Here is a 230,686-nt window from a genome sequence, read left to right on the forward strand (position 1 = left end):
TTCGATGACGTTTTGCACACCCCAGGAGGAACCATGGGCGAAACACCCATCTGCAACGTGCTGGTCTGCGGCGGTGCGGGCTACATCGGCTCGCACATGGTGCGGGCGCTGGTGGCGCGCGGCTGCACGCCCGTGATCTTCGACAATCTTTCCACCGGCCACGCCGATGCCGTGGATGCCGCCGCCCCCGACTGCGACCTTGTGCGTGGCGACCTGCTGGATCGCCAGGCCCTGCGCCGGGTGTTCGCCGAGCACAGCTTTGACGCGGTGATGCACTTTTCCGCCCGCAGCCTGGTGGGTGAATCGGTGCGCGAACCCGCACTGTACTACGCCAACAACGTCACCGGCACCCTGAACCTGCTGGACGCCATGCGCGAGGCGGGCGTGCTGCGGCTGGTGTTCTCGTCCACGGCGGCGGTGTACGGCAACCCGGTTGCCGAGCGCATTGCCGAGACGCATCCGCTGGCCCCGGTGAACCCCTACGGCGCGTCCAAGCTGATGGTGGAGCGCATGCTGGCCGACCACGCCACCGCCTACGGGCTGCGCTCCGTGGCACTGCGCTACTTCAACGCCGCCGGGGCGGACCGGGCGGGGGGCATCGGCGAATCGCATTCGCCGGAAACGCACCTCATCCCCAACATCCTGCGCGCGGTGCTGGGCACCGGACCCGCGCTCACCGTGTTCGGCAGCGACTACGACACCCCGGACGGCACCTGCGTGCGCGACTACATCCACGTCAACGACCTGTGCGATGCCCACCTGGCCGCGCTGGACAAGTTGCTGGCGGCGCCCGTGGGCACGGCGGCCCTGAAGGACGGGCTGACGAAGGACGGGCTGACGAAGGACGGGCTGACGGCGGAACCAGGCGGGAAGGTGGCGCTGCACTACAACCTCGGCAACGGGCTTGGGTTCACCGTGCGGCAGGTCATCGACGCGGCGGCACGGGTGACCGGGCGCGAGGTGCCCTATACCGTGGGGCCGCGCCGCGATGGCGACCCGGCCCGGCTGGTGGCCGACAGCACGCTGGCGGGCAGGGAACTGGGCTGGACGCCGAAGGTTGCCGACATCCGCGAGATCATCGAGACCGCGTGGGCCTGGCACCGCGACCAGAAGTACTAGGGCAGTTCCCGAATAGTCCTTTCGTTCGTTGGCCGACCGACCCCAAGGGCGCGAAGCGTGGCCGTCGGGCAAGCTCGCGAGCCCCTCGGCCATAGTGCGCAACGCGGTCAACCTTGGATGATTACCTGACGCCCCCGCAGCATCAGCAGCGGGGGCGTTTTCGTCGGGTGCGGCGGCGGGGCAATCCCCCTCCGGGCCGGGTGATGTTCCTTTTTCGCGGGGGGAGTGCTAGACGGAAGTATGCACTCCTTTACCCGCTTGTACGATGCCTGTCCGTCCGTGGTCGGCCAGCGCGCTTCACGGCGCCACTTCCGCGTGCTTGCGGCGTGTGGCGCGCACGCCCGTGTGCGACGGTGGCGCCTTGTATCCCGTGGGTTGTTGCCGCTGGCCGTGCTGCTTGGCGCCACCCTGTTGCTGGCAGGATGCGGCGAATCCTCGCCCACCGCCTCGTCGCCGCGCACGGTGCGGGCGGCAACGGTGTTGCTGACCGAGCGCGAGGCCGTGGCCTGCCGCGCCTTTCCGGCCACGGTGCGTGCCCGCCGGGTGGTGACGCTGGCGGCCAAGGGGCCGGGTGCGGTAGGTACGGTGTATGCCGAGGAAGGGGCGTTGCTGGCTCCCGGAACGCCCATATTGCAGGTGGACGACACGGAACTGGCCGAGCGCGTGGCCGCTACCCGGTCCGAACGGCAGGCGGCGGAACGCCAGCGCGACGCGGTGGCGGCCCGGCTGGCGTATGCCGCCGCCAACCTTGCCCGGACCACCGAACTGGTGCGTACCGGCGGGGTCAGCCGCGACGATTTTGACCGCGCCACGGCCGAGCATGGCTCCCTGCGCGAAGAGGCCGCCGCGCTGGAGGGCCGCATCGCCGCCCTGCGCCATCAGGAGCGGGAACAGGAAGCCACGCGCGGCTACAGCCGTGTGACCAGCCCGGTGCATGGGGTGCTGGCGCGCCGTCTGGCCGATGCGGGCACCTTCGTGGCTGCCGGACAGGTTCTGGCTCAGGTGGACGACCTTTCCGGCCCCGTGGATCTGGTGGCCGCCGTGGATGAGGGACTGCTGCCGCTGGCGCACCCGGACCAGCCCGTGCTGGTGGAGGTGCCCGCTCTTGTGGCCGCTCAAACGACCGCCCAAACGACTGGCCCGGCGACTGGCCCTGTGTCCGGTCCGGTCCCGGTTCAGACGGCGCAGTCCCCGCAGCCTCCTGTTGCGCCGCAGTCGGTGCGGGACGCCCGCGTGGCCGCCGTGGTGGCATCGGTGGATGCGGCCACCCGCACCTTCACCCTCAAGGCGCAGTTGCCGCGGGACATGGTGCGGGCTGGCGCGCGCACCGGCATGTTCGGCAGGGTGCTGTTGCCCACGGGGCGCGAATCCCGGCTGCTGTTGCCCGCCGCCGCCGTGGTGCGGCGCGGCGATCTGGACGTGGTTTTCGTGGCGGACGCGGGAGGCGTGCTGCGGCTGCGTCCGGTACGCCTGGGCCAGCGCTGGTACGGGCTGGAACGTCCGGATGGCCTGTGGCTGCTGCCCCTGCCTTCCGGTGATGGCCCGGGCACCCCGTCTGGCGCGCTGCTGGAAGTGACGGCTGGCCTTGCCCCCGGTGACCGCGTGGTGGTCGACCCCGCGCCCGATCTGGCCGATGGCGACCGGCTGGCGGTGCAAGGGTAGGGCTGCGCGGTCATGCTCGACGATCCCGATTCCCCGCGACCCTGCGCCCCCATGACGGGTGACGCTGCTCCGGACATTGCCCCTGACGTCCTTCCTGATGCTGCCCCAGACGCCGCTCCAGGCACTTCCGGCAAGACAGCGGAGACACCCCTTTCCGGCGAACCTTCCCCACCTTGCCCACCTTCCGTTCCGCCCGTTCCGCCTGCCCCGGCAGTGCCTCCCGCGCCCCCGCACGGGCACGGCCTGCTTGGCGCCATCACCGGCGCGCTGGTGGATTCGCGGCTGGTGCCGCTGCTGATCCTGGGCGCGCTGCTGCTGGGCGTGGCGGCCATCCTGCTGACACCCAGCGAGGAAGAACCGCAGATCATCGTGCCCATGATCGACATCCACGTGCGCATGCCGGGGGCCACCCCGGCAGAAGTGGAGACGCGCGTGGTTGGCCCCATGGAAAAACTGCTCTGGGAGATTCCCGGCGTGGAGTACGTCTACTCCACCTCCATGGACGGCGAGGCCATGGCCATCGTGCGCTTCAAGGTGGGCGAAGACCCGGAGCGCAGCCTCATCCGCACCTACGGCAAGCTGTACCAGCATCTGGACTGGATACCCCCCGGCTGTTCGCAGCCGCTGCTGAAGCCGCGCTCCATCGACGACGTGCCGGTGATGGCCCTGACCTTTGGCAGCGCCACGCGCGGCGCGCGCGACCTGCGGGCCGTGGCCCTGCTGGTGAACAACGCGGTGCGCGCCCTGCCCGGCGTGGCCCAGACCACCATCACCGGCGGCCTGCGGCGCGAGGTGGCCGTGCAGCCCGACCCGCAGCGGCTGCGCGCCGTGGGGCTGGACCTGGCCGGACTGGCGCAGGCGCTGGGCGTGCGCAACCAGGCCGCGCTGGCGGGCGAGATGGTGGCGGGCGGGCACGCCTTTTCCGTACGGCTGGACGGTTTTTTGCGCACCCCGCAAGAGGTGGCCGAAACCGTGGTGGCCGTGGCGGACGGACGCCCGGTACTGCTGCGCGACGTGGCCGCCATCAGCGACGAGCAGCCGGAGCCGGACCAGTACGTGTTCACCGCCGCCGGGCCTGCCGCGCACCAGAAGCACATCAACCTGCCGCCGGGGCGCATGCTGCCCGCCGTCACCCTGTCCGTGGCCAAGCGGCCCGGCGTCAACGCGCGCGACCTGACCCTTGCGGTGCGCAAGGTGGTGGACGACCGGCGCGGGGTGGACATTCCGCCCGACGTAGAGGTGCTGGTCACCCGCGACTACGGGGCCACGGCGCAGGCCAAGGCCGACGAACTGCTGGAGCACCTGGTGCTGGCCGCCGTTTCCGTGGGGGGCATCGTGGCGCTGTTCCTGGGGCTGCGGGCCAGCGTGGTGGTGATGGTGGCGGTGCCGGTGACCCTGGCGGTCACCCTGGCCACCTACTACCTGCTGGGCTACACCCTGAACCGGGTCACCCTGTTCGCGCTCATCTTCTGCATCGGGATACTGGTGGACGACCCCATCGTGGACGTGGAGAACATCGTCCGCCACCTGCGCCTGCCGGGCAACGACAAGCGCCCCCTGCGCGCCGTGGTGGTGGAGGCGGTGAACGAGGTGCGCGCCCCGCTGGTGCTGGCCACCTTCACCGTCATCGCGGCCATCATGCCCATGGCCTTCGTGGGCGGGCTGATGGGGCCGTACATGCGGCCCATGCCGGTGGGGGCATCGGTGGCCATGCTGTTGTCCATGGCCGTGGCCTTCGGCATCACCCCGTGGACGGCGCGGCACGTGCTGCGCCCCGTCGGCGGCGCGCAGGGGCATGGGCACGGCGAAGGGCCGGAGGACTGGGGCACCCGCCAGTACCGCCGCCTGATGGGCATGCTGCTGCACGCCCCGCACCGGCGCTGGCTGTTCCTGGGGGGCGTGGCCGCGCTGCTGGTGCTGGCCTGCTCGCTGGTGCCGCTGCGGGCGGTAATGGTCAAGATGCTGCCCTTCGACAACAAGAGCGAATTTCAGGTGGTGGTGGACATGCCCACGGGCACCCCGCTGGAGGCCACCGCCCGTGCCGCCGCCGACATGGCCGACGCGCTGCTGACCATGCCGGAGGTGACCGACTGCCAGGTGTACGCGGGCACCGCCGCGCCGTTCACCTTCAGCGGACTGATCCGCCACTACTACCTGCGTTCCGGGCAGGAAATGGCGGACGTGCAGGTGAATCTGGCGGACAAGGGCCGACGCAAGGCCGCCAGCCACGACATCGCCAAGCGGGCGCGCGAAATGTTGGTCCCGGTGGCCGCGCGCCACGGCGCGCGCATCAAGGTGGTGGAGGTGCCCCCCGGACCGCCGGTGCTGCAAACGCTGGTGGCGGAAATCTACGGCCCGGACGAGGCCGGGCGGCTGCGCGTGGCGGAGCAGGTGAAGGGCGTGTTTGCCGCGACGCCCAGCGTGGTGGACGTGGACTGGTACGTCAGCGACCCGCGCCGCGAGCAGCGCATCGTCATCGAGCCGGACAAGGCCGCGTTGGCTGGGGTGTCGCCCGAACGGGCGCGCCAGGTGGTGCAGGCGGCCATAGGCGGCGTGACCACGGGCCTGCTGCACGACCCGGACGCGCGCGAGGACGTGCCGGTGGTGGTGCGCCTGCCGCGCGAGCGCCGGGCCGTTCCGCCCGACCTTGCCGCCCTGCACGTGACGGCGGATGCCGGACGCGGCGGCGCGCAGGTGCCGCTTTCGGCCTTCGCCCGCATCGAGGAACGCATCCAGCCGCGCGCCATCTACCACAAGAACCTGCAATCGGTGGTCTACGTCACCGCCGACATGGCCGGGGCGGAAGAAAGCCCCCCCTACGCCATGGCCCGCATCGACGCGTCCCTGCGCGAGCTGGGCGACAAGGGCGAGGGCGCATGGCAGCGCCACGCCGGGGCGCGGCTGGACACCCTGTACACCCGCCAGCCGGAATCGCTGCGCGGCTTCAGCCTGAAGTGGGACGGAGAATGGCAGATCACCTACGAGGTGTTCCGGGACATGGGCGTGGCCTTCGCCGCCGTCATGGTGCTGGTGTACATGCTCACGGTGGGGTGGTTCGGCTCGTACACCACGCCCATCGCCATCATGTCGCCCATCCCGCTTTCGCTCATCGGCATCATTCCGGCCCACGCGGCGCTGGGGGCGTTTTTCACGGCCACGTCCATGATCGGGTTCATCGCCGGGGCGGGCATCGTGGTGCGCAATTCCATCATTCTGGTGGACTTCATCGAGGTGCGCCGGTCGGAGGGCGCGCCGCTGGACGTGGCCGTGGTGGAGGCCGGAGCGGTGCGCTTCCGGCCCATGCTGCTCACCGCGCTGTCGGTGGTGGCCGGGGCCTTCGTCATCCTGTTCGACCCCATTTTCCAGGGGCTGGCCATTTCGCTGCTGGCGGGCGAGGTGGCGGCCACGGTGTTCTCGCGCATGGTGGTGCCGGTGCTGTACTACCTCGACCAGCACCGCAGGAACCCGGCGGGCGGGTAGGAGAGACCTGAACGCGAACGAAAGCCGCCCGCGCGGCCCCGACCACTCATGGCTGGGGACCGCGCGGGCGGTTTGTTGCGTTTGCAGGCTGACGTTTCGGTGTGTTCAGGTGTGATCAGGCGTGGGCGGACATCTCTTCCAGAATGATCCGCGCTGCGGCATCCGCCGCGCCGGGGGGGCCGCAGCGGCGGCGCAGGTCGGCCAGGTCGGCGCGCACGCGGTCCAGTTCGCCGGGGGTATCCAGCCAGCGGCTGGCGTGGCGGGCCAGTACGGCGCCGTCGGCGTTTTCCTGCAACAGTTCGGGAAACACTTCGCGGTTCAGCACGAGGTTGGGCAGGCTGACCCACCGGACCTTCACCAGCCGCTTGCCCAGCCAGTACGAGAACGGCGACACCCGGTAGGCCACCAGCGTGGGCACGCCCAGCAGCGCCGTTTCCAGCGTGGCCGTGCCCGATGCGGCCAGCAGCAGCTGGCAGGTGCGCAGGGTGGCGTAGCGGTCGTCGGGCGATTCGATGGTCAGGGGCACGTCGGCGGGCCACAGGGCGCGCAGGGCGTCCTCGGTCACGTTGGGGGCGCGCACGCAGTGGAAGGACAGGCCGGGGCGGTCCGCCAGCAGCAGCCGGGCAGCCTTGCCGTATTCCGGCATCAGCGCCTCTATCTCCTTGCGGCGGCTGCCGGGCATCAGACCGATGCGCCCCGGCACGGGGGCGATGGCGTCCAGCCGCTGCCAGTCCATCATGTCCAGCAGCGGGTTGCCCACGTAGTCCACGTCCATGCCGTGGCGGCGGTAGAACTCCACCTCGAAGGGCAGGATGCAGATCATCCGGCGGATGTGGCGGCGGATGAAGTTGACCCGCCCGGTGCGCCACGCCCATATCTTGGGGCTGATGTAGTAATGCACCGGAATGCCCAGCGCGTGGGCGGCACTGGCGATGCGGAAGTTGAATTCCGGCGCGTCGATGAGCACCACCGCGTCGGGCCTGCGCGCGGCCAGTTCGGCCTTGATGCGGCGCAGCATGCCGAGGATGCGCGGCAGGTAGCCCAGCACCTCGGTGATGCCCATGACGGACAGGTCTTCCACCCGCAGGATGGCGTCCTGCCCGGCACCGCGCAGGTGCGGTCCGCCCATGCCGATGCAGCGCAACGACGGGTCGCGGCGGCGCAGGGCCTCCAGCAGGTGTCCGCCGTGCATGTCGCCGGATAGTTCACCGGCGTTGATCCACACGGTGCGCGGCGGGGGGGTGGGGGCTGCGCCAGTCGTTGGGCCAGTCGTTGCGCCCGACGTTGCGCCAGACGTTGCGCCCGACGTTGCGCCCGACGTGGGGGCGGACGCTGCGGCAACGAGGGCGGCCGCTTCGGCAGGCTCCGCGCCCGGCTGGGGGGTGTTCGTCATGCCCTGCCGCCTACGCGCCCATGCTTGCCGTGGTGGCCGGAGACGGCGTGGGCCGCAGCCGGTCGTACAGCCGGATCAGCAGCATCACCACCACCATGGAGAAGATCAGCCGCGCCCACAGGGTGCCGCCAAGGTGCGCGCCGATGAGGGCCATCAGCAGGGTGTCCTCGATGAGCGCGTGCGACAGGCCCATGAGCGACAGCGAACTGAACACGTCGCGCGGGGGCACCTTGCCGCCCTGCACCTCGTGCACGATGAGTCCGCCGCCGTAGGCGATGCCAAGGCTGAGGCCCACGATGGTGATGGTGGCGGCGTTGTCGCCGATGCCCATCAACCGCAGCACCGGGCGCAGGCAGGCGTTGAGCAGCCGGGTGATGCCCGCGGCGTCCAGCACGCGCATCAGGCCCATCAGCACCAGCACGATGCCGAAGACCGAGATCAGGTTGCGCGCCTCGTTCCAGGCCCAGGCGGCCAGGGTGGCCGGGGCCTCGCGCGGGGCCCACAGCATGGTGGCGGGTTCGGAAAGGTAGCCGGTGGCGTCGAAGAAGGCGCGCATCAGCATGCCGCACAGCAGCGCCCCGCCAAAGCGCAGCACGATCTGGGTGGTCATGTTCAGGCCGCACTGCTGGGCAATGCGCCCTTCCACCAGCACGTTGTGGGCGATGAGGGTCATGGTGGCGAAGGTGGTCACCTGGGCCACGCTCAGCTGTTCCATGCCCGGCAGCAGCCCGGCGTACACGAACAGGCCGCTGTAGATGTTCACCAGCATGCTGGTGGCCCACGACAGGCCAAGGTCGGCGGGCAGGCCCACCAGCCCCATGACGGGTGACAGAGGCAGGGCCAGGTAGCGCACCAGGTCCAGTTCGGTCAGCACCTTGACCACGATGATGATGGGCACCATCACCTTGACCAGCGTCAGCCAGACGTGGAAGGCGTCCCTTGTGGTGCCGTGCGCGGCGCGTGCGAGCGTGCGGAGGGTTTCGGCGGGCGGCATGTGGTTTCCCTTTGGTATCCTGATCGTTGGTGGCCGCTGGCCGAAGTGCGGTCTGCCCGCGCGACGTCAGGCGTCGTGCGTGCCGGGCAGGCATTCCTTGTAGATGTAGTCGCGCAGGGCCTGCGGCCACGGGCGCGGGGTGATGCCGGTCATCTGGGTGAAGCGCGCGGTGTCCAGCACCGAAAAGGGCGGGCGCTGGGCCTTTTGCGGGTAATCGCGCGAGGGTATCGCGTGCACCTTGCAGGGCAGCCCGGCCAGGTTCACCGCCTCGGACGCCAGTTCGCACCAGCTGGCCTGCCCGGCATTGGCCACGTGGAAGATGCCGGTGGCCCGCAGTTCGGCCAGCTTCACGCTGCCCGCCGCCAGATCCAGGGTGTAGGTGGGCGAGCCGATCTGGTCGTGCACCACGCGGGCCTCGCCCTTGTCGTGGCAGATGTCCAGGATGACCTTGACGAAATTGCGGCGCCCCGGGCCGAACAGCCAGGATGTGCGCACCACGCAGGCGTTGTCCGGGCACTGTTGCAGCACGGCCTGTTCACCGGCCAGCTTGGTGGCGCCGTAAACGGACGCGGGGTCGGGCGTGTCGTCCGGCGTGTAGGGCGTGCCCTTCCTGCCGCTGAACACGAAATCGGTGCTGAAGTGCACAAGGTGCATGGGCGTGCCGCGCACCATGCGCGCAAGGCAGGTGGGCAGTTGCCGGTTGAGGCGGGTGGCGTCTTCCTCGCGCTCTTCGGCCAGGTCCACCTGGGTCCAGGCCACGGTGTTGAAGATCACGGCGGGTTCGGCGCGCTCGATGAACGAGGCCAGCGCCCCGGAATCGAGCACGTTCACGTCGTCCCGCCCGGTGGGCAGGGCGTCCCAGCCCGATTCGCGCAGCACGCGCACCAGGGCCTGGCCGAGCAGCCCGGTCCTGCCGCCGAGCACCAGCGCCTTGGGGCGCGGGCTCACAGTCGTTCTCCGTACCAGCGTTGCATGAATTCCCTGTACGCCCCCGAGGCCACGCTTTCAAGCCATGCCGCGTTGTTCCGGTACCAGGCCACGGTTTCGGCCAGACCCCGCTCGAAGTCGTATTCCGGCGCGTAGCCAAGTTCCCGCGCCGCCAGCGAAAAGTCCATGGCGTAGCGGCGGTCGTGGCCGGGGCGGTCGGTAACGTGGCGGATCAGGCTTTCCGGCTTGCCCACCAGGCGCAGGATGGCGCGCACCACCTCTATGTTGGGACGTTCCGCCGCGCCGCCGAAGTTGTAGACAGCGCCGGGGCGGCCCTTTTCCAGCGCCAGCAGTACGCCACGGCAGTGGTCGTCCACGTGGATCCAGTCGCGCACGTTCATGCCGTCGCCGTAGACGGGCAGGGTTTCATCGCGTCCGGCCCGGCCGATCATCAGCGGAATGAGCTTTTCGGGAAACTGGTAGGGGCCGTAGTTGTTGGAGCAGCGGGTGATGACCACCGGGTAGCCGTACGTCTCGAACCAGGCGCGGGCCATCAGGTCGCCCGCGGCCTTGGAGGCGGAGTAGGGGCTGTTGGGGGCCAGCGGGGTGGATTCGGTGAAGCGGCCCTCCGGCCCCAGGGTGCCGTACACCTCGTCGGTGGAAACGTGGACGAAGCGGGTAACCCCGGCTTCGCGCGCGGCGGTGAGCAGGGTCTGCGTGCCCAGCACGTTGGTGACCACGAAGGGCGCGGGGTCGTCGATGGAGCGGTCCACGTGGGTTTCCGCCGCGAAGTTGACCACCGCGTCGATGCGGTGCTGCGCAAGGATGCGGCGCACCGCGTCCGCATCGGCGATGTCGGCGTGCTCGAAGAAATAGCGGGTGCCGCCGTGGGTCTTCTCCACGTCGGCGAGGTTCAGCGGGTTGCCCGCGTAGGTCAGCTTGTCGAGGTTGACCACCGTGACGTCGGGGCGGCGGTCGATGACGAGACGGACGAAGTTGGTGCCGATGAAGCCGCAACCGCCCGTGACGAGTAGGCGCATCATGTCTCCGTGATGGTGACGGGTGTGCAGGGGGGGGCCAGGCGGTGAAGCCCGGCAAGGCCTGGCGCACAGGTTCGGGCCGGGCCCTGTAAAGCCCTGATGGTACAGGCAGCGGCGGTGCAAGGTCAATATGGCGCGGTGGGCGGCGCTGGAACGGCGTGCGCCATGCATCGTGCAGAAATAACTTGCAATGTTGCGCTGTTGTAGGTAGCGTGCACCGTGGCGCTTCACGTCGTTGCGCCGCCCGGCATGGCGGTTCGGAGGCAGCCCCTGCGCTCCGCGCGCGGCGAATCCGCGTCCAGTCCGCGTCCAGTCCGCGTCCAGTCCGCGTCCAGTCCGCGTCCCGTTCGCGTCCCGTTCGCGTCCCGTTCGCGTCCCGTTCGCGTCCCGTTCGCGTCCCGTTCGCGTCCCGTTCGCGTCCCGTTCGCGTCCCGTTCGCGTCCCGTTCGCGTCCCGTTCGCGTCCGCCTGCCGCACGCCTGTTTCGTATACGGTTTCCACGGCACCCACATGAAGAAAGGCATCCTTCTCGCCGCGTTCGGCTCCGGCACCCCGCAGGGGCAGTCCACCCTTCGTCTGTTCGACGAACGGGTGCGCGCGCTATTTCCCGGCGTGCCGGTGCGCTGGGCGTTCACCTCCGTCGTCATGCGCAACCGGCTGGCGGCGGCCCGCAAGAAGACCGATTCCGTCCAGAAGGCCCTGCGAAAGATGTGGTTCGAAAAGTATACGCATGTCGCGGTCCAGTCGCTGCATTCCATTCCCGGCGCGGAATATGCCGACCTGCTGGCCGACGTGGAGGACATGCGCGGTGGGGGCGGCATCCGGTCGGTCGGGGGCGAGGGCATCCGGCCAGACGGAGAGGGCGGCATCAGCCCGGACGGCTTCGTGCGGGCCACCGTGGGCGCGCCCCTGCTGGATTCCGACGACGACATCCGCCGCGCCACCGCCGCCCTGCTGAACCACCTGCCGCCGGAGCGCACCCCCGGCGAGGCCTGCGTGTTCATGGGGCACGGCACCTGGCACGAGGGCGAATCGCGCTACGGGGTGCTGTCCGCCCAGGTGCGCGAGCGCGACCCGCTGGTGCACATCGGCACCATGGACGGAGACTGCACCATCGGCGACATCCTGCCCCGCCTGGCGGAGGCCGGGGTGCGCCGGGTGTGGCTGCTGCCGCTGCTCTCGGTGGTGGGGCGGCACGCCATGCTGGACATGGCCGGTGATGCGCCGGATTCGTGGCGGTCGCGCATCGTGGCGGCGGGCATGGAATGCGTGCCCGTGCTGCGCGGCACGGCGGAATACGGCGGCTTCGTGGACATCTGGCTGGACCATCTGGGCGTGGCCCTGCGCGCGCTCGACGCGGACGGGGACACGGACGGGGACGGGGTAGCCCGATAGCCGCGAACCCCACGGCAGGCATCGCAGATTTGTCTGACGCGCTGACGCCCCTGACGTGCTGACACCCCCGACGTCGCAGGTTCACCGGACGCTCCTGATTCTCCCGACGCGCCTGACATGCCGGACTCGCAGCTGGCCGGAACAGGGCCCCGCCGCCGGATTTCCTTCCCTTGCGTTTTCGCGGGTTGCTTCCCTTTCCGCCGTTCCCGCCTCCGTTCCCCGACCGGTTCCCCCGCCCCCGCTGGCGTTCGGGGGCAAAATCGGCTACAACGCCACGGAACGACACCATTTTGCAGAACACCGGAGTATTCATGATGTTCCGTTGTCCCGGCCGCCCCGCGCGCGGCCACGGGGTGGCTCCGTCCCCCCGCCATATGGCTTTCCGCAGGATGCCCCTCAACGCCGCCCCGGGCGCGCTTGCATCGCCGTGGCGGCTCCTGTGCGGCCTTGCCGTCGTGGTGGCCGTGCTGTGCCAGGCCGTGCCGGGCCATGCCCGCCGCGTAGAGGCCGTGTGGGGCGAAGGGCAGGCTTCCAAAACCCGTGCGCAGGCACAGGGCGAGGCCTTTACCAGCGCCGTCACCGACGAGGCCCTGGACATCCTGCGCGCGCCCCTTTCCGAGGCGCGCCGCGCCGCGTTGCGCGAGTACCTGTCCTCCGTCACCGGCGAGGTGGTGCGCGGCTACAGCGAACTGGGCATGACCCCGGTGCAGGGCGGCACCCGCCTTGCCGTGGACGTGGACGTGAACCGCGACATGCTCAAGGAGCGCCTGCGTCAGGTGGGCGCCTACTACACAGCCGAAGAACCCGTGGCCATGGTCTTGCAGCTTTCCGGCGCCTCGCCGGAGGTGGCGGAGCGGGTGAGCAGGCTGCAACTGCTGTACGGGGTGGAGCAGCGCGCCGGAGCTTCGGTGCGCGTGGCCCTGCGCCCCCAGAATCCCCAGAGCAAGGGCTGGTACGGCACGCTGGACGCGCCGGAAGGGTCCACTTCCGCGGATGGGGCCAGCGTGGACGACGCGTGGCGCGGACTGTGGGCGTGGTATTTCTCGCACCGTCAGGTGGCCGGGGCGGCGGCGGGCCAGCAGGCCGTGCTGCGGGTTTCCGGCTGGCTCACCGCCGACAGCGTCGAATCCTTCGACCGGGCGCTGCACGACTGGGACCGTGCCCTGCAAAGCGCGCAGTTGCAGGACGTGACCATGCGGCCCGGCGGTCTGGTGGCCACGTGGAAGCTGGTGCTGGTGAACCGGGCGGAACTGGACCGCCGCCTGGACGAGTACCTTGCGCCGCGCAAGCTGACGCGAGAGGTTCTGCCGTAACGCGAAAACGAAGAAACCCGGCGGGCATGCCGCGCCGGGTTTCGAAAGATGTCGGTCGGGCACATGGCCCGGTTATGCCTGCTTGTCGTCCTTGTCGGTCTTGCCGTTCTTCTTGCCCGGAGTGATGTCGATTTCATCGGGCTCGCTGGTGGCCCGCTTGAAGTTCCGGATGGCACGCCCGAGCCCGCCGCCGATTTCGGGCAGCTTGTTGGCCCCGAATACCAGCAGGACCAGAACGAGAACGACCAACAATTCCTGAATGCCGATACCGAACATATGCATGCCTCCGTTAGTGGTGTCATGCATATACACATCGGGTACACCCCGGTCAAGGCGCGCAACGCCGGGGGATGGCCTGTGTTCCAAGGTGGTTGCGCACACTTCAATGAATGGAGCGATACATGCGACGCATCGTTGTCATAGGTTCCGGTGTGGGGGCGGGCAAGCTTGCCGCGCGCGTCAAGCGGCTGTTGCCGGGGTGCGAGGTGAACATGATCATGCCCGAGGCAGAGGGTGACGGCACCGGGCACGGCGGGCCGTTTTCCGCGCACATTGCGGGGCGGCGCGCCTCGCGCGTGCTGCTGGCCGCCCGCGAGGTGGGTGTGCTGGATGCCGCCGAACTTTCCGTCGATCTTGACGCCAACACCGTGATCACCGGATCCAGCCGGGGGCGGCTGGCCGTGCGCTACGACCAGCTGGCCCTGGAAATCGACGCCACCCCGCGCATTCCCCGCGCCCTGCGCGGCGCGCCCAACGTGTTCGCCTGGCCCTGCGCCGACGCCACGGGCCTTGACGGCCTGCTGGCCGAACGAGTGGCCGCCGGGGCCTGCCGCGCCGTGGTGGTGGGGCAGGGGGCCGAGGCGCTGGAAGCCCTGCGCCTTGCCCGCGCTGCCGGGGCCACCCCGGTGTGGGTGCGCACCCGCGCCGCCGCTGGTGATGCCGCCAACGCCGTGGACGCGGACATGTGGCGCCACGCGGCGCGCATGGCCCGCCGCAACGGTGTGGAAACGGTGAACTGGACCGGCGTGGCCATGGAACGCATGGGCGCGCTGCCCGCCGAAGGCGGCGGTTTTGCCGCGCTGGTGGCCGTCGGCCCCGACCGTGCAGAAGGGGGAGGCGGTTCCGACCTGCGCGTGGAAGGCGACCTGTTCATCTGGACCAGCCCCATGGTGGTGCAGAATCCGGCCCTGACCCTGGACGGCATCAGCCTTGACGACACCGGCCGCATCGACGTGGACGGCTGCCTGCGCACCGGCGCGCCCGGCGTGTACGTGTTCGGTACCGGTGCCGGCGTCGAGCGCATGGCCCCGGACGGCAACGTGGAGCGGGCCGCTGCCGTTCCCGCGGAAGTGCCGGGCCTTATCCGCGCCCTGGCCGACCATCTTGCCTCCATCGACGGCAGCGGCGCCAGCGTGGCCCCCGCGCGCGGCGTGGCTGCCTGCCCGGCTGGTGACCTGGCGGCGGAACTGGCCCGGCCCGATGCTTCGGCCATCGAAGGTGTGTCCGCTGAACAGGCTGCCGATCTGGCCGCCGGTCTGGCCGCCGCGCTGGGCGACTGCCCCTGCCGCCTGCCCGCCCTGGGCACCGTGCACGGCGAAGGCCCCGGCGTCACCGTGTCCGCCGTGGGGCTGGGCTCCGCCGCTTGCGTCAGGGCCGAAGTGGAAACGGAGTTTTCCGTCTACGCAACCCCTGCCGTCGAAGGCGGTTCCGCACGTGACGACGACGATGCCGCCGCCTGGGGCGGTCTGCCCGCCGGGCATGCCGTGAAGCTGCTGGCCGCCAAGTCCGGCGGTGCGCTGCTGGGCGCGCAGGTGGTTGGGCGCGACGCGGAACTGTGCGCCGCCGTGGTGTCCGCCGCGTCGCTTGCGCTGCGCGCGGGCATGCGCGTGGCCGACCTGGCCCAGGCGGAACTGCCCGGCGGGGCCGGTGAACTGCTGCGCCGCGCGGCGGCCGTGCTGTCCAACAAGCTGGCGGGCCGGTACTTCGGCATCACCTCCGACGAATTCATCGCCTCGCGTGAGGCCGGAGCGGAGTTCTTCACCCTGGACCTGCGCAGCGCGCCCGACTGGCGCGCTGGTCACGTGCCCGATGCGTACAACATCCCGCACACCCAGTTGCGCAAGCGGTTGCAGGACGAAGTGCCGCGCTTCACCCCCATCGTGCTGGTGGCCGCCACATCGGACGCGGCGTGGAGCGTTGCCTGCATGCTGGGCGGCCTGGGGGCCACCGACCTCTACGTGCTGGACGGCGGCATGGCCTTCTGGCCCCACGCGCTGGAGAAGGCATGACCTTCGAGAAACAGGGCGAGAATCCCGGCAAGGGGGAAAAGGTTCCCCGGCGCACCGGCGCTGCCGCCGGGCCGGACGACTCCGGCGGCTCGCCTGCGGCGAGCGGCCGGGGCCGCCTCATGCGTTTGCCCGGCATCAACTGCCGCTTTCACGAGGGCGGTCACTGCGCCGTGGACGAGACCATGAACCCCGGCCTGAACGAGGACTGGCGCTGCGGCGAGGAGCAGCGCATCGTCCGGGCCTACGACCATTTCCTCGAACAGGCGGAAACGTTCGACCTGTCGTCGGAGCAGGCCACGGCGCTGTGGGAGCGCCGCCTGGCCACCATACCCCCGCCCGGCGGGCTGTGCGCCGACTATACCCCGCCCGCGCGTTGCCCGTCCTGTACGGGCGGCGGGTGCGGCGACGATGCGGACTGGTTGGACTGCACCCACTTCCGCGAGGGGGTGTGCGTGCTGCTGCTGCCCCGTTGCGACGGCATCTGCGAGCGGTTCCAGGGGGCGTGAACGGCCATGGCGCCCGGCGCCCCGTTCTCGCTGTTCCAGATACTTCAAGCCCTTACCGATGGTGACCATGCACAACGCTTCCGAACATCCCGTGCTCTACATTCCCCTGCTGCATCGTGAGCTGGCCCCCGCCTGTCTGCCCGAGGGCGTGGCGTTCCTGTCCGCCGGGTTGCCCGGCGCCCCCTCGGTGGGCGGTGGCGCGCCGCAGGACGCCGCCGCCGCTTCCGCCGCCGCCCCGTGGCGCTCGCCCCTGCTGCCCCTGTCCGAGGCTGAGGCGCGCGCCTGTCTGGCCGAACTGCTGGACTTCGGCATGAACGTGGGGTCCGGCCCGCATGGCGACCTGGCCGCCATGGTGGCCGCACTGGAAAGCGCGCAGGACGAGGCCCCGTTCTCCCTGGGTCGCTCCGAACTGGCCGCGCTGGAGAATTTCTCCTCCGGTGGGACTGGCGGGACTGGCGGGACTGACGGGACTGGCGACGGGGCCGCTTCCGAGGATGCGGCCCAGGCGGACCGCAACCGGCGCATGGCCGCGCAGAAGACCCTGATCCTGGCCTGGCATCTGGAAGAGCGCGTGCGCGAACTGGACGCCCTGAAGGAAAAGTTTTCGCGCAGCCGCGAAAGCCTGGCCGACATCCTGGGTGTGGAAACGGACGAGGAGCTGCGCGAGATGCCCGCCCTCGACCCGTATTCGGCCATGCTGCCCGGAAGTGGCGCCGACATCATCGGCCCCTCGTGGCGGGTCATCGTGGAGAACATGGGGCCCTTCCTGCCCGACGGCGCGGTGCTGTTCACCTGCGATGCCGAGATTTCCGCCACCCTGCGCGACGGCGGCGCCGCCTTTGCCCCCGTCACCGCCGAGCAGGCCGCCAGCCTGTGCCCCGCCTGGGGCGACAAGGTGGCCAAACTGGTGGTGCACGCCCGCCTGCCCCTGTGGCAGGTGGCGGGACGCCCCGGACCCGACGCCGCGCGCCCCTGGCTGGACCGCGTGTTCGACGTGGTCTGTTGCGGCAAGTGTGCAAGATGATTTTTGAGAAAATGTGAAGAGTAATCGGGGGAAGGGACCTTTTGCCCCAGCCGTTAGGTGAGCTTGCGAACCTTACGGATGGGGACCGCAACGCGTAAAAAGGTCTCCTTCCCCCGTACCCCCATCCCCCAAAACTTTCATTTGGGAATACATCGTAGCGGCACCTTGGGAGACTGACCAAGGGTCTGTGCTTGTCGCCGTTTCACCATAGTACCTCAGGGCGGCGGCATCGGGGCATGATGTCGTGACGCCAGCCTTACCTTCGGAGTCATCGTGTATCCAACGGTTCATCGTCTTCAGCAGCTGTTCCCCAAGGGTCTCAAGGGCATCATCTTCGATTGCGACGGCGTGCTGTTCGACTCGCGCGCGTCCAACATCCAGTACTACAACCTCATCCTTGATGCGCTGGGCCAGCCGCCCATGTCGCGACAGGACGAGGACTACACCCACATGGCCTCGGTGGGGCAGTCGCTGGCGCGCATCGTGCCGCCCGCGCTCATGCCCGGGCTGCCGGAGGCGCGCAAGCGCATCGTCTACCGGCGCGACATCCTGCCCCTGCTGGAGCCGGAGCCGGGCCTGCTGGAACTGTTGCGCTGGCTGCGCGATGCGGGCTTTCGCCGGGGCATCTGCACTAACCGCACCACCACCATGGAATACGTGCTCGACCACTTCGGCATGACCGAGCTGTTCTTTCCGGTCATGACGGCGTCGCGCGTGCGGGCCAAACCCCACCCGGAAGGCATCTGCGCCACCCTGGACGCCTGGGGCCTTGCCCGCGACGAGGTGGCCTTCATGGGCGACACCATCGCCGACGAGGAAACCGCCCGCATGGCCGGGGTGTGCTTTTGGGCCTACCGCAGCCCGTCACTTTCCGCGCGGCTGCACCTGGACGACTTCTGGGCGCTGCGCCGGGTACTGGCGGAATACGTCAGGCACGAGCAGGACGAGCGGCAGTACGGGCGGCAGGACGAACGGCAGTACGGGCGGCAGGACGGGAGGCAGGGCGCGGGCAAGACGCTGCAAGGCGCCGCGTCCGGTTGTTTCCACCGCTAGCGACCGGTTGGCGGCTGGCGCGTGCCCGGTACGCCACAGGCGGGCAACTCGGCGTCGTCAGGTGGGCATGGGGCGCGCATCTGGCGGGCAAACGGCGGGCATCGAGTGGGGGCATCCGGAAGGCAGGGCCGTGCGCCCGGTGCAGGAGTAACCACTTTTTGCTTGATTCTTGTGGCGGGTAAGTGGAAGTATCGGTGTTACGGTCGCCCCTCAATTCCGGGGTGCGCTTAACCGGAGGGTTCATGTTCGTTTTCTCGAATCTCATTTTCGGCGTGGCGCGCGTGCTGGATGCCGTGCTGAACCTGTATTTCTGGATCGTCATCGTTTCGGCGGTTCTCTCGTGGGTCAACCCGGATCCCTACAATCCCATCGTGCGCATTCTGCGCAACCTGACGGAACCGGTGTTCTACCGGGTCCGCAAGTGGATTCCGTTCACCTACCTGGGGGGGCTGGACCTGTCCCCGGTGGTGGTGCTGCTGGCCATCCAGTTCATCAACGCCGTGCTTGTCCAGTCGTTGTACCAGTTCGCCGTCACCATGCGATAGGGGCGTCACATGTCCGTGAGCCGCATAGATCTGCTGAACCACAGCTTCTCCAAGTCCCTGCGAGGCTACACCACCGAAGAGGTGGACAGGATGATGCAGGAGGCTGCGGATGCCATCGGTCGGCTGAGCGAGGAAAAGGCCGCGCTGGCCGGGCAGGTGGCGCGGCTTGAGGAACGCCTGGCAGAATTCAGGGAGCGGGAATCGACGTTGCGAGACACGTTGATGACCACCCAAAGGGTTACCGCCGACCTCAAGGCAAGTGCCCAGAGGGAGGCGCAGCTGATCATCGACGCTGCCCATTCCAAGGCGGAGAACCTCATCAATCAGGGGCAGCTCCGCCTTGCGCGCATTCAGGAGGACATCGCCGAGGCCCGCAAGGTCAAGGCGCAGTTCGAAATGAAGGTGCGCGCCGTGGTGCAGCAGCACCTGCGCATGCTGGACATGGCCCGCGAGGACGACGAGGAACTGGAGGCCGCCGCGGCGCGCATTGCCGGGCGGCAGAAGGGTGGACCTGCCTGATTCCGCCCGCCCCGAATGGGCGGCCCCTGCCGGGGAAGGGCAATGGGCGGTGCTGGTGCGGGCGGTGCCCGGCGCGCGCAAGAGCGCCTGCGAGGGCACGGCTGACGGAAGGCTGAAGGTGCGCCTGGCCGCACCGGCGGTGGACAACAAGGCCAACAAGGCGCTGGAGGAATTCGTGGCCTCCGCGCTGGGAATGCGCCGCAACCGCGTGCGCCTGGTATCCGGCCACACGAGCCGGTTGAAGAAATTGATCGTCGAATCGGATGTGGAGCCCAGCTGGGGCCTGCTTGGCACATGTGGGAAATAGCAACCCTCAACGCCAGAGGAGAAAGTTCCATGGAACCGAAAGACAACGCGCTCATCGAAAAGTACGCCGCCACGGACCCCGAACTGAAGGCGCTATGGGACGAGCATATTCTGTTCGAGAAACAGTTGGAGAAGATCGAAGCCAAGTCGTTCCTGACCCCCGCTGAAGAAAAGCAGGCCAAGGAACTGAAGAAACAGAAACTCGACGGAAAGACCCGGCTCCACGCCATACTGGACCGGTACCGCGCCTTGGAGGGCTAGATGGAACTGAACGGGGCCCGGATTCTGCTGGAATGCCTCAAACGGGAAGGCGTGGACGTACTGTTCGGCTATCCCGGCGGGGCCGTCATAGACATTTATGACGAACTGCCCAGACACGATATCCGGCACATATTGGTCCGGCACGAACAGGCGGCGGTGCACGCCGCCGACGGCTTTGCCCGCGCGTCGGGCAAGGTGGGCGTCTGTCTGGTCACTTCCGGACCGGGCGCCACCAACACCGTGACCGGCATCGCCACGGCCTATGCCGACTCCATTCCCATGGTCGTGCTGACGGGGCAGGTACCCACCCCCCTCATCGGCAACGACGCCTTCCAGGAAGTGGACATCGTCGGCATCACCCGACCGTGCACCAAGCACAACTATCTGGTGAAGGACGTGCGCGACCTTGCCCGCGTGCTGCGGCAGGCCTTTTATCTGGCCCGCTCCGGCAGGCCGGGTCCCGTTCTTGTCGACTTGCCCAAGGACGTCATGCAGGCGAAGACGGAATTCGTCTGGCCCGAGGACGTCAAGCTGCGCAGCTACAATCCCACCTACCGGCCCAACCTGAACCAGCTGCGCCGCGCGGTGGAGGCGCTCATCGAGGCCAAGCGCCCGCTGTTCTTCGCGGGGGGCGGCGTGGTCATGTCCGACGCCAGCGAAGAGCTTGGCTGGCTGGCCCGCACCCTGAGCATTCCGGTTACCTCCACCCTGATGGGCCTTGGCGCCTTTCCGGGCGACGACCCGCTGTGGCTGGGCATGATCGGCATGCACGGCACCTACGCGGGCAACAAGGCCGTGAACAACGCCGACTGCATCGTGGCCGTGGGCGCGCGCTTCGACGACCGGGTGACCGGGCGCCTTTCCGCGTTTGCCTCGGGTGCGCGCATCATCCATATCGACATCGACCCCACGTCCATCCGCAAGAACGTGCAGGTGGACATTCCCGTGGTGGGCGACTGCCGCAAGGCCCTGGCGGGCATCCGCGAGATAGCCACCACCCGCCTTGCCGAAAAGGACTGGGCAACGGCGCACGAGCCGTGGCTGACCCAGGTTTCCGCCTGGCGCACAGAACAGCCCCTGACCTACGTGAAGAACGGTTCCATCAAGCCGCAGCAGGTGGTGGAAACCATCTTCTCCATCACCCGTGGGGACGCCATCGTCACCACCGAGGTGGGCCAGAACCAGATGTGGACGGCCCAGTTCTTCACCTTCCGCAAGCCGCGCACGCTGCTTACATCCGGCGGGCTCGGCACCATGGGCTACGGCTTTCCGGCCGCCATCGGCGCGCAGTTCGCCTTTCCGGACAAGCTGGTCATCGACATGGCGGGCGACGGTTCCATCCAGATGAACATCCAGGAACTGGCCACCGCAGTCTGCAACAAGCTGCCCATCAAGATCGTCATCCTGAACAACGGCTACCTCGGCATGGTACGCCAGTGGCAGGAACTGTTCTACCAGCGCAACTACTGCTCCACCTGCATGGAGGCGCAGCCCGACTTCGTGAAGCTGGCCGAGGCCTACGGGGCCGAGGGCTACCGCATCACCGAGGCGGGCGAGCTGGAATCCACGCTGCGCGCGGCCTTCGCCTCGCCCCATACCGCCGTCATCGACGTGCGGGTGGAACGCGAGGAGAACGTGTACCCCATGGTGCCCGCAGGCGCGGCCCTGGACGAAATGCTGCTGGTCTAGGGAGGGCAGCCCATGCGACATGTGCTTTCCGTTCTCGTGGAGAACGAACCGGGCGTGCTGTCCCGGGTGGCGGGGCTGTTCAGCGGACGCGGCTTCAACATCGAATCGCTGAACGTGGCCCCCACGCTGGAAGAGGGCGTTTCGCTCATGACCATTACCACCAGCGGCGAGGAACAGATCATCGAGCAGATCGTCAAGCAGTTGCGCAAGCTGGTGACGGTAATCAAGGTGGTGGATTTCATCGACGTTTCCGCCGTGGAGCGCGAGATGGTGATGGTCAAGGTGCAGGCCGACGACGCCCGGCGGGCCGAGGTGCTGCGCATTGCCGACATCTTTCGCTGCAAGGTGGTGGACGTGAGCCTGAACGACCTGACCCTGGAAGCCACCGGCGACCACGGCAAGATCCAGGCCATCCTGAGCCTGCTGGCGCGTTTCGGCATCAAGGAAATCGCCCGCACCGGCACCGTGGCCATGCGGCGGTCCATGCAGCCCGAAAACGCGTAGTCCCTGCCGGGGCCGGATCACGGCACCCTGGCCGGATTGTTCCGGGATATTCACGCGCGGCGGCGGGCGGACAACGCCTTTCGCCGCGCGTCCTGCACGGCAGGGAGAATGCGCGACTGATTGAACAAATATTCAGTCTGCTGCGTTTCGGCGCCCACCAAAGGGTAGCCTTCCGCCGCCGAATCCGGTATCGCAATCCATTGCGGCAGCGCTTTCGCTGTCTACGGTGGCAAACCCGCAAGGGTGCCGGGGTTACTCCCGGTGCCGGGCGGGGTCTTCATACACCGCAACCGTCATTCGAGGACGCCGCACCCGTGTGCGGCAGGGAGTAGATGATGAAGGTCTATTACGAACAGGATGCGACACTGGAGGTCCTGAAGGACAAGACCGTGGCCATCATCGGCTACGGCAGCCAGGGCCACGCGCACGCTCAGAACCTGCGCGACTCCGGGATCAACGTCGTCGTCGGGCAGCGTCCCGGCGGGGCCAACTACGAACTCGCCAAGGAACACGGCTTCGCGCCGCTACCCGTGGCCGAGGCCGCAGCCAAGGCCGACCTCATCATGATCCTACTCCCCGACCAGGTACAGGCCGCGATCTACGAAGCGGAAATCAAGCCGAACCTGAAGCCGGGCGACGCGCTGCTGTTCGCCCACGGGTTCAACATCCACTTCGGCCAGATCGAGCCCCCGAAGGACGTCGACGTCTTCATGATCGCCCCCAAGGGGCCGGGCCATCTCGTTCGCCGCACCTACACCGAGGGGGGCGGCGTCCCCTGCCTCGTCGCCATCCACCAAGATGCGACCGGCAAGGCCATGGAGAAGGCTCTGGCGTACGCCAAGGGCGTTGGTGGTGCGCGTTCCGGCGTCATCGAAACCACCTTCAAGGAAGAAACCGAGACCGACCTGTTCGGTGAACAGGCGGTGCTGTGCGGCGGTCTTTCGTCGCTCATCAAGGCCGGTTTCGAAACCCTGGTCGAAGCGGGCTACCAGCCCGAAATCGCCTACTTCGAGTGCCTGCATGAAGTGAAGCTCATCGTCGACCTCATCTACGAGGGCGGCCTTGCCAAGATGCGCCACTCCATCAGCGACACCGCGGAATACGGCGACTACGTCACCGGCCGTCGCATCGTGAACGAGGAAACGAAGAAGGAAATGAAGAAGGTGCTCCAGGAAATCCAGGAAGGCACCTTCGCCCGCAACTTCATCCTCGAGGCCAAGGCCGGGTACCCCGGCTTCAAGGCCACCCGCCGCATCGAGGCCGACCACCAGATCGAACAGGTGGGCGGCAAGCTGCGCGGCATGATGCCCTGGCTGCACAAGAAGTAGCCGCCAGTCTCATTGCCTTGCCTGTCAGACAGGGGCCGTTCCGAAAGGGGCGGCCCCTTTTGCGTGCGCAACGGTGCGTGGGGCAGGGAGATGAGCAGGGAGCAGGATGGGCGGGCGCGGAGGTACGTGGGCGAGGATGCGGGGAAGGAAGCGTGCCGCCGGGCAGTGGGAGGATGGAAGCCAACCCGTGTGCCCGGGGCGTTGCGCGGGGGTGGGCTGCGCACGGGGCAGAAGCGCGCGGAATGCGCGGCACCCCGCATGCGTCACCGTGCGTGCGAAGACGCGAAAAAATGCGAGCAGGCGTTGCCCCGGCGGCAATCCGGTAGTATGCTACCAGTAACGTCGTTTCTCCTCCCGGCGGGCGCACCCGCCGGGAACACGGCGATACCTGAAACCACAGGAGAGACACTCATGAGTACCATATTCACCGTCGCCGTCATCGTGGGCAGCCTGCGCAAGGAATCGCTGAACCGCAAGATGGCCAGGGCCCTGGTGGAACTGGGCCCGGCCGCGTTGCGTTTCGAATTCGTGGAAGTGGGCGGTCTGCCGTTGTACAATCAGGACCTGGACGACGAAGGCACCCCGCCCGCCGCGTGGACCGATTTCCGCAAGTCCATCAAGGGCGTGGACGCAGTGCTGTTCCTGACCCCGGAATACAACCGCTCCATGCCCGCCACCATCAAGAACGCGCTGGACGTGGGATCGCGCCCGTACGGCAGCAGCGTGTGGAACGGCAAGCCCGCGGCCATCGTCAGCGTGTCGCCGGGCAACATCGGCGGCTTCGGGGCCAACCATCACCTGCGCCAGTCGCTGGTGTTCCTGAACATGCCCCCGTTGCAGCAGCCGGAAGCGTACATCGGCGTTGCGGACAAGCTGTTCGGGCCCGATGGCGCCCTGACCGACGCCTCCATGCGCGAGTTCGGCGCCAAGTTCATGAACGCCTTTGCGGGGTGGATTGCCACCAACGTGAAGCGCTAGCGGGTCGAATAGTCCGTTCACCCGAAGGCATCAGACCCGAAGGGCGCGCAGCGTGCCCTTCGGGCGAGCTACGCGGTCAAACTTCGCCAGCCACATCGGTCGAATACGGGAAGAGTGCGCTGCGGTCCTCATCCGCAAGGCTCGAAACTCGCCCAACGGCGGAGGCATGCTCCCTCGTGGCTGGCTTGTTTTCCTCGCCAACGAGCGCAAATCCTGCTTCGGCTCTCATGGTGTGATCCATTCGGGGTAAGCGAATGATCTGCATGAATCCCTGCGCGACAGCGTGACCCGAGGCAACGACGGCCCGTGTCCCTCCTGAAGGGGCGCGGGCCGTCTGAATTCGCGGGGGTGGCAATCGGCAGGGGGAAAGCCGGATCTGGTCGCCGGGGCAACGGGGATGGCGGCAGGCGTCAGGGGAAGGCGGGTGGGGCACGGACGCGCCCGCGCCACGTTTCGCTCAGGCCCCTTCGGCCACCAGCCGGGCGTACAGGTCTTCGTGCTCCGGGTACTTCAGCCCCGCACCGGTCACGATGACGCTGGGGCGCAACTGGTCGGAGCGGGCATCGGTGATGGGCACGATCTCCCAGCGTCCGTCCTCGCGGCCGACGACCAGTTCCTGCTGCTGCCGGTGGGCAAGCTTGATGGCGAGGATGACGGTTTCCTTGAAGGTCATGATGGCTCCGTGGGCGTTCCTGCGTGCGTGATGCGCGAAGATGCCCGCGCACCCGGCACCGCGTCAAGTGCGGCGGGTGCCGAAAGCACGGGAGTGTGGTGTGCCCGCCGCGCTGCGCCGTACTGCCGTCGTGTTGTGCGCGCGGCGGTTGTTCCCGTCGGCAAATGAAAAACGGCCCTCCGAAGAGGGCCGCTGCGTGTGCGTATGATGCGGATTGCGGGGATTACGAGCCGCAGCTGCCAGCGCTGCCGCAACCGCCGCAGCTGCTGCCGCCGCCAAGCGGCTTGCCGGATTCCACCGAGAATCCCATGTAGCTGATGTCGATGCGGATGGATTCCGCCATGGTCAGAAGTTCGGCGTTCACGCAGAAGGTGTAGCCGCCTTCCTCGAAGACTTTGTCGGTATCGTTAGGCTCATCCAGAGCCAGGGCCAGCCGGGGACCGCTTCAGCCGCCGGGGGCAAGGTAGACCCGGATGGGGTTCTTCTGCTTGTCCGCAAAGTAGGCATCAAGCTCTTTGCGGGCGTTTTCGGTGATTTCGAACATGTGTCCTCCACTGTTGGATGTGCGGAGAGCAACAAGTACGTATCCGAGGGGTGTTTGTCAATGAGTCGCGCCGATGCCTATAGCAAGCATCTATGGATTGGGGGCCGGGCGGGCAGGCCGAAGCTGCGGCTGCACCAGAAAAAAAGGCTGCACGAATGCAACCCATTGGATTCATGAATGGCGGGGGCATGGGGGCGGCGCGTGCCGGACGGGCCCGGCAAAGGGCGTGATGCCAATGGCGGGGCGGCCTCAGGATGCGTCGGACGTGCGCGCGCTGAGGGGCCGTTCGGAAACCACTTCGAATCCGGCGTTGCGCGCCCGGATGCGCACGGCACCCACCTGCTGGGCCAGCCGCTGGCTGATGCAGAAGGTGTAGCCGTCCACCTGCATCACATGGTCGCGTTCGGTGGGTTCGTCGGGACCCAGCACGAGGTGCGGCCCCTTGCTGCCGCGAGGCGAAACGTAGATGCGGATGGGGCTTTGGGGGTTTTCCGAAAAGTATTCTTCCAGAATGCCCCGTGCGTCGTGTTCGAGGGTGATCATGTCCGTTTCCTTGCGGCCTGTGGCGACGTTGGGCCATACCCTACCGCAGAACTGGTGAAAAGGCCAACCGAATGAGCGCGCGATGACCGCGCAATGGCCCTGCGGTGCCGACGGGGAGCGTAACAGTGCGCCAGCGCGCCCCCAAAGTCTGGCCGTGGACGGTTTGCCAAGCCGCCGGAAACCGGTTAGCAATGAAGATAGCTACCAATTCCCACCGGACGGGTGAACCCGATGGAACAGACCATTCTGCTGACGGAAGAGGAAATGCGCCGGGCACTGGAGCGCTTGGCCTATCAGGTGCTGGAACGCCACGGCGAGTGTGCGGGCCTTGTGCTTGTGGGCATCCAGCGGCGGGGGGCCGACATCGCGGCCCGTCTTGGCCGCGTCATCGCCGAGCGCCTTGGCTGCGTGTTGCCATCGGGCGCGCTGGACATCAACCTGTACCGCGACGACTGGACCACCCTGTCCGCCAAGCCCGCCATCGGGCCGTCGGACATTCCCGTGGATCTGGACGGGCGGGACGTGCTGCTGGTGGACGACGTGCTGTTCACCGGGCGCACCATCCGCGCCGCGCTGGAGGCACTGCTGGACTACGGCAGGCCCCGCCGCGTTGAACTGTTGGTGCTGGTGGACCGGGGGCATCGCGAATTGCCCATCCACGCCGACTACGTGGGCCGCACCGTGAACACGGGCCGCAACGAGCAGGTGGACGTGCTGCTGCGCGAGCGCGACGGGCGGGACGAGGTGTTGTTGTCCTCTCATTAGGGCGGCGGGTTTCTGCATATCCGCGCCGCCCGCGTGTGGCGCATGAAAAACGGGGCGATGCCGTGTTGCGGCGCCGCCCCGTTGTCATTCCGTTGCTGTGTCTGTTGTCGTGTCCGTTGCTGTGTCTGTTGTCGCGCCGTGCGCGAAAGATGCAAGGGAGCTGCTAGTCGTTTCCAGGCTTGCCGGTCTGGCCGTTATGGCCGTTATGATTGGACTGGCCGTTATGGTCGGCATGCTCCGGCTTCTTGCGGCGCAGGGCATTTTCGCGGATGCGCTGGGCCGCGCGGTAGATGCGCCGGAACCGTTCGCGCCGCGCCGCGGTGAATTCTCCAAGGCGTCCGTGCAGCGGAAAGGCCATGCGCCGCAGCATGAACACCGCCAGCACAATGGCTATGCCGCCAAAGGCACGCAGCAGGCGGGCGGCGTCATTTTCCGCCGCGAAGGTCCACCACAGGTCGGCGGTGTAGGGCACACGACCGTGCACGAACAGCCCCAGCAGCAGGGCACAGCCCACCACCAGCAGCACCGCCACCATCCAGCGCACGGTGAATCGTTCGCGCAGCAGCGAGGTGCGGCGGAAGAAGCGCCGTCGGGTCACGCACAACGAGGCCAGCACCAGCGCCAGCAGGATGGCTTCCTGCCAGTCCAGCCCCTTCAGCACGCAACTGGCGATGCCCAGCACCACCAGCGCAGTCACCAGCCGCCAGGCCGAAGCCAGGCGGCGTTGCAGCCCGCGTGAAAGCAGCAGCAGCCCCACCCCCGCCACGCCGCCCATGAAGTGGGCGGATTCCATGGCCCACAGCGGCACGCTGGCCGCCAGCACGGCACGGCTGTCCGCAGCAAGGGGGATGGCGCTGGAGAACAGCAGGATCAGCCCCGCGGCAAAGGCCAGGTAGGCCATCAGGGTATGCGACAGGGCGTCGGTCCAGCGGCCCGCCTCGTCCAGCATCCGTTCCGCCTCGTGGCGGCGCAGGTGCAGTTCGTGCCCGCCCAGCAGCACGGCGGCGAACAGCAGCGGCAGCAGGTAGTAGATGAACCGGAAGCTGATCAGCGCGGCAATGACCGTCTGGGGCGAATGGGTGTGCGACAGGCTGAGGATGACCAGTTCGAACACGCCCGCGCCGCCGGGCACGTGGCTGAGCACCACGGCCACGACGGCCATCAGGTACACGGAAAGAAACTGGATGAAGTCCAGCCCGAGATCGGCGGGCATCAGCACGAACAGGCAGCCCGCCGCCACCACCAGGTCCAGCCCGGCCACCAGGGTCTGCATGATGGCCAGCCGGAAGGGCGGCAGCGCGAATTCCTTGCCCATGACCTTGATGGGGTGCTTCGCCACCAGCGTCAGGATGTGGTAGCCGATGGTCAGCGCCAGCAGCACCACGCCCAGCAGGCGCACGTCGCGCACGGGAATGTCGAGCGATTCGGGCACCGGCAGCGGCTGGATGATGAACACGGCACCGGCCACGCCCAGCGCGCCCACCCAGAAGGTGATGGCCAGCATGACCACCAGGCGCACCACGTCCACCACCGAAAAGCCCCAGGCCGAATAGAACCGGTAGCGCACCGAGCTGCCGCCCAGCAGCGCCCCGAAGTTGTAGCTGGTCACGCAGCCCACGAACGAGACAAGGGCGGTGCGGGTGAGGGAAAGCGGCTTGTTGATGGCGCGCAGCGCCAGCGCGTCGTACCCCACCAGCACCAGGTAGTTGAACACCATCAGCACAATGGAGGCCACGATGCTGGTCATGGGCATCTGGCGCATGCTCTCGCGGATTTCGTCGATATGGTATTTGCTGACTTCGTTGTACAGCAGCCACACCGCTCCGCAGAATACTGCGAACACCGCAACCTTGCCCAGCGAACGCAGGTGTTTCTTCCACGGTGGGGAATGCTTGGGAGCGGCGGAATCGACGTCTGTGTGCTTCATGCGGAGATTATGCCGTCTGGGGATGAGGGTGTTTACGTGTGCCGCGTTGCCACACCTGTCGGCGCGGAGGAACGCAGCCTACACTGGAGACCCGGTTACGGCAAGGCTGCGGGGCATGAATTCCCGCGAGGGGCATGTCGTTTCCACCGGGGGCGCGCGACGGGAATGCGGTTTTGTGCGCGGTACGTATGGTCGGCCATGCGGGGCTGGCGGCGAGGGCGGGTTTTGCACGCGGATCGGGCGTTGCCGCAAGGGGGGCAGCGGGGATGGCCCGCGCGGTTTTCGCCATGCCGCATGGCGCGCGGTTCGGCTGGCGATGCGCCGGGGCGTTGCGGCTGGCCCCTGGATTGCCTGTTTCAGTTTTGGGGCATGTCTCGTGTGTTTCACGGCTTCGGGAAACATGGCGGGTTCGGCCTATCCATGGACAGTGCATGAATATTTTTTCCTGTCGCATGGCAGTGTTGTGCCAAGAAGTCGGTTTCGTAGCATTTCTGTCGCTTGAACACGTTTCAATGGTGCAGTAGAAGAGCGTTCCGCAGAGGGACTGTGCCCCGGCTGCATGGCGCCGCGCATGTGCGAGGCGCCCGTTTGGCGTGTCCGCAGCCGCAGTGCGGGCAGGCGCGCGCCGCATTCGGCAAGGGGTTGCCCGTGGGCGTCGCGTTGGTACCTTTTCATGCCGCATCACGCTGCCGCAGTGTGCCGGGGCGCGATACAGGGCGGGGGGGCCTTTGACGGCGCGGGATGGTGGTATGCATCACCGCCCGCTGACCGCGCGGGCCGAAGGAAGGATATGGACGCAGTGAGTCCTGGGCAGGAGATGTACCGCTGGATGGCGGACCTCTTTCCCATTTGCAGGAGCCTTACCGGTGACGGGGTGCGCGAGACGCTGCGCTACCTTGGCGATTTGCTGCCGGGCCTGCACCTGCACGAGGTGCCCAGCGGCACGCAGTGTTTCGACTGGACCGTGCCGGACGAGTGGAACATCCGCGATGCCTGGGTGGCCGACATGCGGGGCAACCGGCTGATCGACTTCAAGGCCAGCAACCTGCACGTGGTGGGCTATTCCGAGCCGGTGGACACCGTGGTGACCCGCGAGGAACTGGACGCCCGGCTCTACTCGCTGCCCGACCAGCCGGACGCCATTCCCTACGTGACCTCGTACTACAAGCGCACCTGGGGCTTCTGCATCGCGCACGACAAGCGCGAGGCGCTGGGCCCCGGCCCGTTCCGGGTGGTGATTGATTCCACCCTGGCCCCCGGCCACATGACCTGCGCCGACCTGTTCCTGCCCGGCCGTTCGGAAAAGACGGTGGTGCTGTCCACCTACGTCTGCCATCCCTCCATGGCCAACAACGAGCTTTCCGGCCCGGTGCTGCAAACGGCCATGGCCCGCCACCTGATGCAGCGCGACCGCGAGTTGTCGTACCTGCTGGTGTTCGTGCCGGAAACCATCGGCACCATCTGGTACCTCAGCCGGCATCTGGCCGAGATGCAGCGCAATGTGGTGGCCGGCTTCGTGCTGAGCTGCACGGGCGACGACCGCGCGTGGTCGTACCTGCCCTCGCGCCACGGGAACACCCTGTCCGACCGCACCCTGCTGCACGTGCTGGGCGCCTACCATCCGGACTTCAAGCGATACACCTTTCTGGACCGGGCCAGCGACGAGCGCCAGTACAACAGCCCCGGCGTGGACCTGCCCATCATTCCCTTTGCGCGCAGCCTGTACCGGCACTATCCGGAATATCATACTTCGCTGGACGACCTTTCCGTGGTGTCTGCGGCGGGGCTGGACAATTCGTTCACCACGCTGGCGCGATGCCTGGACATCATAGAGAACAACCGCACCTGGCGCACCACCTGCCTGTGCGAGCCGCAACTGGGCAAGCGCGGCCTGTACCCCACCACTTCCATGAAGAACGGGTACTGCAACAAGGTGAACATCATCATCGACTATCTGGCCTACGCTGACGGCACGCTGGACCTGGTGCAGATTGCCGACCGCATCGGCGTGCCCGCAGACGAGTGCATCCCCGTGGTGCGCGAACTGGTGGCGGCGGGCGTGCTGGCCCCGGTGGGGCAAGTGGAGCAAGTGGAGCAGGTTGAGTAGGTTGAGTAGAGGGAGTGATGTTGCGAAGGGAAAAGCAAGGCGGTGCGCGGCGGAGCAGGGCGCCCGAAGGGCCTGGCTGCCGGATGCTTGCAAGCGGCGGGCGGATGTGCCGTCCTCACCCACCGGAACAACCCTGATGCGCGATAGATTGCAATGAAAACAAGGCCCCCGGTGTCATGCCGGGGGCCTTGTGCGTGCTGCGGGTGGGAATGTCTTCGGATCAGTCCAGTTCCTCGTCTTCCATGTCTTCGCCAAAGCCGTGGTAGTCGGCCAGACGGCGCGCCTTTTTCAGGGCTTCCGCGCATTCCTTGGCGATGGCCTGAATGCCCTTGGCGGAGACGGCATCGGTTGTGTGGGCTTCGGGCTGTTGTGTGCCGTCATCCTGACCTGCGCTGCCCCCCTGACCCGCGCCAGCACTGCCCATGGCGTTGGCGCGCATGGCGTCGGTGAAAATCCAGACGCGGTTGGTGAGGTAGCGGCTGTCACCCGCCGTCCACGCGGCGCTGCCGCTCTTGCATGCGGCGGGGATGATGCCGCGCGTGCCCGGCCTGTCCGTGAAGCACTGGACGTACAGGCTATAGTCCGCCTCCCGCCGCACCTCCACGAAGGCGCACAGGGCGTGCTCGTCCTCTTTGTCCATGCCCTTGGAGGTGGTAGGGATGGCCCCTTCTTCGAGAAGGTCGTGCGGTGCAAGGTGGAAGACGTTCATTTAAAGGCTCGTGTGTTGAAATAAAGGGTGATTGATGTGAAATCATGAATCCTGTTGTATGCGTAGTGTCGCCAGTTTCATGGATTCGAGAACGGATTCCTGCCATCCCGTAGGTAGGTCAACAGTAAGCGTAAGGATGTGCTCGCCGGGTGTTGAAGCGTTGCTTATTATTTCATTAATAGCTTTGGGTAGTTCGGAAATCTTCGTTATTGTTGAGCCTGCTATTCCCTGTAGATGACGATGAACATCTTTGAATGGATCGTCTACTAGTGTGAAATGAACGGACTCTTCCCATTCCAAGAGGCGTTGACATGCTTCAGCGCAAAGGCGGCAAGCGTATAGTATGTCAGCTTCGTTGCCTGGGGTTCCGGGAGCACCGCATGCTCGGTTTAGTTCAAAATTCGTGATCGCGCCTATTGATTCGATAATGTTTAAAATTTCATCAAGCTTATATTGAAACCAAGTGAAGAAGTGTTTTGTGGAGACTTTTTTAATTTTCTTTGTGTATAGCCTTTGGTTTAAGGCGTTCCAGCGTCTTAGTATTGGCGCAGCTTCATATCGTAATGCCTCAGCCATGAGAAGATATTCCCATAAATCATCTTTATTTACAATGAGGCGTTCAGCCCTGTAGCTCATTCGTCCGAGTTCTTCAAGATGTCGTAATTCGTACTGATGGCGTATCGCAGCAGCATTCTTGCCGACGAGTTTTGCTATTTTTTCTTCATGGTCGCGTATCCATGCGTATAAAATATCTGAAGGATATTTTAATGGATCGTCGTCGATGATTTTGTGACAGTTGCTGCAAAGCCATATTGCATTCGATATATGGCTCCGCTCAGCCTCTGTCATGCTTGGATCATAACGTGCGGATCCAGGATTCGCGCCAGAAATGTGCGCAGCCTCTCCAACATTAATAGATTGTGTGGGGTTGCTTGAAGGTCCACTTGTGAGTGCATTGCATTCTGGGTTAGAGCAGCGAGAAGCTGCCCGTTTGGCTAAGGCTGCAATGACTGCTGGTTTAAATCTGCTCTCAGTTGCCATCTTCCGGCTCCTTGATGGCAGAGATGTAAATAAAAAAGCCCGTGCTCGCACGGGCTTTTTTATTTACATGGCGGAGAGGGTGGGATTCGAACCCACGTACCGGCTACTAACCGATAACTCGATTTCGAGTCGAGCGCGTTACGGCCACTTCGCTACCTCTCCGCGTTGCCAACCGGGGCTTGCCCGTGGCGGAGTGACCTTTTAGGAAATTTCCGGATGGAATGCAAGCCCCAAGACGAACGCGGCGCGCGCAGGCGGTGGCTGGCTGTTCTGTCAGGACCACTTAGAACGGGGATTTTTTGTGGCGGAGAGGGTGGAATTCGAACCCACGGCGGGTGTGGAATGTTTCGTTTTTCCCCCACGTCCTCAGTCATGGTGAAGGTGGGACAGCCAAGTGTCCCGCTCACCTACCTTCGCTCCCGGAAAAACTCCTGCAACAGCACGCCGCACTCCGCCGCACGCACGTGGCCCATGTGCCATACCCGGTGGTTGTGAAAGGGCTGGTCCAGCGCGTCCAGACAGGAAGTGACGGCCCCGGCCTTCAGGTCAGGCGCACCGTACACCACGCCCGCCACGCGGGCATGCACCATGGCCCCGGCGCACATCAGGCAGGGTTCCAGCGTCACCACCAGCACCGTGCCGTCCAGCCGGTAGTTGCCGGTACTGCGGCAGGCCTCGCGCAGGGCCACCATTTCCGCGTGGGCGGACGGGTCGTGCGTGGCCACGGGGGTGTTGTGTCCCGTGCCGATGATGCGCCCCTGCCGGTCTACCACCACCGCGCCCACGGGCACCTCGCCAAGGATCGCAGCCTTGCGGGCCTGTGCGATGGCGGCATCCATCAGCGCATCCCACGTCCAGCCGGGCGGGGCAGGGGGCACGGGGCCAGCCGGTCCGCGCAGGGCGTAGGGCGGCAGGATGAAGGCGTCGTCGGTCACTATGCTGCTCCGAAAAATATCCGGCCCGGTTGCCGTCTGGTGGCCGGGCCGGTTTCTGTTACGTCCTTGGCGCGGCGAAGGCCCGCAAGCCCCGTCCACCGCGCCAGTGGCGTGTCGTCACAAGCAAACCTCTTGTTCTCTGCCAAGCACGCTCGTGACGGCACGGCCTAGATGATCACGTGCTTCCTGATGTACGCCACCACCTGTTCGGGGGTATCCAGCACGGTGACGAGGTCCATTTCCTCTTCGCGGATGAAGTCGTACGACACCATCTTGTCGCGGATCCAGTCCAGCAGGCCGTTCCAGTAGTCGCTCTTGTAGAGGATGATGGGGAACGGCTTGATGCGGTGGGTCTGCGTCAACACGAAGGCTTCGGTCAGTTCGTCCAGCGTGCCCACGCCGCCGGGCATGACCACGTAGGCCATGGCGTACTTGATGAACATCAGCTTGCGCACGAAAAAGTAGCGGAAGTCGCAACGGGTCTTCACGAACTGGTTGGCGCCCTGTTCCATGGGCAGGTGGATGTGCAGGCCAACGGACGTGCCGCCCGCGTCGAAGGCGCCCTTGTTGCCCGCTTCCATCAGGCCGGGCCCGCCGCCGGTGATGACGCCGTATCCGGCCTCCACCAGCTTGCGGGCGATGGCTTCGGTTTCCGCGTACAGGGGGCTGTCCTGCTTCACCCGCGCGGACCCGAAGATGGACACGCAGCGGTCCAGGTCGCTCAGGGTTTCGAAGCCGTCCACCAGTTCGGCCATTATCTTGAAGAGCCGCCACGACTCCTTTATGGACAGGCTGTCAATCACGTACTGCTTGGAAGAACCCATTGCACACTCCTTGAGTTTTGCGCACTATACGGATTCCGCGCAGCCCGCGCAACGCCCGGAAATCGTTCGCGGGGTTGGTGCGCGGGGTGGTTGGCTCCGGGCGGGGGGGGGGGAGGCGTGCGGGTTGGCCTGCCTTGTGGGGCCGACACGCCTTGCCTGTGCGGCGCAACGGCCATGTGGCGATGTGCCCGACGCGTCCGGCGTGCCCGATACCCCCGGCGCACTCCCGCGCATCCGCATCCACCCCAACGTGCCCCGACATGTCCCGACGCCCCGACGCATCCCGACGCGTCTCAACGCAACCGGCGCTTCCGGCATCTCCACAGCGTACGCCATCCGCGCCTTTCACCATTCACCGGAACCAGAGGAACGGCATGAACATACAGTTTCTGGGAGCCGCGCAGACCGTCACCGGCTCGTGCTACATGCTGGAAGCCAACGGCACCCGCTTCGCCATCGATTGCGGCATGCACCAGGGCAACTCCGAAATCGAAAAGCGCAACGTCGATACGGACATCTACCGCCCCGGCGACATCGCCTTCTTTCTCGTCACCCACGCGCACATCGACCACACCGGCCTTCTGCCGCGCATGACGCGCGAAGGCTTCAAGGGCGACATCTACTGCACCCCGCCCACGCGCGACCTGATGGACATCATGTTGCAGGATTCCGCGCACATCCAGGAAATGGAAGCAGAGTGGGAAACCCGCAAGCAAAGCCGCTTCGGCAGGCGCAAGCCGGTGGAGCCCCTGTACACCATGGCCGACGCCCAGAACGCCGTGCGCAGGCTGCGCCCCGTGGAATACAACGCCCCGTTCGAACCCGCTCCGGGCATCCGCGTCACCTACAAGGACGCGGGGCACATTCTGGGGTCCGCGTTCCTCGAAATAGAGGTGACGGAAAACGGCACCCCCACGCGGCTGGTGTTTTCCGGCGACCTTGGGCGGCCCAACCAGCTCATCGTCAACGACCCCGACCATCCCGCCCGGCCCGACTACCTGTTCATGGAGTCCACCTACGGCGACCGCGACCACAAGAATTCCGAAAACAGCCGCGCCGAACTGGCGGAAGCCATCGCCTACAGCCACGGCCACGGCGAAAAGGTGATCATTCCCGCCTTTGCGGTGGAACGCACCCAGCAGGTGCTGTACACCCTGCACATGCTGTGGCAGGAGGGCAAGCTGCCCGCCGACATGCCGGTGTACATCGACAGCCCGCTGGCCATCCGCGCCACGGAAATCTTCCGCAAGCACCCGCGCTTCTACGATGACGACCTGAAGGCCGCCTACGCGCGCGGCGAAGATCCGCTGTCCCTGCCCAACCTGCGCTACACCCTGAGCAGCCAGGAATCGCAGGCGCTCAACGGCATGAAGGGTTCGGCGGTGATCATTTCCGCCAGCGGCATGTGCAACGCCGGACGCATCAAGCACCACCTGCGCCACAACCTGTGGCGGCAGGGGGCGTCCATCGTGTTCGTGGGCTATCAGGGCGTGGGCACGCCGGGCCGCAAGATCGTGGACGGGGCCCAGACCCTTCGCCTGTTCAACGAAGACGTGGCGGTGAACGCCAAGGTGTTCACCATCGGCGGCTTTTCGGCCCATGCCGGGCAAAGCCACCTGCTCGACTGGGTGGGGGCCTTCCAGCACAAGGACATGGAAGTGTTTCTGGTGCACGGCGAAGAAAAGGCCCAGGTCACCCTTTCGGAAAAGCTGCACGAGCGCTACGGTCTTACCGTGCACGTGCCCACCTACATGGAAGAGGTGACGCTGAAGCCGGGCCGCACCATGCTGACCGCGCCCGACGAAAGCCGCGCCCACCCGCGGGTGGACTGGGAATTCCTGCTGGGCGACACCGAGGCCAAGGTGGCCATGCTGCGCCAGCGTCTGGCCGGGGTGGAAACCCGCCCCTGGGTGGAACAGGTGGACATCCGCGACCGGGTGGCCGACCTGAACCGGGAGATACTGAGCCTGTTGTCGCAGGTGTAGACTCGAAATTGTCTTTTTGCCCGTTGGCGGGCAGGCTGGCGGGGGCTGGGCACGCACGCTCGACCCCCGCAGCCCGCACGGGCGGATGAACGTCTAGCGGATTCAGGAGTTTCATGCGCATCATCGCAGGTGAATACGGCGGCCGCGTGCTGAAGACGGCCGAAGGGCCGGGCTACCGGCCCGCCATGAGCAGGGTGCGCGAGGCGCTCTTCTCCATGCTGGAATCGCGCGGGGTGGTCTGGCCCGGCCTGCGCGTGCTGGACCTGTTCGCGGGCAGCGGCAGCCTGGCCTTCGAGGCGCTGAGCCGGGGCGCGGCAGAGGCGTGGTTTGTGGAAACCGCCCCCAAGGCGGCGGAGCTCATCCGCAAGAACGCCCAGACGCTGGGCATCGCCCAGGAACGCTGGCAGGTGGTACAGGAAGACTGCAACAAGCTGCTGGCGCGCCGGTCGCGCACCACCTTCGACGTGGTGTTCATAGACCCGCCCTACGGCGCGGGCCAGCTGTCGCCCACGCTGCGCAACGCGGTGCGCAACGGCTGGCTGGCGGACGGGGGCATCGTGGCCGTGGAGGTGGAGGCGCGCCTGCCGCTGGACCCGGAACGGGAAAACGCGGCGCTCGTGCCCATCGTGGACCGGACCTACGGACAGACAAGGATCGTGCTATGGACCACGCGCGAGAACGGGTAGGGCGCCTTGCCATCTACCCCGGCACCTTCGATCCGCTGACCAACGGGCACGTCAGCCTCATCCGCCGGGGCTGCCAGATTTTCGACAACGTGGTGGTGGCCGTGGCCGCCGACACGCCGAAGACGCCGCTGTTCTCGCTGGACGAGCGGGTGCGCATGGCGGAGGAAGTGTTTGCCGGGCATCCCTCCATCACCGTGGAGCCGTTCACCGGCCTGCTGGTGGACTACGTGGAGCGGCGCGGGGCCAACGTGATCCTGCGCGGGCTGCGCGCGGTGTCCGACTTCGAGTACGAATTCCAGCTGGCCCTGATGAATCGCAAGCTCAAGCGGCACATCCAGACCGTGTTCCTGATGACGGACTACCAGTGGCTGTACATCAGCTCCACCATCATCAAGGCGGCGGCCAGCCTGGGCGGCGACATCAAGGGGCTGGTGCCGGAAAACATCTACCGCAAGCTGCGCGAGAAGTACGGCTATCCCTACCCGCTGGGCGACGACATCGACCTCGGGTTGGGCGGGCCGGGGGGCCTTGGCGGCAAGGGCGGCGCGGGCGGATTGGCCGGGGCCGGCTCCGCCGGGTCGGCCTTTGGCGCGGGCCTCGGCAACGGGGGCTTTCTGCCGCGCTCCATGGGCGCGGGCCTGAGTGCCGAAGGCGACGACGCGCTGCGCAACGGCGGCCTCGACCCCGACGACGAGGGCTATGGCGGGGGTACGCCGCCCATGGCGCCTACGTTTTAACGGCTTCAAGCAAACGGCCCTTTTGTCCGCTGGCGACCCACCCGAAGGGCGCGAAGCGTGGCCGTCGGGCGAGCTCGCGCGCCCTGCGGGCATCGAGCGCAGAGCGGTCAAACTTCGGCTGCCATGGCGTTGCTGTCCACATCCGTAAGGCTCGAAGACTCGCCAACGGCTGTGGTTCGGTAGAATACGATAAGAGTACGCGCTGCGACCCTCACCTGTAAGGCTCGCAAGCTCGCCCAACAGTTGAGGCATTCCCTCATGGCAGCCTTGTTTTCCTTGCCAGCGAACAAGACACCTCGTTTGCTAGTAAAACGAGGGGCGGGATCGTGATGTCCCTCTCCGATACTCTCTCAGATTCGTTGATCAGTACCCCCCCCATCCGCGTGATCTGTCTGGTTGGCCCCACGGGGGCGGGCAAGACGGCGGCGGCGCTGCATCTGGCGCGCACCTTCGGGGGCGGGGTGGTCAATGCCGATTCGCGGCAGGTCTACCGCGATTTCCCCATCATCACCGCCCAGCCCTCGCCGGAGGAGCGCGCGGTGTGCCCGCACCTGCTGTATGGCTTTCTGCCCAGCACGGAAAAGATCAGCGCGGGCGTGTGGACAGACAAGGCCACGGCGGCCATCGAGGAACTTTGCCGGGAAGAGCCGGGCCACAACACGTCGCGCCAGGCCACGTCGCATCAGGCCACGTCGCGTCCAGACGGGCTGCTGCCCTTGCTGGTGGGCGGTACCGGCCTGTACCTGAAGACCCTGCTGGACGGCATTGCCGACATCCCCCGCGTGGATCCGGCCATCGGCGCGCGGCTGGAACGCGAATGCGATGCGCTGGGCGCGCCTGCGCTGCATGCCCGGCTGGCCTCCATCGATCCGGACTACGCCGCCCGCATCCACCCCAACGACCGGCAGCGCGCCGTGCGCGCGCTGGAGGTGCACGAGGGCACCGGGCACACCCTGTCGTGGTGGCATGCCCGGCCCGTGCCGCCACCGCGCTACGCGGCGTTGCGCATCGGCATGGACATGAGCCTCGACGAACTGACGCCCCGGCTCGACCGCCGCATCGACCTGATGCTGGAGGCGGGCGCGCTGGACGAGGCCCGCGCGGCGCGCACCGTGTGCGACGACCCCGCCGCGCCCGGCTGGTCGGGCATCGGCTGCGCCGAGCTGTATCGCCACCTCACCGGCGAACTGCCCTGGGCCGAGGCCCGGCTGCTGTGGCTGCGCAACACCCGCGCCTACGCCAAGCGGCAGCTGACGTGGTTCCGAGCCGACAAGCGCATCCACTGGGTCAGGCCGGACGCCCTCGACGCCATGGCTGCGCTGGCGTGCGCTTTCCTGCGCGGCGAGACAGCGGCGTAGGGCGCTCCCCTCCGGCTGCATCGCAGTCTCCCCATTCATCCTCCCTGCTTCTTCCCCATGCGGACGCCAGCCGTCCGGCTGCCACGCGCACTGAAAACAGTCGGGTCAGTTGTCACATACTCACCCGTGGTGTACCATGCGCCAAACCTCAGGGAGGCGTCATGAACGCACAGGATATGGAAAATCCGGGCCGCAAGCCGTGGAGCCCCTATGTGGGCGGCGCGCTGAGCGGCCTTCTGGTGGTGGCCTCGGTGTGGGTGACTGGCAAGTACTTTGGCGCGTCCACCACCTTCGTCCGTTCGGCGGGCTTCGTGGAGCGGGTGCTTGCGCCGGAGCACATGGCCGCGCTGGACTACTTCGTCAAGGAAGCGCCCAAGGTGGACTGGCAGTGGATGTTCGTGGCCGGGATATTCGTGGGGGCGCTGCTGGCGTCGCTGGCCTCGGGCACCTTTCGCTGGCAGGCGGTGCCGCCCGGCTGGGCGGAACGGTTCGGCCCGTCGCGGCTGCGGCGTGGCGTGGCTGCCTTCTGCGGCGGCGTGCTGGCCATGTTCGGCGCGCGCCTTGCCGACGGTTGCCCCAGCGGACATGGCCTGAGCGGCTCGTTGCAGCTTGCGGCAAGCGGGTTCGTGGCGCTGGCCTGCTTTTTCGCGGGCGGGCTGGTGACGGCGTACATCCTGTACCGGGGGAGGTAGTCATGGACCTTACGTTCGGGCTGGTCACGGGCATTCTGTTCGGCATCTTCCTGCAACGCTCCGAAGTGCTGCGCCACGACAGGCAGTTGGGCGCGCTGCGCCTGCGCGACATGACCATCGTGAAGTTCATGCTCTCCACCGTGGTGGTGGCCATGGTGGGCGTGTACCTGCTGGTGGATCTGGAACTGGCGAAACTTTCGGTGAAGCCGCTGGTGCTGGGCGGCAACGTCGTGGGCGGGCTGGCCTTCGGCCTTGGCTGGGGGCTGCTGGGCTACTGTCCCGGCACCTCGCTGGGCGCGCTGGGCGAAGGTCGCTGGGACGCCCTGTGGGGCATCCTGGGCAGCCTGTGCGGCGCGGCCCTGTATGCAGAGGCCTACCCGGCCATGAAGGCCACCCTGCTGACCTGGGGCGACTTCGGCAAGGTCACCCTGCCTCAGTTGCTGGGCGTGAACCACTGGGTGGTCATCGTGCCGATGGTGGCGGGCGCGCTGCTGCTGTTCCGGTGGTTCGAGCGCAAGGGGCTGTAGTTCTGCGCAAATGATGGTCGATGGGCCGTCGCTTCCGCAACGGGAGCGGCGGCCCTTGGCGTTGTGCGGGCAGGGGGGCGCATTCTGATTGATGGCGTCAACAGGGTACCCATGTCCGCAGTGCCACGGATTTACCGGCAAAAGGGCCGTGAGGCTTGCCCGCCGGGCCGTCACCCCCTATGCTGGGGGACAACGCGGCGTCGGGTTTCCGACTGCGGTACCCGCTTCGGCCTGTTTCCGGTTTGACACGGTTCCGACATCGGGATGGGGCGCCGCCGGGCTGGCGCGCATGACATGCCCCTTGGCGCGGAATTTGCTTTTTGCCGGGGCATGGTCCAGCCACGGAACTTCGAACGCAGGGTGCCCCGTACGAACACGGGTGCGAACACGGGTGCGAACACGGGAACGGATGCGGGCGTGCCCGACATGTCTGGCGCGCCCGAAGCGCCCGGCACGTCGCATGGACCGAACGCCGCCGACGATGGAGGATGGTGGGTGAAGCGCAAACGCACGGCATACGGCGGCCTTATGGCCGCGGCTGCACTGGCGGTGGGCGTGCTCGGCCTGGTGGCCGGGTTCGTGCCCGACGCGGGCAGTCCGTTCGTGCGTGCGCCGCTGAGCGACAGGGTGCTCCGCGCCAGGCCTGCCGTGGAACGTCCGGTGGCGGAAGGCGAACAGTGGCGCATGCGCGCCGCCGTGTCCCGGCCCGACGATGCGTTTCCCGTGGTCGATGACGGGGTGTTTGCCGTGGCCGGCAGCGGGGTATCTTCCGGTATCACGGCGGGCGTGGCGCAGGCGGTGGTGCCGTCAGCCTCGGTGCACGCGGCGGTGGCGGCCTCGCTGGGCGTGCCCGGTGTGTCTGGCGTGTCTGGCCGCACGGCGGAAGAATTCTCCCCCTCCCGTTCCGTTCCCTCGGTCAGCTTTGCCGGTGGCGGCGTGGCCGTGCCCACCGTGGACGGGCATCGTCCCGTGGACGCCATGGCCGACGCCTCGCCCATGATCCTGCTGGGGCTGGACCCCTTGCGCGTGGACGGGGGCCGTGCGGGCGACCCCACCCTTGTGGCCGAACCCGCCTTCTACGGCGAGGCCCTGGACCAAGCCGGGCGGCCGCTGCGCTGGACGCGCGGCGAAACGTCGCGCCTGCTGGCCAGGGAGTGTGCGGCCACCCGCCGTTCTGTGGTGGCCGGGGTGCGCAGGCCGGTGTACGGCGGCGCCTCGCGCGAGGTGCTGGTGGCCGCCACGCCCGAACAGATGCTGCTGCGCGCTCGCCAGTACCGCGATACGGTGGACCGCTACGCCCGGCGCTACAACCTTTCCCCCCGTCTGGTGCTGGCCATCATGCATGCCGAAAGCGGCTTCAACCCCAACGCGGTCAGCCCGGCGCAGGCCCTGGGGCTGATGCAGATCGTGCCGGAAACCGCCGGGGGCGAAGTGCACGCCTACCTGCACGGCACGCCCGGCCAGCCGCCGCGCGACGCCCTGTTCGATCCCGGCACCAACATCCGCTACGGCACGGTGTACCTGCACCTGCTGGCCAACCGGCATTTTTCCGACATCACCAATCCGGCCACCCGCGAGCTGTGCGTCATCGCCGCCTACAACGGCGGCCCCAACGCCCTGTTGCGCGTGTTCGATGCCGACCGGGACAAGGCCGTGGCCGCCATCAATGCCATGACCACCCAACAGGTGTACGACAAGCTGGTGCGCCACATGCCCGCCGACGAATCTCGCAAGTATGTTGACAAGGTGCTTGCCTCGCTGGAGAATTTTTCATCCGTGCATTGACGTGCCTTTCCGCCCCGTCCCCTCTCGCGCCGTTGTGTTGCGAACCGAAAGGGCGTAAGGGAGTTTGGCTGCGCCATCTGGCGCACCGCCATGCCCGGCGGGCACGGTATTCCAGTCCGTGGTCGCCCCCGCGCGGGGCCAACCGTTCCGAACACAGGAGTCGTTCATGAAGAGATATGCCCTCGTACTGCTGGCCCTTGCCGCCATGGTGGCGCTTGCCGGGTGCAACCAGCCCAAGTCCGGCGGCATCGCCGTGGTGAACACCGCCCGCGTCTACCAGGAAAGCGAGGCGGGCAAGGCCGGGGTGAAGCACCTCGAAACGCTGCACGAGGAAATGCAGAACCAGCTCAACCAGATGCAGGAATCGCTGCAGAAGGACCAGAGCGACGACAACAAGCGCAAGTTCCAGGAAGCCTTCGCCGACTACCAGAAGCGCATGGGCGCCGAACAGCAGCAGGTCATCTCCGTCCTGAACGAGAACCTGCAGAAGGTGCTGGATTCCTATCGCGAAAAGAACGGCCTCGACGTCATCGTGGGCAACGACAACGTGCTTTCCGCCGGTCCCAGCGCCGACGTCACCGGCAATATCGTGGCCGAACTGAACAAGCTGAACATCAACTTCAAGCGCATGGAAGCGGAAGCCCCGGCCAAGCCGGCGGAAGCCCCCAAGCAGTAGCGCTTGCGGGCATGGGGCCCACGCCGCCATGCCCACATCTGGCCGACGCACGGCCGATCCATGGTAACGACAGGGACGCTCCGGCAGGCCGGGGCGTCCCTTTTTTGCGTCTTCTCTGGTTCTGTTTGGCCCCCTCTTGCCCCATCCGGCCCCATCCGGCCCCGTCCGGCTCCCTCTGCTCCCTCTGCTCCGTCCGGTTTGGCCCGGTCTTGCCAGTCCAGTGCCAGTCCAGTGCTAGTCCAGTGCCGTCCTGTTCGGTTCGGCATGGTCCGGCATGGTCCGGCACGAGCCGGGGCATCCGTCATGGCTGAACGGCCACCGGAAAGGCGGTGGGGTGCCGCGTCATTCGTGGCGCAGCGACCGCACCAGTTCGCGGTAGCGCGGTGTTTCCGCCAGTTCGCGCAGGGCCGTGTCAATGCGTGCGGCCGTGGCAGCGTCCACCCCTTTCGCCAGCATCAGGTAGCGCGATTCGCCGGTGGGGTTGCCCGGCACCGGGCGCAAGGTCAGGTTTGTCCCAAGGTCCGGGTGGGTGCGCAGCAGGTGGGCCGCCTCTTCATGGCTCATGAAGGAGATGTCGTGGGTGCCGTCCACGATGGACCGCAGCATCAGGGTGTTTTCATCGCGAGTGCGGGTGGGCGAGGTGCCGGTGCGCTCCAGTGCCTGCGCCAGCCAGGTGCCGTACCAGTACCCGTCGCCCAGCACCACGCGCAGCCCTCCCGCCAGCAACGAATCGAGGGACCGGGCGGAAGCGGCAAGCCCCGCATCGGTGCGACGCACGACAATGACCGGTGGCAGTGGACCATACAGGGGGCCGACGAAGCGGGCGAATGTTTCGCGTTCCGGCGTGCGGTAGACGCCGGGCGTGCAGGCGAAGGGGGCGCCTGCACGGAACGTGGCAAGGATTTCGGTGAAGGTGCTGGTGACAAGGCGAGGCTTCAGGCCTGCGCGCTCCAGCGCGATCTGGCTCATTTCCACCAGCGCCCCGCCCTGGCTCTCCGGGGTTGCCGTGAAGAACGGGGGGCGGTGGTAGACGTACACGGTGATTTCGCGCGGCTCCGGGGCGGATGTGGTGGCAAGGACCGGGCGCAACGGTGCGGCGCTGGCGCCCAGCACGAGCAGCAGGATGCCCAGCGGGCGCAGGCAGGCACAGAAGGAACGGGGCCGGGCATGGGGCCGGACGCGGTGCGGGGCCATGGCTACCTCTGGCTGTGGTTGGGCGTGGAGTTTGACCGCAGGGTGCCGCGAACGTGGCTGGTGCAGAATGATTATTAGGCATGACGCATGCGGCACGGGATGTCCGGGGGGGGGGGGGGGCGGGCGTCAACGAGCCGCGTGGAGTTTCAGGAACCATGTGGAGCGGCAGGGGGCTGGGGATGTCCCACAGGGCACATCGGTTTGGGGGCGCCGGACACGGCTGGTGGGGAACGGGCGTGTGGGGCAGCCTGCGCGAGCCGCCCCGCGCGGCTCAGGGGGCGGCGGGGTCTGCTCCCGGCAGACCACCCGCGAGGTCACCCGGCATGTCGCCCAGCACGGCGGCGATGGCGTCGTCGATGCGGCGCATGGTGGTCTCGTCCACGCCGCGCCCGCACATCAGGTGGCGGGTCTGGGGCTGGCCCGGCAGGGCATCCTGTCCGGTCAGCGGCACCAGTTGCAATGCCTGGAGCAGTCGGGGCGAGCGGCGCAGCAACTCGGTGGCTTCTTCCTGTTCCATCAGGGTCATGTCGTAGCGGCCCGATGCCAGCATTTCGAGCAGGGCGGCGTTGTCTGCCGTGCTGCGGTAGACCGGCGCGCGGGAGCGGGCCAGAGCCTCGTCCAGGGCCGGGCCGTACGAAAAACCGCCGCGCAGCACGAGCCGCAGCCCGGTAGCCAGCAGCCCGGTAAGCCCCCTGGCCCGGCCGGACTGGAGTGCCGCGTCGGCCCGCAGCACCGCGACCGGGGGCAGGTTGCGGTAGATGGGCGCGCTGAACCGGGCGAACTGTTCGCGTTCGCGGGTACGGTACCAGCCGGGCGCGCAGGCATGGGCCGTGGGGTCCTGTTCGAACAGCGCCACGATGCGTTTGGGCGGCATCTCCGTGACGTGGTACGGAATGTGCGCGGCATCCAGCACGCGGCGCACGGCATCCACCAGAATGCCCCCGGCCACGCCGTGGTCGAAGGTGTAGTAGGGCGGGCGATGAAAGGCGAGGATGGCCAGTTCGCGCGGGGCGGCGCTGGCCTGGGTGGCGATGTCCGCATCCGCCAGGGCAGGATCGGGCAGGAGCAACGGCAGAAGCAGCAGGCACACGAGCGTGGCCGCGAAGGCAAGATGGGAACGGCTGGCGTGCATGGCTGCCTTTCGGGTGTGGCACGCGGCTGTGTGTCGGGATACGCGGCAGGTCCGTCTGGATACGTGCCGCAGGATCACCGCATGTCCGTAATTCCTTATGGTAGGCGGCATGGGGAGGGTGGTCAAGCGACAAGGAAATTGCGGCGACGGCATTGCACCATGCCGCTTGGACGGCAACGCCCCGGCGGCATGCCGGGGGTGTGTCGTGACGTGGTAGGCCCTCTGGGTGGGGCAACGTTCCCCCAATCCTCTATCCACCCGGAAAGACCGCAGTCATGCAGTCAACTAGATTTTTTGCTGTCGCAAAGAGGGATCAGTCTCCGTTTTTTGGAGGAGGGGCTCTGCCGCTTGCCCGGCTTTGCGCGCACAGGTGCGGGCGGGCCTGGCAGTCCTCAGAGCATGTCAGCCAAGAAATGGTTGAAGGTTGACAATCTTGTGTTGAAGATCCTGTTTGACTTCCATTGAGTGCGAGCATGCTCGGTAACGTGAACAGGCATGTGGCATTTTACGGTGCTGCGGGGATTTTAAATCTTGCAAGAAGGGTGTGTGCAAGATCCAAAAAGCAGTTTGTTACGTTTTTGAGATGTTCGGTCGCGTCATTTGGGAAACTGCGGAAACGATGAACTATAAAATTTCGCACTGGGTATAGTGTAGTTTCTAGTGATGTTCCTGTTTCAATGTCCAGCTCGTTAAGGAGATTGTTACAAAGAGAAATCATGCTGTGGAGTGTGTCTTCACATTTGCAGTATGATTGTGCAAGCATGCAGAGACGCCTTTTCTCAGACGTGTTGATTCCTGAATTTTGTATTAAGTCCTTTGTTTTGTGTACGTCGCCCTGTGCGTTTATTAGCTGTGTGATAAATTTTCCTTGCTCGTTTTTGAAAATAATCTCCATCAGCATCTCGATTGTTTGATATAGATAGAAAAATTGAAAAGCGATATTCTTTTCGTATGGGAGAGCATTTGTGTATATTGAGGAGATTTGTGATATTTCATCTATCGCGTTGGATATGGGTGATATGCTGATGTGCGTTTGGGTGATAGTGTCACAAGTTATGCTGACGAGCTTTGGTGAGAATTGTGTAAGTTTGAAAAAACCATATTTGGCGAGGCCAGGAAGCCATCTCCCTATGTCAAATGGAGTCTCTCTAAGGGTTTCATTGCTGACTACAAAGAGCGCAACGGATTCGTCGAAAAATTCTGAAAGATATAGAGGGGTTTCGTCGGTGACCTGTGGGTGTTTTGTGTGTATATCTTCATTTGGTGCATTCAATAAGTGTTTGATGCCCGCATGTGCGTATTTTAAAAAGTGAGTATTGGCCGCAAAGTCATGCTCTGTTGAGCATAAGGCATTTATGGGTATGCACCATCCTATCCGTGTGTCTCGGCTTTTGTCGTACACCTGAAAAATTTCATTCTCTGCAAGTCCGCGTTTGACTATTGGAAATACGCTAAACTCTTTGTTGTTAAACGAAGTGTCTAGGTTGAGAGGCGTGTTTATGTTTAGGCGGACCCCCATGGCGTTGTTGGTGTCAGAGCTGAATACGCCAGTCTCTGCGGAATAAGAAAAATTAGTAAAGGTGACAGGGGTGTTGTCGACTTTTGCAGTGAATTTCATGTGTGCTTAGAAATTTTGGCTTTGGTATTTGCGAAGAGCGCTTGATGCCGCCGTGAGTGGGTTTTGAAAGCTATCTGAGTCTTTGTTGAAAAGATCTCTGAAAAAATAATGGAAATAAGAGCGTTGTGCATTCCCGATTTTCTTTGTGTGTACTTTGATCCATTCAAGCGAGTCGTTAGCAGCTTCAAGAAAGTCTGTGGGCGATGTAATTCGTGTGTCTTTGATTATGGCGTTAATATCATCAAACCCTTTGATAACACCATGATCTACCATTTTTCCTATAGCTGCACCAAATCCTGACATCGCCTGAGGTTTTTTGAATAATTGTAGGGCGTTTTTCCCAAAAGGGGTATTGTTCTTTTCTAAGTATTCCTTGTCAAGTTTTGTGTCGCCGCAAAGGTCATGCATTTTGAGCATGAAAGTCATCCATGTCCTGACGTAGGCATTGAATAAGTCAGTTGATTGATTCTCTTTTGAAAGCATTTCTAGGCTTTTTATGTTCTCAAGTATGTCGGATTTTTCTATGGGGAGTTCGTCTCTGTCGAGATAGGAGTTGAATCCCTCTACAACGTCTTTGAAGTGTAATTGATTTATTTGAGTAGTTGGAAGGTTGTCGGATTCTCGTATTATTTGTATGCCATCGATCTCTGCATCGAGATAGTCAGTATAAAGCATTTCGATCTGGTGTCGCAATGACATGGGTGTTTGGCCAGTATTAAGAGTTAGCATGCGATATAATATGCCTATGCGATTTAGCCCAACATAAAATTCGACACGAATTTTTTGCTCTTGCACTCGCGATAATGTTTCGATATCGTTATGTTTCTCAAGATCTGACAGGAGATCAATGATTGTGTGGCTTCTTTGTAATCCGTCCAGGATGACCAAGTGTTGTTTGTTGCTTTGCAGGAATTCTGGGAAGCTATCGAGGTTGTCAGCATCAAACTCTGATGACGACGAAGTCAACGCTAGAACGACAGGCGGAATTACACATTCTTTGAGAATGTCGTTTTTTAGAAGGCTATAGATAGTTTTTGAAGACCCGACTCTGCGTCGTTGGAAAACGTTCTTTGAAAGTATATCCTTAGCGATGGCGGCGTATTCGCCAACATGCATTTCCGATAAGATATTAATAGCATTGATTCGGGAGTCGTGAAGGAGGGAGAGGGGCTTCATAATTATCCTGCATTGTTAATTTTCTGGATGCTCGCAACCTGCCCTGGGTGGAAGGGGGCACACTTTCTGTCTCGGTGTCTCCGAGCATATTTTTTGAGAAATGTCTATGTTGAAGGTCGTTTTGTTCTTTTTTTGTGAAATGAGTATCGTTGCAAAAATAAAAACAGGCCCCCGCGATGCGGAGAGCCTGTTTTCGCTAATTGAGCATGACATCGTCGCTGCTCAACCTGGTATGCATGGCGCGCCAGGAAGGATTCGAACCTCCGACCTACAGGTTCGTAGCCTGTTGCTCTATCCAGCTGGGCTACTGGCGCGTGTCTCCGGAACACTGCCGGAAAGGCTGGTAAATATCCTGCCAAATCCGGATTTTTTGCTGGCGCGCCAGGAAGGATTCGAACCTCCGACCTACAGGTTCGTAGCCTGTTGCTCTATCCAGCTGGGCTACTGGCGCAGCGAGAGAAGGCATATATGCCCGATGGGGCCGGATCGTCAAGCGATTTCGTGCGGGCAAATGCACTTCTTTTCCGGCTCGGCGGCAGGTTGCCCGCCATGCCGCGCCGCATGCGGCCAGATTAGGCAGATTAGGCAGATTAGGCAGATGAGGCAGATGAGGCAGATGCATGCGCATGCGGCCAGATGGGCAAGGTGCGAGCGGACGAGATGGCGGGCAAGGAAGGGGGCATGCTGTTTTCCTTCCACGGGCTGCGATCCTGTAGCCCCCTTGTAGGCAGACTGGCCGTTTCCCTTCCGCCTGCGGGCCACGGTTGCCCCGGCCCTGCGAAAGGGATAGACCGTCCGTCTCCGGCCCTGCCGGATGGAGGACCCATGAGCCTTGATGCCAAGATCGACGCCGCACGCCAACTGCTGCGCGAGGTGCTGGCCCAGCACGGGCCGGACCGCGTGGCCGTGGCCTGGACCGGCGGCAAGGATTCCACCCTGGCGCTCGCCCTGTGGCGCGGCGTGCTGCATGATGCCGTGCCCGGCGTACCCGGCGTATCTGGCGCGCGCCCGCTGGCCCTGAACCTGGACACGGGCTGCAAGTTTCCGGAAGTCATGGCCCTGCGCGACAGGTTGGCGGTGGAGTGGGGCGTGACCCTGCACATTGCCCGACCGGACGTGCCCCCCGGCTATCCCGTGGCGGCGGATCGGGCCGCCTGCTGCCGCGACCTGAAGGTGGCGCCGCTGCTGCGTGCCCTGCGCCAACTGGACGTGGCCGTGCTGCTTACCGGCATCCGCCGCGACGAGCATCCCGACAGGGCCGCCCGGCCCGTGCGCGAACCGGTGGCGGAACCGCCCCACCTGCGCGTGCACCCGGTGCTGGACTTCAGCGAGATGGACGTGTGGGCGGCCACCATGCAGCTTGGCCTGCCCCACTGCGAACTGTACGACCGGGGCTATCGCTCGCTGGGCTGCATGCCGTGCACCCTGCCGCCGGAAGGCATGCGGGGTGCGCAGGGTGCAGGGGGCGAGCGCGCCGGTCGCGCCGCCGACAAGGAGGCCATGCTCGCCTCGCTGCACGCTCTGGGCTATTTCTAGAACCATCCTGACCCGGAAGCAGCATCTGGCGGTAACGCGCGGTGGTGAGTGCAGCGCCGTTCCGCCCCCACCGTCCCCACCGTGCCGGGGCATCAGGCTTTCGCGCCAGCCCGCCGTCACCGCTTCCCCGTACCCCCATATCACTTGTCTTTCCCGTTCCTGCCCTCAGCCCCCGCGCACGCGAAAAGGGGACGGAAACCCTGTGGTTTCCGTCCCCTTTTCGCGTGCGCGCCACGCCGGGTGGCGGCCAGCGGCTACGTCCGGTCGCAGTACACGTTCTCCATGAACGATTCCATGGCCTCGTCCATCTGGGCCACGTATTCGCCCACGTCGTGGGTGGTGCGGCAGGTCGTGCAGCGCAGGAACACCTCGTGGCAGGTGCGTTCCACGCGCAACGCGGTGCCGCAGGTGCGGCAGGGAATGGTGGTCTGGGCGGCCCGGGGTTGCCCGAAGCCATAGCTGGTGCTGTACATGCGGTCTCCTTGCGATACGGCCTGGGCGTGGCGCCCGGGTGACGGCGGGGCGGTTCCGCGCGCTGGCCGCGCAGGCGGGGCATACCGCATCGCGCCCGTACCGGCAATCCCTTTCCGCGCGCTTCCCCTTGCGCAAACCCGCCCTTCGTGTACTATGTAAATACTGCCGGTTATTGCGTGAACCGGTGCCCACGGCCCGGCACCCGGCCAATTTCGCACTCAAGGAGACCACGATGCTTTCCGAACGCATGAACCAGGCCCTGAACGATCAGGTCAAATGGGAAATGTATTCCAGCTACCTGTACCTCTCCATGTCCGCCTACCTCGCGGACATGGGCCTTTCCGGCTTCGCCAACTGGATGCGGGTGCAGGCGCAGGAAGAACTGTTCCACGCCATGAAGTTCTACGACTTCATCAATGAGCGCGGCGGCAGGGTGATCCTGCAACCCATCGACGCGCCCCCCTCGTCGTGGGAGGGCGTGCTGGACGCCTTCCAGAAGACGCTGGAGCACGAACGCCACGTCACCGCGCGCATCAACGACCTGGTCAACGTGGCCATCGAAGAGCGCGACCACGCCACCAACATCTTCCTGCAATGGTTCGTCACCGAACAGGTGGAGGAAGAGGACGGCGTGAACGACCTGCTGCACAAGCTGCGGCTCATCAACGGCGAAGGCCAGGGCATGCTGCTGCTGGACAAGGATCTGGCGACGCGGGTGTTTACCATGCCTGCGGCGGCAACGGCCTAGAGCAAAAACCACACCGGGCGGGCGAACCGGCGGGCATCCCGTAATGGGCATGCCTGGGCCGGACGCCCGCCCGCGCACGCCCCACGCGGCGAAGCACAACGGCGGGACGGCACACAAGCAAGGAGGTGCGGCGTGAGCCACACGGGCAGAAACATCGTCATCGGCGGCGAGGCCGGTCAGGGGCTGGTCACCATCGGCCAGATGCTGACCAGGGCCCTGATCCGCAGCGGCTATGAGGTCGTGGTGTCGCAGGACTACATGTCCCGCGTGCGCGGCGGCCACAACACCTACAGCATCCGCGTGCACGACGCGCCCATAGCCGCCCCGGCGGAAGCCATGGACGTGCTGGTGGCCCTGAACCAGGAAACCGTCAGCCTGCACAAGCACGAACTGGCCGATGGCGGCATCGTCATCCTGGACGCCGGGCTGGACCCCGAAGGAACCAAGGCCGTGCCCGTGCCCTTCAAGGATGTGGCCCCGCGCCCCATCTTTGAAAACGTGGCCGCGCTGGGCGTGCTGGGATCGCTGCTGGGGGTGGACCGCCCCACCATGGAAGGGCTGGTGCGTGAAACCTTCGGCAAGAAGGGCGACGAGGTGGTCGGCCAGAACATGAAGGTGCTGGACGACGCCTGGAAATGGGCGGAAGCCCACCGCGCCAGTTGCGCCGCGCTGCCCGCGCCCAGGGGGCCCAAGGGCCGCATGATGCTGCACGGCAACGAGGCCATCGCCCTTGGCGCGCTGGCGGCGGGGGTGAAGTTCTGTTCCTTCTACCCCATGACCCCGGCCACCTCGGTGGCGCAGGAACTCATTACCAAGGGGCGCAAGCTGGGCGTGGTGGTGGAGCAGGCAGAGGACGAGATTGCCGCCATCAACATGGCGCTGGGGGCCACCTATGCCGGTGCCAAGGCGCTGGTGCCCACCTCCGGCGGGGGCTTTGCCCTGATGACGGAAGGCGTCAGCCTTGCGGGCGTCATGGAGGCCCCGGTGGTCATCGTGCTGGCCCAGCGGCCCGGCCCGGCCACCGGCCTGCCCACCCGCACCGAACAGGCCGACCTGAACCTGGCCCTGTACGCGGGCCACGGCGAATTCCCCCGCGCCATCCTGGCCCCGGCCACCATCGAGGACTGCTTTCACCTCACCCACGCGGCCTTCGACCTGACCGAGCGCTTCCAGACGCCGGTCTTCGTGCTGACCGATCAGTACCTGTCCGATTCGTACCGCGCCGTGGTGCCCTTCGACCTGGATGCGTTGCCCCCCGTGGCCGAGCCGGACTTCGGCCCCGGCGGCGGCCCGAAGTTCAAGCGTTACAAGAGGTACGAGCTGACAGAAAGCGGCGTGTCGCCCCGCAAGGTGCCGGGCTTTACCGAAACCCTGGTGCTGGCCGACTGCCACGAGCATACCGAGCAGGGCAACATCACCGAGGACCCGGACCTGCGCAATGCCATGAACGACAAGCGGCTGCGCAAGGGCGAAGGTCTGCGCGCGCTGTGCATCCCCCCGCGCGTGTCCGGCGATGCCCGGCCAGACCTGCTGCTGGTCTGCTGGGGGTCCAGCGAGGGGCCGGTGGCCGAGGCGGCGGAACTGCTGCGCGCCAGGGGCCGCAGCGTGGGCGTCATGAGCTTCACCCAGGTCTGGCCGCTGGACCCCGCGCAGTTCCTGCCCGCCCTTCAGGCGGCGAAGGAAGTGGTGTGCGTGGAAGGCAACGCCACGGGTCAGTTCGCGCGCCTGTTGCGGCAGGAGACCGGGTTCGAGGTGTCGCGCACGCTGCTGCGCTATGACGGGCGCATCTTTACGCCCAATTGGCTTGCGGAGCGCCTCAGCTAGGGCAACCCGGCCTTTTTCCCGCTGGTGGCTCGGACAACCGAATTTCCAGGAGCGATCATGGATATCGAAGTCTACGGCGAATACAAGAAGACCGCGTGGTGCCCCGGCTGCGGCAACCACGACGTGATGAAGGCCGTGCGCCAGGCGCTGGCCGGGCTGGACCTTGCCCCCAACAGGGTGGCGCACGTTTCCGGCATCGGGCAGGCGGCCAAGGCCCCGCACTACATCGACCTCAACGGCTTCAACGGCCTGCACGGGCGCGGCCTGCCCCCGGCGCAGGCCATCAAGCTGTGCAACCCGGAGCTGACCGTCATTGCCCAGAGCGGCGACGGCTGCAACTACGGCGAGGGCGGCAACCACTTTCTGGCGGCCATCCGCCGCAACGTGGACATGACCCTGCTGGTGCACGACAACCAGATCTACGGGCTGACCAAGGGGCAGGCCAGCCCCACCACCCCGGAAGGGCAGGTCACCAAGAGCCAGCCCGACGGGGTGCGCAATGCGCCGTTCAACCCCATTGCCGTGGCCGTGGCCATGAAGTGCTCGTTCGTGGCGCGCTCGTTCTCGGGCAACACCCCGCATCTGGTGAAAATGATCCAGCTGGCCATCCAGCACAAGGGCTTCGCGCTGGTGGACCTGTTCTCGCCGTGCGTGTCGTTCAACAAGGTCAACACCTTCGGCTGGTACAAGCAGCGCTGCCAGGAACTGCCGGAAGACTACGATCCCACCGACTGGGCCGCCGCCATGCAGGTGGCGCAGGAATTCGGCGAGCGCATTCCCATCGGGGTCATCTACCGCAACGACAGGCCCTCGCTGGATGCCAGCCTGCCCGTGCTGCAAAAGGGGCCGCTGGGCCGCCAGCCCGTGGACAGGGACGGGTTGCGGGCATTGATGCAATCCTACACCTAGAAGCCGTTTCCGGATGTCTTTTCGTCCGCCGGGCTGGTGGCCGATGCGCCACCGGCCCGGCGGAAAACGCAAGGGAGGGAAGCCATGCACAAGGTCGTGCTGTATGCCATTCAGGGCGAGGTGCCCTGTTTCGTGCATGTGATGCTGAACGCGCTGGACATGCACGCGCGCGGCTGGGACGTGCGCGTGGTGGTGGAGGGGCAGGCCATCAAGGCCGTGCCCGTGGTGGCTGGCTCCGGGCACACCATGCGTCCGCTGTTCGAAAAGGCGCGCGATGCCGGGCTGTTCGCCGGTGCCTGCAAGGCCTGTGCGTCCATCCAGCGCGTTGCGGAAGAGGTGGAGGCCACCGGGCTTGAGCTCATCGGTGACATGAGCGGGCACCCGGCCATGGGCGAGTGGATAGAGCGGGGCTACACGGTAATCACCATGTAAGCCGCCATTGCAAGCGGATGTGGTGCGCGCGACTGCCCGACCTTCCTGTGGGGGCAGCCGGGCCGCACACGCGATGCGCCCCGTCGGATGGTGTTCCGGCGGGGCGCGGTGCGTTGTCGCGAAGGCAGGGGGGCGGGAGGGGAGCGTCGAACGGGAGAGGCGGCGCGGCGTCCGCTATTCGCCCATCACGGCCCGCAGCAGCGAGGCCAGCTGGCGGCGCACCAGTTCGGTTTCCGCCGGGGCCACCTGCGGCATGTCGGCGGGGCGGTTGGCGCCCGCCAGCGCGTCGCCTTCCTCTATGTCGGCCAGCGCCGCCGCCGAGCGGCCCATGATGCAGAAGAACCGTTCCGGCTTCCAGCCCATGCGGTCCAGTTCCGCCGTCGCGGCGGCGGAGTATTCGAAGCCTGGCAGGCCGTCCGCGCCCACGGAGGGGTGGGGGGCTTCGCCTGTCCGCTTGGCCCAGTCGCGGAAGCGGGGAAAGTCGTCGATGAAGCGGGCCAGTTCGGCGTTGTCGAAGGGGGGCTGGTCGTAGAACCCCGCCGCGCGGGCCTGCGGCACGGCCAGCAGAAGCAGCACGAGGCAGATGCAGGCAAGGGGCGCGGCCAGGCCCAAGGCGCGGCGCAGCGCGGCAAGGCGGGATGCAGGCATGAACATGGAAATCCTTTGGTTGCGGTAGGGGCGGGGCGTGATGGTGGATGAACCGGACACGTCCCGGATGCACCTGTCTGTCTACAGGCGGGGACGGCGAAAGGGAAGCCCGGCAGAGCCCGTACGATACGGGGAATTCCGACGTGCGCCGCGCATGCTGGCGGAGCGCGGGGCCGTCCGTTCAAAACGGGGCGCGGGAACGAAATGGCCGGTGCGTTGCCGCACCGGCCAGTGAATGCAGGAATCCGGGGTTGCGAAACCGCCGCAAGGCGACGGCATGCGCCATGCGCCGGGTCTAGTCGTACTTCACCGAGCTGATCTTCATCAGGCGGTCCCAGTTGTGGTACGATTCGATGTAGCGGATGGTGCCGGTCTTGCCGCGAATGACCACCGAATGGGTGATGGCGCCCACGCCCGTGTACTGCACCCCGCGCAGGAAGGTGCCGCCGGAAATGCCCGTGGCGGCAAAGAACACCTCGTCGCTGCGCACCAGGGTATCCACGGTGTGGATTTCGCGCAGGTCAAGGCCAGCGTCGTGCAGGGCTTCCTTTTCGGGGTAGGACTGCGGGTCCAGGCGGGCCAGCATCTGGCCGCCCACGCCCTTGATGGCGCAGGCCGCCAGCACGCCCTCGGGGGTGCCGCCGGTGCCCATCATCACGTCCACTTCCGAGCGCGGGTCAACGGCCATCAGCGCACCGGCCACGTCGCCGTCGGTGTGCAGCTGGATGCGCGCGCCCGATTCGCGGATGCGCTGGATGAGCTTTTCGTGGCGCGGCTTGTCCAGAACGAAGACCACCAGGTCGTCCACGTCCTTGCCCAGCGCTTTCGCGATCTTCTGAAGATTTTCCTTCACCGGGGCGTCGATGTCGATGACGTCGCGCGCGGCGGGGCCCACCACCAGCTTCTGCATGTAAAAGCTGGGGCCGGGGTTGTACATGGTGCCCGCAGGGGCCACGCCCACCACGGAAATGGCGTTGGGGCGGCCATAGGCCAGCAGCTTGGTGCCTTCCACGGGGTCCACGGCCACGTCGATGGCCGGGCCGCGACCGGTGCCCACCTTTTCGCCGTTGTGCAGCATGGGGGCGTGGTCCTTCTCGCCTTCGCCGATGATAACGTGGCCGGCCACGTTCAGCGAATTGAAGGACAGGCGCATGGCGTCAACGGCAGCGCCGTCGCCCGCGTCGTTGTTGCCCTTGCCCAGCCAGCGGGCGGATGCCAGCGCGGCGGCTTCGGTGACGCGCACGAGATCGAGGGCGAGATTCTTTTGCGGGGCTTCCATCAACGGTCCTCCAGTGGGGTGGTGCTTCTTGCTTCGGAAACGCGACGCGCCGCGTGAACCCGTGCGGCACAAGGCCGTGCGGGGCGCGGGCGCGGGCTGCCTCCGGCGGTCGGAGGGGCGGCCCGGCAGGGCGACGAAGAGTGCGCGCCGTGCGTCCGGTGGGGACTCTAGCGCAGGCCCCTTGCGGCTTCAAGACAAAACACGGGGCGTTGCGAGACGGGGTGCGGCGGTGACCGGCGCGGGGCCATGCAGGCAGGGCGCAATCAGCGGGAGCGAGCAGGAATCGCCAACGGAAACGCGCCCGGAAAGCCGAAGCTTCCGGGCGCGGTGCGTACGGGGGGCAAGAGACCTGCTCCGGGGCTGTTTCTGGAAGCGGCCCTAGCGGAAGACCACGGTCTTGCTGCCATTCAGCAGCACCCGGTGTTCGATGTGAAAGCGCACCGCCCGCGCCAGGGCCAGGCATTCCACGTCGCGGCCCACGGCCACCAGGTCGTCGGGCATGTGCGAATGGTCCACCCGCGCCACTTCCTGCTCGATGATCGGGCCTTCGTCCAGGTTTTCGGTCACGTAGTGGGCGGTGGCGCCGATCAGCTTCACCCCGCGCGCAAAGGCCTGGTGATAGGGAGAGGCCCCCTTGAAGCTGGGCAGGAAGGAGTGGTGGATGTTGATCACCCGCCCCTTGAACCGGGCGCAGAACCCCGGCGAAAGGATTTGCATGTACCGGGCCAGCACCACCAGGTCGATGGACTGCTCCTCGATGATCCTGGCGATGCGTTCTTCCTGCTCTGCCTTGTTTTCCTTGGAAATGGGCAGGTAGTGGAAGGGAATGTCGTGCATCTCGGCGATGCGCTGGAAATCCTGGTGGTTCGACACGATGGCCGGGATGGTGGCGTTCAGCGCGCCCGTCTCGCAGCGGAACATGATGTCGTTCAGGCAATGCCCGAAGCGTGAAACCAGCACCAGGATACGCGCGGTGCTGCCCGCGTCGATCAACTGCCACTCCATGTCGAAGGTGGCGGCCACGCCAGCGAACAGCCGCTCCAGTTCAGGACGGCCAGGCCCGTCGTCGGGCATTTCGAAATGGATGCGCAGGAAGAAGCGCTTGCTTTCGCGGTCGCCGAACTGGGCGCTGTCCAGAATGTTGCAGCGCTGCACGGCAAGAAAGGTGGAAACGGTGGCCACGATGCCGATGCGGTCGGGGCAGGAGATGGTCAGGATGTACGGAGAGGCCATGCGTGGTCCTTGTGCGGCGTGGCCCGGCAGGCGGGCGCGATGCGGTTTGGTCTCCTGCGGCTGTGGTGGCTGGTCATGTGGTGTGATGGGTTGCCTTACGACAGAACGGCGCGCGCTTCAACAGGATTGAAGGGGCGCGCCCGGCTGCGCTGAAGTGGCGCGGCAGTGGCGGGACAGTGACGGGGCAGGGAAGGGAAGGCGGGGCGACGGGCCTACAGGCAGGTGCCGATGCCGTCCATGTAGAAGCGGGTGACCTGGGGCAGGCTGTCGCGGTCGCCTTCGCGGCGGCGGGCCCAGCAGCGGCGGAACATGCGCGCCGCCTTGCGGAACCGGCCCGATTCGAAGCCCAGCATGTTCAGCGCCATCAGGGCGTCGTCAATGGTCAGGCGTCCCTTTTCGATGAAGCCGTCCAGCTGGCGGCACACGGCATAGAAGCACTGCACGCGCCGCCGGGGCGAGAAGAACCCGATGGAGGGCATGCGCGCGCGCAGGGCGTCCACGGCCTCGCGCAGGGCGTCGAAGTCGTCGATGCAGCGGATGGCCTCGTGCATGGGCATGCACTTGCGGTTCAGGAATTCCGCGAATTCATTCAGGGTGCTGAAGCGGCGGCGTGACATGGCGCACCTCCCGACCGGCAAGGGTCTGCGATGGTGGACGTGGATGCGGCATTGTGCGTCATTTGTCGGCAAAGGACAAGCACATGCCGTCCATCGGCGCAAACCGTTGGGCGCAAACCGTTGGGCGCAAACCGCAGCCGGGGGACGGGCGAAGGAAAAGGGACGGGGCCGGGCTGTGCGCCCGGCCCCGTGCGGCCCTACTGATTCTGGTACTTGTTGGTCTTCTTGGTCGCCTTGGCGACCTTGGTCTGCTTCTTGGCGGCCTGCTGGGTGTTCTTCTTTTTCACGGCCACCTTCTTGGTGGCCTTCTTCTTCTGCACCTGCTGAGCTTCGATGGTCTGGGGCTTCTTCGCCGGGGCGGCTTGGCCGACGGCGGGCAGGGCCAGAAACGACACGCACAGGGCGGCGAGAAGGGCTTTGGTCAGGGTCTTCATGGTATGCAGCCTCCTGCAAGGGATTGTTTGCGCCTTCTCTGCGCTCATGGCTGTAAAAGTCAACTAGAAAATCTCAAGACCTTGCGCCATGGCGGCTGTACACGGATGAAAACGGGAATGATCCCGCAAGAAAGATCAAGATGAAGGACGGGTTGATTGCGGTGCGGGTGGCTGTACGGTTCAAATTTCTTGCTTGATTTTCAACCTGTATGTGTAAGAAGTTGCACTTGTCTTGTGCTGCATGGCGTGGTGTATGCAGCACGACGCATGTTGCGCAGGGGTAGATGCGGGAACTGCTGTTGCGCTGCGGCGTGGAGCCACGCCGTGCATGCCGCCATGCGGAAAGGGCCTTCGGATATTCCCGACCGTGCGACGCAGCACGCCATGCGGCTTGTTGTGGCGTGTACGTTGCCATCACGGGCGCTTTTCCATAGCCTGACTGCGGACGGGTGCCCGCGCGCGGCGTGTTCGCCCGCGCGTTGTGCCTTGCAGACACCAGAAACCCCACGGAATCATGACCGCATCCCTTTCGCCCCGCGCCCGGGTACATTCCCCCGCTGATCCCGCCATGCATTCGCTCATCCACCTGCTGGCAACCGGTACGGCACTGCCGGGCACGCCCGACATGCCCCGGCTTCCGGTGGACGCCACCTTGCCGCGCCTGCTCGGAGTGCTGGCCGATGGCGCGCGCGCGGTGTTGCAGGCCCCGCCCGGCGCAGGCAAGACCACCCGCGTGCCGTTGGCCCTGCTGGCGGCCCCATGGTTGGCTGGGCGCAAGGTGGTGCTGCTGGAGCCGCGGCGCCTTGCCGCGCGGGCGGCGGCCCGGCGCATGGCCGCCACCCTGGGCGAGGCGGTGGGCGACACCGTGGGCTACCGCATGCGGCTGGATACCCGCGTGGGGCCGCGCACCCGCGTGGAGGTGGTGACCGAAGGCGTGCTGACGCGCATGCTCCAGGCCGATCCGGAACTGGCCGACGTGGGATGCGTGATCTTTGACGAATTTCACGAACGCAGCCTGCATGCCGACCTTGGCCTGGCCTTGTGCCTGGATTGCCAGGAGGGGCTGCGGCCAGACCTGCGGCTGGTGGTCATGTCGGCCACGCTGGACTGCGGCCCGGTGGTTGCGCTGCTGGGCGGCTGTCCGGTGATCGAAAGCGCGGGGCGCGCCTTTCCGGTGGATACCCGTCACCTGCCGCCCGTGCGCAACTGGCTGCCCTACGAGACCACCCCGCCCGGCGTGCTGGAGGACGCGGTGGCCGATGCCGTGCGCCGCGCCCTGCACGAGACGCCGGGCAGCCTGCTGGTGTTCCTGCCGGGGGCGGGGGAAATCCGCCGCACGGTGGAAAGGCTGGCGGGGCTGTCCGCAACCCCGCACGGCCCGGTGGCGGTGCATGCCCTGTATGGCGACATGGCCCCGGAGCTTCAGGACGCGGCCATCGCACCCGCGCCGCCCGGCACGCGCAAGGTGGTGCTGGCCACGGCCATTGCAGAGACCAGCCTGACCATCGACGGCGTGCGTGTGGTCATCGACGCCGGGCTGGCGCGGGTGCCGCGCTTCGACCCGCGTTCCGGCATGTCGCGATTGGTGACGGAACGGGTCTCGCTGGCCGGGGCGGACCAGCGCCGGGGCCGTGCCGGGCGCACGGAGCCGGGCACCTGCTGGCGGCTGTGGCGCGAAGGGGAGGAGGCCGCGTTGCGCCCCTTTGCCCGCCCGGAAATTCTGGATGCCGACCTTGCCCCGCTGCTGCTGGAACTGGCCCTGTGGGGCGTGCCGGATGCCTCGGCCCTGCGCTGGCTGGATGAACCGCCGCAGGCCAACCTGGCCCAGGCGCGCGAACTGCTGATCCTGCTGGGCGCGCTGGACGGGGCAGGGCGCATCACGCCGCACGGCAGGCGGGTGGCCGTGTTGCCGCTGCATCCGCGCCTGGCGCACATGGTGGTGCGGGCCGAAGAACTGGGGCTTGGCGCCACGGCCTGCTGCGTGGCGGCACTGCTGGAGGAACGCGACCCGTTGCGCGACGCGGGTGCGGACCTGCGGCTGCGGGTGGCCCTGCTGGCCGGTGATGGCCGCAGGACGGGCAACGCGGGCGGTGGCCCCATGGTTGTCCGCTTGCGCGAGGCGGCCCGGCAGGTGGCTCGGCTGGCGGGGGTGGATATTGATGCCGCCGCAGGCAAGGGCAAGGGAGCGCGTCCGTGCACGCGGCCCGACCCGGAAGCTGCGGGCGAGGTGCTGGCCCTGGCCTATCCGGACCGGGTGGCCGAGGGGCGGGGGCAGGGGCAGTTCCGCCTGGCCTGCGGGCGCGGGGCCTATCTGCCGCCGGAAGACCCGCTGTCGCGCGAAGCTTTTCTGGCCGTGGGCGACATGGACGGCGATGCGGCGCGCGGGCGCATCCGCCGTTGCGCGCCGTTGGCGCGGGAGCACATCGAGGAGGCTTTTGGCGCTTCCATTGCCGAGGGGGCCTTCGTGGTCTGGGACGCCCGGACCGAGGCCGTGGCCGCGCGGCGGCAGCGGCGGCTGGGCGCGCTGGTGCTGGACGACACCCCCCACGACGCGGCGGACCCGGAGGAGGTCACGGCGGCGGTGGTGGCGGGCATCCGGTCCATCGGGCTGCATTGCCTGCCGTGGACGCCGGAACTGGAACAATGGCGCGCGCGGGTGGCCTTGCTGCGCGGGCTGGACGCGGGCGGGACGGGCCGGATTGCGGAAGATGCACAGCGCATGCCCCCCCGTCCGGACGGGTCTGCCCGCCCGGACAAGTCTGCCTGCCCGGACGAATTTACCTGTCCGGACGATTCCATCTGGCCGGATGTGTCCGAAGGGGCCCTGCTGGCCGGGCTGGAGCACTGGCTGGCCCCGTACCTGTCCGGCATCACCCGGCGCGCGCAGTTCGCGCGCATCGACCTTGCGGGCGCGCTGGCGGCCCTGCTGCCGTGGGAACTGACGCGGCGGCTGGACGCCGAGGCCCCGGAGCGCATCGAGGTGCCGTCCGGCTCGCAGGTGCTGGTGGACTACGCGGCGGAAGGCGGTCCGGTGCTGGCGGTGAAGTTGCAGGAAATGTTCGGCGCGGGCGAAACACCCCGCGTCGCCGGGGGGCGCGTGCCGCTGGTGGTGCACCTGCTGTCGCCCGCCGGGCGGCCCTTGCAGGTCACGCGCGACCTGGCCGGGTTCTGGCGCACCGGATACCCTGCGGTACGGGCCGAGATGCGGGGCCGCTACCCCAAGCACCCCTGGCCGGAAGACCCCCTGGCGGCACCGCCCACCCGGCTGACCACGCGGCGCATGCAGCAGGCGGCCACTGCGGGAGCAACGCCGCAGGGCAGCGGAAATGACGGTGGCAGGGGCGGGGGGCGCACCCGCTGAGGGCGGCCCGCCGTCCGGCCGCAACCGGTCGGCTGGCGACGTCTTGCCACAGCTGGTCGGCTGGCGTCGTCTTGCCACAGCTGGTCGGCTGGCGCCGTCCTTGTGTCCGCAGGCGCCTTGCGGTTGCGCCCCTGTTGCCTTGCGGTTGCGCCCCGGTTGCCTTCGGTTGCCTTCGGATATGCCCGATGCCGCCGGTTGTCCCGTATCGTGCGCAGTTGCCCAGGGTTGGTCAACGTTGCCATGGTTGCCCAGACCGGCGCGGGTCTGCTATCGCCCGAAGAAAGGAGACACACGAGATGACGCATCAACGCCGCGCGCGGTCTGCTTCAGAAGCAGGGCCAGCCCGCAGGTCCGCATTTTTTCCGACGCCGCTGCCGATTTCGCTGCCGGTCCTGTTGCTGGCGAGCCTGCTGGCGGCACTGCTGACGACCGGTTGCGGCCCCAAGCGGTCCATCACCGGCTTTCCCGGTGGCTCCACGCAAGAGGCGCGACCCGCGCCCCAACAGGCCGAGCCGCAGCGCCCCCGCACCGTCACCCTGAGCACGCCCTATGATTCCAAGGAGGCGCGCCGCAAGCTGGCCCCCGGCAAGAACACCATTCGGGGCACCGCCTCGGCCAGAACGCCCGGCGGCGAGGTGGCCACCTGCGCGGGCAAGCCGGTGACGCTGGTGCCGGTGACGGCGTATTCCGATGAACGCATGTTCGCCATCTACGGCAGCGACGACAAGGGCGTCCTGCGCCTGGGGCAGGGCGCGGCGCCGCCGCCGGTCATCACCAACGACGACCCGCGCTACCTTGCCGACCATCCCCAGACGGTGTGCACCGATAGCGGCACCTTCGTCTTCAAGGACATTGCCGACGGGCAGTTCTTCATCGTCACCGGGTTCACCTGGCTGACCGAGGACAAGAAGCCGCAGGGCGTCGGGTTGATGCAGCGGGTTTCCGTGTCCGGCGGGCAGACCAGGAAGCTCGACATGAAGCCGTAGCGGCTGGCACCGGGTGAAAGGCGCGGGACCGGATACGGTCCGGCCAGAACCTGCTCCGGGCCGGGCCGAACGGGGCAGGTTCTGGCCGGGCCACGGAGGGCCGGAGAGGGGATACCCCCTGCCCGGCCAGGCGCCACAGCCGCGTACACCGGCGTGGGGCCATGTAACCCCCGGCCTTTGCATTGCGCTGTTTGCAACTTCTGCCGAAAGGTGGGAAGTTGCCGCTTCGGCAACACCCGCTGGCACTGTTACCGGCCAGGGAGGCGTCATGCGCGTCCCTTGGCCGTTTTTGCGTTTCGTGCTGGGTGATGTGCGTTGCGTTTCTTGCGCCAGGCGGGCCCGTCGCGCGGACCAGTCCGCCGTGCCAGCCGTGCCTGGTGCGTTAATCAGGCCGGTCGGGCCGGTGCGCTTCTCATGCCGGTCGCGCCGCTCATGCCGATCAGGTGGACCAGCCAACCGTGCCTGCCGCGTCTGCCTCCCTCCTTGTGGGGGAGGCGCGTTCCGCCACATCCCGGCGCAAAGGTATGGACAGGCGCCACGTCCGCCGATTCGGCTCACCTGAACTGATGGAAGTTTTCATGGATAAAACAAAGACCCTGAAAAGATATCTGTTCTTCGGAGGTTCGCTGTTCCTGTGCGCCTTCGGCATTGCCCTGGTCACCAATGCCCGGCTGGGCACCACGCCCATCACCAGCGTACCGTACGTGCTTTCGCTGCTGTCTGGGCTTTCGCTGGGCATGCTCACCCTGCTGGTGAACGTGGTGTTCGTCGCCCTGCAAATGCTGGTGATGCGTGAAGGTCTGTCGCGCAAGTATCTGGTTCAGATGCCCGTGGTGATGGTATTCAGCGTGTTCATCGACATCGCCATGGCCCTGACCCGGCCCTTGCCTCTGGAAGGCTACCCGTTGCAGATGGCGGCGGTGGTGGTGGGCAGCGCCATCCTGGGGCTGGGCATCGCCTTCGAGATAGTCTGCCAGGTGGGCATACTGCCCGGCGAAGGACTGATGGTGGCCATCGCCTACCGCACCCGGTTGGCCGTGGGCAACGTGAAGACCCTGTTCGACTGCGGGCATGTGGTGGTGGCGGTGGTCGTCAGCCTGATATTCGCGGGCACGGTGCTGGGATTGCGCGAGGGCACCGTGATTTCGGCGTTGCTGGTGGGCAACTTCGTGCGGCTGAGCGGGCCGCTGGCGCAAAAGTCCACGCGGTTGTGGGCTGAATAAGGAATATTGTTTTGCGGCGCCGGGCCTTGGCCGCGTGGGCACAAACAGCAGTGTCGCCACCAGTCCGCCTGTGTGTGCAGCGCCTCCAACGCCAGCTTGGCTGGGGGCATGCGTGGGGGCGCGGTGGGTTTGCCGTTTTTTGCCCGTCAGCCCGACGCGCGCGTGGCGGACCTTCCCATGGGGGCCTTTTGGGGCTTTTCATCTCGTTGTCCACGTTCGCGTCGTCCTGCCCTGTCAATCGTTGCCCCTGCGCAAACTTCGTCGTAGCGCCCCCTGCCCGCCGTCTGCCATTTTTCCTTGCACCGCGACACTCTTTCGACTATCTGACCACCGTACGCCATGACGCCACCGTCGTGGCATCACCGGAACGTAGCGCAGCCTGGTAGCGCACCTGCCTTGGGAGCAGGGGGTCGCTGGTTCGAATCCAGTCGTTCCGACCAGTAAACATGGGGTTACGGGAAATTTCCGTAACCCCTTTTTTTGCATGCCCACAGACCAGATAGCCGGGGCTATGCCGCGCGTTGCGGTCCGTTCGTCTGCGCACATTTTGTAGGGATATTTCGCGCCCTGTTCCATTGCGCGGGTGTCGTTGTAATATGTCGTAATATAATGCTTTTATGGGTAGTGTGCTGGCGTTTCGCGACAACTTTTCTGGGGCGGCGCGTTATTTTGCGTGCGGCACGCTTGACGACAGGGGGCAAGGTGCGTATTTACGCATCTCCTTACCAATTGGCAGCGTTCTTGTTTCCCTCGTTCGATCTTCGCATGTGCAAAGCTCCGGACAGATGAAAAGAAGAGCCTGAGAAAATTCCGGAGTATTTCACATGTCCAAGAAGCTCTACGTCGGCAACCTTCCCTTCTCCAGCAGCGAAAGCGACCTGCGCGCCCTGTTCTCCAACCACGGCGAAGTGCAGTCCGTTGCCCTGATCATGGACCGCGAAACCGGTCGTCCCCGTGGCTTCGGCTTCGTGGAAATGGACGACGACGGCGCCCGCGCCGCCATGGAAGCCCTTGATGGCCGCGACTTCCAGGGCCGCAGCCTGAAGGTGAACGAAGCGCAGGAACGCGCTCCCCGCCAGCCCCGCTGGTAGGCCTTCGCTCCCCTATCGTCTGGACCGGGTCCCGCCCATTTCGGGCGGGACCCTTTCTTTTCGGCGCGGTTCCGCGTCATAAGCCGAAGGAGATCCTATGGCCAAAGACGATTACTTCGAAGTTGCGGGCGTGGTGCAGGAAGCCCTGCCCAGCACGCTGTTCCGTGTGGAACTGGAAACGGGCCACACCGTGCTCAGCCACCTGTGCGGCAAGATGCGCAAGTTCCGCATCCGCATCCTGCCCGGTGACAAGGTGCGCGTCGCCATGTCCCCCTACGACCTGACCAAGGGCCGCATCGTTTTCCGCGAACGCTAGGCGGCCCGCCACGGCCCCGCGCCGTGTCCCGAAGCCTGAAGGCCCCTGCCGGCATCGTGCCCGTGGGGGCTTTTCGTTTGCGCAGGGCGTGCGCAGGGGCGGGCCACGCCGGGTGGGCAGGTGCTGCGCCATCCGCGTTGGTCACGCCCGCCGTGCCGGACATGCGCAGCGGTACCAGTCTTGTCAGTATCGCCACGTTCCCGGTTGCTCGTTTTCCCGTTACCCGCGCAGCCCCTGCCTTTGACACCCCCGTCGGCATGGGGCATTGCGGTGTGGCGGGGGGCGCCGGTCCATCGCGCCTTCCCGTTTTTCCGCACCCACTTCGGAGCCGCCATGGGACACATCGCCGCCAGGGACATCTACCGCCGCCTCGGCCACGCCATCGACAACACGCCCGTGCGCACGCCGTGGAACGATGCCTTCCACGCCATGCTGCGCGAACTGTACACCCCGGAAGAAGCGGAACTGGTGGTGCGCATGCCGTACCGTCCGTCGTCCCTGGAACGGCTGGAGCGGGTCACCGGCATGAACCGCGCCCGGTTGCAGGTGCTGCTGGACCGGCTGTGCGACAAGGGGCTGGTGCTGGACATCCGAGAGGAAGGCGATCGTGTGACCAACGCAGCCGGGACCGCCGAACGCCGGACCGCTGCTGCACATGGGCATGCTGAGCAGCACGGGCAGCACGAGCATTACGGGCATGATGCCCACGCAGACCGCGCACATCCGCATGCGCATCCGCACGACCATTCTCCCTCCCCGCACGACCATTCCCACTCCGCCCCCGGCACCCCGGCTTCCCCGGCCCACGATCATCCCGACGACGGCTGTCTGTACATGATCAGCCCCATCGTCATCGGCATCTTCGAATTCACCATGATGCGCACCGGCGGGGCGCTGCCCAGCAAGCGCTGGGCGGAACTGTTCCACGACTATATGTTCGGCGACCGGGCCTTTCTGGACGCCAATTTCGGCGACGGGCAGCGGGTTTCGGTCATGCGCGCCCTGCCGTATCAGGAAACCCTGGGCGACCATGTGGAAATCCTGGACTACGAGCGCGCCGCCGCGTTGGTGGAGCAGAACCGCACCTTTGCCGTGGGCCTGTGTTCGTGCCGCCATGAAAAGCACCACCTCGGCACCCGCCAGTGCGACGTGGACATGGAAACCTGCACCTCCATGGGCACCGGCGCGGAATACCTGATCCGGCACGGCTTTGCCCGGCGCATCGACAAGGCGGCCATGCACGACATCCTGGCCCGTTCGCGCGACCTCGGCTTAACCCTGTCCGCCGACAACGTGCAGCAGGGCGTGGGGTTCATCTGTCATTGCTGCGGCTGCTGCTGCAACCTCATGCAGGGCATCCGCCAATGGGGGCACGCCGGGGTGCTGGTCACCTCGTCGTTCATCGCCCGATGCGACGCCAGCCTGTGCAACGGCTGCGGCCTGTGCGAGCGGGCCTGCCCCATCGATGCGGTGTCGCTGCCGGTGCCGCCTGGCGGACGCAAACGCGAACGCCGATGCGCGGTGGACGAGGACTACTGCCTGGGGTGTGGGGCCTGCGCCCTGAAGTGCCCCACCGGGGCGCTGCGGCTGCACCCGCGCGAGCGCAAGGTGCTGCACCCGGCGAACAGCTTCGAGCGGGTCATATTGCAAAGTCTGGAGCGCGGCACCCTGCAAAACCTTGTTTTCGATAATCCCAACAGCCGTACCCAGGAATTCATGCGCGGACTGGTGGGCGGCTTTCTGCGTCTTGGCCCGGTGAAACGGGCGCTGATGGGCGAGGCGCTGCGTTCGCGCTTTCTCGATGCCGTGCGCCGCATGAGCGGGTAGGGCAGAAACTGGTCGGCTGCGATGACGGCGCGGCAAGCCTGCGGGCTGGCTTCGGCCTGCCATGCGGGGTCGCTGCGGCCTGACTGGCGGACAAGCCGGACAGGCCGGGCAAGCCGGGTAAGCCGGATAAGCCGGATAAGCCGGGCAGGGCGAACATGACGGACTGTAGGCAGGACGGGTGGTGCATCCCCCTGTTCACCGGCACCCTCCGCGTTTCCTTTCCCTTGCACATGAAGAAGCCCCCGCTGGCGATGCTGGCGGGGGCTTGTTGTCTACAGGCACTCAAGCGGCAACGGGACGTATGCCCGGTGGCGTCCGTCGCTACCCGGTCATGTCAGGCAACGCCGTGCGCCTTCCGGCTGGCCGCGTCGCGTCAGTTGCAGGGGGTGGGGTGCGACTTCAGAAGGTCATCGGCAATGGAGGCTCTTTCCTCCGCATCGGCGGGGTGCACGCACAGGCAGTCCGCGCCCTGGCCCAGTGCGGCGGCGCGCTTGTCATGCCTGCCAAGGTGGCTGCCCAACTCTGCGGAGTGCCCGATGAACATGGGGCTGTACCCCGCGTTCAGTACCGCCTGCGGCTTGCGGGCGAACATGAATACTCCGCTGAAGTCCGCCAGGGTGGCGCCCAGAGGGTACACCGCAAAGGTGTAGGCCTTGCCCGAAGCTCCGGTGAACGAGGTCATGGCGAGGGGTTCCATAGTGCCTCCTTCGTGTTGCGGGAATATGATACCCTTTGGAATCATATAGACACATAACGCCGCCGCCGCAATGATTTGCCGTGGCGGCGGCGTGCCGTTCCGGAACACGCCCCCCTAGAACTCGATGCCCCTGGTGGCTTGCACCCCCTTTTGCCACGGGTGCTTCACCTCGTTCATCTCGGTGACCAGGTCGGCGCGCTCGGCCAGCCAGTCGGGCAGGCCGCGCCCGGACAGCACCAGATGCCTGCCGTGCGGTTCCGCCAGTTCCAGCAGGTGTTCCACTTCATCGCGGGTCACGATGTCGTAGCCGAGGGCGTACAGGGTTTCGTCCAGCACCAGCATGTCCACATCGGGCAGGGTGTCTTCTGCCCATTGCAGCAGTTCCTGCGCGGCCTTGCGGTGGGCGGGGCGGTCTTCCTCGCGGCGCAGAAAGCCCTTGCCCCCGGCGCGAAAGCGTTCGCCCAGCAGGTGCTCCAGCATTTTCTGTTCGCCCGCCTGGCCGGGGCGTTTCATGAACTGCCCGAAGGCCACGGTCAGCCCCTGACCCAGGGCGCGGATGGCCTGCCCCACGCAGGCGGATGTCTTTCCCTTGCCGTTGCCGGTGTATATCAGCAGCATCAGTTCTCCGGGGTATCCCAGCCCACCCCCGGCACGGCGGCCCCGCAGCGGGCGCACCGCGACGAAGCGGGCAGGTGGGTGTGAAAGCCCTCGCGCAGGGCGAACAGGGCGCCGCAGGCGGGACAGTGGGTGGATTCGGCGGGGTGGCCCGGCATGTTGCCCAGGTAGACGAAGCGCAGCCCTTCCTCGCGCCCGATTTCCCAGGCTCGCTCCAGCGTGGCCGGTGGGGTGGGGGGGCGGTCTGTCAGGCGGTAGGCCGGGTGAAAACGCGAAAGATGCCACGGCACGTCCGGCCCCAGTTCGTCGCGGATGAAGCGGGCCATGTCGCGCAACTCATCCGGATCGTCGTTCAGGCCGGGGATGAGCAGGGTGGTCACCTCCAGCCACCAGCCCATGCGGGCGATGGTGCGCAGGGTGTGCAGCACCGGCTTCAGCCGTGCGCCGCACTGGGTTGCGTAGAAATGCTCGGTGAAGGCCTTCAGGTCGATGTTGGCCGCGTCGATGCGGTGCTCCAGTTCCGCCAGGCACTCCGGCGACTGGAACCCGTTGGAGACCATGATGGTGGCAAGCCCGGCGGCGCGGGCCGCATCCGCCGTGTCGGTCATCAGTTCGAAAAAGATGGTGGGCTCGGAATAGGTGAACGATATCGACGCCGCCCCGCTGGCCCTGGCTTCGGCCACCAGCTTGGCCGGTGTGACGCGCTGGCCGCGCACCACGCCTTCTTCCGCCGGTGGGCGCGACAGCGACCAGTTCTGGCAAAAGCTGCACGCCAGGTTGCAGCCCATGGTGCCGAAGGAATAGGTGAGCGTGCCCGGCATGAAGTGGAACAGCGGCTTCTTTTCCACCGGGTCCAGGTTCACGGCGGCCACGTTGTCGCCCACCAGGGTGAACAGCCTGCCCACCGGGGCGGTCTTGACCGGCGCATTTGGGTCCGGCGCATTTGGCCCTGCCACGCCCGGTTTAGATACTTCTGGTCCCGGAACGTCGGGCCGATTCACCCGCACCCCGCAACGGCCCGTGCCGCCCCCTGCAATGATGCAGTAATGGCTGCACAGGCGACACTGCACGCGCGTCGCGTCCGCATCCGGCGATGCGGCGGTGCCTGCGGCATCAGCGCCGCCGGGTGGTGGCAGCGGTTTCCAGAGTCGTGCGTCTAGCATGGCAGGTTCCTTGCTGATTGGAGGGGCGCCGGACGAAAGGTACCGGACGAAATGCGCCGGACGAAATGCGCCGGACAAAATGCGTCGGGCGAACGGTGCCGGACGAAGGGGGGCGAGGCATCGCGGACGACCAGCCGGTTATGGCCGGCTATGGCCGGGCATGACCGGAACAGGCGAGCCGATTGGCGCGGAACGACTGACGTGGACCGACTGGCGCGAACCGGCTGACGCGAGCCGCGACCGGCCCATTTCGCATGCGGCTATTGCCGCCTGCCCGTCCCTATGCCGCCGGGGGGCAGGGGAGTGGGCCGCATCACGCCGCCTTCCTTTCCGCCGCTTCCCCAATTGCCGTTGTTCCCGCCCTGGGGTTGGCCCCAGGTGCCGTTCACGTTGATCTCGGGCGCGATTATCATGGGCACCTGCTGTTGCGGCATGTCCTGGTGGCGCGGCGGCCCCTTGGATTCCATGATCCGGTCGCCGGTGTCCGGGTCGCGCCCGATGTACGACTGGTCGCCGCCGGTACCCATGAAGGTGTCGTTGCGGGGGCGTTCCTGCTGCGGGGGGGGGCCGTCCCACGTGCCGTTGGCGCCGGTTGCGGCTGCGGCGATCAGGATGCCGGGTTTCGCATGTGCAGGCGTGCCTTCGCGGGCAATGGCAGTGCCCGGCAATACCGCTGTGGACAGCATGCCCGTTGCCAGTATACTATGGAATAAGGCCCGTGCCAGAAGGGGTTTCATGGTGTGTTCCTCTTGCGCTTCGGGGGGTAAAAGCCTATGAAGGGCTTCCGGAAAATCCGAAGCCAGACGACCCAAGGAGCCTACGTTAATGTCTGAGGACCGTTCCAAAGCCTACACCGATGCGGGGGTGGATATCAACGCCGGCAATGCCCTCGTGTCGCGCATCAAGTCCATTGTCGCCCGCACGCACACCAATGGTGTGATATCCGACATCGGCGGCTTCGGCGGCCTGTTCAAGCCGGATCTCGCGGGGATGGACGAACCGGTCCTTGTTTCCTCCACCGATGGCGTGGGCACCAAGCTGAAGTGCGCCTTCCAGTTCGGCAAGCATGACACCGTGGGCATCGACCTGGTGGCCATGAGCGTCAACGACATTCTGGTGCAGGGCGCCCGCCCGCTGTTTTTCCTGGACTACTTCGCCACCGGCAAGCTGGACGTGGATGTGGCCGCCAGCGTCATTTCCGGCGTGGCCGAGGGCTGCCGCCGCGCAAGCTGCGCCCTGCTGGGCGGTGAAACCGCCGAAATGCCCGAAATGTACGCCCCCGGCGAATACGACCTGGCGGGCTTCTGCGTGGGCCTTGTGGACAACACCCGCATCGTGGACGGCTCGTCCATCCGCGTGGGCGATTCCATCATTGGCATTGCCTCCACCGGCCTGCATTCCAACGGGTACAGCCTGGCCCGCAAGGTGCTGGCCCAGAGCGGCCTGAACGGCAACGATCCGCTGCCCGGATCGGACCGCACCGTGGCCGAGGTGCTGCTGGAACCCACCGCCATCTACGTGGACATCGTGCGCTCGGTGATGCGCGACTTCGCCATCAAGGGCATGGTGCACGTGACCGGCGGCGGCTTCTACGACAACATACCGCGCGTGCTGCCCGCCACCGTCGAGGCGCACATCGATTTCGGCTCGTGGACCGTGCCGCCGGTGTTCAACTGGCTGCTGGCCCAGGGCAACCTGACCTGGCCGGAAATGCTCCAGATCTTCAACTGCGGCATCGGCTACATCATGATCGTCTCGCCCGACGTGTGCGACGAGGTGCTGGGGCGCGTCAACGCCATGCACGCCGAGGCCTGGCGCATCGGCAGCATCGGCCGCCGCCGCGACAAGGCGGCGGAGCAGGTGCAGGTGGCCTTCTAGCCCGCACGGCGACATTCATTGCACGCCATCGGGGCCGTTCCTTCGGGAGCGGCCCCGTTCTTTTTGCCCGGACTGGCCGAGACTGGTCGAGACTGGCCGGGATGCCCCACGAAACGGAAACGGGCCGGAACCATGTGGTTCCGGCCCGTTGCGGTGTCCTGTTGCTGGCATGTGAGTCATGTCCCCGCATGGCGGGGCGCGGCTGGATCAGTCCTCGCAGCCGCAGATATGATCGTCGTCGTCCGGGACACCTTCGTGCGGCCCGGCTTCCAGGTGCCCTTCGGGCAGGCCTTCGTGGGCGTCGTCAGGCTCGGTGTCCTCCACGCCGGAAAGGTCTTCCGCCGTCACGGAGCTGTCGGCATCAGGGGTGTCCCTGTCGGGGCTGGCCTCCGGCGCGTCGCGCAGCAGGTCGGCCAGCGGGGTGGGGTGCCATTGGCCGGGCAGGGGGACGCCCCGTTCCTCCAGGTCCGCCCGGTCGCCCAGGTACGGGTTGAAGTAGCCGAAGCCCAGCCACGGGCATTCCCGGCGCAGCCGCTTGCGGAAGTTGACCAGGCCCATGTTGGGGCCGAATTCGATGCCCAGCAGCAGTTCCAGGTACATTTCGGGGTCGATGTTCAGGTTGCGCAACTGGATGAAGCTGACCCCGCAGGTGCGGACCATGTCCAGCAGGGCTTCCAGTTCCGGCTCGGTGTCGGTGATGCCGGGGAAATACAGCAGGTTCAGCGAGACGAACACCCCGTTGCGCCGCGCGGTGGCGATGCTTTCGCGCACATCGGCCAGGGTGTAGCCGTGCGGGCGGTAGTAGCGGTTGTACGGTTCTTCGCGGGCGCTGTTCAGGCTGACCCGCAGCGAGGTAAGGCCCACCCCGGCAATGCGCTCCACGGCGCCCGGCAGCGAGGCGTTGGAATTCAGGTTCACCGTGCCGCGTCCGCCCTCGGCGCGGAACAGGCGCACCGCTTCCTCTATCAGGGGGGCCTCGGTCAGCGGTTCGCCCTCGCAGCCCTGGCCGAAGGAAAAGACCGGTTCCGCCACCTCGTTGCGGGCATGGTGGCGCATCACTTCCACGATTTCCGCCGCCGTGGGGGTGAAGGCCATGCGGTTCTGCGGGGTGGCGCAAATGCGCGACCCCGCCTCCTGTTGCGAGATGCAGCCCACGCAACGGGCATTGCACGCGCGAGAAACGGGCAGCGGCGCCTCGTACCGGCCAAGGCACAGGTTGCGCGCGGCGGGGCAGGAATAGGTAAGGGCGCACTTGGCGGTCAGGTGCTGCATCAGCCGGTTGTCCGGGTAGCGGCGCATCAGTTCGCGGGCGGTCTGTTCCACCTTCCTGCGGTGGACGCCCCGGAACACCTGGCGATTGGATTCGTCCACCCGCTTGGCGCAAACGTAGAAGCGCCCGTTGGCAAAGCCCACGGCCCCGTATGCGAACAGGGGCAGGGTGGGGGCGTCCGCTTCGCTGACGTAGGCGGGGTGCGCGGTCAAGGTGTGCGCGGGCGCGGCAAATGCGGCCACGGCCAGTTCGTCCATGCCCACGGCCTCGCCGGTTTCCGGGTCCAGCCCCACGGCGCGGCGGCCCGGCAGCAGGAATAGCTCGCTCTCGTCGGGCAGGGGCATCAGTTCGTCGGGACGGGGCAGGGCGAATTCGTGCCCGCGCCGACAGACCATCAGCAGGTCCGGATGGTCGTAGATTTCGCCGTTTTCGTCGGCCACGACAAGATGGGGACGGATATTGGATGAGGCCATGTGGTGCCCTTTGTTCTCATGTATTGTGGTGCATCGTGGGATGTGCTAGGTGCCGGATGGTTACTGCAAGCGGGGTTCCCCGGCAAGTGCATATCCGGCCCCGCTGGCCGGTGGCCGGGGAAATGCCGCCTTTTTTTTCCGGGAGAGAAAGGAACCATGTTCGACAACGCCACCATGTTCATGATGTTCATCCTGCTGTGTTTCGCGGGATTGCTGGTGATGTTCTATTTCGTGCTGCGCGGCATGGAAGAGCTTGCGCGCGGCATGCGCGACGAACACGCCGCACTGGCCTCGGGCCTGCGCACGCTGGAGGCGCGGGTGAACGAACTGGCGCGCGCCCAGCGCGCTGCCGCCGCCGGACTGCCGCCCACGCCCCATGCGGGTGCCGGGGCCGACGCGTTCGACGAACCGGTGGGCCAGTACCACGTGCAGTACGGCACCGGTCCGGATGCCCGCACCGATACGGGGTATGGCACCGGAGATGATCCGCTGTACGGCCTGGTGCACGAGGACGTCGAATCCAGTCTGCCCGGCGGTTTGGCCATGGACTTCGAGGAGCCTGTGGAACTGGTGGACCGCCAGCCAGACGGCGTGTCTGGCTTGGGACGTGACGGCGTGTCCGGCCTGGAATATGGCGGCACCGCAGCCGCCCCGCGCGAGGCGGACCTGCACGCAGTGGAACTGCCCAGCCTCGACCTGACCGCACCGGCAGGGGGAACGTCTGGCGCGTCTGGCGTAGCTGGCGCATCGCGCGGCAGGGCCGCCGGTCTGGATACCTCCGCGCTGGACCCCTCTTCGCTGGACGCCTTTGGCGACCCGGACCGGGCGCACGACGCCCACGAGCCGCACCATTCCCCGGACACCGGCGGGACGGGCCTGCTCTCCTTTGGTGACGACGAGGCTGCCTACCGAGAAGCCCGCGAACGCCGGGCCGAGTCCCGTGCCTCGCGCGGCAAGGGCGGTCTGCCGGAGTTGAAGCTGGACGACTAGCTGCGGACACATCGTAGCAACCCTTGCCCAAGGGCGGATGGCGCATGGACATCGTCTACATCTTGCTGGCCTGCTGCGTGGCAGGGGTACTGCTGTACACCAAGCTGAACGGCAGCGGTGGCGGTGGCGCCGCGCGCGCGGTCGAGGCGGCCCTTGAACGCGACATCCAACTCATGGAACTGCGCCTGGCCAACCTGACCGAGGAATGCGGCACCCTTCAGGCCAGCGTGGCATCCATGCGCGGGCGCCTGCACACCCACGCCGAGCACGAGGCCGACCGTGCCCGGCAACTGCGCGACGCCGCCGTGCAGTCCGCCACCGAGCAGCGCGAAAGCCTGCCCGAACGCCTGGTGCGCAAGGGACTGGTGAACGCCGACCAGGTGGCCAAGGCCGAAGCCTACCGCCGTAACACCGGAAATCCCCTGCCGACGGAAGAGATACTGGCCCTGCTGGGCTTCATCGCCCCCGACGTGCTGCGCGCCGAGCGCGACGAACACAGGCGGCAGACCCGGACGGTTGCCGCGCCGGAAGCGGGACCGGCATCCACGGAAGGCGGCGAGGGTTCGGCCTGAGCCGCGCCGGTTGCTTCCGGCATCATGAAGAATCGCGGGATGCATGCGCCCGGCTGCCCTTGTGGCCTGCCGGGCGTTTTCGCGTTCAGCGGGCGGCGCCCAGGTACGCTTCGCGCAGCAGGGGCGAGGGCATCTGCTCGGCCAGCAGCAGGTAGATCAGGCGCAAGTGGGTGCGGCGGATATCATCGGCCCGGGCGCGCCGCTCGGCCACGATGCCCTGCGGCAGTTCGCGCAGCCGTTTGGTGAAGTCGCGCGCCCGGTGGCGCGCCCGATGGGCGGCGTCCACCCTGCCCAGGCCGGAGGCGGCAATGCGCGTGCACCGCTCGGGATCGGACAGCGCCGTGCGGACCACTTCCGCCAGACTGTCGATGTCGTCAGGTTCGTACAGCAGCAGGTCGCGCCCGTCCTCGAACAGATCGGTAAGGCCGTGGCCGATGCGCGGGGTGACCAGACACCCGCCGCAGCCCAGGGCCTCGAACACCCGGAAGTTCAGGTCGCCGTGCTCGCAGTAGTTCAGCAGCAGCCGCCCGCGCGGGTACAGCGCCCGGTAGTCGCCCCGGGTCACGTGCAGGCCCGGCAGGCGCTGCCCCAGCCGTTGCAGGAAGGCGTGGCGGGCAGGGGTGCGGGCCGCGTCCACGGTGCCCACGAACAGCAGGTCCCATTCCGGCGCGGGGGGGCGCGGCAGGTCCGCGTCCTTGGCGAAGGCGGGCGTCCACCAGATGCGCTCGTCGGGCAGGCGCCGCCCGGCCACCAGCGGAATGTGGTCGCGCAGGCTCATCAGGCACACGTCGAAGGCCTGGGCATACAGCGGGTACCAGCTGTGGATGTGCGAATCCACGCAGTAGAACACCGTCAGGCAGGGGAACGATTCCATGCCCAGCACGAAGGGCGGGCGGCTCTTGTCCGCCACCACCACCACGTCGGGCTCCCAGCCCGCCGCGCGCACGATGTCCTGCCAGCCGAACACCGCCACCTGCTGGAAGTCCATGGCGTGCACCTGCCAGCCTTCTTCGCGCAGGGCCTGCGCAAAGAACGGGCTGCCGATCCAGAACAGCCGGGGCATGCGGTTTTCGTGTTCGCCAGTCATGGCCGGGGTATACCGTGCCGGGGCGGCGGGCGCAACGCGGGGGATGGTGTGGTGTGACGGGCGGGCCGGGGCGCCGGACCGTCGGGCCGCCGGGCGGTGGCCCCAGTGCCGCCAACGCCTGTTTTCTGGCCGCCCGCCAGTCACGCCGCGTTCCCCCTTGCCAGCCGCCGTGCGAACGGATAGTGCTGTGACGTCGTGTTGTCGGCGTCACCGGCCCCTTCCCGTTGAGTCAGCAGCGGGGACCACCCATGTCCATTCTTACCCGGAACACCGCGCTCGCGGGCGTTCTCGACACCCATCTCGCGGCACTGGCCGCGGACGAGGGCCTTGCGCCCCAAACCATCCGCGACGGCATCGAAGGCGGCACCATGGTGCTGCTGGGCAACCCGTCGCACCCTTCGTTGCGTCCGCTGCTGGTGGGCCAGCCTTCCCGCGTGAAGGTCAACGCCAACATCGGCACCTCGCCCCTGTGCAACAACCCCGACCGTGAAATAGAAAAGCTGGCCGCCGCGCTGGCTGCCGGGGCCGATACCGTGATGGACCTTTCCATCGCGGGCGACCTGCTGGCCATCCGCAAGGGCATGCTGGCCGCCTGCCCGCTGCCGCTGGGCACCGTGCCGCTGTATTCCGTGGCCCAGAAGTACCTGGACAAGGGCAAGGACCCGGCGGGCATGGACCCGGAAGAACTGTTCGCCGAAATCGAGATGCAGGCGGAGCAGGGCGTGGACTTCATGACCGTGCACTGCGGCCTGACCCGGCGCGGCGCCGAATGGGCCACCGAGGGCGGTCGCGTGCTGGGCATCGTCTCGCGCGGGGGCTCCATCCTGGCCCGCTGGATGCGCAAGAACGGCAAGGAAAACCCCCTGCTGGAACAGTATGACCGCATCCTTGAAATCGCCCGCAGGCACAACGTCACCCTGTCGCTGGGCGACGGCCTGCGCCCCGGCGCCGGGGCCGACGCGGGCGACGCCGCCCAGTGGGAAGAAGTGATGATGCTGGGGCGCCTGGCCAAGGCTGGCCTGGCCGAAGGCGTGCAGTGCATGATCGAGGGCCCCGGCCACGTGCCCATGCACGAGGTGGAGGCGCAGATCGTCGGCATCAAGAAGCTGACCAACAACGCCCCGCTGTACGTGCTGGGCCCGCTGACCATCGACAGCTCGCCGGGCTACGACCACATCGCCGGTGCCATCGGCGGTGCCATCGGCGTGCGCGCCGGGGTGGACTTTTTGTGCTACCTCACCCCCGCCGAACACCTCACCCTGCCCACCATCGAGGACGTGAAGGCCGGTGTCATGGCTTCGCGCATCGCCGCGCAGGCGGGCGAAGTGGCCCTTGGCCGCCGCCACGCGCTGGAGCGCGAGGCAGGCATGTCGCAGGCCCGCATGGCCCTTGACTGGGACGGCATGAAGCGTTGCGCGCTGGACCCGGAAATGGTGGACGCCCGCCGTGGCGAACACCGCAACGAGGAAGAATGCGCCATGTGCGGCAAGTTCTGCGCCGTGAAGATGCTGCGCGACGACCCGCAGGGCACGCTGTAGCAGCGCGCCGCGCCGCCTGATCTCGCGGACCCCACGGAACGCTCGGACAGCCGGGCTGGTCTGGCAGGGCTAGCTGGTCTGGGCCGGGTTGGGCCGGGTTGGGCCGGGTTGGGCCGGGTTGGGCCGGTCGGCGGCGGACGGAATCCGGAAACGGGAGGGATGCCGACATCCTTCCCGTTTTCTTGTTTGGCGGTGCCCGCCTTGAGTGATGCGGCGGCCCGCGTTACACCGTGGGCGCTTTCACCACGTTGGTGGGCGCACCGGCCAGGAAGGCGCGGATGTTGCCCGCCGTGACGCGCATCAGGGTCTGCCGCGCGGTCAGGGTGGCCCAGGCCAGATGCGGGGTGATCAGGCAGTTCTTGGCCGTCAGCAGCGGGTTGTCCGGCCGGATGGGCTCCACCGCCACCACGTCCACGCCAAGGCCGCCCAGGTGGTTGTCGTTGAGGGCGGCGGCCACGGCGGCCTCGTCCAGCAGGGGGCCGCGCGCGGTGTTGATGAGGATGGCGCCCTGCTTCATGGAGGCCAGACGCACCCGGTTGACCATGCCGCGCGTGGCGTCGGTGAGCGGACAGTGCAGGGTGACCACGTCGGAGCGGGCGAAAAGTTCGTCAAGGGACACGTAGGCGAAGGGCTCGTACCCCGGCATGGTGCGGGTGTTGGGCGAGTAGGCCAGCACCTTCATGCCGAAGGCGTTGGCGATCTGCCCCACGCGCTTGCCCATGTTGCCGAAGCCCACGATGCCCATGGTCTTGCCGGTCAGTTCTATCTGGGTGGTTTCCCAGAAACACCAGTCCTTGTTGGCGCTCCAGTTGCCCACCTTCACGCTGGCGTCGTGCCGGGCGATGCGGCGGCACAGTTCCAGCAGAAAGGCGAAGACGTGCTGGGCCACGGCCTCGGTGCCGTACCCGGGCACGTTGCATACCGGGATGGAGCGCGCGGCGGCGGCGCGGATGTCCACCACGTCGTACCCCGTGGCCAGCACCCCGATGTAGGCAAGGTCGGGCAGTGCCGCGATGGTGTCGGCATCCAGCGGGGTCTTGTTGGTCAACACCATGTGCGCGCCCGCCGCACGTTCGCGTATGGCCTCGCGCGGGGTGCGGTCGTGCACGGTCAGTTCGCCAAGCGCGGCAACGGCATCCCACGGGTTGTCGCCGGGGTTCAGGGTGTAGCCGTCCAGTACGACGATACGCATGGCTGTACTCCGAAAAGGTTTTTCTGTTGCCACAGGGCGTTGTGTCCAGTAAACCGAAACGTAACCGTCGGAATTCTACGTGAGTCCGCTGCCGGGGTAAAGCCCGCGCCGCGTCCGGGGGTACCAGCCGCATACGGGACCGTGGACCATGTGCAAGGCGCAAGCCGGGTTGACCTATCAACAGTTCTGTGTGGCCGTGGCGTGCACGGTTCTTCTGCTATTGGCCGCGTGGCCGGATTTTGCGGCCCGGGCGGAGCGGGGGGGGGCACAGGGTGCCTTGGCCTCCGGACCGACCTGTGGCCCGATAGGCAACTCGATAGGCACTTCGTTCACCAATCCCGCCCGCCCTGCTCATGCCGCCCATCCTGCGGCAGTCCCTGATTCCCGGAGTTCCGGGGCAGGAACGAACCCTGCCGTCCCCGCTCCTGTCAGGGCCGCCGCTTCCGATGGTCCTTCCCGCATTGCCGCCACCCGGACGTCGGGCTTCCCCACCGGTAGTCTGGTGGCCCAGGATTCCCGCTCTGCCGGGGTGCCCGCCACCGCCGCCGCTCCTTTCGCTTCCACGGGTGAGACCGAGGTGCCTGCCAGCGTGCCTTCAGGTGTTCCTTCCGGTTCGCACCCGCCCCGTTCGACGGATGCCAGTCCCGCAGATGCCAAACCGCCAGCGGACAGTCCGGCAGGGGGCGAACTGGCCCCCGGCGAACCGGTGCGCCTGGGCATGTCCGCTCCCTTCAGCGGCCCCGGCGTGTCGCTGGGGCGCGAATTCCATCGCGGCGCGGCCAGTTGCCTAGCCCGGGTCAACGCGGCTGGCGGGGTACATGGCAGGCGGGTGGAAATCGTGGCCATGGACGATGGCTACGACCCGGACCGCACAGTGCGGAACGTCATCCGGCTCATCGAGGAAGAGCGGGTTTTCGCGCTGTTCGGCCTGGTGGGCACCCCCACGGTCACGCGGGTGCTGCCGCTGCTTGGCGGCCACCCGGAGCGCACGGTGCCGCTGCTGTTCCCCTTCACCGGGGCGCGGCCCCTGTCCCTGCCGCGCCACGAGGGGCTGGTGTTTCGTCTGCGGGCCTCGTATGACGCCGAATTTTCCGAACTGGTGGACCGCCTGCACGAGGCGGGGTGCACCCGCATCGCCGTCTTCTACCAGGCCGACGCCTATGGCCGCGAAGGCTGGGCCGACCTGCGTGACGCACTGGCCCGCCGCCGCCTGCCCCTGGCGGCGGAGGCCTCCTACCCGCGCGGGTCGGGAAGCGACGCCGACTTCACCGAACAGGCGGGGCTGATCCTGCAAGGCACGCCAGACGCCGTGGTCTGCGTGGGTACCGACGCCACGTGCGCGGCCTTCATCCGGGATTTGCGCGATTTTCCGGCCGCACGGGGCGCGAAGCAGCAGGCGGGCCAGCCTTCCCCCCAGCTCTCCGGCGAGGACGGGCCCGTCATCCCCGTGGCCATGCCGTCGTTCGTGGACAGCCGCCAGTTGGTGGAACAGCTGGTCGCCATGGGACGCTCCGCACGGCGTGACTACACGCACGATCTCGTGCTGACGGAAGTGGTGTCTCCATGGACCGGCAGCCTGCCCGCGGCCATGGACTATCGCCGTGATTTCAAGGAAATGGCGGATGCCCCCGACGTGCTGGACATTCCCGGTAACGACGCGGCCCCGTCGTCGGCACCGGGCGAGGTGAGCTTCGAGGGGTACCTGGCCGCGCGGCTGCTGGTGCGGGCGCTGGAACGCATGGGGCCGCACCCGTCGTCCGCAGGACTTCACGAGGCCCTGGCCGGGCTTGACGGCCACGACCTGGGCGTAGGCCAGCCGTACCGCTACACTCCAACCGAACAGGGCCTGGGGCTGGTGCGCTTCGCCACCGTGCGCGGCGGCGTGCCGGTGGACCTGCGCGACTTTTCGGAGTGGCGGCGATGAGGCGTTCGCGCCTGTTCGGGCGCACCCTGCGGGGGCTCATCGTGCTGTTCGGGGTATACGCCGCCGTCACGTCCATCTATTCCGGCTGGACCCTGCACACCCTGCTGACCCGTGAATACGAAAGCAAGGCGCTGGCCATCGCCCGCGCCATCGCCGGGGCGGACCTGGAAAGCCTGATCGGGCGCGACGTGACCACCGTGCAGTCGCGCATCGACCAGTTTCTGGGCATCGACGGGGTATCCTACGTGCTGGTGGCGGACGGCCGGGGCGAAACCGTGGCCCACACCTTCGTGCCCGTGGTGCCGGAGCCGGTGCGCGAACTGGTGGCCTCGCTGGCGGGTGCGCGCATGAACGAGGTCACCGTGCTGCGCGACCGGCTGTCCCTGCCCCGCACCCAGAACGGTGCGGCGGGCGGGGGCGGGCGCGAGGTGATGCACGTGACCATGCCGGTCTTTGCCGGCGTGGGCGGCTTTGTCCACATCGGCATGGACCGGGGGCGCATCAGCGACTACATCGATGGCGCCATCCTGCGCCAGCAAGGGCTGGGGCTGGCCTTCTTCGCCACGTGCGTCGTGGGGGCATGGATGCTGCTGTATTCCATCTCGCGGCCGCTCATGCGCCTGACCGACCAGGCCCGCCGGGTGGCTGCGCACGATTTTTCGGCCCCGCCGGACCTGCCCGCCATGAAGGCCGACGACGAGATCGGCGACCTTTCCCGCGCCATGCACACCATGTCCCGCGACCTGGCCGGGCTGGTGGAGGGGCTGGAGGATTCCGTGCGCCAGGCCACGGCGGAACTGGGCGGCGCGCTGGAACAGCTTTCCACCATCGTGGCGGGCATGGCCGACGGCCTGCTGGTCACCGATCCGCAGGGCCTGGTGCTGCGCAGCAACGCGGCCCTGTGCGAGATGTTCGGCCTGGACGCAGACCCCGACGGCAGGTCGGTGTGCGAGGTGTTCGGCTTCGTGGCGCCCGCCGTGCGGATGGCGGGGGACGGCATCCACGAATTTGCCTTCGAGACGGAAGACGGCGAGGACATCATGCCCGAGGCCGTGGCGCGGGACAATACGGCGCTGCTGGCCTTCCTGGACGGGGCGGACGTGCCCGGCCAGCCCATGACCGGCGTGTCCTGCACGTTGCCCGGACCGGCTGTGGCGTTGGCCGCAGAACCAGTCACCGGACCAGATCGGGGCCTGCCGCAGGGCGCGCCATGCCCGTCGGGTACCGGCACGGCCCTGCGCTCGGGCGAGGTAGCCGCCGTGCGGCGCGACGGCACACCCTGCTGGGTGGAGCTTTCGCTGGTGCGGCGACAGGTGATGGGCACCACCTACGGCATCTGTCTGGTGCGCGACGTGACCGAGCGCCGCCGCGCCCAGAACGCGTTGCACCGCGCCCACGGCATGCTGGAGCGCAAGGTGCGCGAGCGCACCCGCGAACTGAGCCGCGCCAATGCCCAGCTGATGCTGGAAAACGCCGAGCGACGCACCGTGGAGCAGGCCCTGCGCCGGGCAGAGGCGCGCTTCCGGGGCATTTTCGAGCATGCCCTGGAAGGCATCTTCCAGAGCACGCCGGAGGGGCGCTTTCTGAGCGTCAACCCGGCCATGGCCCGCATTCTGGGCTACGAAGGGGTGCAGGAACTGCTGGAGGGCGTGGAATCCATCGGGGACGGGGTCTACGCGGACCCGGCCCGGCGCGACGAGTTCGTTGCCCGCATGGAGGAGCATGGCCAGGTCAACGCCTTCGAGTTCAGGGGGCGGCGCAAGGGGGGCGACCTGATCTGGCTGTCGGTGAATGCCCGGCGGGTGCCGGGGGCCGACGGGGCCACCATGTACTACGAGGGCTTTCTCGAAGACGTCACCATGGGCCACGAAAGCCGCGAGCGGCTGGAACATCAGGCCTTCCACGACCCGCTCACCGGGCTGCCCAACCGCGTGCTGTTCCACGACCGGCTGCAAATGGCCCTGAAGCGCGCCGCGCGCCGCCGCAACTACACCTTTGCCATGCTGTACCTGGACCTTGACCGGTTCAAGGTCATCAACGACAGCCTTGGTCACGACGTGGGCGACGCATTGCTGAAGGTGGTGTCCGCCAAGCTGCGCGAATGCGTGCGCGACGTGGATACCGTGGCCCGCTTCGGCGGCGACGAGTTCGGCGTGCTGCTGGAGGAAACCCCCACGCGCGGCACGGCGGTGCGCGTGGCCCGGCGCATCCGGGCGCACCTAGCGGAGCCGGTGCGCATCGGCCCGCACGAGGTGTTCACCACGGCCAGCATCGGCATCGTGCTGCGCACCGACCAGTACTCCACGCCGGAAGAACTGGTGCGCGACGCGGACACCGCCATGTACCGCGCGAAAGAGCAGGGCCAGTCGCGCTTCAAGGTGTTCAACAAGCGCATGCGCGAAGAAGCGCTGCGCCTGCTGACCATAGAAACAGACCTGCGCCGCGCCGTGGAGCGGCAGGAAATGCGCCTGCACTACCAGCCCGTGGTGGCGCTGGAAGACGGCGGCCTGCACGGGGTGGAGGCGCTGCTGCGCTGGACGCGCACCGAAGGGGGCGACATCTCGCCCGCCGAGTTCGTGCCCGTGGCCGAGGACACCGGGCTCATCACCTCCATCGGGGCTTTCGCGCTGGAAGAGGTGTGCCTGCAACTGCGCCGCTGGAACGAGGCGGGACTGCCGCCGCCGGGCGTGGTGCACGTGAACATTTCCGGTCGCCAGTTCATGCAGCCGGGCCTGCCCCACGCCGTGGAGATGCTGCTGGAACGCACCGGCACCGACCCGCGCTCGCTGCGCTTCGAGGTGACCGAAAGCGTGCTGATGCGCCACGGCAGCCAGGCCATCACGGTCATGGCCCAACTGCGCGATCTGGGCATCCGGCTGTGCCTGGACGACTTCGGCACCGGCTATTCCTCGCTGGGCTACCTGAAGCGGCTGCCGGTGGATTCCATCAAGATCGACCGCAGCTTCGTGGCCGGTCTGGAGCATGACCGCGACGGGCAGGCCATCGTGCGCTCCATCGTTTCGCTGGGGCTGCACCTGGGGCTGGAGATCGTGGCCGAAGGGGTGGAAACGCCCACTCAGGCGGAAATGCTGGCTTCGCTGGGTTGCCGGTATGCCCAGGGCTTTCTGTACGCGCCGCCGGTTTCGGCGGACGATCTTGCCGCCATGCTGGACGCAACGCCGTTTACGTCCACCGGGGGTGGTGTTTTCGTGGGTGGTTCGGTATAGCATGACACGCCGCGCCTGCCCGCGCCGCCCGAAAAGGGTGGCGTGCCGCGTGTCCCGTCGTGCGTGCTTCACTTCGTCGAACCGGAACCCCCATGCGTTTGCGCTCCCTGCCTATCATCCTGTGCCTTGTGCTGCTTGCCGTGGGCGGCGGCTACGCGGCGTTGCGCCACCTGGTGGATTCCGATGCGGCGGCGCGCCAGCTGGGCGAATCGCTCACCGCGCTCACCGGGCACGCCAGCCGGGTGCAGGGCGGGGTGCGGGTGGTCTTCGATCCCGACCCCACGGTTGTGGCCCGCGACGTGATCGTGGACCAGGCAGCCCCCTTTGCCGGGCAGGAGCCGTTGCTGCGGGTGGCCGAGGCACGGTTCAACCTGCGCCTTGCGCCGCTGTTTTCGGGCCGGGTGGAGGTGCGCGGCGTGGAAGTGGCCCGCCCGCAACTGGTGCTGCTGGCCGATGGCGAAGGCCGCAACGGCTGGGACGGGCTGCTTGGGCGACTGGGAGGGAGCGCCGACACGTCGTCACCCGCGCCCCTTTCGCCCGCTGATTCCTCCGCCGCGTCTTCCGCCTCTCCCGCCTTCCCCGACGCTTCTGTCAGCCCCGTGGATGCCACTGCTGCGCCCACGGCGGCGCCTACTGCTGCGCCTACTGCTGCGCCCACTGCTGCGCGGGAAGAACCCCGCATGGAAGCTCCGTCCCCGTCATCGGACATCTCCTGGTTCACGCCGCAGGTTGCGCTGACCGGCACCGCCACGTTGCGCATCGACGATGCAGATATGCAGTGGCGCAACACGGTCAGCGGTGCGCAACTCCATGTGCGGGGCGTGGATGTCGATCTGGTGGCCAGCAAGGGGCGTCTGGCAGAGGCCGCGCTGCGGCACGGCAGCCTGGAGTGGCGCACCGGGCCGCAGGCACGGCCCGCCATGCTGCGCGACCTTGACGTGTCGTTCACCACGCCCGGTGGCGGGTGGAGGGCGCTGCGCGACCTGTTGCAGGGGGCGCTGGACGTGATGCCCCACCGCGAGGGCGCTGGCCAGAAGAACCCCGCCAGCCAGGAGAGCCTGGCCAATCAGGACCGTCAGGCCAGTCTGGAACGTCAGGCAGGACAGGGTCCCCTCGCCGGGCCGGGCAGTGCCGCAGTCAGGGGGGCTGGCGGTGGGGCGGGCGTGTTGCGCATGTCCTGCACATATGACGTGGCGCCGGGCGTCACCGGTTCGCTGGGATTGGAGGCGGCTGTTTCCCATGCCACGCCGGACACTGCGATTCCGGGCATGGCCGGGCTGCTGCCCGCAGGGGCCCAGGGCACGGCGCGTGCGCGCGGCCACATGCCGCTGGGTGGGCAGGCCGTGCCCTTCGAACTGGTGGTGCCCTTCGATGCGCGACGCGGCGCGGATCCGCGCATTACCGGCGCACGCCTGCAACTGGAGCAGGACGCCCTGGAAGTGACCGCCAGCCTGAGCGGACTGGGCACTGCCGCCGCGACGGCGCGGGGCACGGCAACGGTGCGGCGGCTCAGCCTGCCGCGCTGGTTCGGTTTTGCGCGCGATCTGCCCGTGGGCTTGCAGCACGCGCTGGACGCTCTTTCCGGCCATCTGGAATTTTCGCTGGACCGGCACGGGCTGCGCGTGCCCGTGCTGCAAGCCGATGTGCTGGGCATGCCCGTGCACGGCTCGGGCGGGGTGGCCGATTTCGCCGCGCCGGTCATCGCCATAGACGTGGCCGGGGCGGACATCGACGTGAACAGGGTGATGCCCGAACTGGCCGGGGCCGACCCGCATCCGTTGGTCCATGCCGGGCCGCCCGCCGTGGAGGCGGCCCACGGGACGCAGGGGGCGGCGCCACAGGGCGGGGCCATTCCGTCGGACGAGATTCCGGACGTGGGCTACGACATCCGCGTGCGGGCGGAAAAGGCGCACGGCTGGAAGTTCGACGTGGGCGGGCTGGCCTTCCGCTGCTCCCCCTCGCGCGAGGGCACGCTGCTGGAATTCACCGCCGCCTCGTTCTACGGCGGCACGGCAAAGGCCCTGCTGGACATCGTGGACGACTACCGCCTGCAATTCACCGCCGCCGACGTGGCCCTGGCGCGCCCGGCGGCCATCGTCAGCGGGCGCGAATCCGCCGCGGGAAAGCTGGCGCTCAAGGCCGCGCTGCGCGGGCAGGGCCACAGCCTGGGGGCCGTGGCCGCCTCCATGCGGGGCACGCTGGATGCACGCATCGACGATGGTTTCCTGCTGGTGTGGCGCAACGGCGCGCTGGAGCGGCAGCCGTTCACCCGGTTCGACCTGCGGGGGGAAGCCACCGGCCAGGGCCTGCCGGGCGGCAAGGTGCCCCCCAGGCCTCCGGCGCGCCTGCCGTGGACCGGGGTCTGGCGGGCGGCCATGCGCACCCCCAGCGGCACGGAATGGGAAGCCACGGCCAACGGGCCGTTGCTGTTCGATACGGCCACCGGCCTGCCCGTGGCCGCCGACCTGTTGCCCGCCACGTTGCGCCTTGCGTTGCCGCCCGCGCTGACCGACCTTGACCGCACGGTGGAGGCGCGTTTCACCGGCCCGGTCCGTTTCGATTTCGACGCGGGCTCCCTGAGCGCCGACCGGCTGGAGGCGGAATCGCTGGGCGCACGGGGCAGCCTGTCCCTCAGCGCCACCGGCATGAACAAGGTTGCCACCTGGGCGGGCACCCTGTCCGCCCGTTTCGCGGACCCGCGCGCCACCCTGCGAGGGCTGGGCCTTGCGCCATGGAAGATGAGTGACGGCGCGTTGCGCACGGCGGACCTGTCGGCGGGCTTTCACCAGTCCGGCAACACCTTCGATCTGACCAACGTCCGGCTGGTGCTGGACGGCCAGCCCGTGGCGGGCACCGTTTCGCGCATTTCCGGCCAGCGCCCCCTGTGGAGGTTCAGCCTGCACGCCGACGCCTTCGACGCGGACCGCTATCTGGCCCCCCGCACGCCGGACCCCGTCCCCGGCGAGCCGGAGCCCGCGCCTTCCAACGAGCCGCTGCACCATGCGTGGCTGCGTTCGTTCGATGCCGACGGGCGGGTGTCTGTGGGGCGCGGCACCTTCAAGCAATTGCGCTTCGACGGCTTTACCGCGCCCATCCTGCTGCGCGACGGGCAACTGGAAGTGGGGCCCATCGCCTCCGGCTTCTACGGCGGCACGCTGGGCGGCAGCATCCGCGCCACGTCGGGCGATGCGCTGGTCACGCGCCTTGTGCTGGACGCGCGCGACTTCGAGTTGGAGCCGGTGGGGCTGCGCTTCGCGGGCAAGGACTACGTGGGCGGCAAGACCTTGCTGGTGCTGGATGTGCAAGGCCCCCTGCGCACCGAACTGGACATGCCCGCCGCCCTTTCCGGCACCTGGGCCTTCGAGGTGCGCGACGGCTTCTACAGCACGCGCGGCAAGTCCAGCACGCCGGAACAGTCCAGGACCCCGTTCTCGGAGGCGCGCGCCAGCGGCTACATGCGCACCGGGGTGCTGCACAACGAGGACTTCACCCTGAACAGCCTGCTGCTGACCATGGTGGGCCGGGGCTGGGTGGACCTTGCGAAAAAACGCATCGATTACACCACGGACGTTTCAGTGGTACGGGTGCCCACCTTTCCCATCCGCTTCCACGGCGACCTGCGCAAGCCGGAAACCAGCGTGCGCCAGACCGGCATCGTCACAGGCACCCTGGGTAACCTGGGCAGCACCGTGTTCGACCTGCTGGGCGGGGTTATCGGCATGCCGCTGCGGGTGCTGGAGGGCTTGCAGGACGCGGCGCGCGGCAACGGCACGACGCCCGGCGGGCAACAGCCCCGGCAGCAATCGGGGCAATAGCCCGGCGGATGACCGAAGGGGCGACCGGGCCAAGGGTGCTGGCCCTGCGGGCAGCCGTCAGCCGGATACCGCCGGGGCGCCAGCCGGTTCCGTCGTGTCGCAAAAGCCTTCCCCTGCTTCGCAGGGACAGGCGCAGGCCCGGCTTTCCGCTTGTCCTTCCTCTCCGGCTTCTTCCTTTGCGTTTTCTGCGTCCCCCGTGACCGTCCCCCATCCTTCCGCCGTTGCACACGTACAATGAGGTTGCGCGTTTTTTTACCGTGTGCAATTTTATGCACAGACAGGCGCATGTTTGTGTTGTTTGTGCAATGCTGTTTGCGTAACTGTCTGGAATCACGTTGTGCATGAGTTGGCACGAGGTTTTCATGCCAGCCTCCCGCGCCCGGCTTCTTGTGCAGCAGGGTGCGCGCATCCCCACGGATTTTCCAAGGACGTTTCATGGATATAGCCGACAAGAACACCGAACGCAGCACCCTGATCATTGCGGTGATGGCGCTGGTGACCATCGGGCTTTCACTTATCGTCTCCACCGGGCAGACCCTGAACCGGCAGGAAGAGGCGGGCACCCAGCACCTCATCCTTACCGCCCGGTCGGTGTTGCAGGCGGTGGAAACATCGCTGCGGCGCGGGCTGTTCATGCGGCCCAACGGACCCGGCCTGTTCAGCCCCGGCACGGCGGAACTGTTCCGCGAACTGGAGCAGAGCGGCGACGTGCTGTTCGTGGGCATCATCGACCGGCAGGGGGGGCGGGTGCTTACCTCGCGCCCCACGCAAGAGGCGGGCGGCACGCTGGTCTTTCCGCCCGAGGCCTTGCAGGACCTGGCCCAGAAGGGCGAATGGCATGGTCGCGCCACGTTCGGCAAACTCAGCGCCTACGTGTACGGCAAGCGCATCCTGCCCCGCAGCCATACCCTGATGCACGACACGGATCTGGACGACACCGGGCAGGCCCGCCCCGAGGCCGGGGCCGACGGGGGGCAGGCGCATGCCCCCGGCCAGTCTGGCCCCTCCGGTTCGTTCGGTCAGGGCGACTTTTCCTCCGACGACCCCAACCAGTTGCCCACCTTCCTGGTGGTGGGGCTGGACATGGCCAAGCACCTCGCGGTGTACCGGGGCTTTCGCCAGAATGCGCTGTTTCAGGCGGCGTACATCCTGGCGGCGGCGGTGTTCATCTGGGTGCTGACCATGAGTTTCCTGAAGCGCCGCGAGCAGGCGGGCCGCGCCGCCGTGCTGGAACGGTTTCAGGCCCGGCTGGTGGACAACCTGCCCGACGGCCTGCTGACCATCACCCAGGACAACGTGGTGCGCGCGGCAAACCCTGCGGCCCACGACATCATGAAGGCCCGCGATGGCAGTCTTGCGGGCATGGACGTGGCCGATCTGCCGCCGGAAGTCGCCGGGTGCATCGCCGGGCCGGACAGCGGGGCCACCCCCGGATGGGCCAACCGCACCGTGGATGGCGCGCATCTGGAAATCCTTACCCTGCCCATCCGCGAAAGCGACGAGGAGCACGACCGCCTCGTCATCATCCGCGACCGCACCCAGATCCGCGAGCTGGAAAAGAGCCTGAGCGAGGCGGAAAAGCTGGCCGCCGTGGGCACCCTGGCCGCCGGGGTGGCGCACGAGATACGCAACCCGCTCTCTGCGTTGCGTGGTTTTGCCCAGTATTTCGCCAAGAAGCTGGCGGGCAAGCAGCCGGACGAGAATTACGCCCAGACCATGGTGCGCGAGGCGGACAGGCTGAACCGGGTCATCACCGACCTGTTGTACCTGGCCAGGCCGCGCGCCATCGAACCGCGCGAGGTCAGCCTGGGGCAACTGGCGGCGGAACTGGAAAGCCTGGTGCGCTTCGACGCGGGCAAGCTGGGGGTGCACATGCGCACCAGCCTGGGGCCCGACCTGGTCATGGCCGACGAGGACGCGCTGAAGCAGGCTCTGCTGAACCTCGTCCTGAACAGCCTGGACGCGTTGTCGCAGTGCCCGCAGCCCGCTGGTGGGGTGGGGCGCGAGATTCACATCTCGTCCATGGCCTCCGACGGCGGGGTGTGGGTGTTCGTGCGCGACACCGGACCGGGCATGAGCCGCGAGCAGCGCGAGCAGGCCTTTGAGCCGTTCTACACCACCAAGAAGAAGGGCACCGGCCTTGGCCTTGCCCTGGTGCACAAGACCATGCGCGACCATGGTGGCCGCGCGCAGATAGATTCCGAGGTGGGGCGCGGCACCACGGTGGCGCTGTTCTTTCCGGGGGCGGGGCACGCCGCGCGAACCGGCCAGGCCGAGAGGGCGGGGGGAATGAACATGCCGGAGGGCTGCGACCCGCTGGACCATGGCGCGGACATACCGATGGGCAATTGCCCCGGTGCGGCGGCCTTCGACATGGCCACGGCCAGCCGGGAAGGCCGGGGGGAGGGGCATGGCGGCATCGCGCCGGGTGGCGACGCCCGGAACGCCACCGGCCATGAACGTGCCGCTGCCGGACATGCCGCTGCCGGACACTCCACGACAGACCCGTCCGCCACTGATACGGTCATCGACATAACCGAGGACAAACGATGAAGCGACTTCTGGCCATCGACGACGAACCCGTTCACCGCCTGATGGTCCTCGCCGTCATGTCGGGCGCGGGCATTCACATAGCCATCACCAAGGAATCAAGATGAAGCGACTTCTGGTCATCGACGACGAACCCGGGCACCGCCTGATGGTCCGCGCCGTCATGGAGGACAGTGGCTGGAGCGTGGAAGAGGCCGGTTCCGGAGAGGAAGGCCTGGAGCATCTGGTCCAGGACCGCGTTAACGTGGTGCTGCTGGACATGCGCATGCCCGGCATGGACGGCCAGGAAACCCTGGCCCGCATTCAGGAAATGTACCCCGGCCTGCCCGTGGTCATGCTGACCGCCTTCGGCACCGTGGGCTCCGCCGTGGTGGCCATGAAGAAGGGCGCCTTCGACTACCTGACCAAACCCGCCGACAACGAGGAATTGACCGCCGTTCTGGAAAAGGCCTGGGACTTCGGCAGACTGCTGGAAGAAAACGAGAACCTGCGCCGCCGCCTGAGCGACGACGACCCCACGGCGCCCATCGTGGGGGCCAGCCAGGCCATGTGCCGGGTGCGCGACTTCATCCGGCAGGCGGGCCCCAGCGAGGCCACCATCCTGATCATGGGGGAATCGGGCACCGGCAAGGAACTCATCGCGCAGGGCCTGCACGACGCCAGCAACCGTGCCGACCAGCCGCTGGTGAAGGTGAACTGTGCGGCCCTGCCCGGACATCTGCTGGAAAGCGAACTGTTCGGGTACATGAAGGGCGCGTTCACCGGGGCCGTGCGCGACAAGCCGGGACGCTTTCAGCTGGCGCGGGGCGGCACGCTGTTTCTGGACGAAATAGGTGAACTGCCGCTGGAACTGCAATCCAAGCTGTTGCGCGCCCTGCAGGAGCGCGTGGTGGAACCGCTGGGCGCGGTGCGCCCGGTGCCCGTGGACGTGCGTATCATCGCGGCCACCAACCGCGACCTCAAGCGCGCGGTGGAGGCAGGCGAATTTCGCGAGGACCTCTTTTTCCGGCTCAACGTGCTGGAGGTTATCTCGCCCCCCCTGCGCGACCGGCTGGAGGATCTGCCCATGCTGGCCGGGCGATTGCTGGAGCGCCTGTGCCGCAAGAACAAGAAGGGCATCCGCAGCGTCAGCCCGGAATTTCTCGACGCCCTGATGCGCTATTCCTGGCCCGGCAACGTGCGCGAACTGGAAAACGTGCTGGAGCGGGCGCTGATACTCAGCCGGTCCGATACCCTGGGACCGGATTCGCTGCCCTCGCAGGTGCTGGCGGATCGTCCCGACCGGTGGGAACGGGGCGGCCCGGACGGTGGGCAGTACAGGGGCCAGGACAGGGGACAGGACAGGGGCCAGGACAGGGGGGGGGACCGCCAGCGCCCCTACAGTTCGGACAGGCCGGACATGTCCGACAGGCCCGTCATGGTTGACCGCGCCTTCGAGCGCCAGGGCAGGCCCTGGGGGCAGGATGCCGCTTCCGCCATGCCGCGCGGTGATGCGAACTGGTCCGGCGAGGGCGACGGCTTCATGCCCGGGGGCTACGGCGGCGTGCCGGGGGCTTATCCCGGCTCTCTGGACGACGCGGAGCGCGATGCGCTGCTGCGCGCCCTGGAAGTGCATGGAGGACACCGGGAACGCACGGCGGACGCGCTGGGCATCAGTCGGCGTACCCTGCAATACAAGCTGAAGAAGTTCGGTTTGATACGGCGCGGCATGTAGCCCGCCAGGGAGGCGTCATGAACAGGATGCGCGGTGTTGCGTTGTGCGTGGCACTTGCCGCTGCTGCGGCAACCCTGCTGGGGTGCTCCGGCGCAAGCATGCGGGCCTCGTCCCTGCTGGAGCAGGGCCGGTACGCAGAGGCCGCCACGGCCTACGCCCAGGTAACCACGGAAAACCCGTCCGACTGGCGGGCCGGGGTGCGCCACGGCTATGCCCTGTACCGGCAGGGCGACTACGCGGGGGCACGAGCCGTGCTGGCGTCGCTGATGGATGATTGGCGGGCCAGCGAATATGCGCGGTTCTGGTCGGGCATCGCGGCCATTGCCGCGCGCGACGGCGATGCGGCCCGTGCCGCGTGGTCCGGATGGAGCACGGACAGGACCGAGGTGCTGCGGGCGGTGCGCCCGCGCGTGGACCTGCTGCGCAGCGATGAACTGGGCCTGGGTCCGCAGGCGGCGGACATCTACGCGCGCGAGGCTGCCCAGGCCAATGCCCTGGAAGAGATGAAGCGCTCGCGCGACATGTTCCGACGCGGCATGGACAGGGGCGACGTGCCCGACCCGGCGTTGCCGCCGAGCCCCGTGGAATATCTGCCGTAAGGCCTTGCGGCACATGGCTGGACGGGCTGGCACCGACCCGGAGGGGGACGGGTTTGCCGGGCATGGTGCCGGTCCGGAGGCACACGGGAAGTATGTGACTGTATTGAAAACCACCCTGCAAAGGGTGGTTTTCGTATTGTAAATATCGGTAATCGGTCCACCGCGAAGGGTATCCGCTTGCCTACGGGGGGCGTGTTGCCGTAGGCTGCCGGATGAACCTCGGTACCACGTCCGCACCGGCCGGGATGTCCGCCAGCGGCGTGGTCCGGCAAGCCGTTACGAGTGCCCCATGAGCCAGCCCCCTCTCCCTCCCGTATTCGACATCGATGGAGTGCTGCACCGCCTGCAAGGTGACCGCGAATTCCTCACGCTGCTGCTCGACACCTTTCTGCCCGATTTTGCCGATCGCCTGACGAAAATGCAGGTTGCGCTGGGGGAAGGACGGCTGGCCGATCTTGCGCGCCTTGCCCACAGCCTGAAAGGGGCATCCGCCACCATCGGTGCATCGCGCCTGCATCAACGGGCCGCCGCCCTGGACCAGGCCTGCCGCGACGAGGACATGGCCACGGCCCGGCTGGAATGGCTGGGGCTGTTGGAAGATGCCGATCTCACGCGCGAGCAGATCGGGGCGTGGCTGGCGGCCAACAGAACCTGACCGGACTGCGGGGGGCGGCGCAGGCGGGCGGGAACAGGCGAGAGGCGATGGCAACGGCCCGTCCGGTGGTATCCACCGGAGGCCGGGCCGCATCAGGTCGCATCAGGCCGCATCGCCATCCTCGAAGCACCCTTCCGGGCAGAAGGCCATCAGTTCGGTAAGCACCCCGTCCGGGGCCATGTCGCTGACCAGAAATGGCCGCTCGTCCCCTTCGCGCCAGCCGACAATGTCCGGGGCCAGTTCCATGCACGCCCCGCATCCGCTGCAATCGCCCGGCGACAGCAGCACCTCCCTGAAGCCGCGCGGGGCGCTGGCCGTTTCCTGTTGCGCGTGCGTTGCCGCAGCCGAAACCTGACGGTTGGTCATGTGGCCTCCCCGGCGCGTCCACGCGCCTGTTGTTCATCCAGGGCCGCTACAGGCATCCAGGGCCAATGCAGGCATTCAGAGCCGTTGCAGGCGTTCAGGGCCAATGCAGACCTGTGCCTGTATCTGACAACTATGGCCGGTACGGGGGCAAGGCAAGGGCGCACGGTGGCGCCGTGCCGTCCGGCTGGTGCCCGCCGCCCGGGGCGGAACGAGAACGGGGCACGACATTGTCGTGCCCCGTCGCGTGCATGGCCTCATATCCGATGTCGGGCGCACGACCGGTGTTGCATGGGCGGTCGCACGGTACGTCGGTCGTCCGTTAGGGAATCAGATCCTCGTATACCTTGCCCACCAGCTTTTCGGAGGGGGTCAGGGTGCGGGCGCCGGGTTCCCAGCGGGCGGGGCAGGCTTCCGCCGGGTGGTCGCGCAGGTGCTTGTTGGCCTGCATCTTGCGCACCAGCTCGGCGGCGTTGCGGCCCACGTTGTAGAAGTTCACCTCGGAACCCACCAGGGTGCCTTCCGGGTTGATGATGAAGGTGCCGCGCAGGGCGATGCCCGCGCTTTCATCATACACGCCGAAGTAACGGGATACCGCGCCGGTGGGGTCGGCGGCCATCTGGTAGCGCACGTTTTCCAGCAGGCGTTCGGAATTGCGCCAGGCAAGGTGGGCGAACTTGGTGTCGGTGGAAACCGAGATCACTTCCACGCCCATGTCCTTCAGCGCCGCATGGCGTTCCGCAAGGTCCGCCAGTTCGGTGGGGCACACGAAGGTGAAGTCGGCGGGGTAGAACACCAGCACGGTCCACTTGCGGTCCTGTTGCAGCTTTTCGAGCGAAATCTGGCCGAAGGAACCTTCGGTGGGGTCGTAGGTTTCAAGGGTAAAGGGCTTCACCGGGCGGCCAACGGTGGCAAGGGTGGGATATTCCTGTTGAGTGGGGCAGCTCATGTTCGATGACTCCTTTGAAAGAGTTTTTAGTAATGATTGCTGGTATCATTTATGGCACCGCCAGGCCGCGTCGTCAAGAGTGTGGTGAAAAAAAGTGATGCCGTGCCGTAGCCGAACCATCGGGCGATGTGCGGGCGTGCGCGTATGGCGCATGGTGTGGCGTTGCCGATGCCTGCGGCGGGAACGGGGCGCCATCAACAGGGCGGCGGGCGGAGGACATGTTGCGTGAAAGGGGACGACGCTGGCGAGTGCCGTCGGGATGTCCGTGCGTCGGAATCAGGCCGTGCAAACACAAACGCCGCACGGATGCGGAATCCATGCGGCGTACGTCGTCTGCGGAAAGCAGGCGGGGGCGGGATGACCGTCAGTCGATCCACTTGCCCTTGTCGTAGCGGATGATTTCGGTGACGCGGCGGGCCTTGACCACGGAGAAGTCGCCGGTGAGGGCGGCCTCCTTGGAGGCGGCGCGGCTTTCGAATTCCTGCTCGTGGTAGACGATCAGGCCCACGTACTTGGCGCCGGGGCCCTGGGCATCGTGCACGTCGGTGGAGAGCGAGTCGGGGTCCACGGCCAGATAGCGGGCCACGAATTCATTGCCGTTCTGCACCACGTCCTTGCGGGTCTGGCAGGGGCGCAGGCTTTCGTTCATGTGGCGCAGCTTGGCCCGGGCCAGGGTATCGAGCTTGTTGTGCACGTCCTCGATGGTTTCCCCCACGGGTTTCTTGGCGGGGGTCACCTTGGCAACCTGCGTGGACTTGGCGGCGGGCTTGGCGGTCTTGTCCGTGGACTTTGCGGGGGCCTTTTCTTGGGTCTTCTTGGTCTGCTGGGCCTGCGGTGCGGCGGTATCCGCCGCGCCAGCCGGAGAAACGCAGACAGCCCCGGTAAGGGCCAGGGCCAGGGTAACGGGCAGCGTCAGGGCCTTTGCGGCCAATGCGATGCGGCCTTGCTTCATCGACTTCGTCTCCGTTTGCGGAAAGGCCCGGCGGGTTTCCCCACCGGGCCTTCATGGTCCGTTGTGCTACTTGATGAAGGAGAGTTCGACCCGGCGGTTCAGCTTGCGGGTGTCTTCGGTGCTGTTGTCGTACTTGGGCTTGGATTCGCCGTAGCCCTTGGTGATCAGGCGCGAGGATTCGACGCCCTGCTTGACCAGGAAGTCCTTGACCGACTTGGCGCGGGCTTCGGACAGCTTCTGGTTGTATTCGTCGGTGCCGAGGCTGCAGGTATGACCGGCAACTTCAACCGAGCCCTTCTTGGACTTCAGGATGGCGGCGGTTTCCACCAGGATGCTGGTGGCGGTGGCGTCCAGCTTGGCCGAGTTCAGGGCGAACTGGATGCTGCGCAGCACGATCACTTCGTCCATGGGGGCGGCGGCGGCAGCGGCGGGGGCGGCCTTTTCTTCGTAGAAGACGTCGCGCACGAACTTGTCGAGGGCGGCTTCGTTGGCCAGCAGTTCGGGGCCATTGGCGGTGACGGCGCAGCCGTTCAGCTTGGCGATGGCGTCAAGGGTGGCCTGACCGGCGGGCTTGTCGGCCATGGAAATGACGTGCAGGCACAGGCCAGGGTTGGTGGAGAGCAGCAGCTTGGCTTCGCCCACCGGGTCGGAACCCAGGTTGGATTCGCCATCGCTGATCATGATCATGGCGGCCTTGCGCTTCATGGCCTTGGCATAGGTGGCCTTCTGGAGGCCGGTGCCCATGGGGGTCATGCGGGCAAAGGTGTCTTCGTTTTCGTTCAGCTTCTTGATGGCCTTTTCATAGGACGCCTTGTCCCACGCGGCCACGGGCTGGATTTCGGTCGAAGGGGCGAAGGTGTGCAGGCCGCCTTCGTAGCCCAGCGCCGGGACCTTGGCGTTGATGGCCGAGAGCAGCTTCTTGGTCATTTCCATCTTGTTCTTGCCCGTCTTCTCGTGGGACATCATCATGGACCCGGAATAGTCCACGAAGAAGTCGAAGCTGGAGATCTTGGGCACAAGGGTGGATTGACCGGCGGCGAAGGCCGGGGCAGCGCAGACAAGCATCAGCGCCGCAACCAGAGTCAGGATTTTCGAAAATTTCATGGGAGCCTCCAAAGAATAGCTGATGTTGACGCAGGGAAAATACTCCAGCCCGGAATTATCTTCATATTGTGCAAGTTACCGTCAAAATACGGTCGTGACAAGACCCTTCTGCGCTTTAGGCACAATCTTTCCGATTTTTTACGGGCGGCATGCCGTCATGCGGGCTCTTGCGGAGCCTCGATGGCGGCTTCCAGTGCTTCATCCAGCGTCGGGTGGGCGAAGATGACGTTGCCCGCATCGTGCGCGGTCCAGCCAGTCGCCGTGCCGCTCCCTCCTGCAAGCACGGCTGCCAGCGTCACCAGGTGCGAAACGCCGTGGCCCACGGCGGTCACGCCCCGGATACGCCCGTCAACCCAGACGATCTTGATGAAACCTTGCGTCATTCCATACGCCTGCGCAATGGGATTGGCAATGAGCATAGAGCGTGAAACACGGGGGGAAAATCCCGCATTCTTCAACTCTTCCGCAGTAGGGCCAACCCGCATCGCCTCCAGATGACCGTAGATGCACGCGGGCATCACGCCTGCATCGTAGGGTGCCGCGGTGTCTCCGCAGGCGTGGCGCACGGCGTGACGGGCCTGGTGGTCCGCCGCGTGGGCCAGCAGGGTGCGGCCATTCACGTCGCCGATGGCGTATACGTGCGGTGCCGCACGCAGCCATGCATCGGTCTGCACCCAGCCGGGACCGCGCAGGGTTGCGCCCAGCGCCTCCAGCCCGATGCCGACGGACGCGGGACGGCGTCCCACGGCCAGCAAGGCCTTGCTGGCGGTCAGTTCCTCGCCGTCCTCGAAGCGCAGCACGGCGTGGCCGTCAACGGTAGCCAGCGAGGCCACCTTGCGACCGGTGTGGATGGTCCATCCCTCGCGCGCGTAAACCTTGCGCAGGGTGTCGCCCACTTCGGGATCCTCGGTGGGTGCCAGGCGGCCCATGCCTTCCACGATGGTGATGCGCGTGCCAAGGCGAGAGAAGAAGTCGGCCATTTCCAGGCCGATGGCACCGCCGCCCACCACGATCAGGCTTTCCGGCGCTTTGGTCACGTCAAGCAGCGCGGTGGAGTCGAGCACCGCCGCGCCGTCGGCGGCAAGGCCGGGAAAGCTGGCCGGAGTGGAGCCGGTGGCCACGATCAGGGTGCCCCAGCCAAGGCGGGTTTCCTGCGTGGTGCCGTCCGCCTGCGTGGCGACGACGGCCAGTTCGCCGTCCGCATCGCCCTGCCGTTCGCCCGTCACCCGGCCCTCGCCCGCATACACGGCGATGCCCGCCGCCTTCAGGCGCTTTTCCAGCGCCTGGCGGGTGCCCTTGACGTACCTGTCCTTGCGCTGTTGCAGGGCGGGCAGGTCGAAGGCGATGTGGCCGTCGGCGCCCTTCAGCTTCTTTTGCGTTTCCAGCAGCGGCAGGGCGGCGGTGGCCCCCAGCAGCAGCTTGGTGGGAATGCACCCCCGGTTCAGGCAGGTGCCGCCCAGGCCGTCGCGGTCCACAAGGGCCACGGAAAGCCCGCGCGCCGCAGCATCGAAGGCGGCCCGGCTTCCGCCGGGCCCTCCTCCGAGTATGATCATGTCGTAGCGGGTGCTAGGCGTCATCCGTCAGCACCATGTTGCGGGCCGCCGCCGTCTCGTCCAGCCTGCGCACCGGCGTGGTCACCGGGGCCGCGTGCAGGGCGTCGGGGTTCTGGGCCGCCGATTCCAGAATGGCGATGAGGTCGTCCGCGAATTCGTCGAGCGTCTGCCTGCTCTCGGTTTCCGTGGGCTCGAACATCATGCATTCCTTGACGATGAGCGGGAAGTAGATGGTGGGTGCGTGGTAGCCCTTGTCCAGCAGTGCCTTGGCCACGTCCAGCGCGCGGATGCCGCATTCGGCGTGGTTGCAGGCCGATGCCACGAACTCGTGCATGCAGATGCGGTCGTGGGGGATTTCCAGCACCTTTTCCAGCCGCTTGCGCAGGTAGTTGGCGTTGAGCACCGCGTATTCCGAAACGCGTTCCAGCCCTTCGCCGCCCAGGCGCAGGATGTAGGCATACGCCTTCAGCAGCACGCCGAAGTTGCCGTAGAACGGGGCCATGAAGCCGATGGACTTCGGATGGTCGTAGTTCAGGTAGTAGCGGCCATCGTGCAGCTTTTCCACCCGCGAGATGGGCAGGTACGGCACCAGCCGTTCGCTGACGCCCACCGGACCGGCACCGGGGCCGCCGCCGCCGTGCGGGGTGGCGAAGGTCTTGTGCAGGTTCAGGTGCACCACGTCAAAGCCCACGTCGCCCACGCGCATCTTGCCGAGAATGGCGTTCAGGTTGGCGCCGTCGTAGTAGAGCAGGGCGTCCACCGCGCGCAGCTTTTCGACGATGCGCGGCAGGTGGTTTTCGAACAGCCCCAAGGTGTTGGGGCAGGTCATCATCAGGGCGGCCACGTCGTCGTCCAGGGCGGCTTCCAGCGCGTCCGGGTCGACCATGCCGTCTTTCGATTCGATGTTCACCACCTCGTACCCGGCCAGTGCGGCGGATGCGGGGTTGGTGCCGTGGGCGGAGTCGGGGCAGATGACCTTGGTCTTACGGTTGCCCTTGTCCTTGTGGTAGGCGGCGATGAGCATGGCGCCGGTAAGCTCGCCGTGCGCGCCCGCCATGGGGTGCAGGGTGAACGCGCGCATGCCGGTGATTTCGCACAGCAGGCGCTCGGTTTCCCACATCACCTCAAGGGCGCCCTGGGTGTACTGGCCCGCGCCCTTCAACTGGGCCATCAGCGGGTGCAGCCGGGTAAAGCCGGGCAGGGCGGCCACCTGTTCGGTGAACTTGGGGTTGTACTTCATGGTGCACGAGCCGAGGGGGTAGAAATTGGAATCCACCCCGAAGTTCAGGCGCGACAACCGCGTGAAGTGGCGCACCACGTCCAGCTCGCCCAGTTCGGGCAGGGCGGGGCGGCTGGCGCGCAGCAGGTTTGCGGGCAGCATGTCTGCCGCATGCATCTTGGGCTGTGCGGGCAGGCAGGCGGTGCGGCCTGGGACGGATGCGGCGAAGGCGGTCTTCACAGGATACCTCCCAGCATTTCGGCCAGAATGCCGACCTGTTCGAAGCTGTTCTTTTCGGTGCAGGCCACCAGCAGCACGTCGTCCATGCCTGCGTAGTAGCGCCCCACGGGAAAGCCGGGCACGTAGCCGCGCGCGGTAAGCCTGTCCACCGCCTCGAAGGCGGGAATGGGCAGCCGCACGGCGAATTCGTTGCCGAAGGGGGCGGTGTTCAGCGGGCGCACCCCGGCGATGGCGGTAAGCCGTTCCATGGCGTAGCGGGCGCGTTCCATGGAAAGTTCCGCCGTGCGGATCAGGCCTTCCGGTCCCAGCAGGCACAGGTGCACCAGCGTGCGCAGGGCGCACAGGGCCTGGTTGGAGCAGATGTTGGACGTGGCTTTGGCGCGGCGGATGTGCTGTTCGCGCGCTTGCAGCGTCAGCACGTAGCCGGTGCGGCCTTCGGTGTCGTTGGTGCGGCCCACGATGCGGCCCGGCATCTGGCGCACCATGTCCTTGGTGCAGGTCATGATGCCCAGGTACGGCCCGCCGAAGCTCAGCGGCTGGCCCAGCGACTGGCCTTCGGCCACGGCGATGTCCGCGCCCATTTCGCCGGGCGTTTTCAGCACCGACTGCATGACCGGGTACACCGAAATGACCGAGGCGGCCTTCTGGCTCTTGGCATGCGCGAACAGGTCGGTGAAGTCTTCCACCACCCCGAAGAAGTTGGGGTTCTGCACCACCACGGCGGCGCAGCCGGTATCCACGGCGGCCTTCAGGGCGGCCATGTCCGACCTGCCGTCCACCTGCGGCACGGTGACCAGGTCGAGCGAGAGGTTGGACGTGTACGAGGCCAGCATGGTGCGCCAGATGGGGCTGACGGCCTCGTCGATGACCAGCTTGCGGCGCTTGGTGGCGCGCACGGCCATCATCATGGCTTCGAAGATGGCCGAGCCCCCGTCGTACACCGAGGCATTGGCGCAATCCATGTCCAGCAGGCGGCACACCGCCGTCTGGTATTCGAAGATGGCCTGCAGGGTGCCCTGCGAGGCTTCCGGCTGGTAGGGGGTGTAGGCGGTGTAGAATTCACCACGCGAGACCAGCGCATCGACGGCAGCCGGGATGTGGTGGCTGTAGAAGCCGCCGCCCAGAAAGCTGACCACGTCGGTGCGGTTGCGGGCGGCCATTTCTTCCATCTTGGCCAGCACCTGCATTTCGCTGAGGCCCAGGGGCAGCTCGAAGCTGCGCGGGCGCATCTCTGCCGGAATATCGACGAAAAGGTCCTCGATGCTCTGCACGCCGATGACGGAGAGCATTTCCCGGACCTCCTCTGGGGAGTGCGGGATGAACGGCATGGGCTGCTCCTTGCCGCTAGTGGGCTTCGCGCGCGACGACGGCTTCGTAGTCGGCGGCGGAGAGCAGGCCTTCGGGCGTGGCGGAAAGCTTCACGCGCACCATCCAGCCGTCGGTGTAGGGCGACTGGTTCACCAGTTCCGGCGCGCCGGACAGGGCGTCGTTGACGGCGCTGACGGTGCCGGCAAGGGGCGAGTACAGTTCGCTGGCGGCCTTCACCGATTCCACCGAACCCATTTCCTGGCCGGTGGCCAGGGTGTCGCCCACGGCGGGCAGGTCGACGAAGGTCAGGTCGCCCAGCTGTTCCTGGGCAAACTGGGTGATGCCGATGACGGCCTCGTCACCTTCGATGCGCACCCATTCGTGGGTATCGGTGTAGAGCAGGTCGGCGGGAATGGACATGTGTGCCTCCTGGAAGGGTTGGGCCTGTGGTGGTGGCCAATGGGGGTGAGTGGAATGCGCGGCGCGGGCGCGGCGGTCACGGCCCGGCTGCGGTGTGTGTGGCGCTGCCGCGAACAATGCGGGGCGCGGTCTGCCCCGGTACGGTGGCGCAGCCTGTCCCGGTGCGGGGTACGGCTGGTGCGGCGCTGCTCTTGCTGCGGTAACAAGGTGCACGCCGGACGCACCGGGAACACGGCGAGCGCGCGGTGCACCGGTAATAGCCGGACACGGCGCGACCCGCAAGTGCGCGACACATTGAAAAGGAGGAGTAGGCGTGCCTACTTTTCGGTCTTTTCCAGATGCACGCCGAGCTTTTCGATTTCGTCCAGCAGCAACTGGCGGCGGATGGGCTTTACGATGAAGCTGACGGCATCGCCCAGAAAGAAGGCGTCGTGCACTTCCTGCGAATCGTCCAGGCCGGAAATCATGATGACCTTCACGGCCTTTTCGGGGGCTACGCCCTCTTCTTTTTCGATTTCGCGGATTTCGCGCAGGGCCTGCTGCCCGTCTGCGTTGGGCATGAGGATGTCGAGGGTGACCACGTCGTAGGGTTCGCCGTCCTTGAGGGCGGAAGCAAAGGCCTGCACGCCTTCCTCGCCGTCGGTGGCGATGTCGACATACCCGTAGGGGTGAAGGATTTTCTGGACCAGTCTGCGGCTGTCGAAGTCGTCGTCAACGACCAGGAATTTCATCGGAACGTCCTTCTGCCTGCGCTCGTGGTGCGCCGTGGTTTTGCCGCCGGGCCTGCGTGGGGCGGCGGCCTGATGGATGCCCGGTACACGCGTTGCGGTCCGTAACGCGGATTGTATCGACGCACTCCGGCGTCGCCCCTCGGAATTGCTGACGAACATAGCCGTCAGCGGTGGTGCGGTCAATGAGCGTTAACGCGCTGAGATTTTTTCTGATGGGACGGCCGCGCGGGGGGCGTGATTGTCTATACACCTGCGGCGGCAAAGGCCCGGTCCACGATGTCCACGGCCTCTTGCTGGATGCGCTTCAGGTGGTCGGAACCCTTGAAGCTTTCCGTGTAGATCTTGTACATGTCCTCTGTGCCGGAGGGGCGCGCGGCAAACCAGCCGTCGTCGGTAATGACTTTCAGGCCTCCGATTGGCGCGCCGTTGCCGGGGGCCTTGGTCAGCATGGCGGTGATGGGCGCGCCCGCAAGTTCGGTGGCGGTCAGCACGTCGGGCGAAAGGTTCGCCAGCACGGCCCGGCGTTCCGCCCCGGCGGGCGATTGCAGGCGTTCGTACAGCGGCGCGCCGAACTGTTCCGTGAGCCTGGCGTACAGTTCCGCCGGGTCGCGGCCTTCCACGGCCATGATTTCCGCCGCCAGCAGGTTCAGCAGCAGGCCGTCCTTGTCGGTGGTCCACACCGTGCCGTCGCGCCGCAGGAAGGACGCCCCGGCGCTTTCTTCCCCGCCGAAGCCGCAACTGCCTTCCAGCACCGGTTGCACGAACCACTTGAAGCCCACGGGCACCTCCACCACCTTGCGGCCCAGCGATGCGGCCACCCGGTCCACCATGGAACTGGTGACCAGCGTCTTGCCCACGGCGCACTGCGGCGACCACTGCGGGCGGTGGCGGAACAGGTACCACACGGCCACGGCCAGGTAGTGGTTGGGGTTCATCAGGCCCGATGCTGTGACGATGCCGTGGCGGTCTGCGTCGGCGTCGTTGCCGAAGGCCACGTCGAACTTGTCGCGGAGATTGATCAGCCCGGCCATGGCCCACGGGGACGAGCAGTCCATGCGGATCTTGCCGTCCTTGTCCAGCGGCATGAACCGGAAGGTGGGGTCCACCGCGTCGTTCACCACGGTGATGTCGAGGCCGTAGGCTTCGGCAATGGGGTGCCAGTAGGCCAGCGACGAGCCGCCCAGCGGGTCTGCTCCCAGCTTCAGCCCGGCGGCCTTGATGGCGGGCATGTCCACCACCGAGGCAAGGTCGGCCACGTAGCCGCGCACGAAGTCGCGCTGGCTCACGCACGGGGCGGCCAGCGCATTGCGCAGGTGCATGCGGCGCACGGCGCGGTTGCCGTCATCCAGAAGTTCGTTGGCGCGGCGCTGAATCCACTTGGTGGCGTCGGTGTCTGCCGGGCCGCCGTGGGGCGGATTGTACTTGAAGCCGCCGTCTTCCGGGGGGTTGTGCGAGGGGGTGATGACGATGCCGTCACCAAGGCCCTGCGCGCGGCCCGCGTTCCAGGTGAGGATGGCGTGCGAAATGACCGGGGTGGGGGTGTAGCCGCCGCCCTGCTGGATGACCGTGGACACGCCGTTGGCGGCTAGTACTTCCAGCGCGGTGCGGTGGGCGGGTTCCGACAGGGCGTGGGTGTCCATGCCCAGAAACAGCGGGCCGGTTATGCCTGCCTGCGCGCGGTATTCGCACACCGACTGGGTGACGGCGAGGATGTGTTCCTCGTTGAAGCTGCCGGACAGCGCGCCGCCCCGGTGGCCGGAGGTGCCGAAGGACACGCGCCGCTCGGGCGCTGCGGTATCCGGATGCTCGGTATAGTAGGCGGCGACCAGTGCCGGAATGTCCACCAGTTGCGAAGCTTCGGGCCGCTGCCCGGCCTGTGGATGCGTTGCCATGGCGTGCTCCTGTCCTGACGGCGCGAAGTGTGCCGAAGTGTTTGGAGAATTTGTATACCGCCGGGGCAGGGGGAGCGCAAGGTGGGGGAGGAGTTATAATGAAGCAAGGCGAGGCAGGCTTGAGGTGTGAACATTTAAAAAGAGGAGGACGTGTACGGTGGCGCAGTATTGTCTTATGTGGGGTGGGGGGTGAGTGCTATAAAACGTTAGGGGAGCGTGCGTTATGGCTTGTAATCAAAGGGGAGGCCGCGTTCAAAACGATCTTTTGCTTGCTCAAAAGTGATTCCGAATGCACTCGAAATGTGTCGAAACATCTCTGGCATTGATCTGAAATATATTCCATTGTACTGGCAAGGCTTGCGTTTTGTCGAGGTGCTTCGTGGTGACACTGCCTGCTCTGGTGATTGTCCTTGTTTTAGACGATAACTTAATGTGGAGAGGGCAAGCCCAAAAAAGTTGGCAGCGTCTGATAATGTGCGGTGCCTCTCCGGAAGTAGTGCGGATTCGCGCGCCAATGCGGCAAGCTCTACATTCGCAAAAAAAAGACATAAGAAATGTACTGGTAAATATAACCAGGGGAAAGTCCGGGCGGATAGCCTCCACAACAAGCCACTGCCACACGCCTGATGCAAAAGGGAAGTATAATGAAATCCCAAGTAATTGCAGCGACCTCCGGCGCATTGCTTTTCATCATCCACCAATTCATCACCAACTTTCCCTTATTATACATAATCATGTTCAAGAAGAAAAACCTAATAACATTTTACCATGAATCAATAGAAAATTTTATTGAAAGAGAAAAAATCAACCGCCAGGATATCACATTTGCAGCGCCCCACTACAACAAATTCAGTTCATTTTATTTCTTAATTCAAATAAGCATTTCAAGCTTATCTACATTAGCAATATACATGGTATTTATTGAAAGCAACATGAAACATTTTCTTCCATTAACTATACTTATGACATCATCACTATTATACATGAGATATCAATACTCAGAAATGCATCAATTTCTAGTTGTTACATCTAAAAAAGTACACATCTTTGACACCTTTAATGTGCTCAAAAGAATAGATATCAGCACATCAGACATTACAAAAGTTGTTAACGCCAATAGCGTATGGCGCACTTTTGTGGAAATACACACAGCACGAGGAAAAATAAAAATAGCGTGCGAATTCCCAGATAGCGCCGAAGTGTGCAAAAATATTTCAAAATATCAGAAGTGCAATAATGTTTGAGGCAAAAAATGAACAACGCAACCACAATTGTTCAATGCGCTGGCCCACAAAAAGAACTTGGAACTGTTCTGGATGAACCGGAAAATCTGGGTGGTTTCCGGCAGGGTGGGGGAGTAATCCGCCGCCATTGCGAATATCTCGCGCACGCGCAGGTACATCCGGCGTTCGCTGGCCCGAATGTCGCGGATGCGATCAAGCAACTCGTCAAAGCGGTCCGGCACGGCTGATCCGGCAACGGGCGGGTTCTTCAACCGTTCGTCGTCCAGAGTGAAGCCCTTGACCAGATACTCCCGCAGCCGCTCCGTGGCCCAGTGGCGGAACTGGGTGCCGCGGGGCGAACGGACGCGCTAGCCCACGGCCAGTATGGCGTCGAGACTGTAGAACTTTACGCTGCGCCGAACCTGCCGCGCCCCCTCGGCCCGAACCTGTAAGTAACTCTTACAGGTTGCCTCGGGGGTAATTTCGCCCTCTGCGTACAGGGCCTTCAGGTGCAGGGTGATGTTTTGCGACGAGGTCTGGAACAACTCGGCCATCATTGCCTGGGAAAGCCAAAGCGTATCCTCGGCAAACCGGCAGTCCACACGGGTATGACCATCCTCGGCTTCGTAGAGCAAGAATTCACCCGGCAGTGGCGATTGAAGGTCGGTCATCCCTCCTCCTGTCGGCATCTTGCAAGGATGGCGGCTTGCGTCCGGTGGGGCTGTGGGGCATGGCCCGCGCCCCGGTCAGCTGTTCTCCGGGGCGTCAGGCCTGGCGATGCATGCGTTACACGTTGAACAGGAAGTGGACCACGTCGCCGTCCTTCATCACGTATTCCTTGCCTTCCACGCGCAGCACCCCGGCGGACCGGCAGGCCGCCTCGGTGCCGTGCTTCACGTAGTCGTCGTAGCCGATAACTTCGGCCCGGATGAAGCCGCGTTCGAAGTCGGTGTGGATCACGCCCGCGCAGGCCGGGGCCTTCCAGCCCTGCTGGATGGTCCAGGCGCGCACTTCCTTTTCGCCCACGGTAAAGTAGCTGGCCAGGCCCAGCGTGTGGTAGCCGGTGCGGATGATGCTGACGAGGCCGCTTTCCTTGATGCCGTAAGAAGCCAGCATCTCGGCCTGTTCCTCGTCGGAAAGACCCTGCAATTCTTCTTCGATCTTGGCGCAGATCACCACCATGTCGCAGCCGCGCTGCTCGGCCAGTTCGCGCACGCGGCGCACGTGGTCGTTGGTGCCGTCCAGGTTGGCCTCGTCCACGTTGGCGCAGTAGATGACCTTCTTGGCGGTGATCAGGCCCATTTCGCGCATGGCCTGCTTGAACAGGTCGTTGTCCTTGCCTTCAAAGGTGGAGGCCGGGTTACCCGCGTTCATGTGTTCCAGCAGACGGCCCAGTTCGTCGGACGCGGCCTTTGCGTCCTTGTCGAACTTGGACATCTTGGACAGGCGATCGTACCGCTTTTCGGCGGACTGGATGTCGGCCAGCAGAAGTTCGGTCTCTATGGTCTCTATGTCGCGGATGGGGTCGATGGCCCCGTCCACGTGGGTGATGTTCTCGTCGTCGAAGCAGCGCACCACTTCAAGAATGGCGGCGCATTCGCGGATGTTGGCCAGAAACTGGTTGCCCAGGCCTTCGCCCTTGCTGGCCCCGCGCACCAGCCCGGCAATGTCGATGAAGTCCACCGTGGCGCTGATGGTCTTCTGCGGCTTGGCCATTTCGGTCAGCTTGTCGATGCGCGCATCGGGCACGGCCACCGTGGCCTTGTTGGGTTCTATGGTGCAGAAGGGGTAGTTTGCCGCCTCGGCGTTCTGGGCCTTGGTCAGCGCGTTGAACAGGGTGGACTTGCCCACGTTGGGCAGCCCGACGATGCCTATGCTGAGAGCCATGTCTGTCTCCGGAAATTGCGATGATGGCGCGCGCGCCATATGCGGCGCGGGGCGCGGGTTGGGGGGCGGCGTGGCCGCCGGGGCTTCATAGCGTCTTTTGCGCTGTTTGGAAAGGGCGGGCGGGGATGGGGGCCAGCGGGGCAGTGAGCACGACGAATAGCGGAATGGTCGCGGGCGCGGTACGCACGGCCCGCGCGCTTGCTCGGCGTAGGCATGGGGCCGAGAGCAACCGGGGCACGTGCCAAGCGAGCCGGGGGATGCGGCGGGGGCACATCCCGCCCGTCAGCCGTGGCTTAGAACAAGGAAAATACAGAAATCGCCAGCAGCGCGCCCATCACCGCGTTGCACCAGCGCACCGCCACCGGGGAATGCAGCAGCCCGCGCAGGGCCGTGCCGCCCGCGCACCAGATGGCCACGGACGGGAAGGCCATCACCGCGAACACTGCCGTAAGCGCCAGCAGTTCAGGGGATACGCCGTGCAGGCCAAGCACGTTGGCGGCAAGGGGCGATTCCGACCCGCCATGCCCGGAAACGTAAGTGGTCACCCCGGCCACGGCGGCCAGCCACGCCTTGGGGTTCACCCACTGGAACAGCGCCCCTTCGATGAAGGTCATGGGGCGCGCGGCGTTGCGGCCTTTCGCGGCCTCGCCCGGCGTGGGCGGCGCGGCGGTGGCGATGCGCCACGACAGCCACAGCAGATAGGCGGACCCCACCCAGCGCAGCCAGTCGTGCAGTTGCGGCACGGCGGCGAAAATCCGGTCCATGCCGAGGCCCACGGAAATGATCATCAGCGGAAAGCCCAGCGAGATGCCCATCAGGTGGGGCATGGTGCGCCAGAAGCCGAAGGTGAGGCCCGACGACATGACCATGGTGTTGTTGGGGCCGGGGGTGACGCTCATGGCGATGGCATAGGTGCTCATGGCGGCCAGGGTCGCGAATTCCATGGAATGCTCCGGTGAGTGTGTCGCGCCGTTGTACAGGGCGCGGGGGCAAAGGGAAAGCGTTGGGCGGGGGCTGGAACACGGCAGAGCCGGGCGGCAGGGGGGGCGCGGCAGGTGCGAGCGGCAGAGGCTTGGTAGTGAGCGGGGACGCTGCTGTCGGAATCCGCGCGCTGCGGTCGCCATCCGTAATGATCGTGCTGCGCACTCTCATAACGGCTGCCGCCTTTTTCCGCCGGGCTGCGTTGACTGTCTTTTTTTGATGCTCACGTACATAAGTACAGCGCTGCTTTCGCCATCCGTAAGGTTCGCGCTACGCGCTCACCTAACGGCTGCCGATCTCCGCTCAAAAAAAGCCATCCGCCTTGCCCGGCGAAAAAACTCGTAATTCCTTGCATCGTCCCCGCACAGCCATCCGCGCCGGAAGACCTGCGCGGAGTATAAGGAAGCAAGGCTAAAAAAAGGAAGAGCAGCCTTGGACAGCGCCTCCTGCGGATACGAAAGCGCCGGGACATCCATGCGGATGCCCCGGCGCGGGAATGGCATTTTGCTGAGGGCGCTGTATTCCCTGCGCAGGGCAAAAGGACCCCTGCGCGATACAGGCTAGGGCAGCACGCGGACCGTGTACGCCCCCTCCACCTTCAGATACTTGCGGGCCAGCGCGCGCAGTGCCTCGGCGTCCAGCTTGGCCGCCTTGTCCACCACCTGCTTGTTGAAGGCCAGCGGGTACCCCTGCGATGTCAGCACCGCCGCCTCGGAGCTGCGGCTGCCAAGGCGCTGGTGTTCGCGGTAGTAGTCGCCTTCCAGCTGGTTCTTGCCGCGCCGCAGTTCGTCGTCGGGCAGGCGGTCGGCGTGCAGGCGGGCGATGACGTCCTTGAAGCCCTGCGTGGCCTGTTCCAGCTTGCCCGGCTCGGTGCCGATGTAGAAGATCATGAACCCGGCCTTTTCCGACTGCCAGTTCATGGCGGTGACGGTGTAGCCAAGGCCCTGCTCGTCGCGCAGGTCGCGGAACAGCAGGCCGCTCTGGCCGGACAGGATGGCCTGCATCAGCTCAAGGCCGGGGGTGTCGTCGCTTTTCAGCGGCGCGGTGGGGAATACCAGCATCAGGTGGGCCTGGTTGCGGCCCGGCAGGTGCAGGTCCAGCCCCTTGTCCTTGTTCCAGTCGGGCGCGGACAGGCTGGCGGGCTTGGCGTCGGGCGCGGGCAGTTCCTTGGCGTGGCGGATGACCGCCTCGCGGTCGTACTGGCCGCACACGGCCATCACCCACGGCTGGCGAACCTGCTGCGCCCAGAAGCCGCGCACGTCGGCCACGCCGAACTGCTGCACCGCCTCGGGCATGCCCAGATGATAGTAACCGTACGTGTGCCCGGGGAACAGGAAGGGCGTCAGATGGCGGAAGGCCAGACCCATGGGCTGGTCCTCGCGCGCCTTGATGGCGGCCACCTGGTTCACCCGTTCGCGCGCCACTTCCGCGTCGGCAAAGGCGGGCGCGGTCAGCACTTGGCCCAGCAGGGCGAACATGTCGTCATTGAAGCGCGAAGGCTGTCGTAGCGCCAGGCTGAAGGTCTGCCGCCCGGCGGATGCGCCCAGGCTGGCGGCGCGGTCGGACTGGTAGGCTTCCATGGACGGGGCGTCCAGCCCGTCCGCGATGCCGGCGGCTTTCGCCCCGGCGGCCTGCGGCGTGGGCAGGGTGCCCTTTACCAGCGCGCTGGCGACCAGCGATGCCAAGCCCTGCTTGCTTTCGGGCAGCAGCGCGTTGCCGCCGCTGAACACCATGTCCACCGCCGTGTAGGGCAGGGTGGCGTCCGGCATGAGGATGAGCGTGCGGCCCTTGCCAAGGTCGATGACCTCGGTCTTGTCGGCCACGGCGGCGGATGCGGCGTCGGACCCGGCGCGGGCCGGGGCGGGCCAGGTCTTGGCCAGCGTGGCGGCAAGGTCGGGCGTCTGCGATTTTTCCGGCGTCAGGGCCACCACGGAAAGCCGTTCGGGCCGCAGCCAGCGGCTGATCAGGTCTTGCAGGGTGGCGGGGGTGACGTCGTGCAGGCCGCGCAGGTAGTTGGTTTCACCCTGCAGGCCGGTGAAGAACTGGAAATAGCCAAGCTTGGAGGCAAGGCCGGGCAGGGTTTCCTTGGCCCGGAACATGTCGTCCTCGAGGTTCAGCTTGGCGCGCTCGATGTCCTCTGCCGTGAAGCGGCTGGCGGACAGCGAAGCCAGGTCCGCCGTCAGGGCGGTCCAGAAGGCGTCCAGCTTGTCGGCGTCCAGTTCTGCCGTCAGGTACAGCATGCCCACGCGCTCGAAGCTGTAGTTGGACAGGGAGATGGAATCCACCAGCTGCTTCTCGTACTTGTAGGTGCGGTACAGCAGCGAGGTGCGGTCGCCGCCCAGCAGGTGGGCCAGCACGTCGAGCTGGGGCGACTGCACGTCGCCGAAGCCGGGCGCCGGGAAGGAAATGCCCAGGTACACCTTGTTCCACGGGCCGGGTTCGATCTTGACCGTAGGCACCGGCGACGCAGGCGCGGGGGCCGCGCCAGTGGCGGGCTTGGCGGCCTTTTCCGTTTTGGCGGGCTTGGCGGCCTTGTCGGATTTGGCCGATGCGGGGGCGGCAGCCTTGCCACCGTCGGCCTTTCCGCCGTCGATGAGGGTCAGCGGCTGGGCCAGCAGTTTTTCCGCGTCGATGGGCGCGGGCGGGGTGACCGAGGCGTCGTTCTTCAGGTCGCCGAACAGGCGCTGCGCCTCGGCCAGCGCCTCCGCCGGGTTCACGTTGCCCACCACGGCCAGCAGCATGGACTGCGGCTGGTAGTGCCTGCGGATGTAGTCGCGGATGTCATCCGCCGTGAACGACTTGATGGTCTCGCGCAGGCCGATGATGGGCGATGCGTAGGGCGTGCCGTTCAGGGTCAGGGCCTGCATGTGCTGGAACAGCCGGTTGTCGGGGCTGTCCTCGCCGCGTTGCAGTTCGGCCAGGATGACGTCCTTTTCGGATTCAAGCTCGGCGGGGTCCAGCGTGGGGTGGAAGGCCATGTCCTTCAGCACCTCCATGCCCAGCTTCCATTGCGCGGCGGGCATGTCGGTAAGGTACACGGTATAGTCGAAGCTGGTGGCGGCGTTCAGGTAGCCGCCCGCGCGCTCCACGTCGCGGGCCACGGCGCCCTTGGGGCGGTTTTCCGTGCCCTTGAAAACCATGTGCTCCAGCACGTGGCTTATGCCTGCCTCGCGCGGGGTTTCGTAGGTGGAGCCGGCGTGCACGTACAGGCGCAGCGAGGCCAGCGGAAAACGCTCGTCCGGCTGGATGAGCACCGTCAGGCCGTTGGAAAGGCGGGTCAGCTGCGGGGCCGGGGCTGCGGGAGTGGCGGCCGTTGCTGCGGTCGGCATCGTCAGGGCTCCGAGGAGAAGAAACAGGGTGAGAATGGTGCGCATTGCGAATGTCTCCGATGCGCCGCGCGGGGCGGCGTGCGCTGTGTCGTACCGGCGGCCGGTGATGGCCGGAAAACGTGCGGCGCGGCCCTTGCAGGGCAGGGCATGGCCGCGGGCCGGGGGCGTCGGTCTGCCGACGCCGCGAACAAGGCCGCGTGCGCGGGCCTTGCATGGCGGGGCCGACAGGTACATGTAATCGTTTCCCGGCGCAAGGCAAGGTGGCGGCGGAAGACAAAACGGCGCTTTGTTGCTACTTTCCGCGGGGGAAAGCCGCGCGAAAGGGCGCTTGCGGGCGGCATGTCCGCACGCCGCAGCCCTGCGGAAAAAGCATCGGCGCGGCCTGCCCGATGCTGCCCCGCCCGGCGCAATCTGGACCGACGTTCCGCATAATCATGTTTCCGGTACGCTGGCAGGCGTACAGACCACAAGGCAATGCAACGACTTCTCAAGCAATATCGCAACGACGTGGGCAACGTGCTGGCCGAGGCCGACGTGCACCTGCTGGAACTGGAAGTGGCCGGAGAACGGACCGACCCGGAACTGCTGGGACGTCTGTCGCGCCTTGTGCACGGCCTGCGGGGCTCGGCGGGCCTGCTGGGGCTGGGGGGCGCCTGCCGCATGGCCCGCCTGCTTGAGGCGGCCTTCGAACTGGCGCGCGACGGATCATTGCCGCTTTCCGCGCCTGTCGTATCCGCGCTGGAAGGGTGCATGCGGTCGCTGGCCGAGCTTTCCGGCGTTGTGGAGACGGAGGAAGGCGCCGGTGACCCCGCCGAGGATTCTCCCCCCGATGTAGTCGGTGGTGCCCAGATTGGCCAGGTCGCCCAGATTGCCGAGGTCGCCCCTGTCACCCCTGTCACGCCTGTCACCCCTGTCGCCGGGCCGTATTCGGCGGTGTGCGTTTCCGGCGATCCCTACGTGCCGGATCAGGAAGATTCGCCCGCCGGACAGGCGCTGTTGCGCCTGGTGGCCCTGCTGGACGAGGCGCTGCCCGAGTCGCTGCGGGTGCCCGCGCACGAGTTGCTGCCGATCTGCAATCCCGACGGGCATTGCCTGTTCGACCTGCACGGCATCGACGTATTGCGCGCACGGCGCGACGGGCTGCACCTGTACGTGGTGGAGTTTGGCGGTTCCGACGATCTGTTGCGCAAGGACCTGAGCCCGCTGGGGCTGCTGGCCTTCCTGCGCAAGAGCGGTCTGGTGCTTGACGCGCGTTTCGTGCCCGGGCCGGACGGCGCGGAGCCGGGAATGCGCGGTTGCGGACTGCATGTGCTGTACGCGTCGATCCTGGAACCGGACCTTGTGAACACGGTATTTCAGGTGGAATCGGCCAGAGTGCACCCCATCGACGTGGAAGGGGTGCGGCGCGGCGAGCCGGGCTGGCAGCGCGCGCCGGAGCGCAGCGCCACCATGGCGGTGATGGCCGCGCACAAGACCCCCGACGCCGACAGCATCGACGAACTGATGCGCCAGTATGATACGGCCATGCGGAAACTGCGGGAGGATACCATGAGCAACGGCACGGACGACGAAAGCAGGTTTTCCGGTACGGTGGTGGACCCCGATGCCGAGGAACGCAGGCTGGCGGAACTGGAGGCGGAACTTGCCGCCGGCATGGACGCCCTGACCCTTGACGATGACGGGGACGGAGAAGGCGACAACGACCCCTCGCGGCGTGCCTTGGCCTCGCTGATCGGCGGCATGGTGGGGGATGATGCGACTGCGGACGGTGCGGCGATGGGCGTTGCAGCTGATGACGTCGACGCCGATCTGTTCGCCGATGCCGATGGCGGGCCAGAGACAGGCGAGATTTTCGATCGATCCGGGCCGGAGGGCGTTTCGTCGGGGCGGCTCGAAGCCGGGCATCCCGGCGTTGAGGTAAGCATGGGGGCGCGCATGGCGGACGAGGCTGCTTCCGCAGAGTCCCTCGCCTTTGCCGCCGCCGCCGATCCCGATGCCGATCCCGATGCCGACCTGTTTGCCGACAGCGGCGACGCCCCCGACCTTTCGTACCTGGATGCCGTACTGGCCGAGCGGCCTGCCAACGGCGTGGCCCTTGATCTTTCCGCCGGGGCCGCCAGCCGCACCGTGGCCGGGTTTACCGTGCGCGCCGCCGATGGGGATCCTTCATCCCTGGGCGGCGCAAAGGGCGTGCTGGTGCTGTCCGGCGAGGTGACCATCGAACGCGGGGCTGACCTGCGCGAGGCGCTGCTGGACGTGCTGGGGAGCTTTGCGACGGTGCGCATTGATCTGTCCGGGGTCACCGCGGCGGACCTGACCCTGGTGCAACTGCTGCAATCGGCTGCCGTCACCGCGCGGGCTCGCGGGGTGGACCTGGCGGCCACCGGGCTGGTGTCCGAAGCCGTGGCCGAGGCGGCCCGCCGCACCGGGCTGGACGTTCCGGGCATCCGCCGCGTGGGGCTGGAAAAATTGTTGCTGGCCGAGGGGGTGTAGCCCCGACGGCACTGCCTTCCGCATTCCGTCATGCACTGCGAAACGGCGCGCTCCCTTGGGGGAACGCGCCGTTTTTTCGTGGCGTGGAACAGTGCGCAGCAGCGCCTCGCGCCGCCGCGTGGTGCGGCTGGGCATCAGGAAGGGACGCTTGGGCGTGACAGGCGGAGCGCAGATGACAGCCGGAAGGAGCCCGGAAGGGGCCGGATGGGAACCTGGCAGAGTGCGGAAGAAGGCGAAACGGAGAGCGCGCGGATATCCGTGCAGCGGCAGGGGGAACTATCGTTTATCGGACGGACAGACTGCCCCATGGCGTCGGCTGGCCGGGCCGTCAGGCCGCGCAGGCAGCCACGGGGCCGTCACAGTAATAGTTGATGAACTGGCCGACCTGCACGCCCAGGTGCACGCATTCGATGCCATCCAGACACCTGGCGGCATCGGCAGCGTTGATGTGCGTCCACAATTCGTTGCCGTTCTTGTGCAGGCGAATGATCCAGGCGTCCTTGCCGTCGTCGAAGCTGACATGCAGGGCAATCCCGTGCCTGTCCAGCGCCGGATGAATCTCGCGGATCTTGTCCGAGAGGATGGTGGCGGTGATGTTCATGGTAGCCTCCCGGCGGTTGTGCCCGCCTGAGATAATGATAGTGCTGCTTCAGGCGTTGGCAATCATCTCTCATGCGGGTCAACCAGAATCTTTCCGACGTCCGTTGATACAGGGTTTATGATCGACATTTCCGATCGAATGTCGCTGGAAACGGTTTTCCAAAAGAAACAGGGCCGCCCCCTGATGGAGGCAGCCCTGCAAGGCATGCAATCTTGCTGCGGGTTATGCGCGCGCCACCCCGTCAAAGCGCTGGGACATCTTGAGCAGATGCACCTCGTGGATTTCGGCTTGCGGGGTCACGGCGCGGGCCAGCGAGAGTGGCGACACGTACAGTTCGGTCCAGTCCATGTCCAGCAGCACACTGCCGTCGTCGCGCACCTCGATGGACCGGAACAGGGGGCGGATGTCGGTGGTGCGCGGGCCCTTCTTAGTTTCGCGCGTCCATTCCAGCGCGGGCGCGGCGGCAAAGTCGCGCCAGGCTTGCATGAACGTGGCGCGGCGATCATCACCCGCGCCGTAGCGCAGTTCGAAGGTTTCTCCGGCGGGCTGCGGCGCGGTGTTGCGTCCCACGGGCAGTTCCTCCACAAAGGTCACCCGCATGCCGCGCGGCAGGCCGCCATCCAGGGCGCGGCGCACCTCGTCGGCAGTACGGTATTCGCGCAGGTACACGGCCAGCCATTCCGCCCGGCTGGCCACGCCCACGGGCAGGGCCCGGCCAAACGAGAGCAGCGGCAGGGGATGGAACCCGCGCGAGAACGCCGGGGGCAGCCCGGCCCGGCGCAGGGCGCGCTCGAACAGCGATTGCAGTTCAAGCTGGCTGAGGAACACCGCCATGTCTTCCTTGGTGTACCAGATGCGGTAGTGGCCTGCCTTCAGGGCCAGTTCGTCCGAAATCTGCGGCGGCTTGTCCGTCTTTTCCGGCATGCGCACCCGGCCATGCTCGTCCAGGGTGGGCTGGTGGGCCTGCTGGTCGCGCTGGGGCAGGTTGGTGCGGTTAGCGTAGGCGGTGACGCCGGGCAACTTGTCCAGACGGGACGGGGACGACTTGGTGTCGCACACCCCGCACAGGTGGCAGGCGCCGTAGCGGCAGTCGCCCGTCAGCTTCATGTCCAGCGCGCGGTGGCGTTCGCGCAGCAGGAATTCGCGGCTGGCCCCGGAATCCAGGTGGTCCCAGGGCAGCGGTTCGTCCTCGCCGCGCTCGCGGGTGTAGTCCGAGGCGGCAAGGCCGTGTTCGGCCATGGCGTCCAACCACGGGGCAAGATCGAAACCTTCGATCCAGCTGCTGAAAATGGCGCCCTTGCGGTAGGCGCTTTCCACCACGTCGGCCAGCCGCCTGTCCCCGCGCGAAAAGATGCCCTCCAGCGCGCTCATGGAGGCTTCGTGCCAGCGCATCTTCAGGCATTTCTCGCCCTTGAAGCGCGAAAGCAGGTAGCCGATGCGCTCGCGGATTTCTTCATGTGACAGTTGACGTTCCCATTGGAACGGGGTGTGCGGCTTGGGCACGAAGGGCGAGATGGCCGCGGTCACCTGCAGGCGGCGGATGCCCGGACCGGCGGCGTCGCGCACCTTGCGGCACAGGTCCACGATGGCGTCGAGGTCCTCGCGCGTTTCGGTGGGCAGGCCGATCATGAAATACAGCTTCACCTGCTGCCAGCCGTGCTCGAACAGCTTCTGCACGTGCAGCAGCAGTCCTTCCTCGGTGACGCCCTTGTTGATCACGTCGCGCAGGCGCTGGCTGCCCGCCTCGGGCGCCAGGGTGGCCCCGGTGCGGCGGATGCCCGCCATGCGGCGCATGATCTCGTCGTCGATGGACCCCACCCGCAGGGACGGCAGCGAAACCGCCACCTGCTCCTGGGCGCAGCGGTCCACCGTGGACAGGAACAGCTGCTTGAGCGCGGAAAAGTCGCCCGTGCTCAGGGAAAGGAAGGACACGTCGTCGTAGCCGGTCTGGCTCAGGCATTCTTCAAGCAACGCATGAAGGTTGTCCGTGGAGCGTTCGCGCGCCGGGCGATAGATGATGCCCGCCTGGCAGAACCGGCAGCCGCGCGTGCAGCCCCGGCCTATTTCCAGCGCCAGCCGGTTGTGCACCGCGCCGAAGGGCACGGTCTGGCTGGCCGGGTAGCGGGCGGTGTCCATGTCGGCCACCACGCGCCGGGCCACGCGGGTGTAGCCCGTGTCATTGACTGACGAGGGTGCCGACGTGGGTGCTGGCGAGGGCAGGAGCAGGGGGCGCGGCGGGGTGCCCGGCACGTTGCGGGCCGTATCCGGCGGCACGGAGCCTTCGAAGAACTCCGGCACATACACGCCGGGAATGCGCCGGGCGTCGTCCAGAAAGCGGGACCGGGAGTGCCCGGCGGCGCGGGCGGCGGTCAGCAGGTCCACCAGTTCGGCCATCACCTCTTCGCCTTCGCCCAGCACCATCAGGTCCATGAACGGGGCCAGCGGTTCCGCCGCCAGGGTGCAGCCGCCGCCAGCCATGACCACCGGCCACGCGGTGAGCGAATCGGCCGTGGCGCGTTCCGCCGCGCGCAGGGGAATGCCTGCAAGGTCAAGCATGTACAGCACGTTGGAATAGCATAGCTCGTGCGTGATGCTGAACCCCACAAGGTGGGTGGCCGCCAGCGGGGTGTCCGATTCCAGCGTGGCCAGCGGCACGCCGCGCTCGCGCAGTACCGCGCCCGCATCGCGGCAAGGCGTGAACACCCGCTCGGCCCACACGTCGGGCCGCTCGTTCAGGATGGCGTACAGGATCTTCTGCCCAAGGTAGGACATGCCCACCTCGTACATGTCGGGAAATGCCAGCGCCACGCGCAGGGTGGAGGCGTCGGGCGTCTTGTGGACGGTACCTTCCTCGATGCCGATGTAGCGGCTGGGCTTGGGCAGCAGGGGCAGAAGTTCGCGCATGGTTCCTGATGGGGATGAAGGGTGCGGGCGGGGCGGGTGCGCCGCCGGTCATGAAGGCGGAAAGGCGGACAAGCAGACACGCGGCAAGAAGACAGGGGGAAACGGCCTGAAGGCGACATGAAAAGGGGGCGGCAACGCCGCCCCCTGAAACATGCCGGACCGGTACACACCCCCGACCTGATGCCCGCGCGGCACCCCGTGAGGCGGTCGGGCGTCCGGCGCGAACGTGCTGGCGGGGCCGGACCTACTTCTTCAGCAGGTCGGAAATGCCGGTGATCTTGCCACCCGCCGGGCCCTTGGCCAGGTTCAGGTTGCCCAGCCCGCCGCCAAGGCCGCCGGTGGACAGCGTGAGGTTGGACGTGGCTTCGAGGTACTTGGTCTTCAGTTCCTCGGGGCAGGCCTTGTATTCGTAGATGACGTGGACGCGGCTGATGACGCCGTCAAAGCCCTGCTCGAAGGGATAGCCGTACGGCAGCAGCATCATCTGCACGCCCTGCTGGGTGGGCACGGTCTGCAACGCGGCCACGTCCTTGAGCGAGTTGGAGGCTTCGTCGAACTTGCCGAGCACCAGTTCGCCGTTCACGAGCTTCACCAGTCTGATATCGTAGGCCATCGGGGGTGTCTCCTTGGTGGTTGGTTCCCGGCATAGGTAGGGGCTGGAACTGGCGCTGTCAAGCAACGGTGCGCCGTTGCGGCGGCGTCATCGGCCCGCTTCCGGCGGCAGCAGCCGCAGGGGGATGATGGAGACCAGCGCCAGCAGCCCCAGCAGGGCAAACCCGGTCCCGAAGCCCAGGGTCTGGCCCACCAGCCCCAGCAGGGCCGGGGCCGCGCCCGTGCCCAGCAGCGACGAGGCGGGCGTGGCGATGCACAGCACCGTGGGCTGGTACCCGGCGGGCCAGCAGCGGGCCAGTTCCTTGAAGATGGCGGGAAAGATGAACGCGGTCATGGCGCCCTGCACGGTCATGCCCGCCATGACCACGGTGGCGGACGGCACGGCCATGGCCAGCAGGGCGATGCCGGTCAGCGCGAGGCACGCGGCGATGGTGCGGCGCGCGCCCATGCGGTCGGCCACCCAGCCCCCGGCCAGCGCGGCAAAGGGCGTGATCACGCGCGATGCCGCCAGCAGGCCGTTGGCCGTGGAGGGCGCAAGGCCCATGCCGTCCACAAGGTGCAGGGGCAGCACGCTGAACACGGCGTACTCCCCGGCCACGCCCACGGCCAGCAGCCACGCGAACAGCCACGTCAGGGGCGAGCGCAGCACCCCGGTGAACCCGCGTACGGAGGGCGGTTCCGCCAGGGTGCGCCCGCCGCGCCCCACCCATGCGAACACGATGCCCGTCAGCAGGCTGGCCACGCCCACGGCCAGCAGCACGCCCCGCCAGTCTGTGACGCGCAACCCCGCCTCGGCCAGTAGTGGCACGGCCACGAAGCTGAGGTTGGGCCCCAGTTCGTGGATGGACACGGCCTTGCCCCAGTCGCGCTGGCGGGCCAGGGTGCCCAGCGTGGCCATGCCCGCCGGAAAGTACAGCCCCGCCGCCAGCCCCATGAGCACGAACATGTAGCGCGCCGTGGCGTGGTCGCGCACGACGGCCATGCCCATGAGCACCGCGCCGGTGGCCATGCACGAAAAGGCCGCCATGCGCCGGGGCGTCACCCGGCTGAGCAGGAAGGCGCTGGCCGCAAGGCTGGCGGTGAAGCCGCAGGCCATCAGGAACAGCAGTCGGGTGGCCTGGGCGTGGTCCAGCCCCAGGTCCGCCTCTATGGAAAGCAGCAGCGGGGCAAGCATGGCCCGCGAACCGTAATTGACGAAGAACAGCAGGCCCACCAGCCCCACCCACGGCAGGGCGGCGGCAAAGGCGGGTGCGGTGTCCGCCTGCATGGCGGACGGCGCAGCGGGCGGGGTGGTGTCGGCGGTCATGGTTGTGTCCGGTAGGGGGTGGCCGCAAAAGAAACGGGGGGGCAGGCGCCCCCCCGTACGTCTCGCGTTGCGTCGGGCGGCCTTACAGGCCTGCCGCTTCCTTGACGTAGGCGAAGTCGATGGAGGAGCTGACGAGTTGCGCGCCCTGCCTGATCTTGATCACGTCGCGCAGCTTGTGGCGCGAAAGGATGACTTCCATCTTCTTGGCCACGGTGTACGTGTCGTCGCGCACCACCACGATGGGAATGTTCAGCACTTCCGACCGGGTAAGGATGATGTCGTTGGGGTACAGGTTGCCGGTCAGCACCAGGCACGGGCAGTTGCCTTCCAGCGCCACCAGTTGCACGTCGGACCGGTCGCCCCCCACGATGACGGCGGAGTTCTTGTTCTTGCGGAAGTGGGTCATGAAGTTTTCGACCTGCATGGTGCCGATGAGGAAGTTTTCCACCACCTTGTCGGACTTGTTCTGGGCCGAGATGACCTTGCCCCCCAGCCGTTCGGCCAGGTCGCCCACCTTGATGGCCCCCATCAGCGGGTCCTTGGGGATGACGCCCACCACGCGCACGCCGTTGCGCTCCAGGAACGGCTTGATCAGCCCCTCCACCTCGTTCATGAAGTTGGCGGGGATGTCGTTCAGCACCACGCCTGCCAGATTGTCGCCCAGGGTATCCTTGAGCACCACCAGGTAGTCGTAGTTCAGTTCCTTGTGCAGGCGGTCGATGATGATGGCCTTCAGGCCCAGCTCCTTGACCACGCGGATGCCGTCCACGTTGCAGTAACGGCCCGAATACATGCTGCCGGAACCGGCCACCACCATCACGTCGTGGCGGCTGGCAAGCTGGCGGTAGGCATCGACGATGCCGGGCATGTAGTCTTCGCATTGGCCGCTGAAGGCCCGCACCTTGAAATCCTGGGTGACCAGCACCGGAGTGACCAGGTTGGAGGGTTCGTCCAGCCCCAGCACGTCCTGCACGAAGAAGGCGTCCTCGTCGCCCAGCACGCCGCCGCGTTCCTGCGGCATGGCGCCCACGGGCTTCATGTAGCCCACGTTGTAGCCGTCCTTCTGCATGCGCAGGCCAAGGCCCATGATCACCATGTTCTTGCCGGAATACCCTGCCGTGGAACCCACGTAGATGCCCGCCGCCATAGCAGCCTCCTGTTGCTGGATCCGCGCGCATGCCCGCGCCCGTTCGCCCGCCTGTCGATCCGGCCTGGCTGGCCGCCTGGCTGTCGGACTGGCGTCGGGGTGTCCGGCTGTTTCCGTCTGTCATCCGGGGCCGGTGCGGGATGCCGTGTGCTTGATTGATTCTGCCCCGAATAACAGCCGAAAATCAAGGGACAACTGCAATTTCGTGGCTGTTCGCTCGCTCAGCCGGTGTCCGTGCGGGCGGCTGCGTGGACGGGAGGGGAATGCCTTTGGCAGGCGGAAGCCGTGATGGCGTAATGGCGGGGCGTGCCGGGAGACAGGCAGGGGGGCGGATCGGGCTGCCGGATCAGGCGGACGGATCGGGGAGGGGCGTCAGGACTGGTGCCGCCAGGACTGGTGCCGTCAGGACAGGTGGCGGACAGGACCGGCTGCCTGAACGGCGGTCCAGACAGCGCCGGAAAATTGACGAGTAGGGGCGGGCGGCATGCGCGGCACGGGCGGCCTTGCACAATGGTGGCGGTGCCGGTATCGTTCCCGGCCATGACCGGGGCGTCCGGGCGGCAAAAGCTGCCGGGTGGCACCCAGAAGGAGCGACCATCGACCCATGTTCGAAAAGCTGCAAAGCGACATTCATTACGCCTTCAACGACGCGGGCCTGCTGGCCACGGCCATGACCCACAGTTCGTGGGCCAACGAGCAGCAGGAGCACGTGGAGCACAACGAACGCCTGGAATTCCTGGGCGATGCCGTGCTTGAGCTGTGCGTGTCGGAAGAACTGTTCGCCCGCTTTCCCGGCGCCCGCGAGGGCGACCTGACCCGCATGCGGGCGCGCCTTGTCAGCAAACCGGCGCTGGCAGAGCTTGCGCGCGACCTGCAACTGGAACTGTACCTGCGGCTTGGCAGGGGCGAGGAAAGCCAGGGAGGGCGCGAACGCAGTTCCCTGCTGTCGGACGCGCTGGAAGCCATGCTGGGGGCGGTGTTTCTGGACGGAGGGTACGAGCGGGCGCGGGCCGTGGTGCGCCATGTGCTGGCCGCGCGCTGGCCCTGCGATGCCGACGGCAAGCGCAGCAAGGACTACAAGAGCCGTTTGCAGGAGCTGACGCAAAGCCTGTTCCGTGAGCGGCCGGTATACGCCCTGATGGGCAGCAGCGGGCCGGAGCACGAAAAGCGCTTCGAGGTGCGACTGACGCTGCCGGACGGCACCGTGTTCACGGCCATCGGCCCCAGCGTCAAAAGGGCCGAACAGATGGCGGCCGGTCTGGCGCTGAAAAACCTCGAGTCACGCAGCGACGGCTGAGATGGAGACAATGACCGGGAAGGCCGTTCCTTCCCGGTCCTGTTGTCTTTGGTCAACCTTCGCCAACTGATGCGCGGCGTTACGCCGTGATTGCGGTCGGCTAGCCGCCGATGAGCTTCATGGCCATCTGCGGCAGCGAGTTGGCCTGCGAAAGCATGGCCACTGCGGACTGCGTGAGAATCTGGTTGCGCACGAACTCGGTCATTTCCTCGGCCACATCCACGTCGGAAATGCGCGACTCGGAAGACTGCAGGTTTTCCGCCTGGATGGTGAGGTTGCTGATGGTGTTCTCCAGGCGGTTCTGCAGGGCGCCGAGCGCCGCGCGGATCTTGTCCTTGGAGATGATCGCCTGGTCAAGGGCGGTCAGGGCGTTCTGGGCGGCCGACTGGGTGGAGATGGTGTAGCCCCCGGCCGCCGCGCCCGAGGCGGACGCGTTGCCGATGCCCAGCTGCGACGCCGTGGCCCCGCCGATCTTGATGTAGTAGTAGTCCTCGTTCGAATCGTTGCCGGTGCCGAAGTGGATCTTCAGCTCGCCGGTCTGCCGCAGCCCCGACCCGTCGTGCGTACCCGAAAGGGTACCGTCCAGCAGGTGGATGCCGTTGAAGTCCGTGGCGTTGGCGATACGGGTGATTTCCGAGGCCATGGCCTGATATTCGGATTCGATCATCAGACGCTGGTCCGAGTTGTAGGTACCCGTGGCCGCCTGTTCGGCCAGTTCCTTCATGCGGATGAGCTTTTCGTCGATGATCTGCAACGCGCCGTCGGCGGTCTGGATCATCGAGATGGCGTCGTTGGCGTTGCGGACGCCCTGACGCATGGTGGAAATATCGGCCCGCATCAGTTCTCGAATGGCGAGGCCTGCGGCGTCGTCGGCCGCAGTGCCCACGCGCAGACCCGAGGAAAGGCGGCGGGTGGACGTTGCCAGGCGACCGTAGCTCTCGTTCAAGTTACGAGAGGCGTTCAGCGCCATCATGTTGTGATTGATGACCAAAGACATGTGGTGAACCTCCTTCGGGTTGTCTGGCCTGCATTAAGCAATGTTGGTGCCAACGTATTTTTTGCAAAGAAAGGTAAAGTGTTAGCAAAACTCTAGATACCTTGCGCCCGGTTGCCGACGCACCCATGCCAAAATTTTCCCAGGGCCTGCGGGGTACTGCGCGGCGCGGGGGCGGGATGGGGGAATTTTTTGCATCCCTTGCGCCAAGGCCGGGCCGCACCCCTAATCCGGCACCGCAATCCGCCGATAAGTGGTGTGAGACGATGTTTCCGGGGGAGGCAATGTCGCCTCGAGGAGGAACCATGATGCTGCTGGACGAAATCCAGGCGGTAACGGCAGGTTCTTCCGCGGGATCGGATATCAAGCGCCCCCCGGCACGCGGCCTGGCCGCCGCATTCTCATCCGCTACTCCTCCATCTCTTGCGGAATGGCAGCCGACCGGGGACGAACGATCCGCGGAAGCGGGCAACGTGGACATGCAGCAGCTTGAAAGCACGCTGAACGACCTTTCGCGCACCCTTGAAGCCAAGGGCGCCGCGCTGAAGTTCGAGATCGTGAGCGATCAGGGTGTGGTGCAGGTCGAGGTGTCCGAAAAGAACAGCAACAAGGTGCTCATGCGCATACCGCCCGAAGGTGTGCTGCGCGTGGGCAAGGACGGGGGCATGACCCTCGGCGGGCTGCTCAACCGGCAATTCTAGGGAGGGGCGGCGGGTTTTGCCCACCGCCCCCCATATCCGGTTGTCCGGCATGTTGCGGTAGTGCGCTTGCCGCTCGGGGCGCGTGACAACACGCGGCCCGCACGGCCTGCGGTTCTCGCCCGGCCTTGCCTACAGGTTGGCCGGTCTGGCTGAACCAGCCGGGCGGAGCGTGCGCGCCCCCATGGTCGGGGACCGGTGCCCGGTGGCGGGCGACGGGTTGCGGTCGGACGCCACGACCCGGCCCGCTGACTGTCGTGCCCGCGAAGGCCGCAGTGGCGCACGCCCCTTTGGGACGGTGCAGGCGCCGTGCGGATATGTGCGTTTTCCGATGCTGTTTGTTCGCGCAGGCAACGTGGTTTCCGCCTCGCGTCCCCTCCCGGTGCCGCATTGCCTCTTTTCCGCGCGTTGTCTGCCGTTTGCGCCGACACGGTCGTGTGTCTGCCGCCTGCCTCTCCCCGCCTCTCCCGCCTCTGACCCGCGGGTGCGCCCCGGAGCCCCACACGCGCCGTGTCCGCCGTATGAACCTGCATGTCCGGCGTCCGGCACGCTCCATGTCGTGCGCATGCTCTGGCCATGGCCGGGCGCAGACGCAAAACATCCCGTGCGGCCCTTCCGGAAAGGGACGCACGGGATGTTTTGCGGGGACACGCACGGGCGCGCCGCCGCCGACACGGTGCGGACGCGGGTTCGGGCCCGCGTCCGCCGGTCGATCATGATCCGCCGCTAACGCTTCATGTTCACGACGGTTTCAAGCATGGTGTCCGTGGTGGTGATGACCTTGCTGTTGGACTGGAAGCCGCGCTGGGTGGTGATCATCTGCACGAACTCGCGGGCAAGGTCCACGTTGGATTGTTCCAGCGAGTTGGAGTTGACGGAACCGTACCCGTTGGCGTTGGCCGGCCCCGCCAGCGCATCGCCCGAGGCGCGCGTTTCGGAGAACAGGTTGCCCCCTTCGCGCCGCAGGTTGGTGGGGCTGGTGAAGTCGTACAGGGTGATCTGGTACAGGTCCAGGATGACCCCGTTGGAGTACCGGCCATGCACCACGCCGTCCTGGTCCACGGTGATGTTCTGCAGGAAGCCGAAGGTGTAGCCGTCCTGCTTCTGGAAGATCATGGACGATGACCCGCCGTAGCTGGTCATGGCCGTGGATTGCCGCTCGCCCTGCGCGCCCAGCCCGCCAAGGTTGCCGGCGTTGCTGCCGATGGCGGCGGCGCTGGCAGGGGCGCTGCCCCAGGAGTTGCTGAGGTTGCGCAGGCCGAAGTTCAGCTCCATCAGGTACGGCTCGGCCTCGGTGGGCACCGTGGGCGAGGTGTAGCTGGCGTTGGCAACGCCCGAGAAGTTGGCCACGAACAGCGGGTAGCCGTTGTTGGAGAAGGTGGTGGGCACCCAGTTGTTCATGTCCTTCAGGTTGCCGGTGGCGCCGCTGGCAATGGTGAAGGCGGTCATGTCCGTGAGCTGGCCGGAGGTGTCGAAGGTCAGCGTGCCGGTCATCAGGATGCCCGCCGCCGAAGTGCCCGAGAAGTCCAGGCCGTTGACCGAGCGCAGGTCGTCCGAGGGATTCATGGTGACCATGTATTCCCAGTAGCGCTTGCCGCTGGCTGCGTTGGCCACGGAATCGGTGGACACCTGGTCGAAGTAGACGGTCAGTTCGTGCGAGGTGCCGCCTTCGTCGTAGACCTTGATGGTGGTCTGGTAGGCAAAGCGGCTGTCGGACAGCGGCGTGGCGGCCGAGCCGTCCCAGTTGTTGAACACCGAGAAGAACGGGTTGGCGCCGTTGACCGACTTGTCGCCGCCGTCGCGCGCGTCGAGGTTGTGGGCCGAGGTGATGGTGGACGTGTGCTGCGGCTCGGCCGTGAAGCCGTCGAGCTTGATGTCCTTGGGCGACCCGGCCCCCTTGATCTGCGAGGTGGTGGTGGTCACCTGCGCGGTGGAGGTGGACAGCGAGGGGCGGGCCTTTTCGATTTCCCAGCCTTGCAGCACGTAGCCGTGCGGATCGACCAGATAGCCGTCGTTGTCGAAGCGGAAGTTGCCCGCGCGGGTGTAGTACGAGGTTTCCTGTCCCTTGGGCCGCACCTGGAAGAAGCCCTTGCCGCCGATGGCAAGGTCCGTGGCCTCGTTGGTGGTTTCAAAGGCGCCCTGGCTGAAGTCGCCGAAAATGGCGCCGATGGACACGCCCCGGCCAACCTGGCTCACCCCGGCCGCGCTGTAGACGTCCTGGTTGATGAAATCCTGGAAGTCCATGCGCGAGCCCTTGAAGCCCACGGTGTTGACGTTGGCGATGTTGTTGCCGAGAACGTTCATCTTCTCGCCGTGGGCCAGCAGTCCCGAAACGCCGGTCCACATACTTGCCGTGACACTCATGATCGACCTCCTGTGTCCATGCACCCCCGTGGGGGTGTAGTGTGCGTGCTCTCGTCCCGCAGGGGGTTAGCTGTCGCCTTCCGTGCCGCTGCCGGAATCGTCTCCGGAATTGTCGTCTTCCGTGTCGCTGCCGCCGGTGTTGGTGTTGGGCGCCACGATTTCGGAGACGTTGCTGAAGGCTATGTGGCGGCCGTCCGCCAGGCTCAGGTAGGGTTCGTCGTCCACCTTGACCACGCCCGACACCTGGCCGGAAACCTGGGTGGTAATGTACACGGACTTGCCGTCCGTACCTTCGCCGTACATGGCAACCGCGTAGACACCGTCCGGAACTATGGTGCCCTGGTAATCCTTGCCGTCCCACTTGTACTGGTAGGTGCCGGGCTGCTTCGCGCCCATCAGTTCCGTGCGCACCAGGTTCATTTGGCTGTCGTAGATGTTGATGTAGCCGTTGTTCACCTGTTCCTGCGTCGTGAAGTACACCGTGCTGACGGAGTTTACCGTCGCGCCGGTGCTGTCCTTCTGCGAGGTCTTGCTGATCTCGTAGCCGCTGGCGGTCACTTCCTTGCCGATGTAGCCCACTGCGGCGGACATCTGCTGCTGCTTGGCGCTGGCGTTCAGGTCGGTGATGCCGGTGGAGATGTTGGTGAGCTGTTCAAGGCTGGTGAACTGCGCCAACTGGGCGACGAATTCCTTGTCGTCCATGGGGTTCAGCGGGTCCTGATGGCTAAGCTGGGCCACCAGCAGATTCAGGAACGCCTGCTTGTCCAGTTCATCGTTCTTGGTCTTGGCGCCAAGGTAGTTGTTGAACGTCTGCTCGGCCTGACCGAGTACGGGGCTGGCTGCCATGGTGGCCTCCTATGCGATGATGTCGAGCCCGGAGGCGGTAAGAGTTGCCGGGCGCCCCGCAGCGGCAGCGGCCATGTCCACGGACTGCGCGCCGGAGGCGTCATCCCCGTCCCGAAGACGGCGCAGGCGGCGGTAGCGCTCGCGTTCGGCGTTGCGGGTCTGCTGCTCCTGGCTGGCGTTGTGCTGGGCCGCATCCTGCCAGGCCTGCGAGAGCGAGTTGTCCTGCAACTGGGTCTGCACTTCCAGCCGGTCCACCTTCAGCCCCTGCTGTTCCAGCGCGGTGCGCAGCACGTGCAGCTGGTCGTTGATGGCCTGCGCGGTCTCGGTGCGGTCGGGGCGGATGGTGGCGTTGACCTCTCCGTTGCGCACGGAAAGGGTCACGGTCACGTTGCCCAGTTCGCCGGGGTCGAGCTTCATGGTCAGCTGGCGGGTGCCGTCCTGCATGGAGGTGAGGATGCCCCGCTCAAGCTGGGCCGCCGCCTGTTCGGAAAGATAGGGCGTCAGGGCCTGACCCTGTCGCTGGGCTGCACCCGCCGCGTTGGCAGCGCTGGCCGAAGCGTCGGCCATGCTCTGGGCCGCGCCGCTGAAAGCCGGGCTGATGTCGATCTTGCGCAGCAGTTCGGCCCACGGGTCGCTGCTGCCGCCGGAAGCGGGCCGACCGTGCTGGTCCTGCTGCCAGGCGGAACCCTTGCCGTCGCCCGACTGCGAAGACTGGCCGGACTGCTTGTCCAGACCGAAGGCCTGCGCCTGGGCATTGCCCTGCGCCGTCTGTGCCTGCTGGCCGTTGGTGCCCCCGTTGCCATTGTGCGGGGACGCGTTCTGCTGCAGGGCGTCGCCCGTCTGGCCAGCCTGGCGACCGGCATGCTCCTGGGTGCCGGCCCCGGTGTGCATCAGGCCCGACTGGCGGGTCTTGCCCGCATTGGCCGATGCTCCGTCGTGGCGTTCGGCGTCCAGCGCGGGTGCAACGCCGCTGCCGTTGCCCTTGCCGGTGGCGGCTTCGCGGATCAGCACCTTGCTGCGCTGGGCGGTGCGGTCACCGCGCCGGTCGGCCTGCTCGATGCGCTCGGCGGACTTCTTGGCCGCCTGCAACACCGGGTCGAGCGCGGAGCCAAGGGCCGAGGCCAGATTGCGGTCAGCCTGTTCGCGCGCGGCCATTTCCTGCCCGGCGGGCACCAGTGCGGACTTCAGCCCGGCGGCGTTGGTGGAAATTTCGGTCTGCCCGCCGAACAGCGTCTTCATGGCGGCCAGCACTTCGGGCGACAGGCGCAGGCCCTTGGCCATGGCCTCCAGTTCCGCCACGTTGACGTCGATGGCGTCGCCGTCGGTCTTGCTGCTCAGCTTGCTGCTGACGGCCTTCCACACCGTGTCGGTGTTGCCCGCGTCCATCTGGGCCAGCATGCCGTCCGCTTCTTCGGGCAGCATGCCGATCTTTTGCAGGAACTGCTTGGCGTCCAGGCGCTGGTTGCCGTTCAGGGCGGTGGTTGCAGTGCCGTCGGCGTTCAGGTTGGCGTAGGGGCCGTCCTTGCGCAGGGCCGAAATGACCTGGCCCAGCGAATAGTTGCCGGGGGTGGAAGCCATCTGGGTGAGGCGTTCCAGCCGGTCGGGCGAAACGCCGCTCTTTTCCAGCTGGTTCCGCAGCGCAATGACGTCCTGGTAGGAAAGGCTGATCTGCCCGGGCGCGGTGAGCACGCCGCCGTCCTCGCCCCTGCGCACCTTGCCCTTGGCTTCCGTGGCCGCATCGGCGGCGGTGCGGAGGGCGGTGGTGCCCGCGCCCGAAAGGGAACGCGGGCTCGCCTTGTCCGCGAGCACGGAAGCGAAGTCGAGGGTGCTGGCAGTGACCTTGGGGCGCCGCGTCACATCGGACGGTGCCTTTGCGGTCTCGGGGAGAAAGGGAAAAATATGCATGCCGGGGCTCCTTGCAGTCTTGGGATTACAAGGACCGTTCCAAAACTTTACGCGGCATGATTTCAGGTGGTTATGATGTACAAAGAGGGCGTGCCCGGCAAGGGCTGCCGTACGTGCGCGGCGTGCAGGCCGGGCCCGTTTGCAAATCTTGACCATTCTTGATGGTTGGTGGGCCAGAGAAGGCTGAGGGGGAGAAGCATCAGGACGAGGGGACGTGGAAGCGGCACCGCTGGCGAAAAGGGTGGCAGGCGGCGTACCGCAGTGGCGCAGCATGCGGCATGGCCCGGCTGGCTCGATTGGCCCGGCTGGGGCAGCAGGGCGGCGGGGCGGCGGGGGAACAGTGGGAACCGTGGGAACAGGGGGGGAACAGGAGGGGAACAGGGGGAACAGTGGAAGCAGAGGGCAGAGAGAAGGGGAAGAGACGGCAGGGGGATGGTGCGGCACAGGCCCTGTCAGGGGCCGCCACGCCCGGCCAGTCCCGGCCAGTCCCGGCGAGTCCCAGCGAGTCCCAGCGAACCTGGCGGGCACCTGCCATCCCCCGCGGGTTTCAGTTCAGGCCGCCGGAGGGGTGGTAACGGGGCGGATCAGGCCGTCAGGGCGGCCAGGGCCTCTACCAGGGCCAGGGCCTCGGCCCAGGCTGCGGCGGTGGCGTCTGCGTTCTGCACGGACATGTGCAGGTAGCCGGTGAGGGGGCGCAGCATGGGCGGGTGGCGGTGCCAGAAGTCGGGCGGCAGCATGGCCTGTCCGGCCCCCATGCCGCGCAGGGCATGGGCCAGGTCGCGCCCAAGGCCCGACAGGGCACGGCGCAGGGCCTCGACCAGATGGGGCGAGGCGGCGGCAAGGTCGGCCCAGGCCCGGCGGGCGGCGGCCTCGCCGTGCAGGCCGAGCCGCCAGGACCAGAATGCCTTCCAGAACTGGCCGAACAGGCGGCGGGGCACCGCCTGTTCTCCGTTGCCGTTGTGGCCCATGGGAACGAGGTCGAACAGGCCCAGCGCGTCGCGCCCGGTACGCAGCAGTTCCAGCCCCGGCAGGCGCAGCCGCGCAAGGCGCGAGGCTGCGGTGGCGGCTTTCGCGCCACTGGCCGACAGGGTGGGGTCGGCATCCTGTTCGCGCAGCAGCGCAAGCACCAGCGATGCCACCCGAGCGGGGTCGAACCTGTCGCGGCACAGCACGGAAGGCTGGGTGCACCGCCAACAGCCCACGCAGCTGATGGTGGCGCGCAGCACGTGATGCCCGGGGGGAAAGGGGGCGGTTTCCCAGGCGTTCACCGGTCCCATGGACAGGTTCAGGGTGGGGGTCTGGGTCCAGGCGGCCACGTGCATGGGGCCGGTGTCCGGCGTGACCAGCAGGCGCAGCGAACGGGTGAAGGCCACCAGTTCCGGCAGGGTGAAGCGCCCGCACAGGTTCAGCGCCGGGGTGTTGGCGCGGCGGGCCACGTCGGCCCCCAGCGCCGCCTCTGCCGGACCACCCAGCAGGACTGGCTTCAGCCCGCGCCGCAGCAGGTCGCGGGCCAGCGCGGCCCAGAACGGGGCGCCGGGGCGTTTTTCCGGCTCGCTGGCCCCCAGGAACAGTCCCACCCGTTGCGGGTCGCGCCCGTGATGTTGCGGGGCGGGCCAGTCGGTGCCCCGTATGCGACGGTGGGGTACGCAGTCCAGCGCGTTCAGGTCGGCCCAGTGGAACAGGTTGTGCCGGTTGTTGTGCACCAGCGAGGTCCGGTACAGCTGCCAGCGCCCGTGCACGTAAGTTGTCTGGCCAGTGCCCTTCCCCGTGCCCCCGCTGGCAAGATATGGACCGAAATGCGCATCGGCATGCAGTTGCCCGGCCAGTGCGGCGGCCTCTGGCCGGTGGCTGAGGTTGACCACAAGATGGTAGCGGTTCCGGCGCAGCCGTTCCGCCGCGCCGTACGGAAAGAACACCGCCTCCGGCCCGATGGGCATGAGTCCCTTGAAGAATTTTTCCTCTCCCACCACCCACAGCGGGCGGCGCGGGTGTTCCGCCCGCAGCCACGCCAGCAGCGGAAACGTCAGCACCAGATCGCCCATGCGCTGCATCTGCAACACCAGAATGGGCGCATCTGCCGCCCCGTCCGCGGGGGCGTTGACGGATGCGGGCACGGTGGCGGGTGCCGGGGGCGTGAGGGCGGTGGTCATGACCGTGGTGCGGGCCTTGGCATGGGGGCCGGTTTGGCGTGGCGTGGCCGGGTGGAGCTATCTGGCGCGGGCCGGGCCGAAGATGCGGCGCATGTGGTCCAGCAGCGTACGCAGGCGGTGCTCGTAGGTGTGCTCGGCCAGAATGCGCCTGCGCGCGGCGGCCACCACGCGGGCACGATCTTCCGGGTGGTCCAGGTAGCGGCGCAGCAGGTCGTCGGCTTCTTCCGGCTCCGCGTAGCAGACCACTTCGTTCCCCGGTTCGAACAGGTTCTCGATCTGGTCGCGCCAGTCGGTAAGCACGAACGCTCCGGTGGCGGGCACGTCGAACACGCGCTGGTTCACCGCGCCCTTCATCTGCTTGCTGGTGCAGTTGAAGTTGATCTCCGACAGGGGATAGAACGCGGGCAGTTCTTTGTAATAGTTGATTTCCGGGTGCAGTCGCCAGCCTGGGGGCGCGTTGCGGAACACCTTGCGCCAGCCCTTGTCGCCCACGATCAGCGGGGCAAAGGGCAGGGTGCGGGCCACGCAGGCGGCGCGGTACTGGCGGGTGGCCTCCCAGGTGAGCATGGTCTCGTAGGACAGGCGCCGCTCGGCGTCGCCCATGGCGTCACGCCCGTTCCTTGCATCCAGCCCCCCCAGTCTTTCATACACATCGGCCAGTTCCGGCTGGTGCGCCCGCAGGTAGGCCCCCACGGAGCGCTCGCCGTGCGCGCCGAAGCCCGCCGCCACCTCGTGGTACGAGCGCAGCAGCGCGGCGGGCAGCTTGCCCGCCTTCATGCGGTGGGCCACCTTGTAGACCATGGAATTGCCCACGAACGACACCCGCGCCCGCCACGGATGGCTGGCGGGCGGCGGCGACGCGGGCGGGGCGAAGCGCACCGGGTCGGTGCCCAGGGGCAGGTAGGCCACGTGCTCGAAGCCCAGCTCGCGCAGCGAGGGCAGGTTGTCCGCGTCCCAGGTGAAGATGGCCGTCCACGGGCTGACGATGCGCCGGTACAGGTAGAGGATCAGGTGCGGGTTGTCCACGAACCACGAGGCCAGGGGCAGGCGCAGCTTTTCCAGCAGGTCGGTCAGCACGCCTTCGCGGTCCACGCCCAGATGGTTGATGGTGAAGGCGAAGTCGGGGCGGAATTCCACCACGGCGCGCAACAGCTTTTCCACGAACTCGCCCCGGCCCACCTCGTCGTCGTCCAGGGTCAGCAGATGGTAGGGCACGCCCAGACGCTGGCAGGCGGTGACGATTTCTCCCATCAGGAAATACTGGCTGGTGATCAGCAGCATGCGCGGCAGGGCGGCAGGGTCCGCGAATTTTGGATAGGCGGCCCGTTCCCAGAAATTGAAGCGGGCGCTGGCGGACAGCACGTCGCGCAGGCGGGCGTAATGGGCGCGGTCGAGCCGCAGGTAGAAGGGGTGCGGCAGGGGCAGCAGTTGCAGCCCGCCGTGCTCGTACTGCCAGCGGGTAAGGGTGCGCAGGGCCGCGTCCGCGTCGTCGTCGGTCACCCACAGGATGCGCCCGGTGGCGGTGTCTCTGGCGTGGCGTTCACGCAGGCGGCTGGCGGCAAGGATTTCCGTGGACCGGTCCACCACGGCCACTGGGCCGGGGTGCAGTTCAAGCAGACGGTCCAGGGCCGCGCCGGTGCCCGCGCCCAGAAGGACGGGCAGGACTGGCGGAATGGGGGGAACTGGCGAAACTGGCGGGAGGGTTGTGTCGGGGCCGCCGGGCGGGACTGGCTGGACTGGCAAAACTGGCGAATCTGGCCCGGACGCTGCATGCGCGCACAGCTTTTCATAGGGGGCCAGCAGGGCCAGTTCGCGCGCCGGGCCGCCGGGGCCCAGCATGGCCATGACGCGGCCATCCACGGTCACTTCGATGTCGCAGGAGGGGGCCGGGGCGGCACCCGATCCGACCGGGGTGGCGGGCGCATTTTCGGCACCCGTGCCCTGCGGGCGGGGCGAGGGCAGCACGCGGGCCGCCAGCCCGGGGCGGGGCGCTGTCTGGCGCGGGGTATCGTCAACTGGCGGCATGGTCCGTGAAATGCCTTTGCTCGGGGCAACGCCCGGTGTGCTAGAGAGGGAGGCGGGCGCGCCGATGCGGTTCTCTTGATGCGTCAGCGGTGTGCGGCGCCGTGTCCGGGCGGCAGGGCGGGCGATTCCACCGCCAGTTCGCCGTCACGCAGGATGATGCGCACGTCGCGCAATTCCTCGCGCACTTCCATCCACGATTCCTCGATGGATATCTCCACGCCGGGCATGATGCGTCCCGGCACCACCAGGCGGCAGCGTTCGGCTATGGGGCCGCCGCGCTTCAGGTCTTGCCACAGCGCGGCGCGCTGGCGCAGCAGACGGTCCATCTTCTTCAGCGCCGCCTCCAGGCGGCGCACCGGCTCTTCCTTGCCCGCCGGTGTATCGGCGGCCACGGCCTCGTAGTGGATGATGCGCTGGCGCAGATCGCGGATGTTTTCCTCCAGCCGGGTGATCTTGCGGAACTTGAACGGGTCGTACCCCAGGTTGACCTTGGTGGGGGTGCCCTGGGCGCCGCCCAGCTGGTTTTCGATGTACACCACGCCCGCGCCGTGCACCGTGCCGCCCTGCACGCGGTCTTTCACGACCAGATTTGCCCCGGCGTAGATGCGGCAGTGCAGGGCAAAGCGCTCTATGTACATGTTGCCGTGCGAGCGCAGTTCCGCGTTTTCGGCAAAGGGCACGCGCAGGGTGTCGCCCGCGTCCAGCAGGCAGCTCTTGCCGCCCTTGATGCCGCTTTCGCAGGCAATGGCCCCCCGCGCGCGCACCACCGCGCCTTCCACCACGCCCTTGACCAGGATGTTGTCGGCCTGGATTTCGAAGCCGGGCTTCACGTCGGCATGGATGGCCATGTCGCCCACGAAAAAGATGTTGCCGGTGTGAAAGTCCACGTCGCGCCGGACGTTGAGCATCTTCTTCACCGTTATCAGCCCGTCGTGATAGAAGACGTAGCCGTTGGCGTCGGCCACCACCCGGTTGGGCGAACCGGCATCCAGCTCGCAGTTGGGGCCGCAGGGCAGTTCGACGGGCGGCGTGTCGTACACGTAGCGCGGGTCCAGCGGGCCTTCGCCTGCTTCCTCCAGCGGCACCAGTTCCGCCAGCACCTGTCCCTTCACCACGTTCTGGACGTAGCCGAGATTGTAGCGGTCGATGTTGCCGGCATCGTCCGCCTTTGGCTTCAGGTGCATGTAGTCGAAGTCGGGCTCGAAATGGTGGCGCAGGTAATATGGCATGTGGCGCTCTCCGTGGGCTGTGCCTGCGGCGTCGCGTGGCGCGCCGCGTGTCCTGGCTGCGTATCCGGGTGCGTGTCCTGACTGCGTATCCTGACTGCGTGTCGGGGCCGCGTGTCCTGCTCTGCGTATGGGGGCTGCGTGTCGGGGTGCGGCAGGGAAGGCCATATGCCTGCCGTGACCGATTCGCCCGAACTCCGTGCTTGCGGGACTAGTCCGGCAGCAGGGCCAGCAGGTCTTCCTCGTCACCAAGGATGGGAAAGAACCCGGTGAGTTGCGCGGTTTCCATGGTGTGCACCGCTTCTGCGGTGGGCCGGTACAGCAGCAGGCGGCGGCCCATGGAGCGGGCCTTGGTGCTGGCGGCCACCAGCGTGCCCAGCCCGGAGCTGTCCATGAACGACACGGCGGCAAGGTCCAGCACCACGTCGGACACGCCCTTGCGGGCAAACAGCCGTTCCAGTTCGTTGCGGACCTCCGTGGCGTTGGCCAGGGTCAGTTCGCCCGTCAGCGCCGCAACAAGGATGTTTCCGTGATCGTCAAGTTCGAGGTGCGCCATTGTTCCTCCGGTATGGCCAATTGCAGATGCAGGGTGTTGCCGTCCGGGCCGGTTTCACCCGTCACGGCATCGCACAGGCAGGTGATGATGCGCAAGCCCCGTCCGGACGTGGCTTCCGGCGCCCCCACCGCAGGGGGCAACGGGCAGGCGGCGCAGCCTCGCCCCCAGTCGGTGACGGCCAGCGCCATGTCCACGCGCGGGTTCACCGTCAGGCGTACCCGCACCGGGCCGGGCTGCCCTTGCGGGTAGGCATGGCGCACCACGTTGGCGCAGGCCTCCGCCGTGACCAGCTCCAGCGGATGCACCAGTGTGGGCGCGGCAAGGTAGGCGGCCATGGTTGCGGCAATGCCGCGCACGAAGGGGCGATAGGTTTCGCGCAGGGCGGTGGTGGAAAATTCGTAGTTGTGCATGGCGCGCTTCCGTCAATGGGCCCCGGCGGGCTCGTCTGGCCTGACCGGTTCGTCTGGCCTGACCGGTTCGTCTGGCCTGACCGGTTCGCCGGGGACGGGCCCCTCGCGGCGTATCCACAGGGCGGTCACATCGTCCCGGAAGGGCGGCATGCCGCCAGCCACATCACGTAGGGCCGATTCCATGGCGGCCAGCACCTCGCTGCCGGCGCGCAGGCATGGTTCGGTCAGTTCCAGAAACCGTTCCGGGCCAAGGTGGGTGCCTCCCGGTGCCGTCCAGTCGTGCAGGCCGTCGGTGAACAGCAGCAACTGGCAGCCGGGTGGAAAGGCGCGCAGTTCCGCGGCGAAATCGGCGTTGAAGAATCCCAGCAGCGGAGCGTTGGACGGCAGACGGGTGACCTGCCCGCCGCCGTCGCGCAGCAGGGCGGGGCAATGCCCGGCGTTGACGTATTCCAGCGTGCCCACGGCAAAGTCGATGTCACCCGCGAACAGGGTGACGAAGTCCGGCTCGCCGCCGATGATGTCCACTAGGTGCCGGTTGATGCGCTGTACGGTCTCGGTCAGCGGCAGAGGGGGCATGCCGTCGGCGTGGCGGGCGGCGGCGCCGTCGTTCTGGGCGCGCACCAGGGTGCGCACGATGCTCATGAGAAAGGCGGCGCGGGCTCCGTGGCCGGACACGTCGGCAATGACCACCCGCAGCACCGGGCCGTCGACGTCGGATAGGGCAGGCTGCACAGGCGGGGCGGGCTGGTCTGGCACGGCGGACGAAGAAAGCTGCGCCGGAGATGCCGTGGGCGCGGCATTGGCGGGGACGCGCGGGGGCAGCAGGAAGTAGTCGAAATAGTCGCCGCTGGCATCGCCGGATGGACGATACAGGCTTTCCACGTGCAGGCCGGGCAGATATGGCGAGGACGAAGGCAGCAGGCGCATCTGCAATTCTGCCACGCGGGCCATTTCGCGGGTCAGCCTGTCCGAGTAGGCGCGCAGGCGGCGGGCCATGCGGGCCTGCCGGGCGCCCACGGACACGCGGGCGTCCAGTTCCAGCGGTTCCAGCGGCAGGCGCAGGGCGTCGTTGGCGCCCATGGCCAGGGCGTCGGCCCGCAAGGCGTGGTCGTCCGGCTCGGTGAGCACGATGAGGAACACGTCCTCGTCGCCGCGCACGGCGCGGATGGCCCGCACCAGGTCGAGCGCGGGAAGGTGGCCGTCCGCATGCGCGCCCTGTGTCGATACGGACGCCGAAGCGGACGCCGATGCGGGTACGGACGGGGGCGGCACGGGGTCGTAAGGCGGCGGCGGGGGCGCGGCAAGACGTGGGGGGACAGGCGCCGCATCGGGCCGGGCCGGATATGTATGGGCCGGATATGTTGGGGCAGGATATGTTGGGGCGGCGTCGGGCAGGGCGGCGTCGATGATCACCACGTGGGGGCGGCGCGCGTCGTGCAAGGCCAGCGCCTCGGCCAGGGTGGCGGCGCGCAGCATGGTGCGGCCCGTGCCGGGCAGGCGGCGCAGCGCCTCGCGCGTCAGCGGCGTGGGCGCGGCGATGAGAAGGGTGATGTCATCCGCCGCCATGGGGTGGTCGCCGCTCCGGAAAGAGGTCGTCGTCGCTCAGCCAGATGGTCACCGGCCCCCAGTTGACGAGGGAGACGTCCATGTCGGCCGCGAAGATGCCACAGCGTACCCGGCCCGGCAGGCGTGCGTCAATATCGGTAGCCAGTTGGCCGAACAGGCCTTCGGCCACGGCGGGCTGCGCGGCGGAGGAAAACGACGGGCGGCGGCCCTTGCGGCAGTCGGCGTGCAGGGTGAACTGGGGCACCAGCAGCAGCTGGCCCAACGTGCCGCCGGAAGCGATGCCGCCGACCATGGCGTCCTGCATGCTGGCGGGTACGGGCCATTCGCGCAGGCCCACGTTCATCTTTCCCGCGTCGTCGGGAAACACGCGCAGGTCCAGCATCTTGTCGATCATGCCCGCCCAGCGCGGCTCACCGGGCAGCGCGGCGGTATCGCGCGGGCCAAAGCCCGCCAGCACCACCAGCCCCGGCCCGATGGCGGCCACGATTTCACCGTTTACCGCCACCGATCCCCGGCGCGCCCGTTGCAGCAGCAGTCGCATGTCGTTCCTCTATTCCGTGGCGGAGACGGGTGCGGAACGCCGTCCCCCGCTCGTCAGGCCAGGGAAAGCCGGAGGCAGCCAGGCCTGTCGCCCTACTGCGCTCCGTCGTCGTCGGACGCGGCGGCTGTTGCGGGAGACGCCGCCAGTTCCGCCTTCAGCTTCTCTTCTTCCTCGGTGCGCAGGATGCGGCGCAGTACCTTGCCTACCACGGTCTTGGGCAGGTCGTCGCGAAACTCCACCTGCTTGGGCACCTTGTAGCTGGCCAGCTTTTCGCGGCAGTGGGCCACGACCTCTGCCTTGGTCAGCTTTTCGCCGGGCTTGACCACCACGAAGGCCTTGATCATCTCGCCGCGCGTGGGGTGGGGCACGCCCACGGTCACCGCTTCCTTGATCCTGGGGTGCTCGTGCAGCACTTCATCGATTTCGCGCGGGTACACGTTGTAGCCGCCCACCAGGAACATGTCCTTCTTGCGGTCCACGATGGTGAAGTAGCCGTCCTCGTCCATGGTGGCGATGTCGCCGGTGTACAGCCAGCCGTTGCGCAGGGTGTTGGCGGTTTCGTCCGGGCGGTTCCAGTAGCCCTTCATGACCTGCGGGCCGCGGATGATAAGTTCGCCCACCTTGCCCGCGGGCAGCGGCACCAGGCCCACTTCCATGTCCACGATGCGCGCCTCGGTGTCCGGGAAGGGGATGCCGATGGACCCGGCCTTGCTGACCCCGTGGATGGGGTTCAGGTGGGTGACCGGCGAGGCCTCCGTCAGGCCGAAGCCTTCGATGACCTGAGCCCCGGTAAGTTCCCTGAACCGCTTGATGTGCTCCATCGGCATGGGCGCCGACCCCGAAATGCAGTAGCGGATGGAGGTCAGGTCGTAGTCGCCCACCTCCTTCTGCTGCATCAGCGAAATGTAGATGGAGGGCGCGCCGGGGAAGATGGTGGGCTTGTGCTTCTGGATGCCCACCAGCACGTCGCGCGGGACATAACGCGGGAAGGGCACGATGGTGGCCGCAAGGGCCGTGGGCAGGGTGAGGCAGGTGGTCAGCCCGTAGACATGGAAGTAGGGCATCAGCCCCAGGAAACAGTGGTCCATGTCGCGGGCTTCGCCCAAAATGGTGGTGATCTGCTGCACGTTCACCGACATGTTGTGGTGCGTCAGCATGACCCCCTTGGAAATGCCCGTGGTGCCGCCGGTGTATTGCAGCACTGCCAGGTCTTCGGTGGGGTTGCACGTGGTGGTGGAATGGCGGGCCTTGCCCTTGAGCAGGCTTTTCCACGGCAGCACGTGCCTGCCGTCAAAGGGCAGCTCGCGCCAGGTGCCCTCGCGCTTGGCCTTGAAGGCGTACAGGAAGTTGAGCGGGAAGGCCAACCCGTCGCCGATGCGGGTGAGGAAATACTTGTCGATGCCCAGCTTTTCGCGCAGTGGCTCTATCTTGGGCCATACCAGGTCGAGGGCGATCATGAACCGCGCGCCGGAGTCGTGGATCTGGTGGACCAGTTCCTTTTCCATGTACAGCGGGTTGGTCATCACCACCACGCCGCCAGCCTTCAGCACCGCCCAGAAGGCAATGACCGTCTGCGGCAGGTTGGGCAGCATGATCGACACCTTGTCGCCGCGCCGCACGCCCTGGGCGCGCAGGTTGGCGGCCATGACCTCCGCCAGTTGGCGCAGCTTGGCGTAGCTGAGGCGATAGTTGCGGAAGGCGATGGCCGTGCGGCGGGGGGTGCGTTCCGCGGCCCTGTCCAGCAGGGTGAACAGCGGAAAGGTTTCGTAGCTGATGTTGGCGGGAACGCCCGCATCGTAGCTGGCCAGCCAGGGGAAATCGGCGGAGGTGTTGGGTTCGGTCATACGTGGTGGCGGACCGTGGCCGCCACGTCATTCCGCGCATTCCGCCCGGCCCGGCAAGGCGCATGCGGTGCACGGGCGCTGGCGCTGGCCCGTATTGTTCGTGTGTTCAAGGGGATGGAAGGCAAACCTTCGGATTTGTACTATGCGGCTCGCGCCCGCGCAAGCCCCACGGCACGGGGAAAAGGGCGTCCCGTGCCCAATGCGTGCCCGCGGGGCGAATGCGTGTCTGCCGGGTAAGCGGTGCCTGCGGGGCGAATGCGTAACTGACGCGCGGGGTTTCAGCCCGGCCCGTGTCCGCTCAGGCGCCGCCTGTGCCGCCTGTACCGCCGGTGTCCCCGGCTTCGCCTGCATCACCGGGGCGGCCAGCCCGCACGGGGCGCAGGCCGGTCACGGCGGCCACGGCCTTCAGGCCCTTCTTTTCGCCGGTGAACCCCAGTTTTTCTTCGGTGGTGGCCTTCACGTTCACCATGGCCTCGTCCAGAGCCAGCAGGCGGCAGACGTTGCGGCGGATATGTTCGCGCCACGGGGCCAGCCGGGGCACCTGGGCGATGATGGTCAGGTCCACGTTGGTGATTTCCAGCCCTGCGGCTCGGGTCAGGCCCAGCACCTCGTCCAGCAGGACGGCGGAGTTGGCGTTGTCCAGCGCGGCGTCGGTATCCGGAAAATGCTGGCCGATGTCTCCGCCGCCGATGCACCCCAGCAGGGCATCGGTGAGGGCGTGCAGCAGCACGTCGCCGTCGGAATGGGCAACCACCTCCGGACCGCCGGGAATGAGCACGCCGCCCAGCTTCATGGGACGGGGGGGGCGGCCCGCCTCTTCCTTTCGCACGTAGCGATGCACGTCGTAGCCCCAGCCGGTGCAGGGAATCAGGCGCATCTGCCCGTTGCGGGCATCCCACGGGGTACGGGCGGTGTCGGCATCGTCCAGCATGGCCAGGTCCTCCGGCGTGGTGATCTTGGCGTTGGCGACCTCGCCGGGCACCACGTGCACGGCAACGTCGCAGCGTTCCAGCAGGGCGGCATCGTCGGTAACGGTCCAGCCCTCGGCACGGGCGCGTTCATGCGCCTGTCGCAGCGCGGCCAGCGCAAAGCCCTGCGGGGTCTGCACCGCCACCAGCCCGGACCTGTCCGGGGTGTGGGCAACCACGCCGTTGGCCGTCTGCTTGATGGTGTCCGTCACCGCCACTCCCGGCACCACCCCCGGCGCGCCCGCCGCCAGCGCGTCGAGCACCGCGTTGCACAACGCCGCCGTGGCGAATGGCCGGGCCGCGTCATGCACCAGCACCGCGTCGCACTCGTGCGGCAGGGCCGCAAGCCCCGCCGCCACCGAATCCTGCCGCAGCGCGCCGCCCGCCACCGCCCGCCACGGCACACCCAGGGCGCGTCCGGCGTCCAGCGCGGTCAAACGCTCGCGCTCGGCTTCCAGCCTGTCCTGCGGGAACACGAACACCAGCCCGCGCACCCGCGCCACCGCCGCGAACGTGCGCGCCGAACGCCAGTACAACGGCGCCCCCCGGTGCTGGATGAACTGCTTGGCCGTGGACAGCCCGGCCGCAGCCAGCCGGGTGCCGCTGCCCGCCGCGAGAACAATGGCCCATGCGTGCATGTACGGTCCTTGAAAAGAAAAGTGGAAAGGAGAGGGGAAAGATACGGGGGGAAGGAGGCTTTGAAAAGCCCCCTTCCCCCCGTGCCCCCCATCCCGCAAACTTTCTAATTGGGGGTAAGGGGGCGAGGCAGCGGCTTTTGTGTTCACCGTCCCTTCGCGCTCCATCTGCACCAAAAAGAACCCCCAAATGAAAAGTTTGGGGGAAGGAGGGAGGGGGACCGGGGGAGGGAGGAAGGTACTTTTTTAAAAGTACCTTCCTCCCTCCCCCGTATGCCCTTGAAACTATCGGGAGTCGGACTGTAAGCCGGGTTCTGTACCCTTGCGGGTGGCTGTCATTCCTCTAGGAGCGCCGTTGCCGGCGCCCTCAAGCAACCGACCCGGAAGCATGGGCCGGGCAGGCCTCGTACGCTTCCCTATTTGGTCTTGCTCCGGACGGGGGTTACCGAGCCTGGTGCGTCACCGCGCCAGCTGGTGGGCTCTTACCCCACCGTTTCACCCTTACCCGGCAGGCGAACCTGCCGGGCGGTCTGCTTTCTGTGGCCCTGTCCGACGATCGCTCGTCCTGGGGGTTACCCAGCGTCCTGCCCTGCGGAGCCCGGACTTTCCTCCCCGGGCCTTGCGGCCCGCGACGACAGCCCGTCCGGCTCCCGAAATCGGATGCGCGGTGGTCCGGCCTATTCGGCGGCCGGGGTTTCCACGCAGAAGTGTTCGCTCCAGTAGATGAGGCGCTGGCAGTTGGGGCAGCTGAGGATCTGGGTGCCCTTCTGCAACTCGATGTAGCTCTGCGGCGGGATGGAGATGTGGCAGCCGGAGCACACGCCCTTGTCCACGGGCACGATGACCGGGTTTTCCAGCCGCTGGCGGATGAATTCGTAGCGGCTCAGCACGGGCGGGGGCACTTCCTTGCCTGCGGCGTTGCGCTGCGATTCCAGATCTGCCAGGCCCGCGCCGGCTTCGGTCAGGCGCGCTTCAAGGCTGGCCTTCTTGGCTTCCAGGTCGGCCTTGAGGGTGGTGTAGCGCTCGTCCATCTCCGTCATGGCCTCGGTCTGGCGTTGCAACTCTTCGGCCAGGGCCAGCTTTTCTTCCTCGCGCGAGCGGTTCATCTTTTCCATGTTGTCCATTTCGCGCATCATGGCGTGGTATTCCTTGGTGTTACCCACGAGCATGAGCTTGGACTTGCTCTTCTTGATGCGCAGGGAATCGTCCTCGATTTCGGTGCCGAGGCGCTTTTCCTGCTCCTTCAGGTGGGTGAGCTTGTCGAGGAGGCGGTTGCGCTGTTCCTCGAGGACGTCGAAGCGCTGTTGCAGCCCTTCCACTTCCTGCGGCGCGTTCTTCAGTTCCGCCTTGATGCCGTAGATGTGGTCGTCCACCTTCTGCAGGGCGACAAGCTGTTCGATCTGCTTGAGATACAGGCTCAACGTCATATCCTCCTGAAATGCGGGTTAGGCCGGATGTTCCGGAACGCGGCCGCCGTCCGTGCCCGTGGGGGGAACGGGCAGGTGCAGCCGCAGTGGATCGCTGGATGGCAGGAAATGCACGGGCAGGCCGGGCAGCGCGGTGCGCAGGCCGTTGGCGAAGCGGCGCATCATTTCCTCTTCAAGGGCAAAGTGCCCCACGTCGAGCAGGCAGCCACGGGCTTCGAGCGCGGTGTGGTACTTCACGTCGCCGGTGACGAACACGTCGGCGCCACGGGCAAAGGCTGTATCGGCCAGTGAACTGCCGGAACCGGTGCAGTAGCCCACCCGCCGCACCATGGCGGGGGCGGGGCCGCTGACGTGGCAGTGGGCGCGCCCGGCAAGGCCGTGCAGGCGCCGGACAAAGGCCGGAAATTCGAGCGGTTCGGGCAGGTCGCCCACCAGGCCGAAGCCGAAGACCCGCGCGGGCAGTTCCGGCTCGGCGGGCAGGAAGGCGGGCGCGGCGCCCTGCGGGGCGTCTGACGTGATGGCCGCGCGGATGGCGGGCCAGTCGGCGGCCTCGCAACTGAGCACGGCGGTGTTGCCCAGCACCCGGCATGCCAGCACGCCGGGCAGGTTGGCCCAGTGCGGCGCGGGCGTTGTGGCCGCCACGATGCACCGGGTCAGCCGTTCCTGGCGCAGGGTGGGTTCCAGCACTTCGGGGGCGTCCAGCGAAAGCTCTCGGGCCAGCCAGCCCACGGGGCCGTCGGGATTGGCGTCCAGCGAGGTGTGCGCGGCGTACAGCCACGCACCGCGCGCCAATACGGCGGCAGCCACGGCGTGGTGGTCGTCCAGCGTGTCCAGCGCGCGGGGCGCCATGACCAGCGGGTGGTGGGAAAGGATGACGTCGGCGCCAAGGTCAAGCGCGGCGGCGACGGCGGCGGGGGTGGGGTCGAGGCAGACGGCGAGGGCCGCGGCCTGTGCGTCGTGCCCGGCCACCTGGATGCCCGACCTGTCCCACTGGGCGGCGGATGCCGGAAGTGCCGTTTTTTCAATAACGCTAATTATTTCAGAGCGTTTCATGCAAATTTCCCAAGCAAAGAGGGTGCTTCGCCGGATTTGCGCGGCGCAAGCACCCTCGAAGCGGCAAGGTGTGGTTCCGGAATTGGTGCTGCTCCAATGTCCGCGTTCCTGTCCCGTTGCTCTGTTGCGCGGCAGGGGGCACTGGCGGTGCCCGGTGCCGGGGCGGCGCAAGCGCCTGCCCGGGAAAATTTGGTGGGCCTAGCGTGACTCGAACACGCAACAAACCGGTTATGAGCCGGGGGCTCTGCCAATTGAGCTATAGGCCCGCACGTAACCGGAGCGGCCCGGCACCATGCCCGGAATGCTGACCGGTGAGCCGAATCTGATACGCCTGGGCGTGGCGGCTGTCAAGCAGACCATGCCGCGCCCAGCAATGTCATCGGCACCTACCCGGCCTTCTTCACGCCGCCCTCTTCACTCCGCTTCTTCATGCCGCACTGTTCCTTGGCAAAGGCGATGGCCGAACGGGCCGCCTTGGCCCCTTCGCCCACGGCCACGCCGATTTGCAGAAAACCGCCGGTGCAGTCGCCCGCCGCGAAAATGCCGGGGATGTTGGTGCACTGTTCGCCGTCGGCCACCAGGAACACGCCCTTGCGTTCCACGCCCAGGGAGTAGGCGAAATCGAGGGACGACGCCTCGCCCATGGCCACGAACAGGCCGTCGGCAACCGCTTCCGTGCCGTCGGCGAACACCACGCCCTCAAGCCCGTTGATACCGGCCAGTCGCGCGATCTTGCGGGTGTCGATGGCGATGCCCGCGTCGGCCAGGCGTTGCCGGAAGTCGGGGGTGAGCACGGGTTCCTTGCCCTGGGTGCAGATGGACACGTGCGGGGTGTACTGGGTCAGTTCCAGGGCCTGGTTGGCCGCGAAGATGCCTTCGCCCAGCACCAGCACCTGCTTGCCGCGATAGAAGAATCCGTCGCAGCTCACGCAGTAGGACACGCCCTTGCCCTCGTAGTCGCCCAGGTTGTCGATGCCGGGGCGCACGCGGGCAACCCCGGTGGCCAGCACCACCGCGCAGGCATCGTAGGCGCCCTTGTCGGTCTTGACGTGGAAGCCGCCAGCATCGCCATGGTGCACGGCCAGCACGCGTTCCTCGCGCAGTTGCGCGCCGAAGCGTTCGGCCTGCCTGCGGCCCCGTTCGATGAGGTCGCGCCCGGAGATGGTTTCGTCGAAGCCGAAGTAGTTGTCGATGTCATAGTCGCCCGCCACCTTGGGGGCGCTGCCCAGCACCAGCGTGGGAATGCCCGCGCGGGCGGTGTAGATGGCGGCGGAAAGCCCGGCGGGGCCGGAGCCGATGATTACCAGCGGGGCGTTGGCGGAAGCGGACGTGGATTCGGACATGGGCATCTCCGTAAGGAAAGGCGCTGGCGGTAACGCCGTGCGTCTGTTGCGTGTTTCCGGCTGGGCGCGCGGTACTGCGGGAGAACGGGGTGTCGCCCGCGCATGGCGCGCCGAACCAGAAAGTAGGCAATCCGAAGTGGCTGGCAAGGGGGGGAGGTGAGGCAGGGGGCATGCGTGGTGCCGGACAGGTCCGGCGCGCATGCCGTCCGCTTTCCACCCTCATCTCGTCCACATCTCGTCCACATCTCGTCCGCTTCCCGCCAGGTTCCCGGCAGGCTCCCGGCAGGCCTTGTGATTCCTACAGTCCCAATTGGGCCAGCAGGTCGTCCACGTTTTCCTGCGAGGCGCCGCGCTGCGGGCCCTTCAGTTCGGAGACCACCTGGCGGGTTTCCGCCTCGATCTGCGAGATGTCCTTTTCCGGGGCTTCCTCGCGTGCGCGTATCAGCAGGCCGGTGGACAGGTAGAGTTCCACCACGGTGCTTTCGATGGTGCGCAGGGCCGTGATGATCTTCTTGATGCGCTGGCCGGTCAGGTCCTGGAAGCCGAGGGTGGTCAGGATTTCCACAAGCCCCTCGCCCAGTTCGGCGTTGATCTGCACCAGGCGTTCAAGGGCGCGTTCCACTCCCGCTCCGGCGCGGACGGCCTCGATCAGCACTGCTGCTTCCTTCTGGCGTTCGATCTGCACCTCGACCACGTCCATGATCGATTCAGTGGCTTCCTGCGTGGTGACCAGGATTTCGTCCAGTTGGCGCGAAGCCTCGTTGAACAGCCGGTCGGCATCCTCGCGCTGCACGGGGAGCGTGCCTTCCGGGGCTTCCTGCGCGCCGGGCTTCGCGGCGGTGGATATTTCGCGGTAGATGGTTTGCAGGCCCCCGCGCATGTCGTCGCTGATGCGGCGGTAGAATTCGCTTTCCACCAGTGCACGGGTGAGATTGGTGGTGAGTTCCCGTTCAATGGTGGCTGCAAGCACGTCGCGGATGTTGACGACGAGGTTGTTCGTCACGCGTTCCATCACGTTGTCGAGCAATTCTTCCTGCGTGACCATGATGCGCTCCTGCTGGTGGTGTGTGCGCCAAGCCGTGCGGCCTGCGGTTGACGCGGCCCGGGGGGGCTGGTCCGGGGGCCTGGCCCCGGGGTGGCTGGTTTGGGGCTGCCCAGGGTATGCGTCTGCCGGACGCAGGCCGTGCCCCGGGGCGGATGCGAGGCCGTTTACTGGACTTGCCCGACAGGGTGCGAGCCAGACCGGGGCGAGCCTGACCGGACTGAATCGGAACGTCCGTTTCAGGGGCGGATGTCCGCATTGGCGAACCTAGCAGATAGTGGACCGTGGGAAAAGCGGAAAACGTCGGAACAGGCAGCCTTTCGCCGCATGCCGAAAGAGGGGAGCACGCAGCGGGCCCGACAGCAAGGCGGGGCGTGCGCGGAACATGTCGCGCACGCCCCGCCGGGGTGTGTCAGTATATGGCAGGCGAGTGGACCGTTGTGCCCGTCAGGGTCTGGTCGGGCACGGTCTGGCCGGGCAGCGCCTGGTCAGGCAACATCTGCACGGGCAGGGCCGGAGCCACGCTGGCGGCTACAGGCCGCCGTTCTCCACTTCAACGTTCATGGCCCCCACGGGGCACACGCGCGTGCACAGGCCGCATGCGGTGCAGCGGTCCTTGTCGAACACCACGACCCGCGCCTCGATATCCATGGCCAGGGCCGAAGTGGGACAGATGGCGGTGCACATGCCACAGTGCATGCAGCTGTCCTCGTCACGCGAGATGCGCTGCGAGACGTCGGTTACGGTCACGTCCTGCTCACGCAGGTAGGCGATGCCCTTCAGACAGTTGTCCTCGCCCCCGGAAATTTCCAGGGTCAGGTAGCCTTCCTTGCGCGGGGTGATCTGGGCCTTCAGGATGTTGACGGTAAGGTCGTACCGGCGCACCAGGTCGCTCACGATGGGCTTGCCCGAGATTTCGGGCGGGAACGTGAGATGGATGTTCTTGCGGTAAGGCTTGGTCTGTTGTTCGGTCATGCTGTTTCCGGGCCGGAGCACCGGGTACTCGGATTATTTGTTCTCGCTCAGGAACTTCTTGGCGCGCTGCGCTTCGGGCGAATCGGGCAGCTTCTTGATCAGCTCCTCCAGACGCACCTTGCCGGCGTCCTTCTTGCCGAGCTTGTAGAAGCAGATGCCCTGCTTGAGCAGCGACGAGGCGTACTTGGGGCTCTTGGGGTACTTGGAGATGACCTGTTCGTACGCCAGCGCCGAGCGGGCGAAGTCCTGCTGCTGGAAGTTGGCCTCACCCTGCCAGAACCACGCATTGCTGGTCAGCTTGTGGTCCCCGAAGGTGTTGGTGAAATCGGTGAACGCCTTCACGGAATCCTTGTAGCGCCGCTCGTTGAACGCCGTCATGCCCTGGTCGTACAGCGCCTGGGCCGTATCCACGGCTGCGGCGGCAGGCTTGGCGGCGGGTGCGGGTGCGCCCTTGGCGGGTTCCGCGTTGGTCACGGCCATGGTGCCGCTTTGCGCCGGGGGCACCGTGACCGGCCCGCTGGGCTGGCTCGATGGCGCGACGACAAAGCCGTTCTCCTTGCCGGGGTTTACAAGCAGGACCGGGGCATTGGGATCGCCCGCGTGGGTCGTGCCGGTGGCCGACGCTGCACCGGCTGCGCCCGCGGGGGCGGGGGCGGCCAGCACGCTGTCGAGGTCGATGGCCAGTTGCGAGGCCATCTGCCGCAGGGCGATATCGTGGCGGTTCAGCTGATCGCGCATCTGGGGCAGGTCGCGGCTCTGGTCGCCGGTGGCGTTCAGGCGCATCTGCATGTCGTCGATCTGGCCGCGCAGGGTGGCGATTTCCTGCCGGGTGGACTGCACCTGCGACCAGGTGTCCGCCTGCGCGGGCTGCACGCCGGAAAGCTGCGAGTTCAGCGTCTGGATCTGCTGGTCCTGGCGCATGACGCGGGCGTTCAGGGCGTCCACGTCTTCCTGGCGCACGCAGCCGACAAGGGCCACCAGCGCGGCCAGGGAGCACACGGGAAGGAAACGACGGGAAAGAATGCGGGTCTTCATGGCTTTTGGTCCGCCTTTCGGTTCTCTTTGCTTGGCGTAAGGGTTCGGTGCCCGGACCGGGTCATGCCGTGCGTTCGGGCGTGGGCCGGGCCTGCCGTCAGGCCTTGCGGGCTCGCCGCTGGCCGAAGACAAGATAGGCAAGGCCGCCGAGCACGGGAAGGAATATCCCGGCCGCCATCCACAGGGCCTTTTCTGCCGGGCGGTCGAACTCGTGCTTGTAAGAATGCCAGATGCACCACAGGTTGGGCAAGATGGGAATGGCAAGCAGGGGGATGAGCAGGGCCGTATTCATGGTGTCCTTTTTGGCGGGCTTGACTGGCTTGACTGGCTCGGCGGCCTAGCGGGCCTTTGGGGTGCCGTTGCCTGGCGCGGGCTGTCGGTACATGGCGATGAAGGCCAGGAACGCGCCCACGCAGATGGCGATGTCCGCCACGTTGAAGGCGGGCCAGTGCCAGTCGCCCACGTAGAAATCCAGAAAGTCGATCACAGCACGAAAGCGCACCCGGTCCACGAGGTTGCCGAGGGCGCCGCCGAGAATGCAGCCGAACCCGGTGAACAGCACCTTGTCTTCCTGCGCGGCGCGGGTAAGCGAAATGATGGCCCATACGGCAAGCACCGTGGCCACCAGGAACAGCCAGAACTGCCATTCGATGTCGGAACGGTTCAGAAAGCCGAAGGCCGCCCCCCGGTTGCGCACGTTCACCAGGTCGAAGAACCCGGCGATGACCGGCACCGAATGGTGCTCGGGGATGGCCGTCACCGCCCACAGCTTGGTGAGCTGATCCAGGCCGATGACGGCGGCGGCGATGGAGAAGACCGTGACGAATCTGGGACGCATGGGGCCTCTTGGGACTTTGGGCGCATGCCCTGCCCGGCGGCACGTTGCGTACCGCCGGGCAGGGGAATATTATCGGGCCTGTTGCCGCTGTTGCCGCTGTTGCCGCTGTTGCCGCTGTTGCCGCTGTTGCCGCTGTTGCCGCTGTTGTCGCTGGCGTCGCTGTCGTCGACGCTGTTGCCGCCGTCGCGGTTATTCGGCGCCGCTGGTGCGCAGCACCGTGGTGCAGCGGGCGCAGGCGCCGGGGTAGCCGGGATCGGCGCCCAGTTCCTCGTGGTAGATCCAGCAGCGTTCGCATTTGGCGCCGGGGGCCTTGGCCACGCCGATGCGCAGGCCCTTGACTTCTTCGGAGGCAAAGGCGTCCTGCGGGGCGTCTTCCAGCGGGGCGATGTTCAGCTTGGAGACGATGAACACCGCGCGCAGGTCGGTGCCGGTGGCGCGCAGCAGGTCGGCCAGCTTGTGGTCGGCGTACAGGGTCACGTGGGTATCCAGCGAGTGACCCACCGTGCCCGCCTTGCGCAGCGGCTCGATGGCCTTGGTCACCTCGGACCGCACGGCCAGCACCGCCTCCCACCGTTCGCTCTCGTCGGAGCTGACGTTGTACAGCGGCGTATCCGAGCCGCGCAGGGCGAACACCGTGGCCGCGGCGGGGCGCAGCGCCTCGGGGATGTGCCGGAACACTTCCTCCGCCGTGAAGCTGAGCACCGGGGCCATGTCGCGCACCAGCACCAGCAGGATGTGCAAGAGGGCCGTCTGGGCCGAGCGGCGTTCCGGGCTGTCCTTGGCCGAGGCGTACAGGCGGTCCTTCAGCACGTCGAGGTAGAAGGCGCTGAGGTCGGTCACGCACAGGTTGTGCAGGGTGTGGAACACCTTGTGGAACTCGAATTCGGAATACGCTTCCTGGATGCGCGCGTGGGCGTCGGTGACGATGTCCAGCGCGTAGCGGTCCAGCGGGTCCATGACCGAGAAGGGCACGATTTCCTCGGGCGTGAGGTCGTCGATGTTGCCCAGCAGGTAGCGGCAGGTGTTGCGGATGCGCCGGTAGGCGTCCACAAGGCGACTCAGGATTTCGTCCGAGATGCGGATGTCTTCGCGGTAATCGACGGAGGCCACCCACAGGCGCAGGATTTCCGCGCCGTACTTGTCGATGATCTCCTGCGGGGCGATGACGTTGCCGATGGACTTGGACATCTTGCGGCCTTCACCGTCCACCACGTAGCCGTGGGTGAGCACGGCGCGGTAGGGCGGCACGCCGCGCGTGCCCATGGAGGCCAGCAGCGAACTGTGGAACCAGCCGCGATGCTGGTCCGAGCCTTCCAGGTACAGGTCCGCCGGGAACGCGGTGTCGCCGCGCTGTTCCAGCACGGCGGAGAAGCTGGTGCCGGAATCGAACCACACGTCCAGGATGTCGGTTTCCTTCTTCCAGTGGTTGCCGCCGCAGTGCGGGCAGGCAAGACCGGCGGGCACGATGTCTTCCAGCGCCGTTTCGTACCAGTAGTCGCAGCCGGTGGGGTGCTTGGCGAAACGCTCGGCGATGTCGCGCATCCAGGCGGCGTCGTTCCACGCCTCGCCGCAGCCTTCGCAGAGCAGGGCGATGATGGGCACGCCCCAGGTGCGCTGGCGCGAGATGCACCAGTCGGGGCGGAATTCGATCATGTTGTGAATGCGTTCCTCGCCCCAGGCGGGAATCCAGCGCACGTCCTTGCGGATGGCAGACAGGGCGCGGGCGCGCAGGTCGTTCTTTTCCATGGCGATGAACCACTGGGTGGTGGCCCGGAAGATGACCGGCTTCTTGCAGCGCCAGCAGTGCGGGTAGCTGTGCGAAATCTTGCGTTCGGCCAGCAGGTTGCCCACTTCGCGCAGCTTTTCGATGACCTTGGGGTTGGCCTCGAACACGGTCAGCCCGGCAAAGAAGGGCACGGAATCGAGGAAGCGGCCTTCGTCGTTCAGCGGCGAAAGGATTTCCAGCCCGTAGCGCAGGCCGGTCTCGTAGTCCTCGCGGCCATGGCCGGGCGCGGTGTGCACGCAGCCGGTGCCGGAATCGAGCACCACGTAGTCGGCCAGCACCACCGGAGAGGGGCGGTCGTAGAAGGGGTGCGTGGCGACAAGGCCTTCCAGCTTCGCCCCCGGCACGGTGGACACCACTTCGCAGTTTTCCCAGCCGAAGGTCTTGGCGCTGCTTTCCACCAGCGCGGCGGCCAGCACGTAGTGCGCGCCGTCGTGGCGGACCACGGCGTAGTCATGGTCGGGGTGCACGGCCACGGCCATGTTGTCGGGCAGGGTCCACGGGGTGGTGGTCCAGATGACGATGTAGGCGCTGGCCGGATCCACGTTCAGTACGTCCGCCACCTTGGCGTCGCGCAGGGGAAAGCGCACGAAGATGGAGGGCGAGGTGTGGTCGTAGTATTCCACCTCGGCCTCGGCCAGGGCGGTCTGGCACGAGCAGCACCAGTAGATGGGCTTCTTGCTGCGCACCACGTTGCCAGCGGCCACGAAGTTGCCGAGCTCGCGCGCGGTGGCGGATTCGTAGGCCGGGTCCATGGTCATGTACGGCTTGTCCCAGGCACCCAGCACGCCAAGGCGCTTGAATTCCTTGCGCTGGATGTCCAGGTACTTTTCCGCGTACTGGCGGCAGCGCTTGCGCACCACGTGGGCGGGCAGTTCCTTTTTCTTTTCGCCCAGTTCCTGTTCCACCTTGTGTTCGATGGGCAGGCCGTGACAGTCCCAGCCGGGCACGTAGCGGGCGGCGTAGCCCTGCATGTTGCGCGACTTGACCACCATGTCCTTCAGGATCTTGTTCAGCGCCGTCCCCAGGTGAATGTGCCCGTTGGCGTAAGGGGGGCCGTCGTGCAGGACGTACTGGCCCTTCTGGCCGGAGGCCTGCGCCATGGCGGCGTAGGCGTCGATGCCTTCCCAGAACTTGAGCATTTCCGGCTCGCGCTGGGTGAGGTTGGCCTTCATGGGAAATTTGGTGTCGGGCAGATGCAGGGTCTTCTTGTAGTCGCTCATGGACGTGCTGCTCCTGGGGGGTGTCGGCATGCCGGAAGGTCCGGCCGGCGGCGCATGGCCGCGCCCGGCGGGGGGGACGGCGCGCGGGGCGCGCATCGCCGGGTGATGCAAAACGATGTAATTGGTTCAAGAAGGTGCGGAAGTCAAGCCGCGCGCGGCCCGCACGGGTACTGGGACGGCGGGGGGAGGGGGGCGGCGTGCGTGACCGGCAGTGCTTGCCGGAGGCCAAAGAGCTCGGCCCCATGTGTTCGACCCGGCCTGTTCGGCCAGTCCGGCGTGTTCGGCCAGTCCGGCCTGTTCGGCCAGTCCGGCCTGTTCGGCCAGTCCGGCCTGTTCGACCCGTCCGGCGTGTTCGACCCGTCCTGCCTGTTCGGCCTATCCGGCGTATCCGCCTGTCCGGCCTGACGAGTCAGACTCGATGCATTCGAGCTGCCGTGTCCGGCCCGGTGTATTCGATCCGGCGTGTTGGGCCCGGGGGTGGCGTCGCGCCCGTCACTTGCCGCCGGTTTCCGCCCCGTCGAGCATATCCAGCATGTACGGCAGGGCTGCGCGGGCCATGCGTTCCGCCCCGGCGGCGTTGGGGTGCAGGCCGTCCCACAGGGTCAGGTCCGGCACGCCCCAGATGCCGTCCAGCACGTAAGGCCACAAGGGCACGCCGAACCGCGCGGCCAGGCGCGGGAACAGCGCGTCGTATGCTTCGGCATAGTCCGGATCGTCCGCGAATTCGGCCCTGAACCCGGCCAGCAGCGCGGGCACGCCCCGTTCGGCCAGCAGGGTCAGGATGGCGGCCAGGTTTTCTTCCATGTCCTGCGGGTCCAGCCCCATGAAGCCGTCGTTGGCGCCCAGTTCGACAATGGCGAAGCAGCGCGGGGCCATTCCCGCGTCATTGTCGGCGGCGTCGGCGCCGTTGGCGAAGCCGGGGTTGCGCGCCAGCCACGCGCGCAGGCGGCGAAGGCCGCCCGCCGTGGTGTCGCCCGAAAGGCCCAGGTTGATCACCGTGGCGTCATGGGCGGGTGCCGCCGGGCCGCCCGCGCGCAGCAGCCGTTCCAGCGCGGCGGGAAAGGCGGCGTCAGGCTCCAGGCCATAACCTTCGGTCAGGCTGTCGCCAAGGGCCAGCAGGGTAAGGGGCTGGGGCATGTTTGCCTCCGGGGCGTTCCGGCCTGGTGGGATGGGCCGCAGGTCGGAAAAAGGGAAGGGGGAAGAACATGCGCCGGGCGCGGTGTTCTTCCCCATGATTTCGTGTGTCCGGCTACGGGCTGCGTACCGCGCAAACCCGGCGCGGATCAGAACCCGGCGGGCTGGCCTTCCACGGCCTCGGACATTTCGCGCAGCAGTCGCAGGGTTTCCTCTGCCTCTGCCTTGTCCAGCACGCGCAGGGCAAACCCGGCGTGCACTATGACGTATTCGCCGATGGCGGGGCGTTCGGGCAGCAGCATGGCCGAGACGTTGAGGTAGGTTTCGCTCTTGCCCACACGGCACTTGGCCATGCCGGCATCATTGATTTCCACGATCTCGGCGGGAATGGCGAGGCACATCGGGTCTGCTCCGTCGGTTTGGCCAGCCTGATCGTTTCAGGCGGGTTGTACGGCCTGATCGCTCAGGCGGGGTGTCCGTTGTCGGTCGGGGCGCAGTCGCCGCCCGCGCGGCGTACCTCGGCGACCACGGCATCGCACAGCAGTGGCAGGCGCTGGCCTGCCACGGGGGAAAGTTCGGTGCCCAGCGACTGGTAGTCGTGCGGCTCCATGCCGATGATCACCGCTTCTGGCCGTTTGCCCACCAGTTCGCAGAAGATCAGGGTGTCCACGAGGTCGGTCTGGTGCATGGAGTCGTTGAAGCCGAGGCTCTTGCGCAGGTCTTCGCCGGTCAGGCGGTAGATGGCGCCGGGTTCGTCCCCTGCAAGCACGGCGTCCACCACGATCAGGTGGTCGCACTCCATGATGGCGTCCATGAGCCGCATGCCCAGCGTGCCGCCATCCATGACGGAGACGTTGTCGCTGAAGGCATGGGCCTTTTGCAGCGCCTCCACGGCGCGCACGCCGATGCCTTCGTCGGTGTACAGGATGTTGCCCACGCCAAGGACGAGGATGTTGGGGCGATTGCTCATGTGGGGTGTACTATAGGGTTGGAAAAGGCCCGGCGCAAGGCCGGAACCTCGATATGACGGCGATGTGCCGTTTTGCGAGGTTGCGCAGGCGGCCTGCGTGGGGCGCTGATCCGGTTGGTGAAAAACGAAAACGGTGCGCGTCCGGTTTGCAACCGGCGCGGGCACGCCGCGTCGACGCGCAGTTTTCGGGGCCGTCGTCCGGTAGACGGTGCACGGCGGGGCTGCCGCTGTGCCAGCTTCGCAGATAGTCCGAGGGCCCGGCACAAGGCCGGGCCCTTCGGTCGATATGGCATTCCGAACCCTGCCTGCACCACCTGCCTTGGCGGGCGGGGCAGGCAGGGCTGCGGACAGCTTACAGGATGCGGAACTTGTGCACTTCGTTGGTGTGCCCGTCGATGACGTGCACGCCGCAGGCGATGCACGGGTCGAACGAGTGCACCGTGCGCAGGATTTCCACCGGGCGCTTGGCATCGGCCACCGGGGTGCCGATGAGCGAGGCTTCCACCGGCGACAGCTTGTTCTTGTCGCAGCGGGGGCCAAGGGTCCAGGTGGAGGGCACGACCAGCTGGAAGTTGCCGATCTTGCCGTCCTCGATGCGGATCCAGTGCGACAGGCCGCCGCGCGGGGCGTTGACGAAGCCCACGCCTTCCGCCTGCTTGGGCATTTCCCACGGTGCGCAGATGACGTTGTCGCCCTTGGCGATGTTGTCCTTGTACTCCTGTAGCATCACGCCCACGTATTCGGCGATGACGGCGGTTTCGATGCCGCGCGCCGCCGTGCGGCCCAAGGTGGAGAACAGGGCCTCGGGGCCCACGCCCAGCTTGGCGAGCACGGCGTCGGTCACGGCCTTCACCTTGGGGTGGCCCTGCGAGTAGGCGATCAGCACCTGGGCCAGCGGCCCGGTTTCCATGGGTTCGCCCATGTAGCGGGGGGCCTTCATCCACGAGTAGCGGTCGTCGCCGTGCAGGTCGGTGTACTTGGGCTGGGTCTGGCCCTTCCACGGGTGGCGGGCTTCCGCGCCTTCGTACCAGCTGTGGCGCACGTGTTCTTCAATCTGCATCTTGTCGAACGGCTTGATGTTCTTGAAGTCGCGCTTGAAGACCACGCCCGGCTTGAAGAACCGGCTGTTCAGGTCGTACTCGTCCTTCGGGAATTCGCCGAAGGTGATGAAGTTGTCGGTACCGCCGTACTGCGACCAATCCTTGTAGGCCGCGGCAACCACCAGCAGGTCGGGGATGTACACTTCATCCACGAACGCCTTGGTTTCCTTCCACAGCGCCTCGAATTCGGCGATGCGCTGCGGGGTCAGGGCGTCGTAGCAGGTCACGCCGCCCACCACGGTGAACTGGGTGTGCGGGTTCTTGGCGCCGAAAACGGCCATGGCGCGCGCGGCCTTCACCTGAAGGCGCAGGGCTTCCAGGTAGTGGGCGGTGGCGATGAGGTTGGTTTCCGGATCCAGGTAGTAGGCGGGGTGGCCGCCCAGGAAGTAGGCATTGGTGAACGGGCCGAGCTGGCCGCTTTCCACGAAGGTCTTCAGCTTGTCCTGCACCGCCTTCAGGTCCGCCGCCGTGGTCTTGCGGGGCGAGATGGACGAGGCCACCTTGGCGGCCTTGGCCGGGTCGGCCTTCAGCGCGGCGGTCACGTCCACGAAGTCCAGGGCGTGCAGGTGGTAGAAGTGCACGATGTGGTCGTGCAGGTACTGCGCGCCCAGCACCAGGTTGCGGATGTAGGTGGCGTTCTTGGGAATGTGCACGCCCACGGCGTTGTCCACGCAGCGGGTGGAGGCCAGCGCATGGGTATAGGTGCACACGCCGCAGGTGCGCTGGGTGAAGTGCTGGGCGTCGCGGGGGTCGCGGCCCTTCAGGATGATTTCAAGGCCCCGGAACAGCGTGGAACTGCTGTAGGCGTTCTTGACCTTGCCGTTCTCCACTTCCACCTCGATGCGCAGGTGGCCTTCGATGCGGGTAACGGGGTCGACGACGATGGGACCGCTATAGGAGCTCTTGGGCGTCACGGGGATGCCGCCCGGAGCATTCTGGGCTCTGCAGCCGCTCATGGTATTCTCCTTGGCTGTTGCCTATGGGGGTATTGGGTGACCTAGCGCGTGCGCGTGATCAGTTCTGGTAGAACGGGGTCATGGCGTCCCAGAAATCGGGTTCGCTGCACCCGATGCAGGGGTGCCCCGCGTCCACGGGCCAGTTGGTCTGGTTGAACTTGATCTTCGGGCAGTTGTTCATGGTCACCGGGCCCTTGCAGCCCAGCTCGTAGAGGCACCAGCCCTTGCGGGCTTCTTCCGATTCGAACGACGGGGCGAATTCGCCCGCGTCGAAATGCGGCAGGCGGGGGCACTGTTCGTGTACGGTCTGGCCGAAGAACATGGTGGGCCGGTTCAGGCTGTCCAGTTCGGGCGCGGCCTTGTTCTTCAGGTAGTACACGATGGTGCCGACCAGGTTGTACGGGTTCGGCGGGCAACCGGCGATGTTGATGGCCTTGACGCCAAGGTGCTTCAGCGCGTCGTTGACGCCCTTGGCACCGGTGGGGTTGGGCTTGGCCGCCTGCACGCCGCCGAAGGTGGCGCAGGTGCCGTACGCGATGACGGCCTGGGCCTTGGGCAGGATGCGGCTGCAGATGTCCAGCATGGTGTGGTTGGCCACCTTGCCGTAGATGCCGTTGGCAGCCGTGGGAATGCCGCCTTCCACCACGGCGATGAAGCCGTGCGGGCTGTTGACGGCCTGTTCCAGGGCGGCTTCCGCCGCATCGCCCGCGGCGGCCATGATGGTCTCATGGTAGTCGAGGGACAGCGTGTCCAGAATCAGAGTGTCGATGTAGGGTTCGAAAGCGCGCAGCACCGATTCGGAACAGCCGGTGCATTCGGCGTTGTGCAGGTAGACCACGGACGGGCGCCGGGGACCCATGAGCGCGCGGGCAACTTCCGGCGCGAACGCGGGGCCCATGCCCATGGTCACGGCGATGGCCGTACAGAACTTGAGGAAGTCGCGTCGAGACACGCCGCGTTCCGCAAGCCTTTCCTCCACGCCCTCCTTGCCGAGACCGATCGAGATTTTCATCCCTGCCTCCTTCGGCACGGCGTATCACCGTGCCTGCCCGCCGCCAGCAGCGCGGCGGGGTAAGGGTCGTACTGGTGCGAAAGGCCCCCCGGATGCGACCGCTTCTGCGTGCATCCGTTTCCCGCGGTGACCTGTCCGCACGTTTGCCGGGAAGGTACAACACATTGAAACGTTATTCCAATTGAAAATGTAAATGAGGCACACATTTCCGCATCGCGGAAGGGAATGGGTGCGTGCAATGGCAGCCGTGGCGCAACAGGAAGCGTGTTGCACCCATGCAGTGGGGGAGAGGATTGCTGTCGCGGTGTATTGTTTGTGTGTTCAATTTTGCGCGTTGGAGAGGGCCGTGGCGCATGGTTGTGGAATACAAAATGCGTGCTACGTTTTTGTTGAACGTAGCACGCATTTTGTTGCAGCATGAAAAGCGCGTGCGCGGGGCGAGGGCTGTCGGGTGCGTACAGCCAGGAGGCGCTGTAACGTGCGGCCCGGTCATGGTCTGGACGTCCCGCGCGGATGGGGCTTGTCAGCCCTTTCCGATTGCCGTCGGATCAGCAGGGCAACTCGCGGGCTTTCCTGCGCCGTATCAGCCTGCCTGTTCCATTTCCGTGATGATGGTGCGGATTTCTTCGCGCGCCACATCCACAAAACGGGGGAAGGCGGCCTGCACCGGCTCGGAAAGGCCGATGTTCCAGTTCAGGAAGTCGTGCGGCTCCATGCCGATGATCTGCATGCGCGGGCGCGGGCCGCGCAGTTCCGCCATCTTCAGCGAGTCGATGAGATCCACGTCGTGGATGGACAGCCGCTGTTTCTCGTTCTGGACAAGATCGTCCTCCGACAGGCGGTAGATGGTGCCGGGGGCGCCCTTGGCGTGGACGATGTCCAGCACCAGCAGGCGGTCGTACCCTTCGAACAGGTAGAAGATGTCCTGGGTGAAGGTGCCGCCGTCCATCAGGGTAACGTTGGACGGCCAGGTTTCCTTCATCAGTTCTTCCACGGCAAAGACGCCGACGCCGTCGTCGGTGAGCAGGGTATTGCCGATGCCGAGTACGAGCAGCTTCTGCATGTGGGCTCCATGATGTTCCGGTACGCGGGCGGAAAGGGTGTGCGCCCGGATGCCGTCCTTTCGCGCCAGACAGGCCAGACGGGCCTGTCGGGCCTGTCGGGGGCAATCGGGGCGGCGCGATGGCGCATGTTGTCGATGGGGCGCGGCGGCGACGCAGGCCGCATGCCCTTGCCAGGCCCACCCTATGGCGGGCGTGCGCGCCGCGCAAGCTCCCCGGTGGGGGATCGCACGGGGCGCGAATGCAAGAGGGGACCAGGCCGGTCCTGCCGGTCTGGCCCCCTCCATAGGTTCGGTATGCGGCGTCTACTTCACTTCGACGACGGAGACCTTGCCGGATTCAGCGTGCAGCACGTGCACGGCGCAGCCCAGTCACGGGTCGAAGGCGCGGATCACCCGCGCCACGTTCACCGGGTTGCTGATGTCCGGCACGGGGGTGCCGACCAGCGCGCGTTCCACCGGGCCAAGCTGGCCGCTGTCGTCGCGCGGGTTGCAGTTCCAGAGCGTGGCGGACACGATCTGGTAGTTGTCGATCTTCTGGTCCTTGATGTTGATGTAGTGGACCAGCGAGCCGCGCGGCGCTTCGGTGAAGCCCACGCCTTCGGAGCTGGCGGGAATTTCGGCGGCGGCGAAGGTTTCTTCGCCGGCCTTCACTTCCTTCAGCCAGCGTTCGATGGCGGAGAGCATGTAGTACGTTTCCTCGGCGCGGGCCACGTGGCGGCCCATGACCGAGAAGGCGGCTTCGTCGCCAAGGTCGCGGAAGCGCTTGGCGTTCAGCTTGAACAGGTCCTTCAGCAGCTTCTGGCCCACGGGCGACAGCTCGGGGTTGGTGATCCACATGCGGGCCACCGGGCCGGATTCAACGGCCTTGCCGTTGTAGCGGGGGGCCTTGACGAAGCTGTACGCACCGACCTTGTTGGGCGCGGGCACCGTCTTGCCTTGCGAGAAGTGCAGGCCGGTGGTGGCGTCGTCGAACCAGGAGTACTTGACGTATTCCTTGATCAGCTTGGGATCGAACGGCTGGTCCTTGCCGTCGATGTACACGCCGCGCTTCAGGTGCAGCTCGGTCATGGCATCGTTGAGCGGGAAGGCGCCGAACGAGATGCAGTTCTTGTAGCCCTGGCCGAACTTGAACAGGTCCTTGTAGGCCGCGCCCACGGTGTAGGCCACGGGCACGTACTTCTTTTCGACGAATTCGCGCACCTTCTTGAAGCGGGCGGCGTATTCGACAAGGGCTTCCTTGGTGGGGATTTCGGTGGTGCCGCCCACGACCTGGCCCTGAACGTGGGGCATGCGCCCGCCGAACATGGCGACCATTTCGTGGCAGATGCGGCGCACTTCAAGCGCTTCCAGGTACTGGTCCACCGCGGCGGCGTTGATGTCCTTGGGCAGGCGCAGGTCGGGCTTGGCGAAGCGCGGCACGAAGGGCGCGCTGTCCGGCCCCTGCACGAAGTCCAGGGCGGCCAGGTGGTAGAAGTGCAGGATGTGCGACTGCAGGTAGTTGGCGCCGAAGGTCAGGTTGCGGGTAAGGCGGCCGTTGGTGGGCACCTTGACCTTGAAGGCGTTGTCCAGCGCCATGCACGAGGCGGTGGAGTGGGCCGTGGGGCACACGCCGCAGATGCGCTGCACGATCTGCGAGGCGTCGCGCGGGTCGCGCCCGCGCAGGATGGTTTCAAAGCCGCGGTACATGCCGCCGGACAGGCGGGCGTCGACCACCACGCCGTTTTCAACGGTGACTTCGGCTTTCAGGTGGCCTTCGATTCTGCTTACCGGGTCGATGGCGATGGTCGCCTTGCCGGTGGCCCCGGCAGGAGCGGCCTTGGGTGTACAGCCGGACATGGTTTCCTCCTTGATGTATGGCGCCGGGGCTAGGCCGAGTAGAAGGGAGACTTGCCGTCGGGGAAGTCGGGTTCGACGCAGCCGATGCACACCGCGTTGGAGATGCACCAGTTAACGCCGCCGTTCCACTTGCGCTCGAAGCTGTCGCACATGGACATGGGGCCCTTGCAGCCGAGGTCGTAGCGGCAGCCTTCCTTCTTGGTGAAGGTTTCGCACATCTTCCCGGCGTCGTACGCTTCAAGGTAGGGACAGTTTTCATGCACGTTGCGGCCATAGAAGGGGGTGGGGCGGCCGTCGGCGTCGAGCAGCTTGACCACGTCGGCCAGGCCAGCGGCCAGGCCCTTGGCCTTGATGGCGTTCAGCGCCACCACCACGGTGCCCACGATCCAGTCGGGGTGGGGCGGGCAGCCGGGAATGTTCACCACCGGGGTGGCGATGCCGTTGTCCTTGAAGAACTGCGACACCGACTTGGCGCCGGTTTCGCTGCCCTGGGCGGCGGGAATGCCGCCATAGGCCGCGCAGGTTCCCACGGCCAGCACGGCGGCGGCATTGGCGGCAACGCTCTTCATGGCGTCAACCATGGAGATTTCCTTGTGGTGCGCTTCGCCGATGATGCAGTACTTGCCGTCGGCCTCGGTGGGCACCGCCCCTTCGACCACCACGAAGTACTTGCCCTTGTACTGTTCCGCGATCTTCATCATGTGTTCCATGGCGGGTTCGCCTTCCCACGCCATGACGGTGGGGTGGAACTCCAGACTGATGACCTTCAGCAGCACATCGGCGATGGTGGGGTGCACCGAGTTCAGCAGCGACACCGAACAACCGGTGCAGCCCTGGCCCTGCAGCCAGAGCACCGGGGGCCGTTCGCCGTTCAGCGAACCGGAAATGGCTTCACAGACGGCGGGGTGGAACATCTGGGATATCCCGAACCCTGCAACCGTACCTGTGCACAATTTGACGAAATCACGCCTGTTGAGACTCATCCCTGCCTCCTTGGTTGCGGCGTTTGCATAGACCGTAGTGGCTATTTTCCCGCGATAGCCCCGTATTCTTCCAATGACGAATAGCCCCCCCCCCTCGCCAGGGTCAATGCGATGTCGATGGCAGGGGTGAGTTTTGATAGAAAAAAGTGATTTGGTGGGCTATGTTGCGACGGTTGAGTGGTCAAACGCGTTCGATAGTGCGAATAAATTTGAAAAAGTGTTATCGGCTTTAGGTGGGTGTTACGCAGGTCGCGGGGCAGGAGTAAGCTTTTCTGCCCGTGCCCATTGAGGATTTGTCCTGAATGGATGCCAAAGGGGTGGGTTGCGGTTGTGCAGGAACAGGGGGAAATGCTCGGGCAAGCATTGATGCGGAAAACAGCAGGCACGAGAAAACGCCCCGGCCTTGCGACCGGGGCGTTGCTGTTGGGGATGCGGGCTTGTGTGACGGCGGCGGGGCGAGGGGATTGGGGATATCCAGAGCCCGGCCTGGTGCCGAATTCGCCCTGCGGGCGTGCTCGACTCTACTCTCCGTCCGAACCCGCCCTGCGGGCGTGCTCGACTCTACTCTCCGTCCGAGCTCGCCCTGCGGGCGTGCTCGACTCTACTCTCCGTCCGAACCCGCCCTGCGGGCGTGCTCGTCCTTGTACAACTTGTAGGTGACGGAGTCGGCCAGGGCCTGCCAGCTTGCCTCTATGATGTTGAACGACACGCCCACGGTCACCCAGCGGCTGTCGGAGTCGCCCGACTCGATGAGCACCCGCACGGTGGATGCCGTGCCGCCGCCGGTTTCCGCGCCGGTCAGCACGCGTACCTTGAAGTCCAGCAGGCGCATTTCACTGAGGCGCGGGTAGAAGCCCAGCAGGGCCTTGCGCAGGGCGTTGTCCAGCGCGTTCACCGGGCCACGCCCGGTGGCGGCGGTGTGTTCGGTCACCCCTTCCACGTCCACCATCACAGAGACTTCGGAAACCGGTTCGCCTTCGCTGTCGTGCTTGGTTTCCAGCACCCGGAACTGCAACAGCCGGAAGAACTCGCGCACGCCGCGCCGGGCCAGCTTGCGCAGGATCAGCAGTTCAACCGATGCTTCGGCGGCGGCGTAGTCGTAGCCCAGGCTGGCCTTCTTCTTCAGTTCGGTCAGCAGGCCCTTGACCACCGGCTCGTCCTTGTCGAGGTGAAAGCCGAAGCGCCGCGCCAGCGAGACGATGTTGCTGCGCCCGGCCAGTTCGGTGATCAGGATGCGCTGGCGGTTGCCCACCACGTCGGGGCTGATGTGCTCGTACAGCGACGACTTGCGGTTCACCGCGCTGACATGCACCCCGCCTTTGTGGGCAAAGGCCGACCGGCCCACGTACGGCTGGCGGCTGAACGGCGGGATGTTGGCCACTTCCGAGACGTAGGCGGCCACCGCCGTGAGCTGCTGCAACCGGCCTTCGGGCAGGCAGGTGTATTCCCCGCCGAACTTCAGTTCCAGCGTGGGGATGATGGAGCACAGGTTGGCGTTGCCGCAGCGTTCGCCCACCCCGTTGATGGTGCCCTGGATCTGCACGGCACCGGCCTGCACCGCCGCGATGGAGTTGGCCACGGCCAGCTCGCAGTCGTTGTGGGCGTGGATGCCCACCGCGGCGCCGGGCAAGGCCTCGCGCACCTCGGTCACGATGCGCGCCACCTCGTGCGGCAGGGTGCCGCCGTTGGTGTCGCACAGCACCAGCACGTCGGCGCCCGCCTCATGGGCGCGGCGCAGCGCGCTGAGCGCATAGGCGGCGTTGTGTTTGTACCCGTCGAAGAAGTGCTCCGCGTCAAAGTACACCTCGGCCAGCTTTCCCTTCAGGAAGGCCACCGAGTCGCCGATGATCTCCAGGTTGCGCGCGGCGTCCAGGCGCAGGGCCTCTGCCGCGTGCACTTCGCACGACTTGCCGAAGATGGAGGCCACCCGCGCCCCGGATTCCGCGATGGCGCGCAGGTTGGGGTCGCTGTCCGCCGTGAAGTTGGGGTGATGCGTGCTGCCGAAGGCGCTGATCACCGCATGCTTGAGGTGATAGTTGGCGATTTCCTTGAAGAACGCCACGTCCACCGGGTTCGACCCCGGCCACCCGCCCTCGATGCGGTCGATGCCGATCTCGTCCAGCTTGAGGGCGATCTTCAGCTTGTCTGCCGCAGTGAGGTTGATGTCCTCGGATTGCGAACCATCACGCAGGGTGGTGTCGTACAACTGTATGCGCCGGGTCATGACCGTGCCCTACGCGTTGCCGAGATCGTGATTCAGGCCGAAGGCGTCGTGCAGGGTGCGCACGGCGAGTTCGGTGTACTTTTCCTCGATGAGGCAGGTAATCTTGATTTCGGAGGTGCTTATCATCAGGATGTTGATGTTTTCGGCGTGCAGCGCCGCAAAGGCCTTGGCCGCCACGCCCGAATGGTTGCGCATGCCAACGCCGATGGCCGAAACCTTGGCCACCTGGGTGTCGTGCAGCACTTCCTGCGCGCCGGTCCTGGCCCGGATTTCCTCCATCAGCGCCAGGGTCTTCTTCAGATCCTTGCGGGGCACGGTGAAGGTCATGTCCGTCACGCCGTCGCGGCTGGGGTTCTGGACGATCATGTCCACCAGGATGCCCTGCTGCGACAGCGGGCCGAAGATGGCGGCGGAAACGCCCGGCTTGTCGGGCACGCTGCGCAGGGTCACCCGCGCCTGATCCTTGTCGTAGGCTATGCCGGAAACGAGTACGGCTTCCATCTCGCAATCCTCCTGGGTGACCATGGTACCCGGGGTGTCGGTGAATGTAGAGCGCACGTGGACGGGCACCTTGTACTTCTTGGCGAACTCCACGGACCTGATTTGCAGCACCTTGGCGCCCATGCTGGCCATTTCCAGCATCTCGTCGTACGAGACGCGGTCCAGCTTGCGGGCGGTGGAGCACAGGTTGGGGTCGGTGGTGTAGACGCCGTCCACGTCGGTATAGATTTCGCATTCCACGGAGCCCAGGGCGGCGGCCAGCGCCACGGCGCTGGTGTCCGAGCCGCCGCGCCCCAGCGTGGTGACGCGCCCTTCAGACGTCACGCCCTGGAAACCGGCCACCACGATGACGTCGTGGGTTTCCAGTTCCTTGCGCAGGCGGGAGGCGTCGATGTCCATGATCCGCGCCCGCCCGAAGGCGTCGCTGGTGGTGATGGGCACCTGGAACCCGGTCATGGAGCGGGCCTTGATGCCCGAATCCTTGAGCAGCATGGAGAAGAGCGCCACCGAAACCTGTTCGCCGGTGGCGATGAGGGCGTCCACCTCTGCCGGGTCGGGGTCCGTGGACCATTCGTCGGCCAGGGACAACAGGCGGTTGGTCTCGCCCGAGCGGGCGGAAAGCACCACCACCGGCTTGTAGCCGTCGCGCAGCGCCCGCCGCACCTTCTCGCGCACCTGCTTCATGCACTCGAGGTTGGCGACGGACGTGCCGCCGAACTTCTGCACCAGAATACGCATACCGCTTCCTTATCGTGCGTTGTGTCGAGCGTTGTTGGTGTTGTGCACCGGGCCATGCCCGGCTGCATCGCTACGTGTTATCCTGAGCGCCCCGCGTGTCCCGCGTGTCCCGTGGGTCACGGTCGTCATCGGCGGAGGGGGCCTGCATGGCCGTGTCCGCCGTCGTGTGGGGCGCCGTTTCCGGCATCACGAGGTCCGCGACCTCGCGCGCCGTCGCAGCCAGTACGCGGCGTGCCGCCTCTCCCCGGGCAATGGCCGTGATGAGCCTGCCGTGCGTGGCCGGAAGCCAGGTAAGCTCCAGCCTGTCGGGGGGCAGCACGTCGACCGGAAGGCGTTCGGCCCATTCGACGATGACCAGCGCCCGTCGGGGGCCTTCCGTTTCCAGAAGGTCGAGCAGGGCGTCGTCCGCCACCGCCAGTGCGGCGCCGGGCGCCTGCTCCAGTCGGTAGAGGTCGTAATGGGCCGTTTCCGGCCGGGTGGGGTACATGTTGCAAATATTGAAGCTGGGGCTGCTGACCTCGGCGTCGTCGCCGCCGGGCAACGCCTCCACCAGGCCGCGCACGAGGGTGGTCTTGCCCGCGCCAAGTCCGCCGGACAGCAGCAGGGTGCGCGCGCCGGGCTGGGCCGCAAGGGCCAGCGCCAAGACGCGTCCCAGGCGCAAGGTGTCGCCGGGGCCGGGCAGCCGCAGGGTCAGGACCGTGTCATCTCCGACGGGCCGGACAGGTCGAACGGTCTGGACGGAATTCGCTGGGGCCATGCGCCCGACGGCTACGCCCCCGCAAGGGTGCGCAGCACGTCCTCCTTGCCGATGACGCCCACCAGGTTGCCCGCGTCCACCACGGGCAGGGTGTGGTACTTGGAGTCCACCATCAGGCTGGCCACTTCGTCGATGGGCGTTTCGGGCCCCACGGTGACCGGGTCCGGCGTCATGGCCTGGCCCACGTTGGTGGCGGAGATCTTGCGCATCTCCTCGTCCAGGTCGCTCATGGAACGCAGGGGGATGAAGCCGTCAAGCACGGTGAACAGCGTCGGCAGGTTCAGCTTCTTGTGCTGGGCGATGAGGTCGCTCTGGCAGATGACGCCGACGAGGGTTCCCTTGCCGTCCACAACGGGCAGGCCGTTGAACTTGCGCTGGATCATGATGCGGGCCGCTTCGGCGATGCCGGTTTCCGGAGTGACGGTGACGGGGGCGGCGGTCATGATGTCCTTGGCTAGCAGCATGGGGTGGGCTCCTTTCGCGCGCGGGGGATGGCGTCGGCGATTTCGCTCGGGGTGTTGCCCCGTGCGGGGTAGTCGTGCAGCAGCAGTTGTCCGGCCTTGGCATGCAGATATGCGGCAAGGCAGGCGGCCACCTCTGGCGGTGCGCCCTGCGCCAGCAGGGCACCGGCAAGGCCGGAAAGCACGTCGCCGGAACCGGCCACGGCAAGCGTGGGTGCGGCAAGGGGAATGATGGTGATGGGCCGGTCGCGCCGGGTGACGAGGCTGCCCGCGCCCTTGAGCACGAGCACCCCCGCGCAGCGCGCCGCGAAGGCCCGTGCCGTGGCTGCCCTGCCGCGTTGCACGTCCGCCGTGGTAAGGCCCGCAAGACGGGCCATTTCGCCGGGGTGGGGGGTAACAATATCCGTTTCACGCACCAAATCAAGCGAAACAAGGCCTTCCGCCAGCGGGAACAGGCCGTCGGCGTCGATGACGGCCGGGGGCCTGCCGGGCAGCGCCAGCAGGGCGGACAGCACCTCGGCTGCTTCCGGCGAACGCCCCATGCCGGGGCCGATCACCAGCGCATTGCAACGTGCCGCCAGCGCCAGCAGGCCGGGCAGGGCGGCGGGGTCCCAGGCGCGGCGTTCGCCAAGGGGCAGGGTCATCACGTCGGGGGTGGCGGCCTTGACCTCTGCGGCAAGGCCGCCGGGGCAGGCCACGGTGACCAGGCCCGCGCCGCCGCGCAGGGCGCCCAGCCCCGCCAGCAGCGGCGCGCCGGTGAGCCCTTCCGATCCGCCCACCACCAGCACGTGCCCGGCGGTGCCCTTGTGCATGCAGGGGGTGGTGGCGGGCAGGGCTGCAAGGCAGGTGTCGTCCAGCATGCGGTACGAGGCGGGGTGGCGCGCGCGCACGGCCTGCGGAATGCCGATGGGCCGCACATGCAGGCGGCCCGTGTAGGGTGCAGCCTCTGGCAGGACAAGGCCGGGCTTGGCCGCCTCGAAGGTGACGGTGGCATGGGCGCGCACGGCGTCGGGGCGGGGGCGGCCCGTCAGGCCGCCGAGGCCGGAGGGAATGTCCAGCGCCAGCACGAAGGCCCGGTCGGAAAGTTCGTTGATGGCGGCCACCAGCCCCGCTTCCCGTTCACGCAGCACCCCGGTGAAGCCGGTGCCGAGCAGGCCGTCCACCACCGCGTGGGGCGCCAGCCAGCGCGGGTCGGGCAGGCTGCGCGGCCACGCCCCGGCGGGGCGGAAGGGCACGCCGCAACGCTTGGCAAGGCGGACATGGTACCCCGCCGCGCCGCGATAGCCGCCCAACGGGCGGGTGTGCAGCACCAGCACCTCGGCCCCGGCGTCGTGCAGGTGGCGGGCCAGGGCGGCAGCGTCGCCGCCGTTGTTGCCGCCGCCCATGAACAGCAGCACCCGCAGGCCGGTGAAGGAGAAGGGGGAGGCGACCGGAGAGGGCGCGTTGCGCGTAGCGGGCGTGCCGGTTTTGGTGACGGACGCGGCCAGTTCCGCGCGCAGCACGTGCAGCGCCTCGCGGCTGGCGTTCTCCATCAGGATTTCCTCGCGCAGGCCGAAGTCCGCGCTGGCGGCGCGGTCCCACGCGGCCATTTCCTCCGGGGCGGGCAGGTCTGCATGGGGCAGGTCTGCATGGGGCAGATCCGCATGGAGCAGGTCCGGGTGGGGGTGATGCAAGCGGGAGGCGTTGTCGGTCGGGGTCATGGAAGGCTCCTGTGCAGGATGATGGATGCCGTCAGCCCCTTGGGGGAGTGGGGAAGGTGTGGGTGCCCCCTTCGCGGGAACCTTCCATGCCGTTCATGGACCTGCGCGTTCAGCGCTCCAGCACCACCACGGCGGCGGCGGTGTCGCGGCCATGGGTAAGCGAAACGTGGGTTGCGGTGGCGCCCAGCGCCGCGCAGCGCGCGGCGGCCTTGCCGTGCAACACCAGTTGGGGCTGGCCGGTGGGCAGGGGGCGCACCTCGATGTCGCGCGGGCCGATGCCCTGCGAGAAGCCGGTGCCCAGCGCCTTGACGGCGGCCTCCTTGGCGGCGAAGCGCGCGGCCAGAAAGGCCACGGGCGCGGCGGGCAGGCAGGCCAGTTCCGCCGGGTGCAGCACGCGCGCGGCAAAACGCTGGCCGTGGCGTTCCCAGGCCCTGGCGATGCGCGAAAGCTCCGCGATGTCGATGCCGAGGCCCACGATCATGCGCTGTCTCCGGTGTGTGCGGGCTGGTGCATCATAATAGATGGCCGTTCGTTGGGTTCGTGGTGTACCAATGGCCGGGCATGCCTGCGTTGTTTCCGCAGCAGGATTGCGACCGCCGACAAGGCGTCCCCTGCCGGAAACAGAGCCTACGCGGGAAAACGGGCTATGATGGCCGCCATGTCGGCCACGGCGCGCTCGAACCCGGTGAATACCGCGCGGGCAACGATGGAATGGCCGATGGAAAACTCGCTGATGCCCGGCACGTCCGCGAACGCGTAGATGTTGTCGTAGTTCAGCCCGTGGCCAAGGTTCACGCCAAGCCCCAGCGAGCGGGCAAGGCCGATGGCCCGCACGATCTTGTCGCGCTCGGCCCGTTGTGCGGCGCGGGTGGGTGCATCGGCGAAGTGGCCGGTGTGCAGTTCGATGTACGGGCAGCCAATGGCGGCTGCGGCCCGCACCTGCGCCTCGTCCGCCTCTATGAACAGGCTGGACAGGATGCCCCGGGCATGGATGGGGGCCAGGTAGTCCTTCAGGAACGCCTCGCGCCCGGCCACGGCAAGGCCGCCTTCGGTGGTCAGTTCCTCCCGCTTTTCGGGCACCAGGCAGACCATGTACGGCTGGCGGGCAAGGGCGATGGCCTGCATTTCTTCGGTGGCGGCCATTTCCAGGTGCAGGCGGGTCTTCAGGGTGCGGGCCATCAGTTCCACGTCGTGATCCTGGATGTGGCGGCGGTCTTCGCGCAGATGCACGATGATGCCGCGCGCGCCCGCCAGTTCCGCCAGGTGCGCGGCGGTGAGCGGGTCCGGTTCCTTGCCCTTGCGCTGCTGGCGCAGGGTGGCGACGTGGTCCACGTTGACGACGAGAACGGGCATGGTGGCTCCTTGGGTGAACATACCGAATGTGCGGGATTTTCACACCCCTGCGGGCGCAAAGTCAAGGGCGCAACGTCTCCGTCGGCGTCCCGACAGCGTTTGGGAGCCGGGTGTCTGGTCGCGGAGCCTGACGTCTTTCAGGGGGATGGTTCCTTCCGGCGATGCCGGGCGTGGCATGCGCCGCTCCCTGTCGTCGTCGATACGCCCGGGCCGAGTGACGCTTGCCCATCCGTTGACGAACGGCGGGGCAGCGATGTAGGGCAGGGTGCGTATATCAGATGACCACTCAATCATCGGCGGCAGCACTGCCGCCCGTACATCCGCATATTCCGCACGAAACATAACGAGGATCGCATGAACGTCTGCATCGTCGGCACCGGCTACGTTGGCCTGGTCAGTGCCGCCTGCTTCGCCGAAATGGGCAACAACGTCTGCTGCGTGGACGTGAACCCCGAGGTGGTGAAAACCCTTGCCGCCGGCAAGGTGCACATCTACGAGCCCGGTCTTGAGGAACTGGTGCGCCGCAACCACGCGGAAGGCCGTCTGGTCTTCACCACCAGCCTGGAACAGGGGCTCGAGCGCGCGCAGTTCGTGTTCATCACCGTGGGCACCCCCTCGCGCGATGACGGATCGTGCGACCTGTCCTACGTGGACCAGGTGGCCCGCGAGATAGGCCGCCTGATGCACCGCCCGCTCATCGTGGTGGACAAGTCCACCGTGCCGGTGGGCACCGCCGACCGGGTGCGCGGGCTGATCCGCGAGGAACTGGCCGCGCGCGGCGTGGACATTGCCTTCGATGTGGTGTCCAACCCGGAATTTCTCAAGGAAGGCGACGCGGTGAGCGACTTCATGAAGCCCGACCGCGTGGTGGTGGGCACGGAAGACGAACGCTCCGCCGAATACCTGCGCCAGTTATACGCGCCCTTTGCCCGCAGCCGCGACAAGCTCATCGTCATGGGCACCCGCAGCGCGGAAATGACCAAGTACGCCGCCAACTGCATGCTGGCCACCAAGATTTCGTTCATTAACGAAATCGCGGGTATCTGCGAAAGGGTGGGGGCCGACGTGCGCGAGGTGCGCATCGGCATCGGCTCGGACCAGCGCATCGGCTACCATTTCATCTACCCCGGCGTGGGCTACGGCGGCTCATGCTTTCCCAAGGACGTCAAGGCGCTGATCCACACCGCGCGCGAAGCAGGGGCCGTGCCCCAACTGCTGAACGCCGTGGAAGACGTCAACGCCCGCCAGAAGGTGTCCATGGCCCGGCGCGTGCGCGACTACTTCGCGCCGCAGGGCGGGGTTGCGGGCAAGACGTTGGCCCTGTGGGGCCTGGCCTTCAAGGCCAACACCGACGACATGCGCGAGGCTGCGGCCCTGTCCATCATCAACGACCTGACCTCCCACGGCATGCGGGTGCGGGCCTTCGATCCGGTGGCGTCCGAGAACGCCGCGAAGCTCATTGGCGACAATCCGCTGGTGGAGATCGTGAACAGCCAGTACGAGGTCTGCCGGGGCGCCCAGGCGCTGCTGGTGGTCACCGAGTGGAACCAGTTCCGCAACCCCGACTTCGAACGGGTGAAGGAGTTGCTGACCGCGCCGGTGCTGTTTGATGGGCGCAACCTGTATTCGCCCTCGTTCATGGGCGAGCAGGGCTTTGCCTACTTCTGCGTGGGCCGGGCCGCCAGCCTGTAACAGGGCGACATTGAAAATGTTAGCCCCTCGCCGGAGTTTCCGGCGGGGGGCTTTGTCTTGCTAGGGGAAAGCGTTTGTGTGGATTCCCCTCTTCACCCCTTATAGTAAGGCGTTGTATGTTTGTATGAAAACTGCCATTGTCATATTTAAAATGGTAACGCATGTGGATTATGGATATCTTCAAATAATTGAATATTGAGGTGTATATGGAGCGTTATTGCGGTGATGATAGGCTTAGACATCATGTAGTTTTTGAAAGAAAAACTGACATGTCGTGTGTGTTTTGTGGTGCGCATGCTGAAACAAGAGAACATACACCGTCAAAGGTTTTTTTATCTAAACCGTATCCGGAAAATTTGTCAGTTGTACCTTCATGTGGAGAGTGCAATAATTCATTTTCAAGTGATGAGCTGTACACGTTTTTGGTCATAAAATTGCTTGTTGATGGATATTTCCCACAATTAAATGTAGTAGATAGTTATGTTCATGGTAAACTTAAAGATACAAGAGAGGGAATTGATGCTATAAATAGCACAAATATGTATTTTAATAAAAAAGTAAAAGATAAAAATTGTATTTTTTTTGATGCAAGAGTAGATAGAGTGCTGAAAAAACTTGCTGTGTGCCATGCAACGCATGATTTAAGTGATGGATATTATAAATTTTCGAGAGGTTTTAGAATGTCATTGTGTTGCTTTGATATTTTGCCGAATATGTCGGAGTCGGAAAAAGATTTAATAGATAGTATAGAGCCTGTGCTGTTGTTTCCAGAAATTGGCTCCATGGGATATGAGCATATATTTGCACTTGATACCAAATTGACTTCTGTTGAAACTGGCGAAGAAAAAATAATTCAAAGCTGCGTTATCATTTGGAATGAAGTTCAAGATGGTAGTTATAGGTATATTTGTGCTCATAAGATCGACGCATTGTTGGTTAAGATTGTTATTAGCGAATTCCTCTATGCTGTAGTTATATTCACTGAAGTGGAAAATGAATCAGAACGATAGTTGGATGTATTCATGGAGGGCAAGGGAGGGGCTGTCAGGCTTGCGCTCGGGGGGGGGTAGCTATATCAGCATTTTTATGAAGTATTGTTTTCTTCCGCCCGCATTGTGCCCGTGCTGGCCGCAGCACGCGGAAAGGGCCGCATCCCATGGTCGGGATGCGGCCCTTTCCGCGTGGCCGTCATCAGAATCCCGCTGGCGGCTCTGATGGCGGGTGTGCCCGGGCGGCGTCTGGCGTGTTGCCTAGGGGCGCCGGTCCAGGCTGCGTCTACAGGACCGCAGTTGCAGCTCCTGCAGGATCAGCCGTTCGTACTCCACGGAGTGCTGCGGCTGCACGTTGAAATCTTCTTCCAGAAATTTTTCGAGGAACTGGGTCTCCTCCCAGAAATCGAGCAACTCCTCGTCACCGAGAGCCTTTATTTGCAGGGCGAGGGGCAGGTCGTCGGGGAAGGGGAACATATGCGCCATCGGCAGCATTCCTCCGCATCGGTGGACGTTGTGGTGCCGGGGCGGTCGCCGGGCCGGCCGCCTGCCTCTCATAGGACGTCTCTGGTCGCTCGTGCAACCGCCCGTGCGGTCCGGTGGCGTCACCGTTTCCGCATGCTCGCACCGGGCGCGCCCACCTGTGGGCGGGGCGCGCTCGGCTGGTCCCTAGGTGCTCGCGCACGTGCGCATGGCGCACGACCAACGCGCGGGATGCGCGCGGCGTTACGGGGCAACGGACTGGTTGGGCTGTACACCCACCTTTTACGCCACGGCGGCATGATTATCAAGCCCCATGGCCGCAATGCGGCCCATCGAAAGGAATATGGCGCGGGGGTGTTGCTTGCCTTGAAAGATGATTCCGCATAGGATTATGCGAGCGGTCGCGGCGTTCGTCGCCCGGACTGCCGCAACTGTCGCTACCCGCACCAAGGAGCTGGTCATGGATGCAACGCAGAAGAAGCAGGATGATGAACTGCTGCAACTCGTAACGTTCAGCATCGGCGACGAGGAATTCGGGGTGGACATCCTGAAGGTGCAGGAAATCATCCGCACCATGGAGATCACCAAGGTTCCCCGTGCGCCGGAGTTCGTCGAGGGCGTCATCAACCTGCGTGGCAAGGTCATTCCCATCATCGACCTGCGCCGCAGATTCGGTCTCGACTCCAAGAGCCACGACAAGCATACCCGCATCATCGTCATTGAGATCAACAATATGATCGTCGGGTTCGTGGTGGATTCCGTTTCGGAGGTGCTGCGCATTCCCGCGAGCACGGTCGAGCCGCCGCCACCGGTGGTTGCGGGGCTCGAGTCGGAGTACATCAGCGGCGTGGGCAAGTTGCAGGATCGCCTGCTGATCCTGCTGGACCTCGACAAGCTGCTGTCCAACGACGACATGAGCGTACTGGGCCACATCTAGGCATTTCCCCGTTCTCGCACGCGCCCCGGCGGCTTCGGCCCCGGGGCGCTGCGCATTGGAAGGGGGGGCACCAGCCCATTGCGCAGCATGGCCGGACCGGATAGTGTCCCGCCCTGCGCGCGGCACGTGCCGTGCGCACCACACGACAACCACGCCGCCTTCCCCCCGTGCCCGCGCAGCGTCGCAAAAGGGGCGAAGCGGCCTTTTGCCGTTCACCCGCGCACCCGTCGTCGCCCCTCTCCACGGGGCGTGGCGGGCATCGCCGCGCGGGGCACGGAGGCACCGTGAATTTCGAGCAATTAACTGCCCGGCTGGCTGCGTCCGGCCTTGCCGCACCCGCGTCCGGCGGGAGCCATTCCGGCGGTACCCATTCCGGCGGTACCCATTCCGGCGGGGCGCACGCCGTGGCCGAGGCCCTGCGGATAGAGGTGGCCCGCAGCGGCATGGGCGGGGCCGCCCGGCTGGCTCTGGCCCTGATGCGCGCCGGGCGCGACGTGGTCATGGTGGTGCGCGATGCCGCCGAACTGGCCGAGGCCCGCGCCCTGACCACGCTGTTCTCGCCCGAGCTTTCCGGTACGGACCCGGCGGTGACCCAGGCCCGCTGGGACGCCCAGTGGATCGTCTTTCCGCAGCACCCGGCGGGCACGCGCGGGCGCGGGGCGTGGGCCGCGCGCATGGCCAGCCTGTACGCCCTGAGCCGCCGCGAGCATCCGCGCGGGATCATCATTTCCGTGGACAACCTGCTGCCCAAGCTGCCGCCGGTGGACATCTTCGAGCACCACGAACTGCGGCTGGCCCGGGGCGAGGACATGTCGCCCGAACTGGTGCTGGACCAGGCCATCGACTGGGGCTTCGAGCGTGCCCAGATGGTCAGCCGCCCCGGCGAGGCTGCCCGGCGCGGCGATATTCTGGACATCTTCCCGCCCGGCTACGAAAAGCCGCTGCGCCTTGAATTCTTTGGCGATACGCTGGAAGACATCCGCCTGTTCGACGCCACCAGCCAGCGCTCGCTGGCCAGCCTGGAGGAGTTCCGCCTGCTGCCCGTGGCCCCGGTGGTGGGCTGCCGCGAATACCGCGAAGCCGCCGCCCGCCGCTGGAAGCAGTTGCGCAGGGACGGCGTCATCGACGGCGAGCAGGCCGCCGCCCTGGTCCGCATGGCCGAGGGCGAGGTGACCGGACTGCTGCCCGGCGCCTGGTACGAGAACGCCACCTGGATGGAAGACTGGTTGCCGCGCGATGCCGTGTGGCTGCTGCCCGACCGGGCCGACCTGTCCACCGCGCTGGAGGCCGCCCGCACCAACTGGGAAGCCCTGCTGGATCGCCAGTACGACGAGCACCGCCTGCGCCAGCCGCGCACCCTTGTGCTGCGCGACGCGGACGAAGCGCAGGCCGCCTGGCGTGGCCGGTCCGTGGCCCATTTCGAACGGCTGGTCATGGGCGTGGAGCGCACCGGCGTGGACCTGCCGGAACGGCGGCTGCACGCCTTCCGCGATCTGTTCGCCGCCACCCCCTCCGTACCCGTGGACGAGGACCGCCCCTGGCAGCGGCTGGTGACGGCCCTGCGCCAGTGGACCTCGGAACGGCGCCAGGTGGTGCTCAGCTTCGCCAGCGACCGCAGCCGCCGCAAGTTCCTGAAGCTGGCGGAACAGGACGGCGTGCGCCCGAACCTGCGCTATTCCCCGGCGGACCGGGGCCTGTACGCGCTGGTGGCGCCGTTCCGCGCGGGCATCGACCTTGCGTGGGACAACGTGCTGGTCATCGGCGAGGACGTGCTGCAACCCAAGGCCGACCGCCAGCCCCGCGTGCCTACCGGGGCCTTTCTGGGGCTGGACAAGTACGACGACCTTTCGCCCGGCGACCTTCTGGTGCACCGCGACTACGGCGTGGGGCGCTTTGGCGGGCTGCACCGCATGGACCTTGGCGGGGTGGCCAACGACTTTCTGTTGCTGGAATACGCGGGCGAGGACCGGCTGTACCTGCCCGTTGACCGCCTGTCGCTCATCCAGCGGTTCAAGGGAGGGGACGATTCCGTCCCGTCGCTGGACAAGCTGGGCGGTTCCGGCTGGCGGGCCAGCAAGGACAAGGCCCGCAAGGCCATCGAGAAGATCGCCGCAGACCTCGTCCAGATGTACGCCTACCGCAAGGTGGCCAAGGGCTATCGCTACGGTCCGCTGGGAGAGCTGTACCGCGAGTTCGAGGCGTCCTTCGGCTTCGAGGAAACCCCGGACCAGGCCCGGGCCATTCAGGACGTGCTGGACGACATGGAAAAGCCGGAACCCATGGACCGCCTGGTGTGCGGCGACGTGGGCTTTGGCAAGACCGAGGTGGCCCTGCGCGCGGCCTTCCGCGCCGCCGCCGAAGGCCGCCAGGTGGCCCTGCTGTGCCCCACCACGGTGCTGGCGGAACAGCACTACCAGACCTTCCGCAGCCGTCTGGCCGGGTTTCCGGTCAACGTGGGCATGCTGAGCCGCTTCGTCTCGCGGCAGAAGCAGAAGGAAGTGCTGCAATCCGCCGCGCGCGGGCAGATCGACATTCTCATTGGCACCCACCGCCTGCTCTCCGACGACGTGCAACTGCCCAACCTGGGCCTGCTGGTGCTGGACGAGGAGCAGCGCTTCGGCGTGCGCCACAAGGAAAAGCTGAAGAAGTTCCGCAAGAACGTGGACGCCCTGACCCTGACGGCCACGCCCATTCCGCGCACCTTGCAGCTGTCCATGTCGGGCATCCGCGAACTGTCGGTCATCGAGACCGCGCCGCCGGAACGCAAGCCCGTGGCCACCGCGCTCATAGAGCGCGACCAGAACGCCCTGCGCCAGATTCTGGAGCGCGAAATCGCCCGCGAAGGGCAGGTGTTCTGGGTGCACAACCGCGTGCAGGGGCTGGAGCGGGTGGCGGAATTCGTGCGCGGGCTGGTGCCCACGGCGCGGGTGGGCATGGCCCACGGCCAGATGGGCGAGCGCGAACTGGAAGACACCATGCACAAGTTCTGGCACGGCGAGCTCGATGTGCTGGTGTGCACGGCCATCGTGGAGTCGGGCCTGGACTTTCCGCGCGCCAACACCCTCATCGTGGATCAGGCCCAGATGTTCGGGCTGGGGCAGCTGTACCAGCTGCGCGGCCGGGTGGGGCGGTCCGACCGGCAGGCCTACGCCGTGTTCGTGGTGTCCGACGCCGAACGCCTGCCCGAGCAGGCCCGCCAGCGCATGCGCATCATCCTTGAGCTGGACTATCTGGGCGCAGGGTTCCAGGTGGCCATGGAAGACCTGCGGCTGCGCGGCGCCGGGAACATCCTGGGCGAGGTGCAGTCCGGCCACATGACCCGCCTTGGCCTCGACCTGTATCTGGAGATGCTGGAAGAGGAAGTGGCCCGGCTGAAGGGCGACCCCCCGCGCGAGTCGGTGGAGCCGGAACTGAACATCGGGCTTGCCGCGCACATTCCCGAAACGTACATTGGCGATGCCCGCGAGCGCCTGAAGTTCTACAAGGCCCTGTCGTCCGCGCCGGATGCCGCCACGTTGCAGGATGTGGAAATGGAACTGCGCGACCGCTTCGGCCCCTGTCCGCCGGAGTTGCGCAACTTCCTGGCCGTGCTGGTGCTGAAGCGCTTCCTGGCGACCTTGCAGGTGGTGCGGGCAGACATCCACCCCGAACGGCTGCGGCTGGTCTGGGACGAACGCCAGACCGTCATCGCGCCGGAACGGCTGGTGGCATGGGTGGCGGCCCGGCAGGGCAAGGCGCGGCTGGTGCCCCCGTCCACGCTGGAAGTGCGCATGGAGGCCGTGCCCGGTTCCGCCGCCGAGGCGGAAGGCGACCTTGGCGCCCGGCTGGACGCCATCCGCACCGAACTGGCGGGGCTGGCCGCCGTGCCTGCCGCCGTGCATGGTTCCGTGTCCGGCATGCAGCAGGCCTGAGCCGTCCGGACCCGGTTTCATCCCGTCACCACAACCGGAGAGCAGACCTGCCCATGGTTCCTTCATCGCCCCCGTCTTGCCGCATGACGTCCCCGTCTTGCCGCATGCCGTCGCGTTTTCGCGCGGGTTGCCGTCCCTTCGGTGGGGCGCGGGCCATCCTGCCGCTGTGCGCGGTGCTGCTGGTGCTGCTGTTGTCCGGCTGCGGCCAGGACCCCCTGCCCGAGGGCGTGGTGGCCACGGTCAACGAGCGGCCCATCATGCTGCGCACGCTGGAGGCGGTGCACGACATGAACAGCATGAGCTGGTCCGGTCATGCCCCTTCGGTGGAGCAGTTGCAGGCCCAGTATGGAGCGGTGCTGTCCGACCTCATCGTGCAGGAACTGGTGGCGCAGGCGCTGGAGCGGGAGAACATCGCAGTCAGCGACGCGGAAGTGGCCGAGGCCGAGGCCGAGGTGCGCGGCGACTACCCGGCGGGCGAATTCGAAAAGTCGCTGGTCGAGGAATACATAGACCTGGACCTGTGGCGTTCGCGCCTGCGCGCCCGCATCGCCATGCAGAAGTTCATGCGTCTCATCCTGCGGCCCACCATCAGCATTCCCCTTGAAGAGGTGGAGACCTACTACGCCGCGCACCGGCAGGACTACCGGCTGCCCCGCCGGGTGCAGTTCCTGGTGGTGGCCGGGCCGGACAAGGCCGCCGTGGACAAGGCCCGCGCCCTGTCGCTGGGCGGGGCCAAGCCCGCCGATGTGGAGGCCGCCCAGCCATCGGTGACCGTGCGCGAGGTCAAGATGCGCCGCGACCGCCTGCCCGCCCTGTGGAGCAAGGAACTGGCGGGGCTGGCGCCCCGGCAGGCCTCTGCGGTGAAGCAGGGCGAATGGGGCTACCAGTCGTTTCTGCTGGTGGGCGAGATTGCCGAGAAGCAGCTGGAGCTTTCCCACGCCTACCCGCTGGTGGAACGGGTGCTGCTGGAGCGCAAGATGGACGAGGCCTACGCCCGCTGGATGGAGGCGGAACTGCGCACCGCGCGCATCAGGGTATCTGCCCACCTGCTGCCCGAAGCCCGCGGCGCCGCGAAGGGCGCGGCGGCTCAGGGCGCCAATGCCACCGGCATGCCCGGTGTGCCCGGTATGTCTGGTGCGTCGGGCACGCAGGGACAGTCCGGGCAGGACTTGTCCGGTCAGGGTGCCCAGGGCGCTCAGGCGATGCAGCCACAAGAGATCCTGGACGAGGGCGATCCCATGGACGGAACCGCGCCGGGATCGGAACTGGATGCGCCGCCACCCGCCGAAGACGGCAAGGGAACGCGAAGTGCACCGGCAAACGGTGCACAACGCAAGACAAAGGCGAAATAATACGAATTGTTGCAGTTGATTGCATAAACGGGAAAAAGGTATTACATGCCGGGCTTGCCATGGTCGAACCGGTCGTGCAGGCTCATGTCGGCCATTCATGGCCGGTGACATGGCCAGCCGACTGGGCTGGCCGGGCTGGCTTGGCTGGTTTGATCGGTCCGGTCGAACGGGTCTGGTCGAACAGGTCCGGTCGAACGGGTCCGGCAGAGCTGGCGGCCCGATTGGCCTGACGTAACTGGCCTGACGTAACTGGCCAGTTTGCACTGGCCCGGCTGCATCAGCCTTTTCGCATCAATATGTTCGCACCGGTTGTCCGTCCGCCTTTGCGGCTTCCCTGGCAACCCCGTGCCAGTGCCGATTCCGGTCGTCTCCAACCACCAAACAGGAGTGCCCCTTGCGTTCGCTGCTCCGCACCTTCCGCCTTGCCGCCCCCGTCCTTTTCGTCAGCCTTGCCTGCCTTGCCACCGTGGCTGTCGTGGCGCCGCGGGCCGAGCAGATCAACAAGATCGCTGCCGTGGTCAACGGCGAAATGATAACGTTCTTCGACGTGCAGGCCCAGGCCACCCCCGAACTGATGCGCCTTGGCCTTGACCGCAACAACCCCGCCCATCAGGAGGCGGTGCGCAAGGTGCACCTGCAGGTGCTCGATTCCCTGATCTCCGACATCCTGATGAACCAGGAGGCGGAGCGCTGGAAGATCACCGTGCAGGACGGCGAAGTGGAAAACGAACTGCGCAAGTTCGTGCAGCGCAGCCAGCTTTCGCAGCAGGAATTCGAGCGTCAGCTGACGCAGCAGGGCCTGTCCATGGACGTCATGCGCGACCGCGTGCGCAAGGGCATTCTGCGCCACCGCCTGCTCACGCTGATGATCGCCCGCAAGATCGTGATCACCCAGGAAGACATCAAGAAGTACTACGACGCGCACAAGTCGCAGTTCGTCACGGACCGCACTGTGCGCCTGGGCCTTATCATTTTCGCCCCCACCGCCAACGCGGAAGCGCTGGCCGACAAGGTGCGCACCGGCCAGGCGACCTTCGAGCAACTGGCCGCCTCCGAGTCCATCGGCCCCAATCCCGGCTCCGGCGGCGACATCGGCACCCTGAAGTGGACCGACCTTGCCCCGGCCTGGAAGGAAGCCCTGGACGGCCTGAAGGCCGGTGAAACGAGCCCTGTCATACTGGTGGAAGGCCGCAAGGCCATGCTGAAGCTGGTGGCGGTGACCACGGGCCGTTCGCAGACCGTGGAGGAAGCCACCCCGGAGATCGAGAACATCCTGCGCGAACCCAAGATGCAAGAACGCTTCACCGAGTACACCAAGCAGTTGCACGACAAGGCCGTCATCGACATTCGCATCTAGATTCCGCATGCGTCCCGACCGGTGCGTGCGGCCCGGTCGGGACGCATTGTCGCAGGTTGACACAGCCAAGGAGAGGAGATGGCACTCAAGGAACTCGGCATCGCCCTGCGCGAGGCTCGCGAGGCGAAAGGCCTCGACATCGACGACGTGGCGATCCGGATCAAGGTTTCCGCCCGCGTGCTGCGCGCCATAGAAGATGGCCAGCAGGACCAGCTGCCGCACTCGGTGTACGCGCGGGGCTTCATCAAGTCCTATGCGACGGTGCTGGGCGTGGACAACGACCTGGTCATGCGCGTGGTGGACGAGACCTATCCCTTTGAAGTGCCGGAGGACCTGCTGCCGGAAGCCGTGGTTGCCCAGCCCCAGGCGCGCGGGCGCACCGGCCTTTCGCTGGTTGTGCTGGCGCTGGTCCTGCTGACGCTGCTGGCGGCCCTTGGCGGCGTCTGGTACTACCGCCAGCAGGCCTCGCGCGAGGCGGACCTGCCCAAGGTGGCGCAGCCTGCCCAGCCCGCCCAGCCCACGGTGACGCAGTCTGACCCGCAGACCGACCCCCAGCCTGCACCGTCGCAGGACGCGGTGCCCGCACCCGATGCCGCCCCGGCCTCCAACGCCACCAATGCCACGGTTTCCGCCGTGGCTCCGTCCGTGAACGGAACCTCGCCTGCCGCGGGTTCCGCAACGCAGCCCGCGCGCACCGCCCCCGTTGCGGCGGGGTCTTCCGCCGCGCAGGCTCCCGCGCCTGCCGCGCAAGCCGTCGCACAAGGGGCAACCCCGGTCGCGGCCCCGGCAACGCCCGCAGCGCCCGCCGCTGCCGTGGCCGGTCCGCAGGGCGGTGTGTTCGACAGCGAAGCAGCCGCCACGAGCGGCGCCGACACCGACGGCTCCATGCTGGCGGGCGGCACGCACCGCATCGTGGTCATTGCCCTGGCCGACTGCTGGGTGCATTCCAGCGCGGACGATTCCGACGTGCGCCAGTTCTCGCTGCACAAGGGCCAGACCTTTGCGCTGACCTTTTCCAAGCGCCTCACGCTCAAGCTCGGCAACGCGGGCGGGGTGCGCATCCGCTACAACGGCCAGGAACAGCCCGCGCCCGGCGATATGGGCCAGGTGCGGACCCTGGTGTTTCCGCCGCAGGCGCAATAGCGGACAGTGTATCTGGTCGGCAGCCCGGCGCCGACCACGCCGACCCAACCACGCCCGCAAGGGCAGGGCAGCCATGGAGTTTTCGGAACAGGTGCTGATCGTCCGCACCGGACGGTTCAGGGAAGCGGACCTTTGGGTCCGCTTCCTGTCTCCGACACGCGGCCTGCTCACCGCCTTCGCCTTCGGCGGCTGCCGCAGCCGCAAGCGCTTCTGCGGCTGTCTCGACCTGTTCAACCGCTCGCTCTTGCGGATAAAGTCCACGCGCGGCGGGCAGTACCTGTCCATTCAGGAAGGTACCCTGCTGCGCGGACCGGACCGCCTGCGCCGCGACTGGCCGCGCTTTGGCGCGGCGGTAAACTGTCTGAAATTTCTCGAAGCCCTGGGCTGCGGCCCGGAAGGGGCTGCGGCCACCCATCAACTGGTCGAGGATGTACTGGAACTGCTGGAGGGCGGCGGCCCCGTGCCCGACATGCTGCCGGTGCTGTTCCGGCTGCGCCTGGCGGCGGAGCAGGGCTACGCGCCCCGCATGGACAGTTGCGCCACCTGCGGCGCGGACCTGACCCGCGCGGCGGGCGCGGCCTTTCTGGTGCAGGAGGGTGTTGCCCAGTGCGATGCCTGCGCGCCCTTGCCGGGTCCGCGCGTGCGGGTGGAGCGTGAAGCGCTTGACGTGTTGCGCTTTGTGCAGGAGAATTCGCCGCTTCTGTGGCCGGGCGTGTTGCCCCCGGCACCGGGGATGGGCGATGTGATGCCGGAGCAGGGGGATACCCCCCGGATGTTTGCCGCGACGACTCCATCGGTGCCCCATCTGGCGCCGGGCGGAAATGTGCCGGAAGCCCATGCGGCCATGCCCGATGCCTCCGGCGCGTACGGGACGGAGTACGATCTGCTCCCGCCGGACATGAGCCCCCGTGCCGATTCCGCCCGCAACGGCTTTGCGGGCGGGGCATCGCCCCGGTTCATGGAGGGGCGTTTTCCGGGCAACCTGTCGGGGCTGGCCTTTGGCGACGGCGGGCACGGCTCGCTGGACGACTGCCTGTGCCGTTTGCCGGACAGTGCTCTGGCGGACAGTGCTTTGGCGGACAGTGTTCTGGCGGACGGCGTGCCGCCGGACAGTGGCCAGACCGTCGGGACCGCTTCCGCACCACAGCCGGCCCGGGAGGCTCCGCGCCCCCTGTGGAACGGCAGCATGGTGTTCGAGAGCGATCCGTTCGGGCCGGTGCTCGGCAGCGAAGACATGGGCGTCACGGATATGGGCGCCTCGAACATGGGCGGTGGTGACCGGGCTGCCGGGCCAGCGGCACGGCAGCAGGAAATTTCGGGGGCGGGGCGCGGTGCCGATGCGTCGGTGCCGCAGCGTCCCTCCGCGTCGATGGCATCAGTGGCGGAGGATTCCGCCCGTGGAGTCAATCGGGCCAATCTGGCCGGTCCGGTCTATCTGGCAGTCTCGCCCGATGCGGTCGGCACGCAGAATCTCGTCGACGCACGAAACAGGGCCGCCGTGCGGCGGCAATGCACCCGCGCGGTGGAAGGGTTCATCCAGTTTCATATCGGCCTTGCGTGGGACAACGGGTGGTTCCGCCGCCTGTAGCGCGGGGCCGCATGCCGGGCCAGCGAGACGAGGCGGACCAGCCAGAAGAGGCGGGCCAGCCCTTGCAGTGGTCCGGCCACCAACGGCAACAGTCAGGTCAAGTCAGGATAATCAGGGGTACAGCATGCATTTTCAGGACGTCATCCTCACCTTGCAGAACTTCTGGGCCAAGCGGGGCTGCGTGATCATGCAGCCCATCGACGTGGAATGCGGGGCCGGTACCTTCAACCCCTCGACCTTCCTGCGCGTCATCGGGCCGGAGCCGTGGAACGTGGCCTACGTGGAACCTTCGCGCCGTCCCACCGATGGCCGCTACGGTGAAAACCCCAACCGGCTCCAGCACTACTTCCAGTTTCAGGTCATCCTGAAGCCATCGCCCGACAACGTGCAGGACATCTATCTGGACAGCCTGCGCGCCCTCGGCATCGACCCGGCGGCCCACGACATCCGCTTCGTGGAGGACGACTGGGAATCGCCCACCCTGGGAGCCTGGGGCCTTGGCTGGGAAGTGTGGCTGAACGGCATGGAAGTGACTCAGTTCACCTACTTCCAGCAGGTGGGCGGCATAGACCTTGCCCCCACCAGCGTGGAAATCACCTACGGGCTCGAGCGGCTGTGCATGTACCTGCAGGGCAAGGAATCGGTCTACGACCTTTCGTGGAACGACCGGGTGACCTACGGGAACATCTACCACCAGAACGAGGTGGAACAGTCGAAGTACAACTTCGAGGCCAGCAACCCCAAAATGCTGCTGGACCAGTTCAACGCCTGCGAGGCCGAGTGCAAGCGGCTGTGCGACGAAGGGTTGTTGTGGCCCGCCTACGACTACTGCCTGAAGTGCTCGCACACCTTCAACCTGCTTGACGCGCGCGGGGCCATCTCCATCACCGAACGCACCGGCTACATTGGCCGCGTGCGTGCCCTGGCCTCTGCCGTGGCGCGGCTGTATGCCGCCCAGCGCGAGGAACTCGGGTATCCCATGCTGGCTTCCGCCCGCTAGTCCGGAACAAGAAGGAAGGACGTGAGCATGTCGCAATTCGTGCTTGAAATAGGTTTCGAGGAACTGCCCTCCCGTTTCCTGCCCGGCCTGGAGCGGGAACTGGCGGAACGCTTTGCCCGCGCGCTGGACGACGACGGGGTGGAGCATGAATCCATCCGGGTGCTGACCACCCCCCGCCGCGCCGCTGTGCTCATCGAGGGCATCAACCCCGTGCAGCGCGAGGCGGAAGAGGTTGTGCCCGGCCCGCCGGTGCGCGTGGCCTTCGACGCCGAAGGCAAGCCCACCAAGGCGGCGGAAGGCTTTGCCCGCACCCAGGGCGTGGACATGGCCGACATTTTCACCCTGTCCACGGACAAGGGCGAATACATCGCCGTGCGCAAGCGCACCGGCGGGGCCAATGCGGCGGATCTCATCGCCACGGCGTGTCCGGCCGTCGTGGCCGCGCTGCCGTTCCCCAAGCGCATGCGCTGGGGCAGCGGAGACTTCACCTTCGGTCGCCCGCTGCGCTGGCTGCTGGCCCTGTTCGACGACGCGGTGGTGCCCTTCGAGGTGGGCGGCGTTGTTTCCGGCGGGGTCACCTGGGGCCATCGCATCCACGGGGCCGGTCCGCTGGTGGTGAAATCCGCCGACGACTACCTGAACGTGGTCATCGAGAAGGGCGGCGTCACGCCAGATCCGGCTGAACGCCGGGCCATGATCCTGGCGGGCGGCAACGCCGCCGCAGAGGCTGCGGGCGGGCGCATTCTGTGGAAGGAAAGCCTGCTGGACGAAGTGCAGGGCCTTGCCGAGCACCCGGTGCCGCTGCTGGGCGACATCGATCCCTCGTTCCTGGAACTGCCGCGCGAAGTGCTGCTGACCAGCATGGAAAGCCACCAGAAAAGCTTTGGCGTGGAAGGGCCGGACGGCGTGCTGTTGCCGCACTTCCTCACCGTGCTGAACCTCACCCCGCTGGATGTCGCGCTGGTCAAGAAGGGCTGGGAACGCGTGCTGCGCGCCCGGCTGGAAGATGGCCGCTTCTTCTGGAAGACCGACCTTGCCGCCAGCTTCGACGCATGGCTGGCCGAACTGGACAACGTGATCTTCCTGGGGCCGCTGGGCTCCATGGGTGACAAGACGCGCCGTCTCGAAAAGCTGTGCGCCTGGCTGGCCAAGGCTGCGGGCGTTGCCGACGAATCGGCCTGCGCCCGCGCCGGTCGCCTGTCCAAGGCCGACCTGGTGTCCGAGATGGTGGGTGAATTCGACACCCTGCAAGGCATCATGGGCGGCATCTACGCCCGCCGCATGGGCGAGCCGGAAACCGTGGCCGCCGCCCTGGCCGAGCAGTACCTGCCCGCCGGGCCGGACAGCCCGGTGCCCGCCACCCTGGCCGGTGCGCTGCTGTCCATCGCCGACAAGGCGGACACCATGGCCGGTTGCTTCGGCCTGGGCATGATTCCCACCGGCGCGGCGGACCCGTATGCCCTGCGCCGCTGCGCCCTGGGCATCGCCCGCATCGTGCTGGAGCACGGCCTGCGCATCGACGTGCGCGAACTGTTCCGCACCGCGCTGGCCCTGTACGGCGAGCGCGCGTGGAAGCTGGCCCCGGCGGAAGCGCTGGTGAAGCTGGAGGAATTCTTCATGGCCCGGCTCAAGAACCACTTCATGGCCGCCGGACATGAAACCCTGCTGGTGGAAGCGGCCCTTGCCGCCGATACGCCGGAGGGCGCGGGCATCGATGTGCGCGCCGCCGGGGCACGTCTGGCCGCGCTGTCCGACTTCAGCCGCCGCGACGACTTCGGCAGCGCGGTGCTGACCTTCAAGCGCGCGGCCAACATCATCCGCAAGCAGGGGCAGGAGGGCGGCGCCGTGCTGGATGGCGCGTACAGCCATGCCCTGCTGGCCGAGGACGCGGAAAAGGCCCTTGCCGCGCGGTTGGAAGAAGTGGCTCCGCGTTTTGATGCCCTGTGGGCGGCGGACGACTTTGCCAGCCTGTTCGGGCTGCTGGGCGAACTGCGCCCGGCGGTGGACGCCTTCTTTGACGGCGTGATGGTCATGTGCGACGACGCGGCGGTGCGCACCAACCGCCTGAACCTGCTGAAGGCGCTGACGCTGCGGCTGGGTCGCCTGGCCGACTTCGGCGCGTTGCAGATGTAGTTTGTCCCCGTGGGGGCGGGCAGGGGCCGGAACGCAGGTTCCGGCCTTCGGCTTCACGCACGGGGTTGCGAAATTCACCGGAATTCGGCCAATGGCGCGGAATGCGGCGGCACGGGGTTGACAAGCCCCTGCCATGCGGGTATTGACTGGTTCCCCGTGTTCCAGCCCAGAATTTAACTGAACATATATTGCGAAGCCATTCGGAGGAGTTACCTTGGCTAACCACAAGTCTGCCATCAAGCGGCACAAGCAGAGCCAGAAGCGCGCCGCGCGTAACCGCGCCGCCAAGACCAGAATCAAGAACGTGGTGAAGGCCGTGCGTGCCGCTGTCCTGCAGAAGGACAAGGACACCGCCGCCCAGGCCCTGACCGCCGCCATGTCGGTGCTCGACAAGGCCGCCGGCAAGGGCGTCATCCACTGGAAAAAGGCGGCCCGCAAGATTTCCCGCCTGACCAAGGCCGTGGGCTCCGTCGAGTAGTCCCGCCTTTGCATCGCGCGTTGGCCCGCCGGATTCGTCCGGCGGGCTTTTCGCGTTTGCGCTCCGCGCGGCGCATGGCCACACTCGTCCAGCACCGCAGGCGCAGGGGCGTTGCAGGGGCACGCGCGGTCAACGGCGTCCACAAAAGAAAAACGCCCCGGTCCTGCGACCGGGGCGCTGTGCATTCAGGCCTGGAGGAATCCGGCTTAGACAAGCTGCTTCAGCAGGGTGTCCTTGATGGAGTCGATGGAGCCTTCGCCATCGAGCTCGATGTACTTGGTCACGCCCTTGGCGGCGAGATCCTTGTAGAAGTAGGCGGCGGCCAGGGTGCCGTCCTCGGTGTTGTAGTAGATGTCGTGGCGCTTGCCGATGGCGCCTTCATCCTGGTCGTCGGCACGGGCGGACAGGCTGCCGCCACACACCCGGCACACGTCGCCGTTGGGCTTGATGGCGTCGATGAAGATGTTGTTCGGGTGGTTGTTGTCGTTCTTGCAGAGGCGGCGGCCCATGATGCGGTTCTTGGCCACTTCGCGGGGCAGCAGGATTTCGATGACGTAATCCAGCTTCAGACCTTCGGCCTGAAGGGCGTCCCACAGCTTCTGGGCCTGCACCATGTTGCGCGGGAAGCCGTCGAGCAGCCAGCCGTTGGGGCCGGCGCCCTTCAGGGTTTCCAGCACCATGGGGATGGTGATGTCGTCGGGCACGAGGTCGCCGCGGTCGATGTATTCCTTGGCCTTCTTGCCGAGTTCGGTGCCGCCGCCGATGTGCTGGCGGAAGATGGCGCCCGATTCGATGTGAGCCAGATCGTACTTCTTCTTGACGAGCGCCCCCTGGGTGCCCTTGCCGCTACCATTGGGACCGAAGATGAGGATATTCACCCCGAACCTCCTTGTAATAATTTTCACGAGTGATTACCGCGAAGGCCGCCCCCTGTCAATCCATGCCCCTGCAAGCTCGTGAGAAATACGCGAAATGCGGGGGGATTGCACGGGCGTCAAATGGGGGGGGAAGGCCGCGTGGTGCTGGCAGGGCAAAGGCGGGGTGTGTGCAGGCAGGATGTGGGTGCAGGGGCTGGGCGAGTGGTGGAATTGGCCGACAAGCATGGATGGAGTGCCTGCCGCTGCGGAAACATCCCGGAGGCAGGCGCTCTTGTGAAAAAGGCGCTGTAACGAAGCCTGGCGTTGGAAGGGTGAGTCAGGCCTGCTCTTGCTGGTCTGGCAGGGGGGCAGACGCGCGAAACTCGATGCCCCCGGCGTCTTCCCTGCAACCGGCGTTGCTGTCGGATACGGGAATCACCCGCGCCGTCTTGCCGCCGGGAAACTGCACGCAGGCCCCGCCACGACCGGCATGCCAGGCCGCGTCCAGGTCCATCAGGCTGGCGGCCAGCGGCTGGCCGGGGCCAAGCCTGTCCAGCATGCGCTTGTACAGGCGCAGGCGTGCGGCGCGGTGCAGGCCGCGCAGGGTGCGACCGGGCAGAAGGATGCATTGGGGCGGGGCAACGGGTGACGCGTGCGGCGGCGTTGCGCAGGCCGCGCCGTGTGTTGCCGCAGGCCGGGGGGGGGCGTCCGCCCCGCGCTCGCCGTCGGCATGGCCAGCCTGCGCATGGGCCAGATGGCGGGACCAGTAGTCCGCATCGCAGCGGGCCAGTTCCCACAGCGAGCGGACGGCCTCGCCCAGTGCCGGATTTTCCGCGCGCAGCAGGGGCAGCACCTGATGGCGCAGCCGGTTGCGACGGTAGGCCGGATCGGCGTTGGAAGGGTCGCGCACGGGCTGCACGCCAAGGTCCGCCAGAAAGGCGTCGATGTCGCGGCGTTCCGTGGTCAGCAGGGGCCGCAGGATGCGCCGTGCCGGGTCCATGGCGGCCATGCCGCCCAGGCCGGGCCAGCCGGTGCCCCGCACCAGGCGCAGCAGCACATCCTCGCACAGGTCGTCCGCCTGATGGGCGGTGCAGGTCCAGTCCGCGCCGGTGCGCTGGCGCTCCGCCTCGAAGAAGGCGTAGCGGGCGCGCCGTCCGGCGTCTTCAAGGCCGCAACATTCCCGCGCCGCAAGGTCGGATACGTCTGCGCGCTCCGCGCGGCAAGGCACGCCCAGTCGGCGGCACAGCGCGGCCACGGCGCGGGCTTCGTCCGCGGATTCCGGGCGCAGGCCATGGTCCAGCACGGCGGCATGCAGGCGCAGCCCCAGCCGGGGCGCCAGCCAGCGCAGGACCAGCAGCAGGCACAGCGAGTCGGCCCCGCCGGAAACGCCAATGACCAGCCGCAGGCCGGAAACTGGGGACGGTTGCGCTTCTGCGGCTCCCCCGGGCTGCGCATGCCCGGGAATGCCATTGTCAGGCGTTGCCCCGCGCGGCAGTTCGCCGGTCAGGAAGTCGCCTACGCGCAAGCAGAACCGCGCCGCAGTGGGCGGCAGGTCCTGCAGGCGCAGGGGCAGCCGCTGCGGCAGCAGCGGGCGCGCCGTGAGGGCGGGGGAGGCGAGCGGGGTATGGGAATGGGGCATGGCTGGCCTGCGGACAACAGGGAAACGCCCGGCGGAAGGACCGGGTGCGAAAGACCGGAAAGGCGTCGGGAATGGCTGTGCGCGGGCGGCGTGCCGTATTGCGGACAGGCCCCGGCGTCGCGTCGCCCCGGCGCTACACCGCTATGCCAAGGTCCGCCAGCAGGCCGTCCAGATAGTCGACCATGTGCGCCCGCAGCTCGGGCGAGGCGTAGGCGATGCATTCGCAGCGCAGCATGCCCCGCGCCCGCACCAGCAGTTCCATGCGCAGGGTATCCTCGTCCATCTCAAGGGCCAGGCAGAACGGGCCGCAGCTTTCGCCATGGGCCACCTGAACGGGGGTAAGGTGGTGCTGGGGCACGGGCAGCCAGTACAGGCCGGCCATGCCGCCGCCAAGGTTCATTTCGTCCAGCCGCGTGCGCACGGCGGTGATGTCTTGAGCGGTCAGGTCGTCGATGCAGTAGGTGCGCATGGGTTCTCTTATGCGTCGTCGCGTTGCTGCGTGTGCTTGCGGTCGCTGTGGGCGTCGTCGGGCACGTCGTCGCAGTCCAGGTTGAACATGCGGCGGGTGATGTCGATGTACCGGGTTCCGGCTTCTTCCTCGTCGAAGCGGCGCTTCAGGAAGGTGATGGGCTCGTGGTTCACCTTCTTGACGATGGCGCACAGCATGGCCTGCAACGCCTCGCGGGTGGCGTCGTCCACCGGGCCAAGGCGCTTCAGGGTGCGGGCCAGCTCGTCCTGGGCAATGCGTTCACTGCGCCGCAGCAGGTCAACGATGGTGGGTTGCAGGTCAAGCGACTTCAACCATTTGGCGAAGTTGCCCGCCTCTTCTTCCACGATGGAGCGGGCCTTGGCCGCCTCGTCGCGGCGCTGGGCCATGTTTTCCTCGACCACCTCTTTCAGGTCGTCGATGTCGTACAGGTAGACGTTGTCCAGGTTGTTGACGTCGGGGTCGATGTCGCGCGGCACGGCAATGTCGATGAAGAACATGGGCCGGTTCTTGCGGCGCTTCAGCACGTCCTTGATGTCCCGCGCCCGGATGATGGGTTCGTGCGCGCCGGTGGAGCTGATGATGATGTCCGCCTCGGCCAGCCGCACCGACAGGTCCTGGAACAGCACCGCCTCGCCCTTGAACTGCCTGGCCAGTTGCAGGCCGCGTTCGAAGGTGCGGTTGGCCACCATGATCTCGCGGATGCCGGAATTCAGCAGGTGGGTGGCCGCCAGTTCCGCCATTTCACCCGCGCCGATCAGCATGGCCTTGTACTGCGACATTTCGCCGAAGATGCGCTTGGCCAGTTCCACCGCCGCGTAGCTGATGGACACGGCGCTGGAAGCCACGCCGGTTTCGGTGCGCACCCGCTTGGCCACGGAAAAGGCCTTGTGCAGCAAGCGGTTCAGCACCACGCGGGTGGCGTTGCGTCCCACGGCCTTGCGGTAGGCGTCCTTGAGCTGGCCGAGGATCTGCGGTTCGCCCACCACCATGGAATCGAGGCTGGAGGCCACGCTGAACAGGTGGCGCACCGCATCGATGCCCTTGTGCACGTAGACGAAGGGTTCCAGGTCACTGCGCTTCTGGCCGCGCGCGGCGGCCCAGCAGTCCAGCACGCGCGTAGGCACGCCGGGGCCGTTGCCTACGGCCATGATTTCCACGCGGTTGCACGTGGACAGGATGACCACTTCGGAAATGTCGTCACCGGTGGGCACCACCCCTTGTTCAAGGACGGTACAGTCGGTGAGGGCGAACCGTTCGCGCACTTCGACGCTGGCGGTGCGATGGTTGAGGCCGATGAGATAGATTTCCTGATCCATGTGAACTCTGTGCTTCGCGGGGTGCGTCTTGTGGTCCGCTGGGTGCGCGACGGGCGGCGCCTGCTCCGGGTTGCGGGTCATGGTTCCTGCGGGGTGCGGCGGTTACTGCGGGTTGAAGCTGTGGTGCGTGGTCATCAGGAAGTTGACCCCCAGCAGCGAGAACACGCATACCGCGAAAATCCAGATGGCCATGACGGCGGTCTTGCGGCCCCGCCAGCCCAGCGCCAGCCGCTGGTGGAAGAGCAGGGCGAACATGCACCACACCACCAGCGAAACGACTTCCTTGGGGTCCCACGACAGCATCTTGCCCCAGGCTATGCGCGCCCACACGAACCCGGAAACCATGCCCAGCGTGAACAGCGGAAAACCCGCCATCACCGCGAGGTGGTTCACCTTGTCAAAGGCGGAAAGCGCGGGCAGGTCGCGGTCGAAGCCGGAAAGGCGCGTCTTGTGCTTCAGCTTGCGGTCCATGTACAGGAACAGCAACCCGGCCCCGCAGGCCATGGTCATCAGGCTGAAGCTGAGGAACAGCGTGCCGATGTGCAGCCCGAAGAACAGGCCGGACATGGCGGGCGGCAGCTTGCTTTGCACGTCGGCCAGCATGAACGACGAGACGTAGAACACCAGCGCCACAGGCGAGGCGGTAAGCCCCAGGAATTCCAGCCGCAGGCGCCACCAGACAAAGAAATAGATCAGCAGCAGGCTCCACGAGAGCATGCGGAAGTAGTAGGCCTTTTCCAGAATCTGCCAGGTCTGCCCCTGCATGGACACCCCCAGCATGATGGTATGCAGGGCAAAACCCGCCAGCGTCAGCCATTGCGAAAGGCGCTTCAGCCTGTCGCGCCGGGCCAGCAGGCCCACGGCGATGCATACCGTGCCAAGCACGTAGAGCATGATGATGGCGATGGAAAGCAGCTCAAGCGAGCTCATGCAGCAACTCCACGATGCGCGGATGCAGTTCCGCGGGCAGCAGTTCGGTCAGGATGCGTTCGGCCCCGGCGCGGTCGCGCGCGGCCAGTGCGTCGATGATCGGTGATTCCACGATGGCGCGGAACAGCGCCGTATTCTGCCCTGTCTCTTGCCCAAGCGCAAGGACGAGCGGGCGCAGGCGGCCCAGCAGCACGGTAATGGCGTCGTACCTCGCGCCGAACCACTGTTGCAGGTCCATGCGGATGCGCCGGGCCAGGGCCGGGCTGTGCCCCCCGGTGGAAAGGGCCACCGTCAGGTCGCCGCAGGCGAAGTGGGCGGGCACGATGAACGCCCCCGTGTCCGGGGCGTCGGCCACGTTGCAGGGCACGTTGCGCTGGCGGCAGGCATCGGCCACGGCGGCGTTGACGGCGCGGTTGCCCGTGGCCGCGAAGACCAGCGTGCAGCCGTCCACGTCGGCGGGGGCGAAGGGCCGCGCCTCGAAGCGCACGGCGGGGTGGGCCAGCAGGGGGGCCAGTTCCGGGTCGTCCGGAGCCTGCGGATTGGCGTCCAGCACCAGCACGCGGGCCGGGCCGCAATCCAGCAGCGACGCCAGCTTGCGGCGCCCCACGCCCCCCGCGCCCACCACCAGGCAGGCGCGTCCGTGCAGGTCGAGAAGCAGGGGATAATAACGCATTGGGGTCGTATACACGAGGGGCGGGCAAAGTAAAACCGGTCCGCCTTGCCGCCGCGCCCCACTTGGGCTAGTCTGCCGACAACGGTAGATGCGGACAATTCCCGCAACGACGCCAACACCTTGCGCATCCCATTACCCGGCAGGCACCCGCATGGCCAAACACCTCGTCATCCAGCTGGCCCGCTTCGGCGATCTCGTGCAGACCAAGCGTCTGATACTGTCGTTGCTGAACGAGGAGGGGGCTGACGGTGGCGGCACGCACGGCGCGGGGCAGGGACCGGGGCAGGGACCGGGGCATGCGGTTGCCCCCGCCCCCGAAGTACATCCGTCAGGGGTGCTTTCCTCAGAGGTGCATCTGCCCGAGGTGCATCTTGCGGTCGACGCCTCGCTGGTCGAACTGGCCCGGCTGGTCTACCCCGGCGTCACCGTGCACGGCGTGCGCGCCCACGGCGGTGTACCGCAGGCGGACGTGCTGGCGCACAACGCCCGCGCCTTCGCCGCCCTGGCGGCGGAACGCTTCGATACCGTCTATAACTTGAACAATTCCGGGCTGAACATGGCCCTCGCCGCGCTGTTTCCGCCCGATGCGGTGCGCGGCTACCGCAACCTGAACGGCCAGCCCCTGCGCGACCGCTGGATGCGCATGGCCTTTCGCTGGGTGGCGCACCGCCGCCTGTCCCCGGTGAACCTCGTGGACTTCTGGGCGGCGCTGGCCCCCCGGCCCATTGCCCCGGCGCGGGTAAACCCCATCGCCCTGCGGGGCGGGCGGGGCATCGGCGTGGTGCTGGCCGGGCGCATGTCGCGCCGTTCGCTGCCGCCCGATGCGCTGGCCGCCTGCCTGCGCGCCGTGTACGAGGGGCTGGGCGGCCCGCGCGTGACCTTTTTCGGCACCAGGGCCGAGCGTCCTTTGCTGCGCAAGGTGCTGGACCATCTGCCCGCGTCCGTGGCGGGGAACCACGACGATCTCGTGGGCCGCACCGGCTGGGCGGACCTGGCCGACGCGCTTGCGGGGCTGGACACGCTGCTCACCCCCGATACCGGCACCATGCACCTTGCCGCGCATCTTGGCGTGCCGGTGCAGGGCTTCTTCCTGTCCTCGGCGTGGTGCCACGAAACAGGCCCCTACGGCCCCGGCCACCGGGTGTGGCAAGCCACCTTGGACTGCCTGCCCTGCCTGGAGGCGCGGCCATGCCCCATCGGGGTGCAATGCCTGGATGCCTTCCGCTCGCGCGAGTTCCTGTCCTTTCTCTCCGGACGCCCCGGCGACCGCAACCCGCCCGGCATGCTGGGCATGGTCTCCACCCTCGACGACGTGGGGTCCACCTGGCTCACCGTGTTCGGCGAAGACCCGTCCGCGCCGCGCCGGGTGGAACTGCGGGCGCTGGTGGGCGAATACCTGGGCCTGTTCACGGGCGAGGAACTGACGGACCACGACCTGGCCCGCCTGCTGTACCACGAGGCGGACTGGATGCTGCCCGGCCCGGAAGGAGCGGCCTTTGCCGCGTTCGACCCGTTTGCGGACCAACCGCAGCGCGGGGCATGAAGGATTGCACCGACTGAAGGTTGAAGTTCAACTTTAAGGTTTGCGGGGCAAAACCTGCCCTGCGTCCCGACGTTTCCGTTTTCACGCTCCGCCGGGGTTCCGGCACGAGGTTCGCGCATGACCCAGCCTTTCGACACTCCTCCGTTCCCCGAATCCTCCGCGTCCGGCGCGTCCGCCAACGACATGCCCCGCCTGCGCGTGCTGGTGGTGCTGCCCATGTACGGCGGTTCCCTGCCCATCGGGCGGTATTGCGTGGACGCCCTGCGCGACCTGGGCCACGTGGTGGAAACCTTCGAGGCGCCGTCGTTCCTGGGAGCGTTCACGGCGCTGAAGGACCTGAAGGTCACGGCGGACCGGCTGGAGTTTCTGGAAAACTCGTTCCTTCAGGTGGTGTCGCAGGCGGTGCTGGCCAAGGTGGAAACCTTCGGGCCGGACCTGGTGCTGTGCCTGGCGCAGGCCCCGCTGAACCATCAGGCCCTCAAGCGGTTGCGGCGCGACAACGTGGCCACGGCCATGTGGTTCGTGGAAGACCACAAGGTGTTCACCTACTGGCGGGCCTTTGCGCCGTTCTACGACGTGTTCGCGGTGATCCAGCGTGCGCCCCTGCTGGACGAACTGGCCGCCATGGGCGTGCGCGACGCGCTGTACCTGCCCATGGCCGCGTTGCCGTCCTTTCACAAACCACTTGAACTTTCGCCGGTGGACCAGCGCCGCTACGGGGCCGACGTGGCCTTTCTGGGCGCGGGCTATCCCAACCGGCGCGTGGCTTTCCGCCAGCTGGTGCATCTGGACTTCAGGATATGGGGCACGGAATGGGACGGGGAGCCCCTGCTGGCGCGGCACGTGCAACAGGGGGGGGCGCGGGTGTCCGCCGAGGATTCGGTGAAGATCTACAACGCCAGCCGCATCAACCTGAACCTGCACTCCAGCATCCAGTCGCGCACCCTGGTTACCGGCGGCGACTTCGTGAACCCGCGCACCTTCGAGCTGGCCAGCATCGGGGCCTTTCAGCTGGTGGACCGGCGCACCCTGATGGATGAACTGTTCGCCGAGGATGAACTGGCCACCTTCGACTCCATGGACGGGCTGACGGCGGCCATCGCCCATTATCTGGCCCACCCGGAGGAGCGGCAGGCCATGGCGGCCCGTGCCCGTGCCCGGGTGCTTGCGGAACATACCTACCAGCACCGCATGCGCACGCTGCTGGAGTTCATCGCCCAGCGCCGCCCCGGCTGGCCCGCCCCGCGTGCCGCCGATGCGGGCCTGCCCGCCGACCTTCCCGAGGACATGCGGCGCGAGCTTGCCGCGCTGCTGGACCGGTTGGGCCTGCCCGCCGACGCCGCCTTTGCCGACGTGGTCACTGCCCTGCGCCAGCACAGCGGCCAGTTGACCCCGCTGGAAACGTCATTGCTGTTCCTGGACGAGTGGCGCAGGCAGTACGCCTGAAGAATACCGGAGCTTCTTGGCCGGGGAAACCTCCTGGCCGGGTAGGGCTGCCCTGCTGCCGGGTTCTCCACATGTTCGCTTTCCGTGTGCGTGCTTCCCGCACCCGGAACAGACACGTGCATGCGTGTGATGTGCACTTGGCAACGTCTACAGGATGGACTATGCGCCGAGGTATGAGCGTCCGCACAACCCACCGTATTCCGCGTTATCGGCGCGCCCGGCATGACCTTTACGTGTTGTGCGCGGCATGCGCGGCGGTGGCGTGCGCGGTGCTGCTGGCGTATTCGGTCCGCCCGGCGCTGGCTGATGGTCCGTCGTCGCAAACGCTGGTGGCCGTGTCCGACGAGTGGGCGCCGCGCATCATGCCGGGGGCGGACGGCTCCGCCGACGGCATCTGCCCCATGGTGCTGCGCCAGGTGGCAGAGGACATGGGGCTGGAGGTGGAGTTCGGCTTCATGCCCAAGCCGCGCCGCCAGATGGCCTTCCGCCGGGGCGAGATCAACGTGGTGCCGTGCGTTTCACCCATGTGGGAGGGCGTGCTGTCCGACGTGGCCGTGCATTCCGAGCCGTTCATGATGGCCACCGAAATGGTGCTGGTTCCCGCCGGGACCAAGGGGGTGTACCGTACCGTGCGCGATTTCGCGGGAATGCGCATGGGCACCATCGGCGGGTACGTCTATCACGACGGATTCGACGAGGCCTTCGAAACGGGCATGCTGCGCCGCGAGGATGCCTACACCGTGCCCCAGAACCTGCAAAAGCTGCGGGCCGGGCGTATTGATGCCATGATCGTGGATGACTACGAGGCCGCCTACTGGATGCACAAGGCCGGATGGGCCGAGACCGATTTTCGCGTGGCCTACGTGTTTGCCGATCCCGCACCCATCACGGTGATGCTACATGCCTCGCTGCGCGAGTTTCTGCCCAGGATCAACGCCTCGCTGGCTCGCATGCGCACCAACGGCACCCTGCGTGCCCTGTTCGCGGAATACGGTCCGCAGAAACTGGCCGCGCACCTGGCCCGCTGACGCAGGCCGGGCCCGCCTGTCCGTCCTGAGCTCTCCGGTTCACCCCGGTTTCATCCGATTTTTCCATTCCGGTGTTTTACCCGATCCGTGCACCAACCGCCCCAGGGAATCCGCCATGAAAGTCTACCGCTACCTGACCGGCCCCGACGATTCCGCCTTCTGCCACCGTGTCACCGAGGCCCTGAACAAGGGCTGGGAACTGCACGGCGGCCCCACGCTGACCTACGACGCCGAGCGCAAGCAGGTGATCGCCGGGCAGGCCATCGTCAAGGACGTGGAAGGCAAGGACTACGTGCCGGGCATGGACCTTTCCGCCCAGTAGCGCAACAGCCGGAGTTCGCCAGCGTCACCCTTCCTGCATCTCGCCGACCAGACGTTGCAGTTCGTGGGCCTGGTCGGCCAGGTCGCCGATGGCATGCGCCGCGTGCACCATGGCCTCGGCCATGGAGGACGAAATGCGGTCCACTTCCTTGATGGCGTGGTCTATCTCGTCGTTTTCCGCCGTTTCGCGCTCCACGGCTGCCGCTATGCTGTTCACCTGCGCCGCCGTTTCCTCGATGAGTCCCACGATTTCGCGCAGCGTCTCGCCTGATCGTTGCGCGGCCTGCGTCGAATCGTTGATGGCGCCCACCGCGTTGTCCACGTTCTGCACGTTCTTGCGCGTCCCTTCCTGAATGCTGCCGATGGCCTCGCCCACCTGCCGGGTGGCGGCCATGGTCTTTTCCGCCAGCTTGCGCACCTCGTCCGCCACCACGGCGAATCCGCGCCCGGCATCGCCCGCGCGGGCCGCCTCGATGGCGGCGTTGAGCGCCAGCAGGTTGGTCTGGTCGGCGATGTCCGAAATGACGTTCATGATCTGGCCGATGCCTTCCGCCTGCTCCCCCAGCACCGCCATGTCCGTCTTCAGGCTAAGCGCCTGGTCCTGCGCAAGGCCGATGCCGCGCACCACGTCACCGACCACGGTGGCGCCCTCCAATGCCTTTGCACGCGCGTTGTTGGCGGTGTGGGAGGCGTTGGTTGCGCTACGGGCGACATCCGCTATGGTCTCGCTCATTTCGTTGATGGCCGTTGCCGTGCGTGCCACGCTATCCAGTTGCGATGAGGTGCCGCTGGAGGTGTGGTCGATGCGGCGCGTCAGCTCTTCCGACGCCCTGGATACGTTGGCCACCACGGTTTCGATGCGGGATGCCGCCAGCATCATGCCCTTGCGGGTGGCAACCTCCGCTTCACGGCGGACATGTTCCGCCTCTTCCGTGGCCAGCCGGGCCCGATGGGCCTCTTCCGTAGCCAGGCGCTGCTTTTCCTCGGCGCCGGAAATCAGCCCCTTGAGACTGACGACCATGCGGCGCAAGGCTTCGGCAAGCATGCCCACTTCGTCAGCGCCGCGCACGTCCAGTTCTCGGTCCAGGCTGCCTTCACTCACCGCCTTGGCGTAGTCCACGGCCCGGCGTAGCGGCCGCGTGAGCATGAGCGTTATGCCCACGCCAAGCAGCATGGCCAGGGCAGGGCCGCCCAGCATGCCCGCCATGATGGCGAACTTGTGGCGCGCGGCGCTCTGCATCTCCTGCTGGTAGAGTGTGGCGGATTCCTTGAGTCCCTGTTCCGTCAGGTCGTCCAGCGCGGCGAACGTGGCGTCGTGCACTTTGCGCAAATCCGTGGTGCGCGCCAGTATCTCCATCAGGGTCAGGATGTCGCTCTTGTCTTTTTCCCATTCGCGGATGAGGTCGAGCAGGGCGTCGTTGCCCTTGCGGCCCGCGTCGAGCTGCTTGCGGAATTCCGTGAACAGGGCGTTTTCGCTCTCCGAGCGGGGCAGCGCCGTGTACTTTTCCATGGCCACGGCTATGGCCGCGCGCGACTGTTCCATGGCCGCGTATTGCTGCCGCGAGAAATCCGGCGAAATGCCGGGCACCAGCAGACTGCGCTGGGCGATGACGACTTCGCGGATTTCCTCCGCGATGCGCAGAAGGTGCGGAAAGCCGGGCATGCGGCGTGCCACTATGCTTTCAAGCGAATGACTGGCGCTGTTGATGCCAAGGTACCCGATGACGCCCACCCCGAGCGTTATGGCGGCGACGATCATAAAGGCCCCTGCGATCTTGGTGCCGATGCGCGAGATGCCCATGCCTCCCCCCTGAGGAAAGACGATGCCCGCGGCGAGCGGACGTCGAAGGTCGTGCGGACGCGGGGTCCGGGTTTACTGGTACGCCCCGCATCCCACCAGCAGGTCGTCCACGCGTTCCATGTACATGGATTTGGGCTCGATGAGTTTGGTCTGGGGGTTGGAGAACTTGTAGTCCTGCCAGAACGAGGCCTTGGTTTTTCCCAGTTCCACGCGCTCCTTGACGAAGTACTTGCCGTCGGGGTCGCGCAGTTCCATCAGGTTCTTGCCGACCTGTTTGGCGTTGGCCCCGTGGGCAAGGCAGGTGCCCTGCATGTCGTAGACAACCACATACAGGTCGCGATCGACAAACATGCCCTGCGGGTTGCTGATTTCCGCCAGGGCCTTGTCGCGCCCGTTGGCCTTGAGATAGGCCACGGCCTTTTTGACCATGGCGACGGCTTCATCCTTGCTGCCCTTGGTCTGGGCGCTCGCCAGCGTGCACAGGGTTGCCACGAGCAACAGGGCAAATGCCGCGCGCAGTGCGTATCTCATGATGGCTCCTTTGGCGGACGATGCCGCGTTTGATGGATATGGGCGGAAGCCATGATAGCTTGGCGGATACGGGCGGGGCATGATTACTTGGCGCCGGGGCTCGGGCAGGGGCGGGAGAGGCCGGGGACGACAGCGGTGACCCGGCGGGGCAGGCGGCATGGACAGAAGCGGCCACGCAAAACCGGCCAGAGCAGCTCGGTCCGCCTGGCCGGTTGTCTTCGCCGTGTTGGGTATTGCGTCACCCGGCGTCACAGGATGATGCGGACGTCAGGGATGGTTCTTGAACTTGTCCGCCGTATGCGGGTTGCCGGAATGGCAGGGGGTACAGTCCATCTTGCCCTTCAGCAGGGGCGACTGCTTGCCGGGGTTGTGGCATTGGCCGCAGTAGGTGACCGAAGCCGGGTCGCCGTGGGCCACGGCAAAGGCCCCTGCCTGTTTGGCGTTCATGATGGCGATGGCCTTCGCGGCCACGTCGGCGGTGATGCGCGCGCATCGCTCGCCGCGTTCCGTGCTCTTTTCCGCAAAGCCGGATGCCTGGCACCACCGGCCCACGGACACATGGCACAACGGCGAATGGCTGACGCTGGTGGGCAGCGCGCCGGCCACGCCCTTGAAGGCCGCGCCCGGATCATGCATGGGGAAGGCGGTCTGTTCGTACCAACGGAACAGTTCCGCCACCATGGGGTCGCGTTCCTTGCGGCCCCAGAACAGCGCAAAGGCGCTGGCCGCACCCAGCAGGGCACCGCAGATGGTGCCCCAGTCGGAAATGCCGCTCTTGCCCACCTCCAGCATAGTGAAGGGAAACTGGTTGTACGGCGCGCCGTGCTGTTCGCCCATCATGCCTACGATGGCGTAGAACACCCCGTAGCCGCAGCCGTAGCCCTGGTGCCAGTAGCCGTCATAGGCCACGGGCGCGCAGACTGTGGCATCCAGCACGTGGGGCTTCCACGAGAAGGGGGCATCCTTCTGGGCAAAGCGTCCGCTGGTGGCGGCCATGGCCGGTTGCGGCGCAAGGACGGACCCCGCGCCCGGCAGCAGGTCACCGGCAAGGCATCCCGTGGCGCACCCCAGCATCCCCATGGCCTTCAGCATCGTTCTTCTGTTCATCCGTTCCATGCTGTTCCTCCGGTGAGATAGGAGCGATCACTCGCGCTCAATGTTGGTCGTGCATCAGCAAGAGGCGTTCCATGCTTGTTCTTTTTGTGAACAATGTGAAACGACGGCGTGTTGCATGAAGCCAGGGGCGGTGATGGGTGCAAACAGAACTTTCAGGCTGCCAACCGCGCATATCGTGCCGCCAACCGGACATTGCAGGGGCAACTGGGGGAAAGGGCTGGCAGGGGAAGGCGGGGGAGCAACGGTGGGAGTGCCCTCGGAATGGCAGCGGCACAGGGAACCGAGATGCCGTGGGTGGGCTGGCTGAATGGGGAGTGGTGATGAAAGGGCGGAAAAAAGGCCGGAAGGTAATCCTTCCGGCCTCTTGGGGGTGGCAAGTACAGGTGGCGCTTGGGGGCGGTTGGATGGCGCGGGGATGCGTCGCGGGCCTGCCCACCGGCTGGCACTTCAGAAGCAGCCCTACCGGCGGCAGCCGCAGCTGACGGCGGCGCGCATGCCGCGCTCGCCCACGATTTCGGTGCTGATGCCCTTGTCGGTGAACAGTTCCAGCAGGATGCAGTTCTCCACTCGGCCATCCACGATCATGGCCTTTTCCACGCCTTCCTCCAGCGCCTCCAGGCAGCATTTCACCTTGGGGATCATGCCGCCGGTCAGGGTGCCGTCGGTAAACAGTTCCACGGCCTCGCGGGTGGTCAGCGAGCGGATCAGTTCCTTCTGCTTGTCCAGGATGCCCGCCACGTCGGTAAGCAGCAGCAGGCGTTTGGCGCGCAGCGCCGCCGCCACGGCCCCGGCCACGGCGTCGGCGTTGATGTTGTACGTCTCGCCGTTTTCGTCCACGCCCACGGGCGCGATGACCGGCACGAAGTTGTCGCGCTCCAGCGAACGGAGCAGGGTGGTTTCCACCCGCATAACCTCGCCCACCTTGCCAAGGTCGATGATTTCCGGTGCATGATTGCCGCCGTTGACGATCATCTCCATCTTGCGGGCGCGGATGAGCTGGCCGTCCTTGCCGGAAAGGCCCACGGCCTTCACCCCGCTGAGGTTCAGCAGGTTCACGATTTCCTTGTTGACCTTGCCCACCAGCACCATTTCCACCACGTCCATGGTGGCGTCGTCGGTGACGCGCAGCCCCTCGCGGAACTGCGACTGGATGTGCAACTGTTCCAGCATGCGGCCAATCTGCGGGCCGCCGCCGTGCACCACCACCGGGTTGATGCCCACCTGCTTCAGCAGGGCGATGTTGAGGGCGAAGGCCTTTTTCAGCGCCTCGTCCTTCATGGCGTGGCCGCCGTACTTGATGACCACGGTCTGCCCGTGGAACTGGCGCATGTAGGGCAGGCACTCGATGAGCACCTTGGACTGGAGCTTGGCGTAGGCGGCGGGGTCTGCGCAGCAGGACGCGGCCTGTTCGGTCTGGCTCATGGCACTCTCTTCGGGCGGTGCGCTACGGCGAGGTAGCGGCTGGGGTTCTTGCAACAGGGCCTGTTTCCAAAAGCAGGATTTTCGTCCGTTGGCAAGGAGAACACGTCTGCCATGAGGGAGGCCTCGGTCGTTGCGTGAGCGAAGCGAATTTTACGGATGATGCCGCAACCATGCTTCGCGCCCTACGGGGCGGACGCCAACGGGCGAAAAGACAGGTTGGGAGCAGGCCCTACAGGATGTAGCGGCTGAGATCCTTGTTGGCGCGCACGTCGGCCAGGTGCTCGCGCACGTAGTCGCTGTCCACGGTCACCCGGTCGCCGGAGCGGTCGGGTGCCTCGAACGAAAGGTCGGCCAGGATTTTTTCCAGGATGGTGTACAGCCGCCGCGCCCCGATGTTTTCGGTCTGGGCGTTGGTTTCTTCGGCAAAGGCGGCGATTTCGCGCAAGGCGTCGCCGGTGAATTCGATGTGCACGCCTTCCGTTTGCAGCAGCGCGGTGTACTGCCGGGTAAGCGCATTGTGCGGCTCGGTGAGGATGCGCAGGAAGTCGTCCTTTCCGAGCGCGGACAACTCCGCCCGCAGGGGAAAGCGCCCCTGCAATTCCGGAATCAGGTCCGAGGGCTTGCTGAAATGGAACGCCCCGGCGGCGATGAACAGGATGTGGTCGGTGCGCACCATGCCGTACTTGGTGTTGACCACGCTGCCTTCCACGATGGGCAGCAGGTCGCGCTGCACCCCTTCGCGCGAGACGTCGGAGCTTTTCTGGGTACTGCCGCTGGCGATCTTGTCGATTTCGTCGATGAAGATGATGCCGGTCTGCTCCACGCGTTCGCGGGCCAGGTCGGACACGCGGTCGTGGTCGATGAGCCGGTCGGCCTCTTCCTGCGTCAGCAGGTTGAAGGCATCGCGCACCTTCATGCGGCGGCGCTTGCGGCGCGAGGGAAAGACCTTGCTGAACATGTCGCGCACCTGCGAGCCCACGTCCTCCAGCCCCGGCATGGACAGTACGCCCACCTGCGGCCCGCCGGATTCCTCCACCTCCATGTCCACCTCGCGGTCGTCCAGCTTGCCGCCGTGCCACAGGGTGCGCAGCTTTTCGCGGGTGGAGGAGCGGCTGTCCGGCACGGAGCCGGTGCCCGTGGGCGGGGACGCGTGGGACGCATCGGCCTGCGCCGGGGGCTGGGGAATGGCCTGTCCGCCAGAATGGCTGGCGGAAAGGTCGAAGGTCAGGCCGCCCATGCCTTGTGCCGGGGCAGGCTGGGGCGCGCCGCCGGGCAGCAGCAGGTCCAGCAGGCGTTCCTCTGCGCGGGCCTCGGCCTTCACGCGCACCTTCTCGTTTTCCTCGGCCCGCACCAGGGCGATGCCGATTTCCATCAGGTCGCGCACCATGGATTCCACGTCGCGGCCCACGTAGCCCACCTCGGTGAACTTGGTGGCCTCCACCTTGATGAACGGTGACGCGGAAAGCTTGGCCAGCCGCCGGGCTATCTCGGTCTTGCCGACGCCGGTGGGGCCCATCATGATGATGTTCTTGGGGGCTATCTCGTCGCGCAGGGCCGGGTCCAGCTGCTGGCGGCGCCAGCGGTTGCGCATGGCCACGGCCACCATGCGCTTGGCGGCGTTCTGGCCCACGATGTACTTGTCCAGTTCCGAAACGATTTCACGGGGGGTGAGGTTGCTCATGTTCGGTATGCGCGAAGGCGGGTTGTTCGTTCTGCCGGTGGCCCGCCGACAACGCGGCAGGCGGCGGACGGCGCCGTGCGGGGCACGATACCAGCGCGGGCGGCGAAAGCCAACGCCCGCTGCGGCAAGGCGTTGGGGGCACGGCCTTGCCGTGATGCGCGCGGCCTGAGGCTCGCGGGCGCGAACGGGCACGGGCAGGCCGGAAACGAACGGGGAGGGGGCACGCGCGTGCCTCCTCCCCGTTTTTGCGATCAAGTGCGCGTGCGCGCTATTCCAGGGGCACGGTGCGGAAGAAGGTCTGGCCGCGGCGCATCAGTTGCAGCATCACCGCGCCGCGCTTCTTGCCGTCCTGCTCGATGACCTTGGTGAGGTCGGCAGCTGTGTTCACCGGCTTCAGGTTGGCCAGCAGGATGATGTCACCGGCGCGGATGTCCGCCTCGGCAGCGGGCTTGCCGCCCTCGACGGAAACCACCAGCAGGCCGCGCGCCTCTTCCAGCTTCAGGTTGCGGGCGTCTTCCGCGCTGACGGGGCGCACGCTCATGCCAAGCCCGGCGGATGCCTGTTCCTTGCCGCTCTTTTCCGGGGCGGCATCGCCGCGCTGGGCGGTCAGGTGTTCCGCCGTGCGTTCGCCAAGGGTAAGGTTGACGGTCTTGGTCTGGCCGTTGCGCCACAGGGTCAGCTTGGTGGAGTCGCCGGGCTTCAGCGCGGCGATGCGGCGCAGCAGCTGGCTGGAATCGGACACGTCGTCGCCTTCAACCTTCAGCACGATGTCGCCGGGCTTCAGCCCCGCCTTGTCGGCGGGTTCGCCGGGCATCACCGAGCCCACCAGCGCGCCGCGCGGTTCGCCAAGGCCCAGGGCACGTGCGGTAGCCTCGTCCACGTCCTGGATGGTCACCCCGATCCAGCCGCGCCGCACCTTGCCCTCGGCGCGCAGCTGGGCGATGACCCGCTCGGCCATGCTGCTGGGGATGGCAAAGCCGATGCCCTGGCCGGAGGCGATGATGGCGGTGTTGATGCCGATGACCTGGCCATTCATGTTCAACAGCGGGCCGCCGCTGTTGCCGGGGTTGATGGAGGCGTCGGTCTGCAGGAAGTTGTCGAACGGGCCGGAGCGGATGTCGCGCCCCTTGGCGCTCAGGATGCCCGCGGTCACCGAGTGGTCGAGGCCGAAGGGGTTGCCGATGGCCAGCAACCATTCGCCCACTTCAAGCTTGTCGGAATCGCCAAAGGGCAGCACCGGCAACGAGTTGCCCGCGTTGATCTTCAACAGGGCGAGGTCGGTCTCCTCGTCGGTGCCGATGACGTTGGCCACGTACGAGTTGGACTTGCCGCTGGCACCTTGCAGGTTCACGCGGATCACGTCGGCCTCGGCCACCACGTGGTTGTTGGTGACGATGTAGCCGTCCGTGGAAATGATGAAGCCGGAACCCAGCGAACGCTGCTTCTGCGGGCGCTGCTGGCGGCCATGGAATTTCTCGAACTGGTCGAAGAATTTGTCGAAGGGGGTGCCGGGCGGCATGTTGCGGAACAGTTCGTTGAACGGATTTTCCGCGGCCTGCACTGTTTTTTCGGTGCTGATGTTGACCACGGCATTGCCCGACTGCTTCGCCAGTTCGCGAAAGTCGGGCAGCATGGGCGCGGCCTGCGCGGCTGCTGCAAGCACAAGGCACAGCGCCAGCGCGGCGGCGAGGGTACGGGAAAGTGAGCGTGCCATGTAGGGCTCCTTGGCAGGGGGAGTTTGCAGGCGGCGACGTGCCCGCGGCAACGGCCCCCGATTTGGCGGGGCCGACTGCGTGAGATAATAGGGCATACCGGTACGATGTAAACACCGTGACGCCATTTTTTGTCCGTGGAGGACAGGGGCAGCACTGGGGGCAGCACTGGGGGCGGCCCACGGTGGGGCCCAAAGCGAGGCCCAACGTGCGTCAGGACAAGGGCGTGAAAAAAACGGGGGAACGCGTACGCGCCCCCCCCCGTTTCATCGGTCATTGTCGTACGGCTACTTCTTGCGCTTGTCCAGGGCGGCCTGAAGGGCGCTGCCAAGGCTGCCGAAGCCGCTGGCATCGCCGGACACCACGGTGGCCGGGGCAGAGGAGCGCGAACCGCGGCCGCCATCGCGGCCACCGGAGCGGGCTCCGTCACGGCTGCCTCCGCGCCCTTCGCGCGGCTCGCGCTTCTGGGGCTGGGCAAGCTTGCGCCATTCGTCGTCGTCCTCGCCGGTGGCGTCAGCCGGGGCCAGCGAGATGCGGCGGGCCTTCACGTCCAGGTCGCGCACCACCAGCGAGACTTCCGCGCCGGGGTTCAGCCCGGCGTAGGTCTTGGACTGGGGCGAGGTGGCGGCCACGGCGTTGGGCAGAAGCCCGGTGACGCCGGGGGCCAGGTTCACGAACAGGCCGAAGGGCGCGCGCTTTTCCACGGTGCCGGTGACGGTGGAACCGGCGGGGAAGCGTTCTTCCACCGTGGACCACGGGTCGCCTTCCGCGTCGCGCAGGCTCAGGGACAGCCGCTTGCGGGCGGGGTCCAGTTCCTTGATCCTGACGGACACGGTCTCGCCGGGGGTCACGGCCTCTTCGGGCTTGTTGATGCGGCGGGTCCAGGACATTTCGGAAAGGTGCACCAGGCCTTCCACGCCGGGCAGCACCTCGATGAAGGCGCCGAACGGTGCGAGGCGGGTGACCTTGCCGGTCAGGATCTGGTCGGCGTCCAGGCGGTCGGCCACGTCCTGCCACGGGTCGCCGGACACCTGGCGGATGGACAGGGAGATGCGCGGACCCTTGCGGGAATCCTTGCCGCCCTTGCCTTCTTCCGCGCCGGCAATGCCCAGCACCTTCACGCGCACCTTGTCGCCCACGCTCACGGCTTCGTCGGCCTGCTGCACGCGCGACCACGAAAGCTCGGAAACGTGCACCATGCCTTCAAGGCCGGGGGCGATTTCCACAAAGGCGCCAAACGGGGCAAGGCGGGCCACGGTGCCTTCCAGCACGTCGCCTTCCTTCACGTTTTCCATGAGGGCGCTCAGCGCCTCGGCCTGCTCGCGCTCCAGCAGCATGCGGCGCGAAACCACGATGTTGCGGCCGTTCTGCTCCAGGCGGGTAATCAGGAACTGGAAGGTCTGGCCGGTGAACGAGTCGGGCTCGGCACCGGGGCGCAGGTCCATCTGGCTGGCCGGGCAGAAGGCGCGGCGCTTCAGGACTTCAACGTTGAAGCCGCCCTTGCAGGGGCCGGTAACCTTGCCTTCAATGGGGATGCCCGCGTTCAGGGCGTCTTCCATCTGGGCCAGGCCCACCTGGCCGCCCATGGCGCGGGACAGTTTTATTTCATTGGCGTTGGCGGAAACCACGTACAGTTCCAGCACATCGCCCACGGCCACGGGCAGGTTGCCTTCGGCGTCCTCCAGTTCCTTGCGGTCCACAAGACCGTCCACCTTGGCTCCGGTGGCGACGAAGACGGTGTCCTCGCCGATGGCCACCACGGTGGCCTTCACCCGTTCGCCGGTGCGCACGGTTTCAGCCGCGCCGGAATGTGCCTCCAGCAGGTCCGCGAAGCTGGCGTTCTCGTCGAATGCGTCGTCACCAGCCATGTCCTGCGGGGCAGGCGCGGTGGTGGCTTCGGGGGCGGTGGCTTCCGCCTGTCCGGTTTCGGTGGTGGCCTCCGGGGCTTGCAGCCCGGTGGCTTCGGTGCGTTCACCAGTCATCAGTCCGATCTCCTTGAAAAGTGGCATGCGCCGCGTGGCGTTCACCCGCAATATCAGCGCCGAAGGGCAAGGGCAAGTGCGACGGTGTGGTTGCGTCGCCGTCAATGGCATGCGATACTGTAGAGAAATCGCCATTTTCGCAAGGAGGTTCCATGCTCAAAGCCAAGGCACGCCACATTCTCGTCGATACCGAGGATGCCTGCAACGAATTGAAGGCCCGCATTCTGGCGGGTGAAGACTTTGCCGAGGTGGCGCGCGCCCACTCCAAGTGCCCGTCGGGCCGCCGCGGCGGCGACCTGGGGGAATTCCCCCGCGGCGCCATGGTGCCCGAATTCGATGAAGTCGTGTTCACCGGTGAAGTGGGTACCGTGCTCGGCCCGGTGCGCACCCAGTTCGGCCACCATCTGATTGAAGTCACGGCGCGCTCCGGCAGCTAGCGCCGCGCGCAAGTGCACCGTGCTGCGCCCCGCTGTGCCATGACGCAGCCGGTGCACGCGCTTTCCCTTTCGGCCGCCAGGTCGCCCGCACGGGCGAAGTTCGGCTGGCGGCGGCAGGGGATGCACACGTTCGGGATTCAGGGCCTTCCGTCGTTTCCGGATAACGGCAACCCCGCAATGGGTGCATGCCGCCGGAATGGCGAGAAGGCCCTGGTATCGAGACTTCAAGGCCGCTCGCGTCGGGCCTTGGCATGACGTGACCGTGGAGCCGGGCGAACGCTTTTGTCCGTGTTCCCCACCGGTGTGCCCCACCACGGATTTTCCGGTGTTCCTCTCTCCGCCGGCATTCGCCGGTTCGTTCCCTTCCTGCAGCAGGTGCGTAACCACAGCCATTCCCCGCGGGTACCTTCATGGAAACTCCGACCGGCGCGCCTTTTCCCCCCATGCCCAGCATCGGAAGCCTGTTGACCATCATCGATGCCCTGCACGACAACGTCGCCATCGTCGGCGTCGATGGCGCAATGCTCTGGGTAAGCCCCAGCTTCGAGCGCACGTACGGGGTGACCAGCGAGCAGATCGTGGGGCGCACCACCTATGACCTTGAAGCAAACCGGATATTTTTTCCTTCCGTTGCGGCCCTTGTCATCAAGACAGGACAGCCCGTCACCGTCACGGAAGTCAATAGGCATGGTGCGTACCATATAGTAACCGGCGTTCCCATACCGCGTGATGACGGGGAACTCGGCTTTGTGGTGAGCTATTCCGTTGATTCCCGCTATCTTCTGCAAATGCATGCAGAGTACGAGAATATCAACGCGTTGCTCGAAAAGACGGAGACGGAAATTCCGGCCATACCCGGGTTCTGCTGTGTCAGCGATGCGATGCGCGGGATAGTCGAAACGATCGGCAGATTGGCCAGGGTGGACACCAGCGTTCTCATCACGGGCGAATCCGGCGTGGGCAAGAATGTTCTTGCCAGGCTGCTGCATCATTTGAGCGACCGTTCGAAGGGGCCGCTGGTGGAAATCAACTGCGCGGGCATACCGGGCGCGCTGCTGGAGTCCGAGCTTTTCGGCTACGAGACCGGCGCATTCACCGGTGCCCGCGCCGGGGGCAAGCCGGGGCGCATCGAACTTGCCCATGGCGGCACGCTGTTTCTTGATGAAATAGGCGAACTGCCGCTGGAGTTGCAGGCAAAGCTGCTGCAGGTCATCCAGGAAAAGCGGATCGTCAAGCTCGGTGGCACTCGCCCGGTAAGCATAGATTTCCGCCTGGTCACCGCCACCAATCAGGACCTGCGCGCCCTGGTGGCCAAGAAACGCTTCCGGAGCGACCTGTTTTTTCGCCTGAATGTCCTGCCGGTGGACATTCCGCCCCTGAGGGACCGCCCGGACGACATCCTGCCCATTGCCAGGTTCGTGCTGGATGACCTGAACGCCAAGTACGGCACGAAAAAGCGACTGGCTTCAGAGATGGAGAGTCTGTTCCGTGGCTATTCGTGGCCGGGGAATGTTCGGGAATTGTGGAACGTTCTTGAGCAGATGGTTGTGGTAAGCCGTGGCAGCATCATTGGGCCCGGCGATCTTCCCCGCCACATGCAGCCCCATCAGGTTGCCCTGCCTGAAAACGGCATGTCGCTGCGGCAGGCCCTTGAAGACATGGAGGCGCGCATCATCCGCGAGGCCTACGCCAGGCACGGAACCACGGTCGCCGTCGGCAGAGCCCTTGGCATCAGCCAGCCTTCGGCCGCCCGCAAGATATCCAGGTACTGCCACGGCAAATGACGGTGCGGGCGTTGCCGGTCTGCCCCCAGCGAGGGACGTTGGCTTCGCGGCGCCCCATTGGGGCGATGCCGGGTGATGCCATGCAGCGCGGTGCCCGATCCTGGCGGATCGGGCACCGCGTATTCTCGTCTGGTTCTTCGTCTAGTCCTTGATGTCCGGGACCATCTTCAGGAACTTGTCCGTGATGTACAGGCCGGGTTGCAGCTTCTCACCCTCGGCGGGCTTCAGCTTTCCAAGCCCGGTAAAGAACTTCACCAGATCCTTCTGCCACGCCTGCACCTGGCTCTCGCCCTTCGAGGCGTCGAACATTCTGAGCTGTTCTTCAAGGGTGAACACGGGGTGCATCAGCAGGTCCATCCGCGCCTCGTCCTCGGCCATTTGCAGCCCCGCCCACTTCAGGAAACGGGTATATTCCGGAGTCAGCCCGACCCCCTCCTGGCGCAGCATGTCAATGCCACGAAACATGATCTTGAGGAACCTGGCCACCACTTCCGGGTTTTCGTCGCAGAACTTCTTGTCCCCGATCAGGACGATGGGCACGAATCCGCCTGCCTTGCGCACGTCGGAGGCAACCTTCCAGTCCTTCTTGAGCCCGTTGTAGAGCAGGGGGGCCCAGAGCACCACGGCGTCGCCGATGCCCTTCTCGAAAGCAGCCAGGGCTTGCGCCGGGTCCATGTTCTTGACCACCACGTCCTTGTCCGTGAGGCCCATGGACCTGAGCCACAGGCTCATGGCGTAATGGCCGGACGAGATGGTGGTCACCAGAATGGTCTTGCCCTTGACGTCGTCGGGGTGGCCGTAAAGCTCCGGATATTGGGGGTTGAACCCCTTGGTCTTGAGGATGGGGCTGTCGGGGCGGACAAGGACTGCGTTGGCCAGGGAGTCGTCGTCGCCGATGCCGATGAGGTAGGCGTCATGGCGCAAGGCGGCGAGCATCATGGGAACCCCGCCCGTCGCGCCCAGCACCCACTGTCTGGCTGGCAGGGCTTCCACCTGCGCCATGCCGGAATCGAACATGTGGAGCTTGAATTCCAGCCCCAGTTCCTTGTCCCAGCCTTTTTCCTTGGCATACCACGCGTTGAAGGTGGTTTCTTCCGCCTGCCACGTGGTGTGCAGGACCTGGGGCGCGGCCTGCGCCACTGCTCCGGCGGCGAGCGACATAAGGAGTAGTGCGATCGGCATGACCAGTCTGAAACAGGTTGTCGGCAGCATTCGTGGTCTCCTCGGTTGGAGCGGTTGATGATATCCCTCGGCCAGCTTGCTGGGCAATCGTTTGAGGCGGTCGTTCTTTCACGTTGATGCAGTCCGTGGTGCGCGGTCTGCAGCGCTACATTCCTGTCCGTCTGTTCCGGGCAAGCACGGAAATGAATGCGTGCATGATGCCCGCGGCTGCGTAGGACGTGATCGATGCATGGTCCGATTCGGGCAGCACTTCCACCATGTCCATGCCGACAAGGTGAAGCCCTGGGCATGTTCCCAGCACGAGTTGCAAAGCCTGATGCGAGGTGAAACCGCCGATTTCCGGGGTTCCCGTGCCTGGTGCATAGGCGGCGTCCAGAAAGTCGATGTCGAAGCTCACGTACACCGGCACGCCCGGTTCAATGCGTTCGCGGATTCGTTCGATGGCCTTTTGAACGCCAATGCCGTGCAGTTCCCATCCGCTGATCAGCTCAAGGCCCTTTGCATGTGCGTACTGAAGGCTGTCGTGCGAGTAGAGGGGGCCCCGGATGCCGACCTGCGTGCTTTGCCGGGGCAACACGAGCCCTTCCTCGATGGCCCAATGGAACGTTGTGCCGTGGTTGTAGGGCTTGCCGAAGTAGTCGCTGCCGGTATCGGAATGGGCGTCGAAGTGCAGCAGGGCCACCGGCCCGTGTTTTTGGGCCACGGCGCGGAGCACCGGCAGGGTGATGGAGTGGTCGCCCCCCATGATGACGGGAACGGCCCCGGAATTCATGCAGGGAGCAAGGCCGTTCTGGATACGCTCGAAGCTGTCTTCCGTGTATCCGGGGACTATGTCGATGTCGCCGCAGTCTACCCCGTCGAGATGTTCGAAAATATCAACGTCCAGAACGCTGTTGTAGGATTTCAGGATGCTTGATGCCTCGCGGATGGCCGCCGGTCCGAAGCGGCAACCGGGCTTGTAGCTGGTTGCCGTGTCGAAGGGGACTCCGTAGACGGCAAAGTCGTTGCCTTCCGGGTGCTCCGCGTGTGGGAGGCGCTGAAAGGTCCGTACGCCGCAGAATCTGGGAGAGTGCAGTGAGTTGACCGGTTTGCCCATATGTTCTCCTTGTCCTGGCCGGATGGTTGGTCGGGAGGTGGCAAGAAGTGTTCCGTTGATTAATGTGCTGATATTGTTTTGTTATATTTGAACGGCTGCGCGGTGCTATGCGCGTGTGAATAGGGCCGCGCGCATGCAGGCATGCTTTTGAAAGCAAAGGCATGGTGCAGAAGGATTCCTGGCCGGTGCGGGATTCATCGTGTCTATTCAAAGCTGAATGGGTATATTCAGAAACGAGGCTGTACACCCCGTCGTTGTTGTCGAAACAGCCGGGAGAGGACGCGAGCGCCGGGCAACCACACCTCATCGGCCGCCCGTGGCTTGCGGCGGGTTGGCCCTGCAACGGGGTGGTTCTTTGTGCTCGGGATTGCCCGAGCATGGACAACGCGGGGAAATTCCATCATTCTTGTGACACTACTCTCCAGTCCGTGCGTGGATGGCGGGTGGCCCGCCTTGGGGGATCATCGTGCGACTGCCCGGCCCAGGCGAGAAGATGCCCAAGGCAAAAGCCTTTTCGTTTCCGGCCACTGGACGAGACCCGGCCGCCGCCTTATTGCGAGAGGAAGACATCGGCAGCCTCGCCCGGGCGTGTCACGCTCCGTGGTGTGGCAGATGCCCGCGACCCGGTCGGGCGGTTATTGTGCCGGGTGTTGCCCCAGCCGCCCTTTTGCTGTTTTTCATTCCCCGGCCTGCACGGGCCGACAAGGTCACTCTGGCAGTTACGGCCGGACCATCCGCCTTTCCGTGACGGCGCCCGGCCCCGCCCACCTTGCCCCCCATTTCCGGAGGTCATCCGCATGGCCAACTTCAAGTTGTGGAAAAGCGAGGAATTGCAGCGTCTGAGAAGCGAGAGCGACCGGATGTTCGACCGGTTGTGCTCGGGCCTTGGCCTGCCCTCGGTCTGCCAGCCGCTGATGGAACCGGCGTTGCGCATGATCGACACCCCCGATGCGGTGGTGGTCGAGGCGCAGTTGCCGGGCGTTACCGCAGAAGACCTCGACATCGTCATTACCGGCTCCATGCTCCTCGTACGTTGCGCCCAAAGCGCCACCTGCGGCATCGGTGAATCCAGCAGCCGGTATGAAAGCCGCTTCATGCTGCCGTGCAAGGTCCGCACGGAAGACGTGGAGGCGGAACTGGACGAGGGCGTCCTGCGCATCACCATGCCCAAGTGCCGCAGGCCCGAAGCGCGCCGTGTTCCCGTCAGGACCGGCCGGGCCGGTTGAGAAACAAGGAGGCACCATGACCACTCCCAAGAAGGCGACCAAACGCACCGCTGCCTCTGCCGCATCTTCGACTTCGTCCGCACACGTGCCCTCTGCCACGTCTTCTGCCGCGTCCGCGCCGGGCGGCGGGGCACTGCCCGCTGCCCTTGCGCCCGAACAGCTGCGCTGGACGCTGGACCCCGCAACGCTGCCCTTCGCCCATACCGGCGAGATGGACGAGCAGACCGACATCCTCGGCCAGCGGCGAGGGGTGGATGCCTTTCGTTTCGGCATGGGCATGCATGGCAAGGGCTACAACATCTTCGTCACCGGGGCCGTGGGCATCGGCAAGCTGTCCATGGTCAAGCGGCTGCTGGGCAACGGCGCCAACGGAGCGGCCACGCCCGACGACCTGTGCTTCGTGAACAACTTCAAGACGCCGGAAGAACCCATCCTGCTGCGCTTTCCCGCGGGCAAGGGCCGCGCCTTCAAGGCCGACGTGCAGGCATTCCTGGACACGGTGAAGCGCGATATTCCCCAACTGTTCGAAAGCCAGGAATACATCGCCAGCAAGAACGAGATCATCGAGGCGCACGACAGGAAGACCCGCGAGTTCTTCAAGAACCTCGAAACCAAGGTGCGCGATTCCGGTTTTGTGCTGGTGAACATGCAGATGGGCCAGATCCAGCGGCCCGACATCGTGCCCATCGTGGACGGCGAGCCGGTGCACCTGCTGAAGCTGGAGGAAATGGCCGCCAAGGGGCGCTTTCCGCGCGAGGAACTGGAAAAGCTTCAGGAAACCTACAAGACCCTGAAGGAAGAGATCGACGCCATCTTCCTGGACGTGCGCGAACTGCAAAAGGAAGTGAAGCGCAAGACCGAAGAGGTGGACCGGCTCATGTTCATGAGTTCGGCACGCGATCTCGCCAAGCCGTTGCTGGAAGGCTACGCCGACCCCAAGGTGCAGAAACACATCGAGGCGGTGCTGGGCGACATGGCGGAAAACCTGGACGGCCTGAAGGTGATGGGCCAGCAGGTGCAGGGGCCCATGGGCATGTTCGTGCCCGCCCCGGCGGAAGCGGTGCTGCACCCCTACCAGGTCAACCTGCTGGTGGACAACGCCGAGCTGGAAGGCCCGCCGGTGATCGTGGAATCGTTCCCCAACTACCGCAACCTGTTCGGCTCCATCGAGCGGGTCATGGACCGTTCCGGCCTGTGGCGCACCGATTTCACCAAGATCAACGCCGGGTCGTTCGTCAAGGCCAACGGCGGGTACCTGGTGCTGAACCTGATGGACGCCATCATGGAACCGGGGGTGTGGCAAACCCTGAAGCGCGCCCTGAAGACGTCGGAAATAGAGATCCAGACCTTCGACCCCTACTACTTCATCACCGCCACGGGCATTAAGCCGGAATCCATCAGCATGGAGGTCAAGGTGGTGGTCATGGCCACGCCGCAGCTGTACCACATGCTGCGCCACTACGACCCCGACGTGCAGAAGATCTTCAAGGTGTGGGCGGACTTCGATTCGTCCATGCCGCTGGACGAGGCGTGCGTCACCGAGGTGGCCAAGCTGATGAAGACCTTCGTGGCGGCGCGCAACCTGCGCCAGTTCGACGCCACCGCCGTGGCCGCCCTGCTGGAGCACGGGGTGCGCATGACCGGGCGGCGCGAAAAGCTGACTACCTCGTTCCCGGTGCTGCGCGACATCATGGAAGAAGCCGACTACATCGCCCGCGAGTCCGGGGCGGACATGGTTACCGCTGCACACGTGACCCAGGCGGTGGAAGGGCGGCAGTACCGCGCCGGGCTCATCGAGGAGAAGGTGCAGGAGATGATCGACCGGGGCAGCGTGTTCATCGACACCGACGGCGAGGTCGTCGGGCAGGTGAACGGGCTGGCCGTGTACGCCATGGGCGACCACATGTTCGGCAAGCCTTCGCGCATTACCGCCACCACCTCCATGGGGCGCGAGGGCATCATCAACATCGAGCGCGAATCGGACCTGTCCGGGGCCATCCACAACAAGGGCATGCTCATCCTTTCCGGCTACCTGCGCCGGGCCTTCGCCCAGGACAAGCCGCTGACCCTGGCGGCGTCCATCGCCTTCGAGCAGTCCTACGGCGGGGTGGACGGCGACTCGGCCTCGTCCACCGAGCTGTACGCGCTGCTCTCCAGCCTGTCGGGTGTGCCCATCCGGCAGGGCATTGCCGTCACCGGTTCGGTGAACCAGAAGGGCGAGGTGCAGCCCATCGGCGGCGTGAACGAGAAGATCGAAGGCTTCCACGAGGTGTGCAGGCGCAAGGGGCTGACCGGCAGGCAGGGCGTGCTGATACCCGCCGCCAACGTCAACGACCTGATGCTGAAGCCGGAAGTGCTGGATTCGGTTCGTGCGGGCACCTTCCGCATCTGGGCCGTGCGCACGGTGGACGAGGGCATCGAACTGCTGACCGGCGTGCCCGCCGGGGTGCGCGGCGCGGACGGCAACTACCCGCCCGATACCGTGTACGGCAAGGTGGATGCGCGGCTGCGCGAACTGGCCGAGGGGCTGCGCAGCTTTGGCGAAAAGAAGGACGAGAACGGCAACGGGAAGGGGAAGGGCAAGCGCGCCAAACCTTCCAAGGAGCCGATCAAGGATCCTGAAGACAAGAAGAAATAGGCTGCGCAAGGGCTGCGTCCGACGGTTTTGCCCCCTGCCGCATGGGGACAGGCCGTGGCCTGGCGCATGACCGCACGCTGGTCTTTGCATGACTGAACGGGCGGCCCCTTCCTGCGGGAAGGGGCCGCCTTTTGCGTGCCGGAGGATATCACGTGCGGAAGGACGGAAGGCTGACGGCAGGCAAGTGAGGGGGCAGCCGATGCATTGTCTGCAATTGCAGTGATGGCTGATTGTTCAATCATCGAAATGTCTGTAATTATTTATTTCACAATGAAGCCGGACAGGCGTCACCTGCGCAGGCGTCACGGAAAAAAAGCAATGGAGCGCCACGTAGTGCACCGAAGAAACAGCTAGTCCCGCAAATGCACAATGTCCGGCCATTCCGCCTGTCGCATCTTGAACGGGAGACATCATGTGATAAGAGGGGGTGACCCCTCTCCCGTAACGGCCAAAGGAGGACGCATGACCAACGAAGAGTATCCGTACGACCTGATGCAGGTCGTGCTTGTGACGCGTGACGGCAAGCGGCTGGAAATAGAGGCGCGGGTGGGGGCGCTGTTGTTCGTCGATGTGGAGTGCGCAAACTGTTGCGTCAGTTGTGATGCGCAGTCGTGGGACGATGTGCCAGGCATGCGCCGCCGCGCGGTGCGCCGGGTGATGGATGCGCTGCACGAGACGGTGCCGTTGCTGGCCGGGCAGTGAAGTTCGCCGGGAACGGTGCAAGGCCCTTCGATTGTGCCGAAGGGGTGTTGTTGGGGATGTCGCTTGACGCGGCATCCCTTTTTTGCCGCGCGCGGGGAACGGCAGCGGGCACCCCAGGCTGCGTATGGGTATGCTCAGGGGGCGCATAATATGGTTGGGGCCGAATGGCGCCCGTGCCGGGGCGTACGGCGTGTGGTGGCCGGTGAACGGCGTGTGGCGGCGCGTTGTTTTTCGGGTGTGCCGCATTCGTTCGTGCGCCGCCGATGAACGGCAAGCGGTGCCGCAGGTGGCCCTGATCCGACCTTTTCACGGTTTTTGTGCGCTTGCGGTGGCATGAGGGCCATTCACCGAAAGTGACGTGGCACTCTTTCCGCGTGACCGTACAACGGAGCCATCGACACCGGCGGCCCCGTGATGGCCCCTGATGGCCCCGTGATGGAGCATGACGGAACATGACGGCCCATCACGGAACAGGAGCCGCCGGACGGACACTGCACCGGCCCGCGCCCCCTGTACGACAGACACAGCGGACATGCGGCAAGGGCGGAACACCACAAGGAGGCACGCATGGCCACGATCACCGAAACGGCGGGCACCACCGGCATGACCATGGAAGCCCCCCAAACACACTCGGCCCCCACGGCACCGGTTCAGCACGGGGCGCCGCATCTGACGCATCTGACGCATCAGGCGCATCAGGCGCATCAGGTGCACCACCACCCCGACGAGGCGCAGTTCGCGGCGCTGGTCCGCGCCCGGTGGAGCGTTTCCCTTACCCTGACGGCCCTGATGCTGGCCATCTACTTCGGTTTCATCATGGTGCTGGCCTTCCGGCGCGACCTGTTGCAGGCCTCCGTGGGCGGCGGCATGACCCTGGGCATTCCCGTGGGGTTCGGCATCATCGTCATCGCCTCGGCGCTCACCGGCGTCTACGTGTGGTGGGCCAACCGTTCGTATGACGGTGCGGTGCGCCGCATCGTGGCGGACATGCAATCGGGCGTGCCGTCCGGCCAGCAAGCGGGACAGACCGTGAAGGGGGCGCACCATGGCTAGCGAATTCACCTCCACCATCGGGCAGCCCAATGCGTTGTCCATCGGGTTCTTCTTCCTGTTCGTGGCCTTCACCCTGGGCGTCACCTGGTGGGCGGCCCGGCGCAGCCGCTCCGCCGCGGAATTCTACGCGGCAGGGCGCAGCGTCACCGGGTTCCAGAACGGGCTGGCCCTTGCGGGCGACTACATGAGCGCGGCCTCGTTCCTGGGCATTGCCGGGCTGGTGGCGCTGAAGGGGTACGACGGGCTCATCTATTCCATCGGCTTCCTGGTGGGCTGGCCGGTGATGATGTTCCTCATCGCCGAGCCGCTGCGCAACCTCGGCAAGTACACCTTTGCCGACGTGGTGGCCTACCGCCTGCGCCAGAAGCCCATCCGCGTGGCGGCGGCGTGCGGCTCGCTGATGACCGTGGCCTTCTACCTCATCGCCCAGATGGTGGGCTCCGGCTCGCTGGTGCACCTGATGTTCGGCCTGCCGTACGAAACGGCGGTGCTGGTGGTGGGCGCGGTGATGATCGCTTACGTGCTGTTCGGCGGCATGCTGGCCACCACATGGGTGCAGATCATCAAGGCCGTGCTGTTGTTGGGCGGTGCCAGCGTGATGGTGTTCTTCGTGTTGCGGCACTTCGGCTTCAGCCCGGCGGAACTGTTCCGCGCATCCGCCGCGCGCTACGGCGACAAGGTGCTGGCCCCCGGCGGCCTCGTGTCCAACCCGTGGGACGCCCTGTCGCTGGGCATGGCGCTGATGTTCGGCACGGCGGGGCTGCCGCACATCCTGATGCGCTTCTATACCGTGCCGGACGCCAAGGCCGCCCGCAAGTCGGTGTTCTACGCCACGGGCCTCATCTCGTACTTCTACGTGCTCACCTTCATCATCGGCTTCGGCGCCATGACGCTGGTGGGGCAGGAGGTCGTCGCCGGGTTCGACAAGGGGGGCAACATGGCCGCGCTGCTGCTGGCCGAGGTGACCGGCGGCACCATGTTCCTGGGCTTCATCGCCGCCGTGGCCTTCGCCACCATCCTGGCCGTGGTGGCCGGGCTGACCCTGGCGGGCGCCACCACCTACGCCCATGACCTCTACGCCAACGTGTTCCGGCGCGGTCAGTCCACGGAAGACGACGAGGTGCGCATGGCCAAGCGGGCCACCGTGGCGCTGGGCGTGCTGGCCGTGGCGCTGGGCATCGCCTTCAAGGGGCAGAACGTGGCCTTCATGGTGGGGCTGGCCTTCGCCATCGCCGCCAGCGCCAACTTCCCCGCGCTGCTCATGTCCATCCTGTGGAAGCGCTTTTCCACCTTCGGGGCGGTGTGCTCCATCGCCACCGGGGCCACGCTGGCCGTGGGGCTCATCGTGCTCAGCCCCACCGTGTGGGTGGACGTGCTGCATTCGCCCTGGGGCATGGCCGCACCCTTCATGCTGAAGAACCCGGCGCTCATCTCGCTGCCCGCCGCCTTTGCCGCCGGGTGGCTGGGATCGGTGCTGCGGCCCGAGCCCGACGCGGAACAGCGCTACGCCGAACAGAAGATCCGCAACTACCTCGGCGTGGGCGCGGAGTAGGCATGAAGACCGGCGATCCTGCCATGGCAACCATGGCCCCTCCCGACGGGGAGGGGCCTTTGGTGCGGGAAGGGGGCCGGGCCGCGCACGGCCCGTTGTCCCTCGCCGCGCTGCCCGCGGAAACTCCGTTGCTGCGTCCCGTGCGCGACGTGCTGGAAGAATGCGGCACGGCGGCTTGCCGCGCGCCGTTGTACGTGGCGGCGGGAACCCCCCTGCGCGAGGCCGCCGCGCGGATGGCCGGGGCGGGCGCATCCGCCTGTCTGGTGCGTGCGGCGGGGGCGGACACCGGACGGGATGCACCGGGGGAGGGGGCAGACTGTTCCCGGGCTACGAATAGCGGTCCGGCAGATGTCCAGCGTCCGCCCGACGTTCAGCATCAGGCAGATTGTCAGCACCCGGCGGGCATCCTGACCGAACGCGACGTGGTGCGCGCGCTGGCGCGGCACGGGGCGGCTGCGGCTTCGCTGCCCGTGGAAGCGGCCATGACCGCCGCGCTGGTCACCGTGCGCGAGGATGAGCTGCTGTTCGAAGGCCTGTCGCGCATGGTGCGCCACACCATCCGGCGGCTGGTTGTCGTGGCGGCGGACGGCGCGGTGCGCGGCCTGCTGGAGGAACGCGACCTACTGGCCGCTGGTGCGGACAACCCCGTGCAACTGGTGGCGGACATGGCCGCCGCGCCGGACGGGGCCGCCTGTCGCCCCTTGCTGGAACGGGCGCGCCGGGTGGTGGTGCGCTGCGTGGAGCAGGGCGTGCCCGCGCGCCACGTGGGGCGGCTGGGCGCGGAGTTGCACGATCATCTTTTGGCCCGCCTGACGCACCTTGCCGTGACGGCCATGCCGTTGCCGCCCCCGGCCCCGTTCGGCATGGCCGTGCTGGGCAGTCAGGCCCGGCGCGAGCAGTTCCTGTCCGCCGACCAGGACGCGGCCATGGTCATTTCCGAGGCCTTTGGCGACGTGCCGCCGGAACAGGTGGCCGACTATTTCCAGCGGCTGGCCGCGCGCCTTGCCGCCTTGCAGGGCGAGGCGGGGGTGCCGGACTGCCCGCACGGGGTGGTGCCGGGCAACCCCGCATGGCGCATGACCCTGCCCCAATGGCGGGCGGACGTGGCGGCCATGCTGCGTGCCCCCGACGCGCCGGGGGTGCTGCGCTGCTCCATGCTGGCCGACGCGCGGGGCGTGGATGACGGCTGGGATCTGGTGGTGCGCCTGCGCGCCCTGCTGGCGGACATGGTGCGCGGGGCCCCGTTGATGTTGCGCTACATGGCCCGGGAAGCGGTGCGCTTTGCCCCGCCGCTGGGCATGTTCGGCGCGCTGGTGGTGGAGCGGGCCACGGCGGGCAAGTCCGATGGGCAGGGCGGATCGGCAGGCAGCCGGAAGTCGGACGGGCGCATGGCGGGCGCGCTGGACCTCAAGCGGGGCGGGTTGTTTCCGCTGATGCACGGGGTGCGCACCCTGACGCTGGATGCGGGCGCCACCGCGCACGACACCGCCGGGCGCATCGCCCGGTTGCGGGCGGCGGGGGTGCTTTCCGCAACGCGTGCGGCGGACCTGGGCGAGGCCATGGACCACCTGCTGGGATTGCGGGCGCGGGCGCAGGCCGCAGCGTTGCGGGCAGGGGCGGTTGCCGACGACCGGGTGCGGCCCGACGACCTTTCCGGTCTGGAGCGCGAACAGTTGAAGCAGTGCTTCAAGGTTGTGGCGGACTTTCAGGACATGCTGCGGCGGCGGTATTCCCTGCATCTGATGACCTGACGACGCGGAGAACGCAGACATGCACGAGGACGTGATCCGTTTCCTGCGCGGGGTGCCCCCGTTCCAGTTTCTGCCGCGCGCCCGGCTGCGCACGCTGGCCTTCGGCACGCAGGTGGCGTTCATTCCGGCGGGCGAGGCGCTTGAAAGCACCACGGAGGACGGCATGCCCGTGCTGCACGTGGTGGTGAAGGGGACCATTGCGGTGGAAGGCGCATCCGCCGGACTGGATGGCGCGGCGCAGGGCGGGGAGGCGCTGGGGCCGGGCGCGGTGCTTGGCTGGCCCTTCGGACGGGTGGGGGCGGTCCCCGTGGCCGGTCAGGCCGAGATTCGCGATCGGCTGGATGCATGGGCCGCCACCGATGCGCTGTGCTACCTGCTGCCGGTGCGGACCGTTGCCGATGCGCTGGACGACAGGCCCGACCTGCGTGAACTGCTGGCGCCCGGCTTCGGCCCCGCCTTGCTGGACCTGGGCGTGTCTGCCATGGCGCGGCGCAGCGGGCTGACCTGGCAGGGCGGGCGGCCATGGCAGGCCGTTACGGCAGGCGAGGCCATGCCCGCCGGGTTCGCGGCGGCGCCTGTCCACGTTTCACTGCACGAGGCGGCCCGGCTGATGACCGCACGCCAGCGCAGCGCCATCGTGCTGCTGGATGGTGACGGCAGGGCGGCGGGCATTCTGACCGACCGCGATTTCCGTTCCCGCGTGGTGGGGGGCGGGGCCGACCACGCCCTTCCCGCCAGCGCGATGATGTCCGCGCCGGTGGCGTGCGTGCAGACCGGAACGCCGTGCCTGGACGTGATGCTGCTCATGGCCGGGCGCAACATCCATCACGTGGTGGTGGTCGAGGGCGACGAGCCGGTGGGGGTGCTGTCCTCGCACGACCTGATGGTGCTGCGCGGGGTGTCGCCCACGGCGCTGGCGGAGCGCATCGGGGCGGCGGGCACCCTGACCGAACTGGTGGAGACCGCGCCGCGCGCCGATGCGCTGGCCGCCGTGCTGCTGGCCGAGGGGGCGCGCGCGGCAACGCTGTCCGCCACCCTGCCGGACCTGCATGACCGCATGGCCGCCCGACTGTTCGAACTGGGCATGGCCGCGCTGGGGGCGCCGCCGCGCCCGTGGTGCTTCATGGCTTTCGGGAGAGCGGCCCGGCGCGAGGCGTGGTTCCGCCACCGGCAATGGAACGGGCTGGTGGTGGGCGATGCCCCCGACACGTATGCCCCCGACACGTATGCCCCCGACACGCACGGCGTCGAAGGCCGCGATGCTGGCCCTGGCGGAGGGGGCCTTGAAGAGCATGTTGCCGCCTATTTCGGCACGCTGGCCCGCTTCGTGCGCGACGGGCTGCGGGCGCTGGGGTTTGTGCCCTGCCCGCAGGGACGCATGGCCGCCACGCCCGGCTGGACGTTGACCGTGGCGGGTTGGCGGGACAGGTTCCTCCGGTTGGCGGGTGCGGAATGCGGCGGCACGCAAACCGGAGGAGGGGCGGACATGCCCCTGCCTGCGCGGCTGGGCATGTTCGATGTACGCCCGGTGTGCGGGGACGCCGCACTGGGCCTGCGCGTGGCCGCCGTGGCCAACGCGGTACTGGCCGACGCTGTGCAGGCCGGAGCGCGCTGGCCGTTGGCTGCGGGACAGGCAGGCCAGACGGGCCGGGCCGGACAGACCAGACAGGCCGAACAGGCCAGACAGGCCGGACAGGCCGGACAGGCCGGACAGGCCGGACAGGCAGGACAGGCAGGACAGGCAGGACGGGGGGGCACCCCGCGCGCGGAACTGCTGGCAAGAGTGCATGTCATGGCGGCGGGACAGGGCGTGCAGCCACCCGCCACCCTTGCCCGGCTGGATGCCCTTGCGGCGGAACTGGCCGCCTGCGAGGGCACGACTGAAAAGATGCATGCCGAAGTTCTGCATGATGCCCGCCGCGCCTGCGAATACCTGCTGCTCCGCGCCGCCCATGCGGAACTTGCCCGCCACGGCATGGGCGACGGCGCGAACGAGAGCGGGCCGGACGAAAGCGGTGAGGGCGAGAGCGGCGAGGATGTGGACGATGGCGTGCTCATGGCGGGGGATTTCTCCGCCCCAGCGCTGGCGGCGGCGGGGCCGGGCACGCCTGCCGGTCTGGACGGGCTGGCCCTGCGCCGCGTCCGTGAAATCCTGCGCGCGCTGGCCGGGGTGCCGGGGCCTTGCAAGGCAGCCCAGCCACCCCGGCGGGAAGACGGGGCAAATGTCGTGCCCGCCGGGCACGTCCCGGTCGCCCCATGCACCCCGGTTACCCCAGTCGCCCCAATTGCTCCGGTCACTCCGTCCCGGCAGGGAGGCAGGACGTGAAGCGGCTGCTGCGCCGCCTGCTGTCCGGCAGCGGTCCGGACCCGGCCACGCCGTTGCGGGGGGTGGTCTTCGTGTCGCTGGACTGCGAGATGACCGGCCTGAACCCGGCCCGTGACGATCTGCTGGCCGTGGGGGCCGTGGTCCTGCGGGGCATGCGCCTGGATCTTTCCGCCACCTTTCGCGGCCTGTTGCGCCCGGTCTGCCCGGTACGGCCCGAAGGTGTGCCCGTGCACGGCATTTTGCCCGGAGAAGCGGCCCACGGGGACGAGGCTGCGGAGCAACTGGCCAGACTGGACGCCTGGCTTGCCGGGTGCGCCGCAGTGCCCGGCGCGGGAAACGGGGCAGCGGTGCCGGTGGTGCTGCTGGGCTGGTGCCTGGGGCTGGACGAGGCCTTTCTGGCCGCCGGACGCAAGCGGGCCGGGCTGCCCGCCCGGACGCATCCCCGCTGTGACGTGCTGGACCTGTTCCGGCACGTGCGGGCACGGGGCGGGGCTGCGCCCTCCGGTCAGGGGACAATGCCCCCTTCCGGCGCATCCCCGGCGCCGTCCACGCACGCCGCGCTGGCGGACATCCCCCTCAAGGATGCGGACCTGTACGCGGTGGCCCGTGCGCTGGGGGTGGATGTGCACGGCGCGCATGACGCACTGGGCGATGCCTGCCTGTGCGCGCAGGTCTTCCAGCGCCTGGTTCCGCTGCTGGAACGGGGCCTTGGCCGCAGGGCCGTGTGGGGCGATCTGACCCGTGCCGCCGATGCGGCAACCTGCGGAGCCCGCAACGGGGGCGGAGGCTTCGGGCTGTGAGGCGTATCACGCCATCGTGCCCGTGCCGTCTGCGCCCCGCCGGTTTCCGGAAGGGCGAAATCCCCGGCCCCAATTCCCCCCATCCATATCACCCATGCATCATGACGAAGCGCCCCGCCGGAACCTCTGCTCCGGCGGGGCGCTCGATCATCATGCGGTGGTGTGGCTGCGCGGGACCGTCAAATGACGGCTTGCGTTCCGCAGGTCACGGTTGGCATTCCACGGCCAGGCTAGCGTTCCGCCAGAACCCGCTGGGGCGCGCGCTTGCGCTGCTCCTCGTAGCGGGGGTCGTCCTGTCCCACCAGCGCAAGCGCATGGGTGGTGCAGCCGGTGACGCAGGCTGGCTTCAGCCCGGCGTCGATGCGGTCCATGCACAGGTCGCATTTCACGGCCTTGTCGCCATCCTCGTTCCACTGGGGGATGTGCCAGGGGCAGGCTTCCAGGCAGGCGCCGCAGCCGATGCAGTCGTCGGCCACCACGTGTACGATGCCGTCGGCCTCGCGCTTGGTCATGGCCCCGGTGGGGCACACGTCCACGCATTCCGGCTGCTCGCAGTGGAAGCAGGGCATGTACAGGGTGCGGTAAAGGGGAGCGCCGTTCGGGCCGGGCACGGGGCCTTCGGTGAAGTGCTCGCCCAGCTTGATGCCCACGGGCATGGCGTTCTTGACCTTGCAATGGACTTCGCACGCCTTGCAGCTGATGCAGCGGCGTTCGTCGGTGACGATGCAGTAGGTGCTCATGTGCTGTCCCCTATGCCCTGGCCGCGGCCTTGCGCACGGCGACGAAGTGTTCCTGCATGGAGATGCCGCCCCCGGCCCGGTCGTAGCGTTCCAGCCCTCCGGGCATCAGGTCCTGGTCGGCCACGCCCTTGCCCCGCGCCCGCGATTCCACCGGCAGCCGGTGGCCGAAGCCGTGCACCATGAACAGCGCCTCCGGGTGGACGAAGTCGGTGACGAAGGCGCGGATGCGCCCGGCGGCAGTGCCGCGCGCGTCCAGCACTTCCAGCAGCTCGCCGTCGGCAATGCCCAGTTCGGCGGCCCTTGCGGTGTTGATCCAGGCCACGTTGGTGGGCATCTGTTCGGCCAGCAGCGGATTGTTCACGGTATGGCCCTGCGTGTGCAGCGCCGTGCGTCCGAAGGCGATGCGGAACATGCCCTGTGGCGGCGCGGGCGGCGCGGCGTAGGGGCGCAGGCTGGGTTCCCCGGCCTTGGTCCACTTGGGGCTGATCATTTCCAGCTTGCCGGACGAGGTGGCGAACTTCAGCTCCGCGTCCTCGCGGTACCTGGGCGCGTCGCACAGCTCCACGAAGCCCTTGGCGTCGAAGTCGGCCATGGTCACGCCCGTGGGCTGCAACTGGTATTCCCAGATGTCCTCGATGCGGTCGAAGGCCAGCTTGTCCATGCCCAGCCGCCTGGCGAGGCCGCACAGGATTTCCCAGTCGGCCTTCGTGTCCAGCGTGGGCTGCATGGCCCGCTTGCGCACGAAGAACTGCGGCTTCAGCCCGCCCTTGGAGGCGATGATGCTTTCGCGCGAAAGGTAGGTGGACAGGGGCAGCACCACGTCGGAATGCCACGCCGTGTCCGACCACGAGAAGGTCACGCTGACCAGAAGGTCCAGCCCTTCCCACTTGCGCTTCATGGCTTCGGCGTCGGGCATGGCCATTAGCGGGTCGTGCCGGTAGCAGATGTATGCCTTGACCGGGTACGGGTCGCCGGTGGCGATGGCGTCGTAGGCCAGGTTGATCAGGCCGGGGCCGCCGTCGAACTGGGTGTGCCGCCAGCCCACGCCGTCGGCGCGCTTCTCTTCGGGGGCGGGGTACAGGTCCACCAGCTTCTTCAGGCCCTTGCGGCCCACGTCGCCGGGCTTGTTGGCGATGGGCAGGCCGCCCTTGGCCCCGATGGAGCCGAGCAGGGCGTTGATGATGTACGCGGTGCGACAGACGTGGAACGAATCGTCGTAGCGGGCCACCATCCAGCCGGGGTGCCAGATGACGTTGGGCGCGGCCTCGGCCAGCTGGCGGGCCAGCGCGGTGATGGCGGCGGCGGGCACGCCGGTTTCCCCTTCGGCCCACTGGGGGGTGCAGGTGGCCACGTGCCGGGCCAGCGCATCCAGGTCCTGCACGTGCGCTTCGACGTAGGGCTTGTTGTACAGCCCCTCGTTGATCAGCACGTGGATGACGGCCAGGTTGAAGGCCAGGTCGCTGCCGGGGCGCACCATGTAGAAATTGTCGGCCTTGCCCGCGGTGTAGGTGGCGCGGATGTCCACCACGCTGAGCTTGCAGCCCTTTTCCATGCCGTCGAGCACCGCGTTGGCCTCGGCCACGTTGATGGCTTCAAGGATGTTGCGGGTCTGCAATACCAGGTGCTTGCAGTTGCGGTAGTCGTAGACCACTTCCTTGCGGCCGATGCCCATCACCGATTTGGCGGCGTGCTGCACGTTGCGCGCGCAGGCGCTGTCGTGGTTGCAGTAGTTGGGCGAGCCAAGGCCGCGCATGAACGCCTGGTGCAGGTCCACGAAGGGGCCGCCCCGGTCGGAAAACAGCACGCTGCGCCCGCCGTGGGCTGCGGTGATGTCCTTCAGTTTTCCGGCCACGTAGTCCAGCGCCTCGTCCCACGAGGCTTCGCGCCACGTGCCTTCGCCGCGTTCACCCACGCGGATCAGCGGGCGCTGGGGACGTTCCGTATCCATTTCAAGGGCGATGCCCGCCGCGCCGCGCGCGCAGAGCGACCCCTTGAGGGGCGACTTGGGGTTGCCCTCGATGCGAACGGCCTTGCCGTCCTCCACCTCGACCACGATGGGACAGCGCACGCTGCACATGCCGCATACGCTGTACACCTGTTGCCTGCCTGCCATGGCTGCCTCCGGTGTTTGCCTGCCGTTGGATATCTGGTTGAGCATGCACCGCCTACCAGCGCTTGTCCGCAACAGGCAAGCGAAGCCGTGCATGTGTCGTTTGTAACAGGAACACGCATTCCGATACACGCGTGACCATGAAAAATCGAGAGGGTTTCGTGAAAACGATCACGATTCGCATGTCTGGCGTGTTTATTGTGCTTTTTTAGACATATGTAGCATTTCGACCCAACCTGGCCCGCGGGGTGGCCCATTCTGTCCCCCGCCCCGCCAGCCCGCGCCGGACCTTGCCTGGCGGGTGAGCACAGGCACGAAAGCAGGACATATCGTGCCCGGCGGGCGGGCGGGACGCGCGCAACAGGGCCAGTTGTCACCAGCAGTGCTGGCGGCAAATCATGCAGTATAATGGAATGTATGGAGAAGAGACTTTGGCCCCGTCCTTGCTTTAGTGGGGGCAGGAGTGTTCGCGGGGATTACGGGCCCCGCGATGACGTCGCTAACCCCAACTCAGCGAGGTAGGCAGACATGGCAGTGCAGGAACAGGTCTACGGGTTCTTCATTCCCAGCGTTACCCTGATCGGCATCGGTGCTTCCAAGGCCATCCCCGAGAAGATCAAGGCGCTCGGCGGGTCCAAGCCGCTCATCGTCACCGACATGGGCATCGTCAAGGCGGGCATCCTGAAGCAGATCACCGACCTGCTGGACGCCGCCAAGATGGCCTACTCCGTATACGACGAGACCATCCCCAACCCCACCGATGACAACGTCCACAAGGGCGTGGAAGTCTACAAGAAGAACAAGTGCGACAGCCTGATTACCCTTGGCGGCGGCAGCTCGCACGACTGCGGCAAGGGCATCGGCCTCGTCATCGCCAACGGCGGCAAGATTCACGACTTCGAAGGCGTGGACAAGTCGTCCAAGCCCATGCCGCCTTACGTGGCCGTGAACACCACGGCGGGCACCGCCTCTGAAATGACCCGCTTTTGCATCATCACCGACACCAGCCGCAAGGTGAAGATGGCCATCGTTGACTGGCGCGTGACCCCCAGCATCGCCCTGGACGACCCGCTGCTGATGATGGGCATGCCCCCGGCGCTGACCGCCGCCACCGGCATGGACGCCCTGACCCACGCCGTGGAAGCCTACGTTTCCACCATCGCCACCCCCATGACCGATGCCTGTGCCGAACAGGCCATCACGCTCATCGCCACCTTCCTGCGCCGCGCCGTGGCCAACGGGCGCGACATCGAGGCCCGCGAGCGGATGTGCTTCGCCCAGTACCTGGCGGGCATGGCCTTCAACAACGCCAGCCTTGGCCACGTGCACGCCATGGCCCACCAGCTTGGCGGCTTCTACGACCTGCCGCATGGCGAATGCAACGCCATCCTGCTGCCCCACGTCTCGCAGTTCAACCTCATCGCCAAGCTGGACCGCTTTGCCCGCATCGCGGAACTGATGGGCGAGAACATCAGCGGCCTTTCGGTGCGCGACGCGGCGGAAAAGGCCATCTGCGCCATCAAGCGCCTGTCGGCGGACGTGGGCATTCCCGCCGGTCTGGTGGCCCTTGGCAAGCGCTACGGCAAGGACGTGAAGGCCAAGGACATCGCCATCATGACCAAGAACGCCCAGAAGGACGCCTGCGGCCTGACCAATCCGCGCTGTCCCACCGATGCTGATGTCGCGGCCATTTACGAAGCGGCCATGTAAGGGGTACAGACAAAGCCGGGCGTGGTCCTTTTCAGGGTGACGGCGGGCAACCCCACCTGCGACCGGCCCGCGCGCGAAATGCACCATCATTTCCGCGCGGGCGCATGAAGGCCCCCCACGCCGGTCCCTTCCTTGAGTACAAGGGGCGGACCAGATCGGCCCGACCGGTTTTGTGACACTATCCCCACTTGCGCTTTCAGCCGTCGCGGGGAGGAGAGCTCCTTCCCCTTCCCGCGGCGGCATCCGTGAGCGCGCAACCGCAACGTGCCGGGAAACGACATGGACGTGACCAACCTTGAATCTGTCCGCGACGACGACTTCATCCATGCGGTCATGGAGGAGAGCGGGCAGGATCTTACGCACTGTTATCAGTGCGGCAACTGTACGGCGGGGTGTCCGTGCGGATTCGTCTACGACATCCAGGTCAGCCAGATCATGCGCAACCTGCAGGCGGGCCGGAAAGACAAGGTGCTGAACAGCCGCTCCATCTGGCTGTGCCTGTCCTGTTCCAGCTGCACCACCCGCTGTCCCAACAACATCGACGTGGCGCGGGTGATGGACGTTCTGCGCCACATCGCCCGGCGCGAGGGCCGGGTGGCCGAGAAGGGCGTTACCACCTTCTGGGACGCCTTTCTCGCTTCCGTGCGCAAGCATGGCCGGGTCTACGAACTGGGCGTGGTGGCCAACTACGTGGCCCGCACCGGCAGGGTGTGGACCGACATCGATCTTCTGCCGCGCATAGCGCCCAAGGGCAAACTTTCTCCCATGCCGCACGGCATTCAGGGCCGGGACGAGATCGCCCGCATCTTCCAGCGCTACGAGGAGGAAAGGACGCGATGAATCTCGCCTACTACCCCGGCTGTTCGGGGCTCGGCACCTCGCGCGAGTACGAACGCTCCACCCGGGCCGCCTGCGCGGCGCTGGGCGTGAAGCTGACGGAAATTCCGGACTGGAGCTGCTGCGGCTCCACCCCGGCCCACGCGCTGGAACACGCCCTGTCGGGCGCGTTGTCGGCCCGCAATCTGGTGGGTGCGGCCCGCGCGGGCTGCGACACCGTGGCCACCCCCTGTCCGAGCTGCCTTTCCAACCTCAAGACCGCCCGCCACCGCATGGCCGACGACGGCTTTCGCGCCAAGGTCGGTCGCCTGCTGGACGAATCCGCCGACAAGCTGGCCGACCTGCCCGACGTCCAGTCGGTGCTGGAAACGCTGGTGACCCGCGTGGGCCTGGACGCCATCCGCGCCAAGGTGCGCCAGCCCTTCGCCGGGCTGCGCGTGGCCCCCTATTACGGCTGCATCATGACCCGCCCGGCGGATGTCATGCGCTTCGACGATCCGGAAAACCCCACCTCCATGGACGACCTGCTCACGGCGCTGGGCGCCGAGGTGGTTCCCTTCCCCTACAAGGTGGAATGCTGCGGGGCCTCGTACGGCGTCACGCGGCGGGACATCGTGGCCCGGCTTTCCGGGCGGCTGCTGGGCGCGGCGCGCGATGCCGGCGCCCACGCCGTGGTGGTGGCCTGCCCGCTGTGCCAGATGAACCTGGACCTGCGCCAGACGCAGGTGGAGTGGCCCGGCGGCAAGGCCGTGGACATGCCGGTGTTCTACTTCACCCAGTTGCTGGGGCGCGCCCTGGGCGTGCCGGATGCGGAACTGGGGCTGGAGCAGCTGTGCGTGGACCCGGGCATCGCCTTCCGCCGCGCGGCGCAGGTTGTAGCGGCGCGGCAGGCCGAAGAGGCCGCGCAGGCAGCCAAGGCTGCTGCCAAGGCAGCGCAGGCCAGGCAGGCCGCCGCAGTGAATGAAGGGGGCAGGGCATGAGAATAGGTGTTTTCGTCTGCCACTGCGGCAGCAACATCGGCGGCACCGTGGACGTGCCCGGCGTGGCCGAGGTGGCCCGCGCCTACCCCGACGTGGTCTTTTCCTCCGACACCATGTACGCGTGCTCCGAACCGGGGCAGGCGGCCATCGTGGACGCCATCAGGGAACATGCGCTGGACGGCGTGGTGGTTGCCTCGTGCACCCCGCGCATGCACGAACCCACCTTCCGCCGCACGGTGGAACGGGCCGGGCTGAACCGCTACATGTTCGAAATGGCCAACATCCGCGAGCATGTCTCGTGGATCGGGAAGGACCGCGAGGCCAACAGCAACAAGGCTGCGGAGCTGGTCCGCATGGCCGTGGAAAAGCTGCGCCTGAACGCCCCGCTGTACCCCAAGTCGTTCGACGTGACCAAGCGCGTGCTGGTCATCGGCGGCGGGGTGGCGGGCATCCAGGCGGCGCTGGACTGCGCCGACGGCGGCATCGAAGTGGTGCTGGTGGAGCGCGAATCGACCATCGGCGGCAAGATGGCCAAGCTGGACAAGACGTTCCCCACCGTGGACTGTTCCAGCTGCATCCTTGGCCCCAAGATGGTGGACGTGTCGCAGCACCCCAACATCCGCCTGTACGCCCATGCCGAGGTAGAGAAGATCGGCGGCTACGTGGGCAACTTCAAGGTGGACGTGCGGCGCAAGGCCACCTACGTGGACTGGGAACTGTGCACCGGCTGCGGCCTGTGCATGGAAAAGTGCCCCAGCAGGAAGTCGCCCGATGCGTTCAACGAGCACGTGGGCGTCACCACTTCCATCAACATTCCGTTCCCGCAGGCCATCCCCAAGAAGGCCATCATCGATCCCGCGTCCTGCCGCCAGTTCGTCAAGGGCAAGTGCGGCGTGTGCGCCAAGGTGTGCCCCACCGGGGCCATCCGCTACGACATGGAAGACCAGGTGGTCACCGAGGAAGTGGGGGCCATCATCACGGCCACGGGCTACGACCTGTTCGACTACACCAAGTACGCGGAATACGGCGGCGGGCGCTACCCGGACGTTATCACCTCCTTGCAGTACGAGCGGCTGCTGTCGGCGTCCGGCCCCACGGGCGGGCACGTCAAGCGCCCGTCGGACGGCAAGGAGCCCAAGACCGTGGTGTTCATCCAGTGCGTGGGCTCGCGCGACCGTTCGGTGGACCGACCGTACTGCAGCGGCTTCTGCTGCATGTACACCGCCAAGCAGGCGGTGCTGACCAAGGACCACATCCCCGATTCGCGCAGCTACGTGTTCTACATGGACATCCGCGCCAACGGGAAGATGTACGAGGAATTCACCCGCCGGGCCATGGAAGAGTACGGCGTGCAGTACGTGCGCGGCCGCGTGTCCATGATCGTCCCGCAGGGCGACACGTACCTGGTGCGCGGGGTGGATACGCTGCTCGGCGAACAGGTGGAGGTGCCCGCCGACCTGGTGGTGCTGGCCGTGGGGGCGGAATCGTCCCACGGGGCGCCGCAACTGGCCGAAAAGCTGCGCATCTCGTACGATAATTACGGCTTCTTCATGGAAAGCCATTGCAAGCTGCGTCCGGTGGAAACCAATACCGCGGGGGTCTACCTTGCCGGTGCGTGCCAGGGCCCCAAGGACATCCCGTCCTCGGTGGGGCAGGGCAGTGCGGCGGCGGCCAAGGTGCTGGGCCTTTTCTCGCGCGGCAGGCTGGAAAGCGACCCGCAGATCTCGCAGGTGGACGTGCGCCGCTGCGTGGGCTGCGGCAAGTGCATCACCACCTGTCCCTACGGGGCCATCGAATGGATGGAACTGCGCGGCGAGATGAAGGCCCGCGTCATTGAAACGGTGTGCCAGGGCTGCGGCATCTGCACGGTCACCTGTCCGCAGGGGGCCATCCAGCTGCAGCACTTCACCGACAACCAGATCCTCGCGGAGGTCAACGCACTATGCCTGTCCTGAAGGGGAAGGAACTCCGCGTCGTAGGGTTCCTGTGCAACTGGTGCTCGTACGGCGGTGCCGACACCGCCGGGGTCGGGCGATTCTCGCAGCCCACGGACCTGCGCATCATCCGCGTGCCCTGTTCCGGCCGCGTGGACCCCATGTTCGTGGTCAAGGCGCTGCTGGGCGGCGCGGACGGGGTACTGGTTTCCGGCTGCCACCCGCGCGACTGTCACTACAGCCAGGGCAACTTCTACGCCCGGCGTCGCCTTGAAACGCTGAAAACCTTCCTGCCCGCCCTCGGCATCGACCCGGACCGCTTCCAGTACACCTGGGTTTCCGCGTCGGAAGGGCAGCGCTGGAAGAACGTGGTCTCCACGTTTGTTGAAAAGGTGCACCAGCTGGGACATGCCCCGCGCATAGAGGAAGCCGCTCCGTACCTGCCGCTGGCGGCGGGGGGCGACAGCCCGCGCGCGCCGCTGCGCCCGCTTGCGTACCCGGCGGCGGGAACGCTGGCCGCATCGCTGGAGCAACTGCGCGAGAAGATTCGCGCGGCGCTGCCGGAACTGGACTGCGTCATCGGCTGGCAGCAGGGCTTTGACGCGCTGCACGCCACGCCGCTGTTCATGCGCAAGCCGGAAGACGTGGACAAGCTGACCTGGGGCCCGCTGAACGTG

The 230,686-nt window shown here is 66.6% G+C and carries 186 protein-coding genes, 5 tRNA genes, 1 other RNA gene and 4 pseudogenes (1 of these 196 only partly in view); 86 read left to right on the plus strand and 110 right to left on the minus strand.

What is annotated here, in order from left to right; genetic code table 11:
• Nucleotides 1-33 precede the first annotated feature (33 nt).
• The 3 genes from galE (at nt 34) to K6142_RS05645 (ending at nt 6,261) form a co-directional block, all read left to right on the plus strand.
• Entirely contained in the window at nt 34-1,119 is a 1,086-nt protein-coding gene (galE, locus tag K6142_RS05635) for a UDP-glucose 4-epimerase GalE (protein ID WP_190245419.1), read from the plus strand.
• 378 nt (nt 1,120-1,497) lie between these two features.
• Complete coding sequence (locus tag K6142_RS05640) at nt 1,498-2,781, plus strand: efflux RND transporter periplasmic adaptor subunit (protein WP_190245418.1); 1,284 nt, start codon at nt 1,498-1,500, stop codon at nt 2,779-2,781.
• Between the two features lie 213 nt (nt 2,782-2,994).
• Nucleotides 2,995-6,261 carry an efflux RND transporter permease subunit gene (locus tag K6142_RS05645; protein ID WP_223380768.1) on the plus strand — a complete coding sequence of 1,089 codons (3,267 nt, stop codon included), beginning with the start codon at nt 2,995-2,997 and terminating at the stop codon, nt 6,259-6,261.
• A 115-nt stretch (nt 6,262-6,376) separates the two neighbouring features.
• On the opposite strand, the gene lpxB is transcribed toward K6142_RS05645, so the two are convergent.
• From lpxB to rfbB, 4 genes are all read right to left on the minus strand, one after another.
• Nucleotides 6,377-7,654 carry a lipid-A-disaccharide synthase gene (lpxB, locus tag K6142_RS05650; protein WP_190245925.1) on the minus strand — a complete coding sequence of 426 codons (1,278 nt, stop codon included), beginning with the start codon at nt 7,652-7,654 and terminating at the stop codon, nt 6,377-6,379.
• 10 nt (nt 7,655-7,664) lie between these two features.
• Nucleotides 7,665-8,648 (minus strand): hypothetical protein, encoded by a 984-nt coding sequence (locus K6142_RS05655; protein ID WP_190245924.1) that lies wholly within the window; start codon nt 8,646-8,648, stop codon nt 7,665-7,667.
• 66 nt (nt 8,649-8,714) lie between these two features.
• On the minus strand, nt 8,715-9,596 hold the full coding sequence (gene rfbD, locus K6142_RS05660) for a dTDP-4-dehydrorhamnose reductase (RefSeq protein ID WP_190245923.1): 882 nt from the start codon (nt 9,594-9,596) through the stop codon (nt 8,715-8,717).
• On the minus strand, nt 9,593-10,615 hold the full coding sequence (rfbB, locus tag K6142_RS05665; protein ID WP_190245922.1) for a dTDP-glucose 4,6-dehydratase: 1,023 nt from the start codon (nt 10,613-10,615) through the stop codon (nt 9,593-9,595). The genes rfbD and rfbB overlap by 4 nt, the downstream gene beginning before the upstream one ends.
• 509 nt (nt 10,616-11,124) lie before the next feature.
• On the opposite strand from rfbB, the gene K6142_RS05670 reads away from it, so the two are divergent.
• Nucleotides 11,125-12,009, plus strand: a complete 885-nt coding sequence (locus tag K6142_RS05670; protein ID WP_190245921.1) for a sirohydrochlorin cobaltochelatase — start codon at nt 11,125-11,127, stop codon at nt 12,007-12,009.
• Between the two features lie 311 nt (nt 12,010-12,320).
• Complete coding sequence (locus K6142_RS05675; protein ID WP_223290472.1) at nt 12,321-13,322, plus strand: hypothetical protein; 1,002 nt, start codon at nt 12,321-12,323, stop codon at nt 13,320-13,322.
• A 72-nt stretch (nt 13,323-13,394) separates the two neighbouring features.
• On the opposite strand, the gene K6142_RS05680 is transcribed toward K6142_RS05675, so the two are convergent.
• Entirely contained in the window at nt 13,395-13,598 is a 204-nt protein-coding gene (locus K6142_RS05680) for a twin-arginine translocase TatA/TatE family subunit (RefSeq protein ID WP_012611301.1), read from the minus strand.
• A gap of 125 nt (nt 13,599-13,723) precedes the next feature.
• Here K6142_RS05680 and K6142_RS05685 point away from each other — a divergent pair, with 125 nt between their 5' ends.
• The 12 genes from K6142_RS05685 to K6142_RS05740 all read left to right on the plus strand — a co-directional run bounded on the left by K6142_RS05685 (nt 13,724) and on the right by K6142_RS05740 (nt 24,323).
• Complete coding sequence (locus K6142_RS05685; protein ID WP_223380769.1) at nt 13,724-15,610, plus strand: FAD-dependent oxidoreductase; 1,887 nt, start codon at nt 13,724-13,726, stop codon at nt 15,608-15,610.
• Nucleotides 15,607-16,116, plus strand: a complete 510-nt coding sequence (locus K6142_RS05690; RefSeq protein ID WP_190245280.1) for a hypothetical protein — start codon at nt 15,607-15,609, stop codon at nt 16,114-16,116. The genes K6142_RS05685 and K6142_RS05690 overlap by 4 nt, the downstream gene beginning before the upstream one ends.
• Before the next feature lie 67 nt (nt 16,117-16,183).
• Nucleotides 16,184-17,140, plus strand: a complete 957-nt coding sequence (locus tag K6142_RS05695; RefSeq protein ID WP_223290393.1) for a hypothetical protein — start codon at nt 16,184-16,186, stop codon at nt 17,138-17,140.
• 273 nt (nt 17,141-17,413) lie between these two features.
• Nucleotides 17,414-18,193 carry an HAD family hydrolase gene (locus K6142_RS05700; RefSeq protein ID WP_190245282.1) on the plus strand — a complete coding sequence of 260 codons (780 nt, stop codon included), beginning with the start codon at nt 17,414-17,416 and terminating at the stop codon, nt 18,191-18,193.
• 242 nt (nt 18,194-18,435) lie between these two features.
• Nucleotides 18,436-18,738: a YggT family protein gene (locus K6142_RS05705; protein WP_012611306.1), complete on the plus strand. Its 303-nt coding sequence runs from the start codon at nt 18,436-18,438 to the stop codon at nt 18,736-18,738.
• 9 nt (nt 18,739-18,747) lie between these two features.
• The gene (locus K6142_RS05710) at nt 18,748-19,257 is read left to right on the plus strand and encodes a DivIVA domain-containing protein (RefSeq protein ID WP_190245283.1); all 510 of its coding nucleotides are present in this window, start codon (nt 18,748-18,750) and stop codon (nt 19,255-19,257) included.
• Nucleotides 19,244-19,564: a DUF167 domain-containing protein gene (locus tag K6142_RS05715; RefSeq protein WP_190245284.1), complete on the plus strand. Its 321-nt coding sequence runs from the start codon at nt 19,244-19,246 to the stop codon at nt 19,562-19,564. The genes K6142_RS05710 and K6142_RS05715 overlap by 14 nt, the downstream gene beginning before the upstream one ends.
• A gap of 29 nt (nt 19,565-19,593) precedes the next feature.
• Nucleotides 19,594-19,824 carry a hypothetical protein gene (locus tag K6142_RS05720; RefSeq protein ID WP_007521181.1) on the plus strand — a complete coding sequence of 77 codons (231 nt, stop codon included), beginning with the start codon at nt 19,594-19,596 and terminating at the stop codon, nt 19,822-19,824.
• Entirely contained in the window at nt 19,825-21,513 is a 1,689-nt protein-coding gene (gene ilvB, locus K6142_RS05725; RefSeq protein WP_190245285.1) for a biosynthetic-type acetolactate synthase large subunit, read from the plus strand. It abuts the gene before it with no gap.
• A 12-nt stretch (nt 21,514-21,525) separates the two neighbouring features.
• Nucleotides 21,526-22,017 (plus strand): acetolactate synthase small subunit, encoded by a 492-nt coding sequence (gene ilvN / locus K6142_RS05730; protein ID WP_012611310.1) that lies wholly within the window; start codon nt 21,526-21,528, stop codon nt 22,015-22,017.
• A 335-nt stretch (nt 22,018-22,352) separates the two neighbouring features.
• Entirely contained in the window at nt 22,353-23,345 is a 993-nt protein-coding gene (gene ilvC / locus K6142_RS05735) for a ketol-acid reductoisomerase (protein WP_012611311.1), read from the plus strand.
• 411 nt (nt 23,346-23,756) lie between these two features.
• Nucleotides 23,757-24,323 (plus strand): NADPH-dependent FMN reductase, encoded by a 567-nt coding sequence (locus K6142_RS05740; RefSeq protein ID WP_190245286.1) that lies wholly within the window; start codon nt 23,757-23,759, stop codon nt 24,321-24,323.
• A gap of 457 nt (nt 24,324-24,780) precedes the next feature.
• Here K6142_RS05740 and K6142_RS05745 read toward each other — a convergent pair whose 3' ends face one another.
• From K6142_RS05745 to K6142_RS05755, 3 genes are all read right to left on the minus strand, one after another.
• Nucleotides 24,781-24,996 carry a hypothetical protein gene (locus K6142_RS05745; RefSeq protein ID WP_012611313.1) on the minus strand — a complete coding sequence of 72 codons (216 nt, stop codon included), beginning with the start codon at nt 24,994-24,996 and terminating at the stop codon, nt 24,781-24,783.
• Nucleotides 24,997-25,219: 223 nt separating this feature from the next.
• Complete coding sequence (locus K6142_RS05750; RefSeq protein WP_012611314.1) at nt 25,220-25,540, minus strand: IscA/HesB family protein; 321 nt, start codon at nt 25,538-25,540, stop codon at nt 25,220-25,222.
• Nucleotides 25,541-25,789: 249 nt separating this feature from the next.
• On the minus strand, nt 25,790-26,083 hold the full coding sequence (locus K6142_RS05755) for an adhesin (protein ID WP_190245287.1): 294 nt from the start codon (nt 26,081-26,083) through the stop codon (nt 25,790-25,792).
• Between the two features lie 231 nt (nt 26,084-26,314).
• On the opposite strand from K6142_RS05755, the gene pyrR reads away from it, so the two are divergent.
• The gene (gene pyrR / locus K6142_RS05760; RefSeq protein WP_190245288.1) at nt 26,315-26,848 is read left to right on the plus strand and encodes a bifunctional pyr operon transcriptional regulator/uracil phosphoribosyltransferase PyrR; all 534 of its coding nucleotides are present in this window, start codon (nt 26,315-26,317) and stop codon (nt 26,846-26,848) included.
• A gap of 163 nt (nt 26,849-27,011) precedes the next feature.
• On the opposite strand, the gene K6142_RS05765 is transcribed toward pyrR, so the two are convergent.
• Nucleotides 27,012-28,775 (minus strand): lysylphosphatidylglycerol synthase domain-containing protein, encoded by a 1,764-nt coding sequence (locus tag K6142_RS05765; RefSeq protein ID WP_190245289.1) that lies wholly within the window; start codon nt 28,773-28,775, stop codon nt 27,012-27,014.
• A gap of 790 nt (nt 28,776-29,565) precedes the next feature.
• On the opposite strand from K6142_RS05765, the gene K6142_RS05770 reads away from it, so the two are divergent.
• On the plus strand, nt 29,566-30,882 hold the full coding sequence (locus tag K6142_RS05770; RefSeq protein WP_190245290.1) for a DUF4910 domain-containing protein: 1,317 nt from the start codon (nt 29,566-29,568) through the stop codon (nt 30,880-30,882).
• Nucleotides 30,883-31,102: 220 nt separating this feature from the next.
• Here K6142_RS05770 and K6142_RS05775 read toward each other — a convergent pair whose 3' ends face one another.
• The 5 genes from K6142_RS05775 to K6142_RS05795 all read right to left on the minus strand — a co-directional run bounded on the left by K6142_RS05775 (nt 31,103) and on the right by K6142_RS05795 (nt 34,391).
• Nucleotides 31,103-31,591, minus strand: a complete 489-nt coding sequence (locus K6142_RS05775; RefSeq protein ID WP_190245291.1) for a hypothetical protein — start codon at nt 31,589-31,591, stop codon at nt 31,103-31,105.
• Between the two features lie 42 nt (nt 31,592-31,633).
• Nucleotides 31,634-32,632, minus strand: coding sequence for an HNH endonuclease (locus K6142_RS05780; protein ID WP_190245292.1), 999 nt, complete (start codon nt 32,630-32,632; stop codon nt 31,634-31,636).
• Nucleotides 32,633-32,700: 68 nt separating this feature from the next.
• A tRNA-Ser gene (locus K6142_RS05785) sits at nt 32,701-32,794 on the minus strand.
• A 245-nt stretch (nt 32,795-33,039) separates the two neighbouring features.
• Nucleotides 33,040-33,471, minus strand: coding sequence for a tRNA adenosine(34) deaminase TadA (gene tadA / locus K6142_RS05790; RefSeq protein WP_190245294.1), 432 nt, complete (start codon nt 33,469-33,471; stop codon nt 33,040-33,042).
• Between the two features lie 263 nt (nt 33,472-33,734).
• On the minus strand, nt 33,735-34,391 hold the full coding sequence (locus K6142_RS05795; protein ID WP_190245293.1) for a TIGR00730 family Rossman fold protein: 657 nt from the start codon (nt 34,389-34,391) through the stop codon (nt 33,735-33,737).
• A gap of 374 nt (nt 34,392-34,765) precedes the next feature.
• Here K6142_RS05795 and K6142_RS05800 point away from each other — a divergent pair, with 374 nt between their 5' ends.
• From K6142_RS05800 to K6142_RS05835, 8 genes and pseudogenes are all read left to right on the plus strand, one after another.
• Entirely contained in the window at nt 34,766-36,376 is a 1,611-nt protein-coding gene (locus K6142_RS05800; protein ID WP_012611326.1) for an MBL fold metallo-hydrolase RNA specificity domain-containing protein, read from the plus strand.
• Nucleotides 36,377-36,489: 113 nt separating this feature from the next.
• Nucleotides 36,490-37,062, plus strand: coding sequence for a 16S rRNA (guanine(966)-N(2))-methyltransferase RsmD (rsmD, locus tag K6142_RS05805; protein WP_012611327.1), 573 nt, complete (start codon nt 36,490-36,492; stop codon nt 37,060-37,062).
• Nucleotides 37,038-37,568: pseudogene (coaD, locus tag K6142_RS05810) on the plus strand (pantetheine-phosphate adenylyltransferase); the annotation flags it as partial. The gene rsmD and the pseudogene coaD, both read left to right, overlap by 25 nt.
• 560 nt (nt 37,569-38,128) lie before the next feature.
• Nucleotides 38,129-39,157: a tRNA (adenosine(37)-N6)-dimethylallyltransferase MiaA gene (gene miaA, locus K6142_RS05815; protein ID WP_223380791.1), complete on the plus strand. Its 1,029-nt coding sequence runs from the start codon at nt 38,129-38,131 to the stop codon at nt 39,155-39,157.
• Between the two features lie 161 nt (nt 39,158-39,318).
• Nucleotides 39,319-39,849 (plus strand): YeeE/YedE thiosulfate transporter family protein, encoded by a 531-nt coding sequence (locus tag K6142_RS05820; RefSeq protein ID WP_012611330.1) that lies wholly within the window; start codon nt 39,319-39,321, stop codon nt 39,847-39,849.
• A 2-nt stretch (nt 39,850-39,851) separates the two neighbouring features.
• Nucleotides 39,852-40,376 (plus strand): DUF6691 family protein, encoded by a 525-nt coding sequence (locus K6142_RS05825; RefSeq protein WP_190245456.1) that lies wholly within the window; start codon nt 39,852-39,854, stop codon nt 40,374-40,376.
• 495 nt (nt 40,377-40,871) lie between these two features.
• Nucleotides 40,872-42,161, plus strand: a complete 1,290-nt coding sequence (locus K6142_RS05830; protein WP_190245457.1) for a transglycosylase SLT domain-containing protein — start codon at nt 40,872-40,874, stop codon at nt 42,159-42,161.
• Nucleotides 42,162-42,327: 166 nt separating this feature from the next.
• The gene (locus K6142_RS05835) at nt 42,328-42,837 is read left to right on the plus strand and encodes an OmpH family outer membrane protein (RefSeq protein ID WP_012611333.1); all 510 of its coding nucleotides are present in this window, start codon (nt 42,328-42,330) and stop codon (nt 42,835-42,837) included.
• A gap of 342 nt (nt 42,838-43,179) precedes the next feature.
• Here the strand turns inward: K6142_RS05835 and K6142_RS05840 are convergent, their stop codons facing one another.
• The 6 genes from K6142_RS05840 to K6142_RS05865 form a co-directional block, all read right to left on the minus strand.
• The gene (locus K6142_RS05840) at nt 43,180-44,031 is read right to left on the minus strand and encodes a substrate-binding periplasmic protein (RefSeq protein WP_190245458.1); all 852 of its coding nucleotides are present in this window, start codon (nt 44,029-44,031) and stop codon (nt 43,180-43,182) included.
• 271 nt (nt 44,032-44,302) lie between these two features.
• Nucleotides 44,303-45,163: a substrate-binding periplasmic protein gene (locus tag K6142_RS05845; RefSeq protein ID WP_190245459.1), complete on the minus strand. Its 861-nt coding sequence runs from the start codon at nt 45,161-45,163 to the stop codon at nt 44,303-44,305.
• A 505-nt stretch (nt 45,164-45,668) separates the two neighbouring features.
• The gene (locus tag K6142_RS05850) at nt 45,669-46,781 is read right to left on the minus strand and encodes a hypothetical protein (protein WP_190245460.1); all 1,113 of its coding nucleotides are present in this window, start codon (nt 46,779-46,781) and stop codon (nt 45,669-45,671) included.
• Between the two features lie 6 nt (nt 46,782-46,787).
• Nucleotides 46,788-47,957 carry a hypothetical protein gene (locus K6142_RS05855; RefSeq protein WP_190245461.1) on the minus strand — a complete coding sequence of 390 codons (1,170 nt, stop codon included), beginning with the start codon at nt 47,955-47,957 and terminating at the stop codon, nt 46,788-46,790.
• Between the two features lie 237 nt (nt 47,958-48,194).
• A tRNA-Arg gene (locus K6142_RS05860) sits at nt 48,195-48,271 on the minus strand.
• Nucleotides 48,272-48,331: 60 nt separating this feature from the next.
• A tRNA-Arg gene (locus tag K6142_RS05865) sits at nt 48,332-48,408 on the minus strand.
• A 374-nt stretch (nt 48,409-48,782) separates the two neighbouring features.
• Here K6142_RS05865 and K6142_RS05870 point away from each other — a divergent pair.
• The gene (locus tag K6142_RS05870) at nt 48,783-49,493 is read left to right on the plus strand and encodes a phosphoadenosine phosphosulfate reductase family protein (protein ID WP_190245462.1); all 711 of its coding nucleotides are present in this window, start codon (nt 48,783-48,785) and stop codon (nt 49,491-49,493) included.
• 254 nt (nt 49,494-49,747) lie between these two features.
• Here the strand turns inward: K6142_RS05870 and K6142_RS05875 are convergent, their stop codons facing one another.
• A complete protein-coding gene (locus K6142_RS05875; RefSeq protein ID WP_190245463.1) occupies nt 49,748-49,966 on the minus strand; it encodes a dual CXXC motif small (seleno)protein in 219 nt (72 codons plus the stop codon).
• Nucleotides 49,967-50,199: 233 nt separating this feature from the next.
• On the opposite strand from K6142_RS05875, the gene K6142_RS05880 reads away from it, so the two are divergent.
• The 4 genes from K6142_RS05880 (at nt 50,200) to K6142_RS05895 (ending at nt 53,880) form a co-directional block, all read left to right on the plus strand.
• Nucleotides 50,200-50,715, plus strand: coding sequence for a ferritin (locus K6142_RS05880; protein WP_190245464.1), 516 nt, complete (start codon nt 50,200-50,202; stop codon nt 50,713-50,715).
• A gap of 132 nt (nt 50,716-50,847) precedes the next feature.
• The gene (locus K6142_RS05885; RefSeq protein ID WP_190245465.1) at nt 50,848-52,539 is read left to right on the plus strand and encodes a 2-oxoacid:acceptor oxidoreductase subunit alpha; all 1,692 of its coding nucleotides are present in this window, start codon (nt 50,848-50,850) and stop codon (nt 52,537-52,539) included.
• A gap of 57 nt (nt 52,540-52,596) precedes the next feature.
• Nucleotides 52,597-53,448 (plus strand): 2-oxoacid:ferredoxin oxidoreductase subunit beta, encoded by an 852-nt coding sequence (locus tag K6142_RS05890; RefSeq protein ID WP_190245466.1) that lies wholly within the window; start codon nt 52,597-52,599, stop codon nt 53,446-53,448.
• 84 nt (nt 53,449-53,532) lie between these two features.
• Nucleotides 53,533-53,880: a cytoplasmic protein gene (locus K6142_RS05895; RefSeq protein WP_190245467.1), complete on the plus strand. Its 348-nt coding sequence runs from the start codon at nt 53,533-53,535 to the stop codon at nt 53,878-53,880.
• Between the two features lie 174 nt (nt 53,881-54,054).
• Here the strand turns inward: K6142_RS05895 and K6142_RS05900 are convergent, their stop codons facing one another.
• The 5 genes from K6142_RS05900 to K6142_RS05920 form a co-directional block, all read right to left on the minus strand.
• On the minus strand, nt 54,055-54,528 hold the full coding sequence (locus tag K6142_RS05900) for a hypothetical protein (protein WP_190245468.1): 474 nt from the start codon (nt 54,526-54,528) through the stop codon (nt 54,055-54,057).
• A gap of 295 nt (nt 54,529-54,823) precedes the next feature.
• On the minus strand, nt 54,824-55,807 hold the full coding sequence (gene glpX, locus K6142_RS05905) for a class II fructose-bisphosphatase (RefSeq protein ID WP_012611343.1): 984 nt from the start codon (nt 55,805-55,807) through the stop codon (nt 54,824-54,826).
• Nucleotides 55,808-56,185: 378 nt separating this feature from the next.
• Entirely contained in the window at nt 56,186-57,040 is an 855-nt protein-coding gene (gene purU, locus K6142_RS05910) for a formyltetrahydrofolate deformylase (RefSeq protein WP_012611344.1), read from the minus strand.
• Between the two features lie 212 nt (nt 57,041-57,252).
• Nucleotides 57,253-57,657 carry a hypothetical protein gene (locus K6142_RS05915; protein ID WP_190245469.1) on the minus strand — a complete coding sequence of 135 codons (405 nt, stop codon included), beginning with the start codon at nt 57,655-57,657 and terminating at the stop codon, nt 57,253-57,255.
• 197 nt (nt 57,658-57,854) lie between these two features.
• A complete protein-coding gene (locus tag K6142_RS05920; protein WP_190245470.1) occupies nt 57,855-58,091 on the minus strand; it encodes a hypothetical protein in 237 nt (78 codons plus the stop codon).
• Between the two features lie 514 nt (nt 58,092-58,605).
• On the opposite strand from K6142_RS05920, the gene hrpB reads away from it, so the two are divergent.
• The 7 genes from hrpB (at nt 58,606) to K6142_RS05955 (ending at nt 66,895) form a co-directional block, all read left to right on the plus strand.
• Nucleotides 58,606-61,452, plus strand: a complete 2,847-nt coding sequence (gene hrpB / locus K6142_RS05925; RefSeq protein ID WP_411722694.1) for an ATP-dependent helicase HrpB — start codon at nt 58,606-58,608, stop codon at nt 61,450-61,452.
• Nucleotides 61,453-61,748: 296 nt separating this feature from the next.
• Entirely contained in the window at nt 61,749-62,438 is a 690-nt protein-coding gene (locus tag K6142_RS05930; protein WP_190243911.1) for a hypothetical protein, read from the plus strand.
• A gap of 578 nt (nt 62,439-63,016) precedes the next feature.
• Nucleotides 63,017-63,661, plus strand: a complete 645-nt coding sequence (locus K6142_RS05935) for a YczE/YyaS/YitT family protein (RefSeq protein WP_190243910.1) — start codon at nt 63,017-63,019, stop codon at nt 63,659-63,661.
• Nucleotides 63,662-64,024: 363 nt separating this feature from the next.
• Nucleotides 64,025-64,101, plus strand: a tRNA-Pro gene (locus tag K6142_RS05940).
• Nucleotides 64,102-64,485: 384 nt separating this feature from the next.
• Nucleotides 64,486-64,752: an RNA recognition motif domain-containing protein gene (locus K6142_RS05945; protein WP_007521357.1), complete on the plus strand. Its 267-nt coding sequence runs from the start codon at nt 64,486-64,488 to the stop codon at nt 64,750-64,752.
• Between the two features lie 97 nt (nt 64,753-64,849).
• Nucleotides 64,850-65,068: a translation initiation factor IF-1 gene (gene infA / locus K6142_RS05950; protein ID WP_012611350.1), complete on the plus strand. Its 219-nt coding sequence runs from the start codon at nt 64,850-64,852 to the stop codon at nt 65,066-65,068.
• A gap of 333 nt (nt 65,069-65,401) precedes the next feature.
• On the plus strand, nt 65,402-66,895 hold the full coding sequence (locus K6142_RS05955) for an ATP-binding protein (protein ID WP_190243909.1): 1,494 nt from the start codon (nt 65,402-65,404) through the stop codon (nt 66,893-66,895).
• Between the two features lie 373 nt (nt 66,896-67,268).
• Here the strand turns inward: K6142_RS05955 and K6142_RS05960 are convergent, their stop codons facing one another.
• The 4 genes from K6142_RS05960 to K6142_RS05975 form a co-directional block, all read right to left on the minus strand.
• Nucleotides 67,269-67,592, minus strand: a complete 324-nt coding sequence (locus K6142_RS05960; RefSeq protein ID WP_012611352.1) for a hypothetical protein — start codon at nt 67,590-67,592, stop codon at nt 67,269-67,271.
• Nucleotides 67,593-67,706: 114 nt separating this feature from the next.
• On the minus strand, nt 67,707-68,210 hold the full coding sequence (locus tag K6142_RS05965) for a cob(I)yrinic acid a,c-diamide adenosyltransferase (RefSeq protein WP_190243908.1): 504 nt from the start codon (nt 68,208-68,210) through the stop codon (nt 67,707-67,709).
• A complete protein-coding gene (gene amrS, locus K6142_RS05970) occupies nt 68,210-69,370 on the minus strand; it encodes an AmmeMemoRadiSam system radical SAM enzyme (RefSeq protein WP_190243907.1) in 1,161 nt (386 codons plus the stop codon). The genes K6142_RS05965 and amrS overlap by 1 nt, the downstream gene beginning before the upstream one ends.
• Nucleotides 69,371-69,630: 260 nt before the next feature.
• Nucleotides 69,631-70,107 carry a hypothetical protein gene (locus tag K6142_RS05975; RefSeq protein WP_190243906.1) on the minus strand — a complete coding sequence of 159 codons (477 nt, stop codon included), beginning with the start codon at nt 70,105-70,107 and terminating at the stop codon, nt 69,631-69,633.
• An 88-nt stretch (nt 70,108-70,195) separates the two neighbouring features.
• Here K6142_RS05975 and purM point away from each other — a divergent pair, with 88 nt between their 5' ends.
• Entirely contained in the window at nt 70,196-71,248 is a 1,053-nt protein-coding gene (purM, locus tag K6142_RS05980; protein ID WP_190243905.1) for a phosphoribosylformylglycinamidine cyclo-ligase, read from the plus strand.
• Nucleotides 71,249-71,455: 207 nt separating this feature from the next.
• Here the strand turns inward: purM and K6142_RS05985 are convergent, their stop codons facing one another.
• The gene (locus K6142_RS05985; RefSeq protein WP_190243904.1) at nt 71,456-72,991 is read right to left on the minus strand and encodes a radical SAM protein; all 1,536 of its coding nucleotides are present in this window, start codon (nt 72,989-72,991) and stop codon (nt 71,456-71,458) included.
• 156 nt (nt 72,992-73,147) lie between these two features.
• On the opposite strand from K6142_RS05985, the gene K6142_RS05990 reads away from it, so the two are divergent.
• Both K6142_RS05990 and K6142_RS05995 read left to right on the plus strand, forming a co-directional pair.
• Nucleotides 73,148-73,981, plus strand: coding sequence for a hypothetical protein (locus K6142_RS05990; protein WP_190243903.1), 834 nt, complete (start codon nt 73,148-73,150; stop codon nt 73,979-73,981).
• Between the two features lie 44 nt (nt 73,982-74,025).
• Nucleotides 74,026-74,553 carry a hypothetical protein gene (locus tag K6142_RS05995; RefSeq protein ID WP_190243902.1) on the plus strand — a complete coding sequence of 176 codons (528 nt, stop codon included), beginning with the start codon at nt 74,026-74,028 and terminating at the stop codon, nt 74,551-74,553.
• 85 nt (nt 74,554-74,638) lie between these two features.
• On the opposite strand, the gene K6142_RS06000 is transcribed toward K6142_RS05995, so the two are convergent.
• Entirely contained in the window at nt 74,639-75,640 is a 1,002-nt protein-coding gene (locus K6142_RS06000) for a glycosyltransferase (protein ID WP_223290241.1), read from the minus strand.
• Between the two features lie 248 nt (nt 75,641-75,888).
• On the opposite strand from K6142_RS06000, the gene thiC reads away from it, so the two are divergent.
• Nucleotides 75,889-77,178, plus strand: coding sequence for a phosphomethylpyrimidine synthase ThiC (gene thiC, locus K6142_RS06005; protein WP_190243901.1), 1,290 nt, complete (start codon nt 75,889-75,891; stop codon nt 77,176-77,178).
• A gap of 223 nt (nt 77,179-77,401) precedes the next feature.
• Here the strand turns inward: thiC and K6142_RS06010 are convergent, their stop codons facing one another.
• The gene (locus tag K6142_RS06010; RefSeq protein ID WP_190243900.1) at nt 77,402-78,370 is read right to left on the minus strand and encodes a D-2-hydroxyacid dehydrogenase; all 969 of its coding nucleotides are present in this window, start codon (nt 78,368-78,370) and stop codon (nt 77,402-77,404) included.
• A 502-nt stretch (nt 78,371-78,872) separates the two neighbouring features.
• On the opposite strand from K6142_RS06010, the gene K6142_RS06015 reads away from it, so the two are divergent.
• From K6142_RS06015 to K6142_RS06045, 7 genes are all read left to right on the plus strand, one after another.
• Nucleotides 78,873-80,294, plus strand: a complete 1,422-nt coding sequence (locus K6142_RS06015; protein WP_223290240.1) for an ABC transporter substrate-binding protein — start codon at nt 78,873-78,875, stop codon at nt 80,292-80,294.
• Nucleotides 80,291-83,521 carry an EAL domain-containing protein gene (locus K6142_RS06020; protein WP_190243898.1) on the plus strand — a complete coding sequence of 1,077 codons (3,231 nt, stop codon included), beginning with the start codon at nt 80,291-80,293 and terminating at the stop codon, nt 83,519-83,521. Before K6142_RS06015 ends, K6142_RS06020 begins: the two co-directional genes overlap by 4 nt.
• Nucleotides 83,522-83,613: 92 nt before the next feature.
• On the plus strand, nt 83,614-87,336 hold the full coding sequence (locus tag K6142_RS06025; RefSeq protein ID WP_190243897.1) for an AsmA-like C-terminal region-containing protein: 3,723 nt from the start codon (nt 83,614-83,616) through the stop codon (nt 87,334-87,336).
• Between the two features lie 435 nt (nt 87,337-87,771).
• A complete protein-coding gene (locus K6142_RS06030) occupies nt 87,772-89,889 on the plus strand; it encodes a two-component system sensor histidine kinase NtrB (RefSeq protein WP_190243896.1) in 2,118 nt (705 codons plus the stop codon).
• 100 nt (nt 89,890-89,989) lie between these two features.
• A complete protein-coding gene (locus K6142_RS06035; RefSeq protein WP_190243895.1) occupies nt 89,990-91,600 on the plus strand; it encodes a sigma-54-dependent transcriptional regulator in 1,611 nt (536 codons plus the stop codon).
• 17 nt (nt 91,601-91,617) lie between these two features.
• Nucleotides 91,618-92,199: a tetratricopeptide repeat protein gene (locus K6142_RS06040; RefSeq protein WP_190243894.1), complete on the plus strand. Its 582-nt coding sequence runs from the start codon at nt 91,618-91,620 to the stop codon at nt 92,197-92,199.
• A gap of 289 nt (nt 92,200-92,488) precedes the next feature.
• Nucleotides 92,489-92,854 (plus strand): Hpt domain-containing protein, encoded by a 366-nt coding sequence (locus tag K6142_RS06045; protein WP_190243893.1) that lies wholly within the window; start codon nt 92,489-92,491, stop codon nt 92,852-92,854.
• A 102-nt stretch (nt 92,855-92,956) separates the two neighbouring features.
• Here the strand turns inward: K6142_RS06045 and K6142_RS06050 are convergent, their stop codons facing one another.
• From K6142_RS06050 to pgm, 10 genes are all read right to left on the minus strand, one after another.
• Nucleotides 92,957-93,220 carry a hypothetical protein gene (locus tag K6142_RS06050; RefSeq protein WP_012611371.1) on the minus strand — a complete coding sequence of 88 codons (264 nt, stop codon included), beginning with the start codon at nt 93,218-93,220 and terminating at the stop codon, nt 92,957-92,959.
• Between the two features lie 319 nt (nt 93,221-93,539).
• Nucleotides 93,540-94,166, minus strand: a complete 627-nt coding sequence (locus K6142_RS06055) for a peroxiredoxin (protein WP_190243892.1) — start codon at nt 94,164-94,166, stop codon at nt 93,540-93,542.
• A 364-nt stretch (nt 94,167-94,530) separates the two neighbouring features.
• The gene (locus K6142_RS06060; RefSeq protein ID WP_190243891.1) at nt 94,531-95,118 is read right to left on the minus strand and encodes a hypothetical protein; all 588 of its coding nucleotides are present in this window, start codon (nt 95,116-95,118) and stop codon (nt 94,531-94,533) included.
• 66 nt (nt 95,119-95,184) lie between these two features.
• On the minus strand, nt 95,185-96,222 hold the full coding sequence (locus K6142_RS06065; RefSeq protein WP_190243890.1) for an OmpA family protein: 1,038 nt from the start codon (nt 96,220-96,222) through the stop codon (nt 95,185-95,187).
• A 155-nt stretch (nt 96,223-96,377) separates the two neighbouring features.
• A complete protein-coding gene (locus tag K6142_RS06070; RefSeq protein WP_190243889.1) occupies nt 96,378-97,799 on the minus strand; it encodes a dihydrolipoyl dehydrogenase family protein in 1,422 nt (473 codons plus the stop codon).
• On the minus strand, nt 97,789-99,234 hold the full coding sequence (gene gcvPB / locus K6142_RS06075; protein WP_190243888.1) for an aminomethyl-transferring glycine dehydrogenase subunit GcvPB: 1,446 nt from the start codon (nt 99,232-99,234) through the stop codon (nt 97,789-97,791). The genes K6142_RS06070 and gcvPB overlap by 11 nt, the downstream gene beginning before the upstream one ends.
• Nucleotides 99,231-100,562 (minus strand): aminomethyl-transferring glycine dehydrogenase subunit GcvPA, encoded by a 1,332-nt coding sequence (gene gcvPA / locus K6142_RS06080; RefSeq protein WP_190243887.1) that lies wholly within the window; start codon nt 100,560-100,562, stop codon nt 99,231-99,233. The genes gcvPB and gcvPA overlap by 4 nt, the downstream gene beginning before the upstream one ends.
• 16 nt (nt 100,563-100,578) lie before the next feature.
• Nucleotides 100,579-100,962 (minus strand): glycine cleavage system protein GcvH, encoded by a 384-nt coding sequence (gcvH, locus tag K6142_RS06085; protein WP_012611378.1) that lies wholly within the window; start codon nt 100,960-100,962, stop codon nt 100,579-100,581.
• A 317-nt stretch (nt 100,963-101,279) separates the two neighbouring features.
• On the minus strand, nt 101,280-101,693 hold the full coding sequence (locus tag K6142_RS06090; protein ID WP_012611379.1) for a response regulator: 414 nt from the start codon (nt 101,691-101,693) through the stop codon (nt 101,280-101,282).
• Nucleotides 101,694-101,935: 242 nt separating this feature from the next.
• Complete coding sequence (pgm, locus tag K6142_RS06095; RefSeq protein ID WP_190243886.1) at nt 101,936-103,585, minus strand: phosphoglucomutase (alpha-D-glucose-1,6-bisphosphate-dependent); 1,650 nt, start codon at nt 103,583-103,585, stop codon at nt 101,936-101,938.
• Between the two features lie 644 nt (nt 103,586-104,229).
• Here pgm and K6142_RS06100 point away from each other — a divergent pair.
• The gene (locus K6142_RS06100) at nt 104,230-104,829 is read left to right on the plus strand and encodes a hypothetical protein (protein ID WP_223380770.1); all 600 of its coding nucleotides are present in this window, start codon (nt 104,230-104,232) and stop codon (nt 104,827-104,829) included.
• Here K6142_RS06100 and rhuM read toward each other — a convergent pair.
• From rhuM to K6142_RS06125, 5 genes and pseudogenes are all read right to left on the minus strand, one after another.
• Nucleotides 104,808-105,164, minus strand: a pseudogene (rhuM, locus tag K6142_RS06105) (RhuM family protein); the annotation flags it as partial. The gene K6142_RS06100 and the pseudogene rhuM overlap by 22 nt on opposite strands.
• A gap of 12 nt (nt 105,165-105,176) precedes the next feature.
• Nucleotides 105,177-105,479, minus strand: coding sequence for a hypothetical protein (locus tag K6142_RS06110; protein ID WP_223290239.1), 303 nt, complete (start codon nt 105,477-105,479; stop codon nt 105,177-105,179).
• Nucleotides 105,480-105,594: 115 nt separating this feature from the next.
• The gene (gene ychF, locus K6142_RS06115; RefSeq protein ID WP_012611385.1) at nt 105,595-106,695 is read right to left on the minus strand and encodes a redox-regulated ATPase YchF; all 1,101 of its coding nucleotides are present in this window, start codon (nt 106,693-106,695) and stop codon (nt 105,595-105,597) included.
• Between the two features lie 293 nt (nt 106,696-106,988).
• Nucleotides 106,989-107,639 (minus strand): LysE family translocator, encoded by a 651-nt coding sequence (locus K6142_RS06120; protein WP_190243884.1) that lies wholly within the window; start codon nt 107,637-107,639, stop codon nt 106,989-106,991.
• A 597-nt stretch (nt 107,640-108,236) separates the two neighbouring features.
• Entirely contained in the window at nt 108,237-111,005 is a 2,769-nt protein-coding gene (locus tag K6142_RS06125; RefSeq protein ID WP_223290238.1) for a M16 family metallopeptidase, read from the minus strand.
• A gap of 474 nt (nt 111,006-111,479) precedes the next feature.
• On the opposite strand from K6142_RS06125, the gene K6142_RS06130 reads away from it, so the two are divergent.
• Complete coding sequence (locus tag K6142_RS06130) at nt 111,480-113,498, plus strand: STAS domain-containing protein (RefSeq protein ID WP_190243882.1); 2,019 nt, start codon at nt 111,480-111,482, stop codon at nt 113,496-113,498.
• A 328-nt stretch (nt 113,499-113,826) separates the two neighbouring features.
• On the opposite strand, the gene K6142_RS06135 is transcribed toward K6142_RS06130, so the two are convergent.
• The 5 genes from K6142_RS06135 to K6142_RS06155 form a co-directional block, all read right to left on the minus strand.
• Nucleotides 113,827-114,099 (minus strand): hypothetical protein, encoded by a 273-nt coding sequence (locus K6142_RS06135; RefSeq protein ID WP_190243881.1) that lies wholly within the window; start codon nt 114,097-114,099, stop codon nt 113,827-113,829.
• A gap of 222 nt (nt 114,100-114,321) precedes the next feature.
• A complete protein-coding gene (locus tag K6142_RS06140; protein WP_190243880.1) occupies nt 114,322-117,003 on the minus strand; it encodes a TIGR03960 family B12-binding radical SAM protein in 2,682 nt (893 codons plus the stop codon).
• Nucleotides 117,004-117,247: 244 nt separating this feature from the next.
• The gene (locus tag K6142_RS06145) at nt 117,248-117,616 is read right to left on the minus strand and encodes a hypothetical protein (RefSeq protein WP_012611391.1); all 369 of its coding nucleotides are present in this window, start codon (nt 117,614-117,616) and stop codon (nt 117,248-117,250) included.
• Between the two features lie 87 nt (nt 117,617-117,703).
• A complete protein-coding gene (locus tag K6142_RS06150; RefSeq protein ID WP_190243879.1) occupies nt 117,704-118,921 on the minus strand; it encodes an MFS transporter in 1,218 nt (405 codons plus the stop codon).
• Nucleotides 118,922-119,003: 82 nt separating this feature from the next.
• Nucleotides 119,004-120,068, minus strand: a complete 1,065-nt coding sequence (locus K6142_RS06155) for a phosphotransacetylase family protein (protein WP_012611393.1) — start codon at nt 120,066-120,068, stop codon at nt 119,004-119,006.
• A gap of 604 nt (nt 120,069-120,672) precedes the next feature.
• Here K6142_RS06155 and rnc point away from each other — a divergent pair.
• Nucleotides 120,673-121,365 (plus strand): ribonuclease III, encoded by a 693-nt coding sequence (gene rnc, locus K6142_RS06160; RefSeq protein ID WP_012611394.1) that lies wholly within the window; start codon nt 120,673-120,675, stop codon nt 121,363-121,365.
• A gap of 100 nt (nt 121,366-121,465) precedes the next feature.
• Here the strand turns inward: rnc and K6142_RS06165 are convergent, their stop codons facing one another.
• Nucleotides 121,466-122,362, minus strand: coding sequence for a flagellin (locus K6142_RS06165; RefSeq protein ID WP_012611395.1), 897 nt, complete (start codon nt 122,360-122,362; stop codon nt 121,466-121,468).
• A 302-nt stretch (nt 122,363-122,664) separates the two neighbouring features.
• Here K6142_RS06165 and K6142_RS06170 point away from each other — a divergent pair, with 302 nt between their 5' ends.
• Complete coding sequence (locus K6142_RS06170) at nt 122,665-123,060, plus strand: flagellar protein FlaG (protein ID WP_190243878.1); 396 nt, start codon at nt 122,665-122,667, stop codon at nt 123,058-123,060.
• Between the two features lie 723 nt (nt 123,061-123,783).
• On the opposite strand, the gene K6142_RS06175 is transcribed toward K6142_RS06170, so the two are convergent.
• The 23 genes from K6142_RS06175 to ileS all read right to left on the minus strand — a co-directional run bounded on the left by K6142_RS06175 (nt 123,784) and on the right by ileS (nt 150,812).
• On the minus strand, nt 123,784-125,421 hold the full coding sequence (locus K6142_RS06175; RefSeq protein WP_190243877.1) for a flagellar hook protein FlgE: 1,638 nt from the start codon (nt 125,419-125,421) through the stop codon (nt 123,784-123,786).
• 66 nt (nt 125,422-125,487) lie between these two features.
• Entirely contained in the window at nt 125,488-126,267 is a 780-nt protein-coding gene (locus K6142_RS06180) for a flagellar hook assembly protein FlgD (protein WP_190243876.1), read from the minus strand.
• A 9-nt stretch (nt 126,268-126,276) separates the two neighbouring features.
• Nucleotides 126,277-128,172: a flagellar hook-length control protein FliK gene (locus K6142_RS06185; RefSeq protein ID WP_190243875.1), complete on the minus strand. Its 1,896-nt coding sequence runs from the start codon at nt 128,170-128,172 to the stop codon at nt 126,277-126,279.
• A gap of 584 nt (nt 128,173-128,756) precedes the next feature.
• Nucleotides 128,757-130,322, minus strand: a complete 1,566-nt coding sequence (locus tag K6142_RS06190; RefSeq protein WP_190243874.1) for a glycosyltransferase family 9 protein — start codon at nt 130,320-130,322, stop codon at nt 128,757-128,759.
• A 57-nt stretch (nt 130,323-130,379) separates the two neighbouring features.
• The gene (locus tag K6142_RS06195; RefSeq protein WP_190243873.1) at nt 130,380-132,347 is read right to left on the minus strand and encodes a glycosyltransferase; all 1,968 of its coding nucleotides are present in this window, start codon (nt 132,345-132,347) and stop codon (nt 130,380-130,382) included.
• Nucleotides 132,348-132,430: 83 nt separating this feature from the next.
• The gene (locus K6142_RS06200; protein ID WP_190243872.1) at nt 132,431-133,576 is read right to left on the minus strand and encodes a FapA family protein; all 1,146 of its coding nucleotides are present in this window, start codon (nt 133,574-133,576) and stop codon (nt 132,431-132,433) included.
• Between the two features lie 208 nt (nt 133,577-133,784).
• Entirely contained in the window at nt 133,785-134,129 is a 345-nt protein-coding gene (locus K6142_RS06205) for an STAS domain-containing protein (RefSeq protein ID WP_190243871.1), read from the minus strand.
• Nucleotides 134,078-134,539 carry an ATP-binding protein gene (locus tag K6142_RS06210; protein WP_190243870.1) on the minus strand — a complete coding sequence of 154 codons (462 nt, stop codon included), beginning with the start codon at nt 134,537-134,539 and terminating at the stop codon, nt 134,078-134,080. The genes K6142_RS06205 and K6142_RS06210 overlap by 52 nt, the downstream gene beginning before the upstream one ends.
• 12 nt (nt 134,540-134,551) lie before the next feature.
• Nucleotides 134,552-136,105 carry a PP2C family protein-serine/threonine phosphatase gene (locus tag K6142_RS06215; protein WP_190243869.1) on the minus strand — a complete coding sequence of 518 codons (1,554 nt, stop codon included), beginning with the start codon at nt 136,103-136,105 and terminating at the stop codon, nt 134,552-134,554.
• On the minus strand, nt 136,092-136,646 hold the full coding sequence (locus K6142_RS06220; protein ID WP_190243868.1) for a D-aminoacyl-tRNA deacylase: 555 nt from the start codon (nt 136,644-136,646) through the stop codon (nt 136,092-136,094). The genes K6142_RS06215 and K6142_RS06220 overlap by 14 nt, the downstream gene beginning before the upstream one ends.
• A 92-nt stretch (nt 136,647-136,738) precedes the next feature.
• Nucleotides 136,739-138,490, minus strand: a complete 1,752-nt coding sequence (locus K6142_RS06225) for a long-chain-fatty-acid--CoA ligase (protein ID WP_190243867.1) — start codon at nt 138,488-138,490, stop codon at nt 136,739-136,741.
• A 298-nt stretch (nt 138,491-138,788) separates the two neighbouring features.
• Nucleotides 138,789-140,096, minus strand: coding sequence for a 2-C-methyl-D-erythritol 4-phosphate cytidylyltransferase (ispD, locus tag K6142_RS06230; RefSeq protein ID WP_223380771.1), 1,308 nt, complete (start codon nt 140,094-140,096; stop codon nt 138,789-138,791).
• A gap of 284 nt (nt 140,097-140,380) precedes the next feature.
• Nucleotides 140,381-140,744: RNase P RNA component class A (gene rnpB, locus K6142_RS06235), an RNA gene on the minus strand.
• Nucleotides 140,745-140,770: 26 nt separating this feature from the next.
• Nucleotides 140,771-141,520: a zinc ribbon domain-containing protein gene (locus K6142_RS06240; protein WP_012611409.1), complete on the minus strand. Its 750-nt coding sequence runs from the start codon at nt 141,518-141,520 to the stop codon at nt 140,771-140,773.
• An 18-nt stretch (nt 141,521-141,538) separates the two neighbouring features.
• On the minus strand, nt 141,539-142,573 hold the full coding sequence (locus tag K6142_RS06245; protein WP_190245244.1) for a Nif3-like dinuclear metal center hexameric protein: 1,035 nt from the start codon (nt 142,571-142,573) through the stop codon (nt 141,539-141,541).
• A 190-nt stretch (nt 142,574-142,763) separates the two neighbouring features.
• Nucleotides 142,764-142,839: transfer RNA gene (locus tag K6142_RS06250), tRNA-Ile, on the minus strand.
• 120 nt (nt 142,840-142,959) lie between these two features.
• Complete coding sequence (locus K6142_RS06255; RefSeq protein WP_190245243.1) at nt 142,960-143,916, minus strand: NAD(P)/FAD-dependent oxidoreductase; 957 nt, start codon at nt 143,914-143,916, stop codon at nt 142,960-142,962.
• 298 nt (nt 143,917-144,214) lie between these two features.
• A complete protein-coding gene (locus K6142_RS06260; RefSeq protein ID WP_190245242.1) occupies nt 144,215-144,961 on the minus strand; it encodes a protein phosphatase CheZ in 747 nt (248 codons plus the stop codon).
• Between the two features lie 528 nt (nt 144,962-145,489).
• Entirely contained in the window at nt 145,490-145,933 is a 444-nt protein-coding gene (locus tag K6142_RS06265; RefSeq protein WP_012611413.1) for an NIL domain-containing protein, read from the minus strand.
• A gap of 33 nt (nt 145,934-145,966) precedes the next feature.
• The gene (gene ybgF, locus K6142_RS06270) at nt 145,967-146,968 is read right to left on the minus strand and encodes a tol-pal system protein YbgF (protein WP_190245241.1); all 1,002 of its coding nucleotides are present in this window, start codon (nt 146,966-146,968) and stop codon (nt 145,967-145,969) included.
• Between the two features lie 97 nt (nt 146,969-147,065).
• Nucleotides 147,066-147,260, minus strand: coding sequence for a PLD nuclease N-terminal domain-containing protein (locus tag K6142_RS06275; RefSeq protein WP_167124277.1), 195 nt, complete (start codon nt 147,258-147,260; stop codon nt 147,066-147,068).
• Nucleotides 147,261-147,305: 45 nt separating this feature from the next.
• Complete coding sequence (gene lspA / locus K6142_RS06280) at nt 147,306-147,806, minus strand: signal peptidase II (protein WP_190245240.1); 501 nt, start codon at nt 147,804-147,806, stop codon at nt 147,306-147,308.
• A gap of 189 nt (nt 147,807-147,995) precedes the next feature.
• Nucleotides 147,996-150,812 carry an isoleucine--tRNA ligase gene (gene ileS / locus K6142_RS06285; RefSeq protein ID WP_190245239.1) on the minus strand — a complete coding sequence of 939 codons (2,817 nt, stop codon included), beginning with the start codon at nt 150,810-150,812 and terminating at the stop codon, nt 147,996-147,998.
• 201 nt (nt 150,813-151,013) lie between these two features.
• Between ileS and K6142_RS06290 the strand changes: the two genes are divergently transcribed.
• Entirely contained in the window at nt 151,014-151,217 is a 204-nt protein-coding gene (locus K6142_RS06290; RefSeq protein WP_263284232.1) for a hypothetical protein, read from the plus strand.
• 87 nt (nt 151,218-151,304) lie between these two features.
• Here K6142_RS06290 and K6142_RS06295 read toward each other — a convergent pair whose 3' ends face one another.
• The 15 genes from K6142_RS06295 to K6142_RS06365 all read right to left on the minus strand — a co-directional run bounded on the left by K6142_RS06295 (nt 151,305) and on the right by K6142_RS06365 (nt 167,600).
• On the minus strand, nt 151,305-151,949 hold the full coding sequence (locus K6142_RS06295; protein ID WP_190245238.1) for an arylesterase: 645 nt from the start codon (nt 151,947-151,949) through the stop codon (nt 151,305-151,307).
• A gap of 146 nt (nt 151,950-152,095) precedes the next feature.
• Entirely contained in the window at nt 152,096-152,347 is a 252-nt protein-coding gene (locus K6142_RS06300; protein ID WP_012611419.1) for a HypC/HybG/HupF family hydrogenase formation chaperone, read from the minus strand.
• A 62-nt stretch (nt 152,348-152,409) separates the two neighbouring features.
• Complete coding sequence (locus K6142_RS06305; protein ID WP_190245237.1) at nt 152,410-152,916, minus strand: HyaD/HybD family hydrogenase maturation endopeptidase; 507 nt, start codon at nt 152,914-152,916, stop codon at nt 152,410-152,412.
• A 352-nt stretch (nt 152,917-153,268) separates the two neighbouring features.
• The gene (locus K6142_RS06310) at nt 153,269-154,972 is read right to left on the minus strand and encodes a nickel-dependent hydrogenase large subunit (protein WP_190245236.1); all 1,704 of its coding nucleotides are present in this window, start codon (nt 154,970-154,972) and stop codon (nt 153,269-153,271) included.
• Between the two features lie 58 nt (nt 154,973-155,030).
• Entirely contained in the window at nt 155,031-155,984 is a 954-nt protein-coding gene (locus tag K6142_RS06315; RefSeq protein WP_012611422.1) for a hydrogenase small subunit, read from the minus strand.
• A 583-nt stretch (nt 155,985-156,567) separates the two neighbouring features.
• Complete coding sequence (hysD, locus tag K6142_RS06320; RefSeq protein WP_190245235.1) at nt 156,568-157,047, minus strand: NiFeSe hydrogenase maturation protease; 480 nt, start codon at nt 157,045-157,047, stop codon at nt 156,568-156,570.
• Between the two features lie 303 nt (nt 157,048-157,350).
• The gene (hysA, locus tag K6142_RS06325; protein ID WP_190245234.1) at nt 157,351-158,883 is read right to left on the minus strand and encodes a NiFeSe hydrogenase large subunit HysA; all 1,533 of its coding nucleotides are present in this window, start codon (nt 158,881-158,883) and stop codon (nt 157,351-157,353) included.
• A gap of 29 nt (nt 158,884-158,912) precedes the next feature.
• On the minus strand, nt 158,913-159,866 hold the full coding sequence (hysB, locus tag K6142_RS06330; RefSeq protein WP_190245233.1) for a NiFeSe hydrogenase small subunit: 954 nt from the start codon (nt 159,864-159,866) through the stop codon (nt 158,913-158,915).
• A gap of 601 nt (nt 159,867-160,467) precedes the next feature.
• Complete coding sequence (gene cimA / locus K6142_RS06335; protein WP_223380772.1) at nt 160,468-162,090, minus strand: citramalate synthase; 1,623 nt, start codon at nt 162,088-162,090, stop codon at nt 160,468-160,470.
• Nucleotides 162,091-162,099: 9 nt separating this feature from the next.
• Entirely contained in the window at nt 162,100-163,329 is a 1,230-nt protein-coding gene (locus K6142_RS06340) for an aspartate kinase (protein WP_190245231.1), read from the minus strand.
• Nucleotides 163,330-163,399: 70 nt separating this feature from the next.
• Nucleotides 163,400-164,086 carry a tRNA (adenosine(37)-N6)-threonylcarbamoyltransferase complex ATPase subunit type 1 TsaE gene (gene tsaE / locus K6142_RS06345; protein WP_411722695.1) on the minus strand — a complete coding sequence of 229 codons (687 nt, stop codon included), beginning with the start codon at nt 164,084-164,086 and terminating at the stop codon, nt 163,400-163,402.
• 11 nt (nt 164,087-164,097) lie between these two features.
• Complete coding sequence (locus K6142_RS06350; RefSeq protein ID WP_190245230.1) at nt 164,098-164,550, minus strand: CBS domain-containing protein; 453 nt, start codon at nt 164,548-164,550, stop codon at nt 164,098-164,100.
• Nucleotides 164,541-166,247, minus strand: coding sequence for an NAD(P)H-hydrate dehydratase (locus K6142_RS06355; protein WP_223380773.1), 1,707 nt, complete (start codon nt 166,245-166,247; stop codon nt 164,541-164,543). The genes K6142_RS06350 and K6142_RS06355 overlap by 10 nt, the downstream gene beginning before the upstream one ends.
• 109 nt (nt 166,248-166,356) lie before the next feature.
• A complete protein-coding gene (locus K6142_RS06360; RefSeq protein ID WP_190245795.1) occupies nt 166,357-166,728 on the minus strand; it encodes a holo-[acyl-carrier-protein] synthase in 372 nt (123 codons plus the stop codon).
• Between the two features lie 146 nt (nt 166,729-166,874).
• Complete coding sequence (locus K6142_RS06365) at nt 166,875-167,600, minus strand: pyridoxine 5'-phosphate synthase (RefSeq protein ID WP_190245794.1); 726 nt, start codon at nt 167,598-167,600, stop codon at nt 166,875-166,877.
• 354 nt (nt 167,601-167,954) lie between these two features.
• On the opposite strand from K6142_RS06365, the gene K6142_RS06370 reads away from it, so the two are divergent.
• On the plus strand, nt 167,955-169,292 hold the full coding sequence (locus K6142_RS06370) for a UDP-glucose dehydrogenase family protein (protein ID WP_190245793.1): 1,338 nt from the start codon (nt 167,955-167,957) through the stop codon (nt 169,290-169,292).
• Between the two features lie 206 nt (nt 169,293-169,498).
• Nucleotides 169,499-170,302 carry a hypothetical protein gene (locus K6142_RS06375; protein ID WP_190245792.1) on the plus strand — a complete coding sequence of 268 codons (804 nt, stop codon included), beginning with the start codon at nt 169,499-169,501 and terminating at the stop codon, nt 170,300-170,302.
• Nucleotides 170,303-170,542: 240 nt separating this feature from the next.
• Here K6142_RS06375 and K6142_RS06380 read toward each other — a convergent pair whose 3' ends face one another.
• Nucleotides 170,543-170,767, minus strand: a complete 225-nt coding sequence (locus K6142_RS06380) for a hypothetical protein (RefSeq protein ID WP_012611434.1) — start codon at nt 170,765-170,767, stop codon at nt 170,543-170,545.
• 457 nt (nt 170,768-171,224) lie between these two features.
• Here K6142_RS06380 and K6142_RS06385 point away from each other — a divergent pair, with 457 nt between their 5' ends.
• The 10 genes and pseudogenes from K6142_RS06385 to rpsT all read left to right on the plus strand — a co-directional run bounded on the left by K6142_RS06385 (nt 171,225) and on the right by rpsT (nt 184,663).
• Nucleotides 171,225-171,701, plus strand: a complete 477-nt coding sequence (locus tag K6142_RS06385) for a chemotaxis protein CheW (RefSeq protein WP_012611435.1) — start codon at nt 171,225-171,227, stop codon at nt 171,699-171,701.
• Nucleotides 171,702-171,985: 284 nt separating this feature from the next.
• Nucleotides 171,986-175,612 carry a transcription-repair coupling factor gene (mfd, locus tag K6142_RS06390; RefSeq protein WP_190245791.1) on the plus strand — a complete coding sequence of 1,209 codons (3,627 nt, stop codon included), beginning with the start codon at nt 171,986-171,988 and terminating at the stop codon, nt 175,610-175,612.
• A gap of 104 nt (nt 175,613-175,716) precedes the next feature.
• Nucleotides 175,717-176,964 (plus strand): peptidylprolyl isomerase, encoded by a 1,248-nt coding sequence (locus tag K6142_RS06395; RefSeq protein WP_190245790.1) that lies wholly within the window; start codon nt 175,717-175,719, stop codon nt 176,962-176,964.
• A gap of 394 nt (nt 176,965-177,358) precedes the next feature.
• Nucleotides 177,359-178,321, plus strand: coding sequence for a peptidyl-prolyl cis-trans isomerase (locus tag K6142_RS06400; RefSeq protein ID WP_190245789.1), 963 nt, complete (start codon nt 177,359-177,361; stop codon nt 178,319-178,321).
• 78 nt (nt 178,322-178,399) lie between these two features.
• Nucleotides 178,400-179,464, plus strand: coding sequence for a helix-turn-helix domain-containing protein (locus tag K6142_RS06405; RefSeq protein WP_223380774.1), 1,065 nt, complete (start codon nt 178,400-178,402; stop codon nt 179,462-179,464).
• 73 nt (nt 179,465-179,537) lie between these two features.
• Nucleotides 179,538-180,170, plus strand: a pseudogene (gene recO, locus K6142_RS06410) (DNA repair protein RecO); the annotation flags it as partial.
• Nucleotides 180,171-180,965: 795 nt separating this feature from the next.
• A pseudogene (locus K6142_RS06415) lies at nt 180,966-181,052 on the plus strand (DNA repair protein RecO); the annotation flags it as partial.
• A 124-nt stretch (nt 181,053-181,176) separates the two neighbouring features.
• The gene (glyQ, locus tag K6142_RS06420; protein ID WP_190245960.1) at nt 181,177-182,052 is read left to right on the plus strand and encodes a glycine--tRNA ligase subunit alpha; all 876 of its coding nucleotides are present in this window, start codon (nt 181,177-181,179) and stop codon (nt 182,050-182,052) included.
• A 27-nt stretch (nt 182,053-182,079) separates the two neighbouring features.
• Nucleotides 182,080-184,185, plus strand: coding sequence for a glycine--tRNA ligase subunit beta (glyS, locus tag K6142_RS06425; RefSeq protein ID WP_190245961.1), 2,106 nt, complete (start codon nt 182,080-182,082; stop codon nt 184,183-184,185).
• Nucleotides 184,186-184,399: 214 nt separating this feature from the next.
• Entirely contained in the window at nt 184,400-184,663 is a 264-nt protein-coding gene (gene rpsT / locus K6142_RS06430; RefSeq protein WP_012611443.1) for a 30S ribosomal protein S20, read from the plus strand.
• Between the two features lie 206 nt (nt 184,664-184,869).
• On the opposite strand, the gene K6142_RS06435 is transcribed toward rpsT, so the two are convergent.
• The 6 genes from K6142_RS06435 to K6142_RS06460 all read right to left on the minus strand — a co-directional run bounded on the left by K6142_RS06435 (nt 184,870) and on the right by K6142_RS06460 (nt 190,568).
• A complete protein-coding gene (locus tag K6142_RS06435) occupies nt 184,870-185,541 on the minus strand; it encodes an adenylate kinase (RefSeq protein WP_190245962.1) in 672 nt (223 codons plus the stop codon).
• Between the two features lie 316 nt (nt 185,542-185,857).
• A complete protein-coding gene (gene tilS, locus K6142_RS06440) occupies nt 185,858-187,159 on the minus strand; it encodes a tRNA lysidine(34) synthetase TilS (protein ID WP_223380775.1) in 1,302 nt (433 codons plus the stop codon).
• A gap of 133 nt (nt 187,160-187,292) precedes the next feature.
• Nucleotides 187,293-187,628 carry a hypothetical protein gene (locus tag K6142_RS06445; protein WP_190245143.1) on the minus strand — a complete coding sequence of 112 codons (336 nt, stop codon included), beginning with the start codon at nt 187,626-187,628 and terminating at the stop codon, nt 187,293-187,295.
• Nucleotides 187,629-187,636: 8 nt separating this feature from the next.
• A complete protein-coding gene (gene hemA, locus K6142_RS06450) occupies nt 187,637-188,965 on the minus strand; it encodes a glutamyl-tRNA reductase (protein WP_190245144.1) in 1,329 nt (442 codons plus the stop codon).
• 102 nt (nt 188,966-189,067) lie between these two features.
• Entirely contained in the window at nt 189,068-189,895 is an 828-nt protein-coding gene (locus K6142_RS06455; RefSeq protein WP_012611448.1) for an inner membrane protein YpjD, read from the minus strand.
• The gene (locus tag K6142_RS06460; RefSeq protein WP_190245145.1) at nt 189,882-190,568 is read right to left on the minus strand and encodes a bifunctional precorrin-2 dehydrogenase/sirohydrochlorin ferrochelatase; all 687 of its coding nucleotides are present in this window, start codon (nt 190,566-190,568) and stop codon (nt 189,882-189,884) included. Before K6142_RS06460 ends, K6142_RS06455 begins: the two co-directional genes overlap by 14 nt.
• A gap of 151 nt (nt 190,569-190,719) precedes the next feature.
• Here K6142_RS06460 and K6142_RS06465 point away from each other — a divergent pair, with 151 nt between their 5' ends.
• From K6142_RS06465 to K6142_RS06480, 4 genes are all read left to right on the plus strand, one after another.
• On the plus strand, nt 190,720-192,111 hold the full coding sequence (locus K6142_RS06465; RefSeq protein WP_190245146.1) for a glycosyltransferase family 9 protein: 1,392 nt from the start codon (nt 190,720-190,722) through the stop codon (nt 192,109-192,111).
• 183 nt (nt 192,112-192,294) lie between these two features.
• Nucleotides 192,295-193,557 (plus strand): glycosyltransferase, encoded by a 1,263-nt coding sequence (locus K6142_RS06470; protein ID WP_190245164.1) that lies wholly within the window; start codon nt 192,295-192,297, stop codon nt 193,555-193,557.
• Nucleotides 193,558-193,790: 233 nt separating this feature from the next.
• Complete coding sequence (locus K6142_RS06475; protein ID WP_223290376.1) at nt 193,791-194,585, plus strand: substrate-binding periplasmic protein; 795 nt, start codon at nt 193,791-193,793, stop codon at nt 194,583-194,585.
• Between the two features lie 115 nt (nt 194,586-194,700).
• On the plus strand, nt 194,701-194,907 hold the full coding sequence (locus K6142_RS06480) for a DUF1737 domain-containing protein (protein ID WP_190245148.1): 207 nt from the start codon (nt 194,701-194,703) through the stop codon (nt 194,905-194,907).
• 24 nt (nt 194,908-194,931) lie between these two features.
• On the opposite strand, the gene K6142_RS06485 is transcribed toward K6142_RS06480, so the two are convergent.
• The 7 genes from K6142_RS06485 to K6142_RS06515 all read right to left on the minus strand — a co-directional run bounded on the left by K6142_RS06485 (nt 194,932) and on the right by K6142_RS06515 (nt 205,151).
• The gene (locus tag K6142_RS06485) at nt 194,932-196,707 is read right to left on the minus strand and encodes a methyl-accepting chemotaxis protein (protein ID WP_190245149.1); all 1,776 of its coding nucleotides are present in this window, start codon (nt 196,705-196,707) and stop codon (nt 194,932-194,934) included.
• A 72-nt stretch (nt 196,708-196,779) separates the two neighbouring features.
• Nucleotides 196,780-197,238: a cache domain-containing protein gene (locus K6142_RS06490; RefSeq protein WP_190245150.1), complete on the minus strand. Its 459-nt coding sequence runs from the start codon at nt 197,236-197,238 to the stop codon at nt 196,780-196,782.
• Between the two features lie 267 nt (nt 197,239-197,505).
• Nucleotides 197,506-198,354 carry a split-Soret cytochrome c gene (locus tag K6142_RS06495; RefSeq protein ID WP_190245151.1) on the minus strand — a complete coding sequence of 283 codons (849 nt, stop codon included), beginning with the start codon at nt 198,352-198,354 and terminating at the stop codon, nt 197,506-197,508.
• 459 nt (nt 198,355-198,813) lie between these two features.
• Nucleotides 198,814-199,776 (minus strand): acetylglutamate kinase, encoded by a 963-nt coding sequence (argB, locus tag K6142_RS06500; RefSeq protein WP_012611457.1) that lies wholly within the window; start codon nt 199,774-199,776, stop codon nt 198,814-198,816.
• A 229-nt stretch (nt 199,777-200,005) separates the two neighbouring features.
• Nucleotides 200,006-201,457 carry an ATP-dependent protease ATPase subunit HslU gene (gene hslU, locus K6142_RS06505; RefSeq protein ID WP_190245152.1) on the minus strand — a complete coding sequence of 484 codons (1,452 nt, stop codon included), beginning with the start codon at nt 201,455-201,457 and terminating at the stop codon, nt 200,006-200,008.
• Between the two features lie 268 nt (nt 201,458-201,725).
• On the minus strand, nt 201,726-203,171 hold the full coding sequence (locus K6142_RS06510; RefSeq protein WP_190245153.1) for a DegQ family serine endoprotease: 1,446 nt from the start codon (nt 203,169-203,171) through the stop codon (nt 201,726-201,728).
• Nucleotides 203,172-203,456: 285 nt separating this feature from the next.
• Nucleotides 203,457-205,151 (minus strand): 30S ribosomal protein S1, encoded by a 1,695-nt coding sequence (locus tag K6142_RS06515; protein WP_190245154.1) that lies wholly within the window; start codon nt 205,149-205,151, stop codon nt 203,457-203,459.
• Nucleotides 205,152-205,303: 152 nt separating this feature from the next.
• Here K6142_RS06515 and K6142_RS06520 point away from each other — a divergent pair, with 152 nt between their 5' ends.
• On the plus strand, nt 205,304-205,588 hold the full coding sequence (locus K6142_RS06520) for a peptidylprolyl isomerase (protein ID WP_012611461.1): 285 nt from the start codon (nt 205,304-205,306) through the stop codon (nt 205,586-205,588).
• A gap of 464 nt (nt 205,589-206,052) precedes the next feature.
• On the plus strand, nt 206,053-207,372 hold the full coding sequence (locus tag K6142_RS06525) for a sigma-54 interaction domain-containing protein (RefSeq protein WP_223380776.1): 1,320 nt from the start codon (nt 206,053-206,055) through the stop codon (nt 207,370-207,372).
• A gap of 141 nt (nt 207,373-207,513) precedes the next feature.
• On the opposite strand, the gene K6142_RS06530 is transcribed toward K6142_RS06525, so the two are convergent.
• Both K6142_RS06530 and speB read right to left on the minus strand, forming a co-directional pair.
• On the minus strand, nt 207,514-208,533 hold the full coding sequence (locus K6142_RS06530; protein WP_223290378.1) for an ABC transporter substrate-binding protein: 1,020 nt from the start codon (nt 208,531-208,533) through the stop codon (nt 207,514-207,516).
• Nucleotides 208,534-208,699: 166 nt separating this feature from the next.
• Nucleotides 208,700-209,650, minus strand: a complete 951-nt coding sequence (gene speB, locus K6142_RS06535; protein ID WP_190245157.1) for an agmatinase — start codon at nt 209,648-209,650, stop codon at nt 208,700-208,702.
• A 797-nt stretch (nt 209,651-210,447) separates the two neighbouring features.
• On the opposite strand from speB, the gene K6142_RS06540 reads away from it, so the two are divergent.
• The 8 genes from K6142_RS06540 (at nt 210,448) to K6142_RS06575 (ending at nt 221,698) form a co-directional block, all read left to right on the plus strand.
• The gene (locus K6142_RS06540; RefSeq protein ID WP_190245158.1) at nt 210,448-210,876 is read left to right on the plus strand and encodes an Hsp20/alpha crystallin family protein; all 429 of its coding nucleotides are present in this window, start codon (nt 210,448-210,450) and stop codon (nt 210,874-210,876) included.
• Nucleotides 210,877-210,892: 16 nt separating this feature from the next.
• On the plus strand, nt 210,893-213,514 hold the full coding sequence (locus tag K6142_RS06545) for a Lon protease family protein (RefSeq protein ID WP_190245159.1): 2,622 nt from the start codon (nt 210,893-210,895) through the stop codon (nt 213,512-213,514).
• Nucleotides 213,515-213,976: 462 nt separating this feature from the next.
• Entirely contained in the window at nt 213,977-214,216 is a 240-nt protein-coding gene (locus K6142_RS06550) for a hypothetical protein (protein WP_190245160.1), read from the plus strand.
• A 708-nt stretch (nt 214,217-214,924) separates the two neighbouring features.
• Nucleotides 214,925-215,269: a DUF485 domain-containing protein gene (locus K6142_RS06555; protein WP_223290379.1), complete on the plus strand. Its 345-nt coding sequence runs from the start codon at nt 214,925-214,927 to the stop codon at nt 215,267-215,269.
• Nucleotides 215,262-216,821 carry a sodium:solute symporter family transporter gene (locus K6142_RS06560; protein ID WP_190245162.1) on the plus strand — a complete coding sequence of 520 codons (1,560 nt, stop codon included), beginning with the start codon at nt 215,262-215,264 and terminating at the stop codon, nt 216,819-216,821. Before K6142_RS06555 ends, K6142_RS06560 begins: the two co-directional genes overlap by 8 nt.
• Before the next feature lie 2 nt (nt 216,822-216,823).
• Nucleotides 216,824-218,572, plus strand: coding sequence for a putative nucleotidyltransferase substrate binding domain-containing protein (locus K6142_RS06565; protein ID WP_223380777.1), 1,749 nt, complete (start codon nt 216,824-216,826; stop codon nt 218,570-218,572).
• A 19-nt stretch (nt 218,573-218,591) separates the two neighbouring features.
• Nucleotides 218,592-220,898, plus strand: coding sequence for a DUF294 nucleotidyltransferase-like domain-containing protein (locus K6142_RS06570; protein WP_190245772.1), 2,307 nt, complete (start codon nt 218,592-218,594; stop codon nt 220,896-220,898).
• Nucleotides 220,895-221,698: a 3'-5' exonuclease gene (locus K6142_RS06575; protein ID WP_190245773.1), complete on the plus strand. Its 804-nt coding sequence runs from the start codon at nt 220,895-220,897 to the stop codon at nt 221,696-221,698. The genes K6142_RS06570 and K6142_RS06575 overlap by 4 nt, the downstream gene beginning before the upstream one ends.
• Nucleotides 221,699-221,928: 230 nt before the next feature.
• Here the strand turns inward: K6142_RS06575 and K6142_RS06580 are convergent, their stop codons facing one another.
• A complete protein-coding gene (locus K6142_RS06580; protein WP_190245774.1) occupies nt 221,929-222,438 on the minus strand; it encodes a 4Fe-4S dicluster domain-containing protein in 510 nt (169 codons plus the stop codon).
• 10 nt (nt 222,439-222,448) lie between these two features.
• Nucleotides 222,449-224,596 carry a molybdopterin-dependent oxidoreductase gene (locus K6142_RS06585; protein ID WP_411722696.1) on the minus strand — a complete coding sequence of 716 codons (2,148 nt, stop codon included), beginning with the start codon at nt 224,594-224,596 and terminating at the stop codon, nt 222,449-222,451.
• Nucleotides 224,597-225,076: 480 nt separating this feature from the next.
• Between K6142_RS06585 and K6142_RS06590 the strand changes: the two genes are divergently transcribed.
• From K6142_RS06590 to K6142_RS06610, 5 genes are all read left to right on the plus strand, one after another.
• On the plus strand, nt 225,077-226,258 hold the full coding sequence (locus K6142_RS06590) for an iron-containing alcohol dehydrogenase (RefSeq protein ID WP_190245776.1): 1,182 nt from the start codon (nt 225,077-225,079) through the stop codon (nt 226,256-226,258).
• Nucleotides 226,259-226,537: 279 nt separating this feature from the next.
• Nucleotides 226,538-227,098, plus strand: coding sequence for a 4Fe-4S dicluster domain-containing protein (locus tag K6142_RS06595; protein WP_012611473.1), 561 nt, complete (start codon nt 226,538-226,540; stop codon nt 227,096-227,098).
• The gene (locus K6142_RS06600) at nt 227,095-228,075 is read left to right on the plus strand and encodes a CoB--CoM heterodisulfide reductase iron-sulfur subunit B family protein (protein WP_190245777.1); all 981 of its coding nucleotides are present in this window, start codon (nt 227,095-227,097) and stop codon (nt 228,073-228,075) included. The genes K6142_RS06595 and K6142_RS06600 overlap by 4 nt, the downstream gene beginning before the upstream one ends.
• On the plus strand, nt 228,072-230,030 hold the full coding sequence (locus K6142_RS06605) for a CoB--CoM heterodisulfide reductase iron-sulfur subunit A family protein (RefSeq protein ID WP_190245778.1): 1,959 nt from the start codon (nt 228,072-228,074) through the stop codon (nt 230,028-230,030). Before K6142_RS06600 ends, K6142_RS06605 begins: the two co-directional genes overlap by 4 nt.
• On the plus strand, nt 230,018-230,686 hold the start of the coding sequence (locus tag K6142_RS06610) for a hydrogenase iron-sulfur subunit (protein ID WP_190245779.1). The gene runs 822 nt beyond the window's last position; the window shows 669 of its 1,491 coding nt (coding positions 1-669); the start codon lies at nt 230,018-230,020; its stop codon lies off the right edge, out of view. The genes K6142_RS06605 and K6142_RS06610 overlap by 13 nt, the downstream gene beginning before the upstream one ends.

Source organism: Nitratidesulfovibrio sp. SRB-5 (assembly GCF_019931275.1).
Lineage (GTDB): Bacteria > Desulfobacterota > Desulfovibrionia > Desulfovibrionales > Desulfovibrionaceae > Cupidesulfovibrio.

Coding starts and splice junctions, on each gene's coding strand:
- K6142_RS05880 (WP_190245464.1), top strand. CDS start 50,200: ATGCTTTCCGAACGCATGAACCAGGCCCTGAACGATCAGGTCAAATGG.
- ychF (WP_012611385.1), bottom strand. CDS start 106,695: ATGGCTCTCAGCATAGGCATCGTCGGGCTGCCCAACGTGGGCAAGTCC.
- K6142_RS05655 (WP_190245924.1), bottom strand. CDS start 8,648: ATGCCGCCCGCCGAAACCCTCCGCACGCTCGCACGCGCCGCGCACGGC.
- K6142_RS06370 (WP_190245793.1), top strand. CDS start 167,955: ATGAACGTCTGCATCGTCGGCACCGGCTACGTTGGCCTGGTCAGTGCC.
- K6142_RS06405 (WP_223380774.1), top strand. CDS start 178,400: ATGGCACTCAAGGAACTCGGCATCGCCCTGCGCGAGGCTCGCGAGGCG.
- K6142_RS06135 (WP_190243881.1), bottom strand. CDS start 114,099: ATGAACATCACCGCCACCATCCTCTCGGACAAGATCCGCGAGATTCAT.
- K6142_RS06070 (WP_190243889.1), bottom strand. CDS start 97,799: ATGACGCCTAGCACCCGCTACGACATGATCATACTCGGAGGAGGGCCC.
- K6142_RS06315 (WP_012611422.1), bottom strand. CDS start 155,984: ATGAAAATCTCGATCGGTCTCGGCAAGGAGGGCGTGGAGGAAAGGCTT.
- ispD (WP_223380771.1), bottom strand. CDS start 140,096: ATGCACGCATGGGCCATTGTTCTCGCGGCGGGCAGCGGCACCCGGCTG.
- K6142_RS06485 (WP_190245149.1), bottom strand. CDS start 196,707: ATGGGCATCTCGCGCATCGGCACCAAGATCGCAGGGGCCTTTATGATC.
- K6142_RS06150 (WP_190243879.1), bottom strand. CDS start 118,921: ATGACCGCCGACACCACCCCGCCCGCTGCGCCGTCCGCCATGCAGGCG.
- K6142_RS06340 (WP_190245231.1), bottom strand. CDS start 163,329: ATGCGTATTCTGGTGCAGAAGTTCGGCGGCACGTCCGTCGCCAACCTC.
- K6142_RS05780 (WP_190245292.1), bottom strand. CDS start 32,632: ATGGCAACTGAGAGCAGATTTAAACCAGCAGTCATTGCAGCCTTAGCC.
- K6142_RS05875 (WP_190245463.1), bottom strand. CDS start 49,966: ATGTACAGCACCAGCTATGGCTTCGGGCAACCCCGGGCCGCCCAGACC.
- glyS (WP_190245961.1), top strand. CDS start 182,080: ATGTCGCAATTCGTGCTTGAAATAGGTTTCGAGGAACTGCCCTCCCGT.
- K6142_RS06600 (WP_190245777.1), top strand. CDS start 227,095: ATGAATCTCGCCTACTACCCCGGCTGTTCGGGGCTCGGCACCTCGCGC.
- K6142_RS06265 (WP_012611413.1), bottom strand. CDS start 145,933: ATGACCGAACAACAGACCAAGCCTTACCGCAAGAACATCCATCTCACG.
- glyQ (WP_190245960.1), top strand. CDS start 181,177: ATGCATTTTCAGGACGTCATCCTCACCTTGCAGAACTTCTGGGCCAAG.
- K6142_RS06140 (WP_190243880.1), bottom strand. CDS start 117,003: ATGCGCGAACTTCTGCCCCTGCTGCCCAAGCCCAGCCGCTACATCGGC.
- K6142_RS06200 (WP_190243872.1), bottom strand. CDS start 133,576: ATGCCATATTACCTGCGCCACCATTTCGAGCCCGACTTCGACTACATG.
- K6142_RS05845 (WP_190245459.1), bottom strand. CDS start 45,163: ATGCACGCCAGCCGTTCCCATCTTGCCTTCGCGGCCACGCTCGTGTGC.
- ybgF (WP_190245241.1), bottom strand. CDS start 146,968: ATGAAGACCCGCATTCTTTCCCGTCGTTTCCTTCCCGTGTGCTCCCTG.
- K6142_RS06060 (WP_190243891.1), bottom strand. CDS start 95,118: ATGAAGCAAGGCCGCATCGCATTGGCCGCAAAGGCCCTGACGCTGCCC.
- speB (WP_190245157.1), bottom strand. CDS start 209,650: ATGGGCAAACCGGTCAACTCACTGCACTCTCCCAGATTCTGCGGCGTA.
- K6142_RS05900 (WP_190245468.1), bottom strand. CDS start 54,528: ATGCCTGCATCCCGCCTTGCCGCGCTGCGCCGCGCCTTGGGCCTGGCC.
- ilvC (WP_012611311.1), top strand. CDS start 22,353: ATGAAGGTCTATTACGAACAGGATGCGACACTGGAGGTCCTGAAGGAC.
- K6142_RS05990 (WP_190243903.1), top strand. CDS start 73,148: ATGTTCGACAACGCCACCATGTTCATGATGTTCATCCTGCTGTGTTTC.
- K6142_RS05995 (WP_190243902.1), top strand. CDS start 74,026: ATGGACATCGTCTACATCTTGCTGGCCTGCTGCGTGGCAGGGGTACTG.
- K6142_RS06605 (WP_190245778.1), top strand. CDS start 228,072: ATGAGAATAGGTGTTTTCGTCTGCCACTGCGGCAGCAACATCGGCGGC.
- K6142_RS05870 (WP_190245462.1), top strand. CDS start 48,783: ATGAGCCTTGATGCCAAGATCGACGCCGCACGCCAACTGCTGCGCGAG.
- K6142_RS05985 (WP_190243904.1), bottom strand. CDS start 72,991: ATGGCCTCATCCAATATCCGTCCCCATCTTGTCGTGGCCGACGAAAAC.
- K6142_RS06375 (WP_190245792.1), top strand. CDS start 169,499: ATGGAGCGTTATTGCGGTGATGATAGGCTTAGACATCATGTAGTTTTT.
- K6142_RS06125 (WP_223290238.1), bottom strand. CDS start 111,005: ATGCCGACCGCAGCAACGGCCGCCACTCCCGCAGCCCCGGCCCCGCAG.
- purM (WP_190243905.1), top strand. CDS start 70,196: ATGTCTGAGGACCGTTCCAAAGCCTACACCGATGCGGGGGTGGATATC.
- K6142_RS05835 (WP_012611333.1), top strand. CDS start 42,328: ATGAAGAGATATGCCCTCGTACTGCTGGCCCTTGCCGCCATGGTGGCG.
- K6142_RS05855 (WP_190245461.1), bottom strand. CDS start 47,957: ATGAAGCCCCTCTCCCTCCTTCACGACTCCCGAATCAATGCTATTAAT.
- tadA (WP_190245294.1), bottom strand. CDS start 33,471: ATGGATGCCGCCATCGCACAGGCCCGCAAGGCTGCGATCCTTGGCGAG.
- K6142_RS06310 (WP_190245236.1), bottom strand. CDS start 154,972: ATGAGCGGCTGCAGAGCCCAGAATGCTCCGGGCGGCATCCCCGTGACG.
- pgm (WP_190243886.1), bottom strand. CDS start 103,585: ATGGCAACGCATCCACAGGCCGGGCAGCGGCCCGAAGCTTCGCAACTG.
- infA (WP_012611350.1), top strand. CDS start 64,850: ATGGCCAAAGACGATTACTTCGAAGTTGCGGGCGTGGTGCAGGAAGCC.
- K6142_RS06120 (WP_190243884.1), bottom strand. CDS start 107,639: ATGGAATTCGCGACCCTGGCCGCCATGAGCACCTATGCCATCGCCATG.
- argB (WP_012611457.1), bottom strand. CDS start 199,776: ATGAGCCAGACCGAACAGGCCGCGTCCTGCTGCGCAGACCCCGCCGCC.
- K6142_RS06045 (WP_190243893.1), top strand. CDS start 92,489: ATGAGCCAGCCCCCTCTCCCTCCCGTATTCGACATCGATGGAGTGCTG.
- K6142_RS06560 (WP_190245162.1), top strand. CDS start 215,262: ATGGCTAGCGAATTCACCTCCACCATCGGGCAGCCCAATGCGTTGTCC.
- K6142_RS06465 (WP_190245146.1), top strand. CDS start 190,720: ATGGCCAAACACCTCGTCATCCAGCTGGCCCGCTTCGGCGATCTCGTG.
- K6142_RS05740 (WP_190245286.1), top strand. CDS start 23,757: ATGAGTACCATATTCACCGTCGCCGTCATCGTGGGCAGCCTGCGCAAG.
- K6142_RS06000 (WP_223290241.1), bottom strand. CDS start 75,640: ATGACTGGCGAACACGAAAACCGCATGCCCCGGCTGTTCTGGATCGGC.
- K6142_RS05680 (WP_012611301.1), bottom strand. CDS start 13,598: ATGTTCGGTATCGGCATTCAGGAATTGTTGGTCGTTCTCGTTCTGGTC.
- K6142_RS06365 (WP_190245794.1), bottom strand. CDS start 167,600: ATGCCCGTTCTCGTCGTCAACGTGGACCACGTCGCCACCCTGCGCCAG.
- K6142_RS06215 (WP_190243869.1), bottom strand. CDS start 136,105: ATGGCGGCGGATGACATCACCCTTCTCATCGCCGCGCCCACGCCGCTG.
- K6142_RS06545 (WP_190245159.1), top strand. CDS start 210,893: ATGACCACTCCCAAGAAGGCGACCAAACGCACCGCTGCCTCTGCCGCA.
- K6142_RS05675 (WP_223290472.1), top strand. CDS start 12,321: ATGATGTTCCGTTGTCCCGGCCGCCCCGCGCGCGGCCACGGGGTGGCT.
- K6142_RS06595 (WP_012611473.1), top strand. CDS start 226,538: ATGGACGTGACCAACCTTGAATCTGTCCGCGACGACGACTTCATCCAT.
- K6142_RS05955 (WP_190243909.1), top strand. CDS start 65,402: ATGGGACACATCGCCGCCAGGGACATCTACCGCCGCCTCGGCCACGCC.
- K6142_RS05840 (WP_190245458.1), bottom strand. CDS start 44,031: ATGGCCCCGCACCGCGTCCGGCCCCATGCCCGGCCCCGTTCCTTCTGT.
- K6142_RS06020 (WP_190243898.1), top strand. CDS start 80,291: ATGAGGCGTTCGCGCCTGTTCGGGCGCACCCTGCGGGGGCTCATCGTG.
- K6142_RS06165 (WP_012611395.1), bottom strand. CDS start 122,362: ATGTCTTTGGTCATCAATCACAACATGATGGCGCTGAACGCCTCTCGT.
- K6142_RS05795 (WP_190245293.1), bottom strand. CDS start 34,391: ATGGGTTCTTCCAAGCAGTACGTGATTGACAGCCTGTCCATAAAGGAG.
- hrpB (WP_411722694.1), top strand. CDS start 58,606: ATGACCGCATCCCTTTCGCCCCGCGCCCGGGTACATTCCCCCGCTGAT.
- K6142_RS06275 (WP_167124277.1), bottom strand. CDS start 147,260: ATGAATACGGCCCTGCTCATCCCCCTGCTTGCCATTCCCATCTTGCCC.
- K6142_RS06550 (WP_190245160.1), top strand. CDS start 213,977: ATGACCAACGAAGAGTATCCGTACGACCTGATGCAGGTCGTGCTTGTG.
- hysD (WP_190245235.1), bottom strand. CDS start 157,047: ATGCAGAAGCTGCTCGTACTCGGCATCGGCAATACCCTGCTCACCGAC.
- hemA (WP_190245144.1), bottom strand. CDS start 188,965: ATGGATCAGGAAATCTATCTCATCGGCCTCAACCATCGCACCGCCAGC.
- K6142_RS06460 (WP_190245145.1), bottom strand. CDS start 190,568: ATGCGTTATTATCCCCTGCTTCTCGACCTGCACGGACGCGCCTGCCTG.
- K6142_RS06260 (WP_190245242.1), bottom strand. CDS start 144,961: ATGGTCACGCAGGAAGAATTGCTCGACAACGTGATGGAACGCGTGACG.
- K6142_RS06035 (WP_190243895.1), top strand. CDS start 89,990: ATGAAGCGACTTCTGGTCATCGACGACGAACCCGGGCACCGCCTGATG.
- K6142_RS06065 (WP_190243890.1), bottom strand. CDS start 96,222: ATGAAATTTTCGAAAATCCTGACTCTGGTTGCGGCGCTGATGCTTGTC.
- K6142_RS05710 (WP_190245283.1), top strand. CDS start 18,748: ATGTCCGTGAGCCGCATAGATCTGCTGAACCACAGCTTCTCCAAGTCC.
- K6142_RS06210 (WP_190243870.1), bottom strand. CDS start 134,539: ATGCACAACTACGAATTTTCCACCACCGCCCTGCGCGAAACCTATCGC.
- K6142_RS06590 (WP_190245776.1), top strand. CDS start 225,077: ATGGCAGTGCAGGAACAGGTCTACGGGTTCTTCATTCCCAGCGTTACC.
- K6142_RS06090 (WP_012611379.1), bottom strand. CDS start 101,693: ATGAAATTCCTGGTCGTTGACGACGACTTCGACAGCCGCAGACTGGTC.
- K6142_RS05705 (WP_012611306.1), top strand. CDS start 18,436: ATGTTCGTTTTCTCGAATCTCATTTTCGGCGTGGCGCGCGTGCTGGAT.
- K6142_RS06350 (WP_190245230.1), bottom strand. CDS start 164,550: ATGCTGCTAGCCAAGGACATCATGACCGCCGCCCCCGTCACCGTCACT.
- K6142_RS06170 (WP_190243878.1), top strand. CDS start 122,665: ATGATGCTGCTGGACGAAATCCAGGCGGTAACGGCAGGTTCTTCCGCG.
- K6142_RS06490 (WP_190245150.1), bottom strand. CDS start 197,238: ATGAGATACGCACTGCGCGCGGCATTTGCCCTGTTGCTCGTGGCAACC.
- K6142_RS06040 (WP_190243894.1), top strand. CDS start 91,618: ATGAACAGGATGCGCGGTGTTGCGTTGTGCGTGGCACTTGCCGCTGCT.
- K6142_RS06445 (WP_190245143.1), bottom strand. CDS start 187,628: ATGCGCACCTACTGCATCGACGACCTGACCGCTCAAGACATCACCGCC.
- K6142_RS05690 (WP_190245280.1), top strand. CDS start 15,607: ATGACCTTCGAGAAACAGGGCGAGAATCCCGGCAAGGGGGAAAAGGTT.
- gcvH (WP_012611378.1), bottom strand. CDS start 100,962: ATGTCCATTCCCGCCGACCTGCTCTACACCGATACCCACGAATGGGTG.
- K6142_RS05945 (WP_007521357.1), top strand. CDS start 64,486: ATGTCCAAGAAGCTCTACGTCGGCAACCTTCCCTTCTCCAGCAGCGAA.
- cimA (WP_223380772.1), bottom strand. CDS start 162,090: ATGACCCGGCGCATACAGTTGTACGACACCACCCTGCGTGATGGTTCG.
- galE (WP_190245419.1), top strand. CDS start 34: ATGGGCGAAACACCCATCTGCAACGTGCTGGTCTGCGGCGGTGCGGGC.
- K6142_RS06225 (WP_190243867.1), bottom strand. CDS start 138,490: ATGACCGAACCCAACACCTCCGCCGATTTCCCCTGGCTGGCCAGCTAC.
- hysB (WP_190245233.1), bottom strand. CDS start 159,866: ATGAGTCTCAACAGGCGTGATTTCGTCAAATTGTGCACAGGTACGGTT.
- K6142_RS05975 (WP_190243906.1), bottom strand. CDS start 70,107: ATGAAACCCCTTCTGGCACGGGCCTTATTCCATAGTATACTGGCAACG.
- thiC (WP_190243901.1), top strand. CDS start 75,889: ATGTCCATTCTTACCCGGAACACCGCGCTCGCGGGCGTTCTCGACACC.
- K6142_RS06360 (WP_190245795.1), bottom strand. CDS start 166,728: ATGATCGTGGGCCTCGGCATCGACATCGCGGAGCTTTCGCGCATCGCC.
- K6142_RS05895 (WP_190245467.1), top strand. CDS start 53,533: ATGCACAAGGTCGTGCTGTATGCCATTCAGGGCGAGGTGCCCTGTTTC.
- K6142_RS06010 (WP_190243900.1), bottom strand. CDS start 78,370: ATGCGTATCGTCGTACTGGACGGCTACACCCTGAACCCCGGCGACAAC.
- K6142_RS06175 (WP_190243877.1), bottom strand. CDS start 125,421: ATGAGTGTCACGGCAAGTATGTGGACCGGCGTTTCGGGACTGCTGGCC.
- K6142_RS06185 (WP_190243875.1), bottom strand. CDS start 128,172: ATGCATATTTTTCCCTTTCTCCCCGAGACCGCAAAGGCACCGTCCGAT.
- K6142_RS05915 (WP_190245469.1), bottom strand. CDS start 57,657: ATGTCACGCCGCCGCTTCAGCACCCTGAATGAATTCGCGGAATTCCTG.
- ilvB (WP_190245285.1), top strand. CDS start 19,825: ATGGAACTGAACGGGGCCCGGATTCTGCTGGAATGCCTCAAACGGGAA.
- K6142_RS06355 (WP_223380773.1), bottom strand. CDS start 166,247: ATGACCCCGACCGACAACGCCTCCCGCTTGCATCACCCCCACCCGGAC.
- K6142_RS06245 (WP_190245244.1), bottom strand. CDS start 142,573: ATGAAACGCTCTGAAATAATTAGCGTTATTGAAAAAACGGCACTTCCG.
- K6142_RS06255 (WP_190245243.1), bottom strand. CDS start 143,916: ATGTCCGAATCCACGTCCGCTTCCGCCAACGCCCCGCTGGTAATCATC.
- K6142_RS06300 (WP_012611419.1), bottom strand. CDS start 152,347: ATGTGCCTCGCCATTCCCGCCGAGATCGTGGAAATCAATGATGCCGGC.
- miaA (WP_223380791.1), top strand. CDS start 38,129: ATGTCCCTCTCCGATACTCTCTCAGATTCGTTGATCAGTACCCCCCCC.
- K6142_RS06025 (WP_190243897.1), top strand. CDS start 83,614: ATGCGTTTGCGCTCCCTGCCTATCATCCTGTGCCTTGTGCTGCTTGCC.
- K6142_RS05770 (WP_190245290.1), top strand. CDS start 29,566: ATGGACGCAGTGAGTCCTGGGCAGGAGATGTACCGCTGGATGGCGGAC.
- K6142_RS06395 (WP_190245790.1), top strand. CDS start 175,717: ATGCCGTCGCGTTTTCGCGCGGGTTGCCGTCCCTTCGGTGGGGCGCGG.
- K6142_RS06295 (WP_190245238.1), bottom strand. CDS start 151,949: ATGCCCCAGCCCCTTACCCTGCTGGCCCTTGGCGACAGCCTGACCGAA.
- K6142_RS06515 (WP_190245154.1), bottom strand. CDS start 205,151: ATGACTGGTGAACGCACCGAAGCCACCGGGCTGCAAGCCCCGGAGGCC.
- K6142_RS06100 (WP_223380770.1), top strand. CDS start 104,230: ATGAAATCCCAAGTAATTGCAGCGACCTCCGGCGCATTGCTTTTCATC.
- K6142_RS05755 (WP_190245287.1), bottom strand. CDS start 26,083: ATGATCACCCTCGAACACGACGCACGGGGCATTCTGGAAGAATACTTT.
- pyrR (WP_190245288.1), top strand. CDS start 26,315: ATGGAACAGACCATTCTGCTGACGGAAGAGGAAATGCGCCGGGCACTG.
- K6142_RS05935 (WP_190243910.1), top strand. CDS start 63,017: ATGGATAAAACAAAGACCCTGAAAAGATATCTGTTCTTCGGAGGTTCG.
- rnc (WP_012611394.1), top strand. CDS start 120,673: ATGTTCGAAAAGCTGCAAAGCGACATTCATTACGCCTTCAACGACGCG.
- K6142_RS06240 (WP_012611409.1), bottom strand. CDS start 141,520: ATGACGTTGAGCCTGTATCTCAAGCAGATCGAACAGCTTGTCGCCCTG.
- K6142_RS06510 (WP_190245153.1), bottom strand. CDS start 203,171: ATGGCACGCTCACTTTCCCGTACCCTCGCCGCCGCGCTGGCGCTGTGC.
- K6142_RS05960 (WP_012611352.1), bottom strand. CDS start 67,592: ATGGAACCCCTCGCCATGACCTCGTTCACCGGAGCTTCGGGCAAGGCC.
- K6142_RS06570 (WP_190245772.1), top strand. CDS start 218,592: ATGCACGAGGACGTGATCCGTTTCCTGCGCGGGGTGCCCCCGTTCCAG.
- K6142_RS05890 (WP_190245466.1), top strand. CDS start 52,597: ATGGATATCGAAGTCTACGGCGAATACAAGAAGACCGCGTGGTGCCCC.
- K6142_RS06385 (WP_012611435.1), top strand. CDS start 171,225: ATGGATGCAACGCAGAAGAAGCAGGATGATGAACTGCTGCAACTCGTA.
- K6142_RS06220 (WP_190243868.1), bottom strand. CDS start 136,646: ATGCGACTGCTGCTGCAACGGGCGCGCCGGGGATCGGTGGCGGTAAAC.
- K6142_RS05720 (WP_007521181.1), top strand. CDS start 19,594: ATGGAACCGAAAGACAACGCGCTCATCGAAAAGTACGCCGCCACGGAC.
- K6142_RS05930 (WP_190243911.1), top strand. CDS start 61,749: ATGACGCATCAACGCCGCGCGCGGTCTGCTTCAGAAGCAGGGCCAGCC.
- K6142_RS05800 (WP_012611326.1), top strand. CDS start 34,766: ATGAACATACAGTTTCTGGGAGCCGCGCAGACCGTCACCGGCTCGTGC.
- rsmD (WP_012611327.1), top strand. CDS start 36,490: ATGCGCATCATCGCAGGTGAATACGGCGGCCGCGTGCTGAAGACGGCC.
- hslU (WP_190245152.1), bottom strand. CDS start 201,457: ATGAGCAACCTCACCCCCCGTGAAATCGTTTCGGAACTGGACAAGTAC.
- K6142_RS05695 (WP_223290393.1), top strand. CDS start 16,184: ATGCACAACGCTTCCGAACATCCCGTGCTCTACATTCCCCTGCTGCAT.
- K6142_RS06190 (WP_190243874.1), bottom strand. CDS start 130,322: ATGACCACCGCCCTCACGCCCCCGGCACCCGCCACCGTGCCCGCATCC.
- K6142_RS05850 (WP_190245460.1), bottom strand. CDS start 46,781: ATGAAATTCACTGCAAAAGTCGACAACACCCCTGTCACCTTTACTAAT.
- K6142_RS05745 (WP_012611313.1), bottom strand. CDS start 24,996: ATGACCTTCAAGGAAACCGTCATCCTCGCCATCAAGCTTGCCCACCGG.
- ileS (WP_190245239.1), bottom strand. CDS start 150,812: ATGAGCGACTACAAGAAGACCCTGCATCTGCCCGACACCAAATTTCCC.
- K6142_RS06540 (WP_190245158.1), top strand. CDS start 210,448: ATGGCCAACTTCAAGTTGTGGAAAAGCGAGGAATTGCAGCGTCTGAGA.
- glpX (WP_012611343.1), bottom strand. CDS start 55,807: ATGGAAGCCCCGCAAAAGAATCTCGCCCTCGATCTCGTGCGCGTCACC.
- lpxB (WP_190245925.1), bottom strand. CDS start 7,654: ATGACGAACACCCCCCAGCCGGGCGCGGAGCCTGCCGAAGCGGCCGCC.
- K6142_RS06305 (WP_190245237.1), bottom strand. CDS start 152,916: ATGAGCAATCGCCCCAACATCCTCGTCCTTGGCGTGGGCAACATCCTG.
- K6142_RS06030 (WP_190243896.1), top strand. CDS start 87,772: ATGGATATAGCCGACAAGAACACCGAACGCAGCACCCTGATCATTGCG.
- K6142_RS06195 (WP_190243873.1), bottom strand. CDS start 132,347: ATGCCGCCAGTTGACGATACCCCGCGCCAGACAGCGCCCCGCCCCGGG.
- amrS (WP_190243907.1), bottom strand. CDS start 69,370: ATGCTAGACGCACGACTCTGGAAACCGCTGCCACCACCCGGCGGCGCT.
- K6142_RS05670 (WP_190245921.1), top strand. CDS start 11,125: ATGAAGAAAGGCATCCTTCTCGCCGCGTTCGGCTCCGGCACCCCGCAG.
- gcvPA (WP_190243887.1), bottom strand. CDS start 100,562: ATGCCGTTCATCCCGCACTCCCCAGAGGAGGTCCGGGAAATGCTCTCC.
- K6142_RS06380 (WP_012611434.1), bottom strand. CDS start 170,767: ATGGCGCATATGTTCCCCTTCCCCGACGACCTGCCCCTCGCCCTGCAA.
- K6142_RS06495 (WP_190245151.1), bottom strand. CDS start 198,354: ATGGAACGGATGAACAGAAGAACGATGCTGAAGGCCATGGGGATGCTG.
- ilvN (WP_012611310.1), top strand. CDS start 21,526: ATGCGACATGTGCTTTCCGTTCTCGTGGAGAACGAACCGGGCGTGCTG.
- K6142_RS05820 (WP_012611330.1), top strand. CDS start 39,319: ATGAACGCACAGGATATGGAAAATCCGGGCCGCAAGCCGTGGAGCCCC.
- rfbB (WP_190245922.1), bottom strand. CDS start 10,615: ATGCGCCTACTCGTCACGGGCGGTTGCGGCTTCATCGGCACCAACTTC.
- K6142_RS06480 (WP_190245148.1), top strand. CDS start 194,701: ATGAAAGTCTACCGCTACCTGACCGGCCCCGACGATTCCGCCTTCTGC.
- K6142_RS06585 (WP_411722696.1), bottom strand. CDS start 224,596: ATGCTCAACCAGATATCCAACGGCAGGCAAACACCGGAGGCAGCCATG.
- K6142_RS05965 (WP_190243908.1), bottom strand. CDS start 68,210: ATGCTGCTGATATACACCGGCAACGGCAAGGGAAAGACATCCGCCTGC.
- purU (WP_012611344.1), bottom strand. CDS start 57,040: ATGGCCTCTCCGTACATCCTGACCATCTCCTGCCCCGACCGCATCGGC.
- K6142_RS06050 (WP_012611371.1), bottom strand. CDS start 93,220: ATGACCAACCGTCAGGTTTCGGCTGCGGCAACGCACGCGCAACAGGAA.
- K6142_RS05765 (WP_190245289.1), bottom strand. CDS start 28,775: ATGAAGCACACAGACGTCGATTCCGCCGCTCCCAAGCATTCCCCACCG.
- lspA (WP_190245240.1), bottom strand. CDS start 147,806: ATGCGTCCCAGATTCGTCACGGTCTTCTCCATCGCCGCCGCCGTCATC.
- K6142_RS06455 (WP_012611448.1), bottom strand. CDS start 189,895: ATGAGCTCGCTTGAGCTGCTTTCCATCGCCATCATCATGCTCTACGTG.
- K6142_RS06130 (WP_190243882.1), top strand. CDS start 111,480: ATGCAACGACTTCTCAAGCAATATCGCAACGACGTGGGCAACGTGCTG.
- K6142_RS06530 (WP_223290378.1), bottom strand. CDS start 208,533: ATGTCGCTCGCCGCCGGAGCAGTGGCGCAGGCCGCGCCCCAGGTCCTG.
- K6142_RS06145 (WP_012611391.1), bottom strand. CDS start 117,616: ATGGCCTACGATATCAGACTGGTGAAGCTCGTGAACGGCGAACTGGTG.
- K6142_RS06155 (WP_012611393.1), bottom strand. CDS start 120,068: ATGGCGGCGGGCATCTACGTGGGTTCCACGGCAGGGTATTCCGGCAAG.
- K6142_RS05825 (WP_190245456.1), top strand. CDS start 39,852: ATGGACCTTACGTTCGGGCTGGTCACGGGCATTCTGTTCGGCATCTTC.
- K6142_RS06580 (WP_190245774.1), bottom strand. CDS start 222,438: ATGAGCACCTACTGCATCGTCACCGACGAACGCCGCTGCATCAGCTGC.
- K6142_RS06205 (WP_190243871.1), bottom strand. CDS start 134,129: ATGGCGCACCTCGAACTTGACGATCACGGAAACATCCTTGTTGCGGCG.
- K6142_RS06520 (WP_012611461.1), top strand. CDS start 205,304: ATGCTCAAAGCCAAGGCACGCCACATTCTCGTCGATACCGAGGATGCC.
- K6142_RS05685 (WP_223380769.1), top strand. CDS start 13,724: ATGCGACGCATCGTTGTCATAGGTTCCGGTGTGGGGGCGGGCAAGCTT.
- tsaE (WP_411722695.1), bottom strand. CDS start 164,086: ATGGCCCCAGCGAATTCCGTCCAGACCGTTCGACCTGTCCGGCCCGTC.
- K6142_RS06470 (WP_190245164.1), top strand. CDS start 192,295: ATGCCCCGCCTGCGCGTGCTGGTGGTGCTGCCCATGTACGGCGGTTCC.
- K6142_RS05775 (WP_190245291.1), bottom strand. CDS start 31,591: ATGAACGTCTTCCACCTTGCACCGCACGACCTTCTCGAAGAAGGGGCC.
- K6142_RS06565 (WP_223380777.1), top strand. CDS start 216,824: ATGAAGACCGGCGATCCTGCCATGGCAACCATGGCCCCTCCCGACGGG.
- K6142_RS06055 (WP_190243892.1), bottom strand. CDS start 94,166: ATGAGCTGCCCCACTCAACAGGAATATCCCACCCTTGCCACCGTTGGC.
- tilS (WP_223380775.1), bottom strand. CDS start 187,159: ATGCCCCATTCCCATACCCCGCTCGCCTCCCCCGCCCTCACGGCGCGC.
- K6142_RS06180 (WP_190243876.1), bottom strand. CDS start 126,267: ATGGCAGCCAGCCCCGTACTCGGTCAGGCCGAGCAGACGTTCAACAAC.
- K6142_RS05920 (WP_190245470.1), bottom strand. CDS start 58,091: ATGAAGACCCTGACCAAAGCCCTTCTCGCCGCCCTGTGCGTGTCGTTT.
- K6142_RS06110 (WP_223290239.1), bottom strand. CDS start 105,479: ATGACCGACCTTCAATCGCCACTGCCGGGTGAATTCTTGCTCTACGAA.